Raw genomic sequence first — 230,686 nt, forward strand, 5'->3', positions numbered from 1 at the left:
GTGTCAGGCAACCACAGGAAAAACCTATCCAGTCTATAATCCAGCTACCGGTGAAGTTATTGAACAGATAGCAAGAGGTGGAAAGGAAGAGGGGAATTTAGCAATCGATGCAGCAAAGAATGCTTTGCCTTCATGGTCAAAGAAAACAGCTAAAGAACGCGCTTTTTATCTGAAAACAGTATCGGAAAAGTTAAGGGAGAGAATAGATCATCTCGCAACCATTATTACGACGGAAATGGGTAAACCAATAGCAGAAGCGAAGGGAGAAGTGAACTTAGCTGCTGATTATTTGGAATGGTATGCTGAAGAAGGAAAACGAATCTATGGTGATACAATTCCTTCCAGTTCTGAAACAAAGCGAATCATTGTGCTAAGACAGCCAGTTGGCGTCGTTGCTGCCATTACGCCATGGAATTTTCCAATTGCCATGCTTGCTCGAAAAATAGCGCCGGCTCTTGCTGCTGGATGTACAGTTGTCTTAAAGCCTGCTGAATCTACGCCTTTAACAGCAATTGAGGTAATGAAGATATTTCATGAAGTAGGACTGCCAAAAGGTGTGTTAAATTTAGTCCACGGGGAAGCAGCTCCAATTGGCGAGGCGATGATGGAAAGACAAGAAGTAAGAAAAATAACCTTTACAGGATCCACTAAGGTTGGAAAAGAACTTGCAGCAAAAGCTGCAGCTACCATGAAAAAGATATCAATGGAGTTAGGGGGACATGCTCCCTTTATCATTTTTGAAGATGCCGATTTAGAAAAAGCAGCAGAAGGAGTTATTGCAAGTAAGTTTCGTAATGCTGGCCAGACGTGTATATGCACAAATCGTATTTATGTCCAGAGAACTATTGCAGAGCGTTTCTCCGAAATATTGGTAAAGAAAATGGACAAATTAGTAGTTGGGAATGGTTTACAGCCAGAAGTAACAATTGGACCACTAATTAATGAAGCTGCAGTAGCTAAAACAGAGGACCATATTTCTGATTCTGTTAAAAAAGGCGCAAAAGTAGTATATGGGGGAAAGAAACCTACAGGGGAAGTCTATAAAAAAGGACATTTCTATGAACCGACCATTTTATTACATGCTACCCATGAAATGAAAATCGCAACAGAAGAAACATTCGGACCAGTCGCGCCAATTTTTGAGTTTGATACAGAAGAAGAAGCGTTACATCTTGCCAATGATACGTCTTATGGATTAGCGGCTTATTTTTATACAAAAGATGTATCTCGTGTCTTTAGAATGTCTGAAAAACTAGAATACGGAATAATTGGCATTAATGATCCGGTACCAACAACGGCACAAGCCCCATTTGGAGGAGTAAAGGAATCAGGAGTAGGTCGTGAAGGTGGAAGATATGGTTTAGAGGACTATTTAGAGTATAAATTTCTTTCCTTAGAATTAGAGCTTTGATTTGTTTGATAGGGGGAAAATTCATTATTCAGGCTATGCCAACAAACTAGATGAAACAGCCTTTTTAAAAAAATAGAGTAAGAAATTCTGACAAAAAGGAAGAAAGTTGTACAATGATATGATATTATCCAATAAACAGAATATTCACTATTTTAAGAAGTGGATAGATCACGTTTTGCTTGTATGATGTGAGCATTTGGTCGACAAAGGAATCGCTCATTCATTCTGCTATATCTATTGGGGGTGATAATCATTTTAGTTGATCAACTACCAAGAACACTAGGAGAATTGAAGCAAAGCATCATGAGGGAAAACAATCTTGTGAATCAATTGATTTTCAAAGTTGGTCTTACCGAACAGCAGATTAGTTTAATGGATAATAAAATTATTATTATTGCTAAGCATAAGCGTATTCCTGTACTAGAAATAATAGAAAGTTCAAGTGATAACCTTGCGGAGATCATTGATCGTCTATTAATTGATAAATACAAGGAACTGCTTTTGCGTAATTTAGAAGAAAAACTGCACTTTAATGTGCAGCTAATATTAAAGGACTATGATTCCATGAGAGAAATTAGTGGAACAATTATTTTGTTGGAAAACAAAATTGAATCCTATTTGGCTGGTTAAATGAACTCTATTTAAGAGAGCAGGAAAACCGTCAGAATTAGACTGAGCTATTACGCTCGGTAAATTCTGGCGGTTTTTTTATTTGGAAAAAGCAAGTGTATATATAATGGCAATTCAAAGGAAAGAAGGGAGTTTCACTATGTATAAACTAGAGGTTCGCCAAACGAATAAAATTTTTAAAAAAGAAGGGAAAGAGGTTGTTGCCTTAAAGGATGCCAATTTAAAAATCGAAGAAGGAAAATTTATCAGTTTAATTGGTCCGAGTGGCTGTGGAAAATCGACGTTATTTAATATAATTGCAGGGCTTATTAAGCCAACGACAGGTGAAGTGCTTCTCGATGGCAAGAATATCGTCGGAAAAAATGGAAATGTAGGCTATATGCTTCAAAAAGATTTGCTACTACCTTGGAGAAGTATTTTGCAAAATGTGATATTAGGACTGGAAATCAAGGGAGTTACCAAGAAAGAGGCGATCGAAAGAGCAATGCCCCTTCTGCAAAAATATGGCTTAGGTGGGTTTGAACATCATTATCCAGATGAATTATCTGGCGGCATGAGACAAAGAGCAGCATTATTGCGAACCCTTTTATACGATCAAGATATCATTTTGCTTGACGAACCTTTTGGTGCCTTAGATGCACAGACTCGGTTGCTGATGCAAACATGGCTTCTTAATATTTGGACTGATTTTAAGAAAACGATTCTTTTTGTAACCCATGACATAGATGAAGCGATTTATTTGTCAGATGAGATTTATGTTCTATCTCCGAGACCTGGACGGATTAAGGAAAAGGTAGATGTACATTTATCAAGACCACGAAATGAACAAACGTTATTACAACCAGCATTTATTGATTTAAAACAGCATTTATTTGCTTTATTAAAGCAAGAAGTAGTCTTAGAAAAATAATTTACATAAAGGAGGAGTTAGACATGCGTGACAATCCAGAGCAAATCATATTGCCGCATAAGGTGAAAGTGAAAGAGATAGACTCATCCATTCTTATTGAGGATGAAGAGCTAAAGGAGAGAAGAAGGAAACGGATTACGCTTATTGGGCAGCTTTTAATCGGTATTTTTGGCTTTGTTCTTTGGGAGTTGTTTGCAAAGTGGAAAATCATTGATGCTTATTACTGGAGCAGCCCATCGATCATATGGGAAACAGGCCTTATTGCTTTTACGGAAGGGACTTTATGGAGCGACCTCCTATATACATCAGGAGCAACGATATTAGGGTTTCTATTTGGGACTTTTTTTGGGGCATTACTTGGATTATCCTTCTGGTGGTCCTACTTTTATTCCAGAATAGCGGAGCCTTATTTAATTGCTTTTAACGCCATTCCGAAATTAGCATTGGCTCCGGTATTAGTCATTCTTTTTGGAATTGGTTTTAGTTCAAAGGTTGTTTTGGCATTTATGATGACGGTTATTGTCACAGCCATTGCGGCACATAGTGGAGTGAAGAGTGTTGATTCTGATTTAGAAAAAATGCTTTTTTCTTTAGGAGCCAAAAAACATCATATTTTTGCGAAAGTCGTTATCCCGTCTGCGATGCCATGGATTGTCAGTAGTTTGAAAATTAATATTGCATTAGCGTTAGCAGGTACAATCGTAGGCGAATTTATTAGTTCTAGACAAGGAATTGGTCGAATGATTTTGTATGCGGGACAGATTATGAATATTAATTTAGTTTGGGTAGGGGTTGTTGTTTTATCCATTCTATCTGTACTGATGTATGTTGGCACCGTATGGGTAGAAAAACGTTTATTAAGAGGACGAAGAATAAGAGGGTAACGATTTTAGGATTAATTAAGGATATAAAAAGTATGCATAGAGGGGGAGAAAAGGAAATGAAAAAAAGTATTTTCTTTAAAGCTGGAATTTATTTGTTGCTTCTTTTAATGATTTTAAGTGGATGTTCCTCATCAGAAGGTACAAGTGGAGAAGAAAAGTCTGAAAGTGGAACAAAAAAGCTTGTTATTGCAGAACCAGTTCACTTAATTGGCTATTTACCATTATATGCGGCGATTCGAGAAGGCTTTTTTGAAGAAGAGGGGCTGGAGGTGGAAGTCATTACAGCAACAGGAGGAGCACATGTTACTTCAGTAGTAAGTGGGGATGCGTGGGGAAATATCGGTGGTCCAGAATCAAATCAGATGGCAAACACAGGTAACTCTGACCCGATTGTTTCTGTAGTAAATGTCGTAAACCGAGCGAATGTCTACCTAATGGCGGATACAGAACAAACAATAACAGATACTAGTAAGGAGAGCCTTGCTGAATATTTAAAAGGTAAAACCATTGCGGCTGGGCGATTTGGTGGAAGTCCCAACCTACTAACTCGCTGGTTATTAATGGATGTAGGATTAGATCCTGAAAAAGATGTCAAACTAGAAGAACCAGCAGATGCTAGTGCTGTCGTCTCTTTAGTGGAATCCGGTCAAGCTGACATCGCAAATGGAGCAGAACCACAAATTACAGAAGGAATAAATAAAGATGTCTGGGCCGAACCATTTTACAGCTTTGCAAGTCTTGGAGATTATCCATATTCTGTTCTAAGTGTCAAAAAATCAACTATAGAAGAAGATCCAGAGACGGTAAATAGCTTTGTAAGTGCTGTTATGAAAGGATTAAAGTTGATTGATGAGGATCATGAATTGGCACTGGAGATCTTAAAACAGGAGTTTCCTTCTACTTCAGAAGATAGCTTACAGGCTTCACTTGATCGAGCTTATGCAGATAGCCTTTGGAGTAAAGATGGATTTATAACGGAAGAAGCGCTTGCGAAACCAATGGAAGTTGTAGAAAAAACAGGCGTTTACACAAATGGCTATAGTTACGATGAGTTAATTGACATGCAGTTTGTAGAGGCACTTTCCCAATAAACGAAAATTGCTTAAAAATACGGTAAAAAGAGTAGAAGTGAATTTGACTTGAAAGGATGAAACAGATGAAGTTGGAATGGAATCCACAACATAGTGCTTTACTAATTGTTGATGTTCAGAATGATTATTGTCATAAAGAAGGATGTTTGGCTAAACAGGATTTGGACGTTTCCATGGTCGAAGAAATGATGCCTAATCTAAAAAATATGATTGCAACTATGAAAGAGGAAAATGTTCCTATTATATATATCCAGACGATCCATGAGAATAGTACGGATTCGGAAACGTGGATTAAACGATTAAAAGGAAAGAATCAAACAAACTTATGTAGAAAGGATACGTGGGGAGCGGAGTTTTATCAATTAGAACCAGATAATGATGATGTTATTGTGATAAAACATCGATACAGTGCATTTATTAATACAAGATTGGATTCCGTACTTAGAGCCTTGAAAATCGAGACACTTTTAATGGCAGGGGTTAGTACAAATATTTGTGTGGAATCAACAGCAAGAGATGGCTTCATGCTTGATTATGATGTTATTTTCTTATCTGACTGTACAGCAGCCTTCTCAAGAGAGGCACACAATATGACATTGCAAACCATCAATCAGTTTTTTGGTACAGTTGTTACTAGTAATGAAGTTATCCAATCTATTCATGCTATACCTGTTGGAAGTGAATGAATTCATTCGAGATTTTGATTACTTTAGTAGTAGTAAAATGTATATAGGAGAGAATGATTCTCTCCTAATATACTCACAATTAAAAATATGCAGATGTTCAACACCACAAAGGATGATTCAAATGACTAAAAACAAGATAAGCTATTTGGAGGTAAGGAATGAGCCAAAAGCAGAGGATAAAAAGTATCAATCGATACTTTTGTTGTTATCTGTATGTACAGGCGCTTTTTTATCTCATTTTTCTGCAGGCTTTGTCAATATTGCTTTAACAGATATATCGATTGATTTTTCTGCAAAGCTATCTATCACACAATGGATTGTCAATGGCTATCTTCTATCCATCATGCTATTTTTACCGCTAATGGGTAAATTAGCTGATCAATTTGGAAAAAAACGTATACATAATATGGGCTATCTTATTTTTGCCGTAGGGGCATGTGGTTCTGCATTATCATCAAGTATCCCCATTTTAATTATTGCGAGAGTTATCCAAGGTGGTGGTGCTGCCATGTTACAGGCCGTTAATATGGCAATTGTAACAGATGCCTATCCTGAAAAACATCGGGGAAAGGCACTTGGCATTATTAGTACTTCTGTTGGAATAGGTGCTTTATTAGGTCCTTCCGTTGGTGGGTTCTTTATCGAAGCATTTTCTTGGCATATGTTATTTTGGACCGTTGTGCCAATAAGCATCGGAGCCTATTTTTTGGCACAAAAATTTGTGCCGAGGGATAAGAGCTTTCAGAACTCCAGTTTTGATTATAAGGGGAGCATCTATTTTGGGATAGGGATTGTTTCGTTTGTTTTTGTACTTAACTCAATAGGGGAGGGTGTTTATAAGGTATATTTATTAGGAATAGCATGTGTTAGTGTTGCATGTTTTCTTTTCTTTTTTTTCCATAGCAGGAAGGAAGAGCATCCCTTTATACAGCCCTCCATTTTTTCTTCCCCAATCGTTAAAGCAGGTGGGTTGATTTTAATGGCGAGCTATTGTGCAGCGTTTGCTTCTACTGTCATTATGCCGTTTTATTTACGAGGCGTATTAGGATTCTCAGCAGATCAATCAGGACTTTTATTAATGTGTTATCCATTATTTCTTGCAGTACTCGGTCCAATAAGTGGATCATTATCAGACCGATTTGGCGGGGGAAAGGTAGTAGTAATTGGTTTAGGACTATTATGTATGACCATGCTTGGGCTTAGTTTTTTAACACCAGGAACATCTTTAGCAACATTAATTATTTTGTTTAGTTTATTAGGTTTTTCAATGGGGATTTTAACCTCACCGAATTACAGCATTATGATGCTATATGTTCCCCTGCAATATTTGGGAATGATGAGCAGTACGATTGCTTTGCTTCGTAATATCGGAATGGTTATCGGAACAGCACTTGCGATTACCTTTATGAATACATGGCTAGATGGCACGATAACAGATTGGATGAATGATACAAAGCGCTCAGAATTCGAGGCAGTAATGCTAGGTTTCCATTATTTATTTCTACTTTTGTTTATCCTTTTAGTGTTGATTGGTATTTACTTTCTTTATTCTATTTTGCGAGGTAAAGATGATGAAAGAGGTTTTTCTTAAAAAATTATGTGGATTCTTGTGAATTTTGCTTTAATTTTTAATTATATTAGCCAACCTTATGAATATATCAGTCAAAAGCAAGGGGAAATCAGCCAAAATAAAGTTATATCAGCCAAACCAATTCAATTTAGTTCCCCAAAAAAGGAGTATGGAACAGATTGTCCTATACTCCTTTCACCTCATATTTAGATTTATTCTTTATGATTAAACTGTGATACAATATCCATTAATTCATCGGCCATACTAGATAAAGATTCTGCAGATGCTTTAATTTCTTCCATGGATGCGAGTTGCTCCTCTGTAGAAGCGGCAACCTCTTCTGTACCACTCCCATTTTCTTTAGAAAGAATGGCAATCTCGTTAGCAACCTCCACCACATCTTCAATTTGTGTCGTAATCTTGGCAACTGTTAGGGCAACTTCTTCTATTTCTGGAGCTACTTTTTGCGTATTTGATACAATGATGGAGAAAGATTCAACGGTATTGGTTGATATGCTTACTCCTGTCTTCGCTTTATCCAATGTCTCATTCAACATGGTGACTGCTTCAGATGTATCCTGCTGAATTCCATGTAAGGACTGTGAAATATCTTGTGCAGATGCTTGTGACTGCTCCGCTAATTTACGAACCTCATCAGCAACAACTGCGAATCCTTTCCCATTTTCCCCTGCTCTAGCAGCTTCAATGGCAGCATTTAATGCTAATAGATTTGTTTGGTCAGCAATATTGCTTATTAATTCAATCATTTTTCCAATTTCATTTGATCGATCAGCCAAGGCGGCAATAATCGAATTGGAACGTTGAACAGAGTCATAGATGAACTCCATTTGATTCAAATTATCATGAACTTGTTTCGTTCCTTTTTCTGCATTTGTAAAAGCAGCTTGTGATAGTGCAGATACATGCAAGGAACGTTCCTTAATTGCCTCCACTCCGTCAAGAATCGAATCTAGGGCGAGCTTGTTATCAGAGATTTTAGCAATGGTATGCTCATTGCTCTCAGCAATAGACTGTATAGAGGACGCGACTGTAGCAGATGCATTACTCGATTGTTCTGCACTTGCAGTTAATTGTTCTGCGGATGCTGCCACAAGAGTAGAGCTATCTGTCATATTGGAAATCATGAGCGATAAATTATCTTTCATTTGCTCAAAAGCCTCGTTTAAATAGTAAATTTCATCTTTTGCTTTAATAGAGAATTTATCTGTATGTAAGTTCCCTTTAGCAACTTTCTGCATATTTGTTTTCAAACTTTGAATCGGCTTCGTAATAAGAGAAGCGTGTAGGAAACCAATAGCTAAAGAAATAGCAGTAACGAAAACACTAACTATCATAACAAATAACATTTTTTGTTTAGAGTGTGTTTGAGCACTTTCAATTTCTGGATTCAAGACATCATTTGTCAGCAAAATATTTAAGGTCTCAGCCTGTTGTGATAAGTTATCAGATAGTGTAGTAACCTCATCTAAAGCAGTTTGAGAAGGAGTAATGCTATTCATCAGTGCGTTAGCCTTATGTGTAAGTTCTTTATTTAAAGTCTTTAATTCATTTAATCGTTTTTCTATTTCTGCATTGGTAGAGATTTTAATCCCATTGTCTACAAAAGTATCAATATTACTGCTTGCTCCATTTACTCTGTTTTTGTAATCAGAGGTTCCATAGACAAAATAACCTCTTACGTTTGCAATTTGTCTAGATGCATTTGTGTTGATTTTTTCTGAGATAGAGCGTAATTCTGTAACTGTTTCGATTAAATAATCATATTTTTCTACAGTTTCCTTTGTACTTCTATAAGAATAATAGGACAGAATCATAAATAAAATAGAAACAATCAGAAAACTTGCTAATAATTTCTGCTTAATGGATGTTCTCATGTTATTCTCCTTTCTTTTATAACACGCATAAGATGAAATGGACTTATTAAGCTTTTCAAAAGAATCTAGCAACTTAATGTACATCGCTTTATATCGACGAAAATCCTCTAATTTTTAGTAGAAAAAAAGAAGTCGGAATAAAAAGAAAAGCGGTAATAATTCAATAGAATCATTGGATTTTAGTGTTGCTAACTAAAGGAATGATTTAGGAAAAAGAGGGGTATACAGTAGTATCAATAGATAGAGAGGTGTACATCCAATGGCTAATCCAGATATTACAATGTATTATTTCGAACAAAATAGATATATACCAAATCACCCTTATTTGCCTGCTTTACATTATAAAAGGGCAATGGAGAATAAGGAGGAAAATATAGAAAAAGTTTTTCATTTAAATAATTGGAAAAATAGTTGGACGAATGGAGTTTTTCCATACCATCATTATCATAGCAATGCACATGAAGTACTTGGTATTAAAAAAGGATCTGCTTTATTACAAATAGGTGGGGAAGGTGGATCAAAGCTTATTGTAAAGCATGGAGATATTTTATTGCTTCCAGCTGGAACAGGTCATAAAAAATTATCTGCTTCACCAGACTTTGAAGTGGTTGGGGCATATCCTAATGGAGTAGAGTATAATCTCAAAAAAGACGTGGAGGAGGACTTGGAAGGGGTACAGGAGGAAATCGAAAATGCCGTGTTCCCTGTTGCAGATCCTGTTTATGGGGAAAGTGGTCCTCTTGCAAAAATGTGGAGAAAAAAATAATTTTTTGAAGATAATCTTTATGGAACCCTTATCACTGTAGGTATTAAGGACTACTCAGAGATATTGGTTCCATAAAAGCGCTTTTTAAAAAATCTTTACTTATATACATATTTTAGGTAATGTAAAAGATATATCGTCACATTAATTTAAAAGGTGGGAGAACAGCGACAATGGTTTATAAAGAAATCGTAGAAAAGTGGACAAGTTTTGCAGGATTAGAAGCTAACTTAAAGGCGCAACTAACAGAATTACAAACATCTGATAAGTTGCTGGAGGACAGTTTTTATAAGCATTTGGAATTTGGTACTGGCGGTATGCGTGGAGAATTAGGGCCTGGTATTAACCGAATGAATATTTATACTGTTCGTAAAGCAGCAGAAGGATTAGGGAAATACATAGTAGAACAAGGAGAAGAAGCGATGAAACGCGGAGTAGCTGTGGCGTATGATTCCCGTCATCAATCTCCAGAATTTGCTTTAGAGGTTGCGAAAGTAGTAGGGAAGCTTGGAGTTAAATCCTATGTATTTGAAGAACTTCGTCCAACACCAGCATTATCTTTTGCTGTACGCTATCTAAATACATTTGCTGGAGTAGTGATTACCGCTAGTCACAATCCTCCTGAGTATAATGGATTTAAGGCATACGGAGAAGACGGTGGACAACTTCCTCCTGAGGCTGCAGATATCATTATTAAATATGTAAATGAAGTAGAAGACGAGCTTACAATAGATGTTTTAGAAGAAAAAGAGCTATTAGATAAAGGACTATTGACATATATTGGTGCAGATGTAGATGCTGCCTATGTAGAACAATTAAAGACAATTCAATTAAATCGTTTGCCAGAAGCAAAGGATTTAAAAATAGTTTATACGCCATTACATGGTACAGGAAACAAGCCAGTTCGTGCAGGATTAGAAGCATTCGGATTTGAAAATGTAACGATTGTAAAAGAACAGGAATTACCTGATGCAAACTTCTCAACTGTAAAATCGCCAAATCCAGAAGAGCATGCCGCTTTTGAAATTGCGATTCGTTATGGCAAAGAAATCGATGCGGATATTCTTCTAGCAACAGATCCAGATGCAGACAGATTAGGAGTTGCGGTTAAAGATTTAAGTGGAGAATACACGGTTCTAACAGGAAACCAATTAGGTGCATTAATGCTTGAATATCTACTATCAGAGAAGAAAGCGAAAGGCATTCTTCCTGATAATGGTGTTGTAATCAAAACGATTGTAACATCTGAAATTGGGCGCACTGTTGCCAAAGCTTATGGAATTCCTACAATTGATACATTAACTGGATTTAAATTTATTGGTGAAAAAATTAAGGAATTCGAACAAACACATGAGCATACATTCCTTTTTGGATATGAAGAAAGCTATGGCTATTTAATTGGTGATTTTGTTCGTGATAAGGATGCTGTTCAATCTGCTATTTTTGCTGCAGAAGTTGCTGCATACTATAAAGCAAAAGGCTTAACACTTTACGAAGGTTTACTAGAAATCTTTGAAAAGTACGGCTACTATCAAGAAGGATTAGAGTCCTTAACATTGAAAGGGAAAGATGGAGCAGAACAAATTGCTTATATTATGGACACTTTCCGTAAAGCTCCAATCAAAGAAGTTAATGGCTTAAATGTTGTTGCAGTAGAAGATTATTTAACAAGTCAACGTCAAGAAGGCTTAACAGAAACATTGATTGATTTACCAAAGTCCAATGTAATCAAATATTATCTAGATGACGGTTCATGGTTCTGCTTACGTCCATCAGGAACAGAGCCGAAAGCTAAGTTCTACTTTAGTGTAAATAGTTTTACTTTAGAAGAAAGCACAAGTAAGCTGAGCGCATTGAAGGCAGGCGTTATGGAACAAGTGAACACTGTAATCGCTGGATATAATAAGTAAAACTAATTGAGTATAACTAAAAAGAACTATCAATCTCTTCTTCCGATGCTTTATATGCATCGGAAGAAGAGATTTTTTTAGGTTTTTTAAAAAAATGCAAAAATTAAAGTTTAAAGCTATTTTATGTTTAAAAATGCAAAAATGGCCTAGGCGAAAATTCGATGTTTTATGTCGAAATAGTGACAAAACTTGAAATTTCGACATTTGGCAATCTTCTTCCTTAATAGTATGATTTAACTAATTTATAATAGAGAGGAGGGAAAAGATGATTAATCAGGTTACTTTAGTAGGAAGGCTAACGAAGGATCCAGAGCTAAGAGTTACACAAGAAGGAACGTCTATAGTGAATGTTACTGTCGCAGTAAATAGAAACTATAAAAATCAAGCTGGCGATTACGATGCCGACTTTGTCCTATGTACTTTGTGGAATAAAGTGGCAGAAAATACAGCACAGTATTGTAATAAAGGTTCACTGGTTGGTATTACTGGCAGGATCCATACGAGGAATTACGAAAACCAGGATCGAAAAAAGGTCTATGTGACAGAAGTAATTGCCGAATCTGTTCGTTTCTTGGATCCGAAAAAAGTGGAACATACCATTCCGTAAAGGAGGTAAGGATGGTGAATAATGCACCAGATTTAATGGTTACATTAATTAAAATGCAAGCAAAGACAAATGAAAAATTAGAACAATGTAATAGAAGAATAAAGCAATTAGAACATATTATTCACATGGAAAACATCTCGCGTACTTCCCCAACATCTTAAGACTTTCACCCTATACACTACTCACACCCATTATCTTTCCGTTTCAAAATTCATTTGAAACAATCAATCTTTTAATAGAAAAAATCAATAAACTCCCCCAAGAAATCCTTCTTTTTTGAAAGTGCCTAATGAGGCGCTTTTTTTGTGAATTATTGAACAATATTATTGTATGTAAAGGCGGCATGAAAGGTACATTGGCTTATGCTTTTGCAAAAAAAATAACCTTAAAAATAATTAAGGCTAAAACGTTATCATTATTGAATATTCTGATATTGTGTTCAATTGCTATCTTCTAATATTGTTAATAGGGCACGTACTTCTTCTTGGGTGAAGCCTTGCTTTTTTGCCTCCATTATGAGTGTTATCCATTCACTGTCCAAATTACTTTTCGTCAAAACATCTGTGGGAAACAAATTAATCATGATAATTAACCTCCTTATAGAGAATATAAGGTGACCCAGCCATCATAGTAAAAATCTACCTTAGACCTGAAGCTTTGCGTCCCACCCTTTCAGATGGTTTGCCTTTATCTGATAATTGTACAAGTAAAATTTTATCACTATTGTGCTAATGTTAACAACCTTTTCATATACAATCTTTCGACATATTTCAACATATGCATAGTGAATATTTCTGTTTAATAGAAGGGTTGTTGAGAAAATAGAATGCAAGCCTTTTTTCCTTTAGAAATGTTACGAGTAAACCATCACTAGCCTTAATTGTTTCTAGGAGACAATTTTTATATAATAGAAAGGGGCTTTTTAAAAATTTTCTCATTAGGGGATACAAAATGGATAAGAAATGGCTAGGAAATTTAAAAGTAGATGTTTTAGGCTCAAAAGAAGCTATTACATATATAAAAGAAAAACTGGAGAAAAAAATTGCATCGGATATTTTTTTTCTAAATGACCATGGATATAATATTGCACAAAAGGATTCGGAATATCGCGATATGTTAAATAATGCAGATTTATTGTTAAATGATGGAATCGGTATCGAAATGGGTGCTAAGTTTTTTGGCTTTTCTTTTAAGGAAAATTTAAACGGTACAGATTTTATCCCTGCATTATTTGAATCATTAAATGAAGAGAAGAGTAACCAATATCGAGTGTTTCTTTTAGGCGCTAAGCCTGGCATTGCACAAAAAGCTCAAGAGCGGTTGCAGGAAACCTATAAGAATATTTTATTTGTAGGCAATCAGGATGGATATTTTCCGAAAGAAAATACCGATCGGATCATCCATCAGATTAATGAGAGTAAGGCAGATATTCTTTTAGTAGGTTTTGGGATGCCGCTACAAGAACAGTGGATTAAGGAACATCGATCAAAGCTTGAGAGCACGATTACAATGGCTGTAGGTGCTTTTATCGACTTTTCTTCCGGTGAAGTTACAAGAGCTCCTAAAATTTTTCGCGACCTTCGTCTCGAATGGCTATATCGAATGGGAAAAGAGCCGAGAAGATTATGGAAACGAAATTTCGTGGGGCATTTCGCTTTTTTCTATTCTATTTATAAGCAAAGAAAGACAGAGAAAAATACCTGATAAGGAAAACTCCTTGTCAGGTATTTTTCTCTGTTAATTAGCTGTTCGCTTTTTCCTTTTTTGTACTAGAAATACAATTGCCCCAATTAGCAGGAGACTTAACCCAATTAAAAGAAGGTTATAAGTACCTGTAGCAGTATTAGGAAGTGATTCTCCTTTTCCTTTGTTTGGATTACTTGATGATTCTGTGACTTGCTTTGAATCCTCCGAGCCTGGTGTTTTAACATCGTTACCACCAGAAGCAGGCGGTGGTGTTTCCGAATCTGTTTCTCCAGAAGTAGGTGGTGTTTCTGGTTTAGTAGGCTGAGTTGGCTCTTTTTCATCAGCATCGACTAATAGAATAGTTCCACCGTCTTCTCTAGAAGGAAGGCTTATCGTAATTTTATTTTCACTAATAGGATATGTCTTTCCAGAATATAAATCTACTGCTTCCTTAGCAAATGGAACTTCAAAAGTTACTTCATTTGCTGTTTCTTTCGTATTTAATCCCACAAAAACTTGCTGATTGGAGTATTCACGTTTAAATACAGAATAACCTTCTTCATCACTCCCCGTTACTTGAGCACGAGTTCCTTTTGAAAATACGCTAGAGTATTCTTTTCTAGCATTTAATAGTTTTGTATAGTGTGCTAGGACATCATTGTTTTGTGTTAAATTCCAATCAATACTATAACGGTTATCATAGTAAGGGTAATTATTTGCTCCTGACAGTCCAAGCTCTTCTCCATAGTAAATGACAGGTTGACCTTTGGAAGTAATTTGGAGAGCTGCTGCAAGTTTAAGCTTTCCTATGTCACCATCAACAGATTCTAAAAATCCATCTTCATCATGACTACCTAAAAATTGGCCTAATGTTCCTGTATTTGAAAGCTTATTATTTCTTTCCTCTAATGCAAGTTGGACACGCTCTATATCGCCATTTGCAAAATCACGTGCTAAATATTTGAAATCGAAATCTAATAAGGAATCCATCATGCCACTATTTAAATAGCCTTGATCGTCATTTACCTGTGCTCCCCATGCTTCTCCAATTAATTTAAAGCTTGGCATAATTTTTGATAATTCATTTTTGAAGCTCATCCAGGTTGTATTTTCAACGTGCTTGACTGTATCGACACGGAAGTAATCGATCGTGTTGCCTTTCGCTGTTTTTGATTTTTCAATCCAGCTAGTTTGCCAATCTACAATTTGTTTCCGTACTTCTGGCTTCTCGGTTAAGAAATCAGGTAGTCCAGATAGTTCCCCTTGTACAGTATCTGTGCCACCATCACGGAACATTCCAGCAAAACGATTTCGATCTTCCGATGTAGGGAAGTTGGCGATTTTTCCATCATTTACTGCATCACTTGCTTTTAAACCATAGCCGGCATGGTTTACGACAACATCAACCATAATTTTTATCCCACGATCATGGGCTGCATCAATTAGCTCATGAAAATCTTCCATTGATCCAAAATGAGGATTTAACTTTTCAAAATTACTAGCCCAATATCCATGGTACGCATAATAAGGGGTTTCTGGCTCTTCATTGCGAACATCGTACTGGATATTTTCTACTATAGGATTAATCCATATTGTATTGATTCCAAGGTTTTCGAGGTAATCTAACTTTTTCGTTATGCCCTTAATGTCTCCACCATGATAGGTTCCAGATTTACTCGTATCATAGCCAATACCGTACGGATCATTGTTGGATGTATCTCCATCAAAGAATCGATCGGTAAGCATAAAGTATATTCTTGCCTCATCCCAGTCAAAATCATCTTTTCCTACTGAATGTCTTGCTTTAATGGTGATTTCTGCTTTTTCTGTATGAGTGTTGCCATACTGATCGATAATATATACTGGAATTTCTTTTGGTCCAGTAGTTGTATTTTGGTCAATAGCAATGGTTAGTTCCTTTAATTGTGGATCAATCGCTACTTTTTCTTTTCCACCAATTGTTCGTAAATCAGCATAAACTTCTCTAATAGCTGTATTCTTGTTTGTTTTCCAATCAACCGCTAGTACTGCATTGTCGTTATAAGTAGCTTCTTTTGGATGGATATTTGCAAGTATATTTAAATCTGCTTTTTCATAAGCGAGAAGGGACTTTCCATCGACTGTATTGTAAGGATCAGTAACCTCTGTTTCTATCCCATCAATTGTGACAAAGAATGAATAAGGATGCGTTCCTTCTGGAATATTTTCTATCGTATAGGAAAAACGTTCATTCTTTGTTTCATTCGCCATCTTATAACGTTTTCCATTGTATTGAAGTTCTACTTGCTCGATTTTGTCCATTTCATTTTTAGCAAATAAATCTTTGTCTCTGTAGTAGAATGTGGCATTTCCGTTTTCCAAAACAGGACCAGTAACTTCAGGGACAATATAAAGATCCTCTTGACCACTAGTTACATAAACCTTCGTTATTAAATCTGTTTTATTTAGAGAAATGTAACGGTCTCCATTACCTTCTTTAATAGCAGTATCCCAATTCTCACCCTTTCGTAAAATAAATCCAACGTTTTGCGTTTCTTCACTTACATTAATCGTTGCAGTCGCCATGCCATGGAGATTTTGATCAAAATCGATTTGATCATCTTTTACACCAGTTCCCCAAACCCATATATGCCAATCCTTGTAATCTGAATCAGGTCGATCATACATAAATTGGATATGTCGCCGTTCATAATTGCCTCCCTTTAACTTATCAATGGCTTTAATAGCTTCTTCTTTCGAGTAAAAAACAGTTTCTAATCCTTCAATTACCCATGCTTCAGTATCTTGTTTGCCATCAGCAACAACAATTGTATTTTGCGCATCTTGTGCTTCCCAGTTTCCTTTGCGGGGGATAATGGTTATCTCGTTTTCTGGAAAAGAATAAGTTCCACTTATAAACGTATAATCATTTGTAACATTCTTCGTAAAAGGAAAGCCATTATCAGGTACGCCACTGTTAAAAATCCATAAATCCCATTTCGTATAGTCTTCATCGAAACGGTAATAGTTTATATTGTACGTATACATGCTTCCAACAATCTCGATTTTCTTTTCTGCTTTTTCCCCATCTTTTTCAGCAAGAAGGGTAAAGGATTCATTTGCTTTTGCATTGTCATGCACTTTTAGTAGTCCATCAACAAGCTCGATACCTTCAACTTTGTCTTTCAGTGACCAAGTTAGCTGCGTTTCCTTTTGCACACTGCCATCTTTGTTTACTAGTGTTGCTTCTAATGGATAGGCTTTATTTTTTTCAACTTTTACAGGAATTAAATCAAGATTTAAGCCGGGAACAACGAAGGTACTGTTTCCATTTTCTATCTTTTCATTGGCTGGATCTGTTATCCATTCATTGTCCACGATAAACTTATATTGATAGACACCTGCTGCGAGATTCGGAACGGTAAGCGACCATCGATTATCAGCATCCTGTTCCATTGATAATGCTCCATTTTGCCAATCCGTAAAGCTTCCTGCCACTTTAACTTCCTTTGCAGCTGCATTATCATAGAAAAACTGCACGGACTTATCAGCAGTAAGGATAGGGGAATCTAGTAAACTATCTGCTTGTGCTTTTTTACTTGGAAGATAGCCTCCAAAGCTGCTGAAAATAAGAAGAAAAATTAAACATAGTGCGAGATAAGGATGTTTTTTTGTTTTCAAAAAACATTCTCCTTTCCATTTTTTTATGAGAAACAGAATGACTTCTGTTGCTACCTATGTATTGCTTCCAAGAAAACGATTGCGCTAAGAAAATAAAGGTATTTATCGAGAAAGTGAAGTCATGATGAAAAGGTTTGTGAAAACGTTTGCGCAAAATAGCAAAAAAAGAAGATGGTTGAATTTAATTGTTGAAAACGTTTTCTGCTGATTCTTTTTAAAGATACTATGTTTTTCGGTTTTTGACAATAGTTTTTGTAGTTTTTAATATGAGAAAAAGTGATATAATGACTAGATTATTTTAATTTTTATCTGACAGAGTAAGGTATCAATATAGGTTTTTCTTTTTAAGTTATTATATTTAACTTCTTATAAGAATAATAAATGTAAAAGATGTGATAAAATAGGAAAGAGTTTAAATTGTAATTTAAAGGAGAATTATTCTTATGATTTTAGTAGTAGGTGGAGCTGGCTATATTGGTAGCCATCTAGTCAAAGAATTGGTGGAAAAGGAAGAAGTGGTAGTACTAGATAATCTTGCTACCGGACATGAGGAAGCTGTTGATTCTCGTGCAGTTTTCGTAAAAGGTGATTTAGGAAATGTGGAGGACTTAGAATCCATTTTTTCGAAGTATCCAATTAAAGCAGTCATGCATTTTGCTGCTTTTAGTCTAGTAGGTGAATCTGTTCAAGATCCGTATAAGTATTATGAGAATAATGTTGCTAATACATTAACATTATTAAATGTCATGTTAAAACATAATGTTAAAAACTTTATATTCTCATCTACTGCGGCTACATATGGAATTCCGAAGGAGGAAATAATTGTAGAAAAATCAGAAACTTCCCCTATTAATCCGTATGGAAGATCAAAATTAATGGTAGAACAAATTTTAGCTGATTTTCATGCAGCTTATGGACTTAATTATGTAGTATTACGTTATTTCAATGCCGCAGGTGCTCATGTATCAGGCGAAATCGGCGAAAATCATGATCCGGAAACACATTTAATTCCGATTATCTTACAGCAATTATTGGGAGAAAGAGAGTCTATCTCTGTCTTTGGTACAGATTATCCAACAGAAGATGGGACTTGTATTCGCGATTATATCCATGTAACAGATTTAGCCAATGCTCATATAGCTGCATTAGACGCCCTATTAAATGGAACAAAGAAAGCAGAAACCTATAATCTTGGCAATGGGGTGGGCTATTCTGTAAAACAAGTAATTGAAATGTGTGAAAAGGTTACTGGTGAAAAAGCGAACGTAATTCTTGGTGATAGAAGAGCAGGAGACCCAGCAAGATTAGTTGCTTCTTCAGATAAAATATTCAGCGAACTTGGCTGGAAAGCAGAAAGAGGCTTAGGGACAATTATTGAAAGTGCTTGGAAATGGCATAATAAATAATACTGAAGGCGAAGGAATCAATACAATTTCTTCGCTTTTTTCTAACACTCCGGTCTTATTTTAGGTTGGATAGCTTGTCTCAGCAATCGTATTTAACACAAAGGGAGCTAAAAAATGTTTAATGTAAATCGTATTCATCATATAGCAATTATCTGTAGTAATTACGAAGTTTCTAAACAATTTTATGTTGATCTATTAGGTTTTAAACCACTAAACGAAGTATACAGAGAAGAAAGAGACTCATATAAGCTAGACCTTTTAGTAAATGATATTTATCAAATTGAACTTTTTTCTTTTCCTAATCCAAAGGAAAGACCAAGTTATCCTGAGGCTGCTGGCTTACGTCATATTGCATTTGAAGTGAATAACATAGAAGAAACTGTACAATATTTACAATCGAGCAATATTACAGTTGAAGAAATTCGGATTGATCCAATTACAGCCAAAAAGTTTTCCTTTTTTGCAGATCCTGATGGGTTACCAATTGAACTATATGAGGCTTAATTAGCATGTGCTTTTCCCTTATATTGAGAAAGGGAACAAACAGTTTGTAAAATAAATTGCTTATCTTGAGAACTTAGTAATCTCCAGCTTCCAGCTTTTATTTTCATATTTATCATCCTTTCTACTATTTTTTCTTATAGTATATATATACCGCGTTTAAATTCATTGAAAACACTAAAATTATCAACAAAAGCTGACAAGTATTTCCCGAGAAATGTCGGATGGATAAAAAGTGACCTTTAGCCAAAGTGCTAAAGGTCATTTTTTATTAAATTAACCAGTTATTTATCGTTTCGACAACATTCTTACTAGAGCTGCCAATTGAATACGTATTCCATTCTTGATGAAAATCAGCAATTTTTTCTAATTGAAAAGAAGAATGGTGAATGATTTCAACGATCTCTTCGGTTGAAAAAGCAATGGGACCAGGAACAAGTTCATGATAAGGTACCCAAAAACCTCGAGTCTTTCTGTATTCTTCTAAATCATAAGGATAAAAAATCATTGGCTTTTGCAAAAATGAAAATTCAAAAGGTATAGAGGAGTAGTCCGTTATTAATATGTCGGTAATAAATAATAAATCATTCAAAATAGGGTAATCAGAAAAATTATAAACAAAGCCGTTATAGTCACTAAAATCTATTTGATTATTAATGCTAGGATGAAGACGAACAAGAATGATATACTCTGATGCTAAAGCATTTTTTAAATAGGGAAGGTCTAAATGAATTTGATTAGATAATTCTGCTTCATTTTCTCGAAAAGTTGGAGCATAGAGAATAATTTTCTTATTTTTTAGATTGGTATACTTTTTATAAAAGGAGCTTGTCACTTTCTCTATATGTTCTTTATCAAAAAAAATATCTGTTCTTGGTATTCCCATTTGTAGTATTTGACGGGAGGAAGCAGAGAAGGCTTCACAAAAGATAGCAGACATTTTTTCTGAACCAGACAGAATATAGTCAAACTGTTTATAGACAGCTGCGAATCTCTCTTTCGCTTTACTTGAACGATCTTTGACACTTAAGTCTTTCCAGCCAAAAGTTTTAATTGCGCCATTCGCATGCCAAATCTGTATTTTTTTTACATTTTTCTTGAATGTGATAGAAGATAAGAAACCATAATAATTATCTAATATAATCACTTGAGATGTTGCTAAAAAATATATTCCTTTAAGGAAAGATAAAGGATGTTTTGGAGAGAAGTGCAAAACCGTATCTCTTGTAATCCGTTCTTTAAAAAAAGGATGAGTTTTATCATCTGTTAATAAAATGCATTGGATGTTTGGGTAATCTTTCTTTAATTCCTCATAGAGATGAGTAGTATTTTCAACAAAAGACACACAAAAAACTATTTTCTTCTGTAAAGGAAATAGTTTTGCAATTCCAAATAGAAAAGAAAATAGTTTTAAGTATAAGTAAATGGTTAACTCTCTAACCATTTACTTTAAATAAGTCCTTTTTAATTTTTGTTGTGGAAATCCCAACCGTTCTTGGAAGATAAACCACTTCACAGTAATCCTTTAAGAAGTCAAATTTTCCTTCCCAATCGTCTCCCATAACAAAAATATCAATGTTATGATCTACAACATCTCTTATTTTTTGGTCCCAATCATGCTCAGGAATTACTTCATCAACATAACGAATTGCTTCTAAAATCATTTTTCGATTATCATAAGTATGGTATGCTTGTTTATTTTTAATGGCATTAAATTCATCGCTGGAAAGGGCAACTGTTAAATGATCGCCTAATTCCTTAGCTCTCTTTAAGATATTAATATGGCCCCAGTGTAATAAGTCGAAGGTTCCATAAGTAATTACTTTCTTCATTGTTTGCCTCCTATTTAAATAAATTATTTTAAGTATGAGCCTAAATATTATTTTCTTTTTTATTTTATTAAGATGGAAACTTGGTAAAGATGGTATTAGGATTTATTTCATTCTTATATATTAAAGCACTTCCTTTAAACTGACAAGTAAATACAAATAATTTGTAATTTGGCGGAATAAATATGTAATTTTAGTATTACATAATAAGACTAGTTTATTCTCTATATTATCAATAGTAATAATAAAAAACATAACGTGTAGTATAAATTAGGAGATGTGAAATTTGAAAAAGGAATTACCTCATATAATTTTAAGTAGCTTAAATGTTATGGAAACAGAGATGATAATATCATTTGATATAAAACTCAATTTGCTAGATGGAAATAAACTGTTACTACAACTTAATAAAAGAAATAATCAAGGAAAAAATTAGTGTTTCCTGTAAAAACTAAAAAAATTAAAAATTCCCATGCATTAATGGAAGCAGAAATTGACTTAGAAAAAATAAAATTTTTTTCAGTGAGATAGATGTACTGGATGTATATATAATAATAAATAATGGAAAATCAGAATCAAAATATCGATTAAAAAGCAAGAATGAGCCATTAGAATTTAAGTTATATATATATGAGTCCTTAGGAAAGACTGTTTATCCATATACAACAAATAAATATAATTTATCTTTTAAAACAATACGAAATGGTATAATTGCAAGAGTGAGTGAGGTCCATCTAGATAGAGAAGGTCTATTATCCTTTTGGTTATGTTATTAATACTCAACAAAAAAATGAAATTAACCCTAAAAGATATTTAGTAGTTACAAATCACGATAGTGAATTAATGGAAGAAATGCCTTTGAGAATATTGGATACAAAAGAATTCCAAAAAGACTATTCTCTTTATTATTATAGTGGTGAGATGTTTTTGCCAAAATATATTCAGACAGATGGTTTAGAGTTTTTTAGGTTTTACATAAAAGAAACTTATGAAAAAGATACAAAAATAATTAAAAAATATAGTCCTCGAGTTCAAGTTTCTCCCTTTGAAGATATAAGTCATGAAGCGTTAATCTATATAAAAGGGCTTAAAAGGAAAATTATTGTAAAACAGACAAAGTCAAAAAAGTTTTTATCTACAAAAATTTATGTGTATAATCGAAGAAGAGAATGGAATAGTCAAATTAAAATTAAATTAAAGAAGTGGAAAAATAAAAAAATGTTAAAAAGAATATACAAAGTATTGTTTAAATTAACAAGTATGCTACCAGTAAAAAAAAATACGGTGATTTTTGAGAGTTTTTTAGGAAAACAGTATAGTGACAATCCTCGCGCATTATACGAATATATGAAAGAAAATTATCCTAATTATAAATTATATTGGAGTGTAGACAAAAGATATCTACACAATTTCGAAGGTAAGAATGTAGAGGTTGTTAAGAGATTTTCTATTAAATGGATGTTTGTGATGGCGAGAGCTAACTATTGGGTTAGCAATAGTAGGCTTCCATTATGGATACCTAAACCAAGAAACACTAAGTACATACAAACATGGCATGGAACACCTCTAAAAAAATTAGCAGCTGATATGGATGAGGTACATATGCCAGGAACAGATACAATTAAATATAAGGAGAATTTTCTTAAAGAGTCTTCCAAGTGGGATTATTTAATATCCCCCAATTCGTATTCCTCTGAAATATTCGAGCGAGCGTTCGATTTTAGAAAGAAAATGATTGAATCGGGTTATCCAAGAAATGATGTATTATATAGAGATAATTCGAATGAAAAAATAGAGGAACTTAAGGTTCAATTTAAATTACCATCAGATAAAAAGATTATTCTTTATGCTCCAACATGGAGAGATAATCAATTTTATGGAAGGGGCAAATATAAATTTAATTTAGAATTAGATTTGCCTTTAATGAGAGAGCAATTAGGTGATGAATACATCGTAGTACTTAGAATGCACTATCTTGTAGCGGAAAATTTTGATTTAACACCATATGAGGGGTTTGCATATGATTTTTCAAATTATGAAGATATTAGAGAACTTTATCTGATCTCAGATTTCTTAGTGACAGATTACTCTTCTGTATTTTTTGATTATGCTAACTTAAGAAAACCAATGATCTTTTATGTATATGATATCGAGGAATATCGCGATAAACTCAGAGGGTTCTATTTCGATTTTGAAAAAAAAGCTCCAGGTCCTCTTGTGAAAACAACGAAAGAAGTGATTGGTGCGATAAAGGTTGCTGAATTAGAAGGTTTAAGTGTTGATTTTGAAAACTTCTACAAAAGGTTTTGCTATTTAGAATGTGGAAAATCATCAGAAAGAGTATGGAAAGAAGTATTAAAAGGCGATATCAACTCCTAAAGTTTGATATCGCTCTTTTTTATATTTACTTTATATTTAAATGTTCTTTTAATGTATTCTGGATTTTAGTTTTTTCTGATTCATCTACAATTAGATACCAAACTTTGTTAATTGTTTGCCCGGTACCAGTGATAGTTAATTGTTCGATATTATTGGCAGCACTTTTATAATTAGCTTGGATATCAACCATTTCATCAAAAGTGATGTCTGTCTTTATATTTTTACCCAGTGCCTCAAAGATATTATGAAAATTAGTTAATGAATTTAAACTAGCCCCTTTTTTCACAACAGCTTCAATAATCATTCTTTGTCGAAGTTGTCTGCCGAAGTCACCTCTAGGGTCGTCGTATCTCATTCGTGAGAATTTTAATGCATCTTCTCCGTTTAATGTAAGGGTTCCTTTTTTAAAATGTACTCCTTCATAGGTGAAATCGAGGTCATTATTTACTGTAACTCCACCTACAGCATTAACGATATCTTGAAAACCTTCCATATTAATTTGCATATAGTAATCAATAGGAATGTCAAGGAAATTTTCAACTGTATCCATTGCCATGGCGACACCGCCAAAAGCATATGCATGATTGATTTTATCAGTTGTTCCATGCCCTATGATTTCTGTACGAGTGTCACGAGGAATACTTAATAATTTTGCTGATTTCTTTTCAGGATTAACTGTGACCACAATCATGGTATCAGAACGTCCCTTATCTCCATCACGTTCATCAACACCAAGCATTAATATGGAAAAGGGTTCTTTGTTATTCAAACTTAATGTTTTATCTCGTTTAGAAGTTTCCCGTTCAATTGGTTGCTGCATAGTTTCAACAGCATTATTTAAAGAGTTCCAAACACTATATATATAAATTCCAACACCTATTAATAGTAATAATACTACTATTAGGGTAATTCGTAGCCATTTACGCTTCTTTTTTTTGGGCCTTTTAGTATCCATTCTTCTAAATCCTCCATATCTTGACAAAAATTGATAACTAATATAAGAATACCAGAAAGAATCAATAAAAGGTATAATTAATTTGAATAGTTGCTTAATGCAAAATCTAATCGCTATTCTATTAATATGCATCATAAGAAGTTGAATTTATACAAGCGATAATAAATATTATTGAGAATATAGGGGAAAAATAATATATAGAAGTTATGTTGGACAAAAAGAGGTAAAAATAATAAAATATATTATTATTTTTCTTAAGGAGGCTAATGAATGAGTAGAGTGAAAAAAGCCATAATACCAGCTGCCGGACTTGGAACTAGATTCTTACCAGCAACTAAAGCGATGCCAAAAGAAATGTTGCCTATTGTAGATAAACCAACTATTCAATATATTGTAGAGGAAGCTGTTGCCTCGGGAATTGAGGATATCATTATTGTAACAGGAAAAGGTAAAAGGGCGATAGAAGACCATTTTGATAATTCGTTGGAATTAGAAGAAAATCTAGTTGCAAAGGAAAAGTTCGAGCTACTTGCGAAAGTAAAGGAATCGGCAAATGTAGATATCCATTATATACGACAAAAACAACCCAAAGGTCTAGGACATGCTGTATGGTGTGCTAGAAATTTTATTGGAAATGAACCATTCGCGGTTCTTTTAGGTGATGATATTGTTGATAGTAAAAAGCCATGTTTAGGGCAATTAATCGAACAATACGATGAGACGTTATCTTCGGTAATTGGTGTTCAAAGTGTTCCAGAATCAGAAACTCATCGCTATGGAATTATTGACCCTGCAAGCCAGGTTGGTAGAAGATATCAAGTTAGTAGATTTGTTGAAAAACCTAAGCAAGGTACCTCTCCTTCGAATTTAGCGATTATAGGAAGGTATATTTTCACACCTCAGATATTCCGTTTTCTTGAAACGCAGGAGATAGGAGCAGGTGGAGAGATACAGTTGACGGATGCAATTGAGAAATTAAATCAAATCCAAAGAGTATTTGCTTATCAATTTGAGGGCAATCGCTATGATGTTGGAGAACAATTAGGTTTTATTCAAACTACAATTGAATTTGCGTTAAAGCGTGAAGATCTTAGTGAACCCTTAAAGGATTATTTAATTCAGCTAACGCAAAAACTTGTAGGAGAGCAAAATAATATTTAACTGTTACTTTTAGGGGAAATAGGAGCGTTCCCCTTTTTATTATGGGGAATTAATCTATCTTGCCTAAACGGTAGAATTAAGTATATAAAAACATTATAATAATGGTTGAATATTAAATATGATTTATTCTTAATGAATTATTTTCTATAGAATAAAAAAGAAACGTAAGGTAAAAGTTAAAATTAATATCACCGTATAAGGGGAAATAAACTTGAAGAAAAATATCTTAAAACCACTAAGATTAGCTAGGAAAACAGTGGAAAAAATAACTGGTTATGAAATTAATGTAACAGACCCAAATGGAAGATCTAGAAAAAAGACTAAATTTAATACTTTAATTAAGAAAGAAATGATTGAAAAGAAAGAATTAATTGTTAGAAAGAATAGAGATATTTCAACTAACACTGAGAAAATGTATTTTACAAATAAGAGTTTTAGTCAAGTAGTTGATTATACAAATTATTATGAGATTTTGGAAGTCAGAGATAATACTATTTTTTATGAAAGTTTCCACGGGAAAAATATGACTTGTAATCCTTATGCAATTTTCAAAACACTAATTAAGGATCCGAGGTTCTCTGATTTTCATCATGTTTGGGCACTAAATAACTTAAACGATTGCCCTAAAGAGTATCTCAATTTGCCAAATGTGGAATTTGTTAGAGTAAACTCAGAGGAATATCTCCAATACTTAGCTTCTTGTAAATATTTAATTAATAATACATCTTTTCCTCCTTACTTTATAAAAAAAGAAGGGCAAATTTATGTTAATACATGGCATGGTACGCCATTAAAAACATTAGGTAAAGATATGGAAGGATCATTAGGTCAGCATAAGAATCTCATGAGAAATTTTCTACATACAGATTACTTAGTTTCACCTAATAAATTTACCATCGACAAAATTATTGATTCTCATGATTTAAGGGGAATATATAATGGACAGATAATTGAATCAGGTTACCCACGGATTGACTTGGTGAAAGAAGATAACAATGTACTTGCTAATAAATTAAATATTAAAACAGATAAAAAAGTGATTCTTTATGCCCCAACATGGAGGGGCGAAGTTGGGAATGTTTCTGGTGAAATCAATAAGATAATAAGAGACATGAGAAAGCTTAAGTCAGTACTAGGGAAAGAATATGTCATTTTATTAAAAGTTCATACGTTAATGCAGAAATATATAAAGCAAAACAAATTAGATTTCGATGTAGTTCCGGATAAAATTGATAGTAATGAGTTATTTAGTGATGTAGATATTCTTGTTACGGACTATTCAAGTATTTTCTTTGACTTTTTAGCAACAAAAAAACCGGTTATCTTTTATGCCTATGATCGAGAAGAATACGAACGTGATAGAGGTTTTTATTTAAACTTAGATGATATGCCGGGGGCTATCTGTTCTACCATTGAAAGTGTGATAAAAGAGATTAAAAATGCATCAAATTATCAGGACGTATTTAATGAAAAGTTGGACAAATGTATAAATGAATTTTTATATTTAGAAGACGGTGCTAGCACACAAAGAGTAATTGATACAGTATTTTTCGAGAATAAGCAACATACTTATTCGGTAAAAAATGATAAAAAAACAATTGTTATGTATTGTGGAGGTTTCTTAAATAATGGAGTCACTACTTCTGCTGTCAATCTGATGAATAATATTGATTACGAGAGATACAATGTTATTGTAGCGGACAAATCAGAATTTGATGAAGAAAGTTCAAAAAACTTCATGAAGTTAAATAATCATGTGAAGAAATTATATAGAGTTGGAAGTATGAATGTCTCATTGAATGAGCTAGAAAGTCAAAATCAATTATTTGCTTATGCAGCTGAACAATTTTATAAAAAAGGTCCAATGAATTATCTAGAAGAAGATATTATTACTATGTACAAAAGAGAATTCAAACGCATGTTTGGGACAGTTGATATAGATATAGCAATTGACTTTAGCGGTTATGTTAAATTTTGGAGTATTCTTTTTGCAGCGAATGATATTTCCAAAAAAGCTATTTTCCAACATAATGATATGATGGAGGAATATGATAAAATCGTAGATAATGAATATAAACATAAGGAAAATCTAAGTGTTATTTTTCCGCTTTATAATAAGTATGATCATGTTATTGCGGTATCTAAGCATACAAGAAATAAGAATAAAGCAGGTTTATCTCATCTAGTGGTCAATAGTGATCAAAAAATGGTTTATGTTCATAACTCTATTAATTATCAATATGTCCTTAACGCCATTGCCTCAGTGGAAAAAGTGCAAGTGAATAACAAAGAATATTATATTGAGAAAAATGGGGACATAAATCAAATCCTAGATGGTAATGCAATAAAAGTACCTGATACATCTAAATTTAACTTTGTAACCATGGGGCGCATGTCTCCAGAGAAAGATCAAATTAAATTGATTAAGGCATTCGCAGAATTCCATAAAGAGTATAAGGATACAGAGTTATATATTATTGGTACGGGAGAATTAGAAGAGGAGATAAGATCAACTATTAAGTCTTTTGGGTTAAATGATCAAATTCATCTGGTGGGACAATTAGATAATCCATTCCCCTTAATACAAGATTGCGATTGTTTCGTCTTATCTTCTAACCATGAAGGACAGCCTATGGTACTGTTGGAATGTTTAATCTTAAATAAACCTATTGTTGCAACAGATATACCAGGGAATAGAAGTGTTCTAGAGAATGGCTATGGAGAATTAGTGGAGAATAGTATAGAAGGTTTAGTGCAAGGCTTAAAAAAAATGAGAGAAGTAAAACCAACATTTAAGAAGTTTGACTACGTAGAATATAATAAGTCTGCTATGGAAATGTTTTATAGTTATATTCAGGTTTAATTATTTACAATATAGGGAAGATGTCCTTTATTCAACATCTTCCCAAAATATATATGGTTAGTAAAAGTTATAAAGGGTTAAAAAGGTTAAAATAAGAATAAGGATGAGTTGTTTTATGAAAAATAGTAATCTAACTCCTATAATGGTAATGGGAAATATATTTAAAAAAAATGGAGGAGTAACTAAGGCAATATACCATCGTGTGAACGCGCTTATAAAAGAATATAATGAGGTAATAATTTGTACTTTTAATTATCATCCCAATTTTAACGAACTAGTAGAGTATCATAAGAGTAACGGAAATATAGATCAAAAAGTAAAAATTTTCAACTTGTTTGAATCAACGGATCAATTTATAAATAATCAAACTTATATTAATAACTCAAAAGAAGCAAGATTTTTGGATGAAAACATGAGATATCAGGATAAAAATAACCCTAATGTTTATAGATGTTTTAATAAGTCGTCATTATGTAATGTATGAGTTATACAGAGAGAATAACATTGAATTTGTTGATCATTTTGAGGTGCCGTGGACAAGGGTTAGAAAAGAAATTTTTGATTCTAATGGAAATACTAGAAAAGTAATACATATGGATAAATTAAAAAATAAACCAGCTTTTAATTGTTATTATTCACCTGATGGAACATCAGTGCTATCTACAAAAGTTGATATAAATACAGGAAAAGAAACTAATTTCTTTTATCATATTAATGGTCAAGAATACCAAAATGAATTAGAATTATTAGCAGGTTGGTTACAAGGAATAGTAAATATGTTTAGTAATCCTGTGCTTTTTATAGATAAAAGAGAATTTGTTCTTCCATTTATGAATATAAAGCATGAAAATTTAAAGAAAATTTTTATTTTGCATAACGTGCATCTTAAAACTCCATATGATGATATTACGAAATTGGAACCAACTTGTGAACCGCTATTTCAAAATATTAACAGTATAGATAAATTAGTAGTGCTTACTAATGAACAATATAAAGATATAAGTAAGGTGTTTGGTCATGAAAATAAAATGGTAGTTATACCACATTTTCAAAATAAAGTGGAGATATTTCACACAACGAGGGAAGAGAATTTAGTCATTTCTTTAGCAAGATATCATCGACAAAAAAATTTAAAAGATGCTATACAAGTTATAAAAAAGGTTGCAAAAAAAATTCCTAATGTAAAGTACCACATATACGGATATGGTGCGCTAGAAAAAGAGTTAGAAAATCAAATTAAAGAATTGAATCTAGAAAATAATATCCAGCTCAAGGGTTTTACCGATAATCCAATAGCAGAATTACAGAAAGCTTCTGTTATGTTAATGACCTCTTTATATGAGGGATCTCCACTAGTTATCAACGAAGCTTTAGCTTGTGGAACTCCAATTGTATCTTATAATACAAGGTATGGCCCAAACGAAGTAGTTAGAAATGGAGTAGATGGCATTATAACAGAAAAATATGACATAGATGCTACTGCAAAAGCTGTAATTGAATTATTAAAAAATAAAAAATTGTATCAAAGAATGTCTGAAAATGGTCCAGAAGTTGTCCAAAGATATAATGAAAAAGAAATATCACAAAAATGGATTGACATGTTAGCGAATTTATAATGATAGAAAAAAGAATCTCCTACTAGTGTAAAAGTTGGAGATTCTTTTTTCTGTTTAAAGAATTTCTTTATAAAATTTATCTAATGCTTCTTTATTATAAGACGTATAGTTAAACATATTAAATCTTGGTAGATTATTATTCAAATATTGTTCCATACCTTGAACTAATCCATTTACACTATTTTCAACAATTAATCCATAATCTTCTTGCAAAATACTTCTATTTCCAGGTATATCTGTAGCTATTATAGGCATGCCAATAATAAGATTTTCTAATAGCACCATAGGCTGTCCTTCATGATTAGACGAAAGAATAAAACAATCACATTGGCTAATTAGAGAATACGGATTTGTTAATTGGCCTGTAAAGATTACATTTTTTTGTAATCCTAATTTATAAGTCAATTCTTTTAATTGTGTCTCAAGAACTCCTTCGCCAATAATATATAACATACTATCTTTCTTTTTCGTATAAAATTCTTTAAATGCCCTTAATAATTTTTCATGATCTTTTTCAGGAGAAAGTCTTCCCATAGTAACAAAGTTAATTTTATTCTTAGTTGGTTTTTTTATACCTTTAATTTGCAAATTTCCATCAGAAATGTCCTTGCTAGAGAGTAAAAAGGTAGTCTCCTCCAAAACCATTTCTTCATTTACTTTGATCTGTTGCTTAATTTTTTCTGAATCTATACAGTTATGAACATAAACTGTTTTGGTCTCTTCCATATATTTAGAAAGATTTTTAATATTTTCATCTCTTGTATTTTTGGAAACAGCAATTATTTTGTCGAAATATTTATAGATAGGAAAAATTAGATTCATCTTTTGTTTATGTTTAAATTTATTGTTGATTTTCTTATAGTATTCAGCATGCATATCGTTATGTTGGTATATTGCTTTCTTTTTGAATCCCCCGAAAGCAAATATAAATGACCAAAATGGAACATATCCACTAAAATCTATGGCCACATCATAATCTATATTACCGAAAAGCCTTTGAGCCTCTCTTTTATATAAGTTAAAAGGAAGATATTTTTCTAATCGGTTATTAATTAATCCTTTTTTAGTGATGTAATGATGGATATACCATTCGCTTACAGAAATATTCATAGCGCCAACTCTAATTAACTTTGTTGCGTTATGATTAATTTTTTTGAAGTTCTCAATGGATGCTTTGTCTGTTCTTATATTGTCCACTACAATCACATTAAACCTATCGTAATCAATATTGTTTATAAGGTTAATGGCAGAAGTGGTAATACCGTTATTTAAAAACCTCCACAATAGAAAATTAAATTGGTTTTTTCATTTGCTATACTATAGATTTTCCATGAAGAATTGTTGTTTAAAACGGAATCTATAATTTTTGGTGTTATCTTACTCGTTTCACTTCCATATTTTATGTCAGAAGTTAAGGTATTAGACATGTTTCTCATGGCTTTAGTAACAGCAGTTAAATCTGTACAAATTTTAACTGGAATTTCAAAAGAATCAACTTCTTCGTTAGTAAAAAATATTATTGGACGATTTGTAAAAGCAAAGTCATTTATAATATGCATATTATCTGAAATAAGAAAGTCTGTAATAGATAATATTTCATTTATGTCCATATAGGAAGGAATTATGAGATCCTTTAAATTTTCATTTATAGTAGCAGGAGGAAGTCCCTCAATATTTAGTAAAAGTTGAAATCCTGTAGGAATATTCAGCTTTAGTTGTGCAAGGAAATCTGTTAGTTTTATATCATCATTTTGTTTACTGAAGTACTCATTTTTCCATGTTGTAGAATAAATGATTAATTTCTGATTGCTCTTATAGGTGGTGCAATTTGATAACTGTTTCTTAACCAATTGACTATTTGAATTCAAAACCAAATCAATTCTCGGGTAGCCTTCTGCTAAAATTTTCCCTTTGAATATACCATCTAAATCATATGAACCCATCAAATTTTTTGCGTTTTGCAAACTATCTGTAAGTAGGTAGTCTACTTGTAAGAAATTTCTTTGAGTATTTGCATAAACTCTCCCATAGTTAGAGCTTTCATCATATAAGGAAGGTGTATTATGCCATGTATTCACATAAATTTGCTCTTCTCTTTTTTGAAAGTAGCTTGGAAATGAATGGTTATTAATTAAGTATTTTGCAGAAGCAAGATACATTAAATACTCATCACTATGAAGTTTAACAAATTTAACATTAGACATAGAACTATATTGATTAATCGTGGGATTATTTATATCATTTACGACCCATATATGTTTATAACCCTTGTAGCTTGGATGGGAAATAAGTTCCTTAAAAATAGCTAAAGGACTATCGGACATCCCCATTCCATTATGAGACTGGTATAATATAGTGTTATGTAGTATAGCTTTCTTTTTAAAATAGTCAGTATATGAATTAATCATTTTAAATTCTCTATCTGTTGCTCGTTTAATATAAGGTAATCTAATAAGCTCAATTAATGTAAATATTTTATTGAAAAAATTTTTTATGGCCATTTTTAATATACTCCTCTTTTAACATTGGTCTTTGTATAGTATAGCAATTTATCTTATAAGTATAAAAAGATTTTCTTTTTTTTTATTATAAAAGAATAATCTACTGAAAAAAATTATACTTTATTCTTTTATAATTTCCTGTATAAAGAATTTAATGTTTCGAATTAGCGTAAAAAGTGAATTAAATTTGGGAAGAATATTAGAAGAAAATGAAGATATATGATAAAATATGTAGGCTATTACTTTAAAAGCTAAGGGAGGGAATATACATAAACTGAATCATAAAGAGATGAGATAAAAAGGAAGAATCACTTACTTATAGGATAATAATAACTTTAAATAAAAATAATGATAAAAAAAATAAATACAATTAGGTTTGTTTTAGGAAGGGCATAATAAAAATGAGTTCTATTATCAATGTTATAAAAGAGCAAATAGATAATTTTCATTTAATAAGAAGATTGTCTATGTATGAACTTAAGAGTTCAAATAGGAATAATTATTTGGGGATATTATGGGAGTTTATCAATCCTGGTATTCAAATTGCAATCTATTGGTTTGTTTTTGGATATGTTCAAAAAAGACCAACTGTTGATGGTGCAAATGGACAAGAGATACCTTTTTTTATATGGATGCTAGCTGGGATTGTGCTGTGGTTTTTCATTTATCCAGCTATAACGCAAGGATCTAAATCTATATACACTAGGTTACGAATGGTCTCAAGAATGAATTTTCCGTTAAGTGCCATTCCGTCTTATGTCATGCTGTCCTTATTATATCCGCAGCTCTTATTAATGGTTGCTGTTATTATAATTTTTCAATTTATTGGTTATCCAATATCTATATATTATATTCAGTTACCGTACTTCTTATTTGCAGCCATTATCTTTTTATTTTCATTATCACTTATTACATCGACTATAGCTACTATAGTTCGTGACTTTCAAATGCTGTTACAATCCCTAATGAGAGTTCTGTTGTATGTAACTCCTATATTGTGGCCAGTGCATAATTTAGGTGATACATTTAAATTTATCATGAAATTAAATCCAGTCTATTATTTAATAGAAGGATATCGATATGCCCTATTAGGACAAGGTTGGTTTATTATAGAACATCCAGCTATAACGATATACTTTTGGGCTGTAGTTTTCCTATTATTGACTATAGGATCTTATATGCATGTGCGTTTCAGAAGACACTTTATTGACTTTTTATAATTGGAAGTGGTTAGATGGAAAAATCTGTTGTAGTGAAAAATTTAACAAAAAGATATAAGTTATATAATAATAAATCGGAAAAACTAAAGGATGTATTTTTTCCTAAAGATTATGGAGAACCATTTTATGCTTTAAGAAACGTTAGTTTTGAAGCAGACCATGGCGATGTTATAGGATTTGTTGGAGTAAATGGATCCGGTAAATCTACTTTATCTAATATTATTGCAGGAATTGTTCCGCCTACATCTGGTGAGGTTTTAATTGACGGACAAGCATCTCTTATAGCTGTAGCAGCGGGTGTCAATAATGAATTAACGGGTCGTGAAAATATTGAACTAAAGTGTTTGATGCTTGGCTTTACTAAAGACCAGATAAAAGTGCTTGAACCAAAGATTATTGAGTTCTCCGAATTAGGAAAATTTATTGATCAGCCAGTAAAATCATATTCAAGTGGAATGAAATCAAGACTTGGGTTTGGTATTTCTGTTCATACAGATCCTGATGTTCTTATTATAGATGAGGCATTGTCAGTAGGAGACAAGGCGTTTGCAGATAAATGTTTAGCGAAAATGGAAGAGTTTAAAGAGCGTGGTAAGACGATGTTCTTTGTAAGTCATTCTATTGGACAGATGAAGCAATTTTGTCAAAAAGGAATCTGGATTGAGCATGGACAAGTTAAGATGATTGGAAGTATAAATGAGGTTTTATCCTCTTATGAGGAGTTTTTAAAGACATATAATAAAATGTCCCCTGAGGAAAAGCAAGCTTTTAGAGAAAAAGGGTTTGAAAGTTAAATAATATATTAGCTAGATGTGTAAAGGAAACCTTAACGATTTTTTGGAGACCTCAATCACATCTAGCTTTTTTTGTTATTTTAAATTATATCTACAACTAACTCTAAATTACATAAGTAGTATTGATGATAAAATTTTTAAACATTGTTGTACCCCTTTTTATGGAAAACTAAATTAGGTTTGTACGTTTAACTGGTATCTTTGGATATTATAGATAACCACTATATAAATTCTATAAGGAAGATCATTGTAACCGCTAGAATAAAATAGACAGTTTTCGCTAGAATCCCGTGAACACTTTCGCCAAACATATAGACAATCTAGTAAACTAGAATTATTCGTTTACTGGAGGTTAAAGACTTGGAGGGAAAGTTAGTGTTATATATTGAGATTCATCAACTATTTAAGCGTAAATTAAAGATTGCTCAAATTGCTAAACATTTAAAAATTAATCGGGGGACTGTCTATAAGTATTTAGGAATGTCTTTTGAAGAAGCACAGGAGTATTTAGGAAACCCACTTCAAAAGCCTAAAAAACTAGATCCCTATCGGGATTGGATTGTAGCTTGGTTAGAGGAGTACCCTCATTTAAGTGCTGCACAAATTCAAGATTGGCTATTAGAACGTCATCCCAATTTAGAGATTGGAGAAAGCACGGTACGTTCTTATGTAAAAGAAATTCGCGAAATATATCAGATTGAGAAAAAAGCCATTGTTAGACATTACGAGGCTGTACCTGAACAGCCGATGGCTAAGCAGCTACAAGTGGACTGGGGTGAAACAAAGCAGAAAACGATAAAGAAAAAAGAAGTTAAATTGTATTTCATCGCTTTTGTCTTGGCGCATTCACGTTATAAATATATGGAGTGGCTAGACCGGCCTTTTACAACAAAGGATGCCATTCGCTGTCACGAAAATGCATTTCGCTTTTTTGGTGGTTATACAGAGGAAATTGTTTATGATCAAGACCATTTACTTTCCGTTAGTGAAAATGCAGGAGATTTAATTTTAACGTCAGAATTTCAAGCCTATATAAAAGAACGTAAGTTTCGCGTACACTTATGTCGAAAAGCCGATCCTGAGTCAAAAGGGATGATAGAAAACGTGGTGAAATACATAAAAGGTAATTTCGCAGATAGTCGCGTCTTTAAAGACATTGAGAGTTGGAATGTAAGTGCATTACAATGGTTAGATCGTACAGGTAATAAGAATGTACATAATACAACGAAAAAGAGACCAGTTGAAGTGTTTCTCGTCGAAAAGCAACACTTACAGCCAGTCTCCCCTATACTTTCATTAGAAAGTAACCATACAGTAATTATACCAAGGAACATAAATAAGGACAATACGATTCGCTTCAAGTCAAATCGTTATTCAGTTCCTGTTGGAACTTATGGGTCGCAACCAGACAATCAAGTGTACCTCAAAATAAAACAAGATACGTTGATTATTCTAACTCAGGCAGATGGCGAGATACTAGCTGAACATAAAATTAGTAATGAAAAAGGTAGACTTATTAAGAATAGAAATCATTCACGCGACCGTTCTAAAGGAATTGAGGAGATAAAACAAAGCGTCATTTCTAGTTTTGAAAAGCAGGAAGATGCAAGAGCCTATATAGATGAAATTTGTCAAATCTATACTCGTTATCGACGCGATCAACTAGCTATTCTTTTATCTGTCATAAAAAGCGATCCAGAATGGATTAATCAGGCACTTCAAAAATGTATCTACGAAAAACTTTATAGCGCCAATGATTTCCGCGATGTGGTTAATTATTTAAGTAAGTCAAATACAGAATCTATTTCCGCAATTTATAAGAGTAATATTGTGCCAACTTCTAAAACAAAAATTAAAGTAACAACACGCTCTATAAGTACATATACAAGCATTTTGGAGGGTGTATCCAATGAATAAAACCGTCAAGGAGTTACAAGACTACTTTCGCCAACTAAGATTAGCTGAAACTGCAGAGGAACTTCCTCAACTCCTTCGTGAAGCAGAAAAAGCATCATGGACTTATTTAGAATTCTTAGAAGCAGTTACAACATTCGAACTAAATAAACGTGAGATAAAAAGTATGGAGCGAAGAATGAAATGGGCTCGTTTCCCTTTTGTTAAAACGCTTCATGAATTCAATGTAGAAGAACAAACTGCCATTACAGAACGGCAGTTAACACAACTTCAAGAATTTAGCTGGCTAGAAAAACAGTATAATTTAATTTTATTAGGACCTCCTGGTGTAGGAAAAACGTTTCTAGCCGTAGGGCTAGGAATACAGGCTATCCAAAAAGGATTCCAAGTGTATTTTGTGACAATGGGCGAACTAATCCAGCTACTGAAAACACAAGAATTTGCGCATAAATCACAGGTGCAATTGAAAAGATTACAGGCATCTGATTTAGTAATCATCGATGACTTGATGTATATGGCAATGGATCAACGTGAGGCAAACCTATTCTTTCAACTGGTTAATCACTTGTATGAACGAAGTTCGATTGTTTTAACCTCAAATAAGAGTCCTGACCAATGGAGTGAGCTAATGGGAGATCAAGGTATAACTACAGCAATTTTGGACCGTTTGTTACATCGAGTAGAGGTTATTCGCATGAATGGCGAAAGTTATCGCATGAAAAATAGACAGCATGTATTTCAAGAAAAAATGTAAATGGAAAATAAGCGATAACTACAAAATTCTATTTAAAGGTGGCAAAACTATTTAGAATCAGTTAACTCAGTAAGCCGGAGGTTTTAAAAGATGGTTAAATTATTAAATGAAAATGAAGCTACCCTACTTATTCATTCATATGGGATAAAATGTGATGTGCAGATGGTAAAACAATGGTTAAAAGAAGGAAAACTCAAAGGAGTTGAAAAAGAAGGGAATACTATTATAGAGGAAGGAGCAGTTTATAACTTCTTAGCAGCATATAGATGGGAAGGGACTGCATATGAACAAGGAATAGATGACCAGCTAAAGATTAGTAGATTATTAGAAGAAGTTGAGGATTATAGACAAAGAGTGATCGAATTAGAAAAAGAGAAATCACAACTGAAGGAACAATTACAGAACTTACTAGGAATTATGCCGTTCTAAGTTTAGGAGGTATTTTTCTCCACCCATTTTAAACAGGTTTGGTAGGAGAACATTGAATAAATGGATAATCAAGGATTACGGCTGTCAATTTAGATCGTCAGTTATATGATGTAAAGGTTCTTACATAAATGGCGATCGCAAATAATAGGCAGCTGTATCTTTAGCAAAAGTGTTCATTACAAACGAGCAAAAAATGTTCATTTTTACTTGACGGTTACAATCATGCTTTTGTTTCTTCTAAATGAGTTTTATCAGCTTAATTTAAATTCTTCTATTCTTATGAAATTAACTGTCCCTTTTGACTATTGTTACGATATTCAAGCAGATAGTGTTTCTGAGTAATACCTACATTTTTCTCGTTAGTGAGATAGAATATTATGAAAATTACAAAAAAATGAAGGAGCTACTTGTTACACACCTTTGTTTAAAAAATTTATATCTAGTTGCATACTAAGTCTGAATATCACTGACCAAGTTATTTAATCCATTCTATCTAGAAGACTTGACTAACTTATTAGAACAATAGATTTTCTGTATGTTTATCTACGTATGTTTCAGTCAACAATGAAATAGTAAATATAGCGAAAGAAAGGGAGAAAGTAATGGAAGTAAATTATACTCCAGTATTTATATTTAAATCACTAAATATAGTAAGAGGTGGGCTCACTAAAGCGATTCTTACAAGAGCGAATACATTAATAAAATACTATAATCAAGTTTATATTCTTACTTTAAGCTTCCACAGTTTTGAAGATATTCTACAGGAATTATATAGTACAGGTCGATTAGATAAGCGTGTACAGGTGTTTAATTGTTTCCATGATTTATCAAAAAAGGTAGGCGATAATAAAGTAGATATAAAAGAACCTAAAAACAATATAATCAAAGAAGAGGGCTTATATGAGTTTATTGATAAGGGAAATGAATTGCCTTCTTATCGTTACTATAAAAATGGTGTTTATATAAAATATAAAAGATTCGATAAAGAGGGAAGGTTAGTATTTGTTGATTATATGAGTGAAAGTCGGAATCGAACTCGCAGAGATGAGTATGATAAAAATGGCTATTTGGTGTGCTCACAATTCATGGACCCAATAAATAATAGTCCAAGACTAAAAAGTTATTATGCTAAAAATGGGAAGTGCTATATGACTGTTTGGATAGATGACTATACTAAAAAAGAAGGACGTTCTCTCTTGTATGAACCAACTTGCCACGAATTTAAATCACTATATAAATTATTTACTTTTTGGGTGCAGGAAAAGTTAGAAGATATTGAGAATCCGGTTGCTTTCTCTGATTCACGTTTTTCTGATGGTCTCGTTCTTGATTTAAAGGTAGAGAATATAAAAAGAGTTGCTGTTCTACATAACAATCATTATTCCTGGCCATACAATACTAGAGCGGATACTAAGCAAACATGGAAATCCTTTCTCAATAGAATTCATGAATATGATAAGGTCATTTTTTTAACGAATGATCAAAAGAAAGACATTGGAACATTAGTGGGGAATCTCCCTACATTTGATGTGATTCCCCATGCTGTGCCTGAAATGAAGGTTGCTACAGTGGAGAAATATAATCCAAAATTAGTAGTCTATTTAGCAAGATTTGAATCTCAGAAGAGAATTGATGAAGCAATTAAAGCATTCAAATATGTTGTAAAAAAGATACCAGATGCTCAATTGCATATTTATGGATTTGGTCCCCAAAAAGTAAAGTTAGAAGCGTTAATAGAAGAATTGAATTTAAAGAAAAATATAATGTTACAAGAGTTTACGAATGCAGCATCTGCAGTTTATCAGTCCGCATCCTGTTCTATTTTGACATCTGATTATGAAGGTTTTGGAATGGTTATTACAGAAAGCATGGCGGTAGGAACTCCGGTTGTTTCGTATAATTGTAAATATGGACCAAGTGATATTATTCGAGATGGAATAGATGGGTTTTTAGTACCATGTAGAAATAAAAAGAAGTTAGCTGAAAAAGTAGTAAAGATTTTGTCTGATGACGATACTAGAAATCAATTGTCCAAGAACGCACTAGAAGTAAATGAACGTTTTAATTATCAAAAGTATGAAGAGAGATGGATAAGAGCAATTAATTCATAATAATTAGGATAATATCTGTCTATCTCCTAATCAAAAAAAAGATCTATACGAGGTGAATTTACCACTTTATATAGATCTTTTTGTTAGGAAGTATTTGCTAAATGAGTATGTTTAATCTTGCTCATTTATTGCTATTTTTGAGGGTATATCTAATAATTCTTCGCCTTCTTCATCATCGCTGTAGAATAGTTTGCTATTATAGTGCTGTAAATTTTCAAGGTTTGTTCTGTTGAACGTCCGATTTTCATTTCTATCCCTCATTTTATATTGTTTTTATTTTTAATAGTATGAACTAACTTAGAACGTTTTAAAGCAATAGTTGAAAAAAATATTAAACATTTCAAAACAATAATCTAAAAACTCTTCATTATAAAAAATTTAGAATTGAGTTTAATTTTAGGTAATTAATAAAAAAATTTAAGATGAAACTTTCTAAAATGAAATACGTCATATATAATAATAAGCAGTTATTTAAATTTAGTTTATAAAAAATGTAATATAAATGTAAAATAATGATGAAATTAATATAAACATGCCAGTAGGTATTGTGTTATAATAAACTTCGATTATATGCAAGAATAGATGCCTATGAAGTACGTTAATTAAGGCATTAGGGAGGATTTGCATGATTTATATAATGCTTGTGGTATGTTTCATTGCTTCTATCTTACTTACTCCATTAGTAAAAAAGCTTGCATTTAAAGTTGGAGCAATGGATAAACCAGAACAAAGAAAAGTACATCAAAAAATTATGCCTCGTATGGGCGGTTTAGCTATATACATTAGTTTTGTGATCGGTGCATTAGTAGTTAATCCGGATAAAGCTTACCATTATCCAATATTGATTGGTAGTGTCATTATAGTGTTAACGGGAGTATTGGATGATATTTATAATCTTTCTGCAAAGATTAAGTTTCTTGCTCAAACAATCGCCGCTATAATTGTTGTTGTTTGGGGTGGCGTACAAGTTGAATTTATTAACTTGCCATTCGGAGGACAATTGGAATTTGGATTCTTGGATATACCGATAACCGTTCTTTGGATTGTCGGCATAACGAATGCAATTAATTTAATTGATGGATTAGATGGGCTTGCCTCAGGTGTTTCCTGTATTGCTTTATTTACGATCACTGGTATGGCAATGATTATGGGGAATGGATATGTAATTGCTATATCTTCCATTGTTTTAGCAAGTACACTTGGGTTTTTATTTTTCAATTTTTATCCTGCAAAGATTTTTCTTGGAGATACGGGAGCATTATTTCTTGGCTATATTATTGCGGTAATGTCTCTATTAGGATTTAAAAATGTTACGTTAATCTCTTTTATTATTCCAGTAATTATTCTAGGAGTTCCTATTTCAGATACATTTTTTGCTATTATTCGTCGATTAGTTAATAAGCAGCCATTGATGGCTCCAGATAAGTCGCATTTACATCACTGCTTGTTAAATGTTGGTTTTACACATCGTCAAACGGTTATTATAATTTATGCAATGGCATCTTTTTTTGGACTAGTTGCGGTGATTTTTTCAATGGCAAAAGTATGGGGAGCAATACTCCTAATAGTTACTGTATTATTAGTAATTGAATTAATTGTTGAAAAGATAGGTTTAGTTGGAAAGAACTATAAACCTATTTTAAAATTTATTAATGATATAAGATATTCTACTGATAAAAATCGATAGTAAAAGACCCCCTTCAAGAATGAAGGAGGGTCTTTTGTTTTTTATGTAGTAAATAGAAAGGAAAGAAGTAAGGCTAGATTTGCCTTACTTCTTATTTATTATTTCACATTCTTTACGTATTGTACTGAAACATAGCCAGTAACTTTACCATATTTAATTTTATACCAAGCTCCGCTTTTTTCAAAAATTGTTATTTTCTTGTTATTAGGTATTGAACCGACTTTTTTGGATGACGCATTCGGCTTTTGTCTAATATTTAGATTTGTTGCCTTAACAGTCCCTGTCTTTACTTTATATAACGTAAACTTTTTAGTAGCTGTTTTTTTTAGCTTACTACCATTTACAGATTCAATAGATACAGTATAGCTTCCATCACTTGCATTGCCAACATTCCATGTATAAGAATGAATTCCTGCTTTTATGGACTTATTAGAAGCAAGGGTTTTGACGACTTTGTTTTTACCATTTACGATTTTTACAGTTGTTGTCGAAGCTTGGTTAACATGGAAGCTAACTTTGATTTTATTGCCAGATGTATCATAGCTCGTTTTCATCTCTTTAATGGTGGGAGCAATTGCTTTTTTTAAAGTGAATTTTTGATTAGCCGTTTTTTTCTGCCCACTAGTATTAGTAGAAGTGACTGAAACAGTATAGGTTCCATTATTAACTTTACTAACATCCCAGTTATAAGTTCTCGTACCAGTGGCAATTGATTGATTGTTTGCTAATGTTTTGATGACTTTATTTTTGTTGTCTTTAATTTGCACAGTAGTTTTGGTCGTTTGATTAACATTGAAACTAATTTTCATCTGGTTGTTACTTGCTGTATAGTTTGTCTTTATGTCTTTTATAGTAGGAGCAGTTGGCTTTTGTAAAGTGAATTTTTGAGTAGCTGTCTTTTTCTGTCCACTATTATTAGTTGAAGTTATTGCAACAGTATAGGTTCCATTATTAACTTTGCTAACATCCCAGTTATACGTTCTCGTACCAGCAGCCTTTGATTCATCACTAGCTAGCGTTTTAATTACTTTATTGTTGCTATCTTTCAATTCGACAGTTGTTTTTGCTGTTTGATCAACATGGAAACTAACTTTTACCTGGTTGTTACTTGCGGTATAGCTTGTTTTTATATCTTTAATAGAAGGAGCTACTATTTCTGCTTTTTTTAAAGTGAAATTTTGTTTAGCAGAACTTGATTTGCCAACACTATTAACAGATGTAATTTCTAGAGTATAGTTTCCGTTGTTGACATTTGATACATCCCAATTATACGAAGTTGTTCCAACAGCGATTGATTGATTGCTTGCTAATGTTTTGATAACTTTATTGTTGTTATCTTTTATTATTACAGTTGTTTTTGTTGGTTGGTTTCCTTTAAAGGAAACAACTATTCTGTTTGGATCTGAATCATATTTAGTGCTGATTGAACTAATAGTTGGTGCTTCTACTTTTGATACTTGAACAATGGCACTACTTGAAGTTGTTTGATTATTACTGTTTGTTGCTATAACTTCTGTTGTATAGCTTCCGTTGCTCCAACTTGAAGCATCAGCAGTGTAGGAGTAGCTACCTGCGTTTAAAGATTTGTTATTCAAAAGTGTTGATACGATTTTACCAGTGCTGTCTTTAATTCTTACTATGACAGTTGCTGCTTTATTGATATTGAATGATATTCTCACATTATCATTCGAGTTAACGAACGAAGCTTTTATATCTTTTATAACGGGAGCAGAAATATCAGTCTGTGTATATTCAGTAACTAGTTTAGCTCCAGGATAATAGAATGCTAGAATTTCATTGTATTTTTGTCCTGCCTTAGCACGATTATTTGCACCATATTGGCTCAAGCCAACTCCGTGACCGTACCCTTTTCCAGCAATGCTATGAGCAGTTGAATTAGAGGAGCTTTTTGTAATAAGATAACTTTTTACATTGTCTATTCCTATCATTGCTCTAACTCTTGATGCTGCAACATTCGTTTGTTTTACTTCTTGTAAAATTAGTTTTCCGTCTTTGTCTTTTATATCCTTCACGTAAAACTGAACCGTTATGGAACCTGTAGTTACACGTTTTGTGGAAGAAGGGTTATTAAAAGAAAGAGTTGGAATTGAGACAATCTTGATATCTTTATCTTTATACCCATTATTATTTAACCAAGTTTTAATAAGGGAGATAATTTTACTATCTTTTTCAGACGCATTTTTCCACCATGTATCTGGTTTAACTAAATCTTTGTCTTTCATGTCGATTTGCGTTTTTTGCAAGCTAAAATCCCAATTAAAGCTTGTATCATAAGGATCGAGTTCATTTTTTAGATATCCATATTCGTATCCCCAAACATTCTTAGCAGCCTCCATTACGCCACCATTACTTGCTGAGAATACGGCACTGATTAGTTTTCCATTATATTTTAAGACTTGTCCAGTAGTAGAATCTACAGCTTTATTGGAGTTAGGATGGGAATCAGTTAGTCCGCCATAAACTTGATGGTTTATAGTATCTGTGATTGTCTGACCACCATAATTCCAAGAATAAGTACGTGCTGCAACGGCTTGAGCTTTTAACGCTTCAAGATCCCATAAAGCTGGCATTTCTCGCGGAACAACCCCTTTAAGGTAATCTTCCATACCAACCGTATTAATTGGTCTAATATAGTTTTTGCCACTTATTGTTTCCATAATAAATTCAAAAGATCCTTTATATGAACGATTATTAATCGATAAGGAGCTGTCTGAGTCGGAAGAAGCTAGAGTAAAGGAAGTGGATTGATAAATAGATTTGCTTCCTTGATACAATTTTAGTTGAGATTGCTCTAATTTAAGGATATATTCTGTGTTGCTGTTTAAAGAAACTTTGCCATCAATGGTTTTATAGGTTCCGGATGGTTTAAGAGTAACTTGTGTTTTATTTCCGAGGTAATTCTTAAGTTTTACATGTACTTGTGGTTCGTTAACACTAGCATAGGCATTATGTTCGAAAATTGGCAGTATAGAAATCAGTAAAACAAATGAAAGCAACATGGATAGTAATTTTTTTAACATCTTTTTCTCCTTCATACATTAGTAATAAACTATGAATCTAGTAAAAAAATCTAATACTTTAGACCCCGTTACAATTAATTAGAATTATACCAAATTTTAATGTAGGTGAAAGAAATACTTAAAAATTATGTCTTTTTACCTAAAATAAGGGACTAATATGATTCTATCATAATAGCATGTTGTGTTAGTATGGATAATTATGGTGAATATCTAATAGAGAATATAATAAGTAGAATTAATGGTTAGATAAATAAGTAGGGGGAATTTTAGATAGGAAAAATATAGAACAAAATATAGAATTATTATCTTCTATTAGTTTAGTGACAAATTTCTTAATTTGAAAAGTAGATATTCATTCGGTTAACAATCTTTCTAAATAATATATTGGGAAAGATGAGGGAAGTACATTAGGCTTATCTTCTATTGAATCGAATAAACCAAAAAACATACACCAATGAAAATTGGTGTATGTCAGATATAGTGATTAGTTTAAAGTGGAGGAATCCGTTGTTGAATCTGTTTCTGTTTCAGTAGAGTTTTTAGAGTCTGATAAGAAACTGCTATTTAGACCTAAATGCTGCTGAAGGACAGATTTTGTCTCCGCTAATGCTGTTTCATCTAATTGATAAATATATTTACCATCTACACGGCCATCCGTACCCGCGAGTGTAAGTGTTTCTACTTGTAAACCGTTATCGGCAGTTGCATAAGCAATTAAGGACTGCATATCGCTGAATGATAGGTCTGTTGTCATATTGCTTCCGACCGCTTCCATTACTTTTGAATATTTTGTTATCCCTTCAACAGAGATCGCTTTTTTCATGATTGCTTGCATGATTAACTGTTGTCTTTTTCCACGCTCAATGTCGTTATCAATTTTTCTTGTTCTAGCAAGGGCAAGTGCTTCTTCTCCGTCCAATTCTTGATATCCTTCTTCTAGATGGATAGCTCCTGCTTTATCTTTTGAGTTTTGCTCTGTAAAAGTAACTGGAACATCGACATCAATACCACCTAAAGCATCAACAACATCCATGAAAGCGTCAAAGTTCATTTTTACATAATAGTCAATTGGAATCTCTAGTAAATTTTCTACAGTATCTAAAGTAGATGTAACTCCGCCAAAATAATGTGCATGGGTAATTTTATCTTTATAGCCGCGTTCAGGAATATATACATAAGAATCACGTGGAATGCTTAGTAATTTAACGGACTTTTCTTTCTCATTTAAAGTAGCAACCATTAAGGCATCGGAACGAGAACGTGTTGTTCCAGATTGACTTGATCTCTTTTCGCTGTCGTCTACTCCAATAAATAAAATGGAAACATCGTCGATATCTGGGTCCACTCTAGTTTCCCTTTTTGTATCACGATCAATTGGTTCATATGAATCATCTGCAACTGATTTTGCTTTTGAATAGAGGGTTGCTCCATAACCAATGCCTGCTAAAATAATAACAAGCAGAGGAACGAAAATAAAAAGTTTTACTTTTTTTCGTTTCTTTTTCTTATTATCCTTTATATAAGTTTCTCTTGATTTATTTGCCATAAGTTTCTCCTTTGTAAATAAAAAATACCACCAAAAGCTATATACTATATTACCGATAAATATCGGTTCCGTAAATTAGCACTTTTTGGCTATATTAGGTATTTCTTTGTATGGTGAAAAAAATTAAATAAAAGTTTCTGCATAAATCTTTTCTTTGTCTGTAATAATACCTTGTCCATTCGTTAAGTCTGTTATCCACGCTTTGTAGGTTTCGATTTGATCTGAATCTACAAAGACTTCGATTTCAACATTTTCTAAATAGTGAATGTCTTTGATTTGATAGTTTGAGGACCGTAATTCATTTTCCACTTTACCAAGTAAAGGATACTCGATGGAAACACTGATTATTTGCTTTAATTTTCTTTCGATGATGCCTAGGTTTGTCAAGCCTTCTGAGGTTGTTTTTCCATAAGCGCGAATAAGTCCTCCAGCACCAAGCTTGATCCCACCAAAATACCTTGTTACAACAACGGTAGTATCTTTTAGACCTTTTTTCTTGAGCACCTCAAGAATGGGTACTCCTGCTGTGCCACTTGGTTCCCCGTCATCATTTGCCTTTTGAATTTGGTCATGTTCTCCAATTAAGTAAGCAGAACAATTATGTGTTGCGTCTTTATGTTTTTTCTTTATTTCTCCTATGAAAGCCTGTGCAGCTTCTTCTGTTTCTGTTCGCGCAATATGTGCAATAAACCGCGATTTTTGTATAATTAGCTCGTATTCTCCGTAGCTAGGCACAGTTAGATAGGAAGGAAGCATACTGAAAGCTCCTTTCATTATGTCTTTATAATCATCCGTTGTTTTAAGTGCGATTAATTTTTTCTATCGATAAAGATGTGTGTATCGATTGAGCTTTTCGAAAAAAAAAGGAAAATCGATAATTAGTCTTATTTCATTATAATTCGACAAGGTCTATTCTTCAATTATTGTTCTCTTTGTAATCAAATCTTAATATAGTGATTTAGCAAGCGTGATATAATAAGAAAAACTCCATGCTCGAAAAGACCCGCTACATATGGAATGGGCAATTCTACATGGAGCGGCTTGTGTTCATGTTCTAACCTATATATATTTCTTTTTCTTTGTTTTTCGTTTAGAATAGGATAAAATTATATTAGCGAATTTTTACATATTTTTTGAACAGCAATCTTTGTAATTGTTAGGTCTTAAGACATGGTTTTGAACAGGGGGATATGTGTCTAAATAACGATTTTCATTTATTTTATAATGAATTATACATATTATTAACTTTCAAGCTAAAATAAGAATGGATGTTGGAAGGGTTTTAGCCTTTTTGGAGGAATTATATATGTTAATAAGGAAATTTGACACAAAAACGTTAGATTATATTGTGGAACAAATGATTCAGACTGTTGGTTCCAGCAAGGACGAAATTTTTCGTATCGGAGAACAATGTCGACAAGATTATGAAACCCTTACCGAAGAATTAAAAGAAATGAAAGTACTTGTGTTAGAAACGATAGAAAAAGGAGACGAGCTAGAAATCCAGTCTCGATTTGCTCGTAAGCGCTTGTCAGAAGTAAGTAAGCATTTTAATGAATACTCAGAAGCGGAAGTAAGAGAAGCTTATGAAAGAGCACATACGCTGCAAATGGATTTAAGCATGAATCGGCATCTTGAAAAGCAATATCGTGAGCGCAGAGATGATTTGGAACGCCGATTGTTAGGACTAGATGAAACAATCGAGAGGGCTGAGCATCTGGTTACGCAAATTTCTGTCGTCATGAATTATTTGGTTAGTGATTTGAAACAGGTTGGCGAAGTAATAGAAGACGCCAAGCAAAAGCAGGATTTTGGCCTGAAAATTATCGGTGCCCAGGAAGAAGAGAAAAAGCGACTTTCTCGGGAGATACACGATGGACCAGCTCAAATGATGGCAAATGTTATGATGCGTTCTGATTTAGTGGAAAGAATATATAAAGAGCGTGGTGCAAAAGAGGCGTTTGAAGAAATCAGAAATTTAAAAGTTATGGTTCGAAGCGCGTTATATGAAGTAAGAAGAATTATTTACGATCTTCGCCCGATGGCTTTAGATGATTTGGGCCTCATTCCAACGTTGAAAAAATATCTGAAAACAATAGAAGAGTATCATGAATCGACAAAAATCGAGTTTGCCACAATAGGGAAGGAAGCAAGACTTCCAAGTAAATATGAAGTTGCACTTTTTCGGTTAGTTCAAGAATCCGTACAAAATGCTTTAAAGCACGCAGAAGCATCTAATATTACGGTAAAAGTAGAATTACGAAGAGATCAAATTATCGTCTTAGTTAAGGATAATGGGAAAGGATTCGATAAGAATCAGAAGAAGGAAGAATCCTTTGGCTTAATTGGGATGCGAGAAAGAGTACAACTCCTTGATGGAGAAATAACCATTGATTCCAAACTCGGAGTTGGAACCATTGTTATGATCAACGTTCCTATTAGATGATAAAGAAAAAAAGGGAGGCGGAGCAGTTGACTACAAAGATAGTTATTATTGATGATCACCAATTGTTTAGAGAAGGGGTAAAAAGAATTCTTGACTTCGAATCAAGTTTCGAGGTTGTAGCTGAAGGAGATGATGGCACACAAGCCATTCAGCTAATCGAAGAATACCAACCAGACGTAACCATCATGGATATAAACATGCCTTCTATCAATGGAGTAGAGGCAACAAGACAATTATTAGAGAAATTTCCTGAAACAAAGGTCATTATTTTATCCATACACGATGATGAAAACTACGTAACACATGCCCTAAAAACAGGAGCAAGCGGCTATCTGTTAAAAGAAATGGATGCAGATGCACTAATTGAAGCTGTTAAAGTAGTTGCAGATGGAGGTTCTTATCTTCATCCGAAAGTAACGCATAATTTAGTAAATGAATATCGTCGTTTAGCATTAGAAAATGCTTATTCAGATGAACATCATGTACAAGTAGTAGAAATTAGAAGACCATTACATTTATTAACGAGACGTGAATGCGAAGTTTTACAGCTTCTGGCAGATGGAAAAAGTAACCGAGGAATCGGCGAAGCACTATTTATTAGTGAAAAAACGGTTAAAAACCATGTAAGTAATATTTTGCAAAAAATGAATGTAAATGACCGTACACAAGCAGTGGTTGTTGCGATTAAAAACGGTTGGGTAGAAGTTCGTTAAAAAGAAAGGAGTTACCTGAATCACTAGATGGTTTGAGGAGCTCCTTTTTATTTTTAAAATAAAAGAAGACTTCCTTTTGTTATTCTGAAAATTACTACTTATTTGTTGAAAATCTGTCATAAAATTCTGCGAGTTGTAGGTTTTTTTACCTATATTTTTGTTGTAATTCTTGATAAGATAAGTATAAATTTCTTTAGTGATGGGAGGATTGCAATGATTGGAATAAACAGAATTTCGGATCCAGCCCTATTAAAAGCATATACAGATGCTGTAAAGTTAGAGCTAGCGGAAGAGTTCATCATGATCCTCCTTGCTGAACTAAAAAGAAGGAATCTTTCAGTTCCTCACTCCTCTCCAAAATAAAATCTGTTGCTTTATTTACCCTGCCTTTTAAATTTCCATATTAATTCCTCTTTTTGTGCATTATAATAGAGTTAATAAGTAATGCAAGTAAACTCTTTTTTAGTTAAAATGATAGACAAACGAATAGATAAGGAAGGTAATTAATTGGATGAAAACAGCTATTGTTACAGATAGTACAGCTTATATTCCACAAGAAGTGAGGGAAAAGTATAATATACATATGATTCCGTTGACGGTGATTCTCGGTGCAGAAGTGTATGAGGAAGAAAGAGATTTAACTGCTGCCGAATTTTATGAAGAAATAAAAACGAAGGAGCTGCCAACTACCTCTCAACCACCAATTGGAAAGTTTGTGGAGCTATTTGAAAAGCTAGCTGAAAATTATGATGAGGTAATCAGCATTCACTTATCAAGTGGAATAAGCGGTACTTACCAAGGCGCTATTTCTGCGGGATTCATGGTGGAAGGATTGGAAGTATATGCATTTGATACAGAAGTGAGTTGTATGGTGCAAGGCTTTTATGCAATTGAAGCAGCAAAGTTGGTCCAAGAAGGGAAATCAGCAGCAGAAATAATCCCAATTCTAGATAAATTGAAAGAAACAAGCCATGCTTACTTTATGGTAGATGATCTGTCTAACCTTCAAAGAGGCGGACGCCTATCAAGTGCCCAAGCAATAATAGGAAGCCTCCTTCAAGTTAAACCATTACTTCATTTCAAAGATAAATTAATCGTCCCATTTGAAAAAATCCGCACAAAAAAAAGAGCAATGAAGCGCATTGTAGAGCTTTTGGGAGAAGCCACAAATGGCGACAGCTACTACGCCGTCATTATCCATGCTAATCGGGAAGAAGAGGCAAAAGAATGGAAAGCGGAACTAGAGAAAGAATTCCCAAACATTGAATTCTCATTAAGCTACTTTGGTGCTGTAATTGGAACCCATTTAGGTGAAGGTTCTATGGGTCTTGGGTGGATGAAGAAAAGATAATAGAGTTATGCGTAATCCCGGTTCTTGGTGAGAATCGGGGTTTTTTGTGTTGGTGGATTGATTGGGGTGCGGGTGAGTTGGAGGTAAAGGTGGGGAAGTTGCAAGTAAAAGTGGGGAAGTTGCAAGTAAAAGTGGGGAAGTTGCAAGTAAAGGTGAGAAAGGCGCAAGTAAAGGTGGGGAAGCTGCAAGTAAAGGTGTTAAGCGCAAGTAAAAGTGAGGAAGTCGCAAGTAAAAGTGAGAAAGTCGCAAGTAAAAGTGAAGAAGTTGCAAGTAAAAGTGGGAAGCGCAAGTAAAAGTGAAGAAGCTGCAAGTAAAAGTGGGAAAGTTGCAAGTAAAAATGCGAAAGCTGCAAGTAAAGGTGTTAAGCGCAAGTAAAAGTGAAGAAGTTGCAAGTAAAAGTGGGAAAGTCGCAAGTAAAAGTGAAGAAGTTGCAAGTAAAAGTGAGAAAGTCGCAAGTAAAGGTGGGGAAGTCGCAAGTAAAAGTGGGGAAGTCGCAAGTAAAAGTGGGAAAGTCGCAAGTAAAGGTGTTAAGCGCAAGTAAAAGTGAGAAAGTCGCAAGTAAAAGTGAAGAAGTTGCAAGTAAAAGTGGGGAAGTCGCAAGTAAAGGTGTTAAGCGCAAGTAAAAGTGAGAAAGTCGCAAGTAAAAGTGAAGAAGTTGCAAGTAAAAGTGAAGAAGTTGCAAGTAAAAGTGTAAAAGCTGCAAGTAAAGGTGAAAAAGTTGCAAGTAAAAGTGAGAAAGTCGCAAATAAAGGTGTGAAATTGCAAGTAAAAGTGAAGAAGTTGCAAGTAAAAGTGAGAAAGTCGCAAGTAAAGGTGGGAAGCGTAAGTAAAAGTGAGAATGTTGCAAGTAAAGGTGTGAAAGCCGCAAGTAAAAGTGAAGAAGCCGCAAGTAAGAGATCGAAAGCGAAAACTAAGTCTGCCCCCATCATGCCCGTAAAAAAGCATCAAAATAAATTAACTCTTCAATAGCCCCAACATTTTTCTAAAAATAAGCAGGAATTTTCGCCGAGCTCCAAGAATAATGCAATATAAAATGTAAAGGAAGTGATTAATTGATTGTTAAACCAATTGAATATCCATATCGAGCGCTCCAATTAGAAGCTTTACTCTCTAGGATCAAGGCAAATCATCCTAATATTTCCTTGATTAATCAAGATTATCAATGGAAACTAGCTGGATACAGAGGAGAGAAAGCTGTTGACTTCCCACTTAGTTTTTTACCAGACGAGGAATATTTTATTCTTCATGATTTACGGCTTTGGGATGGAAAGCATTTTTTCCAAATTGATGTATTAGTCCTCCATGCAAAATATGCGTTAATCATCGAGGTAAAAAACATAGTCGGTGAACTATACTTTGATACAGACTTGCATCAAATGATACGAATAAAAGGTGAGGAAAAAGAGGCCTTCCCAGATCCTATTCTTCAAGTGAATCGCCTAACAAGGCAACTCGAGACTTGGCTAGCGGTCCATCATTTCCCCGACATACCGATCTATCCCCTCGTTGTGTTTAGTAATACCAAGTCGATTTTACGCTTAACCCCAACTCAAATTCAAACCTTTAAAAATACTTTAATTCATAAAGAATATTTACCAGAATTAATTCCTAAACTAACTGCTTCTTACCAACCGACCTTCCTTCCATCAAATGAGAGAAAGAAATTGATCAAAGGGTTAAAAAGACAGCATACTCCTTTAGATACTGGGATTTTGCATAAATATCAGGTGGATAAAAAAGATATTATTACTGGTATAAAATGCGAAGGCTGCAATCAATTTTTGATGAAAAAACATATGCAACACTGGTATTGTACTGGGTGCAAGCAGAAGGAACGTCAATTATTGATACCTAATTTAAAAGACTACTACTTTCTTTTCGGGGAACAGATTACCAATTCTCAACTTAGGGAATTTTTACAAATAGAATCTATATACACATCATCAAGAATGCTAGCAAAATTAAACCTGAAAGTAACTGGAACGGGTAAAAAGACTGTCCATCACTTATCCTTAAACCTTTTTAAATCAGAAATAGGAGGAAACTAATGCGGTTTTATATAAAAGACAATCTGCTAATTCCTACTAAAACTAATCCCACACATGCTTACCGAATAGCAGATATTTCAAAAACTCAACTCAACAAACTTCCACAAAAAGAAAATTACCCATTTAACCCATCTCTACAATCCACACTTCAAGGCAAGGCCTTACTACTTGATGAAATTCCTTTTTCCCAAGAAGAAATCCAAGCCCATTATGAAAATGGATATTGTTCTTACTTGAAGGGCATTGATAAAAATGCTCGCAATAAATATATGTGCAAACGATGTGGCAATGAGAATCAGGAGCTGTTTGCCAGTTTTCCATGTGCACGATGTAAAGAGATATGCACATATTGTCGCAATTGCATCATGATGGGAAGAATTAGTGAATGCACACCACTAATTACTTGGTGTGGGCCGCAGTTAAATCAAGATACTTCAGACAATGCTTTACAATGGAGCGGGACACTTTCCCCTGGACAGCAAGAAGCATCAGATAAAATGGTTTCTATTATTGAAAATAAATCTGAGCTTTTAATTTGGGCAGTGTGTGGAGCTGGCAAGACTGAGATACTTTTCAAGGGAATTGAAAAAGCATTGCAAAAAAATCAACGTGTTTGCATTGCTACTCCTCGTACTGATGTTGTCCTCGAATTGGCCCCTCGATTACAGGAAGTTTTCCCAAAGATAAAGGTTTTGCCTGTCTTTGGTGGCAGTGAAGATCGCCATCATTTTAGTCCACTCACAATAAGCACGACCCACCAGCTCTTTCGTTTTCAACAGGCATTTGATCTTGTTATTTTGGACGAGATGGATGCCTTTCCTTACTCTGTAGACAAATCGCTTCAGTATGCTGTGCAAAAAGCGAGAAAAGATTTTTCCACGCTTATTTACTTAACGGCAACCCCTGATAAAAATTGGCAGGAAAAATGCAGGCAAAACAAAATTGATTATGTTACGATTCCGGCGCGCTTCCATCAATTTCCCTTGCCTGTACCAAACTTCCAGTGGTGTGGTAATTGGGAAAAGGGACTGAACAAGGACAAGCTCCCTGCGTCAGTTGTTAACTGGATGCAAGAACGTGTTCTGCTGAATAAGCCAATGCTTTTATTTGTCCCGAAAATTCATTATATGGAAAAAGTAAAAATTCTTTTGCGATCAATAGTTGGCAGTTTAGAAACGGTTCATGCAGAAGACCCAGACAGAAAAGAAAAGGTGCAAAAAATGCGGAAGAAAGAGGTCGATTTGCTCATTACAACAACTATTTTAGAGAGAGGGGTTACTTTTCCAAATGTAGATGTTGCTGTGTTAGGGGCGGAAAATCAAATTTTCACAGAAAGTGCCCTTGTGCAGATTGCTGGGAGAGTTGGGCGGAAAAAAGAATTTCCTGATGGAACGATTACTTTTTTTCACTATGGAAAAACAAATAGCATGGTTTCTGCACGAAAACAAATTATGAAAAGCAATAAGGAAGCAAGGGAAAGGGGGATGCTTCTTCTATGATTTGTGTGATTTGCTTAACGCCTGTTACTCCTGATTTTAACTGGACATATCTTTTATCAAAAGAGCCAGAATGTTATTTATGCATAGGATGTAAGGAAAAGCTTCAAGTAATTATGGGAGAAACATGCCAGATTTGTGGTCGGCCCCTCGACCTGCTTGAAGCTGTTCATGTGGAGGAAGGAGTATGCCATGATTGCTGCAGATGGAATGAATCCACAGAATGGAAAGGAATCTTGGAAGCAAATCAATCGTTATTTTTATATAATGATTTTTTGAAAGAAACAATCGCTCGGTTTAAGTATCGAGGGGATTTTCGAATAGCAGCATCCTTTGTTTCTTTTTTACCGAAGGATTTTGCAAAAAACAAGGTGGTAGTTCCCATTCCATTAAGTGAGGAACGGTTGTACGAGAGAGGATTTAATCAAGTAGAAGCAGTTCTTTTCTATGCTAAAGTCCCTTATTTGAACTGTATGGTCCGGTTACATAGTGAGAAACAATCGAAAAAAACAAGAAAAGAGCGATTGCAAATCGAAAATATTTTTAAACTAGAACAGAAAGAGTCGATTATGGCTCAAGATATTCTCCTCGTTGACGATATATATACTACAGGATCGACGTTACGAAATGCGGCGAAAGTATTAAAGGAAGCGGGAGCAAAGTCCATCACTTCCTTTACGATTGCAAGATGAGGAGGAACCATGGATGGCAGAACTGGGAAATTGTCCACAATGTGGAGATATTTATGTGTTAAATAATATTCGTGATGTGTGTCTAAATTGTTATAAGGAAGAAGAAGCAGATTTCGAAAAGGTCTACCAATTTATTCGAAAAAAACAGAACCGCACAGCGCAAATGGAGGAAGTAGTAGAAGCGACGGGTGTAGAAAAAACGCTGATATATAAATTTATAAAAAAAGGCAGAATTAAGCTTGCTCAATTTCCTAATCTTGGATACCCTTGTGCAAAGTGTGGAACGATTATTCGCGAAGGAAAGCTTTGTCAGCCATGTATGACAGGAATACAGAGTGATTTGAATCAAATGGAACTAGAAGAAGAAAAAAGAAAGATAAACAAAAGAACCACGTATTATACTCGATAGAATAAAAAAGTGCTGATATTATTCGGCGCATACAGCATTGGACGATTACTATAGGAATATATTCACACAAACAAATTGAAAAATAGTCACTTTGGCGTATTTTTATAAAAGTAGAAGGAAATGTTTAAATAAAACGCTAATCATCCGATACTAGTAATAAGAATAAAACTTGTACGGGAAAGAAAGCGAGGAATACACAATGAAAATCAATAATTTTGGGACACAGGGCATTAACCCATATAAAAAAGTAAACAAAGTCGAACAATCCAATAAAGCGGAAGGAACAAAGGGAGCAGATAAAGTAGAAATTTCTGCAGCCGCAAAAGAACTACAGCAAGTTTCCCAAGTTTCTGCAGCCCGCACGGAGAAAATTGACGCACTAAAGAAACAAGTACAAAGTGGTGCATATGAAGTAAATCCACAGGATGTAGCAAAAAGCATCTTGAACTTTTATTCCAAAAACTAATTCATCCATAAAGGCTGTTTTCTAAAAGCTTGTTGCTTTTTCAATAGAGGTATATTCTCAGTAGAAATACTACTAAGTCATAATACACGTAGACTCCCATGGAAAGCGAAGTGTATTCAGGCTACGGGCTATAACAACAAACTTTACTGAAACAACTTTCATATAAAAAGGAGGGCTAACATGTCAGCTACATTATTAATGCAGACGTTAGACAAGCTTGTAAAACTTCATGAAAGTTTACATGAAGTGGCAAAAAAGAAGACGGAAATAATTAAGGTTGGCGATATGGAAGCCCTTCAGCAAATAATGAAGGATGAACAAGCTCATATAATGAGTATCCAAAAGCTAGAAGAAGCAAGAATAGCCATCTCGAAACGAATTGTTGTCAATGTTCCAGATCCTTCTGTGATGGATTGCGTCAAGCATCTTGATTCAGAAGCTGAGGCGAATATAGCTGGAATTGCCAATCAACTAAAAGCAATCATCATGGATTTAAAAGAAACAAATTCATTGAATCAACAGCTTCTTCAGCAATCCATGCAATTTGTCAATATTTCCTTAAATTTATTTAAGCCGACGCAGAAAAGCATGAATTACGGTAAGCCGAGCGGCAATAATATTCGTACAAACACGATTGGAAAACAAGGAAATAGCATTTTAAATATTAAGGCATAATGGGGGAAAGAAAATGGCTTCAACGTTTATGGGAATAGAAACCGCAAGACGTGGACTGACTGCACAACAAAGTGCTTTATATACGACAGGAAATAATATCGCAAATGCAAATACACTTGGCTACACTCGTCAAAGAGTGGACTTGCAGCAATCACAAAGCTTTCCATCTGTAGGGCAAAATGCTCCGATGATACCAGGTCAAATGGGAACAGGAGTGGAAGCTGGCTCCGTTGTACGTGTGAGAGAAACATTTCTTGATACACAGTATCGCTCAGAATCCAGCAAGCTTGGTTACTGGGAAAATCGTGCTGCAGCATTAAGTGATTTGGAAACGATTATGAACGAGCCTTCAGATTCTGGTTTAGCTGCAGCGATGGATTCATTCTGGGAATCTCTACAAGACATGGCCGTTGACCCACAAAATGCAGGCGCTCGTGCTGTTGTTCGTCAGCGCGGTATTGCTGTTGCAGAAACATTTAACTACTTACATCAAACCGTTTCAGCAGAAAAAGCAGATGCAAAAAATGAATTGGGCGTATCAGAAAAAGCAATGAATACCTTGCTTTCACAGCTTGACCAAGTAAATAAGCAGATTGGCAGTGTGGAACCAAATGGCTATTTACCCAATGATTTATATGATAAAAGAGATAGCATCCTCGATGAATTATCCCAATACGCCAACATTAAAGTTAGCTACGAAGCGTCAGTCGGAAATGCTTTAGCTCAAGCAGAAGGTAAAGCAGTAGTAACTTTGGTGGATGATAATGGAAATGCCCTTGGCACCTTAGTGGATAAGGATGGTGTTCATCAAATAAAAGTAAACCATAATGCAGATGATACAGCTGTTGATTCAATTTCTATTGGAGATACAGTAATTGATATTAATAACTTCAATTCTACTGGAAAATTAAAGAGTGTCGTAGAATCCTATGGTTATAAGGATGAAAATGGACAATTAGCAGGAATATATAATGATATGTTAACAGAATTAGATAATCTTGCTTATACGTTTGCGACAGAATTTAATAAGGTGCATGAAGAGGGCTTAAGCCCAAATGAAATAACTGATGGGGACCAGGCGATTTCTTTCTTTGCTGATTCGGAAAGTGGAAGTATCGGAGAGCGAGAAGGTTTTGCAAGTAGAATCACGATTTCACAAGATATTAAGAATAGCTTAGATAACATTGTAAATGCTGATCCATCTAATCCAACGCTTGGTGATGCAACCTATGTAAGCAAATTAGCAGACATCTTCAATAATAATTATGATTATGGGAATAACTCAGAGCAATCTAATTTCCGTAACTATTTTGAAGGGGTTATTGGAAGTATGGCAGTAAGCGCTCAAGAAGCGAATAAAATGACTTCTAACTCTGCTACGCTTCAACAAACAGTTGATAACAGACGAATGAGTGTGAGCTCTGTTTCGTTAGATGAAGAAATGAGCAATATGATCCAATTCCAGCAAGCATATAATGCATCTGCAAGAATGGTTACCGTAATGGATGAAATGCTAGACAAAATTATTAACGGCATGGGTGTCGGTGGAAGATAGGTGAATAAATAATGCGTGTTACACAATCAATGGTGTCAGCAAACTCCCTTCGAAATATTAGCAATAGCTATAATAAATTAGCCGAGCTAAATAATCAGGTTGCAACAGGTAAAAAAATCACAAAGCCATCTGACGATCCAGTAGTTGCGATGAAAGGAATGTACTTCCGTTCCAATTTAAATCAAGTCGAACAGTACAAGCGAAATCTTTCAGAGTTACATTTATGGATGGATAATTCCGAGGCGGGAATTGAACAGGCAACAAGCGGGTTGGATCGCGTACGCGAACTTTTACTGCAAGGAAAAAATGGTACAAATGGTATTGATGAAAGATCTGCAATCGCAAAAGAAATTGCACAGATTAAAGACGATTTAGTAAATGTTGCTAATACACAAGTTAATGGAAAATACATTTTCCATGGTACGGATGTATCCAATCCGTTAGTAACGAGTGGTTCACCTCCTACTGTCGCAGCAAATATCAATGAACCAGCAATTGATAATTATGGGGTTGAAGTTTCTCAAGGAATTACAATGAAGGCAAATGTTAGTCCGGCTAGTACATTTAATCAAGAGATGTTTGATGTATTACAAGGAATTGAAGATAAATTCAATAGTAATGAAACAGAAGGATTAGACGATTTATTAGGTCGGCTTGATAATGTTATTAACTCAATGAACAGTGAAAGAGCAGAGCTTGGTGCAAGGTCTAATCGCTTGGAAATGGTAGAAGCGAGAATTGATGCACAGGAAGTAATGGCAACAAAGGTACTTTCTGATAATGAAGATGTCGATATGGAAAAGGCAATTACTGATTTATCTGTTCAGGAAAGTGTTCATAATGCAGCATTGGCAGTTGGCGCAAGATTGATTCAAACTTCTTTAATTGATTTCTTAACATAAAAATGGAAGGAGGCAAGCCTGACTATTGTTTTGGTCTGATGGTTTGGCTCCTATTTAATTATTTTTAAAGCTTGAAATAAAAAAGCACAAAAGGATGTGAAGAATATGTTTCCGCAAATTAGATTACAATCGACACCTGCACGTTTGGATATGTCTGTAGATAAGGGTTCATTAGAAATTCGACAAAAACAGGCGGAAGTGGAGATAGAACAGCCGAAAGCAGAGTTAACGATTGAAAGTAGACCATCTCAATTGACAATTGATCAAACAAAGGCAAGAGAAGATGTTGGCTATAAAAGTGTGCCCCGGATGATTGAAGATGCTGCAGCAGAGGGAAAGCAGGCGGTGATGGAAGGGATAGCAAGAAGAGGACAAGAGCGCGATGAATTGCTACAAATCCAAAATGGTGGAAACCCTATTGCTGCCCAGGCTAAAAGAAATAGTCAAGGAAGTCCGAAACAATTTGGCATAGGCTGGATTCCTTCTCCAAATAGTGTCCAAATTAATTATGACCCAGGAGAAGTGAATGTTTCGATTGAACCGAAAAAAGCGGTCATTAATACTAAAATAAACAATCCTGAAATTAATTACACGCCTGCTAAAGTTAATATCCAACTAGCACAGTATCCATCTTTAGAGATAGACTTTGAAAATTTAAAGTATATTGGGGTAAACTATGAACAATACATATAAAGGAATGATGTAAGTGAAAATAGCGACGAAATATCATGGTGAAAAAGAAATACAAGAAAAAGAAGTCATTACATTTCCACAAGCAATTCCTGGTTTTCCCGAAGAAAAGGAATTTGTTCTCTTACCCCTTGATGAGGAAGGACAATTTATTGTCTTACAATCTGTGGGAAATCAACAATTAGCTTTTGTACTGTCCAATCCCTTTACCTTTTTTCAGGAGTATGATTTTACTTTAGAGGATTATATTGTTGAGCTATTGGAATTAGAATCAGAAGAAGATATCCTAGTTTTTAGTATATTAACTGTTCATGATCCATTTGAAAAGACAACAGCAAATCTGCAAGCACCTGTTGTCATTAATAGTGAGAAGAATATCGCAAAGCAAGTCATTTTAAATGAACCGAATTATCATACAAAACACCCGTTATTTGAAAAATCAAAACCAATATTGGTGAAGGGGTGATTCAATGTTAGTTCTTACAAGGAAAAAAGGTGAAGTAATAAAAATTGGGGATGATATTGAAATCACTATTGTTGCCTCTAAGGGAGAACAAGTTAAAATTGGTATTTCAGCCCCAAAGAGTGTAGAAATATATCGTAAAGAAGTATATGAAGAAATTATTGCAGAAAATCAACAGGCTTCTGTGGATGTTGCAACAGTTATGAATTTGTTTAAAGGGAAGTATTGAATTAGAATTGTATATTAGAAACGGCGTAGCTGATAGAGGCTATGCTTTTTATTTGTTAAAAACTCTATTAAAATAGCTATCTCTAAAATCTTTTAATAAAAAAATAAAAAATACTATCAAAAAACTATTAAACTTTGAATGGCAAAGACGATATATAAAGTAAGAGGCGGAAGGGCGGCCGACCTTCCTAACTCCAATAAAAATAATCATGTTCACAAGGATGTGAACACCTAAATTCAAGGAGGAAAACAAACAATGAGAATTAATCATAATATTGCTGCATTGAACACTTATCGTCAGTTGAATAGTGCTTCTACAGCACAATCAAAATCAATGGAGAAATTATCTTCAGGTCTTCGTATTAACAATGCAGCAGACGATGCAGCTGGTTTAGCAATTTCTGAAAAAATGCGTGGACAAATTCGTGGATTAGACATGGCTTCAAAAAATGCACAGGACACGACATCTTTGATTCAAACAGCTGAGGGTGCATTAAATGAAACTCATTCTATTCTACAACGTATGCGGGAATTATCAGTACAATCTGCAAACGATACTAACACAGTTGATGATAGAAAAGAAATCCAAAAAGAAATTAATCAGTTAGTTGATGAAATTGATAGAATAGGTAATCAAACGGAATTTAATACTAAGAAATTATTAAATGGTGGGGCTGGTATTCAAGGTAATACTAATAATGCAAATGTTGCAATTGCAGGTGGTACAGACAAGGTTAAAGCTGGTGGTCAACTTGTTTTAACTGGTGTAAAAGCTGCTTCCACTGGCTCTATAGCATTTACTGCTGATGATACAGATTCTACATTCGCTGCTGCAAATGGTACTTTTTCAATTAACGGAGTATCAATATCAATAGCTAGTACAGATACTGCATCACAATTTTTAGAAAAAGTAAATGCAGTTTCCTCATCCACTGGCGTAACAGCGTCAGGAACTTATGGAGGATTAACTTTTACAACTGCAGGAACTGGATCAAATTCAAAAATTGACATCTCTGGTATCAATAATGTTTTGGCAACAGCAGGTGACAATAATGCTATTCAAGCTAATAAAAATGGATTAGGTGCTTCAAATAGTACAGGAACCGAAAGTGTCACAGGATTGGATGCTAGAGCTGTAATAAATGGTGGTACAACAGGCAATGATCCAACTTCAGTAACCGCAAGTGGAAATACTTTAACTTTCCACGGTGGAGATTATGATGGGTTAGAATTAAATATTAATTCTGCGCTTGGAACCGTTGGAACGGCTGTAAATGTTAATATAACTGCAAATAACTCTTTGACTACTCATATTGGATCAAATAATGGTCAGACAATGAGTATCAGCATGAATGATATGCGTGCTGCAGCACTGTTTGTAAACAATTTAGATGTTACTACTCAAGCAGGATCTGAAAGTGCGATTACATCTATTGACAATGCAATCAAGTCTGTTTCAGCAGAAAGAAGTAAATTGGGTGCATACCAAAACCGTTTAGACCACACTATCAACAACTTAAATACATCTTCTGAAAACCTAACTGCTGCGGAATCTCGTATCCGTGACGTAGATTATGCTTTAGCTGCCTAGGCAGTGACAAGTACAGTCGTCCTAGCTGGTAACGGCTAGTGATTATTATCGGGTGAATTGCTGGAAACCCCTTAGAGCTTTTCTTGCCACAACGTAGTTGGAAACGACAGGCGTGAAGGTTTGAAAAAAGAAAAGATTGGGCAATCAGCAGCCAAGCTCCTGTCTCGAAAGAGTGGAGAAGGTTCAACGACTAGGATAGACCATCTAAGGCGCAAGCTATGGTGATGAAATCCATAGGTGAAACAATGTCCATCAGCATTGTGAATCCGAAGTGCCCGACCCCTAACAAATCATGTTGAGGGTGAAGATATAGTCTAGTCATTTATGAAAGTAAATGTTCGCACGATGGCGAAAGAAATGATGAACCAAACAAAGAATTCTATTCTTTCTCAAGCAGCACAAGCAATGTTGGCTCAATCAAATCAAATGCCTCAAGGAGTTTTACAACTCTTGAGATAATTGATGAGAAGGGCGTCTAGCTTGGTAACGGGCTAGAGTATAACTGGGTGAATTGCTGGAAGTTCCTAAAGCTTCATCAACCACAACGTAACTGGAAACAGTCAGCGTGAAGGTGTGAAAATGATGAAGATGAAACAATGGATAATCAGCAGCCAAGCTCCTATGAGGAAACTCTGGAGAAGGTTCAACGACTAGAGAACACGGTCTAAGGCAAAAGCTATGACTATGAATCTCGTAGGGCAGCAAAAGCTGTTCGAAGTGCCCAGCTCCATGAAAAACATGGATGAAGATATAGTCTATTCTGTGACCGAAAGGCATAGCGGCAAAGCAAGCCAACCAACAACCACAAGGAGTTTTACAACTTCTTCGTTAATTTTAGATTATTTGAAAGGGACTCTAGTGCACATACTAGGGTCTCTTTTTCTCTATTTGAAACAATTGATAATTAAAGATATTATGATAATCAAAAACAGGAGGACTTATGAATATTCCAATTGCAAAAATAAATCAATTAACTTATTTAGAGGTCATTGATAAAATTATTGAACTGAATAAACATGCGAGAGATTTTTGGTCAGACGCATTAGGATGGGCACCAATTGAAGCATCAAATTTATTAAGTAAATCAAGATTGGATTGGCAAGTTTCGCTGTCGTATTCAATGAAGAAATGGAATGAATGCTCTTGTCCTGAAGCAGAAAGTGGAGATTTAATACTTGCTTGGGCGAATCTGGGTACTTTAGTAGAAGGAACTATAAAGCTATTTCTTTCTGTATATTCAAATGATTATCTGGATGATTCCACGAATTATAAAGATAGAAAAGGGGATATTTTGCAACCTGACGAAATTTCATTTGATAAACTACGGCAATACTTTAGGAATAAAATTTGGAAGAATAGCGTTTCAGCTTCAGAATTTGATGATTGGGTCTTATTAATGCAACAAAGAAGAAATGCAATACACGCTTTTAAAAGTAGAGAAATAGACACCTTCGATGATTTTAAATCACATACCAAGAAATATCTTGCTTTTTTAATGTATCATCTAGATAGACTACCTTACCGGACGACCAATATGGTCAGATTTATATCTTTAATATACGATGATTTGCTCTGTATATAATAAAAGCTTGAATGCTAAAGTTATAAAAAACAAAATAAGAATATATTATTATCATGTTTAAGTTTATCTAATAGCTCTAATTCCTTTCGGGGAATTAGAGCTATTTCTATTTTTAGAGGAGGAAAAATCATGAATCAATATGAAATGAAATCTATCAAACAATTGGAGCTTTTTGAAAAAGGGGTGAAAATGAAAAATCAATCTGCAAAACGTGTGAACATTGTTAGCCTAAAGCTAGTAAAGGAATCAAGCATGCTTTACAAGAATCGTTGTGTACGAAGCCCAGAGGATGGTTATCAATTGTTGAAGCAGTTCTTAGGGGAAGTGGATAGGGAGTACTTTGTTGTGATTTGTTTGGACACAAAGAATCAGCCAACAGCGATTAACATTTGTCACATTGGAAGCTTAAACGCAAGCATAGTACATCCAAGGGAGTGCTTCAAGCCTGCCATTTTGAGTAATGCTGCATCAATCCTTGTTGGGCACAACCATCCCAGTGGGAAAAGTGCTGAAAGTAGAGAGGACGTGGAGGTTACTAAAAGATTGGTAGAAGCAGGTAAAATCATTGGTATAGACGTTCTTGACCATATCGTGCTAGGCGATGGAGAGTACGTTTCACTAAAAGAAAAAGGTTACATTTGAAAGGGGAAGAAAAGATGATGCACTTAGACTGGTTTGTAGGAACAATGAAAAAGACATTTAACATTGAAGTTAAGAAAGAGGATATAGGCTATGAAGCCCATGATTTCTATCATGAAGAGATAGATGATTTGCTCATTCCTGCTGAACACTTAGTAAAACTACCCAATCCACTGCTCATTGAAACAATTTCGTATATAGATGATAAGGGATACGAGTGGATTGCTGGTTATGTACTTGAAGAGGAAACGAGAATAAAGCTGTACGAAGTATGGATAAAAAATGGTGAGCAAATTGCTTATGAGATGTACATCGAATAAGTTAATTTCAAGTGGGATTCACGACATTTCTTTCTGCAATCTCACGTCAAAACTAAAATGACTTGAATCATGTTTAACAGAAAGGATGAGCGGCAAGGGAATGGAATGATTTGCGTATGAAAAAACTGCCGACATTATTATATAACTGTCATGAGCCGGAAGGATGGCTAGGAAAAATGAATACTAAGAGAACGTAAGGGCTATTGGTGTATGAATGTGTACATCAATAGCCTTTTTTCATTTTGGAGGTGAATCATTCTTGGAAATAGCAGAGTTTGAACAATGGCTCTTTACAGAGGGCAAAGCAGCTAAAACAATCGAGTCCTATGTGAGCGATGTCAAAGGGTTCCAATCATATTTGCGGGATAAGTTGAAGGATGTTCCAGTTCTATCCCGCTTCTCATTTGTGAGGTACAAGGAACGTCTGATGAAGGAGGGCTATGCCATTTCAACCATCAACAAAAAGATTAATAGTCTAAAAGTTTACAACGATTTTCTAAGAACCAAAGGACTTCTAAGTGAATCATTCATTCAGTTGAAGCGGGATAGAATCAAAATCGCCGCTGGAAGTGAGGACAACGTGGATGCTCTTTCGGATGAACAGGTGGAACAATTGCTTTTCTATGTTGAAAATAGAAACAAGGTTAGTACTCGTAACAAGCTGATTGTATATTTGTTGCTTTATACGGGTGTAAGGGTTAGTGAATTAGTTTCAATCAAGATTACAGACATTGACTTTCTGACGAGTCAATTGACGGTGATTGGAAAAGGCGGAAAGAGACGTGAAATCGGGCTTAGACAAGATGTGCTTCAATTAGTAAGGGACTACATGAAGGAAGAGCGTTTTAGGTCTAATTTCAGCCATAGCGAATATCTGTTAGTAAGCCAGAGAGCAGAAAAAATGCATCGTGATGCAGTTAGGGATTGGCTAGCGAAGATTTCAAAAGAGCTAGGGTTCAAGCTACATCCTCATTTGTTTCGTCATACGTTTTGTACAAGGCTGTTGAAAAAAGGTGTAGACCTTACAACGGTTAGTAAAATCGCAGGTCATTCTACTGTGAATATGACAGCAAGGTTCTACATTCAAACAACCAAGCAAGAGAAGATGGATGCGGTCAATCTACTATGAGGGTGGCGGCATCCACTGCACAATGTTGTTCCTAAATGACTTTTGATTGGAGTGAAAACGATGAATACTAAGCAAATCCTAATCATCAAAAAAGTGGTATGTGCAATTTTAGTAATTACATTAGAAGAATTGTCTAAGAAACATAAAAGGTAAATGATTGTGATTTGTTTTCTTATGAATGAACAAGAATCCATTGTAGGTTCTTGTTTTTTTTTGAAGCCCACTGACTTCCCAATGTAGAGTCAGAAGTGAAAGTAGGGAAGCTTTGATGCTACTGACGCTACTCTAGCTAATTAGGGGGTTCATATGATTGGATGGGTATTTTGGTCGTCTCCAAGATGTGTCTAAAATGTGTCAGTCGGGATTAGTTAGTCCCTTAGTCTGTACGTCTGAATGATGAATAGTAAGAATTTTCGAACAGAAAAAGTTTAAAAATCATGATTGGAAAATCAAAAACTTCAAACGTAGAGGCTTGGCGACCGAGTACAAACGTCTAAAGAAAAATTTTTTTGATGTGCTTCAAACCCTTGGTAAATAAGGTTTTTGTCGATTTGTGTTATTTTTTCTGGTGCCTTAGTATGTTCCTTGTAACCAAGACAGACAAAAATAGTTCAAAAAAAATGAAGCCTATTAGGAGGGTCAATAAATGAGTAAACGTCAATCCAAATTAGTTCGTCCTTCAAACAAAAATGTTTTAGATGAGGGTGCAAAAAAGGGAAAAATCCTTTCGGTAGAAGTTAAAGAGTTTGATAGTATCTATCATGGTTCAGGTAAGAGAGATGCCCTAAATATTAAAGTAGAATTTATTACCCAGAATGGTGAATTAGTCCATTTGTACTATGTACCAACCATTACATGGTCACCGAAAGGAAGACTTATGAAATTGCTAGATGACTTAGATGCTGTTCCAGCGGAAGGGGAAGAACTAGATACTAATGGGCTGGTCGGTATGGACGTAACAGCAACGATTGAAAACGTGGAACGTGACAACATTGTTTATAGCAATATTGTAAGAATCCAGAAAAGAACAACTAGCATTCCATCCATGGCATCGAATGAAGAGGATAGTGAAATGATGAATCAACTGTTTGATGTTGATGACATTGTCTTTGAAGACATGTAATACCCTAACGAAGCAACAGTACCGACTATAGTGGCAATGGTTGCTATAGTCCCTACTGACGCTACATGCGACAAAAACAAAAAGGAGACGAACAAAATGACACAGACAGAAGCGGCAGCGACCAAAGAAATGATTATGGAATCTCTTTCTATGTTGAAACGAGATGGGGATGTAATAGAATTACGTATCTTGAAAACAGCAAAAGGTACAGTTAGCGGCTACTTCAACGATTATCAAGAATTGGCGGATGCTGCAGTGGAATACGATGGGAAGATTCCTGCAATCTATTTCACACTCAATCCAGTAAAACCTGACCTACTTTCAAGAGCGGCAAACCGAATTGTTCATCGTGCTAAACATACAACATCTGATGCCGACATTGAATGCAGACGATGGCTTCCAATTGATTTTGACCCAGTTCGACCAGCTGCCATTTCATCAACAGATGAAGAACATCAAGCAGCTCACACAATGGCAAAACAGGTACAAACGTTTTTGAAAGATAGGGGTTGGTGTGAACCAATCTTTGCGGATAGTGGCAATGGTGCACATCTTTTATATCCTATTAACCTACCAAACGATGATGAAAGTACCCAGCTAGTCAAACAAGCATTAGATGCATTGGACTTTCTATTTAGCAACGAATCAGTCAATGTCGATAAGAGTGTATTCAATGCTGCTCGGATTTGGAAGCTTTATGGAACAATGGCTTGCAAAGGTGACCATACAGAAGAACGACCACATCGGCTGTCTCGAATACTAACTTGTCCAGAAGAACTGAAAGAAGTGTCATTGGAACAATTGAAGGCATTAGCAGAATTATGTCCAACGATACAAACCAAGGGGAAATCATCCTCTAAAAAGAGCAACACAGAGGAAGGATTCAATTTGGAAGAATTCATTGAAGAACATGAACTAGATGTAGCCTTTTCCGCTCCATGGCAAAAGGGAGCAACCAAGTATGTGTTGTCTACTTGTCCTTGGAATGAAAGTCATACGAACAAAAGTGCATTTATTATCCAGTTTAAAAATGGGGGGATTGCGGCAGGTTGCCATCATAATAGCTGTTCGGAGGAAAACTGGCAAACGCTACGAAAGAAATTTGAGCCAAATTGGAATCCATCATCTAAGGAAGAATCCAAAAAGGAATCACAGGCAGACATATTGATTCGAGTGGGTGAAGGAGCCGAGTTCTTTCAAAATGATTTGGATGAAGCCTTTGCAGCGGTAATCATCAATGGTCATCAGGAAGTATTAAAGGTGAAAAGCAAGAAGTTCAAAATGTGGCTAACAAAGCAATACTATGACGCTACGAAAAAGGCACCAACAAGTGATGCCATGAATCAAGCCCTTGGTGTCATGGAAATGAAAGCGGCTTTTGAAGGTGAAGAACATCGTTTGCAATTAAGAGTGGCAGAAAAAGATAGTGCTTTTTACTATGACCTAGCAGACGATGATTGGAATGTTGTAAAGGTGGAACCTCAAACTTGCCAAGTATTGAATGAACCGCCAATTCTATTTACCCGCAATAAGAATATAAAAGCACAACCTTTGCCTGATTTTGATGGGGATTTGAAACAACTACTAAGGCATGTACGGATTAAGAACGAAGATGACCAAATTCTTTACCTTACCTATGTTGTCACATGTTTTATTCCGAGTATTCCACATGCTGTACTTGTATTCAGTGGTGAAAAGGGAGCGTCAAAGTCTACCTCCATGCGATTGACTAGACAGGTCATTGACCCAGCCGTACAAGATTTGTTAACGATGCCTAATAGTATGCAAGACTTGGCACTTTCACTAGCAAACAACTACATGCCATCTTTTGATAATCTGGACGGTTTATCAGCTGAAAAAAGCGACCTATTATGTATTGCTTCTACTGGCGGTGGATTTAGTAAGCGAACATTGTTTACAGATGATGATGAAACGCTATTAGACCTTCTCCGTTGTGTAGGATTGACTGGAATCAATGTAGTGGTTACAAGAGCAGATTTGATTGACCGTTCTATCATCATTGAGTTAGACCGTATTCCAGAAGATGAACGGAAAGAAGAACGTGATGTGTGGGAAGCATTTGAAAAAGATAGAGCATCCATAGTAGGCGGAGCTTTACAGGCATTAGCAAACGCAATGGCTATCTATCCAAGCGTGAAATTGAACAAACTTCCACGGATGGCTGATTTTACTCGATGGGGTTATGCGATTGCAGAAGTCTTAGGCTATGGAGGAGAACGCTTTTTACAAGCCTACCGTAAAAATCGTAATCAATCCAATGAAGAAGCTATTTCTTCACATCCAGTAGCCGCTACAGTTGTTGCTCTTATGAAGGAAAATCAATCTTGGTCGGGTTCCGTTGCTAGTTTGCTATGTGAACTAGAACGTGTAGCCGAACAAGAAAAGATTAATACCAAAGTCAAAACATTTCCGAAAGCAGCTCACATTCTAAGCAGAAGGCTAAAGGAAGTGAAGTCCAATTTAGAAGATGTAGGGATTACCTTTGACATTCGCCATGCAGGAGATTCCAAAAAGGTATCCATTCAAAAGTCTGGTAGCAATGTTGTTCCAATTCGTCCGCAACAAGGGGCATTAAAACGGACAGGTACTGATTCAAATGAAGTCAAAGACGATGAACTGTCGGAAGATTATGATGAATTTGCGGGATGGTAATCATCCCTTTTGCACCTACAGTAGTGTCAGTAGCGAAAGAAGAGTTGCTACTGACGCTTTGTGGGGCAAATTTTACCTGAATCAAAACAAGAACCTAAAAATATATTATTACCTTGCAATCATTAGAAGGGAGACATTTATATGTTATTTATGAAATCAGTTGAGCAGTTTGGAAAATACCAAGCAAACATTGAGCGGAGTCCAGTTACGATAAAAGCCTATCATGAAGATTTATCACTTCTAAACCGTTACCTAGAAGAGAAATATAACAGTCCAGTTTATTTGGAGGACATTACACAAGAAGATGTTGAGGAGTATCTTTATTATCTTAAGAATACTAAGGGGTACCAGCCCATTAGCCGAAAACGTGTGCTAGGAAGCATGCGGTCATTCTTTGGCTATGCCTACAAAAGCGAATGGTGTGACAAGAATGTTACCGTAAGACTTGAGCCAATCAAATGTCAGCAAAAAGAGCGGCAGTATCTTTCTGAGGAAGAGGTCAATCAATTTGTGCAAGCCATCCAACATGACCTTGCTCGTTTAGTAGCACAAACTCTTTATTATACTGGCATGCGTATTTCGGAATGCCTAAACCTTCATGTAGAGGATATCGATTTAGAAGACAATCTGATTCACATTAGGCATGGAAAGGGCAACAAAGACCGCTTTGTACCAATCAATTCGAAATTGAAGGAGTTACTAGTGGACTACACGAAGAACTGGAGGGTGAATTCTGACTACTTCTTTGCTACGAGAAACACAGGCACATTTTCAAAAACGAGAGTATCCAAGATTTTTAAAGATACGAATCGGGCATTAGGATGGAAAAAGAATGTGACTGCACACATCCTGCGTCATTCCTTTGCTTCAAAGCTAGTCAAAAACGATGTCCATTTGGTCAAGATTTCAAAACTATTAGGTCACAGTAGCCTGAAAACAACCAGTATTTATGTCCACAGCAATATGGATGATTTGAAAGAAGCCGTTAACACACTGTAAAAGGAGGAGTAAACGATGGTTAAAGCAGAAGCGTTGCAACCAATTTATGATGACAAGGTTAAAGGAATTTTAAAACTGCTAGGCGAAGGATTTACAAGGGAAGAAGTCGCTGAACAGTATCGTTATTCAACTTACCGTTCAATGGATAGCTTTATGAGTCGTAAGAATTTTGTTTGGGACAAGCGAAAAGTGACCTATGTACCAGCGGATGCCATGAAAGCGTCACTAGAAACAATGATGAATTTTCCATCTGACCGAGTTCGAAGAATTGTAATGGAGTTGAACAAGGAAGGAGCCGATTTGAAAGAAGTTGCATTGAAGGTAGGGTTCGAAAGTCATTTTGAAATGGCTCGTTATATGAAATCAAAAGGATTTGAATGGTCACAGGAAGCAGGTAATTATCTCTCAGCTTCCCCGACAATACCAAATGATGAGGAAGGTGTTACTACTGCCGATAATGACGCTTCATTAGAGTGTTCCCTTTCCATCGGGAATGATGGTATCGAACAATTTCTACCTTTACTTGGATGGTTAGCTTCGAACAAAGAGGGCTTGCAAAACCTTTTAGGAGCGTCAGTAGCGTCTGGACAAATTCCCCGCTTTACCTTAGCGGGTACGTTTGTTACAAAATCGGTTCACATGACAAACACATTAGACCTAATGGTGCGAGATTTCAGCAAGGAAAAGAACATTAATCAGCGGGAAATTTTCGAGGTGGCATTGATTGAGTTCTTTCAGAAGTACGGTTATGAGCAAGAAGTCGAGACATTGTTACAGCAAAATGCCTAGCAAATGGGTTTTTAATGGAAGAAACGAAGAACGGTGCTAATGGTTTCATAATGAACTACTGTTTTTCACTCTTCTGTTTTGTATTTAATTTCCAATTCATAAATGTGTAAAGAAGTCTCATATGATTTATTACATGTTTAGATGGCGGTATTTTTGTGAAAAATAGAAATAAAACTCTTTTTAAAAGGAGGAAAATCGTGGATAATTATAGAAATAGTAGTTACAGTAAAGAAAAGAAAAAGGAAAATGGGGTGATACGGTTGATGCCTACAACAATTAAGCAATCAACTGGCAAAGTGGAGACTCTCAGAAAGCCTGATTTTAGTAATAAAAAGAGAAAGAGTGCACGTGAAATTCAAGATGAAATTGGTATTTATGGTGCATTTGGTCGTACACTTGTTGATTTATACAAACAAGGTAGGTAATTGCTAAATGAACTTTATTATTGATGCTGAGCAAATGAATAATGAGAATTTATTTAAAGCATCTGTTTATTTGGATGCTTGTTTTATTTTGGCGTATCTGGATAAAACAGATTCCAGAAAGCTGGATGTAGCAGATGCACTTGATGTTTGGGCAGAAAATGAGGTAAGGCTTGGATACAGTAATCATACCTTTACCGAAGTAACCAATCGCTTGTTTCAAATGTTAGTATTAGGTTCCCTTCAGGTCTATCATGAAAAAAAGCAACTCCTCAACAATACTCGAGATGGTTTTGATAAATTAAGTGATGAAGAAAGAAGAAAATTGATAAATTTAGATTCTGCTAGATACTTATACAGAGTAGCCAAAGATGAAGAAATACTAAGGTTTTACAACAGAGAAGTTAGCGCCAATGTTAGTGAGTTAATTAAACGAGCTAAAGGAGACCAGAACAAGCGTTACTTGCTGGATGTTTATTACCATCTCGCATTGAAAATTTTTAATGAATATATTCGAAAAATGAGAGAAGAACTCGAATTTGAGGTTGAGTTGCTATCTGATGGCTTTGAGGAAAATGAGTTAGCAAAAGTACATATGAGACTAACCCAGTTGGACTCAACAGATTCGATTCATTTAGCTATTGCAAGAATGAATGGATTTGATTATTTAGCCACTTTGGATAGCGATTTTGTGCATGATTATTACTCAAATGTTGATGGATTAGCCATGAAGATTATTAAGGTTGCATAAAATTTTCAACCCAATGCCACTAGCAAATGTATTTCAAATGGAAGAAATGAAGAACAGTTCTAATGATTTCCTAAAGAACAGCTGTTCTTCATTCTTCCATTTTTTTATGATTTCCTAATGTTTTGGAACAAGTTCTTTCCATTATATTTGGTATTCCTAATGATGCAACTTCGCATTTCGCAAATTCCTTGAGTTACATGGTTTTTTTGATAAGGTAGAATTTTGGTTTTCGAGGTTACTGTTCGTCAGTTGAATAGTGCTTCAGGTGCTCAATCAAAATCAATGGAGAAATTATCTTCTGGTCTTCGTATTAACAAAGCTGGAGATGACGCTGCTGGTCTAGCAATCTCCGAAAAAATGCGTGGGCAAATTCGTGGGTTAGATATGGCTGCTAAAAATGCACAAGATGGTGTAAGTATGCTGCAAACTGCTGAAGGAGCTTTAAATGAAACACATTCTATCCTTCAACGTATGCGTGAATTATCAGTACAATCTTCTAATGATACGAATACAGATGCTGACCGTGAGTCAATCAACACTGAAATTAATCAGTTAAAAGAAGAGATTGACCGCATTGGAAATACTACAGAATTTAATACAAAAAAACTTATTGATGGTTCTATTGGTGAGAAGAAGATAGCTGGTACTGATAATGCAGCAGTGGTTAGTGAAGCATTAGGAAAGCAAACTAAAGCAACTACTGGAGCTTTAGCAGTAGCTTTTAATGGAGGAACAGCAAAAATAGCAAACATTGATGCTGATGTAAGTTCTTCTATTAAAGTTGATGGAGCAGATATTAATTTTACAATTAAACAGGCTGACATTCAGGGCGCGACAAATATTGATGACTTTGCTAAGTTATCTCAAGACACTATCAATGCTGCTATTGATAAATACAATTCGGATTTCGGCACTGATGTAGCTCATATTACAGTAGCAAAAGATGCTACTGCACCAACTAAATTAGTATTCACTTCAGGCTCTGAAGGTGGCGATTCTACAATTGATATTACAGCCGATGCTGCAACTGGCAAAAATCAATATTGGGAAATCGCAGGTATAGCACCTGCCACTGGTAGTCCAACTACATCTGTAACTGGTAGTGAAGGTATTTTTGATGCGGCAGGAGCAGCAAAACTTGGTGCGGTTGATGCAGCTGATACTTCAAAAGTGACAATTGATGGGGTTGAATTAGAAGTTACTTGGGCTTCAGTTGGAGGAGCTTCTGCAACAGCAGGAACTACTACATTAGAGTCTTTATCGGATGAATTTGCAAAGGATATTAACGATACAATTGATGATTATAATGCCACTGTACCATCTGACAAACAGATTAAGAACGTAACCGTAGGTGTTAAAGATGGTTCATTTGTTGTAACTAGCGGTTCTGATAAAGCAACAAGTAGTATTAAGTTTGACGATAGTGAAGCAGCTCAATTATTAGGGGTGGCTAAGCAAAATAGTGCAACTCAAGGTGGTGGAGTTGACTTCCAAATCGGAGCTAACCAAACTCAAAAAATGAAAGTTACCATTGAAGATATGCGTACTGATGCTTTAGGAATTAAAGATATCGATTTATCTAATAAAGCAGGTGCAGAAGAAGCAATTACTAAAATTAATGATGCGATTGAAAAAGTATCAACTCAACGTTCTAACCTTGGTGCATTCCAAAACCGTTTAGAACACACAATCAATAACTTAGGTACTTCTTCTGAAAACTTAACAGCTGCTGAGTCTCGTGTACGTGACGTTGACATGGCGAAAGAAATGATGGAACAAACAAAGAATTCTATTCTTTCTCAAGCCGCACAAGCAATGTTGGCTCAATCAAATCAAATGCCACAAGGAGTATTACAACTTCTTCGTTAATTTGATTCGAAGGGCGTCTAGCTTGGTAACGAGCTGGAGTACAACTGGGTGAATTGCTGGAACTTCCTAAAGCTTCATCAACCACAACGTAACTGGAAATGGTCAGCGTGAAGGTGTGAAAATGATGAGGATGACACAATGGATAATCAGCAGCCAAGCTCCTGTGAGGAAACTCTGGAGAAGGTTCAACGACTAGAGAACACGGTCTAAGGTGAATGCTATGACTATGAATCTCGTAGGGCAGCAACAGCTGTTCGAAGTGCCCAGCTCCATGGAAAACATGGATGAAGATATAGTCTATTCTGTAATCGAAAGATACAGTCGCAAAGCAAGCGAACCAACAACCACAAGGAGTTCTACAACTTCTTCGTTAATTTTAAATTATTTAGAAGTGGCTCTAGATTATCTAGAGCCCTTCTTTATTAATTTCTTTCCACTTATAAACAATAGACCAATAGCTTCGATTTAATTTTTCTGCAATTTGATTAATCGTTAATCCCTCTTTCTTAAATTTTATTAAGGTGTCTATTTCTTCATTAGTATACGCTCTATAACGCTCTGAATCAGTAGATATGATTGTATAGGTCGGATATTTAATTTTCCATTCAGTTGTTTCCATTTTGAGCCGGTGATTCCAAGACGTTTTATAAAACATGGAGTGGCAACTTAAGGTTACAGGATTTATAGTTTGTAAAAATTGAAAAGTTTCTCTAACGGAAGTAGTTTTAAGTATATAGCCATTTCCATCTTTTCTTGAACTAAGGTGAAAGGAAAGATGGAATATATTTTTAATAAAGTTTTGTAAGTAGATTAGTTCCTCTTTTTGATAACACTGAAGATATAAATAGATATGTGGTGTCAAATAGATTAATTTCTTTCGGTGGTTAATTCTTGTAGAAATACATAAAGATCCATCATCCATGTATAAAATGGCAAGAAAATAAGGGTTTTGGCATAGCTTCATAATACTTTCAGGGGGCAATGTTTTTATTCCATTAGGTTTATAAAAATTGGGATATAATCTGGTAAACAGTGGAAGCGATTTTGAATGTACAGTATTACTCTTAGGGGTTAAATATAGTAATCCATTAAAAAAAGAGACTTTCCATTTTCGATAATCCTCTTGATCTCTTCCATAATGTTCCCGATAACTATGATTCTTTCGTCTGCTATTCTTATAAATTTTTGTAATTTCACCATCTGCAATAATACTAGCTATTAGGATATTTCTTTGAATTTCTGTGAGTGTATCCAAAGTCTTTCCTCCTTTATAAATGAGAATATACGTTCTGTTTCTATTGTAATGCAAACAGATAATTTATAATAGTAGTTTTCTCCTAAAATCTAATTCTTTCCCCTCACCCCTTAAAAGTTTCTCCAATCTACCGATATAAGATATATAAATTCTAGTTGTAACCACAGGGGGATAATTAAAATGATAGAACGAATTGGTTCCCAGCAAAATCTTTACACATCTAGACAAGCGGAAAATATAAATGGTATAGAGAAAACATTAGATAGTAAAATGGATGCTCCATTGCAGCTTTATGGTCCAAAGCCAAATAAAGAGAAATTAGATGAAGTGATTGAAGGTATTAATGCTTTTATGCAGCCTTCCCATACTTCTTTGAAGTTTGAGCTTCATGAAAAATTAAATGATTATTATGTAACAGTTATTGATGATGATACGAAAGAAGTAGTCCGCGAGATCCCTTCTAAGAAAATGCTTGATATGTATGCAGCAATGAAGGAATTTATGGGCTTAGTGATCGATGAAAAGATTTAAAAGAGGTGAGTTAAAATGGTATTAAGAATTGGTGGATTGGCTAGTGGAATGGATATTGATACCCTTGTTGAACAGTTAATGACAGCAGAAAGGGTACCACTAGATAAGATAAATCAAAAAAAGACATATACGGAATGGCAGCGAGATGACTATCGTGAAATGAATTCTTTGTTGCTAGATTTAGATACTACTATTTTTAATGGAGTTGCAAAGGAAGCAAGTTATATTAAGAAGACAGTGGCTATATCTAATTCGGATGCACTATCTGTAAAAAATGTCAATTCGACGATTGATTTTTCGGGTACAGTAAAAATAGAAGAAATTGCATCTGCTGCATCCATGCATAGTTATACAAAATCTAGGGTTACCGATTCGTCAAAACCCCTTAGTGAATATGGTTTAACAGCAGACCAGACAATAACAATTAGTGCGATTAACCAAGATGGAGTAATGCAAGAAAAGCCTTATGAGCTAACTATTACTAAAGAAGATACATTGGATAGCATCATTTCTAAAATTAATAAAGATTCTGGAGTAACAGCTTTCTATGATACTTTTACGCAAAAGATTTCCTTTACTGCTAAAAATACAGGGAATATTGCTGGTTCAGGAGATATTGATCGTACACCAGAGATTATTCTCACTGATACTGGTGATGGGCAAGTTGGAAATAAGTTCTTTAATAATATTTTAGGGATTAATTCTAATAATGTTCTTGCAGCAGATAAAGATGCAGGAAATGCTGGAACCAACGCTAAAATCGAATACAATGGGCTAGAAATCACTCGTCCATCCAACACCTTTACTATCAACGGAGTAGAATTCACTGCCAAAAAAGTAACAACAGAAGCTGTGACATTCTCTTCAACACCTGATGTCGATGGTATTTTAGACACAATAACCCAATTCGTTAATAAATATAACGAAGCAGTAGAAAAAATCCGTGCCAAAACAACAGAATCAAAGTATCGTGATTATCCTCCTCTAACAGATGCACAGAAGGAAGATATGACAGAGGATGAAATTGAAAAATGGGAAAAACTAGCAAAAAGTGGTACATTGAAAAATGATTCCATATTAACGAATGTTTTATCAAAAATGCGTTCTAATTTTAGCTCACCTGTTAGCGGAACATCTACCTACACACAACTATCGCAAATTGGAATTACCACAACTGCCAATTATTTAGATGGTGGGAAGCTAACGATTGATGAAGATAAACTAAGAGAGGCAATTTCTGCAGATCCAAACGCTGTCTATGAACTTTTTCAAAAGGATGGTGACACAAGTTCGGAACAAGGAATTGCTCGTCGCTTAAGAGATAGCTTAAAAACAGCGATGACGGATATCACAGCAAAAGCAGGGAAGGCTTCTAGTGTAAATAATACCTTTACGCTCGGAAAGGTATTAAATAATTATTCTGACCAAATAACGCGGTTTGAGGATAAATTAGAGATGCTTGAATCTCGCTATTGGGCTCGTTTTACAGCAATGGAAACGGCAATCAACAAGGCAAACAGCCAGTCTACGTATTTAACAAGTATGTTTAGTTCTTAATAAAAAGGAGATTTAAAAAATGGCTATTTCCAATCCATATCAATCCTATCAGCAAAATGCAGTAAATACTGCCTCTGCTGGTGATTTGACATTAATGCTTTATAACGGCTGTCTGAAATTTTTACACTTAGCCAAAAAAGCAATTAATGAGAAAGATATTCCAACACGCAATTTAAATATCCAAAAATCACAAAATATCATTAAAGAATTAATGGTGACATTAAATATGGATATTCCAATTTCACAAAATTTGATGTCCCTGTATGATTATATGAATCGTCAGTTGGTTAAGGCAAATATTGAGAATAATAGGGCGCTTATCGAAGAAGTAGAATCACTAGTGACAGAATTCCGTGATACATGGAAAGAAGCAATTGTTCTTAATCGTCAAAAACAACATGGTCAGGGCGGCCAAGCATAATGGAAGCATTAAAGCGATGCTATGCTATTACGAATGAATTGGTGGAGCTGTTAAAGGGTGAATCGGAAGTAGATACGGAGAAAGTCAATCAGCTTCTCGATCAAAGGCAAGCTTGTCTGACACTTCTTACGTCACCAACGACAGAAACCGAACAGAAAATCGGACAGGCTCTCTTGCAGCAAGATAAAGAATTGGTTGCATTGCTACAAAAAGAAAAGCAATCGATTCAAAAAGAAATAAGAAGCCTAGAATACAAAAAAAAATCCAATCAGAAATATGTTAATCCATATCAAGCCTTGCAAACGGATGGCATGTTTTACGATAAACGAAAATAGTGGGTCAAGGGGCCAGGTTCCTTGTCCCACTTTTTTTCTGTTTAGTTAGAGGATTAGCTTTATTTTTGTTGAAATAAGTAGGCAGAGTTATTTCTCTTCTCTTTTTCTCCTTCTTTTTCCACATGTTAAAACCTTCTATCATCCATTCCAAAAAACGAATAAATCTCTAGGAGTAAATTTAGTTATTGTATGGAGGTGGTGCTTATTGGCAAGAAATCCAAGAAAAAAGAGTGTGAATGGTATTTATCACATTATTATAAGAGGTATTAATAGACAAATTATTTTTGAAGATAACGGTGATAAAACCCAATACTTAAAAACATTAAAAAAATATAAGGGGATTTGTAAGTTTAAGTTATATGGTTATTGTTTAATGGATAATCATATTCATCTTTTGTGTAAAGAAACAGATGAATCGATTTCAGATATAGTGAAGAGAATTAGCTCCAGTTATGTCCATTGGTATAATGCAAAATATGATAGGAGTGGCCATTTGTTTGAGGGGCGGTTTAAAAGTGAGACCGTTGAAGATGTGAGATACTTTTTAACGGTGCTTCGATATATTCATCAAAATCCACTAAAAGCTGGTGTATCAAAGAATGTTTTGAATTGTAAATGGACGAGCATAAGCGAGTATATGGATAAACCTAATTTGGTTGATACAGAACTTGCTCTTCAACTATTTTCGAGTGATGAGAAGAAAGCATTAGAATTATTTAAAGCATATTCTTTTGAACTTAATGAAGAGAACTGTTTAGATTCGAATAACGCTGTTAAAGTTGCTGATGAAGAAGTTTTGAAAATAATGAGGAGTTTAGAAATACCCAATAATGCTACCCTACAGAAACTGAATAAAAAAGAGAGAGATAAATTATTAAAGAAGCTGAAATGCATAGAAGGAGTAACTATTAGACAAATAGCAAGAATTACTGGCATATCCAAAAGCGTTGTTCAGCGTGCAAAGTAAGAAGAAGGAGATGAAAACAGGAGAAAGGGAGCGAATATCCAATTGTGGATACTTGCTCCCTTTTTCCTTTTAAGTTAAGCTGGGACAGAGAACCTGACCCCACTGTCCCACTGAGAACTGGGACAAGGAACCCGACCCCACTGTCCCAGTTATTTAAATCACCCGAGACAACCCAACACGAGTCTGTTTATTCTCCACATTCTCACCAATCAACACAATCTCCGAATCTGCGTCTTCTGGTGCAATAATGCTATGATCCTCCACTTTTACTTTACAAGCAGTGACACTTTTTTCGATGACTACATTTTCACCGATAACGGTTCCAGGAAGGAGTACGGAGTCTTTAACGATTGATCCTTTTCCGATAATGACATCATGGAAGATGACAGAGTTTTCTACTGTTCCATAAATTTCGCAGCCTTCACTAATAATGGAGCGTTTTACGGTAGCGGAAGATTCAATATAGGATGGGGCAAAGCAGTGTTCGTGGGTAAATACGGTCCAGTCTTTGTCATTTAGAAAGATATTGCTTTCTTTTGATAATAAGTCCATATTTGCTTCCCAGAAGCTGTCGATTGTCCCAACGTCTTTCCAGTAGCCTTTAAACGTATAGGCGTGTAATTTGCGGTTATCTGTAAGCATGGCAGGAATAATATCTTTCCCAAAATCCTTTGATGATAATTCATTTTTTTCTTCTTTTTGTAAATAGTTTTTAAGTGTTTTCCATTTAAAGATATAGACACCCATTGAAGCAAGATTTGACTGTGGGTTAGCTGGCTTTTCCTCGAAATCAACGATGCGGTTGCTTTTGCTGTCTGTATTCATGATTCCGAAGCGGCTAGCTTCTTCCCATGGAACTTCTGTCACAGAAATCGTTGCATCTGCGCCTGTTTTTATATGCTGTTGTAACATTAGGTTGTAATCCATTTTATAAATATGGTCGCCAGAAATAACGAGAACATATTCCGGGTTATACTGGTCAATATAGGATATATTTTGATAGATAGCATGTGCTGTACCATCATACCAGCGTTCTTCTGTACCACATTGGTATGGAGGAAGGATGCTTAGTCCGCCATCTCTGCTGTCCAAATCCCAATCTTTTCCGTCTTTAATGTAATTTTGCAGTACATGTGGCTGGTATTGTGTTAGTACACCAACGGTATCTATTCCTGAATTACGGCAATTGCTTAAAGTGAAATCAACTATACGATATTTTCCTCCAAATGGTACTGCTGGTTTCGCTAATTCTTCTGTTAGTTTTTTTAGTCTTGTCCCTCTTCCTCCAGCTAAAAGCATTGCGATACATTTTTTATTCAAAATAGATCCCTCCAGTATGCGTTGTCAAATCTTCCATTGTTAGAATTTCAAGAGAAAGTAAGATGCTCCTTATTTTTCCAGAATTTTTTCAAATTTTAAGAACATCTCTTAAAAAGCAAATGTTCCTCACGTTTCTATCAAGTAAGTAGATCTATTTCGTTATAAACGATCATCTTCCCAAAGTTTATAAAAGTACTCTTCCTCTTCCATTTCTTTTAATTCTGCTTCATGCTGATTTTGTAAAATTTTTTCACTCATTCATTGTACCTCCAAGTTAATTTCTTAATGTGTTCATTGTAGCAAATATAAAACAATGAATTGTAAAAATATTTTGATTAATTTCGATAAATCTCGACACAAACCTAGGTGATGATACTCACAATTACATCTTTTGTTAGGAATATAGGCTTCTCCTCATAGATTATGTCGAAATGTTTTTAAATAGTGCAATTGGTTGTCTAGATATTTAACAACAATAGAATTAACCTTTAATACGAAAAATACTAGTATTGACGGCCTTTACCTATCTAAATTCTTAAAATAACTAATTCTTTTAGCAGGAATAAGTTGCTTTATATTTAAGGAACGTGACGTTTTATTTATGCTGTATATATATCCTGTCCGCCGTTGATTGAAACATTTTCTGACATAAAAATTTGCTGGAATTATTATACTAATAAATTCCCTCATAAAAATGTTCACAAGTTTGTCGAAATTTCATATCGTTTTAGCAGGATTTTAGTAGGGTAGGCTAGAAATATATAGTATAGTCAAAATGATTCCTTCTAGGTATATTTCTATTTACCATTAGGAAAAAATAAGACTCGCACTGGAAACTATAAAGGAGGAGTAACTTATGAATTTCAACATTAGAGGAGAAAACATTGAGGTAACTCCAGCAATTAGAGAATATGTCGAGAAGAAAATATCCAAATTAGAAAGATATTTTTCTGAAACACCAGATGCAAAAGTAAACGTCAACCTTAAAACATATAATGACAAAACGTCTAAGGTCGAGGTTACGATTCCAATGTCCCAGCTGCTGTTGCGTGCAGAAGAAGACCATATGGACATGTATGCAGCAATCGATTTAATCTCAGATAAATTAGAAAGACAAATAAGAAAACATAAAACAAAAGTAAATCGTAAGCATAGAGAAAAAGGCAATTTAAATGAACTATTCGGTTCTTATGAAAGTGTGCCAAGTGGTGAGGATGAAGAACAAGAGCTAGAAATCGTTCGCCAAAAACGCTTCAACCTAAAACCAATGGACAGCGAAGAAGCCATCCTGCAAATGGATTTATTGGGCCATAACTTCTTCGTCTATACAGATGCTGAAACAAATAACACGAATATCGTCTACAAACGAAAAGATGGAAAATACGGATTAATAGAAGCACAATAAAAGACAAACCTGCAGCGAAAAGCTGCAGGTTTTATTCATTATGTAAGACGGTGGAAAAGATATTGTGAAATATAAAATATCAATATAAGCATTAAAAAAATAAGCCTCTCTTTCTGTACATCATATATGTCAATAGACAAACTCTCTAAATTCCTAAAGCTAATTTATATTCTACATCCGAAAGTTTGAAAATTCTTAAAAATACTTTCCTATTTTTAGTGTAAAGGCTATAATGAGACATAAATTTAATATAGAAGATGCGGGATGTTTAAATGAAATTGGATGTAACAGATAAAAAATATTAGAATTATTTACAGCAAATAGCAGGCTGTCCTACATGGGAGTGATTATGGTTACCCACGATTGGGAGTAGTCGCCGAAATCGCTGATCGCGTGCTGGAGAAAAGGTAGAAGAAGGGGATGTGGAGAGCATATTTACAAATCCACATCATCCTTTTACAAGATGTCTTCTCCATTCTTTTCCAGATGTTGATGATCCATCCTTTGAACTGGAAGCAATACCAGGTTCATTGCCTAACTTAAATGAAGAAATAAGTGGATGTCGTTTTCATCTTCGTTGTCCATTTGCAACAAGTTGTAAAGCAGAATCATCGAAGGAATATGAGCTTCATTCCACTCATCGCGTAAAATGATGGTTGAAGGAGGAGGTGGAAATACATGCAGACGATCGTTAAACAACCCCTTCTTACATTAGAAGGGGGCAAAAAGTATTTTCCTATTAAAGGCGGTTTGTTACAAAGAATTCAGGACATGTGAAAGCTGTCGAGAATGTTAGTTTAGAAGTTTTTGAGGGTGAAAGTGTTGGGGGAGTAGGGGAATGGAATATCCACGCTCGGCCGAACCGTTCTTGGTTTAGAGGATATAACCGATGGAAAGGTGTATTTCCAAAGCCAAGATATACAGGCGCTTTCCAGTAAAGAAAAGCGATCAAAAAAATATGTGATTGCAACTGACTTATGCAAACAATCGAAACCTGAGTGGAAAGAAGCAGAGCCTAATCATTTTGTAGCATGTCATTATGTCGGAAAGGAATTGAATTAATATGAAATTAGATTACTTATATAATCCTTATCCATCCCAGCGCAACACGGTTTTTGCCAAGAAAGGAATGGTTGCTACTTCCCAGCCTTTAGCTGCTCAAGCTGGGCTGGAGATTTTGCAGAAGGGGGGAAACGCAATTGATGCGGCGATTGCTACAGCAGCGGCATTAACGGTAGTAGAACCTACTTCTAATGGAATCGGTGGAGATGCGTTTGCACTTGTATGGGTAAAAGACAAACTTCATGGATTAAACGCAAGTGGTCCTGCTCCAAACGATATTTCCATTGATGATTTAAAAGCGAAGGGCTTCGAGAAGATGCCAACCCATGGTGTTATCCCAGTTACTGTACCGGGAGTTCCATCTGCTTGGGCTGCTCTTGCTGAGAAATTTGGAAAGCTGCCTTTAAAAGAAACATTAGCACCTGCTATTCGTCTTGCAGAAGAGGGGTATCCAATTAGTCCAACTTTAGGAAAGTATTGGAACCTAGCCTATAATCGTTTTAAAGAAATTTTTCAAGGAGAAGAGTATAAGCCTTGGTTTGATACATTTGCACCAAACGGAAAAGTACCACAAATTGGTGAAATTTGGTCATCAAAAGGTCATGCAGCTACTTTGCGCTCGATTGCAGAAACGAATGCAGAAAGCTTTTACCGTGGAGAATTAGCAGACAAAATATCGCAATTTATGGAGGAGCATGATGGCTATCTTCGTAAAGAGGATCTAGCTCGCTTTTATCCAGAATGGGTAGACCCGATTTCTGTTTCTTACAAAGGCTATGATGTTTGGGAAATTCCGCCAAATGGCCAAGGTTTAGTGGCATTAATGGCTCTTAATATTGCAAAAGGCTTTGATTTAACCGAGAAGGATTCTGTTGATACATACCATAAACATATCGAAGCAATGAAGCTTGCATTCACAGATGGGAAAGCCTTTATTACAGAAGAAAAAGAGATGCCTCATACGGTGAGTGAGCTATTAAGTGAAGAGTACGCGGCGTTAAGAAGAGAAATAATTGGCGAGCATGCGGTTACTCCTGAGCCTTTATCTCCTCCAAAGGGCGGAACGGTTTATTTAGCAGCAGCAGATGAAGAAGGAAATATGATTTCCTATATCCAAAGTAACTATATGGGCTTTGGTTCGGGGATTGTCATTCCAGAAACAGGAATCGGTCTGCAAAATCGTGGACATGATTTCTCACTAGATCCAACCCATCCCAATGCATTAAAGCCAGGGAAACGAACATATCATACCATTATTCCTGGATTCCTTACTAAAGATAATAAACCAGTTGGTCCTTTCGGGGTTATGGGTGGCTATATGCAGCCACAAGGACATTTCCAAGTAATAACAAATACAATTGACTTCCATTTAAACCCGCAAGCAGCTTTAGATGCACCGAGATGGCAGTGGATGGAAGGCAAGAAAATTTTAGTAGAGCCACACTTTCCCAACTATCTCGCTCAAGCACTGGCAAGACGAGGGCATGAGATTCAAACGGCTACAGACTACGGTCATTTTGGCAGAGGACAAATCATCTGGCGAGATGAAGAAACAGGTGCATTAATTGGAGGAACAGAATCAAGAACAGATGGAGCGATTGCATCCTGGTAAGACTTCAGAAAGGTTGTTGATTTTATGACATATTGGCATCTATTTCTTGCTTTTTTCCGAGTGGGAATATTAGGATATGGCGGCGGTCCATCTTCTATCCCACTTGTGAAAAACGAAGTAGTGGATAAATATAAATGGATGACAGATGATGAGTTTTCCGATGTTTTAGCATTAGGGAATGCATTGCCTGGACCGATTGCAACCAAAATGGCAGGCTATATTGGTTGGCAAGTAAAGGGAGTCTTTGGAATGATAATTGCCATTATCGCATCTGTTGTTCCTACTATTTTATTAATGATTGTTCTTTTAACCTTTTTAAATTCTTTCAAGGATAAGCCTTGGGTATTAGGAATGACAAAGGCAGTAGTTCCAGTAGTTGGCGTGATGCTTGGGGTATTGACAGTGGACTTTTTAAAGAAAGTAAATACTAGCTTTGGCGTGAAGCTAACGATTGGGTTAGTTGTAGCAAGTATCATTCTTTTAGTTCTTCTGAATATCCATCCTGCGATTGTGATTGGCGTCGTCATTGTCATTTCACTTCTAAGTAAGAAGGAGAAGCAGGAAGTGAAAGAGGTGAAGGCTTCGTGATTTATTGGCACATCTTTTGGGCATTTTTTCTGCCTGGAATTCTTGGTTATGGAGGCGGACCTGCTTCGATTCCTTTAGTGGAAAAAGAAGTGGTTGATCGGTATGAATGGGTAACAGAAAATGAATTTAGTGAAATGCTTGCAATGGGAAATGCATTGCCTGGACCAATTGCGACCAAAATGGCAGGCTATATCGGGTTTCAAGAGGGTGGAGTACTTGGCGCAATCATCGGTGTGTTTGCAACAGTCGCCCCATCCTTAATTTTAATGATTGTCCTCTTACGTTTGCTAATGAAATTTAAAGATTCTCCAAAAGTGAATCTACTGACAAACTTAGTTAGACCAGTAATTGCTGTTTTGCTGGCAATGATGACAATCAGTTTTTTCCAAAATTCTTATCATGGAATTGGAATTCTGCAGACTGCATTCATTGGCCTCATTAGCTTCATTTTATTAGAAAAAGTAAAAGTTCATCCTGCTTATGTGATAGCAGGTTCCCTTGTATATGGGGCAATTTTCTTAGCTTAAAAAGGAGGCAAGAACATGACATTTTCTATTGTCGGGTATGATCCACAGGAAAAAGAATGGGGCATTGCTGTCCAATCGAAATTTCTTGGTGTTGGAGCAGTTGTTCCATGGGCAAAGGCAGGAGTGGGAGCAGTTGCTACTCAATCTTATGCAAATACGTCCTTTGGTCCAGAAGGCTTACGTTTAATGGAAGAGGGAAAATCAGCAGAAGAAGCATTGCATGCCTTATTAGACAAGGACCCAGGCAGAGAGCAAAGACAAGTTGGTTTTATTGATGCTAACGGCAATGCAGCAACGTTCACGGGAAAAGAATGCTATAACTGGGCTGGAGGGGTAACAGGGCCTCATTTTGCAGCACAGGGAAATATTCTAGTAGACGAGAATACAGTAAAAGCAATGGCTGACACTTTTCAAAAGGCAGAAGGAAGTCTTGCTGAACGATTACTTGCAGCATTGCAAGCAGGACAAAATGCAGGCGGCGATAGTAGAGGACAGCAATCAGCAGCACTACTTGTTGTAAAGGATAGAGGTGGATATGGAGGCTTTAATGATCGCTATATTGATTTACGTGTAGAAGATCATGTGGAGCCAATCCAAGAACTAACCCGCATCTATCAATTACAGCAACTATATTTTGCTCCCTCAAAGCCAGAGAATATTATTCCAATCGAAGGAAGAACGTTAGAGGAACTAACGACACACCTTCAAAGATTGGGCTATCTAAACGAAACAATCACGGCAATATCTGAAGCACTTACTACCTATATTCATACCGAGAACTTTGAAGAACGAGAACAAAAAGAGGGCTTTATTGATTCAGAAGTGCTCGAGTATATGAAAAAACAAAAATAATCAAACTAGAAACTTCCTATTATATAGGGAGTTTTTTGTTTGATAAAAGAGAAGTTAAGTGTAGCCTCCATCTTGCGAACTAATTGATTTGGCAGAACAAGTTGATCTACAGTAATCATTTCTAATTGGTCTCTTTGAATAGAAGAATGTTTGGAAGGGAGTGTTTCAACTCTAAAAAATTTTCTAGCTGTAATTTAAAAACAGAGCAGTTAAAATTCTAGACTAAATTGATAAAGCCATGTTGATTGGAGCGGAAGGGGTGAGACTCCTATGGGAGATGCGAGAAAGTCCGAGACCCTGCAGGAGCGAAACGACGAAGCGGCTCGGCGCTCGCCCCATGGAAAGCGAACCCCTGTAGCGGAAATCAACATCCCTATTAGAAAGGGCTACAAAAAAGACCATAGGCAAAATCCTCAAACAAAAAGGAGTTTGTCTCCAGTTTGAAACTTCCTATTATATAGGGAGTTTTTTTATCGTGTTGACTTCTGTATATTCTCAAACAGCAATGCTCGGAATAGAATTTTCATATAGGTGAAAGCAAATGGAAAAACGATATTTCCAAACAATTAATATAATAAAAAGGATTGAAATTCCAGATGAGAACTTCTATAATGAAGGTACGAACTACCATACTAGTATCATTAGAATACCAAGAAAAAGGTGAGTATAATAGTTTCAATGAGAAAAAGGCAAAATATTTCCACACGAGATTTTGTTTATGAAACAATAAAAAATAGAATAACAGATTTAGGATTAAAACCAGGGCAAAAGATTTCTGAACAAGAAATCGCAAGTGAGTTAAACGTAAGTCGCACCCCGGTAAGAGAAGCTTTCTTAAAGCTTTCCCAAGAAGATTTGCTTGGAATATATCCGCAAATTGGTACGATTGTTTCCTTGATTGATTTAGATCTTGTGGAAGAAGCAAGGTTTGTTCGAGAAAATATGGAAAAAGCAGTTGTGAGAGAAGCTTGTGAGGTTTTTGACCAAGAGCAGTTATTTAAATTGGAATCCAATATTGCCATGCAGGAATTATGTTTAAAAAATGAATCCCACCAACAATTATTGGAATTAGATGATCAGTTTCATCGGTTTTTATTTGAGGGATGTAATAAACTGAGAACCTGGAAGATGATTAGACAAATGAACAGCCACTTTGATCGTTTGCGTGTTCTCCGATTAGAGTCAAATCTGGAATGGGATATCCTTGTTGCTCAGCATAAAGATATCTTTCAGTTTATCAAGGAAAAGAAAGCAATTGATGCAGAAAAATTAATAGGGATACATTTAAACTTAGTTAACTTTGAGAAAAAGGAATTAAAGAAGACTTATCCTGATTATTTTAGTTAAGATTAGTAGAATTTTATCATAGCTTTTTCACAGAATTTTAATCAAGCTTTATAGGTTAATTATAGGAGGATTAAGCAAATGGAAAAAATGATGGATAAAGAAAATCAACGATTCGTAACCAATAGTTATCACTGTTGGTTGCAGTATCGTAAAATTGAAAACGCTGATAAATATACCAACATAGCTTCTACTATTTCAATTGCTTTACAATCAGTAGTCATTGGTTCTGCTGTAAACGAACTTAAAATTGCTCTTAAGTCTATGCTAGATGTTGTACCAACTATTCAACAATCTGTGGAAGATGGGTCTTCTATTATTTTAGGAACATATGAAAGCGTTAACTTAAATAATTATGGGATTTCACCAAAATTATTTGATGACTTAAATGAGGAAGGCTATTTAGTAAAAACAACCGATGATAATAGACAAGTGCTATTAATTGGAAAAACAGATAAAGGAGCTTTATATGCAGTTTTCCACTTTTTAAGAATTTTACAACAAGAAGAATCCCTTATTGGCTTAGAAATAAGGGAAACACCAAAACATCAGTTAAGAATGATGAATCAATGGGATAATATGAACGGTTCTATTGAACGAGGTTATTCTGGTAACTCCATCTTTTTTAATGATAACGATTTCACGAAGGATTTCGCAAGAATTAAAGATTATGCTCGCCTTCTCTCTTCTGTTGGAATCAATGCCATCTCGATTAATAATGTAAATGTATGGGAGGTGGAGACGAAATTACTTACAAAGGAATTTTTGCCTAAAGTGAAAGAAGTGGCAACTATTCTAAGGTCTTATGGGATTACTACTTATTTAAGTATAAATTATGCTAGTCCTATAGAATTGGGGAATCTTCCAACTGCCGATCCACTGGATAAAGAAGTAGAAAAATGGTGGGCGAGAAAGGCAGAAGAAATTTATAGCCATATCCCTGATTTTGGTGGTTTCGTGGTGAAAGCAGATTCAGAAGGTAGACCTGGACCATTTACATATGGCAGAGGCCATGTTGAGGGAGCTAATGTTTTAGCACGAGCATTACAGCCTTTTAATGGAAAAGTAGTATGGCGTTGCTTTGTTTACAATTGTTTACAGGATTGGCGGGATAGAAAAACAGATCGAGCACGTGCAGCATACGACAATTTTAAGCCCCTTGATGGACAATTTCTTGATAATGTTATTTTGCAAGTTAAAAATGGGCCAGTGGATTTCCAAGTACGTGAACCAATCTCTCCGCTAATAGGCGCTATGAAAGAAACGAACCAGGTAGTGGAATTTCAAATTGCACAAGAATATACGGGTCAACAAAAAGACGTTTGCTATTTAGTTCCACAGTGGAAGGAAATATTAAACTTTGATACATATGCTGATGGAGAAGGATCGACCGTAAAATCAATAGTAGATGGTTCACACTATAACTATAGCCATAGCGGTATTGCTGCTGTATCTAATATAGGCAATGATATAAATTGGACTGGAAATACATTAGCACAGGCCAATCTTTATGGATTTGGCAGATTAACCTGGAATCCTGATTTATCAACAGAAGAAATTACAGATGAATGGATTCAATTAACTTTTGGTCATGATCCGAAAGTGGTAGAAGTATTGGAATTTATTTTGCTCCAATCATGGAGAACCTATGAAAATTATACTGCACCACTTGGCGTCGGCTGGATGGTAAATCCTAATCATCATTATGGTCCAAACGTGGATGGATATGAGTATTCAAAATGGGGTACATACCACTTTGCTGACTGTAAAGGAATTGGTGTAGACCGTACAATGAAAACTGGAACTGGCTATGTGGGACAATACTTTGGACCAAATGCAGAACGATACAATTCATTAGAAGATTGTCCAGATGAGTTGCTTCTATTTTTCCATCATGTACCATACACACATAAACTTCACTCTGGAGAAACCGTCATTCAGCATATTTATAATACACATTTTCAAGGTGTAGAAGAAGTGGAGACGTTTATTAAGAAATGGAATGAATTAGAAGGAAAAGTAGAGAATTGGGTTTTTGAAAATGTGAAAGAACGTTTTCAGCTTCAATTAGAAAATGCTATGGAATGGCGTGATCGCATTAATACGTATTTCTATAGAAAATCAGGAATAGCAGACGAAAAAAATAGAACAATATATTAAAATCAGTACCTCATTTATCCCGCATTATGGCCAGTAAAGTAGCCTTCCCGCTGCAAAAGAAGGACGGAACTGCGCGTATAAGACCAATTGATGCAACGGTCAATTAGTGGGGGTTGAAAAGCCTCCCCTGATTGACGTTGTTTTAGGGAAAAAAGAAATCGTGGGCTAGTGATTTAGCCTGATAAACTTAATCATCAAGAGAACCTATCCTTTTACAATCACTTTTTATTATTATCCACTAAAAAATGAACATAGTATCTTTTATAGATAATCTTTGGAATAAAGCGTATAAGGCGAAATAAAAATTTATTTGAATTTTCTTATCATAAGTGGGGATTTGATAAAAGTTGAAAGCGTTTTATTTTTGCGAAAGTAGTACTTATTTTCCATCCTAAATTCTAAATAAATAAAAAGGAGAGGGTTGTGTGTTAAAAGTAGCTATTATCGGTGCAGGAGCAATTTCATCAGCTCATATGGAAGCGTATTTGCAATTTACAGAGCGCTGTCAGATTGTTGCACTATGTGACATTTATCCGGTGAAGGCAGAAAAGAAGGCGAAAGAATTTAACCTTGATGTAGCCATTTATGATGACCATACAAAAATGCTAGAACGTGAGGACATTGACCTAGTATCCGTTTGTACACCACCTTATACACATTCAGAAATAACCATTAATTTTCTGGATTCTGGTAAGAATGTGTTGGTTGAAAAACCAATGGCATCTTCATTAGAGGAATGTGATGCGATGAATGCAGCTGCGGAAAGAAATCATAAAATGTTGTCTGTCATTTCACAAAACCGTTTTCGTACCCCAATGATGAAGTTAAAAAGGGTGCTAGATACTAAACTTATGGGACCCATTGTCCATACACAGGTTGATTCTTACTGGTGGCGCGGGCACAGCTATTATGATTTATGGTGGCGTGGTACATGGGAAAAAGAAGGTGGCGGTTGTACACTAAATCACGCTGTGCACCATATAGATATTTTCAAATGGATGAATGGGATGCCATCTGAAGTTACTGCCGTCATGAGTAATACTTCTCATGACAATGCAGAAGTAGAGGATATTTCTATCGCTATTTGCCGCTATAATGACGGAAGTCTTGCTCAAATAACGAGCTCTGTCATTCATCATGGGGAGGAACAACAATTAATTTTTCAAGGGAAAAATGCTAGAGTCTCCGTTCCATGGAAAGTGAAGGCATCTAAATCAAAGGGAAATGGATTTCCAGAAGAGGATCCAGAGTTGGAAGAAAAGATTCAGCATTATTATGAGGAATTGGAAGAAGTACAGTATGAGGGACACACAGGTCAAATTGATGATGTGTTAACTGCGTTGGAACATGGGATTCCTGTTTTAATTGATGGAAAACAAGGAAGACAGACACTGGAATTGATTTCTGCTATCTATGAATCTGCAAGCACAGGTAAAACAATTAAACTTCCATTAACGAAGGATAGCCTATTTTACACAATGGAAGGCACACAAAAAAATGCCATCCATTTCTATGAAAAGAAAACAGCGATAGAAAACTTTGAAGACAATGACATTACCGTAGGCGGAAAATACGAGTAAATAAAGGAGGAGAAAGTATTGAATAAAAATGATGGCATGAATTATGCTCCAAAAGGAAAAGTAAGCAAAGTAGTGGAAGAAGGCGAATTCCGATTTGCAGCGATTGGCTTAGATCATGGGCATATTTATGGAATGTGTAATGGTCTGGTAGAAGCAGGAGGAACTTTAGTTGCCGTTTATGACCCAGGTGTGACACGTTTCTAACGGAAAAGGTTAGGCATTAGGGAGTATTTACCACTTTCTAAGAGAACTAATTTCTCGATAGGCGGAATGAGGAGGTAACGCTCTGAAACGCCTACTCTGATACTCCGACATGCTGATTCTAGGGTTAAATAGATTGGTATGAAGCTCGGTGAAGTCGGCAGAGAGATACCGTAAGTTGATAAAGCGGAGTGTTTACTTTTCATAATCAACACGAAAGCTGTCTAGTGGTAGATGGTGTATCCTATATGCCGGGAGTCCATAAAGTGTCTATGGTTAGAATGTGTATATACACTGACGAATCTCTGAATGTACGGTTCTAGACATAAATGCTGTAGAAATGCAGCAGGTGGCAAGTAAGCCACTCGTATGTGTGGGTAAGTAAAAATCTGGCGTTATGAAAACCCATAGCTTGTTACAGGCAAGTTCAAGCATACAGGACCATAGGAGAAACCTAAGGATATATAGAAGGATAGAGAAATTGGAACGTGGAAATCGAAGGATGTGGAGGCATTAACCAGCCGTAGAAACAGTTCAGTATATAAAGGGAATTAACCTATTAAAACTGATTAGCCATTCGAGAGAGTGGAGTCATAGTACCTATGAAACCAAGATAATAATTGGTGGAGGGATAGGCTCTAGTCGGAAATTTCCAAAGCCGATTATTGTAGATGGGGTTAATAATTTTTTTACTGAAAAAATCTTATGCATATACATACATGTTACCCCGTCTAATGATTTGTTTTGGAAAATTCGATAGAACGCCGTGTGAGGTGAAAGTCTCATGCACGGTGTGAAGTGGGGGAAAGGCTAGCGATCCTATCAAAGGCTTACCTATCACTATACCCAAAAAAAGTTCAGAAGTTTTTGGAAACATACCCTAATGTTAGTGCAGCAACATCAGAAGAAGAAATTCTTCATGATTCAACGATTAATCTAGTTGCAAGTGCCAATATCCCAGTGAATCGTGGTCCGTTGGGATTACGTGTCTTAGATGCAGGCAAACACTATTTTGCAGATAAACCTGCTTTTACAACGTTAGAACAAATTGAACAAGCAAAGCAAAAAGTGCAAGAGACCGGTCTTAAATGGGGAATTTATTATAGTGAGCGGTTACATGTAGAAAGTGCCGTTTTTGCAGGTCAGTTAATTGCAGAAGGAGCGATTGGCCGGGTAATATCTGTGATGGGAACAGGACCGCATCGCGCCAATGCCAACAGCAGACCTGACTGGTTCTTTGATCCAGAGCAATATGGCGGGATTCTCACAGATATCGGAAGTCACCAAATTGAGCAATTTTTACATTATGCGAATGCGAAAAGTGCAAAAGTTCTCCATAGCAAGGTTGCCAATTATCATTATAAGCAATACCCAGCATTTCAAGATTATGGCGATGCGACATTGGTTGCAGACAATGGTGCTACGTTCTATTTCCGTGTCGATTGGTTTACACCAGATGGACTTGGGACTTGGGGAGATGGACGTGTTACAATCATTGGAACAGAAGGGTATATTGAAGTCCGTAAATATATTGACATTGCTCGCAGCAACAAGGGCAACCATTTGTATTTAGTGAATGGAGAAGGGGAAAAGCATTTTCAATTATCAGGAAAAGTAGGTTACCCATTTTTCGGAGAATTCATTTTAGACTGCTTAAATGGTACAGAAAATGCCATGACCCAGGAACATGCATTTACTGCTGCTACCATTTGTGTCGAAGCACAGGAAAAAGCGATAAAAATTGAATAATTCGTATCCTAGATTGTGGGTCTATATATAAACAACTATGTAGAAGTCTAATAAAAGATATTTAAGAAAAGTGAGTTAGACAGGAGAAGGATGCAAATAGAAACTTCCTATTAAATATAGGGAGTTTTTTTGCGGAACTTAATAGAATAAAGACTTCTGGCCAGGTATAAGTTGTCACGCTATTGTGGAAATGGTAAGATGTATAGATGATACTAGTTTGAATTTAAGGGAAAATGGGTATTTAGCAATCATTTTTCTTCTATAATATATAGTATATAATTTTAGTTTAAAGATAAACTGGTCATAAAATTGATTTTTATAGATGGAATCCTTAAAAATGTTAACAAAGAAGACAATTATTTTTCATCATTTTTTAATGAAAAAGAGATAGTCTTCCCAATAACTACTGTGATTTCTCATTATAATAGAAAAAGGAGCGTTTTTTAATGCTTGGAATTTTAAATAAAGTATTTGATCAAAACAAACGCGATATTAAGAAATTAACGAAGATTGCCGACAAGGTGGAATTGCTTGCAGATGAAACAGCAGCATTATCGGACGAGCAATTAAAAGGAAAAACGGAAGAATTTAAAGCGCGTTTCCAAAAAGGGGAAACATTAGACGATTTATTGGTAGAAGCTTTTGCCGTAGTTCGTGAAGCTGCAAAACGTGTCCTTGGCCTTTATCCATATCCAGTGCAGTTAATGGGGGGAGCATCCCTGCATGAAGGTAATATTTCTGAAATGAAAACAGGGGAAGGTAAAACGTTAACTGCGACAATGCCTGTGTATTTAAATGCATTATCTGGTAAAGGTGTTCACGTTGTTACAGTCAACGAATATCTAGCTACTCGTGATGCTGCAGAAATGGGACAATTGTACAATTTCCTTGGGCTAACAGTAGGTCTTAACTTAAACGGCATATCTAGAGAAGAAAAGCAAGAAGCCTACCGTGCAGATATAACGTATGGGACAAATAACGAGTTTGGTTTTGACTATTTGCGTGATAACATGGTTCTTTATAATGAGCAAAAGGTACAAAAACCATTATTTTATGCAGTAATCGATGAAGTGGACTCCATTTTAATCGATGAAGCACGTACACCACTTATCATTTCTGGTTCTGCTCAAAAATCAACACAGCTTTATGTTCGTGCCAATATCTTTGTAAGCAGCTTAAAACCAGAAAAAGATTATACGTATGATGAAAAAACAAAAGGTGTTCAATTGACGGAAGAAGGGATGTCAAAAGCAGAGCGTGTTTTCCAAATTGAAAACCTATTTGACGTTTCCAATGTTGCCATTAACCATCATATTACCCAAGCGTTAAAAGCACATGCTAGCATGCATAAAGATATAGATTATGTTGTTCAAGATGGCGAAATTGTTATTGTTGACCAATTTACTGGCCGTCTCATGAAAGGCCGCCGTTATAGCGATGGCTTGCATCAAGCAATTGAAGCAAAGGAAAACTTAGAAATTCAAAATGAAAGCATGACCCTAGCAACCATCACATTCCAAAACTATTTCCGTATGTACGAAAAACTTGCGGGGATGACTGGTACTGCGAAAACGGAAGAAGAAGAATTCCGCAACATCTATAATATGAACGTTGTTGTTATTCCGACAAACCGTGAGATTGTTCGTGATGATCGCCCTGATTTAATTTACGCTTCTATGGACGGGAAATTCCGAGCAGTAGGAGAAGACATTGCAGAGCGCCACAAAAAAGGACAACCAGTACTTGTTGGTACTGTTGCAATTGAAACATCTGAAATCATTTCGAAGTACTTATCGAAAAAAGGAATACCACATAATATCTTGAACGCGAAAAACCATGAAAGAGAAGCAGAAATTATTGCAACTGCCGGAGAAAAAGGCTCTGTTACGATTGCCACAAATATGGCTGGTCGTGGTACAGATATTAAACTTGGCGAAGGGGTAAAAGAACTAGGTGGTTTAGCAGTTATCGGTACAGAACGTCATGAAAGTAGACGTATTGATAATCAGCTCCGCGGACGTTCTGGTCGTCAAGGAGACCCGGGGGTAACACAATTTTACTTATCCATGGAAGATGAATTAATGCGCCGTTTCGGTTCTGATAATATGAAAAATATGATGTCAAGACTAGGAATGGACGACTCCCAGCCTATTCAAAGCAAGATGGTATCTCGTGCTGTAGAATCTGCCCAAAAACGTGTAGAAGGAAATAACTTTGATTCACGTAAACAATTACTACAATATGATGATGTGCTTCGTCAACAACGTGAAATTATCTATTCACAACGTAATGAAGTATTAACTTCTGAAAATCTACGCTCCATTGTGGAAAATATGATTAAATCATCATTAGAGAGAAATGTCCAAGCGCATACTCCTGAAAATGGCGACAGAGAAAGCTGGGATCTTCAAGCAATTGTGGATTATGTGAATGGAAATCTTCTTAATGAAGGCGATGTACAAGTAAGTGATCTTCGTGGAAAAGAAAGCGATGAAATCGTTGAATTCATTTTTGCGAAAGTACTACAAAGCTATGATGAAAAAGAGGAGAAGCTTTCTGCTGAGCAAATGCGCGAATTTGAAAAAGTTATCGTGCTTCGTGCAGTAGATAGCAAGTGGATTGACCATATTGACCAAATGGACCAATTACGTCAAGGTATCCACCTTCGTGCATATGGGCAAATCGATCCTCTTCGTGAATACCAATCAGAAGGATTTGCCATGTTTGAAGCAATGGTTATTGCTATTGAAGAAGACGTCGCAAAATACATTATGAAAGCAGAAATCCGCAATAATCTTGAAAGGGAAGAAGTGGCAAAAGGCCAAGCTGTAAACCCTAAAGAAGAAGGCGGAGAGAAGAAACCAAAGAAAAAGCCAGCAGTAAAACAATTAGACATCGGCCGCAATGCACCATGTTTCTGTGGAAGCGGAAAGAAATATAAAAATTGCCACGGTGCAAATTTGTAATATAGTTTTGTGAGAAGTCTATCTCTTCCTTTTTGGAAGAGATGGGCTTTTTTTATGGCTTGGGGAGGATGGATGGGAGGGGGGGAAGTAGGAGTGGGGGAGTTGCAGGTAAGGTGGGGAGTTGCAAGAAAGGTTGGGAGTTGCAAGTAAGAGTACGAAAGTTGCAAATAAGAGTGGGAGAGTTGCAAGTAAGAGTACGAAATTTGCAAATAAGAGTGGGAGAGTTGCAAGTAAAAGTAGGAAAGTCGCAAGTAAGAGTGCAAGGGTTGCAAGTAAAAGTAAGAAAGTCGCAAGTAAGGTGGGGAGTTGCAAGTAAAAGTAGGAAAGTCGCAAGTAAGAGTGCAAGAGTTGCAAGTAAAAGTAAGAAAGTCGCAAGTAAGGTGGGGAGTTGCAAGTAAAAGTAGGAAAGTCGCAAGTAAGGTGGGGAGTTGCAAGTAAAAGTAGGAAAGTCGCAAGTAAGAGTGCAAGGGTTGCAAATAAAAGTGTCAAAGTCACAAGTAAAAGTACAAAAGTCGCAAGTAAAAGTAAGAAAGTCGCAAGTAAGAGTGCAAGAGTCGCAAGTAAAAGTACGAAAGTTGCAAGTAAGGTGGGAAGTTGCAAGTAAGAGTAAGAAAGTCGCAAGTAAGAGTGCAAGAGTCGCAAGTAAGAGTACGAAAGTCGCAAGTAAGAGTGCAAGAGTTGCAAGTAAGGTGGGAAGTTGCAAGTAAAAGTAAGAAAGTCGCAAGTAAGAGTGCAAGAGTTGCAAATAAAAGTGTCAAAGTCGCAAGTAAAAGTACAAAAGTCGCAAGTAAGGTGGGGAGTTGCAAGTAAAAGTAAGAAAGTCGCAAGTAAGAGTGTAAGGGCCGCAAGTAAGAGTACGAAAGTCGCAAGTAAGAGTGCAAGAGTCGCAAGTAAAAGTACGAAAGTTGCAAGTAAAAGTACAAAAGCCGCAAGTAAAAGCAGGGAAGTCGCAAATAAAAGTACCAAACTCGCAACTAACCCCACATCAAATCCACAATCAAATTCCTTCTTCACTATTAAATTAACCGTATGAGTAAAATGTTTGTGGGTAGAAAATAATTTACCCTCTGGTTTGGTTGGTGGTCGTTAGACCGCCAACCAAACGCAAGCGCGGTAGTATGAGCAAAAATAAAGAAAAAGGGACTTTCTTTTTGTATAGTAGTGTTTGCGGACAAAACATACAAAAGGAGAAAGTCCCTATGAAACAAAATACCATAAAACTACCTACATTAAAAGAAATAGAAAGTGATTTATTTAAAACATTACAGGAAACTTTTTCGGAAGTTCTCGAGGAGCTGTTAACTGGGTATGACAGAGAAATAGCTGAACAACGAGATAAAGGAAGATATCAACTCAAAGATAAGAGAGCGATTCAGATGGACACCTTATTTGGATCTGTTTCAATTAAGCGAAATTACTATTGGGATCGTATCGGCAACAAATATGTCTATTTATTAGATCAATATTTACAGTTTGAGGGCGGTAAAGGATTTAGTCCAGTTGTGGAAGAAATGGCGATGGAATTGGCGGTTACTGGGCCATCATACAGACATGCATCTTCTACGTTAGAAAAATTACTTGGATACTCTGTAGCTAGTCATGAAGCGATTCGTCAACATTTATTACAAACAGAAGTTGTACCGAGCTTGCCAATCGAACCAAAAAGAAAGGTATTATTTATCGAAGTAGATGGCTTATTTATTAAACGGCAAGGTGGTAAGAAGCGCGGACGAGAAGAAAAGATCGCAGCTATCCATGAAGGTTGGTCTATGAATGGAAAGAGAGCCAGTCTTGTGGGAAAACGGCATTTTATTCATAAAGCAGAAGCACCTTTCTGGGAAGAGTTAGAACAATTTTTAATGGATACGTATCATTACGATCCAACTACTCATCTTTTAGCTATCAATGGGGACGGAGCTAGTTGGATAACTGCGTGCAGAGAGTATTTTCAAAAGAAAGCTTTTTTCACGATAGACAGATTCCACGTAGCTCGAGAAATCCAACGTATTTTTAAAGAACATCCTAGATATAAAGCGATACGAAAAAAGCTAGCTAAGTATGATGGAGAGGGATTATTAGTAGAGTTAAATAGTGCAGTGGCGACCCTGGATACAGAGAAAAAAGAAGAACGATTAGAAGCATTAATTAACCAGCTTTCTCCATATCCCGAGGCACTTGGAGACTATAGAATTTGGTTACAGGAACAAGGAATAGATACGAGTGATATGCGTCCGATGGGCAGCGCAGAAGGAACCATGAGTGTGTTTGCCAAGCGTCTGAAAAACGGAAGGGCATGGAGTGAAAAAGGAATAGATGCATTTATTCGATTCATGGTTGGCTTAAAAGATGGATTAGATATTAAAACACTGATCGGAACAATGACGAAACGATTGGAAGAGAAGGAATCAAATCATATAAAACCAAAATACTACCGTGAAAAACTAACCAAAACAGCAGGACAGGCAACAAGACAAAACATTGCCTATTTGAGTCAAACAACAGGAAAGCCACTATATCATGCGTTAAAAGCATTACAAGGATTTTAAAAAGGATTGTCGACGTTTAACTGTAAACTGTATTCTAAAAGGTTATGGATTTTAACAACATAGAAAACGCAGAGTGGATTGGAGCGAAAGGCACTTGACTCCTGCGGGACATAGAGGAAAGGTCGAGACCCCACAGCCGGAACGGCGAGGAGGCTCGACTTCCTCCCCGCGGAAAGCAAGTGCCTGTAGCGGAAAGGAACGGTCTATTGATCCCAAAAAATTTTACGAAAACAGACTGACTATAAATAGAGTAAGTATAGAAAGCGTTAACAATAGAGATAGCAAACACACTGAAAAAGAGAGAAATTCCGACGATAAAAAATTTCTCCCACAAATACTTGACTCAAACAAATTAACCGGAAAGCATGCATTTTTTTTCAAAAAGCCATATAATACATAAAGGAAGTAGAAAACTACTTAGAACTATAATTTATATAAAGGGTGACATTAATTAATGGAATTAGCAGATATTCGTAATGAGTTAGAGAAGATAAATGTAACACTAGAAAACTTTAGGGGGTCTCTTTGACTTAGAAAACAAAGAGGCACGTATTGCTATGTTAGAAGATGATATGCTTCATCCCGATTTCTGGAATGATCAGCAGGCGGCACAAACTGTAATTTCAGAAAGCAATGCATTAAAGGATCAAGTTCATGAGTTCCATAAATTAGTGGAAGCATTTGAAAATCTTGAATTAACATATGAACTAGTCAAAGAAGAAGATGATGCTGAACTTCGTGCGGAATTAGAAGAAGAACTTTCAGAATTAGTTGATCGTTTAAGCCAGTTTGAATTAAATTTATTATTAAGTGGCCCATATGATAAAAACAATGCTATCTTGGAACTTCATCCAGGTGCAGGTGGAACAGAGTCTCAAGACTGGGGAAGTATGCTTTTACGTATGTATACTAGATATGCGGAGAAAAAAGGATTTAAAGTGGAAACCTTGGACTATTTACCAGGAGATGAAGCTGGAATAAAGAGTGTAACGCTAGCGATTAAAGGACATAACGCATACGGATACTTAAAAGCAGAAAAAGGTGTTCATCGTCTCGTACGTATTTCTCCGTTCGATTCTTCAGGTCGTAGACATACAAGTTTTGTTTCTTGTGATGTAATGCCTGAATTTAATGATGAAATTGAAATTGAAGTGCGTACAGAAGACTTGAAAATTGATACGTATCGTGCAAGTGGAGCCGGTGGTCAGCATATTAATACCACTGACTCAGCTGTTCGTATTACACATATCCCAACAGGCGTTGTTGTTTCATGTCAAACAGAACGTTCACAAATTAAAAACAGAGAAACAGCAATGAAGATGTTAAAAGCGAAATTATACCAACGCAAAATTGAAGAACAAGAAGAAAAGCTTGCAGAAATTCGTGGAGAGCAAAAGGAAATTGGCTGGGGAAGCCAAATCCGCTCATACGTTTTCCATCCATATTCCATGGTAAAGGATCATCGTACCAATACAGAGGTAGGAAATACACAATCCGTTATGGATGGTGACCTAGATATCTTTGTTAATGCTTATCTTCGTTCAAAAATTAATAAAGGTTAATAAATAAATGTAGTCATCACTTAGTGGTGGCTATTTTTTTGCAAAAATGTTCGGTCTATATTCTCTATTAAATAATATATTTAAAAAGGACAGGCTAAGGAAAACGAAATGATGATTTACGAGGTAAAACGAAGGATAGGTGTATCAATATTTTTTTCTACCAAGAATCTTACCAAAAGGAGGAATTTCATGGAAATAATCATTGCTATTATATTAGGGATAGTAGAAGGATTAACAGAGTTTGCCCCAGTTTCATCAACAGGACATCTTATATTAGTAGCACATTTGCTGGAATTTACAGGTGAAAAAGCAAAGACATTTGAAATTATTATTCAATTAGGAAGTATTCTTGCAGTCATTTTTGTGTTTTGGAGACGAATTCTAAGCATTATTGGAATCAATAAATGGCAAAAAGAAGAGAAGAATATAGGAACGTTAAGCATTGTCCATATTGCGATTGGAATAATCCCTTTTGGAATAGGTGGCGTTCTATTTTATGATTTCATAAAGGAAGTACTTTTTCGCTCAGGAACGGTTGTCATTACTCTTATCATTGGAGGACTGTTAATGCTTGCAGCAGAGAGATGGAAGCCACAAAAGCCAATAGCAGAAACGCTGGACCAAGTTACATATAAACAAGCTTTTGCAGTAGGAATGTTTCAATGCTTTGCATTAGTTCCGGGATTTTCCCGCTCTGGAGCTACCTTATCTGGGGGCTTGCTTGCTGGGATGAGCCATAAAACAGCATCAGAATTTACATTTATTATGGCCATTCCTATCATGGCAGCGGCAACAGGAAAGGACTTAATGGAAAGCTGGCACTATTTATCTCCTGATGATCTCCCTCTTTTCTTGACTGGCTTTTTCACAGCCTTTATCGTTGCATTAATTGCTATTAAATTTTTCTTGCAGTTGATTAATAAAATTAAACTAGCTCCCTTCGCTTATTATCGTTTCGGACTTGCCATCCTCTTTTGGATTTTTATTTTATAACGTGCAAGACCTCGCCAATTTTTAGCGAGGTCAAAACCTCTTATTTCATCGCTTTACCACGCTAATTTGCCACCATTTACACTTCAAAAATAAGATGATATACTCTCTGCTTGGGAAGAATCAGTTCGTTTTTTATGGAATTATTTATTCATGTCAAAAATGGGAGGGAAAGCTAATCTATCCCTCTATTTCATTTTGGTTTTTTCTATAAAAAATTTGCTGAAACATGAAAATGATGTCATATTTTTGATTACGCTTTTTGCGATTATTGCATAATAAAAAGTGATTGTCGAATAAGAACGCCAAAGGAATGTGACAGAAACTGACAAGAAAACAGGGGTGTAAAGAATGAAGCTGCGCGAATATATATACGTGCTACTAGGGTCGGCAATTGTCGCTTTATCCTTTAATTTGTTTTTACTGCCTAATAATATTGCTTCTGGTGGAGTAAGTGGGATAAGCACCATTACTAAGTCTGTGTTTCAGTGGGAACCTGCTTATGTGCAATGGGCATTTAATATTCCATTATTTATTCTAGGCGTCCTATTATTAGGGAAAAACTTTGGGGCGAAAACGTTGGTAGGGACAGTGTTTTTACCATTTGTTGTTTATCTTTCAAGAGGATTGGATCCATGGACAAATGAACCATTATTAGCGGCTCTCTATGGCGGGATAGGAATTGGTCTTGGAATAGGAATTGTCTTTAGAGGAAAAGCATCCACAGGAGGTACCGATTTAGCCGCACAGATAATAAACAAATACACAGGTATTTCATTAGGAAAATGTGTAGCATTAATTGATGGGGTTATCGTAATAACAGCTTCAATCGTGTTTAGTATAGAACAGGGTTTATATGCATTGATTGCATTGTTTGTAACAAGCAAAACGATTGATCTTGTCCAAGTAGGTTTTGGCAGCTCAAAAATGGCGCTAATTATTACAGATAAGCAAGATGAAGTAAGGGAAGGAATTTTAAATAAAATTGATCGTGGTGTAACTAGACTAACGGCACATGGTGGTTATACAGATTCAGAAAGACCAATTTTAATGTGTGTGGTAGACCAATCGCAATTTATGAAGCTCAAGCAATTAGTGAAATCCATTGACGAAACGGCTTTCGTTGTTGTGACAGACGCTTCAGAGGTATTAGGAAGAGGATTTAAATAAGCTGTTTGTGGTGAGAGAGAATATTTGTTTAGTGTTGATTCATTTATTTTTATAATGAATCAAGACGAAAAACAGATATTCTCTTTTTTATTTGGATGGAAAGAGGAAGACTTTTATAAAATCCTTATTAATGAATTTGTCGAAATTTCTGTTTGAATAACCCTCTAAGTTTTGTGGATATTTTGTGTCTAATCAAAAAAACATTTGAATATGTAAATAATTCCAATATTATTTTCTAATATTAGGTATATAATACTATTTATCATAAAAAACGAAGAAAAAAAGGGGAATTGGGTCGATTTGTAGTACTATAATAATAGAATATGCGGATGTGAAATGAAATCAATAGTACTTTATGTCATTATTGAAAAGAAAATGTAATAATTTTTTACGTTAATTTGACGGATTATGATGATATAATAGCTTAAGTAAGTTAAGGGACAGGCTGTGTAAAATGACAGTTGTCACTTTTAGTCGGTTGAAAGTTGTCGAATTTTGGTTTTTGAATCATATGGAAAATAGAAGGAATAGTTTTAGGGAAAACTAAGCTTATTGCCAGAGGATAAATTCATGAACCAAATCACTTCCAAATACACTTCTGTGATTCGTTTATGTTTTCAAACTGCCTCTTCGCTATTTCCATAATCCATACAAAAAATTACTCAGGTGTGATAATAGATGATAGAAATGAAGAATGTAATGAAGAAGTATGCTAACGGTGTAATAGCCGCTAATGGGATAAATGTTAGGATAAATCAAGGTGAATTTGTCTATGTTGTAGGTCCAAGTGGTGCAGGTAAATCAACCTTTATTAAAATGATGTATCGTGAGGAAAAGCCCACAAAAGGAAGTATTCGAATTAACGGAATCAATTTAGAAAAATTAAGAGACAAAAAGGTTCCATTATTAAGAAGAAACATGGGAGTTGTCTTTCAGGATTTTAAGCTTCTTCCTACACTAACTGTTTTTGAAAATGTTGCCTTTGCATTAGAGGTTATTGAAGAAAACCCTAAATATATAAAGAAAAAAGTCATGGAGACTTTAGAATTAGTCGGACTAAAGCATAAAGCAAAGATGCTTCCAACAGAATTATCTGGTGGAGAGCAACAACGTGTGTCGCTTGCACGTTCCATTGTAAATTCCCCGAAACTAGTGATTGCTGATGAACCAACAGGGAATTTAGATCCTGAGACTTCATGGGAAATTATGAATATTTTTGAAACAATAAATAATAGAGGTACAACAATTGTAATGGCTACACATAATCGTGAAATCGTAAATACGATCAAGCATCGAGTTATTGCTATTGAAGGCGGCAGAATTGTACGTGATGAAACGAGAGGTGAATACGGATATGAAGGCTAGAACAGTAGCTAGACATACAAGAGAAAGTTTCAAAAGCCTTCTTCGTAACGGTTGGATGACATTTGCCTCTGTCAGTGCGGTAACAATCACATTGATTCTTGTTGGTGTATTTTTCATCATTATGATGAATTTAAATCATTTGGCGACTTCCATAGAGGAAAATGTTGAAATTAGGGTTCATATTGATGTAGCAGCAACAGAAGAAGAACGAAATACCTTAGAAGAGGAAATAAAGGCTATACCAGAAGTAGGTAGTGTTACATTTTCTCCTAAAGGGGAAGAATTAGATAATTTAATTAGTAGTCTTGGGGAAGATGGAGATGCATTTAAACTATTCGAACAGGATAACCCATTAAATGATGTCTTTGTTGTCAAGACGAAGGATCCACAAGATACACTAGCTGTAGTAGATAAGATTGAGAAGTTTGAACATGCTGCGAAGGTAAGGTATGGACAAGGAACCGTTGAAAAACTTTTTAGTGCGATTGACATGAGTAGGAATGTAGGAATCGTACTAATTATTGGATTGCTATTTACAGCAATGTTCCTTATCTCCAATACGATTAAAATTACGATTGTAGCAAGAAGAAAAGAAATTGAAATCATGCGTTTAGTAGGTGCAACTAACTGGTTTATCCGTTGGCCATTTTTCCTAGAAGGTATGTGGCTGGGGATAATCGGCGCCATCATTCCGATAGCAGCAGTTAGCGCAATTTATTATTATGCGTATCAGTATTTAGTTGAGAAACTAGCAGGAAGCTATTTGGAAATTTTAGATTTCTCTCCATTTGTATACCAAGTTGGTGGAATACTACTTCTAATGGGAGCAATTATTGGAATTTGGGGTTCTGTAATGAGTATTCGCAAGTTTTTAAAAGTGTAAGTTTGTCGTTGATAATAAAATTAGTCTTATGGTCAATAGCTTGGAGAACGGGAATTAGAGTGCTTCAAGCTATTCTATTTGGAAAAAACAGAGAGAAAGCAACAAATTTACCAAGTTTACATATTGGTATACGGGGAAGGGAGCTTAACTAGATGAAAAAGAAAGTAGCAAAATTAACACTTGTATCTGCATTAAGCATAAGTAGTATTGTCGCATATACTGTCACTACATCACCTGCATATGCTCAAACTTCACTTAATGAGCTGAATGAGGAAAAAAGTAATATTGAGAATAAGCAAAATGACGTAAAATCAAAATTAAATGATTCTAGTAATAAATTAAGTGATATCCATTCAGAACAAGAATCAGTAGAAACAGAGATTCAAAGATTAAATACCTCTATTTCAAGTACACAAGTGAAAATTACCGAGAAAAAGGAACAAATTTCTACTACAAAAGAAGAAGTGGAAAAATTAGAGAAGCAAATTAAAGAAGTGACAGCAAGAATTGAAAAACGAAATGAATTATTGAAGGAACGTGCAAGATCTTATCAGCAAACAGGTGGGATGGTTAATTATCTGGATGTGTTAATGGGGTCACAAAGTTTTAGTGATTTTATTGATAGAGTTGGGGCTGTAGCAACAATTGTAGAAGCCGATCAATCAATAATTAAAGAGCAAGAGGCGGATAAAAAGTTATTGGAACAATCACAAGCAGATCTAAAGTCGAAATTAAATTCCCTTGAAACAATGCTTGATGACCTAGAAACGTTAAATTCTAAGCTGAATTCTGAGAAAAAAGAAAAAGATACATTAATGGCTCAATTGAACGAAGAGGAAAATCATGTTCAGGCAGAAATGCTTTCCTTAGAAGAAGAAGAACAGCTGCTAAAAGATCAAGAAGTAGCAATGGAAAAAGCGATACAATTAGAAAAGGAAAGACAAGCTGAATTAGCAAGAAAAGCAGCAGAAGCCAAGGCTGCTGCTGAAAGAACAGCTGCACAAAAAGCTTCAAGCTCTAAATCATCTAGTTCGAAAACAGCAACTTCAACTAGCTCATCAAGCGGAAATACTTCCCAAAGTGTTTCTAAGCCATCTACTTCTGTATCATCTGGCAATTTCACTCGCCCAGCAGGAGCAGGCTATTTATCTTCAGGTCTTGGACAACGTTGGGGTACTTTCCATGCTGGTGTTGATATAGCGGCTACAGGTACGGTACCTATTTATGCTGCTGCAGATGGTGTTGTCATTAGTTCTTATCCTTCAGATAGTTATGGACAAGTTATTTTTATTAGTCATTACATTGACGGACAGGAATATACAACAGTCTATGCTCATATGAGAAAGGGTAGCCGTCTTGTAAACGCTGGAGATACTGTTTCAAAAGGACAGCGTATCGGTACAATGGGTAATACTGGTGATTCTACTGGTCAGCATTTGCATTTCGAATTGCATAAAGGTCCATGGAATCCAGCAAAATCAAATGCTATTAATCCAATTGGGATTGTTCCATTGTAAAAAATATGGTAGTAATAGTTTATCCGAAATATGGAGAATTAAACATGAAATAAGATATATCATCTTCGAGTGGAAGACTTTCCTATTTCTCCTAAACTCAAGTTTATGATGGCGCTCATTTTAAATGGAGCGCCATTATTTTTTTTTATTCAGAGTGGCGATAAGCGGAAAATCGAGTTGCTACAGAAAGTAATAATTTGTATGCTATAATGGGAGCAAAGTTCTGTAATAATAAAGGGGTAAGAATATAGATGAGCGAATTGAATGATAAAAAGGAATCAATAGATCCAATCGATCAAAATAAGCTAGAGTTGGATGAAGAAACACTGTTTATTGTTTCTCAAACGTTTAAAGCACTTTCTGACCCTACAAGGATAAAAATTCTTCATTTATTATCAAAAAAACAGCATTCCGTAAATGAAATTGCCGAAAGTTTGAATATGCTCCAATCCACTGTTTCCCATCAACTTCGGTTTTTAAAAAATTTACGATTAGTAAAATATAAGCGAGAAGGTACAACAATGATTTATTCTTGTGATGATGAACATGTAATGGGCGTATTAAAACAAATGATTGATCACGCAAGACATCATTAATTTGCATGTAATGTGGTTTAAAGTGATTTTTATGAATTCAATCGATAGTCTTTAAAAGGAATAAGGATAGTTGAATAATAATAAAGCACACTAGAAGAAACGGGTATCATATGATATCTGTTTCTTCTTTTTAACATAAAAATCAGAATATGGATTGACACTTTTATTGCATTATTCATATAATAAGAATATGAGTATATGAATAATTGTTCATATATTGAAGGTGAGTGAATAATCCATTGGTTAATAGATGAATGAAAGGAAAGAAGGGATAAGATGGAGGAAGAGAAGCAGCTACTAAAAAAAGAATTTACATTGGAAGGCTTGGATTGTGCTAATTGTGCGATGAAAATTGAAAATGGAATTGCCTCCATTAATGGAGTGAGTGAATGCAATGTTAATTTTGCAACACAAACATTAATTCTACAGTTAAAGGAAGAAGAACGAGACAGCATTTTAGCAAAAGCACAAAAAACAATTTCAAGACTAGAGCCACATGTAAAGTTGGTGGAGAAAGGTAATAAAATGACAGCTTCCACCTCGCATAATCATGGGAATGGACATCACCATGAAAAGGCTCACGGAACACATAGCCATTCACATGATCATGGAGCGGAAAATACAAAGAGATTAGTTGGTAGATTAATAGCTGGAACAATTGTTGCAGTAGCTGGCTTCTTTTCTCCTTTGACTGGAATAGCAGAGTTTTCCTTTTTCTTTGTGGCATATTTAATTGTCGGAGGAGACATTTTATATCGAGCCATAAAAAATATTTTACGCGGGCAAGTATTTGATGAGCACTTTCTTATGGCGATTGCTACATTGGGAGCATTTGCGATTCAAGAATACCCTGAGGGAGTAGCGGTTATGCTCTTTTATCAAATAGGGGAACTATTTCAAGGGATAGCAGTGAATCGTTCTAGAAAATCCATTACAAGTTTAATGGATATTCGCCCTGACTATGCAAATGTGAAGGTTGGAGACCGATATAAAAAAATAAGTCCTGAGCAAGTGAAAATAGGAGATATTATTTTCGTAAAACCTGGAGAAAAAATCCCTCTTGATGGGCGAGTAATAGAAGGTAGCTCCTCTGTTGATACATCAGCATTAACGGGAGAATCTATTCCTCGTGATATCGAAATTGGCAATGAAGTACTCTCAGGATTCATTAATAATCATGGTGTATTAACAATAGAAGTAACAAAAGATTTTGGAGAATCTACTGTAACGAAAATATTAGAGCTTGTCCAAAATGCCAGCAATAAAAAGGCTCCTACCGAAAATTTTATTACCAAATTTGCAAGATACTATACACCTGTAGTAGTAATAATTGCGGCCTTATTAGCTATCTTGCCACCACTAATAATAAGTGGTGCAACATTCTCCGATTGGCTATATAGAGCCCTTGTATTCCTTGTTATTTCCTGTCCGTGTGCACTTGTTGTTTCCATTCCTTTAGGTTTCTTTGGCGGGATAGGTGCCGCCTCGAAAAAAGGGATATTAGTTAAAGGAAGCAATTATTTAGAAGCTTTAAATGCTGTTAAATATGTTGTTTTTGATAAAACAGGGACTTTGACCAGAGGAGTATTTGAAGTGGATTCCATCCATACTGCTTCTGGATTTTCTGAAGAGGAAGTTCTTGAATATGCTGCATATGCAGAAATGCATTCTAATCATCCTATTGCAGACTCCATCAGAAATGCTTTTCCTGGGAAGATATTAGAAGAACGTATCAGTGAATATCAGGAAATATCTGGGCATGGAATTAGTGTGAAGCTTGACGATAGAGTAGTGTTGGCTGGGAATCAAAAATTGATGGTAAAGGAAAACATAGATTACGTACAAAACAAAGAAATTGGCACAGTCATTTATATAGCGGTGAATCAAGAATTTATCGGTTCTATCGTTATTTCAGATCAAATAAAAGATGATGCCAAGAAAGCGATTCAGCTATTAAAAGAACAAGGTATTAAGAAAACGGTAATGCTAACTGGTGATGCAAAAAAGGTTGGCGATAAGATTGGTGCTCTTCTGCAAATAGATGAAGTACATGCAGAGCTATTACCACAGAATAAAGTAGAGGAAATCGAAAAACTAGATGAACGAAAACAGGTAAAAGAGAAGATTCTATTTGTTGGAGATGGGATTAATGACACGCCTGTTTTAGCAAGAGCCGATGTTGGAATGGCGATGGGTGGATTAGGAGCAGATGCAGCGATTGAAGCAGCTGATATTGTAATTATGACAGATGAGCCTTCAAAAATAGCGACAGCTCTATCTATTGCGAAACGTACAAGACGAATTGTTTGGCAGAATATTATTTTTGCTTTAGGAATAAAAGCAATCTTTTTACTGCTAGGAGCTTTTGGAATTGCGACAATGTGGGAAGCTGTTTTTTCAGATGTAGGTGTTACTGTATTAGCAGTTCTAAATGCAATGCGGGTATTGCGGGTAAAAGGGTTATAGAAGAAAAACGGTGCAAGGGGTCTTTTCCCTTTGCACCGTTTTGTTTAATAAAACTTATTTAACATCTGGGGGGGTATCATGCTCAGCTGGAGGGGCTGGCTTTAATTTTGGAGCAGGACCAAATGGAGGTACATCTCTTACATATTGGAAAGTTCCCATGCCATCCATGCTCGGTCCAGATGCCCATCTACCTTTACTGCTTTCGTCTCCCATTGAATGATTTAGGAATAGATAGGATACTTCTGTTTTTTCTAAATGTCTAGGGAAAGTGCTTGGTACAACTACCCCTTCTTGTTGTTCTAGTTCATAAATAGCAGCAAGCCATTGGTTTTGATGCATCGTATCACGGGCGATTAAAAAGGATAGCATATCTTTAATACCTCTATCGTCCGTTTGTTCAAATAAACGGACTGCTTGAAGGCGACCTTGGGATTCCGCATTTAAATTTGCACGCATATCAGCTAACAAGTTGCCGCTTGCAGCAACATATCCTGCATTCCAAGGAACTCCCACACTATCCTTTGGCATTGCTCCAAGTCCTGAGACAATGGCATGTTGTGGGTTCATTCCGCCAATAATGGCAGCCATTGCAGGGTTACTTGCTGCCGCTGTTTCTAGTTCCGTTACTGGAGCATCATCTAGTAATCTTGCAACCATTGTTGCCAATAATTCAATATGGCCAATTTCCTCTGTTCCTGTATCTAATAATAAGTCACGATACTTATCATGTTTTCTTGTACCCCAAGCCTGGAATAAGTATTGATTCATTACCGACATTTCCCCGAATTGTCCACCGATTAGTTCTTGCAATTTTTTAGCAAACACAGGATCTGGCTTTTCGGGTTTTGCTTGGTAAGCTAGTTCTTTAATATGATAAAACATTCTTTCCCCTCCTCATAAAATACTTTATATACTATGCCTATGCCTGTATTAGGTTCGTGTCCAATGGATAAAAGGTAGATTTATTCATAAGTTGTCCCAGCTCATCATATACATGGAAACAGGATAAAACACATCGTGTGCGAAAGAAGGGACGGTTAGAATGAAACAAAAATGGCTGGCTGTTTACATGGCAGGATCCTTATTAGCGGGGTCAGGAATGACATATATGGGAATAACCATTTTCGAAAAAAAACAGGAGAAGCATGCAACTGATCATACAATGGAGTCGAACTCTCTATATAAATTAGATAAAGCCTATCAGCTAATCCTTCAAAACTATGTGGAAAATGTAGACAAGCAGAAATTGGAAGACGGAGCAATTAGAGGGATGCTAGCTACATTAGAGGATCCATATTCTGTTTATATGGATCAAGAGGCTGCCAAACAATTTGAACAGGCGCTAGATTCTTCATTTGAAGGAATTGGTGCAGAAATTAGTATAGAAGATGATAAAATGATCATTGTTTCGCCAATTAAAGGTTCACCAGCAGAGAAGGCGGGTATCAAACCACAGGATCAAATTATTTCTGTGGATGGAGAAACCGTTGAGGGGAAGGATTTAAATGATGTCATTGGCAAGATTAAAGGAGAAAAAGGGACAAAGGTAGAACTAGAGATTAAACGAACAACAGTAGATAAGCCGTTAAAGGTAAAGATTGTACGGGATGAAGTTCCTCAAATTACTGTTTATTCGGATATCAAAAAAGATGGAGGAGAAAAGATAGGCTATATTGAAATTACCTCTTTCTCTAAAGATACTGCAATTGAGTTTGAAAAGGCGCTGAGTAGTTTAGAGAAAAAAGGAATAGCTGGTCTTATCTTGGATGTCCGCGGTAATCCAGGTGGTTTACTTACTAGTGTGAATGCAATAGTGGAGCAATTTTTAACAGACAGTAAACCATATGTACAAATAGAGAATCGAAATGGCGACCGTGAACAGTTTTATTCCGATTTATCAAAGGAAAAAGAATATCCAGTTGTCGTGTTGATTGATAATGGAAGCGCCTCTGCATCAGAAATTTTAGCTGCTGCATTGAAAGAGGGAGCAGATTATCCCCTAATTGGCGAAAATTCTTTTGGAAAAGGAACGGTCCAACAGCCAATCTTGATGGATGATGGTAGTGAAATCAAATTAACTGTCTCTAAATGGCTCACTCCTGATGGGAATTGGATTCATAAACAAGGAATAAAGCCTACTATTGAAGTAAAGCAAACTGATTTGTATCATACCCATCCTCTTCAGATTGTAGACAATTTAAAGATGGAAGATAATGATGAACAAGTAAAATATGCACAAGAAATATTAACAAGCTTGGGATTTACAACAGATAGGCAGGATGGCTATTATAGTCCTCAAACAAAAGTAGCTGTCCGTGCATTTCAAGAAAAAAATGCGTTAGAGGTAACAGGGATTATCGATCAAAAAACGGCAGCCAAGATGGAGGAATCAGTAAGGAAAGAAAAACTGAAAGATGAAAACGATATCCAGCTACAAACAGCGATAAGATATATCGTGCATTAAATAATTATTTAAATAAACTATTTTTCATATAGTTTATTGCTAAGATCAACAGCCTGAATAGACTCGCTTTCTATGGGAGAGCAAAGTCTCCTTTCATTAATCTTATTGAAAAAACAACAATGTCATAGAAACAGCCGCATAAATAATCTCCTGCATAATTATTTGCAGGAGATTATTTATGCGGCTATTGATTTAACACACTATCTTCTAACACTAAACTTTTATCCCCGTAAATTTTGGTAATATGTGTATCTCCCCAAGCGCAAAGGGCATTTAAAATGGGCTCAAGACTTCTTCCATAATCACTTAATTCATATTCTACTTTTGGCGGGATTTGTTGATAGATGATTCGGTTGATTACTCCATCTTCTTCTAATTCTCTTAATTGTTGTGTTAGCATTTTTTGTGTAATATTTGGCATTAATCGTTTTAACTCGCTCGTTCTTTTTTTACCATGTGTAAGATGACATAAAATTACACACTTCCATTTACCGCCGATTACTTCTAAAGTTGCTTCTACTGATATATTGTATTTTTTATTATCCATCCTAATACTCCTTCTTTTACAGGTACTTTTTTGTTCCTATCATACTTATTGGTTCCTATATTACAAAAAGGTGCGTACTTTTCTATTTGTCTTATATGATTCATAATAACACTTGCCGGTTAAAATGCAAGACTACTAAAAAGCTAACCACTAGTGGATAACGATATATTTATTAGGAGGAAATAGAATTGAAGCAAAGAAATAATACGCTTGCCTTAGTTGCATTGGCTATTAGTGCCTTTGCAATTGGGACAACTGAGTTTATAAGTGTCGGTTTACTCCCATTAATCGCGGAAGATTTTCACGTAGGCATTACGACAGCGGGATTAACGGTTTCCATATATGCCTTAGGTGTCACAATAGGTGCACCAGTTTTAACAGCTATTACATCTAATATTTCACGAAAATCACTTTTATTGTGGATTATGATTGTATTTATTATTGGAAATAGTTTGGCTGCTATTGCACCAAATATTACGATTTTACTTATTGCCCGCATCATATCGGCTTTTGCCCACGGAATTTTTATGTCCATCGGGTCAACAATAGCAGCAGATTTAGTTGCAAAAGAAAAAAGAGCTAGTGCTATCTCTATTATGTTTTCCGGATTAACCGTTGCAACAGTAACCGGGGTTCCATTTGGAACGTTCATTGGACAACATTTTGGATGGAGATTGGCATTTATTACAATTGTTATTATTGGTATTATCGCCTTTATCGGAAACAGTGTTCTCGTTCCAGGTAATTTATCAAAAGGAGGACGGGCGACACTAAAGGATCAATTGCGTTTAGTCACAAATGGGCGTCTCTTAATGCTATTTTTCATTACAGCTTTAGGTTATGGGGGAACTTTCGTAGTTTTCACTTATCTTTCGCCATTATTACATGAAGTAACTGGTTTTAAACAAAATACAGTGGCAGGCATTTTGCTATTATATGGTGTTGCCATTGCAATAGGCAATATGATCGGTGGTAAACTATCTAATAAAAATCCGCTTCAAGCTTTATTTTATATGTTTATCATTCAAGCAATTGTTCTATTTATTCTTTCCTTTACACTTCCATTTAAGGTCATTGGCTTAATAAGTATTCTATTTATGGGATTATTGGCATTTATGAATGTACCAGGATTACAGGTTTATGTTGTTATATTAGCAGAACGATATGTGCCAAGTGCAGTAGATGTTGCTTCTGCTGTCAATATTGCTGCCTTCAATGCAGGAATAGCAATTGGCTCTTATTTAGGAGGAATAGTAACGAATTCGCTCGGATTAATTCATACTTCTTGGGTTGGGGGAATAATGGTTGTAGCGGCAATCTTTCTGACGGGCTTTAGTTTAGTTTTAGAAAAAAATTCATTAGATAAAGGAGTTTTACCACGATGAAAAACTTACAAGATACTGTTAACTTATTAAACGGAGTAAAGATGCCTTGGTTAGGGTTAGGTGTATTCAAGGTGGAAGAAGGTCAAGAGCTGGTAGATGCTGTAAGCTCTGCTATTAGAAATGGTTATCGTAGCATTGATACAGCAGCTATTTATGAGAATGAAGCAGGTGTTGGTGAAGGGATTAAAAAAGGAATGCAAGAAACAGGAATTACAAGAGAAGATTTGTTTATTACTTCAAAAGTATGGACAGAAGATTTAGGATATGAAGAAACAATAAAAGCGTATGAAACAAGTCTAAATAAATTAGGACTGGAGTATTTAGATTTATATCTTATTCATTGGCCAAAAGAAGGAAAGTATAAAGCAGCATGGAGAGCTTTAGAAACATTATATAAAGAAGGAAAAGTAAGAACAATTGGTGTAAGTAATTTTCAAATCCATCATTTGGAAGAGTTAATGAAAGATGCAGAGATACAACCAATGATTAATCAGATAGAATTGCATCCAAGACTAACACAAAAAGAACTAATAGCATATTGTCAGGAGAAAAGCATTCAAGTGGAAGCATGGTCTCCATTGATGCAAGGACAACTATTAGATCAACCTGAATTAGTGGAAATAGCATCAAAATATCAAAAATCAGTTGCTCAAATTATCATTCGATGGGATCTGCAAAATGGAATTGTCACTATTCCAAAATCTGTGAAAGAACATCGTATTATCGAAAATGGAAATGTTTTTGATTTTATATTAACAAAAGAAGAAATGGCTAAAATCGATGCATTAAACTTGGATCAACGTGTTGGTCCAGATCCTGATAATTTTGATTTTTAATCAAGGCTTTTATCTTATTGCAAAAGAAAGGGAATGGAGAAAGGACTTCATTCCTTTTTCCTTTTTTAACAATTAAGGAAGGTAATAAGTAATTCGAAATATAAAAAAATTATAAATTTCACGTGAAACCGAATACAAATCCTTGCTTTTATGTTAGAATACATCTGAAAAAGAAGCATCTTAACTAGGAAGGATGAGCTTATGAAAATAGCAATAGCTAGTGATCATGGCGGATATCAGCTAAAGGAAGCAATAAAAGCACATCTACTTAAATCTAATGAAGAAGTAATAGACTTTGGTTGTCATAGTAGGGAAAGTGTTGATTTTCCAGATTACGCAAAGCTTGTTGGGGAATCCATTATAAATGGAGATAATCAATTAGGCATTTTGTGTTGCGGAACAGGAATTGGCATGAGTATAGCTGCCAATAAAATCACTGGAATACGGGCAGCGGTAGTTGGTGACGTGTTCTCTGCTAAAGCCACAAGAGAACATAATGATAGTAATATCCTTTGTTTGGGTGAAAGAGTTACAGGTGAAGGATTGGCATGCTTAATTGTTGATACATGGTTAAATGCAGAATTTCTAGGTGGCAGACATGCTAATAGAATCAATGGAATCAAAGAAATAGAATCATATTATTGTTAATAGTAGGACTAATTAACATCAAAAATCTTAAATGAAACATATTATAACTTGTACGTACCATTAATGGGTTATACTAAATATGTATGGTTTATTCTTGGGAAGTTGTATGGTATAATGGGTTTGGAAAAATATATCATAAAGAAGATAAGGTAAAAAAATACTTTTTCTTCCAATAGCATGTGCACTTTTCTGTATATTTTTTATTATGACCATTTTTAGTTACAGCTCGATAATAGTTAGGGGGTAAGGTGTTGAAGGTTGGAGTGATTGTCTTAGGTTGTTTGCCTTCGGGGGTAAAACAAATTCTACATCGTTTATATGAAAATTTATCTCCTGCGCATCAACTTTTTGGACTTGAAATAGACAGAGAGTCCGGTGAAATCACTTATACAGAAGTAAAAGAAATTAGTGATGCACCATATTTAAGCCATTCTATCTTAAAGGTAAGCGCTACACCGTCAGAGTATCAGTGGGAAGAGGCATTTGCTCCGATGGATATGACAGTTGTAATGGGGGATGCAGTTGCAAAAGAATTATGGCAAGCTTCTATTGCAAAGAAAGAAACGATTCGGACATTATTTGTGCCAGTTTCCATTTACAATAATATTCGAGGAAATGATTGGACTTTAGGGTATGATACTGCGCTTAATAGTATTACTCAAAATGTGTTAAAGGTTCAGGATACCATTCAATCTCTAAAATATGACAAACCAAGATTATTTGGTTTTTCAATAGAGGGAAATCCTTCGACTAACATGCTGCAGGATATTTCTCTTGCTGTAGATGGAAACTATTTAGCAGTTGATTATGAGAAAGAGGAAATTGCCGCTTTATGTGAAACCATAACAAAGAGCTATACATATACAAAAACGTCAAGTGTCTTAATATATAGCGAGTCTTTGCAAGCAGTTGTCCAAGATTCTGTAATTAGCAAGCTTGATGTAGATTGGAAATATACAGAAATTAATGAAGCACTTTGTATGGGAACAAATCCGACAGCTATTGATCGAATCCTTGCAAACGAATTAGCGGATGAAGTATTGCGATGGACAAATAATAATTGTTTGACAGGTGAGCTTGTCGTTCATAAAGATGGAATTCAATTTAAATAAAGGCTAAGCTAAATAAAGCTATGACTTCATAAGAAAATTAGCACATCATTATGTTTGTGTTTAGCATTAAATAAAAATCAAAAAAGGATGAGGAAAATGAGTAATCAAGTAAAAACAAACATTGAGCAATTAGCAGTAAATACGATTCGTACTTTATCAATTGATGCAATTGAAAAATCAAATTCAGGTCACCCAGGAATGCCAATGGGTGCAGCACCTATGGCATATACACTATGGGCAAAGGAAATGAATCATAATCCAGCTAATCCTAACTGGTTCAACCGTGATCGTTTTGTTTTATCAGCAGGACATGGTTCTATGCTTCTTTATAGCTTGTTACATTTATTTAATTATGGAGTAACAGTTGATGACTTAAAGAACTTCCGTCAATGGGGAAGCAAAACTCCAGGGCATCCAGAATTTGGACATACACCAGGTGTGGAAGCTACTACTGGTCCACTAGGACAAGGTATCGCAATGGCAGTTGGGATGGCAATGGCAGAGAGACATTTAGCAGAAACATATAACAAAGATAATTATCCAGTTGTTGACCATTATACGTATAGCATTTGTGGTGATGGTGATTTAATGGAAGGTGTATCTGCAGAAGCAGCATCTCTTGCAGGGCACTTAAAACTAGGAAGATTAGTAGTATTATATGATTCAAATGATATTTCTTTAGATGGTGATTTACATCTTTCATTCTCAGAAAGTGTTCAAAAACGTTTTGAAGCATATGGATGGGAAGTAATTCGTGTAGAAGATGGCAATGACTTAACAGAAATACAAGCAGCTATTGCACAAGCGAAAAAATCAGATGTACCAACATTAATCGAAGTAAAAACAGTAATTGGTTATGGTTCCCCAAATAAAGGTGGAAAATCTGCGTCACATGGTGCACCACTAGGAGCATCTGAAACACAATTAGCTAAACAAACATATGGTTGGTCTTACGAAGAAGCATTCCATGTTCCAGCAGAAGTTTCTGAGCATTATGCATCATTAGCGCAAGAGGGAGCAGAAAAAGAAAAAGCTTGGAATGAATTATATGAAGGCTATAAAGCAGCATATCCAGAGTTAGCAACACAACTAGATACAGCAATTAAAGGTGAGCTGCCTGCTGATTTACAAGAGAGATTACCTGAATTTAATGCAGGCGATTCTATGGCAACAAGAGATTCTTCTGGCAAAACAATTCAAGCAATCGCAAGTGCTGTACCTTCTTTCTTTGGTGGATCTGCAGACCTTGCTGGTTCAAACAAAACATTAATGACTGCTGAGAAAAACTTTGCAATCGACGGTTATGCTGGCAGAAATATTTGGTTTGGTGTACGTGAATTCGCAATGGGTGCAGCATTAAACGGTTTAGCGCTACATGGTGGAGTAAAAGTATTCGGAGCAACATTCTTCGTATTCTCTGATTATTTACGTCCAGCAATCCGCTTAGCTGCATTAATGAAATTGCCTGTTACTTATGTATTCACACATGACAGTATCGCAGTTGGAGAAGACGGTCCAACACATGAGCCAGTGGAACAACTTGCATCATTACGTGCAATGCCAGGACTTTCTATTATTCGTCCAGCAGATGCAAAAGAAACAGCTGCTGCATGGCAACTTGCTGTAGAAAGCACAGATACACCAACAGCGCTAGTATTAACACGTCAAAACTTGCCAACATTAGATTTAACAAAGGCTGAAGCATACGAAGGCGTGAAAAAAGGTGCTTATACTGTTTCAACTGGTAAAGAAGCAGCACAAGCTTTAATCTTAGCATCTGGCTCAGAAGTTTCCCTTGCAATGAAAGCACAAGCAGCATTAGCAGAAGAAGGAATTTCTGTAAATGTGGTAAGTATGCCAAGCTGGGATCGTTTTGAACAACAATCAGCTGAGTATAAAGAGAGCGTATTACCAGAAAGTGTTCAAGCCCGCGTTGGTATTGAAGCTGGTGCATCTCTAGGATGGAGAGAATACATTGGAGCTAAAGGTGAGCATATCACAATCGATCATTTCGGAGCATCAGCACCAGCGGATAAACTATTCCAAGAGTATGGATTTACAGTAGAAAATGTAGTAGCAAAAGTAAAATCTTCTATTGCTAAAACAAAATAAAGTTAAAATAAGCCAATGACCTTTATATATAGGTTGTTGGCTTTATTTATAGAACATGAAATATAAAGCGCAAATATCTTCAATAGTAGCAAAAAGAGATAATATTTCTTCCACATAGTCTTTCTATTACCATATTAGTAGAATATAATAGATTTATATAATAAAAGATTAAATTCCTTAAAATAAAGGAATGAATAGATGGAAAGCTTATTGTAAGGATGGGGGAAGTTTTATGTGGCAAGATTGGTTGCTCGAGCTTTTAAAAGGATTTGGTAAACTATTTTTGAATCCTGTTTTCTATTTATCGTTTTTATTTGCTGCTTATTTAGGGGTTGCTAGAGTAAAAAAAGAAAGAAGACATTTCACAGTAAGAGCACAGAACGCTTATTTTGAACTGAAACAATTACTGCCAATGGGGATTATCATTGGACTTTGTATATCAGTTTTTTCCATCGGACTTGTCTTAGTAGTTCCAATGGAATTTGTTGTTTTTACAGGGATTATTACAATCGTTTTAGCGTTAATTGGAAAAACGAGAATGTTATCTCCTGTCTACACAGCTGGATTAGGAATAATTGTTAGCAGTGTTTCGCTTTTCCTTGGATGGGATTATTTCTTGTTTTCGAAAAATAATCTGAGTTCATCTGAATATATTTTTCCAACTGCTGTAATTTTATTAGGATTATTGATTATTTCCGAGGGAATATTTGTTCGTAATAATGGAGTGAAAGCAACTTCGCCACGGCTGAAGAAAAGTAGACGAGGGCAAGCAATAGGTGTCCATCTATTAGAGAGGGCTTGGATTTTGCCAGTATTTTTATTTATTCCTTCAGGATTGCTGACGATTCCGTTTGAATGGTGGCCAATGTTTACTGTAGGCAATCAAACATATTCCCTACTCTTGGTTCCATTTTTGATTGGATCAAAAATGGAAGTTCAAGGAGAACATCCGATTATTGCCATAAGAAATGTAGGAAGAAACATTATTATTCTTGGTTCTATTATGGTAGTAGGCGGAGCTGCAGCTTATTTGTATCCACTAGCTTCCATTGCTTTAGTATTAGTAGCAATTATTGGTCGCGAATGGATTACGAGGAAGCAGAAAAGCAAAGAAAAGAATAAATCCTTCTACTTTTCTAGAAAAAATAATGGTGTTGTAATATTAGGAATTGTCCCAGATTCTCCAGCGGATAAAATGGGTCTGAAAATTGGCGAAATGATTTCGAAGGTTAATAGTATTCCTGTTCAAGATAAAAACCAGTTATATAAAGCATTACAAAAAAACTCAGCCCATTGTAAATTAGAAGTGTTCGATGCAAATGGTGAAATTCGTTTTGTGCAAAGGGCCTTATATGAAGGGGATCATCATCAATTAGGACTGCTATTAATTCCTGACGAGAAAGTACATGGAAATGAAGCGGTCTAAAGAATAAACACATAACCAATAAAAAAATCGAGTAATCTATTTCATGATTACTCGATTTTTTATAAAGAATAGAATGATAGTTTACAGTGTACATATGTCAACTACGAGCGATATTTAATCTGTGATGCTATAATCCGTTTATAGATAAGTAAAAGAAAAGAGGGCTAGAATGAAATTAGATGAATTTAAAATAGGACAAAGCTTTAGAACAAAATCCTTTAAAGTTACAAAAGAAGAGTTAATAAAGTTTGCAGGAGAATTTGATCCCCAATATATGCATGTAAATGAAGAGAAAGCAAAGGAAGGGAGATTTAAAGGAATAATTGCTTCTGGTATCCATACTTTAGCTATTTCATTCAAACTATGGGTAGAAGAGGAGAAATATGGGGAGGATGTTATAGCTGGAACAGAAATGAATCATATTAAATTTTTGAAAGCCGTTTTTCCAGGAGATGAACTTTATACGATTGTAAAAGTTCTCGAAAAAAAGCAAAATAGGAGTGCTACTGGAATTCTTACAGTTTTGCTTAGCACGTATAATGATAAAGAGGAAGAAGTGTTTGAAGGGGAATTATCTGTACTCATCAAACAATGAATAAACAGGATTAGTAATTGATTAATGTAGTCTTGCTGTCATTAAGCTGTCTTAAGGAGCTTAATGGCAGTTTCTTTGGTTGAAAGCGCTAACTATAAAAATAAAAGAATTTTTAACAATTTGTGAACTTTTACACAATCTATAAAGTTAATGTTATACTTTGGTAGATAAACGCATCAACGCAATTATCAGATTATGAAATCATTTGGAGGATAAATGATGAAAAAGAAATTTATTGCAACCTTTATTTTTGCTTTTTCTTTCGTACTTATTATTGCAGGCTGTGGGAATGAAAAAACAAATAGCACACAAAAACAAGAAAATGAAGAAAAGGAAGCTGAGGCAGTATCGGGAGCTTCTCAAACAAGCTATACACCGTATGAAGAGCTTAAAGACAGCTATGATATTATCATTGTTGGAGCTGGCGGCGCTGGGATGACTGCTGCATTAGAAGCAAAGGCCAAAGGATTAAATCCCGTTATTTTAGAAAAAATGCCTGTTGCAGGTGGAAATACAACAAAAGCTTCTTCTGGAATGAATGCTTCTGAAACTAAGTTTCAAAAAGAGCAAGGAATTGAAGATAGTAATGATCTTTTTTATGAAGAAACATTAAAGGGTGGACATGAAACAAATGATAAGGAAATGCTACGTTTCTTTGTTGATAACTCAGCTAGTGCGATTGAATGGCTAGATACGATTGGTATTCGTTTGAATAATTTAACGATTACTGGTGGGATGAATGAAAAACGTACCCACCGACCTGAAGATGGATCAGCGGTAGGGCAATATATTGTAGATGGTTTATTGAAAAACGTTCAAGAAAATGGGATACCTCTTTTTGTCAACGCAGATGTGAAGGAAATAACTGAAAAAGATGGAATTGTAAATGGTGTAGACGTACTTTTCAATCAAACAGAGGAAAAAACAATTACAGCAAAAGCGGTGGTTGTCACTACAGGTGGTTTTGGCGCTAATATGGAAATGATAAAAGAAGTAAGAAGTGATCTAGGAGATTATGTAACTACAAACCAAGCTGGTAGCACTGGTGATGGTATTAAAATGATAGAAAAATTAGGAGGAGCGACGGTTGATTTAGAGCAAATTCAAGTCCATCCAACAGTACAACAAGAGGAGTCTTACTTAATTGGTGAAGCAGTTCGTGGTGAAGGAGCTATCTTGGTATCTGTAGAAGGAAAAAGATTCACAAATGAACTTGATACTCGTGATAAAGTAACAGCAGCAATTAATGAACTACCAGAAAAATCAGCATACTTAGTGTTTGATTCTGGCGTAAAATCACGTGCAAAAGCAATTGAACAATATGAGGAAATGGGCTTTGTGCTAGAAGGAGAAACAATAGAAGCGCTTGCTGAGAAAATGAATGTTTCTTCAGATGAACTGCAAGTAACATTAGATACTTGGAATAAAGCTGTTACAAATAAAGAGGATCAAGCTTTTGGAAGAACAACAGGAATTGAAAATGATTTGTCAAAGGCACCTTACTATGCTATTAAAATTGCTCCTGGTATTCATTATACAATGGGTGGAGTAAAAATAAATACAAATACAGAGGTACTTAATGAAGAGGGTCAGACTATTCCAGGATTATTTGCTGCAGGAGAAGTAACCGGTGCTCTACATGGTGAGAATAGAATTGGAGGAAATTCTGTTGCAGAGATTATCATCTTTGGTCGTCAAGCAGGTGTAAAGTCTGCAGATTATGTAAAAGCTCAATAGATTATTTTGAAAAACAATAGAAGTTAAAAAAATTACATTGGTAAGATAAAAGATTCAAATCGTGTATGATTTGAATCTTTTATTTTGGAAAAATCCATTGTTGAAGAATGGAGGACATCGGACAAACGTTTTCCATCATACTTTAATTGCAAAGGGGAGTTGGGGAAAATGAATAAAGAGGATCAGAAACAAATAATTATTGTCGTAATGGACATATCGAAAATGAAGCGATTTGTTATGATGGATATGGGAATAGGCACATTATCTTATTACTTAATTAAAATGATAAATGGAAATATTGTTATCGATCTAATTGGAAGCACGATTATTACAGAGGGTGTAAAGAGAATATATAAAGAGATGAATAGTAGAAGAAAAATAGACTAATACATAGAATTCCATTAACTTGCCTTAAGAAATTTGTAAAAGGGAGGAAAGAAATTATCCCTTTTACGTATAATTAAAAAAGTGCTCTTCATTATTCAGCAAAGATTGAATTTGTATAGAGCTAGATGACTATAGATATAATCTATCCATAAATAAATTGACGAATATTTCGAAATTGGTTAAAATCTTTCCTAAGAGAAACATTTTTAAACGAAGGTATAATTTTTATATATACGAAAAAGTTAAAAATAATACAGAGGAATAAGGGGGATTTAAATGCCCGAAAATTTATTGGTTGCATTTGGTTTGACATTATTAGCGGGGCTGGCTACTGGGATAGGAAGTATGCTTGCATTTTTTACATCGACCACCAATACTAAATTTCTCTCTTGGATGCTAGGTTTCTCTGCCGGTGTGATGATTTATGTATCGATGATTGAAATCTTTGTGAAAGCAAAAGATGCATTAGTTGGATCATTAGGACAGCAAACGGGGAATTGGCTTACTGTAGCAGGGTTCTTTGGTGGAATATTGTTAATTGCTTTAATAGATAAATTTGTTCCTGAACAAGGAAACCCACATGAGTTAAAGAAAGTGGAAGATATTAATAAATCTAATGTAAGGCAGACAGATCACTCTCTTTTGAAAATGGGAAGTTTTACTGCACTGGCAATTGCTATTCACAATTTTCCAGAAGGGATTGCAACCTTTACTGCAGCTCTTCAGGATCCGGGACTTGGTGTAGCAATTACCGTTGCGATAGCGATACATAATATTCCAGAGGGAATCGCAGTTGCAGTCCCTGTTTATTTTGCGACAGGTGATCGAAGAAAAGCATTTAAACTTTCCTTTTTGTCAGGATTAGCAGAACCAGTCGGCGCGATTGTTGCCTTTCTTATTTTAATGCCATTTCTAAATGATGTTATGTTTGGACTAATTTTTGCAGCAGTAGCAGGCATTATGGTTTTTATTTCACTAGATGAATTATTGCCAGCAGCAAAAAAATATGACGAAGGTCACCTATCGATATACGGCTTAATAGCAGGAATGGCTGTGATGGCAGTAAGTCTGTTATTGTTTATTTAAAGCTTGGTTGAATAATATTAAATGAATTACGCTATTCAGTTTTTTAAAAATTATTTCCTTTTTGAAGCAAAAAAACTTTTAACAACGAAGTGGGGGACAGTCCACTCCTACGGGGAATAAAGCAAGCTTTAGCCAAGGAGCTAAGGTTGTCCCCCCACTTTTTCAAGAAATGCCTAGTTCTAAATCACTTCTTCTCCAATAAATTATTTTCCTTCTCCATTTTCTCCACTTCTAATTTCATTTTATTTGTTTCTAATAAAAAATTTTCATGCTTTAATCTTTCAAGCTCCAATTGATCTTTTAGCATAGCATGATTTAATTTTGTCTGCTTCTCTAAATGGGTAGTTATAATACCAGCTAGGGGAATAGAAAATACAGTTAAAACGATAATGACAGTAATCATTTTTTAACTCCTTCTGTTTTTACTAAATAATACGGCTGTATAAAGCAAAAGTTTCAATTATTTAAAGGCCAAAGAGGGCTTCTCTCTATAGATTTGGATTTTTTTTACTGCATAACAATAGACGTTAATGAAATGATATAAAGGTAGTAAAAAAATTTAAGGACGGTGGCTGCTCTATGACGGTAATTTCAGACGTTAAACAAACAATTGCTGGTTTAAAAAGTGCACAAGCAAGTTTAGAAACCTTTGCTTTAGCTACAGATAACCAATCGGCAAAGCAAATATATCAAACTGCTGCACAACAAACACAACAAATAGTTGATTCCTTAAATCCAAGGCTACAAGAGATTCAGAAAGAAGAACCACAATATGCACAACAATAATACATGCTAAAAATATCGAGAAGCCGTTTCTAGGAGAAAATTGACTTCCCTTCTATATACGGCTTCTCTTCTATTGGAGGAAAAGATGACAGTTGCATCTAATGTGAAGCAGACTTTAGCGAGTTTAAAAGGTATTGAATCCCAGCTATCTGCCTTTGCTCTTCATTCCATGGAAGAAGAGGCCCAAAAGGCTTTTCACGAAGCAATGGTATTAGTTGGAGAGATTAAAAATGATATTCAGCTAAGGGTATATCAATTAGAGCGAGAAGAAAAGGAATATAGCTCTTCTTAATGGGATGGTGAAAACATGTTTATCGTAGTTTTGCGTTCTTTGCTTTTTGTCATTGTATTATTTATTACCACAAAACTATTAGGAAAAAAGCATATTTCTCAGTTATCCCTTTTTGAATACATAGCAGGTATTACACTGGGAGATATCGCAGGAGAGGTTATCCTAAACTCCAGTCTTAGTGTTATGCATGGGATACTCGGGATATTCGTCTTTGCAATCATCTCCTATTTAGCAGATGTGATTTCCTTAAAAAGTAAAACATTGCGCAATGTAATAGAAGGCACTGGCACGGTATTGGTGGAAGATGGAAAACTCCTGGAAGGGAATTTGAAGAAAGAGCATTATACGATTGATGATTTTTCTACGCTTTTGCGGCAAAAAGATGTTTTTAGCTTGGCAGAAATTGAATATGCTGTACTTGAGCCAAAGGGAATGCTCAGTGTTTTATTGAAAAAGGAAAATAGACCCATCACTCCCAAAGATCTTAACATGAAAGTGCCAAGTGAAAAGGCGCCTCAAACGATCATAATGGATGGGAATATCGTTTATGATTCTTTAACAAAAGCGGGAAAAACCCCATCTTGGTTGCGTATGGAATTAGAGAAATTAGGTGTAACACAAGATAATGTATTCCTAGGGCAAGTTGATTCTTATGGGGAACTTACCATTGACATTTTTGACGATAAAATCAAGCTGGCAGAAGCACAAGAAAGACCACTATTGCTTGCGACGATAAAAAAAGTACAAGCAGACTTGGAAATGTATTCGCTACAAACAGACAATAAAGAGGCGAAATTAATGTATAGAAAAAATGCGAATAAAATGGAGCAAGTAAAAAATAAAGTGAAAATGTATTTAGGAGATAATATCTAATGAAAAATAGATGAAAGAGAAGGATATATCATCTATTATAGAAGGGAGGATAACGATGACAAAATAATTGTAGGTGAACAGGATGGATAGACAGGCTGAAAAAGCATTAGTAGGAGAAACAGCAGCAATTCAATATGTAAAAGATGGAATGACAGTTGGACTAGGAACAGGATCTACAGCATTTTATGTGATTAAAACGATGGGCGAAATGATTAAGGCAGGGATGAATTTAAAAGGGGTTGCCACGTCAAAAGCTACGGAAAAATTAGCAAGTGAATATGGAATTCAATTAGTTGATATCAATGAAGTGGAAGAATTAGATATTGCCATTGATGGTGCAGATGAAATTGATGCCAATTTCTTTGCTATAAAAGGAGGAGGCGGAGCATTATTACGAGAAAAAATAATTGCGAGTGCTGCCAAAACCTTTATTGTTGTAGCTGATGGGAGCAAGAAAGTCCAAACCTTAGGCCATTTTCCTTTGCCTGTAGAGGTAGTTCCATTTGGGTATAAACAAACAGAGAAAGCTATTCAGAAATTAGGGTGCAAAACAGAGTTGCGGATGAAAGACGAAGAGATTTATCTTACGGATAATGGAAACTATATTATCGATTGTTCTTTTTCTAGTATCCAAAACCCCAAGCAATTACATCAAACACTGAATAATATAGTAGGAGTAGTAGAAAATGGTCTCTTTATTCATATGGTTGATGTATTAATCTCTGTAAATAAGCAGGACGAAATAATTGTTGATATAGCTAAAAATGAATAATGGTGAATATTGAATAATCATATATTAAAGATGAAAATGTATTAAACATTAACTTGCAGTTAGCCCTCGTCTAATAAATGGTTAGGTGGGGGTAACTGCGTGATATCTCGTTGGATTTAACCATGCAGAAAAAATGTCTAATAAAGCTTAGTTTATGAAAGCGTTTCCTTTTTGGCTTTTCAATATACCATGAAAAATACCTCAATGAGAAAGAAGCATTATGTTAGAGAAAATGGCAATCAATAAGGGAGAGATAAAATGTCTTTAAGAGAAGAAGCTTTACATATGCATCAGGTTAAACAAGGGAAATTAGGGATTTATGCAAAGATAGATGTGAAAAATGCCCATGATTTAAGTCTAGCTTATTCTCCAGGAGTTGCCGAACCGTGTAAAGAAATCTTCGAAAATCCTGAATCTGTATATGATTTTACGATGAAAGGGAATATGGTGGGCCTCTTGACAAACGGTAGCTCTGTACTTGGTTTGGGGAATATTGGGGCAGCGGCCTCTCTTCCGGTTATGGAGGGAAAAGCAATTTTATTAAAAAGCTTTGCTGGGGTAGATGCCTTTCCGATTGCTTTAAATACAATAGATAAAGATAAGATAGTGGAAACTGTGAAATTAATGGCTCCTACTTTTGGTGCAATCCACCTAGAAGACATTGCTGCACCTGATTGTTTTCAAATAGAAGAACGATTAAAGCAAGAATTAGATATTCCTGTATTTCATGATGATCAGCATGGAACGGCGATTGTAGCATTAGCTGGTCTTATTAATGCACTGAAGCTTGTAAATAAAGAAATGAAGGATTTAAAAATTGTTATAAATGGGGCTGGTGCTTCGGGGATAGCCATTGCGAAACTTCTCTTTTCTTCTGGTGTAACCAATATGATTTTATGTGACACAAAAGGGACGATTTATGCAGGAAGATCTGTTGGAATGAACCAAGCAAAAGAATCTGTGGCAACCTTTACAAATGGAGAAAATGAAAAAGGGTCTTTGCGTGATGCTATTAAAGGAGCGGACGTATTTATTGGAGTTTCTGTCGCAGGTACCTTAACAAAAGAGATGGTACGAACGATGAATCAGGACGCAATTATTTTTGCGCTGGCAAATCCAGTGCCAGAAATAAGTCCTGCTGAAGCGAAAGAAGCAGGTGCTAGGATAATCGGAACAGGAAGATCTGATTTTCCGAACCAAGTAAATAATGTATTGGCATTCCCAGGTGTTTTTCGTGGTGCTTTAGATGTCCGAGCAACGGCTATTAATGAAGCGATGAAAAAAGCTGCTGCTGAAGCAATTGCAGAATTAATTGCGGAATCAGAGTTGGATGAAGAGTATGTTATTCCAAGTCCTTTTGATGCAAGAGTAGCTCCCGCTGTTGCGGCGGCTGTTGCGAGAACAGCAATGGAAACAAATGTAGCGAGAATTCAGGTCAATCCAGAACAAGTGAGAATGAAAACGATGAATCTGACAAAGCTAAGAGATGAATAAAGGAAATGAGAAAAGCGGCCGTTTGTCAAAATAAGACTGGCTGCTTTTCTCATTAAAGTGTATGTGTTTCGGTTACTTCTTCTGTAGGGAGAATGGAAGCACTCGTGCTTTGTTTATTTGTTTTTACCCTAAAAAGAAGATTTAACAGGATAGCAGCTATACTTCCAGTAATAATTCCATCACTGACAATGATACGTAGTCCAGAAGGAAGTTGATCAAATAAAGTAGGAACAGCAGTTGCTCCTAAGCCGATGGAAATAGAGCATGCTATAATCAATAAGTTAGCTTGATTTGTAAAATCTACTTTACTAAGCATTCTGATTCCAGAAGCTACAACCATCCCAAACATAACAACCGTTGCTCCGCCTAATATAGGTGTTGGGATTATGGTAGCGAATGCTGCAACTTTCGGAATGAGTCCTAGGAAGACTAAAATTCCTCCGGCAGCGACAACAACATTGACGGTTTTCACTTTAGAAAGCTGTACAAGACCAACGTTTTGTGCGAAGGTGTTATACGGAAATGCATTGAATAATCCACCTAAAGTAATGGCCACTCCTTCTGCTCGATATCCTCTTGTCAAATCTTTTTCACTTAAAGGAGTTTCCGTAATCTTGCTTAGTGCAAAGAAAACGCCAGTTGATTCAATGACGATAACCAAACCAACAATTAACATTGTAAGGATCGGACCTATCTCAAAGCTAGGAGTTCCGAAATAAAATAGTTCAGGGAAATGGAACCAACTCGCCTCTTTTACTGGGGAAAGATTCACTTTTCCAAGAAAAGCAGCAACAACAGTACCGACGATAATTCCCATTAGAACAGACAATGATTGCATAAATCCTTTTGTGAAACGATTTAACAAGAGAATAAATAATAATACCCCGAATGAAAGAATCAGATTTTCAATGGAACCAAAATCTTCACTAGTTGCTCCTCCGCCCATATTTTTAATGCCTGATGGAATGAGTGATAAACCGATTATTGTGACCACTGTTCCTATCACGACAGGAGGGAAAAGTTTCGTTATTTTACTGAAAAAAGGAGCGCAAATAATCATGAAAAGTCCTGTTATGATGATAGCTCCATAAATAGCAGTCACTCCGTAATTTGTTCCTATGGAAATCATCGGCGTTACAGCAACAAAGGAGCTACCGAGAACAACGGGTAATCCAATTCCTAAATATTTATTTTTCCAAGCTTGAAGCAAGGTGGCAATTCCGCATGTTAATAAATCAATTGCAACAAGATAAGCGAGTTGTTCGGTTGTTAAATTTAATGCTCTTCCAACTAATAACGGTACGAGGATAGCACCTGCATACATGGCAAGCACATGCTGAAGTCCTAAAGAAAAAATTTTTAAACCCTTTTCTTTGTTTTGAGCCATTCATTACACTCCTTTTTCTTATAATGTTAATAAAGTTAACACTTGTTGTTATGCTAATTAACATCATAATGAGCAAGAAGAAAGAAGTCATTGGTTATATTGTACAAAATATTTAGAAAATATAGATTATATATCTAAGTAGACTCCACTATATTTGAATTTGCTTTTTTCCTTCATTCGTTTTTAATATCGACTTTATCCGGAATGCAAATCGAAGATGAAAGGTTGTTTCTGGATCTTTCAGACTTTTTCCTAAGAGTTCTTCACATTTCTCTAAACGATAGATTACAGTGTTACGATGAACATAAAGGCGTTTTGCCGTTTCAGAAATTTGGCAATGCGTTTCTAAGTATACCGATAAAGTATTTAGTAATATCTGTTCCTCTTCCTGCTGCTGATTGGTTGTAAATGATTGAAAGATATATTCGTAAAATTCCTGAAGATCCTTCGTTGGAATAATTCGTAATATCTCAAAGACATCCTTTGGCCGGTGAATCTGGATAAAGGGGATATTGCCAGATAGCTGTCCAATATGTAAGGCACTAAGTGCTTCTTTATAGGCATTAGGTAAATTTAATAGACGCTGAAAAACATTGCTAATACCAAATGAGATAGACCGTTTAAAGGTATTTCCAATATACTCTTGAATATTTTGCAAATAAGGAAGAATCGAATGGTCTAAATCATAAGATGAATGGGCGACTTCCATAATAATAATACAGTGATCATCTTTAATAAAAAGCTGGGAGTTAAATGGTGCTTTTTTTATTTCCGTTTCCAAATATTCATATATATAATCCACCTCAACTGAATGCTGTGTAAAGGAGATATATTGATCACTGTTATCCATTTTGCCAATAATTGCAATCGAAGCATGTTCACTTTTTAAAGAAAATTCTTTTGCCCGACTTTCAATTTCCTCCGCAAAGGTAAATTTGCCTTCCACAAACTGAGCAAAGAAATCATTTCGTGCCCTTCGTGAATATTGCTTTACTGTATTTTCTCTCATTAGCTCAAAAGATAAAACGTTGGTAGCTTGTTCAATGGTAAGCAGTAAACTCTTGTCTTCAATCGATATTTCTCCAAGCACAACTAAAAATGCTGGCTTCCTCATATGAGTATAAATTGGAAAAATAGTAAAAACTTCTTCTGTATTTCTGCTCGAAAAACAAGAATAGGGCGAGCTTGCTAATAAAAATTCATATCCTTTTGCATGAAGGGAGCTGAAGTAGTTTTCAATCGAATTTCTAGTATGAGAAGAGGTATGCATTTGAAAATGTGCATCAAGTAAAACAATTCGCTTGTTAATCATTTGCGATAGGTCGTCTACAAGCCTTTTTATCCCTTTTCCTTTCAAAATATGCTGTGTGAATTTTCGATGGGTTTCAAAGGCATTGGTTAGCTCTGCTGTTCTCTGACTCAGCATATAATTTAAAGAGCCATTAACAATTTCACCAAGTGATGTTTCTAATGGAATTTCTAAAAGTGGAAAGCCTTTTTCATTTGCAAATTGAATTGCTTCTTGTGGAATCTGTCCTAAAAATCTTTTTGCTTTAATTCCTAGTGCAGTACAATCTTTTTCCTGCATACTTTTTATTAAGGAAAGCAAAACATCAGGCTTATCTTTAAGATGGTAGGCTGTTGTAACTAATAAATCGTTAGGATATAAATATTCAACAATATCTGGCGCATCCATCATCGTAATATTCTTAATTTCTTTATTTAAACCAGTATGACCTGCAATAACTTCCACAGCATTGAAAACAGGTTTTTGTAGTATTTCTGCTAGTTTCATTTTATCTCCTCCTAAAAGAACGCTATATTACAAGTCTTCTCCGCATTTCGGATTTAGTTATTTTATACAAAGTATTTAGATAATTCTAACACTTTATCTAATGTATTGCCAGCGAGTGCTTATTAAAATAATGGTTACATAAATAATAGTGCGTAGTTTTAATGGGCATTTTATGCTAGAAAAAGTTATGGGGAAATAACAAAATGAAGAGCCTTGTTCCTTCATTTTAGGTTGAATTAATTGGAGATCTCCCCTGAATAGGAGCGATTGAAATGAAGACATCTAATGAAATAGATACAAAAGAAGTAGGCAAGTGGATGGAATGGCTGGCTACATTCGGGGCTAACGAAAATGGCGGGGTTACACGACTTCTTTATGATGAAAATTGGCGGTTAGCTCAGCATGCTCTTTTACAAAAAATGAATGAGATTGGTTTAAAAACCTATTTTGATGGAGTAGGCAATCTGTTTGGCAGGCTAGAAGGGTCCCTTGAAAGCGAGAAAACAATTTTGACAGGTTCCCATATTGATACAGTAATAGATGGAGGAAAATATGATGGTGCGTATGGAATCATAGCAAGTCTGCTTGCTTTGGACTATTTAAAGAGACATTATGGAATCCCCAAAAAAACAATAGAAGTTGTATCATTATGCGAGGAAGAAGGGAGTCGATTTCCTTTAGCTTTCTGGGGTTCAGGATCCATAACAGGAAAATATACGAAGGAGGATTGCATAGGTTTATACGATGCGAATAATATGTCCTTTTCGCATGCGATGTCATCCATGGGCTTGCAACCAGATAGAGAAGAAGTAAAAAGAGCAGATATTGATTGTTTCATAGAAATACATATCGAACAAGGTGCAGTATTGGAGAAAGAGCAAGAGTCCATTGGCGTCGTTTCTCATATTGTTGGGCAAAGACGATTTACGGTTAAGGTAACAGGAGAGAGCAACCATGCAGGTACGACTCCCATGTATTATCGAAAGGATAGTATGCATTTGGCTGCTGAATTAATTACTTATGCTATAAACCAAGCTAAGGAAATTGATTCACAGTTAGTAGCAACGGTCGGGAAAATAGTAGCCGCGCCTAATGTTCCGAATGTAATTGCAAAAGAAGTTACGTTTTCGTTAGATGTCAGGCATCATCAAGAAGAAGTACTAGATTATTTTTGCAAGAAAATTTTTGCTTATTTTAAGCAGAAAAGTATAGAGGCGAGCATGAATGTTGAATGGGAACAATGGATGAACGTTAAGGCTGTTGCGATGGATGCAGAATTAACAGAGCTAGCTCATACCATTGTACAAGAAATGAATATTCCAAACCGAAAAATGATCAGTGGGGCAGGGCATGATGCGCAAGTATTTGGAACATACTGTCCGTCTGCTTTACTATTTGTGCCAAGTGTTTCTGGCGTCAGCCATTCTCCCAAAGAACACACGAATCTAGAAGATTTAAAAAGAGGGATTAGTGTTCTCATCCAATTATTGCACCGTTTAGCTTATTAAGGAATGTACATATTTTTATAGAAAGAAAAGAATTATGCGTTGTAGTAAAGAAAATAGATAAAAGGAAAGGACGTATCCAATGACTTTTTCAGAATTAAACACACCTATAAGAACAATTATGACACCAGGTCCAGTTGAAGTGGATCCACGCGTGTTAAGAGCACTAAGCACTCCTATTTTAGGTCAATTTGATCCTGCGTTTACGTCCATCATGAATGACGTAATGGCAATGATCCAACAAGTTTTCCAAACAAAAAATAAGTGGGCATATCCGATAGATGGAACCTCGAGATCTGGACTTGAAGCTGTCTTGGCCAGTATTATCGAGCCGGGAGATAAAGTACTAATACCGATTTACGGAAGATTTGGCCATTTGTTAACAGAAATTGCTGAAAGATATGGGGCAGATATTCATTTACTTCAATGTGAATGGGGCGAAGTTTTTGACCCGGAAGATATCATTGCAGAAATGAAACGAGTGAATCCAAAAATGGTGGCACTTGTTCATGGTGAAACATCAACTGGGTGTATGCAGTCATTAGAAGAGATTGGTAAAGCATGCCGTGAACAAGATATCCTATTTATCGTCGACGCTGTGGCAACGATTGGCGGTGTAAATGTGCAAACAGATAATTGGCATATAGATGCAGTGATTGGTGGGAATCAAAAATGTTTATCGGTGCCATCAGGAAATGCTCCTATTACATATAATGATCGAGTGGAAAAAGTATTGATTGCGCGGAAAAAGGTAGAAAGAGGGATAGCGACAGACAGTGAGTTAGCAGAGAAAAAAGCCCATGCTCCGATCCGCTCCAATTATTTAGACTTAGCACAATTACAGGATTATTGGAGTCCAAGAAGATTAAATCATCATACAGAAGCAACTTCTATGTTATACGCATTACATGAGGGATTAAGAATTGTTTTAGAGGAAGGACTGGAAAATAGATTCGCCAGACATCAATACCATGAACAAGCATTAATGGAAGGAATTAAAGGAATGGAGCTAGAGCTATTTAGTGATAGCAAGTGTAAACTACCAACTGTTACTTGCATTAAAGTGCCAGAAGGAATTGATGCAGAGTCGGTCCGAAGCATGATGCTTCAACAATTTGGTGTAGAAATTGCAAGCTCTTTTGGTCCTTTGTATGGGAAAATATGGAGAATAGGTACGATGGGCTATAGTTGCCGAAAAGAAAATGTCCTATTCGTACTTGCCAGCCTAGAAGCCTGCTTGATTAGACATGGAGTAAAACTTCCTGCTGGTCAAGCACTTCAAACGACATTGGATTTTTATTCAAGGGGGTAGGATAGTAAGTAACAGAGAAACGTTCTCTGAGCCCAAAAGCAAGAGAAAGAGCAAGAAAAGGTAACAGAGGAGCATTCTCTGAGCCTGAAAGCAAGAGAAAGAGCAGGAAAAGGTAACAGAGAAACGTTCTCTGAGCCCGAAAGCAAGAGAAAGAGCAAGAAAAGGTAACAGAGGAGCGTTCTCTGAGCCCAAAAGCAAGAGAAAGAGCAGGAAAAGGTAACAGAGGAGCGTTCTCTAAGCCCAAAAGTAAGAGAAAGAGCAAGAAAAGGTAACAGAGGAGCGTTCTCTAAGCCCAAAAGCAAGAGAAAGAGCAGGAAAAGGTAACAGAGGAGCGTTCTCTAAGCCCAAAAGTAAGAGAAAGAGCAAGAAAAGGTAACAGAGGAGCGTTCTCTGAGCCCGAAAGCAAGAGAAAGAGCAGGAAAAGGTAACAGAGGAGCGTTCTCTGAGCCCAAAAGCAAGAGAAAGAGCAGGAAAAGGTAACAGAGGAGCGTTCTCTGAGCCCAAAAGTAAGAGAAAGAGCAAGAAAAGGTAACAGAGGAGCGTTCTCTGAGCCCAAAAGTAAGAGAAAGAGCAGGAAAAGGTAACAGAGAAACGTTCTCTGAGCCCAAAAGCAAGAGAAAGAGCAAGAAAAGGTAACAGAGAAACGTTCTCTGAGCCCAAAAGCAAGAGAAAGAGCAAGAAAAGGTAACAGAGGAGCGTTCTCTGAGCCCAAAAGCAAGAGAAAGAGCAAGAAAAGGTAACAGAGGAGCGTTCTCTAAGCCCGAAAGCAAGAGAAAGAGCAAGAAAAGGTAACAGAAAACTAGCCTTCAGCACTCACCTCCCTTACAAAATGCAAGAAAAAGGAACAAACTATAATCTATCTATTAGAAAAAGAATAAAAAAATCCATATTGACAATAATGAATCTATCCGATATGATTTTTCACAAAGAAATGAATAAAGAAACTATAAAAAGGAATAGTATACAGCCATGTCTATTAGAAGAGAGGGTCTAATTGCTGAAAGGACCTATAGGCTACCTGTGGAACCTGCCTTTTTCGTTCTGTATCGAATAGACATTGTTTAGAAAGATTCAGCGGTTCAATACCGTTACCATGGATGAGTGTAAAGCTTTGCTTTGAATTAGGGTGGTACCGCCATTATTATGGTCCCTAATGAGAGGCAAAGCTTTTTTAATGGTCTTTTTCAAAAAGATGGACCTTTAAAAGTAAAAGTTATAGAGAAATAATATCGATAAAAAACAATAAAATAGGAGGCTTCTAAAATGGCAAAGGATTTTGTAAAAAGCATTACTAGTATGGAAGAAGATTTTGCTCAATGGTATACAGATGTTGTCACAAAAGCAGAACTAATCGATTATTCAAGTGTAAGAGGGTCTATGATTATTCGCCCATATGGAACAGCAATATGGGAAAATATTAAAGAGGCATTAGACAAACGCATTAAAGAAACAGGACATGAAAATGTTTATATGCCACTCTTTATACCAGAAAGTCTATTGCAAAAGGAAAAGGATCATATCGAGGGATTTGCTCCAGAAGTAGCATGGGTGACCCATGGAGGAGAGGAAGAATTAGCAGAAAGACTTTGTGTGCGTCCAACCTCTGAAGTTCTTTTTGCAGAGCATTATAAAAATATTATCCATTCCTACCGCGATCTTCCAAAGCTATATAATCAGTGGGCAAATGTAGTACGTTGGGAAAAGACCACTCGCCCATTTTTGCGTACATTAGAATTTTTATGGCAAGAAGGGCATACATGCCATGAAACAGAAGAAGATGCAGATAGAGAAACTACTCAAATGCTTGAAGTTTATGCGGAAGTTTGTGAGAAATACTTAGCGCTACCTGTTATTAAAGGGAGAAAAACAGAAAAAGAAAAGTTTGCTGGTGCTAAGTATACGTATACGATTGAAAGTTTGATGCATGATGGAAAAGCATTGCAATCAGGAACGTCTCATAATCTTGGTGATGGCTTTGCAAAATCATTTGGAATTCAGTTCTCTGATAGGGACGGAAATCTCCAGCATGTTCACCAAACATCATGGGGCTTTACTACTCGAATTATTGGTGCCATGATTATGGTTCATGGGGATGACCGTGGCTTAGTAGTGCCGCCAATGATTGCGCCAACTCAAGTAATGATCGTACCAATTGCCCAGCATAAAGAAGGGGTTTTGGATTTTGCCTATGATTTGCAAAAGAAATTAAACCGTTCCATTCGAGTGGGCATTGATGGAAGTGATAAAAAGCCAGGCTGGAAATTTAATGAGTATGAAATGAAGGGGATTCCTTTGCGTCTAGAAGTAGGACCAAAGGATATAGAAAAAAATCAAGTTGTGCTCGTTCGCAGAGATACTGGAGAAAAGCAATTTGTATCAATGGATGGACTAGAAGATACAATTGCCCAATTGTTAAAGGATATCCAAGATAATTTACTACAGAAAGCTATCAATCATAGAGAAGAAAATACTCATATTGCTTTAAGCTTCGATGAATTTAAACAATGGATATCAAAAGAAAAGCCAGGATTCATCAAAGCAATGTGGTGTGAAGATCAAGCATGTGAAGATAAAATCAAGGAAGAAACAAGTGCAACTTCTAGATGCATGCCTTTTGAACAGGAGGCAATTGCAGATACTTGTGTATGCTGTGGCAAGAAAGCAAGTAAATTAGTATATTGGGCTAAGGCGTATTAAAACTTTAGCTGTATTATCTAGCTGAAATAAACGAAGGAATAAAAATGGTGGTGACCTCCGAAATGTTTTTACTCTAATTTTTGGAGGGCGGTACCAATATTCCTTCGTTTTTATTTGTCTTCGTCTGGCTCAATATGCACATGTACCTCGAGTGCATGAAACTCATCAATTAAAGCATTCTCAACAGCGGAAGAAATATCATGGGCATGAGTAACATCTAACTGCTGGTTAACTGTAATGACAACATCAACAACTGGACTGTTTCCATAGTTTCTTGCTTTTATCTCTTTTACAGCTTTTACACCTTCTGTACGCAAAATAGTTTTTTTGTATTGATCAATTAATAAAACATCAAATCCATCTGTTAAATAGTGAGTTGTTTCTCGGAAGATACCCCAGGCTGTTTTACAAATTAATAGCCCAACAATACAGGCAGCAAGGGGATCTAAAAAGGTTAATTTTAGTTGAGCGCCAAAAATCCCAACTGCTGTCCCAATGCTAACCATTGAGTCGGAGAAGTTATCCTTTGCAGCCGCTTTAACTGCTTGGCTATTAATTTTATTACCTAAACGTAAATTAATGCGATAAACACCAAACATTACAGCACCACAAGCGATGGCCGTATATGCCGCTACTAAATCAGGTGCTTGCCTTGTCTGGCTAAAGAAGGAAGAAACGGCTTGGAATAATACTTGCAATCCGACACTCATCATAATAAAGGAAGCAATTAAAGAAGCAACAGTTTCTGCTTTCCAATGACCGTATGGATGATCTTTATCCGCTGGTTTTTGCGAAAGACGCAACCCGATTAGTACAGCAACAGATGCAATAATATCTGTGAAATTATTCCAACCATCAGCTTTTAGGGCTTGGGAACCTGTGCTATTTCCAATAAATAATTTAACAGAAGCTAGTACAATATATGTAAAAATGCTCAATATCGCAGCACGTTCTCCAAGCTTTAAGTCTGCATATTTTTTGTCCATTACAAATGCCCCCTTAACTAACCCACTTATCATATCAATTCCTTATAGGGTGGGTCTAGAGCAACGTTTTTATACATATCAACAAAAGTGTTAGAGAGATAAAATAGTTAGCTAGAGGAAAACTTCATCCATTTAATATTACTTAGCATGTGGAAAAAAATCTCACTGACTTTAATAAACTAGAAGAGATAAAAAATCTCCAAGACTTATCTTAAGACAAACCTTGGAGGCGTATAATCACTTATTCGTTTCCTTTTACATATACTTTCTTGCTTGGCCAAAAGACTGTATTTCCTAATAGAGAAGTAATTGCAGGAACTAAAAAAGGTCTCACGATAAAGGTGTCTAGTACAACCCCAATAGCGGTTATCGTTCCAAAATGGACAAGCACTTCCATAGGTAAAGTAGTCAACACCATAAAGGTAGCTGCTAAAATGACTCCTGCAGAAGTAATAACCCCACCTGATTCTGCAACTCCCTCTTTTATTGCTAGTAGGAGAGGCATTTTTTTTCGTTTTTTCCAAATGCTTGATATCATGAAAATATTGTAGTCTTCTCCTAAAGCAACGATAATGACAAAGGAGTACAAGGGGATTAAGCCTTGAATTGCTTCTACTCCAAATCCATAATGAAGAATGACCCACCCTAAGCCTAGGGCACCAAAGTAAGAAAGTAGTACAGAAGCTATTAAATAGAATGTTGCTATAATGGATCTAAGATAAACAAGTAACAAGATAGCAATCATGATTAAGATAATTGGAATAATTAATTTTACATCTTGATTTGTCAATTCTCTTGTATCATATTGTTCCGCAGTTACTCCTGCAATCCATATCTTCTCATTCGGTTCCTTTATGCCATTTTCAGCAAGCTTCTCTTCTAATGTATCACGAATAATAGGGAGTTCATCCATCGCTTGATTTGAATAAGGATTTGTTTCTAATTCAATCGAGTATTTTACTAAATTAGGTTTGTTTATACCCGATTCTCCCTCCGAAACCGTTGCAATGAAAGCTAATTTTTTTAATTCTTCTTCTATATTTAATGTTGCTCCTGATGTATCAATAATGACAGATACTGGAGCGAGTTCGCCTGCATTAAAATGTTCTTCGATTAATGTATACCCTTCTTTTGAGGGCATGTCATCTGGAAATGAAGACAATAAATCATAGGTATATACTGTTTTAAGGGATAATGCAGCAAAAATACCCAGAAATAATGTCGTTAGAATGGACACTTTCCATGGATGCTGTGTTACTACATTTCCGATTGTTTTACCCAGTGTATTTCTTTTTATATCCGCCTTTTTTATACTACCATTTATAATTTGTTCTTCTAGTTTCGGAACAAATGGATAAAAAGATAATCTACCAATAATAGCTAGAATGGATGGGACAAGACTAAGACTGGCTATCATCATAATAAATATAGCTAAGCTAAACGGGATTGCAAATCGTTGCACGGCACCATATTGGGCAAATAATAGGACAAGAAGAGAAAATACTACTGTTAATCCACTCATTGCCACAGCACCACCAGATCGATGCAATGCTCTTTGCATCGCCATTTCTTTAATCGATTCTTTGGTTAAATACGTTCGATACCTACTAATAATAAATAAACAATAATCTGTACCTGCTCCAAATAGTAATACAGTCATAATAGCAATACTTTGTGAATCGAATTCAATCCACTCATGTTCACCCATGAAACCAAGCAAAGGACTGATAACTCCATAAGCAATACCTACTCCAATTAAAGGAATTAACGCTAAAATAGGAGAACGATAAATGACAAGTAAACAGATTAGCACGATAATAACTGTTCCAATGAGTAACGATAAATCCCCTTGGCTAAATAGCTCTGTTGCATCTATGGAGATACCAACTGGGCCAGTAGTCCTTGCATGTAATATCGTTTCATCCTTTAGTGCAGTGTTAAACGGATTTTTTTCAAATATCCTATTTGCAACAGTTTCTAGCTTTTGAATACTAGTTTTTAATTCACTAGTAGCTATATTATTTGAAAATAAAATAGGGAGAACTAGAGTTGTTCCATCTTCAGAAATTTGTTGTTTGACTCCCTCAATAGGTAGTTGATGATAAGGAATAATTGCTTCTTGATGAGCAAGTGGCGTATTTGTTAATTGGTTCGTAAGTTCTTGTATTTGTTCAACATCCTTATCTGTTAAGCCAGTTGAGCGAAACCATGTGATTAACGCAGGAGTTCCTTGGTCATTAGAAAATTCCTCCTTCATTTTTTCTTCTGCCTGTTGGGATAAAGCATTAGTTGGAACATTGCTAGCTAAGTCGTTTTTTTGTGAATTGGCTTGAGGGAAAAGTAGACTTAATATCCCAACAAGGAGAATCCAAGCAAATAATATTATCCATTTTCCTTTTTTACTAGTGACAGCGGTAAAATAGCGATGAATATACTCTTTCATTTTGTTCACTCCTTAAAATACACATGACTTATCACTTGATAAGTTATGTGTAAAAAAACTTATCGAGTGATAAGGAGAGTATATATTTATTTTTGTAAGAAAGGAAGTGTTTTTTGAAAAATCATTACTTATCTACTATTCCAAATAAAAATAAATGAACGACTAATTTTGCTTTACGCCGGATTTCCTTTGTTTGTTCTGCATTAGAAAGTTTTTTCATATGAGAAGGATGCATGGCGGTTTGAATATATTGTAGAAACGTGAAGGCTATTTCTTCGCTATTACTTTCCATTTTTTGAAAAGAAATATTATTCTCTTTTTCGGCCATATCAAACACATGTTTAATCGGTTTGAAAAATCCCTCTTGCCAGCGAATTCTTAGTTGGGTTTGTATATCAATTGGCATCTCATGTTGTAAGTCATGGAACATTTGCATGAGATCCTCTTGATAATGTTCTAAAAAATAAAGAGCAATATGGTAAAGACATTCTTGAAGGGTCTGATATTCTTTCGTAATTTTTAATAAAGCATTTTCAGTCTGTTGAATAGACGTAATAATTACTTCTTTATAAATATCTTGTTTATTCTTAAAGTGATGGTATAAGGCTGGCTGTGTAATTCCACAACGCTCTGCAATCATCCTTGTGCTGACCTTACGAAATCCCAATTCCATAAACAACTGATAGGAGACACGGATTATAAATTGATAGGTATCATGATCCGTGTTAGTTCTTTCCGATTTTCCGTCCATATTGTAAACCCTTTCATTGTTTATTTTATCACATTTTATATTATAGGTAAAACAAGGATTTATTTCAAATTTGTATAAAATGTGAACAACATTGTGAAAAACTGAACAAATTTTAATGAATAGGCTTGAAGGTTTCGGCAAGTCGTTATATGATAAGCATGTAAAGAGAAACAACAAGAAATTACGAAAAGATGCAACAAGATTGTAGGAAGTTAGTAGGCAAAATAAACTACTATATTAGTAGTTTTTCTTTAAAGAATAGTTTGTGAAAAATTTCACAAATCAACTACTTTATAAAGTGGTTTTTTCTTTAAAGTTACTTGTGAATTGTTTCACATTATTATTCTCTATATTGGAGGGATCTAGTGATGTCAGTTGTTGAAAAAGAAGTAAAAGTGCAAAATGAGCAAGTTGATGTGCAAACCGTTATTAATGAGATGGCAGCAAAAGGGAAAAAGGCACTAGAAGAATTTATGTCTTTAGATCAAGAACAAGTAGATACGATTGTAAAGGCTATGGCTCTTGCTGGTCTAGATAAACATATGTATTTGGCTAAGCTAGCAGTTGAAGAAACTGGTAGAGGCATTTATGAAGATAAAATTACAAAAAATATATTCTCTACTGAATATATCTACCATAATATTAAGTATGATCGTACAGTTGGGGTAATAAGTGAAGACCAACAAACGGGAATTGTTGAAATTGCCGATCCAGTAGGTGTAGTAGCAGGGGTAACACCTGTTACGAACCCAACATCTACAACAATGTTTAAAGCTATTATTGCGATAAAAACACGTAATCCAATTATATTTGCTTTCCATCCATCTGCACAGAAATGTAGTAGTGAAGCAGCTAGAATCCTAAGAGATGCAGCAGTTAAAGCAGGTGCACCGGAAAACTGTATTCAATGGGTAGAAAAACCTTCCGTTGAAACAACTAAAGCGTTAATGAATCATAATGATATTGCATTAATTCTTGCAACTGGTGGACCAGGAATGGTTAAATCTGCATATAGTTGTGGAAAACCTGCACTTGGTGTTGGCGCTGGTAACGTACCTTGTTATATCGAAAAAACAGCGAAAGTTAAAAGAGCAGTGAACGATCTGATTCTTTCAAAAACATTTGATAATGGAATGATTTGTGCATCTGAACAAGCAGTAATCATTGACAAAGAAATCTACGATGAAGTAAAGAATCTATTGATTCGAAATAGCTGCTACTTCTTAAATAAAGAAGAGTTGGCAAAAGTAGAAAAACTAGTAATTAATGAAAACACATGTGCTGTAAATCCAGATATAGTTGGTAAATCTGCTCATTATATCGCTGGATTAGCAGGAGTAAAAGTACCAGAAGATACAAAAATTCTTCTTGCTGAATTAGAAGGTGTAGGACCTGATTATCCTCTATCTAGAGAAAAATTGAGCCCTGTGCTTGCATGCTATAAAGTGGAATCAACAGAAGATGGAATTAAACGTGCAGAAGAAATGTTAGAGTTTGGCGGATTAGGACATTCAGCAGTCATTCACTCTGAAGATCCGAAAGTAATAGAAAGATTTGCCCTAAGAATGAAAGCATGCCGTATTATCAACAATGCCCCATCTTCTCAAGGTGCAATCGGTGACATTTATAATGCATTCATGCCTTCTTTAACACTTGGCTGTGGATCTTATGGTAAAAACTCTGTATCTACTAACGTAACAGACATTCATTTATTAAATGTTAAAAAATTGGCAAAAAGGAATGTAAATATGCAATGGTTTAAAGTACCTTCAAAAATTTATTTTGAGAAAAATTCTGTACAGTATTTACAAAAAATGCAGGATATCTCTAGAGTATTTATCGTAACAGATCCATACATGGTTAAATTTGGATATGTGGATAAATTACTTTATAACTTAAGAAAACGTTCAAATCTAGTGCAAGTAGAAGTGTTCTCTGATGTTGAGCCAGATCCATCTATTGAAACAGTTGTTAGAGGAACAGAGATGATGGCTAAATTCCAACCAGACTGCATTATCGCACTTGGTGGTGGATCTCCAATGGATGCAGCAAAAGGTATGTGGTTATTCTATGAGCATCCAGATGAAGAGTTCTTCGGATTAAAGCAAAAATTCTTAGATATCCGTAAAAGGGTTTATAAATATCCATCATTAGGTGGTAAAGCTAAATTTGTTGCTATTCCAACTACTTCTGGTACAGGATCCGAAGTAACATCTTTTGCGGTAATTACAGATAAAGAACAAAACATTAAATATCCTTTAGCTGATTATGAATTAACACCAGATGTAGCTATCATCGATCCTCAATTTGTTATGACAGTACCGCCTGCTGTAACGGCAGATACAGGAATGGACGTATTAACACATGCTGTGGAAGCATATGTATCTAATATGGCAAATGACTATACAGATGCATTAGCGGTGAAAGCAGTTCAATTAATCTTTGAATATTTACCAAGAGCATATAGAAATGGAAATGACGAAGAGGCACGCGAAAAAGTGCATAATGCATCTACAATAGCTGGTATGGCATTCGCAAATGCATTCTTAGGAATTAATCATAGCTTGGCACATAAATTAGGTGCCGAATTCCATATCGCACATGGTCGTTCAAATGCCATCTTATTGCCACATGTTATTCGCTATAATGCAGAGAAACCGAAAAAATTCATGGCATTCCCTAAATACGAATACTTTAAAGCAGATGAGCGCTATGCAGAGCTTGCAAGAATTCTAGGATTGCCAGCTAATACTGTGGAACAAGGAGTAGACAGCTTTGTCAAAGCAGTAATCAGACTTGGAAAAGAATTAAATATCCCAATGAGTATTGCAGCACAAGGTGTAGATCCAAAAGAATTCGAAGCAAAAGTAGATTATTTAGCAGATCGTGCTTTTGAAGATCAATGTACAACAGCTAACCCTAAATTACCATTAGTAACGGAATTAGCAGACATTTACAGAAAAGCTTTTAAAGGGGTTTAAAATCAAGTCAAAGAGCAAACAATTTGAGGCTGGGACATAAGTATTCCAGCTTAAAATAAACCTGAATGATTATACGAAGGTGCCAATGAAAGGTTCGTATAATCATTTGGGCTTTTTTATTCGTTTTAAAAAGGATGTTCCATGAAGTTTGTTGCTATTATCCGCAGCCTGAATACACTTCGCTTTCCGTGGGGCTCGCGCTGAGACGCGGTCTGCTTCCGCCTGCAGGGTCTCAGACTGTCTTGCTAATCCCCGTGGCGTCTACGTGTATTCAGGCTGCTCCGTTCTTCCAACTAATTTATTTTTTCTTTGGAAAACAATATTTTTTAGGAAATAGCCTTTAAAAACGAAGTGGAATGGAGCGGAGGACGGTCAACTCCTGCGGGAAGTAGAGGAAAGGCTGAGACCCCGCAGCGTAGCGAGGAGGGCACTGAAAAACCGATGATTTTTAAATCCTAAAAATCATCGGTAAATCTGTTTTCTAGTTTTTTATGTCTTATTTCCACATATCTCCATATATGAAAGGTGAATTTCCTAAATCCTTCAATTCCTCCCCTTATTTTTCGTTCATTAACTTTAGAATTCTTTTTAAATTCACCGCAAATATGGTGGTGGCCCCTTGAATCTGCATACCAAATAAACCCGAGGAAGTTGCTTTTTTCAACCCGTGTCTGTTCTTTAATTCATTATTTTTCGCTTCTATTTTATATCGTTCTTTTGCCATTTTTTTGAATTCTTCTGTCTTTTGGAATGCCTCTTGTTCCAAATGAGTATTGGATTTAATCGTAACGGAAAACGACTTTGTTTTCGCTCCTTCTTTATAACACCCATTTTTAAATGGACAAACTTTACACTTCTCAACATCAAAAAAATATTTTAGTTGCGGATTTCTGTTTTCATCTTTTTCTCGTTTCTTTTTTCCTTTTTTAATGGCTAAGTGACCAGCGGGACAGGCATACATATCGGCATCTTTGTTAAATTCAAATCCCGTCTTACGATGAGGTTGTCCATTGGTTATTACTGGGTGTAATTTTGAAACAAGCTGCATGTTATTTTCCTTGGTATATTCTAAATTTTCTTTTGCAGAATATGCTGTATCTCCTAAGATAGTTTCTACCTTCATTCCTGCTTCATTTGTCTTTTCCACTAGCTCTTTTAAATACTTTCCATCTCCTTGTTCTCCAGAGGTAATAACAGCGGCAGTCACAATACGTTCATCAGACATGGCAATATGCGTTTTATAGCCGTGAAAGGCATGGTCAGCGGATTTATAACCTGTTCTCGCATCTTCATCACTGGAATAAGACGACTGTTCCTGGAAATCTTCTATTATTTCCTTTAATCCATTTACTTTTTCACGTACAGCTGGAATGTGTACGACCTTTGCCTCCTGTTCTATTACTTCTACTAATGCGGAACAATAGGCAAGCTCCTTTTCTACTTCATTCGAAGTAGGTTTGGCCGGAAATTTTTCCTTTATCGATTCATCGAACGAATAAATTAACTTTCGTACTTTTTTGGCTTTCTCTTGTAAATATTCTTTCGGTGATTTATTTCGATAACGGGAAAGGGTATGGGTGGCGTCTACGATAATCGTTTTACTCGTGATTATCTTCTTTTCCACTGCGATTTCTACTGTTTTCCCAATTAATAAGTCTAATAAAGCAATATCTTGAAGCCGCATTCTCCGAAATTTCGTTAGGGAGCTTGGATTGATCACTGGATCTTCTGGAGCCATATCTAAAAAATATTTAAAGGACATATCATACTTAGAACGTTCCACCACATCGATATCGGATAAATCAAAGATTACCTTTAAGAGTAGGTATTTAAACATACGGATTGGTGGGATAGCGTTTCTTCCATTATCCAAACAATACTTGGATGTTAGTTCCTCCAGGATAAAGGAAAAGTCAACCAAATCATTTATTTGGCGAAGCATGTTATCTTTCGGAACAACTAAATCGTAGATAAACATATATGGACTTAAGTTTAATGTCTCTTGTTTTTCAAGCATAAAATACTCCCCACCAACGTTTTTTTCCATTATATAAGAAAAAGGGGGAATATGGGGAGAAATTCCGCATATTCCCCCTTTTTTTGGGAGTTTTTCCAAATTAAATAAGAATTTAATTATTTGAAAGCGAATATTAAGTTGGTTTGGAGAGGTGACCGCTTGACTCCTATGGGAGCAGCGAGAAAGTCCGAGACCCTGCAGGAGCGTAGCGACGAAGCGGCTCGGCGCTCGCCCCAATGAGTCATGTGGTCACCTCGGAAAACAATTTACACATCTAAGTTTAAAAGGCGGTTACGACCAATCATCAATAGCTATCAGTTTTTCAGTGGTCTCGCAGCGAGGAGGCTCAGCTTCCTCCCCGCGGAAAGGGAGTGTCCGTAGCGCAATGGAACGAATTGGTTTTTACACTTGAATATATTTAAAACCATAAATAACTAATATGAAAAAGTAGCTTTATTTAAGAGCTAAATTAGAGATTGTTCGTCTTTAAAGATTAGTTATATAGATTTGTCCCAGCCTCTTATATTCAATTGGCTAAGCCTGTAATTTTCAAAGATGTCTTACGTAAATCAATATAGGAGTCCTCTTGACGAACAAGCGGGAGATGTGGTTCATTTTGATGGATAAAGATAATTTCTGCTGTTTCGTTATTGGATAAAGTAACCTTTTTAAAGAGTTGCTTTCTCATAATAAAATTTGTAAATGGAATGACAATGGCAGGATTTAATGCATTTCCATATGATTCATTCACTAATTCATTGATCGCTTCAAAGTAGGTTTTCTTTTCTTTATGGGTGTGTGAGGAACACATGCTATTAAACATGTCTGCAACCGAAACAATTTGAACTAAGAATGGAATATCCTTTTCTGTTCGATGAGATGGATAGCCTTTTCCATTTATTTTTTCATGATGCAATAGAGCAGTTCTCGATATTAATATATCTAATTGAGAAATCTGAAATAAAATACTTTTTCCATAGATTGTATGTTTTTGAATTTCCTTATATTCTTTTTGCGTTAAGCGATCTTGCGCTTGTAAAATGGATGGATCAACTTTTAGCATGCCGATATCATGGAATAGTCCCATTTGGCTTAGGAGGTAACATTCCTTCCTAGCTAATCCTAAAACCTTGCCTATGATTGCTGAAATAATTCCAACATTAATACTATGCTGATAAATATAATTCTCAGGTTCTACTTCCTTATGGATAATATCTAAAATTGCTAATTCTTGAAGGGAAAAATCAATTGCTTTTTCATAGGTATGAAGAAGTCTATCCACATTATCATTTTGCTGTTCGATAATGGAATGGAAGGTTTCTTTCACTTCATCTATTAAAGTAGAAAATTCTTTATTTTCGGAGGAAAGAGAGGCTTCTTCAGTCGGATTAATCACATCAAATGGATTTACCTGATGTTTTGTGAGTAATTCAACATGTTTTTTCGTAAGAGTGGAGCCTTTTTTGAGTAGAAATAAACCTTCAATGGAGTTAGAATAAACATCTTCTTTTATTCGATATCCGGTAATATCAGCAGTTACTTTTTCCATGTCTTTTGTCTCCTTTAATTCATGCTATTTTGCTACGTCACATCCCCTTATTAGTAAATATTACCTTACCTCCAGCAAGGATAAAACAGACTTTATGACCAGTTGGAATAATCCTAAATACCTATTTTAGTAGAAATTACTAGGGACTAAGGTCTTTAGCAATGTTTTCCTATTATAATTACTATATATTTAACCGAAAAGAATAGAAGAAATTGGGCATTTTTAGTAGATTCAAAGAGAGGGGAATACACAAATGGATAGAAATCAGCTGAAAGAAAGCAATACATATTATGTACATAATAAAAAAGAATATCAAAAACATTTAGATTTTATCCATAATGAATTGATAAAGTTTCCTACCATAAATATACCTAATCAACATAAAGTAATTAAAAATCAGGATTTGGAAGATTGGATAGTAGAAAAACTAAGTCCAAAAGACATTGCAGAAATTATCTTTTTATTAGAAAACGCCAAAAAAAGAGCATCCTCTCTGGAATCAATTTTTCAAGTAATTGCAACAAGTTTATTACAAAATTCATAAAGAAATTATCTATTCTCGTCTTACTATCACAAGGCTTCTCACTTGTTTCACTATGGTGACAACTATATAATAATAGATATTTATTTTAAATGCCTTTAATTGATTCCAAAAACAAGTAGGGAATTGACTAAAAAAGTTGTGGATACTTCCATTACTCTAAATGGGAAAACGATTGTATAGATGAGTGAGGAAGGTTTGTTTCTTGTATTAGGAGGAGAAAATAGTTGGAACAATGTATGAAAAGCCTATATACCTATTTATATGATCATCTTGTAGACATGCGTGAGGAATGGCTGAGCACAATAGAGAATAGTACATCTAATTATTATTCAATCAATAAATCCTCAGACAGTATGGAAGAACTAGTTACAGCACACCAAATACTCTTAGAAAATGTAATTAAGGTATTTATTGAGGAAGAGGAAGTATATTCAGCCAATATTTCTAAATGGGCTGTTAAAGTTGCGGAAAAGCGGGCAAAAGATTTGGTTCCTATTCTGGAATCGATTGAACAGCTTAACACAGTTAAAGAAATTCTTTTATCATATGTTGAAAAATTTTCTGCAGAAACTACTGATCAATTAACGATAACGACACTGTTTGAATGGATACGATTAGTACAATATGCATTTGATCTATTTGTAAATATCTTTATTGGCTCTTATGATGAATACAAATTTCAGCAATTGACAGCACAGCAAGAAACCATTTATGAATTAAGCAGTCCAGTGATTCCCATAACAAAGGGGATTGGGGTGCTTCCATTAATTGGAGATATTGATACAAAGAGGGCACAATTAATCATGGAAAATACTTTGAAGGAATGCAATGAAAAACGCTTTAATCATTTATTCATTGATTTATCAGGAGTACCTCTTATTGATACAATGGTTGCACATCAAATTTTTCATGTTATACATGCACTGCGTTTAATTGGTGTAAAAGGGTATCTTTCTGGATTAAGGCCAGAGGTGGCGCAAACAGCCATACAATTAGGTGTAGACTTTAGCCAAATTCCGATATTTAATAATTTAGCAAGTGCTCTTGAAAGATTTGGGTTAATGGTTAATGAAACGAAATTTGTTTAAATAGAGGTGTATGTAGATGGGGAAATATCTAGCTGCACTATTTTTTCCATGCTTATTAGTAATACTTTTTTCAAAAGCTACCTATTATCCAATTATTGGATTAATATTAACTGTCGCCTTAATTGCTGCTTCTGTGTATAAAGGATATACTGATACATTTCTATTAATTGTTGTGGATGCATTTTCTATGACGATTGGATATATGATTAGCAGAAGATGGAAAGAGAAAGTAGCGAATAAATAATGTTTAGGCTACATTTCAAAAAGTATTAAAAAAGAATAGAAAAGAAGAATGACTAAACGATTTTACGTCGATAAAGATGATAGGTATTTTCGTATAGTCATTTTTTTTTTTTGAAATTTAGTATCCATAGAAAAATTGCTGATGAAATAAATAGAATGTTTGTTCTCTTTTTTGTGGTTTGAAATAGGTGGTTTGTGGTAGAATGGTGATATGTTGATTACATAAGTAGGAAATTATAAAAAAAAGACTTTAATACGAACGTCGAATTTTGAAATTTTGTTTATTTTAAAAGCCTCCTGGTACCCGCATAAATCCTATAACGGTGAGACCCCGCATTCCCTTACTTTCCTCTGGGAGAATGTAAGTATATGGAGTGAAATGGAATGAACAAGTTTTTTGTGTTTAACTCTATAAAACAACAAAGGTTATGAAAATAGCTTGTAATAGATATGCCTAAACATAAAGGACCAACGGACGTATGAATAAAAAGAAGTGCATATAGATCGGAGGATGGTTTAGTGAATCATGATTTTGAATTAGTTTCAAAGTATACGCCTCAAGGAGATCAGCCGGGAGCAATAAAAAAACTAGTATCAGGAATTAAAGAAGGCGAAAAAATTCAGACATTGCTAGGGGCGACTGGGACTGGTAAAACCTTTACAATTAGCAATGTTATTAAAGAAGTAAAGAAGCCAACGTTAATCATTGCTCACAATAAAACACTAGCTGGCCAATTATATAGTGAATTTAAAGAGTTTTTCCCAAATAATGCAGTAGAGTATTTTGTCAGCTATTATGATTACTATCAACCAGAAGCATATGTCCCGCAAACGGATACGTTTATCGAAAAGGATGCCAGCATCAATGATGAAATTGATAAGCTTCGCCATTCTGCAACATCTTCCTTGTTTGAAAGAGATGACGTTATTATAATTGCCAGTGTTTCTTGTATTTACGGTTTAGGTTCTCCAGAGGAATATCGAGAAATGGTTGTTTCCTTAAGGACTGGTATGGAATTAGAAAGAAATCAACTGCTTCGTAAACTAGTTGATATCCAATATGATCGAAATGATATCGATTTTAAACGGGGGACTTTCCGTGTTCGTGGAGATGTTGTTGAAATTTTCCCCGCTTCTCGTGATGAACATTGTATTAGAGTAGAATTTTTTGGAGATGAAATTGATCGGATTCGTGAAGTAGATGCATTAACTGGCGAAATATTAGGAGAACGGAATCATATTGCCATCTTTCCTGCTTCTCACTTCGTAACAAGAGAAGAGAAAATGAAAGTGGCGATTGAGAACATTGAAAAGGAATTAGAAGAACAATTAGAAAAACTAAGGGAAAATAATAAATTATTAGAGGCACAACGTTTGGAACAGCGCTCTCGCTATGATCTTGAGATGATGAGAGAGATGGGGTTCTGTTCGGGAATAGAAAACTATTCAAGACATTTAACATTAAGACCTCCTGGCTCAACACCTTACACTTTATTGGATTATTTTCCAAAAGATTTTCTTCTTGTCATTGACGAATCACATGTTACACTTCCGCAAATTAGAGGAATGTATAATGGGGACCAGGCAAGGAAAAGTGTGCTAGTAGAGCATGGCTTTCGCTTGCCATCTGCACTTGATAATCGCCCGTTAACCTTTGGAGAATTTGAACAGCATATAAATCAAATGATCTGTGTTTCTGCAACGCCTGGTCCGTATGAAATGGAGCATACGCCGGTAATGATCGAACAAATCATTCGGCCAACTGGATTACTTGATCCAACTATTGACGTTCGTCCAATTGAAGGACAGATTGATGATCTAATTGCTGAGATTCATGAAAGAATTAAACGGAATGAGCGGGTGCTGGTAACGACGCTTACGAAAAAAATGTCAGAGGATTTAACGGATTATCTGAAAGAAATCGGCATTAAAGTACAATATTTACATTCTGAGGTGAAAACGTTAGAACGGATTGAAATCATTCGAGAATTACGTCTCGGCAAATATGATGTTCTCGTAGGGATTAACTTATTACGGGAAGGATTGGATATTCCAGAAGTATCATTAGTCACTATTTTAGATGCTGATAAGGAAGGGTTCCTTCGTTCGGAACGATCTTTAATTCAAACAATCGGACGTGCAGCAAGAAATTCGAATGGGCATGTTATTATGTATGCAGATAAGATGACGCATTCAATGGAAGTAGCAATAAGTGAAACGAAAAGACGGAGAGAAATCCAAGAGAAATATAATGAAGAACATGGTATTACTCCGCAAACGATTCAAAAAGGTATTCGAGATTCCATTCGTGCTACGCAAGCAGCAGAAGAACCAGAAGAATATGCAACTTCTGTTAAACTTGATAAATTGACGAAAAAGGAAAAAGAGGCAATGATTGCCCAAATGGAGAACGAAATGAAGGAAGCAGCAAAAGCTCTGAATTTCGAAAGAGCTGCAGAGCTTCGCGATTTATTGCTTGAATTAAAGGCGGAGGGGTGAGCAAAAAATGGCAATGGATAAACTTATTGTAAAAGGTGCAAGAGCAAATAATTTAAAAAATATTGATATAACTATTCCAAGAGATCAATTAGTAGTCATAACTGGTTTATCTGGTTCCGGGAAATCTTCTCTCGCTTTTGATACCATTTATGCAGAAGGACAAAGAAGATATGTTGAATCTTTATCCGCATACGCGCGACAGTTTTTAGGGCAAATGGATAAGCCAGATGTAGATTCGATTGAAGGACTGTCCCCTGCTATTTCCATCGACCAGAAAACAACTAGCCGAAATCCACGCTCTACAGTTGGAACAGTAACTGAAATCTATGATTACTTAAGACTATTATTTGCAAGAGTAGGAAGACCAACTTGCCCAGAGCATGGAATTGAAATATCTTCCCAGACAATTGAACAGATGGTTGATCGCATTCTAGAATATACTGAAAGAACTAGACTTCAAGTGCTCGCTCCGGTTGTATCAGGGAGGAAGGGATCCCATGTAAAAGTGCTGGAAGATGTGAAAAAGCAGGGATATGTTCGATTACGAATCGATGGAGAAATGTTTGAAATTGGTGATGATATTTCCTTAGATAAAAATAAGAAACATAATATAGAAGTAGTAATTGATCGCCTTGTAGTGAAAGAAGGGATTGCTGCAAGACTGGCAGATTCCCTTGAATCCGCATTACAATTTGGGAATGGAAAAGTGATTATCGATGTAATTGGGGAGGAAGAATTGCTTTTTAGCGAGCATCATGCTTGTCCGATTTGCGGATTCTCTATTGGGGAATTAGAGCCAAGACTGTTTTCCTTCAATAGTCCATTTGGAGCTTGTCCTGATTGTGATGGTCTCGGAAATAAACTAGTAGTAGATGTTGATTTAGTCATTCCTAATTGGGATTTGACTCTAAAAGATAATGCGATTGCTCCATGGGAATCTATTAGTTCTCAATACTATCCTCAGCTCCTTGAAAGTGTATGCAACCATTATGGCATTGATATGAACATACCCGTAAAGGATATTCCTAAAAATCTAATAGATAAGATTCTTTATGGATCAGGCAAAGAATATATTCACTTTCGATATGAAAATGACTTTGGCCAAGTTAGAGAAAATGATATTCAGTTTGAAGGTGTTATAAGAAATATCGAAAGAAGATTTAAGGAAACAAGCTCTGATTATATTCGAGAGCAAATGCAAAAATACATGGCTGAACAGCCTTGTCGTACATGTAAAGGCTATCGGTTAAAGAAAGAAGCATTAGCAGTATTAATTAATGGCCAGCATATAGGAAAAATCACGGAAAAATCAGTTGTTGAGTGCTATCAATTTATGGAGCAGGTTGATTTAACTGAAAAGGAAAAACAAATTGCGAACTTGATTCTTAGGGAAATAAAAGAGAGAGTCGGATTTTTAATAAATGTTGGTTTAGATTATCTGACTTTAAGTAGAGCAGCGGGAACTCTATCTGGAGGCGAAGCGCAAAGAATTCGTTTGGCAACACAAATTGGATCAAGACTTACAGGCGTACTTTACATCTTAGATGAACCTTCTATCGGTCTTCATCAAAGAGACAATGATAAATTAATTGATACATTAAGACAAATGAGAGACATCGGAAATACATTGATTGTTGTAGAGCATGATGAAGATACAATGATGGCAGCAGATTATTTAATCGATGTTGGTCCTGGTGCGGGCGTACATGGAGGAGAAATTATTTCTGTCGGAACACCAGATGAAGTAATGAAGGATCCTCAATCAATAACAGGTCAATATTTATCTGGAAAAAAATTCATTCCACTTCCATTAGAGAGAAAACAAAGTGATGGTAGATTTATTGAAATAACTGGGGCGAAAGAAAATAATTTAAAAAATGTAAATGTAAAAATCCCCCTTGGAATGTTTATCGCCGTCACTGGTGTTTCAGGGTCTGGAAAAAGTACGTTAATTAACGAGATTCTTCATAAAGGCTTAGCACAAAAGCTGAATCGCGCAAAAGCAAAGCCAGGCCAGCATAAAGAAATTAAAGGAATCGACCAGTTAGAAAAAGTTATTGATATTGATCAGTCTCCAATTGGACGAACTCCAAGATCAAATCCTGCGACTTACACTGGAGTGTTTGATGATATTCGGGATGTTTTTGCGACGACTAATGAAGCTAAAGTACGTGGATATAAAAAAGGACGCTTTAGTTTTAATGTAAAGGGCGGAAGATGTGAGGCTTGTCGTGGAGATGGAATCATAAAAATTGAAATGCATTTCCTTCCAGATGTGTATGTTCCATGTGAAGTATGCCATGGAAAACGATACAATAGAGAAACATTGGAAGTAAAATATAAAGGGAAAAACATTTCAGATGTCTTGGAAATGACAGTAGAAGATGGAGTAGCTTTCTTTGAAAATATCCCTAAGATTCATCGCAAGCTTCAAACAATTGTTGATGTTGGCTTAGGTTATATTAAACTCGGACAGCCAGCAACTACTTTATCAGGTGGGGAAGCGCAAAGGGTCAAATTAGCATCTGAATTACACCGCCGTTCTACTGGCAAGTCCTTTTATATTTTAGATGAGCCGACGACAGGCTTACATGTTGATGATATTTCAAGATTATTGATCGTGCTTCAAAGATTAGTCGAAAATGGCGATACAGTACTCGTTATTGAACATAATCTGGATGTAATAAAGACTGCAGATTATATTATCGACTTAGGTCCAGAAGGCGGAGATAAAGGTGGTACTATTTTAGGAACAGGTACGCCAGAAGACATTGCAGACCTTAAAGGATCCTATACGGGGAAATATTTAAGGCCAATCTTGGAGAGAGATCGACTAAGAATGAAGAATCATATAGAAGAAGCAGAAAAGATTGCTACAACTTAATATAGGATAAAGGGATGGGGACAGTAGAAGAGTCGATTAGTTTATAGCAAAGCAGACTTCCTATAAAATGGCCCTGTCCCTTTTTTATTTCTTCCACAGAATTCTTCTGAAATGAAAAATAATGACATAAAATAAAAAAGATTATTAGCTTTAAGTAAATAGATAAATAAAAGGATTGAAACTTTTCGGAGGGATAATTCGTATTAGAATGAAGAGATGATAATTTTGAATGCTAATGGTTGATATCCAGAATTAATTAGAGTAGACATCAACGGACTCTATTGCAAAAAAATGAAATTATTATGCAAACAGCATTTTTATCACAATTTTAATTGTAATTTCCATCATTAATCTTAAATAATATCTTAAAAATACAGCCAATCATTTCATAATTCACAGAGTATCATTAAAAACCGTTTTGTAGTTTATGGCTAAGCATTAGCAAATTATTTTTAAATGTTGAAAACAGAATAAAACAGTTTAGTTAATTTTGAGGAGGATTTTAAGTGGCTGACGAGAGAAAACGAATTTTAGAGTTAGTTGAAAGTGGAAAATTGACAGTGGATGAAGCATTAAAGCTAATGGAAAAGGTTGATGAAGTAAGTGAGAAGAAATCCTTAAATGAAGAAGAAAAGAAGATATTAGAAGATTTTCATGAAGAAGCAAAGTTCCATGAAAAAAAGAAAGAAACAAATTCAAATTATGGATTTAACTTTCAAGCAGCAAAAGATAAACTTTTTGATTTTGTTGATACAACGATAAAGAAGGTAAAAGAAGTAGACCTTGATTTGAACTTTGGTCATTTTGAAGAAGTTTCTCACATATTTCAGTACAATAATATTTCACCAAAGAAACTGGATATTGATATTCCTAATGGAGAAGTTGAGCTCATTCCATGGGATCAAGAAGAAGTTAGTATTGAGTGTAAAGCAAAGGTATATAGAGTTAATTCTTTGGAAGAAGCAAAAAAGGTGTTTTTAAAGGAAATACAAGTGATTGTAGATGATGAACAATTAGTAGTCAAAACAAATCATAAATGGATGAAGGTAAAAACTCAAGTTTATGTTCCTAAAAAGTCCTATGAATCAACCATCATTCGCTTATTTAATGGACCGATTACAACATTTGATATAAAGGCGGAAAAATTGTATGCTAAAACGGCTAATGGTAAAATAACGCTAAATGCAGGTGAAAATACAAAAGTAGAAGCAGATGCAGCGAATGGCAGTATAAAAGTTGATAAAGGAAACATCCAGAAACTTGATGCAGAAACGATTAATGGTTCGATTGCAGTGGATGGGTACTTTAATAAAGTGGATTTACAATCCTTTAATGGAAGTATTTCATGTACAAATCATGCCGAAAATTGTGAAGTTTTAGAGTTCCAAGGGACTACAGGGAGTATTGAGGTAAGCTTGCCAGAAGCATTAGCCGTTAGTGGTGTATTAAAAACGAATTTTGGCGGCTTTAATGTAGAGTTAGAGGGTATTCAAATAATTGAAGAGAAAAGTGAAGTACTTCAAAAAACGTTACAATTTAAATCAATACAATCAAGTGATCATCATACAAAAATGGAAGCAAACACAAAAACTGGATCGATAAAGGTTAAAAAAATTGAAAAAGCAGGCAATTAATTTTATAGGAAAAACCGATAATTAATTAATCGATAGTTGATATAGAGAATAAAAGAATGTGCGAATGCTAATTATATCACTTATCGTATTTTTACCACTCTTAACGGTCAGTACCATTACCTCCTATCGACTGAGAAGAATTCATGGGAGAAAGGCGGGAAATCAACTGTCCGTAAAGGTCCGATTGGTTCAACTAACCATCAGTGGGGAAGTTTCTTTATCGGTTTTTACTATGCAGAATGAGGAGCAATAAGAATGAGATGGATAATAGGGATATTAATTAATGCTATCTTCTTTGTGGCATTAGCCGGTTTATTTCAGGATTACTTTTATTTATCAGGAATCGGTGCTGCAATTGGTGCTAGTGCCGTTTTATCTCTGCTAAATATTATTGTAAAACCAGTTTTAATATTATTGACATTACCTGTGACAATATTATCGCTAGGACTATTTTTATTTGTCATTAATGCGATCACACTGTCATTAACAGACAGATTGATGGGGAGCAGTTTTGAAATATCAAGTTTTAGTATGTGCTTACTTTTTAGCATTTTCCTATCGATTTGTAATATAATTGTTCAAAATACTGTCCTTCGTGGAGAAAAAAGGTAAACGCTGCTAAGTAAAGGGGGAAAACTATTTTCCTGCTTTATTGGCAGTTTTTTTATGTTCCAAATTAATGAATGGGAAGTAGATTTAATCTGCAGATATTAGCACATTCATTATGAAAACAGCCATAATAATGGACATTATTGGCTTCATAATAGCATAACTGCTACCCATTTCCACTAACAGTATGTAAACGAGGACCTATAAGTAGTCTTGTTTTCCTAATATTTTGATTGAATTCTGGCATATATTTATCTTTTAATGCTAAAATAAAGTGAATATGGAATTCTAAATAATGACTAAAATTAAACAGTTTTGTTCTGTTTATAAAACGAACAGCAAAGACCTTTAAAGGAGGAGCTTCATGGCGGCAAAAGTATTAATAAAAGATGTTATTGAAGAGTTTGATTTAGAAATTGTAAGTGGAGAAGAAGGAATTAATCGACCGATTACGGTTAGTGATATATCAAGACCTGGTTTAGAAATGGCAGGTTACTTTAACTACTATCCAGCTGAGCGTGTTCAGTTGCTAGGAAAGACAGAGCTTACATTTGCTCAACGTTTAAGTGATGAAGATCGAGCAAATCGATTAACAAAATTATGTAGTGATACAACTCCAGGTATTATCATCACTCGTAATATGGAAGTGCCACCACAGTTAATAGAGGCATCTGAAGAGCTGGCTGTACCAGTATTGCGGTCCAAGCATAAAACATCACTTTTTTCTAGTAGACTTACAAATTTCCTGGAAAGAAAACTTGCACCTACTACAGCGGTTCATGGTGTCCTCGTTGACATCTATGGCGTAGGGGTTTTAATTACGGGGAAAAGTGGTGTTGGTAAAAGTGAAACAGCACTTGAGCTTGTTAAGCGTGGTCATCGATTAGTTGCTGATGATTGTGTGGAGATTAGGCAAGAAGATGAGAATTTAATTGTTGGAAGTTCACCAGAGCTAATTGAGCATCTATTGGAAATTCGCGGATTAGGAATTATAAATGTCATGACTTTATTTGGAGCTGGTGCTGTACGCACACATAAGAAAATCTCCTTGGTTATGTCATTGGAATTATGGGAGCAGAACAAGCAATATGACCGTTTAGGGCTAGACGAAGAGAAAATGAAAATAATTGATACGGAAGTAACAAAGCTTACGATTCCAGTCCGTCCAGGTCGAAACTTAGCTGTCATTATTGAAGTAGCAGCAATGAATTTCCGATTAAAACGAATGGGTGTAAATGCAGCAGAACAGTTTACCAATAAATTGAATAATGTTATTTCTGACGAAAAAAATTAAAGAAATGTAACTAAAGGAATGAATGGTAAAGTGAAAATACACTTTTTTCTCAAGCCTTTAAAAGAAACACATGGGAAATAGGAGGAAATCTGATGGAAGATATACAACCAATCGATCCAATTGCTTTTTCATTAGGACCAATTGATGTCAGATGGTATGGACTTATTATCGGTTCTGGATTAATTCTTGCTCTTATTATTGCAATGAGAGAAGGAAATAGAAGAGGACTAGGAAAGGATGACTTTCCAGATTTAATGTTATGGGCTATTCCAATCTCTATTATATGTGCGAGAATTTATTATGTCATCTTTGAATGGAGCTATTATAAAGATCACCTTGGTGATATTCCAAAAATTTGGAATGGAGGTATCGCTATTCATGGTGCCTTAATTGGAGCTGTTGTCACTACCTATATTTTTACAAAGAAAAAGGGAATTCCTTTCTGGAAAATAATTGATATAGCAGCGCCAAGTCTTATCCTTGGACAAGCAATTGGCCGCTGGGGCAACTTTATGAATCAAGAAGCACATGGTGGGGAAGTAACACGTTCCTTCTTAGAAGGACTTCGTTTGCCGACCTTTATTATTGATCAGATGTATATTAACGGAACTTACTACCATCCTACTTTTTTATATGAATCATTATGGAATATAATTGGATTCGTGATTTTACTAGCTTTACGTAAAGTTAATTTACGAAGAGGAGAAATATTCTTATCCTATGTCATTTGGTATTCGATTGGAAGATTCTTTATAGAAGGCATGAGAACAGATAGCCTAATGATTGGCGATTTACGAATGGCTCAATTAATTTCTTTAGCTTTAATTGTATTATCAGTTGTCACCATTATTTATAGAAGAAAAGCTGGATTTGCAAGTGAGCGTTATTTAGATACAAATGGTTAATGATAGAAAGGGATGTTCAGGTTGACTGGAAAAATTAATACTGCATTATTTGATTTAGATGGAACACTTATTAATACAAATGAATTAATAATTTCCTCTTATTTACATACATTAAATCATTATTACCCAGGAAAATATGGCAGAGAAGATGTAATTCCATTTATGGGTCCACCGTTATTAGAAACATTTGAATCCATTGATAAATTACGTGCACAGGAAATGATGACAATGTATCGTGCCTATAATATCGAGAATCATGATAATATTGTTACGATATTTGATGGTGTATATGATGCAATCAAGGAACTGAAGGAAAGAGGCTTTAAACTTGCGATTGTATCAACAAAGCTTTCTGATGTGGTAGAAATGGGCTTGAAATTAACAAAATTAGATGCGTTTTTTGACGTAGTAGTTGCATTGGACCATGTAAAAAAGGCAAAGCCAGATCCGGAGCCAGTTCTTCTTGCTCTCGAGAAATTGAAGGCATCACCAGCTGAAGCAATAATGGTTGGAGATAATAAACATGATATATTGTCAGGAAAAAATGCAGGTACCTTAACTGCTGGGGTTGCTTGGACATTAAAAGGAAAGGCATTCTTGCAGGAATATCATCCTGACTATATTTTTGATAATATGAAGGATATCCTTTCTATTCCAGAAGTTCAAACATCATGAGAAAGACAACAAGATATCCAGTTAGCGGACCGAATTCTTTATGGCATGTATATAAGACTGTGCCTTTTTTAAAGGTAATTAAGAATTTTATGGTTATCCAAACAGCAAGATATATGCCTTTTTTGAAAGTAAAGAACTGGATGTACCGCAAGCTTTTAAAAATGAAGGTAGGAGAACATACTTCCTTTGCTTTAATGGTAATGCTTGATATTATGTTTCCTGAAAAAATCAAAGTCGGAAAGAATAGTGTGATAGGGTACAATACAACGATTCTCGCCCATGAATATTTAATTGACGAATACAGACTGGGGGAGATTGAAATAGGCGATGAAGTAATGATTGGTGCCAATTCAACGATTCTTCCTGGCGTGAAAATTGGAGATCATGCAATTGTTTCAGCAGGTACACTTGTCCATAAGGATGTTCCTGCAGGAAGCTTTGTTGGTGGAAATCCAATGCAAGTTATTTATACAGCAGAACAAATGGAAGAGCGCAGAAAAAACGAACCTTCTTATGTATTAGATGAATAAATAGAAGATAGCCTATCTGTCCGTTATTCCAAGATTGATAATCTTTGGAGTAACGAATAGATAGGTTTTTTTAAAAATGTCAGAATTAATAAAAAATAGAAAGATTAAGCGAATTTTCTTTTAAATGCAACTTTTCCCTTGACCTAAGATACGACGAAGAGTACACTAAAAACAACTCTTTAATTTGGTAGTATATTAGCGAACTAAAGCATTTGGAATTTTAAAACATGAGGTGTAGTGATGAGTAGCTTATTTATGTTTGAAAAGCCATTAGGCATGAGAGATACATTACCAGCCATATATGAAAGAAAATATAAAGTAAAACAATCGATGGACACAGAGATTAAGAAATGGGGATACCAATTTATTGAAACCCCAACATTGGAATATTATGAAACAGTCGGAACGGCGTCTGCTATTTTAGATCAGCAACTTTTTAAATTATTAGATCAGCAAGGACATACACTAGTCCTTCGTCCAGATATGACAGCCCCAATAGCGAGGGTAGCAGCTTCTAAACTTCTAACAGAAGACTTGCCATTGCGACTTGCCTATAATGCCTCTGTTTTTCGAGCACAGCAGCGAGAGGGTGGAAGGCCAGCTGAATTTGAGCAAATCGGGGTTGAATATATCGGTGATAAAACAATTAGTGCCGATGGGGAAGGGATTTCTTTACTCGTTTCTACTCTTCAACAAGCAGGCGTGAAGGAGTATCAAGTTTCAGTAGGACATATTGGCTTTGTGCAGTCCTTCTTTCAACAAATCCTGGGAACGAAAGAAAGAGCAGAGAGTCTAACGAAATATTTGTATGAAAAAAATTATGTGGGGTATCGCCAGCATGTGGAAAAGCTTTCTTTATCGAGCATTGATAAGCAGCGATTAAATGATTTCTTGCAGCTTAGAGGCGGAGAAGAAGTGATTGAACTTGCTTATCAATTGATTGAAGGCGGTCAAGGGGCGAAAGCAATTGACGACTTAAAGCAGCTTTGGGAAATCCTTGTTGATTATGAAGTGGCAGATAGAGTGACATTTGATTTATCCCTTGTTAGTCATATGAGCTACTATACTGGGATTGTGTATGAAGTATATGCTGAGGGTGTAGGTTTTCATATCGGCAGTGGTGGCCGCTATGATTTATTATTAGAGAAATTCGGAAAAAGAACGGGAGCAACTGGTTTTGCTATTCGAGTTGACCGATTATTAGAAGCACTTGGGAAAGTGGAAAAAACAGCAACAATAGAGTGTATTTTATTTAGTAATGAGCGCAGAAAAGAAGCTTTCCAATTGGCTCAGGAGAAGAGGAAAGCAGGAATCCATGTCATTACGCAAGATATTAATGGGGTAAAAGATGTAGATGCTTGTACGAAGCAATACAGTGAAATTACGCTATTAGTTGGGAAAAAAGGAATGGAGGTTGTCAAATGAACGATATGCTAACTATCGCCATGCCAAAGGGAAGGATATTCGAAGAGGCGGCTGACTTATTAAGAGATGCAGGCTTTCGTTTACCTGCTGAATTTGATGACTCCCGGAAATTAATCATTGATGTAGAAGAAGAAAACTTCCGCTTTATCTTGGCAAAACCAATGGATGTACCAACTTATGTGGAGCATGGCGTAGCCGATTTAGGGATTGCTGGGAAAGATGTCATGCTGGAAGAAGAAAGAGATGTATATGAACTGCTAGACCTACATATTAGTGCCTGCTATTTGGCAGTGGCGGGTCTTCCAAATACAGAGCTTAATGAAATCGCGCCAAGGATTGCGACAAAGTATCCGAATGTAGCAGCTGCTTATTTTCGGGAGCAAGGGTCTCAAGTAGAAATCATTAAGCTGAATGGTTCGATTGAGCTTGCGCCTATTATTGGGTTGACGGACCGAATTGTTGATATTGTTTCAACAGGAAAAACATTGGTAGAAAATGGACTAGTAGAATACGAAAGAATAGTAGATATTACTTCAAGATTAATTGTAAATCCTGCAAGCTATCGATTGAAGGATTTACGAATTGGTGAATTAGTTGCAAGGCTTCAACAAGTCGTAAATACGAAGCTATTATCGAAATAAAGGGAAAGGGGATTTCGAGATGAGGATTGTGAAAGATATAGAGAATATTAGCTTAAAACGTTCTGTTGATGCTGGAACAGTAGAGCAGAGAAAAGCCGTTATCGACATAATGGAAAACGTAAAAAGAAATGGTGATCAAGCATTAATCGAATATACAAAAAAATGGGATGGAGCAAATCTATCAAGTCTTCTTGTAAGGGAAGAAGAGATTGCGGTTGCCTACGATAATGTTGAAAAGGATATGATTTCTATTATCAAGGAGGCAGCTGCAAACATTAAAGATTACCATCAAAAGCAGCTAAAAACTTCATGGAGTTTCACACAAGAAAATGGATCAATCCTTGGTCAAAGAATTCTGCCTTTAGATTCAGTTGGTGTATATGTGCCAGGCGGAACGGCAGCCTATCCTTCATCTGTATTAATGAATGTAATTCCAGCAATTGTTGCAGGAGTGAATCGGATTGTAATGGTATCTCCACCAAGTGAAAACGGAACACTTCCTCCTGCAGTACTAGTAGCAGCAGATATTGCAGGAGTTAAGGAAATTTATAAAGTGGGAGGAGCACAGGGGATTGCTGCTTTAGCCTATGGAACAGAATCGATTGAAAAGGTCGATAAAATTGTTGGTCCTGGGAATATCTTTGTAGCCCTTGCAAAACGAGAAGTTTTTGGAGATGTTGCCATTGATATGATTGCTGGTCCAAGTGAAATTGCGATAATAGCAGATGAAACGGCCAGAGCAAAAGAAATAGCAGCAGATTTATTATCACAGGCAGAGCATGATGAAAGAGCTTCATCTGTTCTTGTGACTACTTCTCCAAAATTAGCAGAAGAGGTTTCGAAAGAAGTAGAAATACAGTTAAGTGATTTGCCGCGAAAAGAAATAGCGAAAAAATCAATAGATCAATATGGATTTATTGTCGTTGTAAACACACTGGAAGAAGCTGTGACAATCATTAATACAATTGCCCCAGAACATTTAGAAATAATCACAGAAAATCCGTCTGATATTCTGGAAAAGATTCGCCATGCAGGTTCCATCTTTCTTGGAAGATATAGTTCAGAACCAGTCGGCGATTACTTTGCAGGAACGAACCATGTATTGCCGACAAATGGTACAGCAAGATTCTCTAATCCATTAAATGTAGATGATTTTCAAAAAAAATCTAGTGTTATCCAATACAGTGAAGCAGCATTTCGCGAAAATGCCCCAAAAATAGCTAAATTTGCACGATTAGAAGGGTTAGAAGCCCATGCAAGAGCAATAGAAGCCCGCGATAAGTAAATAATTAGTATCGATAGTTTTGACAAAGAATGACGATAGTGACCTTAGCAGCAAAGATAAAGTGGAGGTACGGTCATTCGGCTATGGGATTAGCGATAATGGGAAGACTCTAAGGGGCAAGCGAACTGCCGCCAAATAGAAAGATATCTTTCAAGGTTACTATACAAAAAGGAGGAAGGAATATGGGAAGAACCGCTGCAATCAATAGAAAAACAGGAGAAACAAACATTCAGTTATCTTTAAATATAGACGGAGAAGGAGTTTCTGAAATCGATACAGGCGTACCATTTATGAATCACATGCTAGATTTATTTACAAAACACGGTCAATTTAATTTGACGGTACAAGCAAATGGCGATATTGAAGTAGATGATCACCATACTACAGAAGATATTGGAATATGTCTTGGAATGGCGCTGAAGGATGCTCTTGGTGATAAAAAGGGCATAAAACGATATGGAAATAGCTTTGTACCAATGGATGATACGTTAGCGCAAGTAGTAATAGATTTAAGTAATAGACCGCATCTAGAATTTCGTGCTGAATTTCCAAGTGATAAAGTTGGGACGTTTGATACCGAACTTGTCCATGAATTTCTATGGAAATTTGCATTAGAAGCTAGAATGAATCTTCATGTTATTTTACATTACGGACACAATACTCATCATATGATTGAAGCGATTTTTAAAGCGATGGCTCGTGCACTAGATGAAGCTACGACAATTGACCCTAGAATCAAGGGGATTCCTTCGACGAAAGGGATGCTGTAAATGATCGGGATTATTGATTATGGAATGGGAAATTTGTTCAGTGTGAGTAAAGCACTGGAACGATTAAATGCTCCTTATTTTATTTCAGAGGACAAAGAAGCTTTGTTAAACGCAGATGCATTAATTCTTCCTGGCGTGGGTGCATTTAAAGATGCGATGGCAAAGCTAAAGGAGACTGGCTTAGCGGAGATGATTGACACATTTGTTGACAGTGGCAAGCCTTTTTTAGGAATATGTCTTGGAATGCAGCTATTGTTTGAGTCGAGTGAGGAGCATGGCTACAGTGAAGGCTTGAAATTATTGCCTGGAAAAGTAGTTCGTTTTCCTGGAATAGCAGAAGATGGTTCAGCATATAAGGTACCTCATATGGGCTGGAACAAGCTTCATTTTAAGAAAGAGTCATCAATAGCACCAAATAGGGACGATGATTTTGTTTATTTTGTGCACTCCTATTATGCAGATACAAAAGACGAAGTAATCATCGCGAGCTGTTCCTATGATAAAGAGGTACCAGCAGTAGTGGGAAGAAACAATGTATATGGCATGCAGTTTCATCCAGAGAAAAGTAGTAAATTGGGTATGCATTTATTAAGCAATTTTGCTAGTTTAATACAGGAAGGATGAACTTACATGACCTTTACCTTATATCCTGCTATTGATATGCGGGGCGGAAAATGTGTCCGTTTGCTACAAGGGGACTATGATAAAGAAACAATCTATGGTGATTCACCGTTTGATATGGCCAAGAGCTTTGTTGAGCAGGGTGCTAAATGGATACATATGGTTGATTTAGATGGTGCAAAAGATGGCAAAAGAGTAAACGACCAATTTGTTATTGATGCAGCAAAAAAATTAGGTGTGAAAGTGCAAATTGGAGGAGGCATTAGACAAGAGGAAGATATTGTTCACTATTTAGAAAATGGGGTAACGAGAGTAATACTCGGCAGTGTTGCTGTTTCCAATCCAGAATTTGCGATGGAGATGATTCGGAAATATGGAAAGGGAATTGCCATTGGAATCGATGCGAAAAATGGACTTGTAGCGACACATGGATGGCTGTCGACCTCTGAGGTGAAAGCTGTAGAGTTGGGGAAACGATTTGCAGAAGCAGGAGCCGAGACCTTTATTTTTACGGATATTGCAACAGATGGCATGTTGAGTGGCCCAAATATAGAGGCAATTGAAGAAATGGCTTTGGCAACAAAAAAAGAAGTGATTGCATCAGGTGGAGTAAGTAGTATAGAAGATCTTAAGCGGCTGAAAGAGATACACTCTAAGGGTGTTGGCGGTGCGATTATAGGCAAGGCGTTATATGAAGGAAGGTTCACACTAGAAGAAGCTTTGGGGAAAATGTACTAGCGGAAGAAACATTTCGACAAGCTCATTGTGAGAGGGGTTTTAAAATGTTAACAAAGCGAATTATTCCATGTTTGGATGTTAAAGATGGACGGGTTGTAAAAGGAATCCAATTTGTTCAATTAAGAGATGCAGGAGATCCAGTTGAATTAGCGCGCTTTTATGATGAACAAGGAGCAGATGAATTGGTATTTCTCGATATATCTGCTTCCCATGAAGGTAGAAAGACAATGGTAGAAGTAGTAATGGAAGTGGCATCCCAGCTTGCTATTCCTTTTACTGTTGGAGGAGGCATTCATTCATTAGAGGATATGAAAAAAATTCTTCGTGCGGGTGCGGATAAGGTATCATTAAATACAGCTGCAGTGCTAAATCCATCTTTGATTGAAGAAGGGGCTAATTTTTTTGGTTCTCAATGTATTGTAGTTGCGATTGATGCAAAATATGATGCAGCACTTGAATCATGGCGGGTATATACACATGGTGGTAGAAATCCAGTTGATAAAGATGTTATTACGTGGGCAAAAGAAGTGGTAGAACTTGGAGCAGGTGAAATCCTATTAACAAGCATGGATTCGGATGGAGAGAAAAATGGCTTTAATCTAGCATTAACAAAAGCAGTGAGTGAGGCTGTTTCTGTTCCTGTTATTGCTTCAGGAGGAGCTGGAAATGCTGCCCATTTTGAAGAAGCGTTTAAAGAGGGAAAAGCTGATGCTGCGCTGGCTGCTTCTATTTTTCACTATAAAGAAACATCTGTTCATGAAGTAAAGGAATATTTGAAGGAAAAGGGAGTGCTTGTCAGATGAATGTAGAGGAATTGAAATTTGATGAAAAAGGATTAATTCCTGCTATTGTACAGGATGCTACTACGAAAGAAGTGTTAACACTTGCTTATATGAATAAAGAATCCTTAGAAAAATCCTTACAAACAGGGGAGACTTGGTTTTATAGCCGTTCTAGACAAGAACTTTGGCATAAAGGGGCAACAAGTGGCAATACACAGCAAATTGTAGAGATTAAATATGATTGCGATCAAGATGCATTAGTAGTATTCACCAATCCAGCTGGTCCTGCTTGCCATAATGGAACAACAAGCTGTTTTATAGAGAGCATTTATCAAAATAAAGAAGCAGTTAAAAAAGTATCTGCAGATTATCAGATTCTGGCTAACTTAGAGAAAGTTATTGAAGAAAGAGATAGAAATCGTCCTGAAGGTACATATACAACGTATTTATTTGAAAAAGGGGTAGATAAGATTCTGAAGAAAGTCGGAGAAGAAGCAGCAGAAGTTATTATTGCTGCGAAAAATCGCGATTCAGAGGAATTGAAATGGGAAGCATCCGATCTTCTTTATCATTTATTCGTCCTATTAAGAGAGCAAAAACTTCCATTTTCTGAAATTTTAAATGTATTGGAAGCACGTCATGAAGAGAAGCAAGGTAAGTAAAGAGATAGAAAAAGAGGCCCATTCGATTAAGAAGAATGAGCCTTTTTACTTTTTGCTTGTACGTGAATGGCTTCATCGAAAAGTTATTCCGACCCCTTTTTCCTACCAACAAATTTCTGCTTTAAATTCATACACTTTTTTTCCAAAATAGGATTGACTCTTCTCCGAAATGAACTTAATATGGTATAATTGTTTAGTTAACAATAACCATTTATTTTAGCATGCTATTTATCTCTTGCTTTATAAGGGAACATATATATATTGGAGGATTTATGAATAAAAACTCAAGTAGAGTACAACCAGTGGGTAAACTTATTACATTTAATCCTACAGGCGAATTTTATTTTAACAAAGGAATTAAAGCATACCATCAAAGAGATTATTATAAATCCCTTAAATATTTGCAAAGAGCACTGGCGTTGGAGCCAGGAGAACCAATGATTGCGTGTCAGCTTGCAGTCGTTTATGCAGATGTTGGAGAATATCAAAAATCAAATGAACTTCTCCATGATATTATTGAAGAATTAGATGAGGGTATGGTTGAGTGTTATTATTTCCTAGCGAATAATTATGCCCATTTAGGATTTTTTAAAGATGCATATTATCATGCAAAACTCTATTTAAGTCTGGATAAAGATGGGGAGTTTGTAGAGGATACGGAAGACCTAATGGAGGTTCTTTCTTTGGAATCCGATGAGCTTGAGGAAGAAGAAGCCTACGAGGAAGAAGATCTTATTACAAGACAGGAGCAGGCAAGAGCATTGCTTGAGTCTGGTAACTTTGCAAAGGCTGTAGAAGTGCTGACGAAAGTGATTCAAGATTATCCAGAGTATTGGTCGGCCTATAATAATTTAGCTTTAGCTCATTTTTATCTTGGTCAATCGGAAAAGGCTAGCGAAATTTTAGAGCATGTATTGACTCAGAATATAGGAAACTTACATGCTTTATGTAATAAGCTAGTATTTGCCTATTATCAAAATAACGATGCTCATGTTGCGGAAATGGCAGCTATTTTAAGAAAAATCAACCCTATTTCTATTGATCATCAATTCAAACTAGGCACTACTTTCGCACTTATTGGCGAGTATGACACGGCGTATTTTTGGTTGAAGAAGATTTATAAACAAGGATTCCAAGGAGACAGTTCTTTTTACTATTGGTTATCGTATTCCGCGTATAACACAGGAAATAAGCAAACGGCAAAAAAAGCATGGAAAAAAGTATTGGAGCAGCAGCCAGAAAAAGAAGGACAAGAACCATGGAATAATTTGGATTATAAGGTTAGTGGATTTGAGGAGCATCTTAGCTCTATTCTGAAAAGATTTGACAGCAATCATGTAGAGGAACGATTGTTTGCGACATTCTTAACTTCTGTATCTAGTCAAAAGGAAAAAATTCTTTCTTCATCTGCTATGCAGTTAAAGAATTGTTCAACGAAATTAGAACAAGATTATTTAGCCTTTGTGAAGACTGGTACTGAAATAGAGGATCCGTTCCTATATGTTGCACATCATACAGCAGAGCAAATTTATACGAACTATCATCCAATTGGAACAGAAGAAACTAGCTTATATCTACTATGGTTTTCAGCAATCATGGAAATGCAAACAGCCGGTACTTTATATAAAAATTGCATTGCCAGTGCAGCAGCTATCGATTATTTATGGAATCAAACTCGTGAGACAAAAAAGACCCAGCAAGAAATTGCCGATCAGTATGGACTCTCTACTTCAACATTACAGAAATATATAAAGTCACTGAAGGATTATATGCAACCTATCTATAGTTAATATCTATCATTTAGGATGTTTTATGCGTTTAATGAAAAATAATTCCTTATAGAAGCAGTTTAATTCGGATAGAATTTAGCTGCTTCTTTTTTTAGGTTGCTTTAGGGATGTATTTTAATAGCAGTTGAAATGAATTAAATGATTAAATAGATGATAAAAAGAGTTATAATTAATCTAATAATAGGGTGAATGATATTTATTTTTCTATAAAGGTAAAAGCCATTTGCGATGGCAAGAATGCTAATGAAGACGATCATGTTTACCAAGTTTTAACTAATCAATTAGACGAACTTTTGAAGGAAGAAGAAGAATTACGGGAGCGGAGACTAATTTTAGAAAATGAGGTCAAGAAACTAAAGGATTTGATATAAATCTTTTAGAAATTACATAATAAAGAGTGGGAAAAATAGGGGGACTACATAAATTCCAATAAATTCTATCCTAGATTGCTATCCGTAAATGAATATACAGCTATTTTTGAAAATTTTTCGAGTTTGAGCAGATTTTTGGACGGATAGGGGATTGGTTTTATAGGATAGTAATAGATAATCATACTTATAATAAGAAATAGAAATTAATTTAAAGATTGATTCTTTTATCTAAGCGTTTATTTAGTATAATAAATGCGTTAGTTAATGGGAAAAGGAGTTTTTGAAAATGACAGAAGAAAAAATTTATGATGTTGTTATTATTGGGGCAGGACCAGCTGGAATGACAGCTGCTGTTTATACTTCTCGTGCCAATCTTTCTACATTAATGATAGAAAGAGGAATACCTGGTGGACAGATGGCGAATACAGAAGAAGTGGAAAACTTTCCTGGATTTGAAAGTATCTTAGGCCCAGACCTATCCAATAAAATGTTTAATCATGCAAAGAAATTCGGTGCTGAATATGCTTATGGTGATATTAAAGAAATAGTGGATGGAAAAGAATACAAAACAGTGAAAGCTGGTTCAAAAGAATTTAAAGCAAGATCTATTATTATTTCTACAGGTGCAGAATATAAAAAGGTTGGCGTACCAGGTGAAAAAGAATTAGGAGGTCGCGGTGTCTCTTACTGTGCTGTATGTGATGGTGCGTTCTTTAAGAATAAGCGTCTATTTGTTATCGGCGGAGGAGATTCAGCAGTTGAAGAAGGTGTATACTTGACTCGTTTTGCATCACAGGTGACGATTGTACACAGACGCGATGAATTAAGAGCACAGAAAATTCTTCAAAAAAGAGCGTTTGATAATGAAAAGGTTGACTTTATTTGGAATCATACGATTAAAGCAATTAATGAAAAGGATGGGAAAGTGGGCAGTGTGACACTTGTTTCCACTTTAGATCAAACAGAGCAAGAGCTAGAGGCTGACGGCGTGTTTATTTACATTGGCATGGTTCCATTATCTAAACCATTTGAAAGCTTAGGAATTACCAATGAAAATGGTTATATTGAAACAGACGATCAAATGGAAACGAAAGTACCAGGTATATTTGCGGCTGGTGACATTCGTGAAAAGACACTTCGCCAAATTGTTACTGCAACTGGTGACGGAAGTATCGCTGCCCAAAGCGCTCAGCATTATGTGGAAGAGTTAGCAGAATCATTAAAACAACAAGCATAACCACTTCTTAAAAGTGTCATTCCGTTTTAATTGGAATGTAACAGTAGTGAAACATATTTGGGGTATCATATAAGTAGAAATTGACCCCCTTTTAAGATATATTTTTTAGCATAGGCTTATACAGCCTATGCCTTTTTTTGCTTGGGCAGATTTTTGGTTTGGCTGATAAATGGTAACTTTCGCGAATAACTTCGAGGTTTTCGCGAATACTTCACTTTTTTTCACGAATAACTCAATAATTTTAGTGCATATCACGTTAAATGATACAAATACTTCTTTTCATTCAAAAAAATCTTTCGAAGGGTAATAAATTCTCCCTCGATTTTCACCTGTATAAGGTAATTTCATTGAAACAAGAAGCCGATTAGCGGTATCTTTGGATGTAATATGGACAAATTCAAGAAATTCCTTACTGGTAATAGAAGGTTTGATTAAGAGGAAATAATCCTCTACTGCTTTTATATGAGCCAGTTTATCAAATGTGGAACATGATGGACAAAACCAGTTACGCATTTTTCTTATCATCGCAAATGCTTTACAGTGAGGGCATTGAACACCTGTTATAATGTCTTTTTTGTTTATTCGGTATTTTTCCAATATATTAGTGTTTTCCGAGGTATGATGCTTGCGAAGAAATTTGGAGATTTTGAGTAGGCTTTTTTCATCTATAACATTTACTTTATATTTTCTTTGTAACTAATCCCATTTATCAAGAAAACTATGGCTGTGAAGAACATGATTTTTTATGGAGGGATTTCCTTTTATGATTGTAGAGGGTTTAGAAATAATAACGAGGGGTTCAATGGGGGGAATGGTAAAGTGGTGTTTTTGTAAGAAATGCTCTAATTGTCGCTTTAATCTATTTACTTGGGAGATAGGATCTAAGTATCCCCCTTCTTGATTATTTCTAATTCGAGTAAACTGGTTTAAGGTTGTATCAAAAATTAATGTGCCTAAGTAGTTTTTACAGTCAATAATGACAAAAAAGAAACGAGTCAGCAGGAGATAGTCTATTTGAAAATAAGATTTACCATTATATAAACGAAGATTATGAATAATAAAGCATTCTTTATCTGGTATAAAATCAAGGTAGTAGGTTAGTTCCTTTTCACCTTTATAGCCTCGTAAATGAATATAGACATCTTTTTTGATGGTCCAATCTTTACCTCCGCGTTGTAAGAGAGCTTCCATTTTTCTTAATTTCAAACTCTTTTTTATAAAATTAATATACAAGAACAATACACATCCTTTTCAAAAGATTATATCATTCATTCTCCGTAATGAATGAAGAATCCTTCCTAATTGGAAAAGGCAATTTATTGTGAGGGCATGACAATAATAGTATAATAAAAGGAATGGATAAAAGAAGTGCCTACATACAGAGAAAATCGGGGTGAATAATTTGCAACGTGTGACGAATTGTTTGTTACTTAAAGATAATAAAGTATTGTTATTACAGAAGCCAAGACGTGGTTGGTGGGTAGCGCCAGGTGGCAAAATGGAGCCAGGAGAATCTGTACGAGATTCCTGTATTCGTGAGTATAGAGAAGAAACAGGTATTTATTTAAGAAATCCGAACATAAAAGGGATTTTTACCTTTATTATTAAGGATGGAGATAAGATTGTGTCGGAGTGGATGATGTTCACCTTTTTCTCTACGAACGCTGATGGTGTCAATGTAGATGAATCAGCTGAAGGGAAAATCGTCTGGCATGATTTAGATAATGTGAAAAACTTGCCAATGGCTGAAGGCGATTATCATATATTAGACTACATGATCCATGGGAATGGAATTATCTATGGGACATTTACTTATACACCTGATTTTGAATTAATTAGTTACCGATTAGATCCAAGCTAAAGATTTATAGGGGGAATAAAAATGAGTGCAAGTGAGCCACAAATCGTAATCATCACAGGAATGTCAGGAGCAGGAAAGACAGTTGTTATCCAAAGCTTTGAGGATTTAGGATTTTTTTGTGTAGATAACCTACCTCCAACTCTTTTGCCAAAGTTTCTTGAACTTATGAAAGAGTCTGAGAATAAGATGAATAAGGTTGCTCTTGGGATGGATTTAAGAGGCAGAGAATTTTTTGATGATTTATTCACTGCCCTAGACGATTTAGCAAATTCCTGGGTTGTACCTAAGATCCTTTTTCTAGATGCTGATGACAGCGCGCTAGTTAGAAGGTATAAGGAGACAAGAAGAGTTCATCCCCTTGCACCGTCTGGACTTCCTTTAGAAGGAATTAAAATGGAAAGAGAAATGTTAGAAGAGTTAAAAGGAAGAGCTCAAATTATTTATAATACATCACAAAGCTCTCCCAGAGAACTACGTGAAAAGATTTTAAAAGAGTTCTCTGTTAATAAACAATCCATCTTTACTGTAAATGTGATGAGTTTTGGATTTAAGCATGGACTTCCTATTGATGCAGATTTAGTATTTGATGTGCGTTTTTTACCAAACCCTCATTACGTGGAGCATATGAGACCGAAAACTGGTTTAGATGTAGAAGTATCTAGTTATGTGTTGAAATGGACAGAGACAGGTCAGTTTCTAGAAAAAGTAATTGATTTGTTAACGTTCATGCTGCCCCAATATAAGAGAGAAGGAAAGTCGCAGCTAGTTATTGCGATTGGCTGCACTGGGGGTCAGCACCGCTCTGTTGCGTTAGCAGAATATATTGGACATCATTTTGAAAAAGAATATAATATTGCTATTGCTCACCGTGATATGGAGAGGAGAAAGGACCAGCAGGCATGAGTGAAAAGGAACAGCCAAGAATAGTAATCATCGGGGGAGGAACAGGCCTTTCTGTACTTTTACGAGGATTGAAAAAATATCCAGTGGATATAACAGCAATCGTAACGGTAGCTGATGACGGAGGAAGCTCTGGAAGATTAAGAGAGGATCTTGATATCCCTGCTCCAGGAGATATTCGCAATGTATTAGCAGCACTATCAGATGTGGAGCCATTAGTGGAGGAAATGTTTCAGCATCGATTCACTAATAGTAAAGATTTAGATGGGCATTCATTAGGTAATTTAATTTTAGCTGCAATGACTTCCATTACTGGTAATTTTACCTATGCGATTCAAGAAATGAGCAAAGTACTTAATGTTCGTGGTAAAGTATTACCTGCAACAAGTCATAGTGTTATCTTAAATGCATTAATGGAAGATGGGACGGTTGTTGTTGGAGAATCGAGTATTCCGGAAGCTGGGAAAAAAATAAAGAGAGTATTTCTAACTCCAGAGGATTCTGCTCCGCTTCCTGAAACCATTCATGCTATCCAGCAAGCAGATCTAATTGTAATTGGCCCTGGAAGCTTATATACGAGTATCTTGCCGAATTTGGTTGTCAAAGAAATTAAGGAAGCCGTTCTAGAAGCGAAAGCGAAAAGAGTATATATATGCAATATAATGACACAAGCTGGAGAAACGTTAGATTATACGGCAAGTGATCATGTGAAGGCATTATATGAACATGTTGAACAACCATTTATCGACACGATTATCGTGAACAAAACGAATATCCCAGCAAGTGTACAACAAAGATATGATGAAGAAAAAGCAAAGCCTGTGGTTTTTGATATAAAACGGCTAGAACGGATGGAGCTAGATGTGATAGCTGGCGATATCATCAAGCTTGATCAAGGTGTTATTCGCCATAATACTGTTGAAATGGCGAAAATTCTTTATTCGATAATTGAATAATGGATTAAATTGCATCTGCTTTTTTCTAAAAAGGGGGGAAGGACATGTCTTTTGCGTCAGAAACAAAAAAAGAATTGACAACAATTGAAGCCAAAAATTGCTGTGGAAAAGCAGAATTATCAGCACTGATACAAATGAACGGGACTCTTTCCTTTTCCAACCAGAGGCTAGTTGTAAATATACAAACAGAGAATGCGGCTATAGCTAGAAGAATCTATACCTTGATAAAACGGTATTTCGATATACCAGTTGAATTACTAGTTCGTAAAAAAATGCGCTTAAAAAAGAACAATGTATATATTGTGCGGATTTCTAATCATGGGAAGGAAGTGCTGGAGGAATTAAGTATTCTGAAAGAAGGCTTTGTGTTTACGCATGAAATCTCCCCAGAGCTAATTAAGAAGAAATGCTGTAAACGGTCTTATTTAAGAGGGGCCTTTTTAGCAGGCGGCTCTGTAAATAACCCAGAAACATCTTCCTATCATCTTGAAATAGCATCCTTATATAAAGAGCATATCATTGCCCTTAGTGATTTAATGAATACTTTTGGGTTAAAAAGTAAGACTCTAGAAAGAAAAAAAGGGTTTATTGCTTATTTAAAAGAAGCGGAAAAAATTACGGAGTTCCTTAATATTATTGGTGCACATGGAGCACTTCTTCGCTTTGAAGACATACGAATTGTTAGAGACATGCGAAATTCTGTTAATCGATTGGTCAATTGTGAAACAGCCAATTTAAATAAAACAATTGGGGCTGCATTAAGACAAGTTGAGAATATCCGTTTTATCGATAAAACGGTTGGTTTGCAAATTCTTCCAGATAAGCTAAGAGAAATTGCAGAGTTGCGAGTTGCGTATCAAGATGTAACCCTAAAAGAATTAGGGGAAATGGTATCTTCTGGAAATATAAGTAAATCTGGAATCAATCATCGTTTAAGAAAAATTGATGAAATTGCAGATGCACTACGTCGTGGAGAAGCAGTTAAATAAAAGAAATGGATAATATATAAAGACAGGGATATATATTATCCATTTTTTTGTGTGTGAAAATATTATCAGAAAAGTTTCTTTAAACTGAATTTTATTCCCCTTGGATAGAGCAAAAAACTTATTTTCCTTGTATAATAGATATATTACTACTTTGTTAAAGGGGAGGAAGTTCGATGGTGGAACAAGAAATAACAGTTGGCCTAAAAGCGGGACTTCAAGCGAGACCTGCTGCTTTATTTGTACAGGAGGCAAGTAATTATTTATCAGAAGTATTTATTGAAAAGGATGGAAGAAAGGTAAATGCAAAAAGCATTATGGGGATAATGGGCCTAGCGATAAATTCTGGAGCGACAATTAAACTTATTGTTGATGGTAGCGACGAGGTGGAAGCGCTTCAGAAATTAAAAGATTTGCTTAAGTGATTATTTGATAAATAAAAACTCTCCTTATATATAAAAAGGCTGTTCCCTACCTAGGAACAGCCTTTTTATTAAGTTTATTTGGTTAGTGTGTGAATTAGTTATTTTTTTTGTCTTCTAGAGAATTACGGCTGATAACATGGTCAACTAAACCATATTCTTTTGCTCTATCAGCAGTCATAAAGTTGTCGCGTTCTGTATCTCTTGCGATAATATCAATAGGTTGACCAGTACGCTCAGATAAAATACCGTTTAATTTATCGCGTAAGAATAAAATACGTTTAGCAGCAATTTCAATTTCCGTTGCTTGACCTTGAGCTCCACCAAGTGGTTGGTGAATCATTACTTCACTGTTTGGAAGAGCATAACGCTTCCCTTTTGCACCAGCAGCAAGTAAGAAGGCACCCATAGATGCAGCCATACCAATACAGATTGTTTGAACATCTGGCTTAATATATTGCATTGTGTCATAAATGGCCATCCCAGCAGTGATGCTTCCGCCTGGGCTATTAATATAGATCGATACATCTTTTTCAGGATTTTCTGTTTCTAAGAATAAAAGCTGTGATACGATAGAGTTAGCTACATTATCATCAATAGCACTACCAAGCATAATAATACGGTCTTTTAATAAACGGGAGTAAATATCGTAAGCGCGTTCTCCTCTGTTTGTTTGCTCAATAACTGTAGGAATTAAATTCATTTAAAATCCTCCTTTATAATGTCTGTTCAAAAACGATAAGTATTTGTTTCTTCAGTAAGATGAAAAACATCTAAACTGTATGTAATCCTAATGATACACGGATGGTCAATTAAGGTCAAACGTAAAAGCCTAAATACCTAAAAATATCATTCGACATCTTTTTTTATAGCAGTTTTTCTAAAGTTGTTGCTACGTATATTTTTAAATTTTAAGTTCTATTATAACAGAATGTTAACGATACTATGATTGGCAAATTAACAGTATAATTCCGAATAAGCGGGGAATCACGTAATAACAGAGCCTAATTTTAAAAGTACAATAGCGTTTCATTGGGAAGTCGATACTTGAAGGTATAAGGAGATCCATCCTTTTATTTCCTCTACAATCCTTTCTACATGATACCCATTGCTCCTATTTTTAAACATCATCTATTGCATAAAATAGTAACTTCGCTTATAATATGAAGGCGTTACTTCAATGGGGCGCAAGTTATACACGATGCCCTTGTGGTGCAACGGATAGCACGTAAGATTCCGGTTCTTAAAATGGGGGTTCGATTCCCTCCGAGGGCGCTAATAAAATAATAAAAAGGTTTTTCTGAAGTTTCTAACAATCGTCGATTCTTTAGAAAAACCTTTTTATTTTGCTTCTATTTTTAGTACCTAAAAATAAATCAGATTGCTGATTCAGCTTTTAGGCTGTTTTTCCTTTGTGAGAAGCTTTGTGTTTATATTACTACCTTATTATATTTCTATAAAGACTACTGTTTAAAGAAAGGTTTTCATGTAAAGTATTCAAATATCAAAATTCCTCTTTTTAGTTATTAATACTTGCTTAATATTTTCATTCAAACACCATTTTCCTTTTTCAAAAAAACAATTAAAAATTAAGGGAATAATTATTCATTTTTTCCAAATAGTAAGAAAAGAAAGAACGACACTTTTTCGTCAAATTTTACAAAAAATAGACACATATCAGTTGAATTCATACTATACTGGTGTTAGAATTGTTCTTGTAGCAGGGAAGTTATTTTTTTTGTAGTACCCGGGACGAAAAATGTCTATGTGGGACTTCTTGCGACCACTGTAAGTGAAGGAGCGCATCAAGCATGGTTTCATTTATTGAGATTCAAAAAAGATTATTACCTGATTTACTTACAGTTATGCAAAAAAGGTACTATATTCTGCAATACATTAAGAATATGCAGCCTGTCGGAAGAAGAAGTCTGGCAGTGAGCCTAGGACTGACCGAAAGAGTCTTGAGAAGTGAAGTCGAGTTTTTAAAAGATCAGCAGCTTATACATATTTCAAACATCGGCATGACAGTCACTTTAAAAGGGGAAGAAGTATTGGAAAGTCTTTCTAGTGTAATGAGAGAAGTAACGGGTATTAACGAAATGGAGCAGCTACTGCAACGAAAACTTGGCATCAGTAAGGTAATTATCGTTGCGGGAGACAGTGATCATTCTCCATGGGTAAAAAAAGAATTAGGACTTGCGACAGCAAATTGTATGAAATCTCTCCTAAAGGGAAATAATATCATCGCAGTTACTGGTGGGACTACTATGTCTTCTGTTGCTGATGCGCTAACACCAAGTGTTGCAGATGGCGAATTATTATTTGTTCCTGCTCGTGGTGGAATAGGAGAAGATGTCAAAAATCAGGCAAATACAATTTGTTCCATGATGGCAGACCATACTGCTTCAAAACATCGAGTTTTATACGCTCCAGATGAGGTCAGTGAAGAGATGTACAAAAGCATTTCTAACGACCCTCGTATAAGTGAAGTATTAAAACTTATACGTTCAGCAAACCTTTTAGTTCATGGTATAGGCGAGGCGCTTACGATGGCGAATCGTAGAAATACAACTAAAAGCGATCTAGAAAAGATTAAGAATGCGGAAGCCGTTGGTGAGGCATTTGGGTATTACTTCAATGAAGAGGGAGAGGTTGTCCATAAGGTCCAAACAATTGGCCTTAGACTAGAAGATTTATCTTCCGTACCTAATATTATCGCTGTAGCTGGTGGAGCATCTAAATCAAAGGCTATACGTGCTTATTTAAAAGAAGCACCAACTTCAACTATTTTAATAACAGATGAAGGAGCCGCAAAAAAATTGATATAATGGGAAATCCCTTTATATATTTAATACTCTTAAAATTAGAGGAGGAAATTTATAATGACAGTAAAAGTAGGTATTAACGGTTTTGGACGTATCGGACGTTTAGCATTCAGAAAAATCATGGAAAACCCAGAATTAGAAGTGGTTGCAATCAATGATTTAACTGACACTAAAATGCTAGCACATCTTTTAAAATATGATTCATCTCAAGGAACTTTCCAAGGTGAAATCGAAGTACATGAAGGATACTTCTTAGTAAACGGTCAAAAAGTTGTTACAACTGCTGAAAGAAATCCAGCTGACCTTAAATGGGGAGAACTTGGTGTAGATACAGTTATCGAATCTACTGGTTTCTTCACAACTAAAGAAAAAGCAGAAGCTCACATTCAAGCAGGTGCTAAAAATGTAGTTATTTCTGCTCCAGCAACTGGCGAAATGAAAACAGTTGTTTACAATGTAAACCATGACGTTCTTGATGGAACTGAAACAGTTATCTCTGGTGCTTCTTGTACTACTAACTGTCTTGCTCCTATGGCACAAGTTCTTCAAAATAAATATGGTATCGTATCTGGTTTAATGACTACAATTCACGCTTACACTGGCGACCAAAACACTTTAGATGCTCCACATCCAAAAGGTGACTTCCGTCGTGCGCGTGCAGCTGCTGAAAACATTATTCCTAACTCAACTGGTGCTGCTAAAGCAATCGGTTTAGTATTACCTGAACTTCAAGGTAAATTAGACGGTGCTGCTCAACGTGTTCCAGTTAAAACTGGTTCATTAACAGAGCTTGTAACTGTTCTTGACCAAAAAGTTACTGTTGAAGAAATCAACGCTGCAATGAAAGAAGCTGCTAACGAATCATTCGGTTACACAGAAGAAGAGCTTGTATCTTCTGACATTATCGGAATTAGCTATGGTTCATTATTCGATGCAACTCAAACAAAAGTAATCACTGTTGGTGATCAACAACTTGTTAAAACTGTTGCTTGGTATGATAACGAAATGTCTTACACTAACCAATTAGTAAGAACTGTTAAGCACTTTGCACAACTTGCAACAAAATAATTTCCCTTTTCAATGGAAATATGTGCGAGTTAATAAGCACCCCCTTTAATCAAACAGCGGAAACAACTTTTGTTTCCGCTATTTTAAAAATATGCAGTGGAGGGTACCTATAATGAATAAGAAAACAATTCGTGATATCGATTTAAAAGGGAAAAAAGCTTTTGTTCGCGTTGACTTTAACGTACCAATGAAAGATCAACAAATCACTGATGAAACAAGAATTCAAGCTGCACTTCCAACTATTAACGCTTTAGTAGAAAGTGGAGCAATTGTTATTCTTGCAAGCCACTTAGGACGTCCAAAAGGTGAAGTTGTAGAAGAGTTACGTTTAACTCCTGTTGCAAAACGTCTTTCTGAAATACTAGGTAAAGAAGTTGTAAAAGCTGATGAATCATACGGTGAAGCTGTTAAAGCACAAATCAGCAAGCTTTCAGAAGGAGATGTAATCCTTCTTGAAAACGTACGTTTCAATGCTGGAGAAGAAAAAAATGATGCAGAGTTAGCAAAACAATATGCAGAGCTTGCAGATGTATTTGTAAATGATGCATTTGGTGCTGCACACCGTGCCCATGCTTCAACAGAAGGAATTGCTCATCATATTCCAGCTGTATCTGGATTATTAATGCAAAAAGAACTAGATGTTCTTGGTAAAGCTTTATCCAATCCTGATCGCCCATTCACTGCTATTATTGGTGGAGCAAAAGTTAAGGATAAAATTGGAGTAATTGAAAACCTTCTAGAAAAAGTTGATAACTTAATCATAGGCGGAGGCTTAGCTTATACTTTCGTTAAAGCACTTGGTCATGAAGTTGGTCAATCATTATTAGAAGAAGACAAAATCGATCTTGCTAAATCATATATGGAAAAAGCAAAAGAAAAGGGCGTTAAGTTTTATATGCCTGTTGATGTTACAGTTGCAGATGATTTCTCTAACGATGCTAACATCAAAACAGTTTCTATTGAAGAAATTCCATCTGATTGGGAAGCATTAGATATCGGACCTAAAACACGTGAAATCTATGCAGATGTTATTAAAAGTTCTAAATTAGTAATTTGGAACGGGCCGATGGGTGTTTTCGAATTAGATGCATTCGCTACAGGTACAAAAGCAGTAGCTGAAGCACTTGCTGAATCTCAAGATACATATTCCGTAATCGGTGGTGGAGATTCTGCAGCAGCAGTTGAAAAATTTGATTTAGCGGATAAAATGAGTCACATTTCTACTGGTGGCGGTGCTTCATTAGAATTCATGGAAGGTAAAGAACTTCCAGGTGTAGTGGCATTAAACGACAAATAATATCTTTATAGATATGCATGAAAGGATGTAAACAATGCGCAAGCCAATTATTGCAGGTAACTGGAAAATGAACAAAACGCTTCCTGAAGCGGTTGAGTTTGTTCAAGAAGTAAAAGCTTCTGTTCCATCAAGTGAAAAAGTGGATACAGTTGTTTGTGCTCCTGCGTTATTTTTAGGACAATTAGTAGAATTAACAGATGGCACAGATGTAAAAATCGGTGCACAAAATATGCATTTCGAAAAAAATGGTGCATTTACTGGTGAAATCAGCCCAGTAGCATTAGAAAATATCGGTGCAAAATATGTAGTACTTGGTCATTCGGAGCGTCGTGAGTTCTTTAACGAAACAGATGAGTCTGTTAACAAGAAGACAATCGCTGCATTTGAAAATGGTTTAACTCCAATTGTTTGTTGTGGTGAAACACTAGAACAAAGAGAGAACGGCGAAACAAATGACTTTGTTGCAACTCAAGTAACAAAAGCGCTTAACGGCTTAACTCCAGATCAAGCGAAAGCAACAGTTGTTGCATATGAGCCAATCTGGGCAATTGGAACAGGTAAATCTTCTACTTCTGCAGATGCAAACGAAGTATGTGCACATATCCGTAAAGTAGTAAGTGAACAATTTTCTTCAGAGGTTGCTGAACACATCCGTATTCAATACGGCGGTAGTGTAAAGCCTGAGAACATTAAAGAATATATGGCACAGCCAGATATTGATGGAGCATTAGTAGGTGGAGCTAGCCTAGAAGCTCAAAGCTTTTTAGCTTTATTGGAGGCAGGTAAGAATGAGTAAATCTCCAGTAGCTTTAATCATTTTAGATGGTTTTGCTTTAAGAAGCGAACGCATGGGTAATGCTGTAGCACAAGCAAATAAGCCTAATTTCGATAAATATTGGAACTCTTACCCTCATTCTACTTTAGTAGCTAGTGGGGAAGCTGTTGGTCTTCCAGAAGGACAAATGGGTAACTCAGAAGTTGGACATTTGAATATCGGTGCCGGCCGGATCGTATATCAAAGTTTAACAAGAGTTAACCTGTCTATTAGAGAAGGCGAGTTTTACAAAAACGAAACTTTCGTTAATGCAATTAAGCATGTAAAAGAAAAAGGCAAAAATCTTCATTTATTCGGATTATTATCCGATGGTGGAGTTCATAGCCATATTGAGCATATGTTTGCACTTCTTCGTTTAGCAAAAGAAGAAGGCGTAGAAAATGTATATATTCACGGTATTCTAGATGGTCGAGACGTCGGTCAAAAGACTGCTGAGAAATACATTAAAGCTACACAAGAAAAAATGGCTGAATACGGTGTAGGTGAATTTGCTACCATTTCTGGGCGCTACTATTCCATGGATAGAGATAAGCGTTGGGATCGTGTAGAAAAATCATACCGTGCTATGGTATATGGCGATGGACCAGCATACTCTGATCCATTACAAGTAGTAGAGGATAATTACAATAACGGAATCTTTGATGAGTTCGTACTTCCATCTGTAATCACAAAAGAGAACGGTGAGCCAGTTGCGACAATTAAAGATGAAGATGCTGTTATTTTCTATAACTTCCGTCCTGACCGTGCAATTCAAATTTCTAATACGTTCACAAATGAGGACTTCCGTTCATTTGATCGTGGGGAAAAACATCCAAAAGATCTTTACTTTGTATGTTTAACTCATTTTAGTGAAACAGTAAATGGGTATGTTGCATTCAAGCCAACAAACTTGGATAACACTTTAGGTGAAGTACTTTCACAAAACGGATTAACACAGCTTCGTATCGCTGAAACAGAAAAGTATCCACATGTTACTTTCTTTATGAGTGGTGGACGTGAAGCTGAGTTCCCTGGTGAAAAACGTATCTTAATCAATTCACCAAAAGTGGCAACCTATGATTTAAAACCTGAAATGAGTGCATATGAAGTAACAGATGCACTATTGAAGGAAATTGAAGCAGATAATTTTGATGCTATTATTCTAAACTTCGCTAACCCTGATATGGTTGGGCACTCCGGAATGCTTGAACCAACAATCAAAGCGATTGAAACAGTGGACGAATGTTTAGGCAAAATTATCACTTTAATAGAACAAAAAGGTGGTAAAGCAATTATCACAGCTGATCATGGTAACTCTGATGAAGTGGTAACACTTGAAGGAACACCAATGACAGCACATACAACAAATCCAGTTCCTGTTATCGTAACAGATAAGAATGCTGAGTTGCGTACAGATGGGATTTTAGGAGATCTTGCTCCTACTATGTTAGATTTATTAGGAATTGATAAACCAGCAGAAATGACTGGAACATCTATTATTAAAAAATAAGATTTAAGATTTTTATATTTAAAGGAGAGAATAAATATGCCTTATATTCAACAAGTTTATGCTCGTGAAGTATTAGATTCACGTGGTAACCCAACAGTAGAAGTAGAAGTATTAACTGAATCAGGATTCTTTGGTCGCGCACTAGTTCCATCTGGTGCTTCAACTGGTGAATACGAAGCAGTTGAATTACGTGATGGTGACAAATCTCGTTACCTTGGTAAAGGTGTTCTTAAAGCAGTAGAAAACGTAAACGAAGTAATCGCTGAAGCAATTATCGGTATGGACGTTACTGACCAAGTTGGAATCGATAGAGCAATGATCGAACTTGACGGTACAGAAAACAAAGGTAAATTAGGTGCTAACGCAATCCTTGGTGTATCTATGGCTGCTGCACATGCTGCTGCTGAAGTAGTAGGATTACCTTTATACCGTTACCTTGGTGGATTCAATGCAAAACAATTACCAACTCCAATGATGAACATCATCAACGGTGGTTCACATGCTGATAACAACGTTGATTTCCAAGAATTCATGATCTTGCCAGTAGGAGCTCCAACTTTCAAAGAAGCTCTACGTATGGGTGCTGAAGTATTCCATGCATTAAAAGCTGTTTTACATGCAAAAGGTTTAAACACTGCTGTAGGTGATGAAGGTGGATTCGCTCCAAACCTTGGTTCTAACCGTGAAGCATTAGAAGTAATCATCGAAGCAATCAAAAAAGCTGGTTATGAGCCAGGCAAAGATGTATTCTTAGGAATGGACGTTGCTTCTTCTGAATTCTTTAACAAAGAAACTGGAAAATATGATCTTGCTGGAGAAGGCCGTAATGGTTTAACTTCTGAAGAATTAGTATCTTTCTACGAAGAGTTAGTTAACGAATTCCCAATCCTATCTATTGAAGATGGATTAGATGAAAACGACTGGGAAGGTCATAAATTATTAACAGACCGTATCGGTTCTAAAGTACAATTAGTTGGTGATGATTTATTCGTTACAAACACTAAAAAATTAGCTGAAGGTATCGAAAAAGGTATTGCTAACTCAATCCTTATCAAAGTTAACCAAATTGGTACTTTAACTGAAACATTCGAAGCTATCGAAATGGCTAAACGTGCTGGTTACACAGCTGTTGTTTCTCACCGTTCTGGTGAAACAGAAGATGCTACAATCGCTGACATCGCTGTTGCTACAAACGCTGGTCAAATCAAAACTGGTTCTATGTCTCGTACAGATCGTATCGCTAAATACAACCAACTTCTTCGCATCGAAGACGAGCTTGGCGAGTTAGCAGTATACGATGGTCTTAAATCTTTCTATAACCTTAAGAAATAATAGAAGTTAAGCTTTCCTTAACTTGATAAGCACCCTAGCTTTAGGAGATTTCCTATAAGCTAGGGTGCTTTTTAATAATTGTGAAAGAATAGGGAGAAGAGGAGCCGCATCATTTCTCAGTGCCCGAAAACAAGAGATCCAGCAGGAAAAGGGAACAGAGGAGCGTTCTCTGAGCCCGAAAACAAGAGATCCAGCAGGAAAAGGTAACAGAGGAGCGTTCTCTGAGCCCGAAAACAAGAGATTCAGCAAGAAAAGGTAACAGAGGAACGTTCTCTGAGCCCGAAAACAAGAGATTCAGCAAGAAAAGGTAACAGAGGAGCGTTCTCTGAGCCCGAAAACAAGAGATCCAACAAGAAAAGGGAACAGAGGAACGTTCTCAGTGCCCGAATACAAAAAATCCAGCAGGAAAAGGTAACAGAGGAGCGTTCTCTGAGCCCGAAAACAAGAGATTCAGCAAGAAAAGGTAACAGAGGAGCGTTCTCTGAGCCCGAAAACAAGAGATCCAGCAGGAAAAGGTAACAGAGGAGCGTTCTCTGAGCCCGAAAACAAGAGATCCAGCAGGAAAAGGTAACAGAGGAGCGTTCTCTGAGCCCGAGAGCAAGAGATCCAGCAGGAAAAGGGAACAGATGCTTCTTATTCAAAGGTTATCGCGTAATTAAGAGAACTCTTCCATACATTCATGCTGGATAAATATATTCTACTAATTATTATGACAAAGAAAGCGACATACTATTGTGGCAAAACATAAAATATGATACATTTAAACTAATGTAGGTTGGGTTTAATGGAGGTGTTTGATATGATACACACAGTTTTGATTACTTTATTGATTATCGTTGCGATTGCATTAATCGTAGTAGTACTTCTTCAAAATGGTAAGAGTGCTGGACTATCTGGAGCAATTTCTGGTGGTGCAGAGCAGTTATTTGGTAAACAAAAAGCACGTGGTTTAGAATTAATCCTTCACAATGCAACAATCGTTTTAGCAATTCTATTTTTTGTATTAACGATTGCAGTTAGTTATTTTGATCTATAATAACGAAATTCGGTATAGATAAAAAACCTGGCCATGAAAGGTCAGGTTTTTTTTCGGAATACAATCATACATAAGTGTTGATTTAAAGAAGGAACGACCTTACTAAAGAAAAATCATATTACTGGATTCTTCCATTTCTTTTTTACTACAATAAAAGATAGTTCTTTTTCTAATTAACATAGTAATTTTAATTATAGATAAGGATGAAGGAGAAAATAATAAGATAAAGGAGCGCTATCTAATGAAAATAGTAGAACAGAAGCCATTAACATTTAAAGGAGATAATAAACGTGCTGTGCTGTTATTGCATGGATTTACAGGTAATACATCTGATGTGCGTTTGCTAGGTAGATATTTAAATACAAAGGGGTATACATGCTATGTTCCTTTATATAAAGGTCATGGTGTTCCGCCAGAAGAATTAGTCGAATCTGGACCGAAAGATTGGTGGAAAGATGTTACGGAAGCATACCAGCATTTAAAGGATATGGGATATGAAGAAATTGCCGTTGGCGGACTATCCTTAGGAGGGGTATTTTCCCTTAAATTAGGTTACACTGTACCTGTAAAGGGTATCGTAACAATGTGTGCTCCGATGTACATCAAGAGTGAAGAAGTAATGTATGAAGGAGTACTTGAATACGCTCGCAATTATAAGCAACGCGAGAAAAAATCAGAAGAAATCATCGAACAGGAAATGGATCAATTTAAACCGATGAATACACTGAAGGAATTACAAAATCTTATAAAAGAAGTAAGAGACTCTATTGACCTTATCTATTCACCCGTATTTGTTATACAGGCAAGACATGATCAAATGATTGATACAAATAGTGCTAATATTATTTATGAAGAAGTGGAATCGATTTACAAAGACATAAAATGGTATGAAAACTCAAGTCATGTTATTACACATGATAAAGAGAAAGAACAGGTATTTGAAGATTTCTATCAGTTTTTAGAAAAACTAGATTGGAAAGAATGAGAAGCAAAGGAGGTTTTTTGTTTGGAAGATATAATTAAGGAAAATGTCGAGAAGTTATTAACCTATATGAAAGATGAAGCCTACAAACCATTAACGGTGCAAGAATTAGAAGAGGCTTTTGGAATAGAGGATTCTTCTCACTTCAAAGATTTTGTAAAGGCACTTGTACAGATGGAGGAAAAGGGGCTAGTCGTTCGTACAAGAAGCAATCGTTACGGTTTACCGGAAAAAATGAACCTTATTCGTGGGAAACTAGCAGGACATGCAAAAGGGTTTGCATTTGTTATTCCAGAAGAACAAGGGATGGATGATATCTTTATCCCTCCAAATGAAGTAAAAACAGCGTTAAACGGAGATATTGTGTTAGCTCGTGTCACTTCTGAGAGTTCTGGTCAAAGAAGAGAAGGTACAATCGTCCGAATAATAGAAAGAGGCGTACAGCAAATTGTTGGTACATATTCGGAAAGCAAGCATTTTGGCTTTGTAATACCTGATGATAAAAAAATCGCAACGGATATTTTTATCCCTAAAGGCAGTACAAAAGGAGCTATCGAAGGGCATAAGGTAGTTGTTAAACTAACTTCCTATCCAGAAGGCAGAAAGAATGCAGAAGGAGAAGTTATCAAAATACTAGGGCATAAGAATGACCCAGGTGTGGATATTTTATCGGTAATACATAAGCATGGATTACCACTAGCTTTCCCGGAAAATGTACTAGATCAAGCGAATAATGCTCCAGATACGATAGATGAAAAGGAAATTGCCAATAGACGAGATTTGCGTAATGAAACAATTGTCACCATTGATGGAGCAGACGCAAAAGATTTGGATGATGCGGTTACTGTCACTATTTTAGAAAATGGTCATTATAAATTAGGGGTTCATATTGCGGATGTTTCTTACTATGTAATAGAAAATTCTCCTATTGATGTAGAAGCAGAGGAAAGAGGAACGAGTGTTTACTTAGTAGATCGAGTCATTCCAATGATTCCACATCGTTTATCTAATGGAATATGTTCCTTAAATCCTAAAGTAGATCGCTTGACTCTTTCTTGTGAAATGGAAATTACGTCAGATGGTGAAGTAGTTTCACATGAAATTTTTCAAAGTGTCATTAAAACAACGGAACGCATGACATATGCGGATGTGAACTCGATTTTACATGACAAAGATGAAGAATTAAGAGACAAGTATGAAGGGCTTGTACCGATGTTTGAACGAATGGAAGAGCTAGCTGCAATCCTTCGTAAAAAACGGATGACACGCGGTGCAATTGACTTTGATTTTAAAGAATCAAAGGTACTTGTAGATGAGGATGGAAAGCCACAGGATGTTATTTTAAGAGAACGATCTGTTGCAGAAAAATTAATTGAAGAATTTATGCTTGTTGCCAATGAAACAGTTGCGGAACATTTTCATTGGATGCAGGTTCCGTTTATTTATCGTATTCACGAAGATCCAAAAGAAGAAAAGCTAAGAAGATTCTTCGAGTTTATTACAAACTTTGGCTATATTGTGAAGGGAACAGCAAATTCTGTCCATCCTAGAGCATTACAGGAAATTATCGAAGCAGTTCAAGGAACGCCGGAAGAAATGGTTATTTCAACGGTCATGCTGCGATCGATGCAACAAGCGAAATACTACCCTGAAAGTTTAGGACATTTTGGTTTATCAACTGAATTCTATACGCATTTTACTTCACCTATTAGACGATATCCAGATTTAATCGTCCATCGATTGATTCGGACGTATTTAATTGAAGGGGATATCAGTTCAGCGACACAAGAAAAATGGAATAGCCGCTTAACAGAAATAGCAGAGCACTCTTCTAGTATGGAAAGAAGATCAGTAGAAGCTGAGCGTGAAACAGATGAGTTGAAGAAATCAGAGTACATGCTTGATAAAATCGGCGAAGAATATGATGGTATTATTAGCTCCGTTACGAATTTTGGAATGTTTGTAGAGCTTACAAATACAATCGAAGGACTTGTCCATGTCAGTTATATGACAGATGACTACTATCGTTATGATGAACGTCATTTTGCCATGATTGGCGAAAGAACAGGAAAGGTCTTCCGTATTGGAGACGAAATTACGGTTCGTGTTGTAAATGTAAATAAAGATGAACGCGCAATAGACTTTGAAATTGTCGGCATGAAGGGAACACGCCGCAGAGATCCAAAGAAAGATGGCAAAGTATTCTCTACTGGTAGTGTTTCTCGTGCACCGCGTAAAGGTAAATCAGATAGAGATACGGATCGAAAAGGAAAACCTGGAGAATCTCGCCGTAAAGGAAAGAATGATCGAAAACATTTCGAAAATGCACCAAAAGCAAAGCGAAAGAAAAAGAGACGGTAACTAAAAATTTGCTAAGCATTAAATTGCATGTGGTTTCTATCTGAAAAAGGAAACCACGTGCAGGGGATGTTTGTATAATAGACATTCTTTTGATAAAATTATTGGCAGAGTAGGGGGAAGAGGCATGCCAAAAGGTGAAGGGAAATTAGTTGCACAGAATAAAAAAGCAAATCATGATTACTTTATTGAGGAGACTTACGAGGCAGGGATTGTTCTTCAAGGAACAGAAATCAAAGCAATTCGTGCTGGAAGAGTAAACTTAAAGGAATCATATGCACGCATTATTAATGGAGAAGTATTCCTGCTCGGAATGCATATTAGTCCCTATGAGCAAGGAAACCGATACAATCATGACCCTTTAAGAACAAGAAAACTTTTATTACATCGAAAACAAATCAATAAATTAATTGGGGAGACAAAAGAAGTAGGTTATGCTTTAGTCCCACTAAAGATTTATTTTAAAAATGGATATGCAAAGGTTTTGATTGGTCTAGGTAAGGGTAAAAAGAACTATGATAAGCGTGAAACCTTAAAACGTAAAGAGGCAAATCGTAGCATCGAACGTGCTTTACGTGAAAGGCAAAAAATGTAATCCAAAACTTTACAATTGAAATACGCTTCAGTTATGTTATAATAACTTATGTCGATATGACAACATAACTTTAAGCTCCTATTTCAGAGCTTCCGAAACGTTACGCTTTTCTATTAAAGCGGGAATCATGTAATGTAACAATTGCTTGATTTTATCCTAATAATGGGGACGCTACGGATTCGACAGGGATAGTTCGAGCTTAGGTTGCGAGTCGAGGGGATCGGCCTCGTTAAAACGTCAAAGCCTATAACTGGCAAACAACAAAACAACTTCGCTTTAGCTGCTTAATAGCGCTTAGCGGTTCCTCCCTCCATCGCCCATGTGGTAGGGTCAGGGACTCAATTTAAGTGGGCTACGCCGGATTCCACCGTCTGAGGAAGAAGGAAGAGAACAACCAGACTAGCTTATCGGACGCCTGTCAACAGGCAGAAGAATAAGCGAAATGCGAATATGTTGACTACACTCGTAGAAGCTTAAGTGCCGATGTTTCTGGACGTGGGTTCGATTAATTTTAGTCGCCTTGTATGGTAACATATAAGTGAAAATCTGGCTTTATCGGTGAAACCTAAGTCACATTATCTGTGATAAGGCAATGCCGAGCGGTATGTGAAGTAATTCAACAGCCGTGTATCGACTTATAGGTTGCCAAGAATTTGGTAGCACTAGGATACGGAATGCTACTTTAAAGTAAATTTATATTTCGTATAAGACGCCAGAGGACCTAACTAAATATTACAGGTTCAAGATATAGTCAGTGCCATGACGAAAGCATGGAATTGCACGTCCCACCGTCTCCACCAAATACATATTTGGTGGTTTTTATTTTGTCTAAAAACAATCAGAGATTAAAGAATTAAGATTCAAAAGAATGTTTCTCTTTAAGCATTATTTTATTATATTCTCCATTTCTAGGTGTAACTTTATTGTAGTTATTTAAAATCCATTGGGCTCAATTTCTTTTTTTATGGATTCGTAAAAAGGGAGAGATTCTCTCCAAAATAAAAAATACATCATTTTTCTTTTTTATTACTAACGTATAAGAGTTTTAATGAGTATCAGGTTTGTAGTTCTTTTTCCGTATTAATACACCATCTATCAATTGATGAAGGTAATCTAGTTACTCTTTATCTGTGGAGGGGATAGTAATACATGGTCTTCTGTATTCCCACTTATGCCTTTTGTTAAAGTAATACTACCCTCTCAAATCAATATTCCTGCGTGATATGCAACCTCCCATTGTTCCTATTTATTACCTCCTGAATGATATTTATGTATTAGAATATTTTAGAAAAAATAGTATGTCAACAAAAAAATTTCTATTTTTGGGGATTTGTAAATAAATAATAGACAAACAATAATACTGTTTAATTGAATTAAATAAGAGTATAACCAACCTAAAATCATACATTAGGTTGGTTCTTATTGATGGTTTCGAAAACCCCTGGCTATGCCGGGGGTTCCGGAGAGCTTATAGCGAGGTAACAAAAAAACCTCCTTTCATGGTAGGATAAAGTTGGTTTCCCGACCACTTTATCTCACGCAAGAAGGAGGTATGCCCTTATGAAGGACATGAACAGTTTAGCACATACAACATGGAATTGTAAGTATCACATAGTCTTTGCCCCAAAATACAGAAGGCAAATTATTTATGGCAAATACAAAAAGAGTATAGGACAAATCATAAGAGAGCTATGTGAAAGAAAAGGTGTCATTATACATGAAGCAAATGCCTGTCCGGATCATATCCATATGTTGGTTAGTATTCCACCAAAATTAAGTGTATCGCAGTTCATGGGTTACCTAAAAGGAAAAAGTAGCCTGATGATATTTGATCGACATGCGAATTTGAAATATCGCTATGGGAATCGGAAATTTTGGTGTCGTGGTTTCTACGTTGATACCGTGGGGAGAAATAAGAAACAAATACAAGAATATATAAGAAATCAGCTGAAAGAAGATTATATGGCTGATCAGCTAACGTTGTTCGAAGAATTCGATCCGTTCACGGGTGAGAAAAATCGGAAGTAAATAAAGAAATTCTTTAGAATTGGTGAGTGAATGTGGTGCAGAAGGGAAACCTTTTCAGTGGGCCTTTAAGGCCGAGGCCGGTAAGAGAGGCTTTTAGCCGCAGAGCAAACCACCAGTTCACACTGGTGGTTTTGATTGACAATAAATAGTACTGCTGATTGATCTATTAAAGAAAATTGGAATTGGGGCAGAGGTTTTGGGGAAATAAAGAAAGAATCTAGATAATGGATAAAAGCAATATTAAACGAATTTGTCTTAATATTTAAAGCAATAATTTACATTATATTTTATATTTAAGTGTAATTACGAATAGCCGATGCTACCTAAAAGTAGTAGTTGCTATTCGTTGTTTTATTTTATTAGTATGGATAATTTTTTAAGAAGCCCTATCAAGTGGGAAAAATTACAAAGCAAATTGTGTTTTCCTACTATATCAAAGAGGAATAATAATAAAGATATTAGTGAAGTAATTTGTAAATGCGTTTCTCTATTCTAAATGGATTAGGAAGAGTCGTCTAATTTCAACATACTCACCGTATATACTATTACAACCTAATTCATACTAATTATGTTAATGAAGAATTGAAAAGGAGGCATCATAATATGCCAAATGAACCAATAACCATACATGCTATTATCAATGGAGAGAAAGTACCAACGGAAAAACAGGCTCCTCGTGAAAATCCTACTCATCCTGATGAGATTGTAGGATATGCTCCACTGAATACGAAAGAGGAAACGGTACAAGCGATAGATGCAGCATATGATGCTTTAAAAAGTTGGGCATGGACGAAAGTGGAGGATCGAATAGAAAGAATGGAGCGGGCTATCCAAAAAATAAAGGACGCAACTCCTGAAATAGCTACTTTATTATCAAGAGAACATGGGAAGGCATTATATGATTCTAAAGGAGAGATCGCAATCTCTCTGATGTGGATGGAATTTGCATGCAAGAATGTGAAGAAAGTCGTTAGTCCACAGGAAAAAGAACATGAAAATGGAAGAACCATTATTACATTTGATCCAGTTGGAGTTGTTTCTGCCATCTCCCCATGGAATTATCCTATTTCTTTATCCACCATAAAAATTGCCCCAGCCTTATTGACTGGAAATACAATGGTTGTTAAGCCTAGCCCATTTGCTCCTTTAGCTGTTAGCAAAGTGGTTGAAATCATTGCAAATGAATTTCCCCCTGGTGTTCTCAATCTTGTACATGGGGATGCAGAAGTGGGAGTAGAACTAACCTCTAATCCTAAAGTTGCGAAAATTGCCTTTACTGGTGGAACAAAAACTGCCAAAAGTATTATGAAAGCTGCATCAGAAACAATTAAAAAGATGACCTTGGAGCTAGGCGGAAATGATGCTGCAATTGTCTTAGAGGATTTTGATGTTAACGACGAAAAAGCGATGAGAAGAATGGTCATTTCAAACTTTTTAACAGCAGGACAAATTTGTATGATTGCTAAACGGATATATGTCCATCGTTCCATCTATGATGCCTTTGTAGAAAAATATATCGAAGCAGCAAATAAATGGATAAGGTTAGGTGATCCTTTTCATCCAGATGTGACAGTAGGGCCTGTAAATAATAAAAACCAGGTGAAATATGTACGTAGCCTTGTAGAGGATGCTAAAAGTAAAGGTGCAAAAGTGATTCCATTAGGGAAAATAATAAATCCAGAGCTAATGGACAACGGTTATTTTCTTCAGCCAACTGTAGTACTAGGAGCAGATTATCATGATCCGATTGTAGTAGAAGAACAATTTGGACCAACTGTACCAATCTTGCCATTTGATGATGAAGAACAAGTAATTGAATTACACAATGAAAGTATTTACGGTTTAACAAGCTCTGTTTGGGGGGAGGAAGAGCATGCCGTGAAAGTAGCACGCAGAATTGAAGCTGGTACAACGATGATTAATACAGCGGCTGTTCAAGGTTTGGACGTTCAGTTCCCATTTGGTGGGGTGAAACAGTCTGGTGTTGGAAGAGAGTACGGGGAGGAAGGATTAAAATCTTATGTAGAGACACATGTCATCAATCTTCCAAAAACCCTTGAGTTACCCTATATTCCTGAGTAAAAGTGGAAAATTTAGTTTTGTTTTTCCTAATTGATTAACAAAAAATAGAATAAAACGAAATAAAATAGGGACTACTTCCTTTACTTGGAAAATTGTCCCTATTTTAGTATCTTAAAAACTACTTTATATTTATCAAGTTCTAGCTAGTCCCGTTACTTCTTTGCTTTTTTACCAATTTGAATATCTTCCCCATCGACATCATCAATGACTGCACCAATTTCCCCTTCTGTATATGTATCTGTAGCTTGTTCATGAGTTGTAGCCAAGCCAGATGAAAGTTCATCCTTTTTTTCATAATCACTTGGATCAAAAACACGTCCGGCAAGTTCTGTATTTTGATTTGCATTCTTCTTTTTCAATATGAACACTCCTTTTTGTAATAACTTCTACAGATGTATTTTCTTCTAAATATGAAAAATTACTCATGTAATGTTGAATTTGTGAAAAAGTGACACCAAGTAGTTTATACAGCAGCACCTTTTTTCCATAAAAAAACAAAAGATGTGTGGTCAAATTTTCCATAGACATGATGAATAAAACAATTAATCTTGCCTACATAAATGGATTGTATTGCCAAGATATTTTAGAACACACATATTTTATTTCTGATAGTAGAAAAAGTAAGAAAGGAATGGAGAAATATTCAATTAACGAAAATGTTTATTATATATACGTACATTTTTTTGAAAAAAATAAAAAAGTGCGTATATGAAATTGCACATAAAAATTAGTCAATGGTAATATACCTAATGATGAAAGCGTTTTAATTACAGGGGGTGAGCATGTTAATCCATATAAAGTACTTGTAAATACTTGAATTTCTAGAAATACAAAAATCGAATGGGGGCAAAATTTATGAGGTTACCCAAAAATGTATTTTCCTATTTTGTTATTCTTTTGATGGCAGTTTTAGTTGTTGGATGTTCGAATTCCTCTAGTGGAAATGGAGAAAACACAGAAGAGGTAGAGTCTGAGGTCACTACAGTAGGTCCAGAAGATGGTGCGAAAATGGACATGTGGCTGTTTGTTGATTTACATCAAAAGTTTTATAGTGAAATGTTGAATAAATGGAATGAAGCGAATCCAGATAAGCAAATTCAAATTAAGTTTACCGTATATCCGTATGCAGATATGCATACAAAGCTAACTTTAGCAGTTCAATCAGGGGAAGGAATTCCTGATTTAGCAGATGTGGAAATTGGCCAATTTCCTAACTATTTAGACGGAGAAGTACCGTGGTTGGCATTAAATAGTTATGTAGAGCCATATAAAGCAGATTTAGTAACATCCCGATTAGATGCTTATGAAAAAAATGGTAACTATTATGGGGTACCAACACATGTTGGGGCTACAGTGATGTATTATAATACGGAAATATTAGAAAAATATGGTATTGATTATACCCAAATTAAAACATGGGATGACTTTACAGCAGCGGGTGAAAAATTAAAAGAGGCTTCAAACGGAGAAGTTTATATGACCTCTGTTGATACTGGTGGTGCTGACTGGCTAACATTAGCTATGTCTGAACATGGAGAATCTTGGGTAGAAGACCCTGAAAATGCAAATGTGAAATTAGATTCTTTAAGTAATATGCTAACAATGCAACAAGGGTGGTTGGAAAGTGGTATTGCAGAAGTTACTCCAGGAGGACAAATTGATACAGAGCAAGGTTATGCTACTGTTGCAAAAGGAGAAGTAGCTGCTTTCCCTAAAGCTATTTGGTATATGTCTCGATTTACAGACTATATGCCAGAGATGTCTGGTAAATTTGCTATTGCGCCAGCTCCTGTGTTTGAAGAAGGACAAAAACGTTCGAATGGTGCAGGCGGTACAGGAACAGTAGTATATAAAGACTCTGAAAATGCAGAGCTAGCAGCTGAATTTATGACTTGGGCAAAACTGACGGAAGAAGGCGGGGAACAAATTTGGAATATCCTTGGTTTTGATCCAGTAAATACGAAGGTGTGGACAAATAAAGAAATTACCCATAATCAAGAGAACGAATATGTGAAATATTTTGTTAATAATCCATTTGATACATTATTAGAAATTCAGGATGAAGTAAATTTAATTAAAACAGTGCCAATTACTACTACTATCAATGAAGCGTTTAATTTAACTACTTTAAATGAAGTTCTAGAGAACGGTGCGGATGTAAAGCAAGCTCTTGAAGATGCGCAGGCAGAGATAGATTTTGAACAAGAATAAGTTTAGTCTTTAAGATTGCCTCATAAAGGCAATCTTAAAGACTTTGATAGAAAAGGAGAGGAACGAATTGAAGAAGATCCAAGCTTTTTTATTCTCTCAGAAAATTGCTCCTTATGTGTTTATTTTACCGTTTATTGTTAGCTTGTCATTCTTCTGGATATATCCAATGTATTCGACCATAAATATGAGTTTTCATAATATTGGAAACGGATACAGTGAATATATTGGTCTTGCGAATTATGAAAAACTGTTAGGTGATAAGGTATTTCATATTGCTGTTAGAAATAGTGTCATCTACACGATATTTACGTTAATTATATTAATTCCTATTCCAATGCTCTGTGCATTTTTATTAAATTCGAAAAGTATTGTTGGTAAACGAATCTATAAATCGATTATTTATTTGCCGGCATTGGTTTCCGTAGTAGTTGCAGGTATTTTATTTCGATATATGTTTAGTGAAATGGATTCTGGTCTGATGAATCAAATCCTTAATTTTTTCGGCCTTGAGTCAAAGCAGTGGCTGAAAAATTGGGGAACAGGAATGTTTGCATTACTTTTATTAGCTACATGGAGATGGACTGGAGTAAACACTTTGTATTTTGAGGCTGGCTTAAGCTCTATTGATGAAGTGCTTTATGAATCGGCTAAAGTTGATGGTGCTAGTGCATGGCAAAGATTTTGGCATATTACTTTGCCCTTACTTAAACCAACAAGAATCTATGTTACAACCATCAGTATATATGCAGGATTAGCAATGTTTCTTGAAAGCTTTATGATATATGGAAGCAATAATTCTCCCAAAAATATTGGTTTAACCATTGTTGGTTATTTGTATAGAAGAGGAATTGAAAAGAATGATTTAGGATATGCCTCTGCTGTTGGCTTAGTATTATTGATTGTTGCTTTATCCATTAGCATGGTCTACTTGCTTTCAAGCGGCATGTTTAAAAAGGAGGATAAATAGGATGAGCAAGAATAAGACTAATCCAAATAATAATTCTTTATCAAACTCCTCATTAGATATAACAAAAGGAAATAAGGGTGGTAAAAATCCTTTAGTGAAAACTTTTATTAATGGCTTTTTTATCATTTTGTGTGCTAGTGTGGCTGTCCCATTTATCTCAGGATTATTTGCATCTTTTCGTCCAGGTCAAATGTTAATAAGAAACGGCTTAAATCTAAACTTAGATTTTGAAAATTGGTCATTAGTCAATTATAGCTATCTTTTTGATGGAAGTACTGGCTACCTAGATTGGTATAAGAATAGTTTGATTATTACCATTGTTTCCGTGATTTTGACGTTAATTATCTGTTATTTTGTTGCCTATGGTTTTGCTATGTACCATTTTAAGTTTAAAAACTTATTGTTTTTCTTAGTTATTGCGACAATGATGGTTCCGTTTGAAATATTAATGTTGCCATTATATAAGCAAATGATTAGTTTTGGATTAATAGATACCTATGCGGGGGTTATCCTTCCAGGTTTAGTACATGCATCTACCATTTTTTTCTTTAGGCAGTATCTTTCAGGCATACCAAAGGAATTGTTGGATGCAGGAAGAATTGATGGCAGTAGTGAGTATGGAATTTGCGTGAGAATTGTTATGCCCATTTCTAAACCTGCATTCTCCGCTATGGCTATTCTAAGTTCAATGGGGGCATGGAATAGTATGCTGTGGCCATTGATAGTTTTACGGTCAGCAGAAAAATTCACATTACCTATCGGATTAAATACGTTATTAACTCCTTATGGAAATAATTATGATGTCCTTGTGGCTGGATCTATCTTCTCCATTCTCCCTTTATTTATTCTGTACTTGATATTTAATAAGTACTTTGTAGAAGGTATGACTGCAGGCGCGGTAAAAGGATAACGGCACTGAAATAGTTGAAGTTGATGATAGGGAGGTCGGGAAACGATGAAAATAAGATATGATTCTCCTTTTTGGGAGCGGATGGGGAAACTCTATTACCTTATTGTTTTAAATTTCTTGTGGATATTGTTTAGTCTACCATTAATTACACTTGGTCCATCTACTGTTGCGCTCCATCGTTGTATGTTTTCTCTAATTAATGGGAAAGAAATGAATGTTTTCACTGAATTTTACCAATCATTCAAGACGGATTTTGTAAGAAATATGATGGCTGGTCTTATCGTTGTCGGTTTTGGCATGTTGTTGCTATCTTCTCGTAATTTTTACTTTGAAATTGCAGCAAATAACTCACTGACCATTTACTATTTTTATATCTTTCTAGTTTTTCTTTTTGCTTTGTTTTTCGTTACTGTCTTTCCAGTTTTAGGGTCATTTGATGGGACAGTTTTAGAGCTATTACGAACCTCACTATTTTTATCGCTTAAAAATTTACCAATGAGCATCTTGATGGTAGTAATCGACTATTTGATCATTTACTTCTGTCAAATGTTGATTCCATTAGCTCTAATCGGAGTCGCGCTTATAACTTTCATAAACAGCCGCATTTATCTTAAAAGAGTCGCTAATAGTTTGGTAATTGAATAAGGGGTTTTTTGATTATCTAAATAGTATTTTTTCTAAAAAAAATCAATTACGCAAATCAAAATCCATTGGAAAAGGAATGAGAGAAATATGACTGAAAATATCAAAACTGCAAAAATGGTAATCGATAAATCTTTTAAAATATCGGAAATAGATTCCCGTATTTATGGTTCATTTATAGAGCATTTAGGGCGTGCTGTATATGGAGGTATTTATGATCCAGGTCATCCATCAGCGGATAGTAATGGATTTAGACAAGATGTGATTGAGTTAGTAAGGCAACTACAAGTTCCGATCGTTCGTTATCCTGGAGGAAATATGGTATCTGCTTATAATTGGGAAGATGGAGTAGGACCAAAGGAGAAACGTCCAAAGAAATTGGAACTAGCATGGAATTCCATCGAAACAAATGAAGTAGGTACGAATGAATTTTTTGAATGGGCAAACCAAGTGAATTCCGAAGTAATGATGGCTGTAAACCTTGGAACACGTGGAATTGATGCAGCCCGTAACCTTTTAGAATATTGCAATCTCCCAGGAGGTACCTATTGGAGTGATTTAAGAAAACACCATGGCTATGAAGACCCGCATAATATTAAAGTTTGGTGCCTAGGTAATGAAATGGATGGGCCATGGCAAATTGGACATAAAACAGCTTATGAATATGGAAGACTAGCTGCAGAAACAGCAAAGGCAATGAAAATTGTGGATCCAAGAATCGAGCTCGTCAGTTGCGGAAGCTCTAATACAGCGATGCCAACATTTCCTGAGTGGGAGGCAACTTCATTGGATCAGACATATGATTACGTTGATTATGTATCACTTCATACCTATTATGGTAACCGAGATAATGATACAGCCAATTTCCTCGCAAAATCATTAGATATGGATGATTTTATAAAAACGGTTATCGCAACCTGTGATTATATTAAGGCAAAGAAGAGAAGCAAGAAAAAACTTCATTTAAGCTTTGATGAATGGAATGTATGGTTCCACTCTAATGATCAAGATAAACAAATAGAACCTTGGAGTGTTGCACCGCCACTTTTAGAGGATGTTTATAATTTTGAAGATGCATTGCTTGTTGGTAGTTTGCTAAATTCTTTAATAAATCACTCAGATAGAGTTAAAATAGCTTGTCTTGCCCAATTAGTAAATGTCATTGCACCAATAATGACAGAAACAGGTGGGGGCTCTTGGAAACAGACCATTTTCTATCCATACTATTATACATCTGTATATGGTCGTGGGACTGCAATCCAAGCTATAGTAGATTCACCAAAATATGATTCAAAGGATTTTACAGATGTACCATATTTAGATCAATCTATTGTCTTTAATGAGGAGAAAGAGGAACTTGTTATTTTTGCTGTTAATAGAAGCTTAGACAATCAATTAAATGTCGATGTGGATATTCGGTCATTTGAGGGATATTCCATTGAGGAGCATATTGTCCTTGCAAACGATGACCCAAAGGCGATTAACACCCTTCAACATGAGGCAGTAAAACCTATTGCCTCTAAGAAATCTTATATGGAAAATGGCAAATTAGTAATTGTACTGCCAAAAATGTCTTGGAATGTCATTCGTTTGAGAAGAAAGTAGTCCTTCATTCTTATTTAAGAGGCTGGGACATAAGTATTTCAAACAACAACAAACACGAACTAAAATGTAATTAAATTACTTAAAAGTTCGTGTTTGTTATTTTAGAAAAGGTTTAAAAAACGAAGTGTAATGGAGCGGAGGACGCTCGACTCCTGCGGGAAATAGAGACGCTTTAGACCCCGCAGCGCAGCGAGGAGACTTAGGCTTCCTCCCCGACGCATCGAGCGTCTGTAGCGCAATGAAACGACTTAGTTTTTACACTTAACTATATTTAGAAACATAGATAAAGTAGCTTTATTTAAGAGCTAAATTAAAGATTGTTCGTCTTTAAAGATTAGTTATTTAGTTTTGTCCCAACCTCCTACTTTACACTTACTTCAAATTCCGACTCAAAAAAGCCTGTGTACGCACGGATTGGGGGTTTGTAAAAATCTTATTTGGTGGTCCTGACTCTTCGATTACTCCATTGTCCATAAAGATAACGTTGTTGGCTACTTCCTTGGCGAAGCCCATTTCATGGGTAACGACTATCATTGTCATTTTTTCTTCTGCTAAGTCTTTCATTACTTCTAAAACTTCACCAGTCAGTTCGGGGTCTAAAGCAGATGTTGGTTCATCAAACAACAATATTTCTGGTTCCATCATTAAAGCACGGGCGATGGCAACACGCTGCTTTTGGCCGCCAGATAGTTTGGCTGGGTATGTATTGGAAAAACTGGTAAGGCCGATTTTCTCCAGTATTTTCATGCTTCTTTCATGAATGACAGCGGCAGTTTCTTTCTTAACTAATTTCGGTGCAAGTTCAATATTTTCTTTTACTGTAAGGTGGGGAAATAGATTGAAATGCTGAAAAACCATTCCCATCTTTGATGTAATCTGTTTAATTTTTTGGGGTGGGGAATAGAGTCCGTCTTTAACTAAATCTTCCCCACAAACACGAATATTTCCTCCATCTATTTTTTCTAAATCGACAAGACAACGGAGCATCGTACTTTTTCCAGAACCAGATGGACCAATAACAGCAACGACATCATTGTTATTGACATCAAAGGTAATCTGCTTTAATACATCGACCTTGTCGTATGATTTTTTGATATTCTCTATTTCGATGATTGCCATAAAATCCGTCCTTCTTATTCAAATTTAAATCTACGCTCCAGCCATTTAAATAGTGCTGTTAATAAGAGTGTCATGATTAAATAAATTATTCCCGCGATGAAAAATGGTACAATCGTAAAATCACGGTTTACAGCCGTTTGTGCAAAGTGCAGTAATTCTGGGACAGCAACAGCATAGAGTAGTGCTGTATCCTTCACTAATGTAACCGATTCGTTCGCAACAGCAGGAAGAGCTATGCGAAACATTTGTGGTAACACAACACGTGTTGTTGTTTGCCATTTGTTTAAGCCAAGAACTTGAGAGGCTTCATATTGGCCTTTATCGATAGCAAGTAGACCTCCACGGAATATTTCGGCAAAATAAGCGGCATAATTCAAAATAAAACCTAGAGCGGCAGCGACAAAACGATCTAACACCAAATATTCTCCGATTCCTGGAATCATCGGCAAACCAAAACAGATAAACAATAATTGGAGCAATAGTGGAGTACCACGCATAATATAAACATAACAACTTGCCAGCCAAGCAATTGGTTTGATACTAGACCTTATAGCAAGAGTTAAAAGAAAACCTAGTGGAATGGATACCACAATAGCAATAATAAATAAAAGAACGGTTGCTTGTGCTCCTTCTAACATTGGTTTTAGTATCGACATAATATAATCAAACGACATTTCTATTCCTCCAACAAAACAAAACAGGGTTTCGTAAAGAAATCCTGTTTTGTTTACGATTCATTTGCGAGTTTACTTCAATACTTTATTTTCTCCAAACCATTTTTCCGAAACTTTAGCGGCTGTTCCATCTTCATTCATCTCATCAAGTGCTTTTTGAAGTTTTTCTAATAAAGCTTCATTGCCTTTTTTCACACCAATTCCATATTCTTCTGGAGCAAGGGACTCATCAAGCACTTTAAAGGTATCTTGCTCTTTTGTCATATAATAATCAATAACAATTTCGTCAATAACGACTGCATCCAAACGACCAGATTTTAAATCACTTAATGCTAATACGTTATCGGAAAACTCGGTAACTTCTTTAATTTTTGATTTAATCGGATTACTATTTAATGCATCAGATGCAGAAGAAAGAGATTGTAGCCCAACAACTTTTCCTTCTAAATCATCTAATTTTGTTATGTTTGAATCAGTTAATGTTACGACTACTTGTGCATTTTTTAAATAAGGCTTTGTGAAAAGTACTTTTTCTTTCCGTTCATCCGTTATAGTATATCCATTCCAAATTAGGTCAATTCGACCGCTACTTAATTCGGATTCTTTTGTTTTCCAATCAATTGGTTGGAATTCTACTGACATATCCATTTTTTCAGCAGCTGCTTTCGCATAATCTATATCGAAACCAACGATTTCATTATCTTCATCTCTAAATCCCATTGGAGCAAATTTATCATCAATTCCAATTACTAAAGTATCTTCCTTTTTATCAGAGGAATTATTTGAACAAGCTGTAAAAATGAAGAATACAGACGCTAAAATAAGTAAATTAATTGCTAAACGTTTCATGTTGTATAAAGCCACCTTTATGAATTAAAGTTTGTATATTTTAAGATAAATCTATTAAAAATCAGACTATCACCAAAAGTCCTTTAGTTCGATAATATATTAGAGTGATAAACCGATGAATAAAATTTACCATATTAAAAAAGTAATTGTCAATAAATATTTTAGTATATTAGTAGAGTAAAGGATTTATGGGTGAATAATCCAAAGAAAGTCCCTTTCATGTTAGTGAATGATGCATGAATTAATGGGATGGAAGTACGAAACTTGAGTTGATTGGTGCGGCAGATAGTTGACTTCTGATGAAGAGTGGGGAGCGGGAGATTACATAGACGAAAAGTTTAGAAGGAAAAAAACTAACCAGAGATCCCTTATTCTCTAGTTAGTTGGTGATATGATTATAAGGGGAATGTTGAGAAAAGGGTCCGACAAAGGGCTAGCGAATATTTTTCCACTTTAGAGAACCGGATCCATTATGAGGGTGGGTATAAGGGAAGTCTTTATTAAGTTTCTCATTTAACTCTGCTATGGATAAATGCTCCAACATTTCAGATGATAAGCCGCTATTACAAACAATCTTTTGAATGAGAATATTTTTAATGGATTTTGTTTTATCGTAATAAACCATTGTACTACCCCCTAATTTAATCAACTTTATTTCTTCGAAGATATCAAATAAGTAGTGATAATTTCATTATAACTTAATAATTTTACTATTCCAAGTGGTTTAGGGGGAATTACTTCGTGGTTAATAATTATTTTTTGATTTGTTCCATAAATGTTTGTTGTGGCAAAATGGGCAATTCGTTATAATAGGCAAAAGGTTATATAACTGAAGATTAAGAATTATTTGTTAAAAAAGGGGCGGGGACATGAGTAAGTATAAAATAATATTATTTGATCTAGATGGAACAATTTCAGATCCTAAAGAAGGAATCACGAAATCTGTTCAATATGCATTGCAAAAGCTTGGGAAAGAAGAACCTGATTTAGATAAATTAGAAAAGTTTATTGGTCCACCACTACTAGAATCTTTTCCAAAATACTATGGTTACAACGATGAAATAACGAATCAGGCCATAGCACTATATAGAAAGCGATTTACGCAAAGCGGAATGTTTGAAAATCAATTATATCCAAGTATATCGATGTTACTCGACTTATTACAAAAAGAGGACAGGATTTTAATTGTTGCCACCTCCAAACCAACAATTTTTGCGGAGACGATTTTGAAATATTTTCAAATCGAGCAATATTTTACGCAAATCATTGGCAGTAATCTCGATGGGACTAGAACTTCAAAAACAGAAATTATTCAATATATAGTAGATTTATTTCCGTCTTATCAGCTGAATGATTTTGTGATGATAGGGGATCGGGAGCATGATATCATTGGAGCAAATAATGTAGCTATTGATTCGATAGGAGTTACATATGGCTATGGCTCATATGAAGAGCTACACAAGGCAAATGCAACCTTTATTGTGGAGAGTATCGATCAATTAACTGATATTTTAATAGGGAGAAAGAATGAGAGAAAACAGCAAATTAATCTTGTGACAGAGGATGAGGCTCCTCTTGTCCATAGGCTAATGCTAGAGGCGTTTGATGATTATCGATATATGGAGGTGCCCTCAAGTGCACTGAATGAACCAATAGACAAATTAATAGATGCACTGAAAAGTGGAACAGAGCAAGCAATTCTTTATCGATTAAATGATATTCCCCTTGGTTCCTCTCGTTTACAGCTAAAAAGGGATTCTCTTTATTTTTCGAGACTTTCTGTTACTCCATCAGCAAGAGGGAAAGGAATTGCGCAAGCGATGATAACATGGATGGAAGAATATGCATTATTAAACGGAAAACAGAAAATGGAGTGTAAAGTTAGAGCAAATGTACCAAAGAATATACGTTTATACGAAAAATTGGGATTTGTCATAACAAAAGAAGAAGAGGCAAACAATCCTAATGGAAAATTAGTGAAAACAGTTAATATGGAAAAGCTGATAAAAAGGAAAATTCCATCTACCATTTAAATCGGTTGAATAGAAAAGGCATCTCTAGGGTGAAAGAAATTGTTTTCTATTATGTACTGAATCGCCCAATATCAGTTGCCTCCGTAACTTGGTATGAACCAAACGAATATCCATCTCAAATTAATAAGTACTTTATATCCAAGTGCTATATGATAATCTATAATGAATATACTGAAAATTTCGTACCTAATTGGTAGAAGGACATAAGGAGGAAAAAGCGTAATGAATTACAAATTTGCGAATCGAATAGAACGAGTAAAACCATCAGCTATTAGAGAACTACTAAAATTGGGGGCGGATCCTTCTATTATTTCATTTGGAGGTGGATATCCAGATCCAGAGATTTTTCCAATTGAAAAATTAAGAAAAGTATACGATCAGGTACTACTAGAAGAGGGAAAAATGGCGCTGCAATATACAGGAACAGAAGGATTAATGGCATTAAGGGAAAAGCTTGTGAATCGAGTGAAGAAAATTGGCATAAGCTGTGATGTTGATAATCTTTTTATTATTCATGGCGGACAGCAAGGATTAGATCTTGCAGCCAAAGCTTTTATTGATTATGGAGATATTATTATAACGGAGAATCCAACTTTTTTAGGTGCGCTTGCTGCATTTAATCCATATGAACCAGAATACATAGGTGTATCAATGGATGAAAATGGTATGCGAATGGACGAACTTGAGGCTGTATTACAAAAGCATCCTAATGTGAAGCTTATCTATACGGTTCCTGAATTTCAAAATCCGACAGGAGTGACGATGAGCTTAGAGAGAAGAAAGGCTTTAGTAGACTTAGCAAATAAATATAATGTCGTCATTATTGAGGATAGTCCATATCGTGAAATACGATACGAAGGAGAAGATTTGCCATCTATTAAAAGTTTTGACACAGAGGGAAGAGTTATTCATATAGGAAGCTTTTCGAAAATTCTTAGTCCAGGATTACGCCTTGGCTGGTTAATTGCAGATCGTGTATTAGCTGAGAAACTAAGCTTGTTAAAAATGGCTTCCGATACGCAAAATTCTACTTTAAATATGTATGCAGTGAATCGATTTATGGATATGTATGATTTGGATGAGCATATCGTACATATCAGAGAAACGTATAAACATAAGAAAGAACTGATGTTTCAAACGCTACAGGAAGCTTTTCCGAAAAGTGTTACCTATACATATCCGCAAGGCGGTTTGTTTACATGGCTCACTTTTCCACAACATATTGATACAAAAATTCTTATGCAGGAACGTAGTTTGCCAATCGCAAAAGTAGCTTACGTTCCAGGTGAAAGCTTTTTCCCTAACATGCAAGAGAAAAACCATTGCCGAATTAATTATTCGTATATGTCAGAAGAGAATATCATTAAAGGCATTACAAGTTTAGGGGAAATAGTGAAGGAAATGTGTTAGGAAGCTTCTTTTAAATTACGAAAAACGTAAGTTGGTTACTTTTAATAACTTTTTAATGATAAGTAAGTTTTATTATTTGCAATTAAATAATCTCAGTATTAGGATAAAAAAGTAATACAAATTTTTAAAAAATACGGAGGTTAAAAGGATGAAAATTGGAATTATCTTAGGGAGTACACGTCAAGGAAGAGTGAGTCCACAAGTTGGAGCATGGGTAAAAGAAATTGCTGACAAGCGTGGAGATGCTGAATACGAAATCGTTGATATTGCAGATTTTAATTTACCATTTTTAGGTGCAGCAGAAGGTCAAGAAAATGTTGCAGCTTGGAATGAAAAGCTAGCTAGTCTTGATGGCTTCGTATTTGTTGCAGCAGAATATAATCACAGTATAACTGGTGCTTTAAAAAATGCTTTAGATTCTGCAAGAGAAGCTTGGAACAATAAAGCAGCTGGAATTGTAAGCTATGGTTCAACAGGTGGAGCTCGTGCAGCAGAGCATTTACGAGGAATTTTAGGCGAATTGCAAATTGCTGACGTTCGAGTTCATCCAACGCTTTCTTTATTTACTGATTTTGAGAACTTCACAACATTTAAACCATCTTCTCTTCATTTAGAGAACATGAATGCAATGCTTGATCAAGTAGTAGCTTGGAGCACAGCATTAAAAACAATTCGTGAATAATTTGTATACATAGAGTAGGGCTTTTGAAGCCTTACTCTTTATTTCTTATAAGGGAAATCAGGTCGAAGAATTTTAGAAAAAATATTTTAATAAGAAGACAAATGGGTAATATAAATAAGAAAAAATTTTCGACTGGAGGAGAAAAATGACTGCATTTTTAGAAGCAATTAAAAACCGTCGTTCTTATTATGGCATTAGTAAAGAACAAGTAGCATCTGATGAAAAAATCCAAGAAATTGTGAATGAAGCTGTGTTGCATACACCCTCTTCTTTCAATTCCCAAAGTACAAGAGTAGTGGTTTTATTAAACGAACAACATGATAAACTTTGGGATTTCACTGCAAGGGAGTTACAAAAGATTGTTCCAGCGGAGAATTTTTCTTCCACGAAAGAAAAATTAACTTCCTTTAAAGCAGGATATGGAACGATTTTATTTTTTGAAGATCAAGAAGTAGTAGAAGGATTACAAAAGCAGTTTGCGTTATATGCAGAGAATTTTCCAGTTTGGGCAAATCAAACGAACGCCATGCATCAATTGGTCATTTGGACTGCTTTGGAAGAAGTAGGATATGGAGCTTCTTTGCAGCATTATAATCCCCTTATTGATGAGGCGGTACAAGGAGAATGGAAAATTCCTTCTACATGGAAGCTTGTTGCACAAATGCCATTTGGTAAACCAACAGCAGAACCAGGAGAAAAAGAATTTAAGCCTCTAGAGGATCGCGTAAAGCTTTTTAAATAAGGCTGTTTTTAAGAGAAGCTCCTATAATAGGAGTTTTTCTATTTGCCTTAATTGGACGCTGCCTTAAGCAAAATCGAAGTAAAATCCGTGCTATTGTGTTAGGATGATAGCATCATTATAAAGAAGGTGGAAAAATGAAAATTGAAGTATGGTCAGACTTTGTTTGCCCTTTTTGCTATATTGGCAAACGTCGTTTAGAGATTGCGTTAGAGCAATTTCCTTTCAAAGACCAAGTTGAGGTTGAATTTAAGAGCTTTGAACTAGATCCGAATGCAGAAGTTTATTCTGGGAAAAGTATCCATGAGGCACTTGCTGGTAAATATAGAATGAGTATCGAGGAAGCAAAGAATGCGAATGAAAATGTTGGCAATCAAGCTGAAAGCACAGGTTTAAGCTATGATTTTGATAACATGAAACCAACGAACACATTTGACGCCCATCGTTTAACAAAATATGCGAAAACGGTTGGAAAAGAAAAAGAGTTAACAGAGAAATTATTGCATGCTTACTTTACAGAAGGAAAACTAATAAGTGATCATCAGATATTAGTGGAAATCGGTAAATCAGTCGGCCTAGAAGAAGCAGAGCAACAAAAAGTATTAGCAGATGCCACTAGCTTTGCAAATGATGTCAGAATTGATGAAGCACTAGCTGGACAAATTGGTGTGACAGGTGTTCCATTCTTTGTCATCAATCAAAAATATTCAGTTTCTGGAGCCCAACCAACTGAAACTTTTAAGCGTGTCCTAGAACAAGTATGGCAGGAAGACCATCCAGCCCCTAAATTTCAAGACATTACCGGAGCAGGTGCTGTTTGTACAGACGAAGGATGCGAAGTTCCTAAGAAATAATGGATAGAGTATTTAAGTGAATAAGGAAAAGAGATAGTCAAAACAATGGCTATCTCTTTTTCTTTTCAATCATTCGGAATGAATTTAATTGAAAGCGTTTTTAAAAAAGTATGCGCTTTATAAAAAAATGTACTATACTATAAATAGATATACCAAGCGTAAGTTTTTAAAGTATAGACTTTTAAGATCAAATGCTTATAATTAAAATATCATTATCTATTCGTTATAAGATTAAAAGATATTGCAAATAAAATGTATAGAATTATTTTTTCTAATTAAGGTGGCTCGTTTATGAATAAGTATGAAGCGATAGCAATTGAAGTTAAACGTCGAATTAAAGAAAACTTTTATCCATTGGATCATCCTATACCTGATGAGATTACATTATCTAAAGAGTTTTCCTGCAGCAGAATGACAATGAAAAGGGCATTGGATAAACTTGTGATGGAAGGACTTCTTTATCGTAAAAGAGGACATGGTACCTTTATCGTTCAATCTGCTCTACATGCCAGTAGAGTAAATGTTTTGTCAAATGAAATCACTGGATTATCCAAGCTATTAGATGGAGAGAAAATAGCGAGTAAAATCATTACATTTGAAGTTCATTTTCCCTCAGAAGAAGTTGCGGCACATTTGGCAATTGATATAAAAACACCAGTGTATCATATCATTAGATTGAGATCAGTGAAAGACGAACCATATGTCTTAGAAATTACTTATATGCCAACAACCATTATATCAGGTTTAAATGACGAGGTTTTATATGGATCCATTTATGAGCATATTACGAAAACATTAGGACTAACGATTGCTGGATCGCATCGGAAAATTAGAGCATGTAAATCCACAGAGCTAGATCATGAACATCTTGCATGTGAATTAGATGACCCTATCCTTGAAGTAGAACATGTTGGCTATTTAAATAATGGCATTCCATTTGAATATTCATTTTCCCGTCACCGCTATGATAAATTTGAGGTAACAACCGTAAATTTAAAACGTTAGGTGAAAGGATTTCTATTCAAAGAAATGAAAAATAGAGCAGCTATCAGGAAGGTGAAGTTCTTTCGATAGCTGCTTTTTTCTTAGTGTAGATTATTGAAAATTAAAAAATATAAAGAAAAACTATTTACATTTACGTTGCGTCAACGTTTACGATGAAAGAGTCAGGAGGGGAACAGATGGAATACACCGTACATGCATTAGGTAAGTTAGCAGGAGTAAGTACAAGAACATTGCGATATTATGATGAAATAGGCATTCTCAAGCCGGCGAGAATCAATTCATCAGGATATCGTATCTATGGACAAAATGAGGTAGATAAATTACAGCAAATTCTGTTTTACCGTGAGCTAGATGTTCCATTAGAGACTATAAAGAATATGATGGCTTCTCCTACTTTTGATGTCAAACAAGCATTAAAGGAACATCACGAAAAACTCCTGGCTAAAAAAGAACAGCTACATCTGTTAATTGCAAATGTAGAAAAAACGATGGAAACAATAGAAGGGAGTAGGACGATGTCTAATCAAGAAAAATTTGTGGGCTTTAAAAAGAAAATGATAGAAGATAACGAGGCGAAGTATGGCAAAGAAATAAGAGAAAAGTATGGGGAAGAGATGATAGACCAATCTAATGCTAAATTAATGAATATGTCAGAAAATGATTATCGAAGCATGGTTGAAGTGGAGAAGACATTATTTTCTACCTTACAAGAAGCCTTAAAAGAAGGCAATCCTGCTGGAGAGGCTGGGCAAAAAACAGCAGGGTTGCACAAGCAATGGCTTTCCTTCACATGGCCAGAATACACGAAGGAGGCACATGCGGGACTTGCAGAAATGTATGTTGCTGATGAAAGATTTACCTCCTATTATGACAAAGTGCAAGTAGGAGCTACAGCTTTTTTGCGGGATGCTATTTTGATTTATACCGGGATGGCTTCTAAAAGTTAACTAAAGAAAAAACTCCTTGATTGTCTTCCATCAAGGAGTTTTTATAAGTAATCACTAAATCAAGAAGCATTTCTAACTTTTTTTGCCACTACTTTACGAGAAGTCATATATCTCCATCCTGTAAGAAGCAAACCAACAAAACAAAGACTGCTTGAAACAAGAAATACGACATGCATCCCACTAAGAAAAATATCAGGTCTCCCAGGGATAAGGGCAGTTACGCGGTAGCCTGCTTTCATGCTCATAACAGAGAATAATATGCTTGTTGCAACAGAAATTCCGACGACCATTCCTAAATTACGAACAAGTGAATTAATGCTACCTGCGATTCCTAGCTGTTTCCGCTCTACTGTCGACATAATTAGTGAATTATTAGGAGACTGGAAAAGACCAGTGCTGGCGCCAAGCATAATAATCCATAGTGCAAGACTTGTGAGCGTACTTCCTTCATGAAGGAAAGTTAAACCGATTTGGGCAACAATCATTACTAAAAGTCCTGCAAAGGTAATAGCCTGACCACTTATTCTATCGGATAATGCACCACTTAAAGGCGCGACAATTGCCATGGTAATTGGAAAGAGCATAAGGATATAACCTGAATGCAATGCTGACATTCCAAGAATATCCTGTGTGTAAAAAGGAGACAGGATATTAAAACAAAAATTTGCGATAAATACAATAAATGCACAAAAGATGCTGATAGAAAAAAGTGGATTCTTAAAGATAGAAAGCTCTAGCATTGGGCTTTCTTTTCGATATTCAACGATGATAAAACTGATAAATGTAAAGATTCCTATAATAATGGAAGTAATGATATACCAGTTTGAATAGCCATATTGTTGCCCAAGTAATAAGCCACCGATAGAAAGAATAATGGCAAAGCTAAATAATAAGCTTCCTGCTACATCTATCTTTGTCTTTGTTATGGTGACATCCTTAGGCAATATCTTCCACGCTAAAGCAATGGCAATAAAACCAATTGGGATGTTTATCCAAAAGATATATTCCCAGCCTAAGCTTGAAATAATAATCCCACCTAAGCTTGGTCCTGTAATACTTCCTAAAGAGACAAACGTTCCAATTAAACCTAATGCTTTTCCTCTCTCTTTTACAGGAAAAATTTCCGTTACAATACCTTGGCTATTTGCCATTGTCATTGCTGCGCCAAATGCTTGGATAATCCGTGAAATGACTAATAAGGATAGAGAAGTACTTAATCCACAAAGGAATGAACCAATGATAAATAGTATCGAGCCCCACTTAAAGACGTTAATTTTTCCAAACATATCCCCTAATTTTCCAAAGAAAAGGATAACGGTACAGATTGTGAGTAAATAACTAATAACAATCCATTGAGAACTGGCGAATGCTAGACCTAGCTGTTTAGAAATTGTCGGCAGTGCAATATTAACAATACTCGCATCAAGGGTTGCCATAAATGTGAATATATTTAAAACAGTAAAAATGAGCCAGCGACGTTGATGAACTTCTTGGTTAACTTCTTTTACGGAAGGTTGCAAATAATCACCTCGTTTATTTAGTTGCATATGTAACTATTATTGCTTCATTTTAAAATAATTTAGTTGCGCACGCAACTAAAATTTTGTATGCTACAATCAGTAAAATTAGTCTTCACTTTCTTATATGAAACTATCCGAGGGGGATAAAATATGAATGAAATGCCAATAGGAAGGATTGTTTCGATGATCCATAGGCAGAATCAGAAATTTCTTTCGAGGGAATTGAAGCCATTTGAGTTAGGAAATGGTGGGCAACACGCCTTTTTAAAAATGATTATTGCCAAGCCGGGGATTAACCAAGATGAACTTTCCTCTCAGTTAAAGTTTGATAAAGCAACAACCGCTAGAGCAATCAAGCATCTTGAAAACGTCGGGTATGTTGATAGACAAACAGATAACAAAGATCGGCGTTCAAATAATTTATATCCAACAACTAAAGCACGAAATATTTTTCCACAGATACAAGAAGTGTTAGAACGGCTAAATGAAGAAATTACTAGCAATTTGACTGCTGAAGAAGAACGTCAATTGCTTCAATTATTGAAAAAGATTTATCCCACTCTTAAACTTCAGTAAGAATCAACTTTAGGTTTGGGAGAATGGAAAGAAGATAGACGTCCGTGAAGGTTCGATTGGTTCAACTAACCATCAGTGAAGGATAAAGGAAAACCCCACTAATGGTTAGTTCATTTTATTCTGCATTATGAGCGGTGGAATATCCAATATCCCCACCAATTATGAAAAAAAATGAAAGATAAATAGCAACTATTTTTCAGTTAAATATTCAGCCAGGCTTAGCCAATTATTTTCAATCAATGCTGGGAGCTGCTCCTTGCTATCATTTGATATACAGGAAATAATTTCTTGATGCTGTTTAATTGATTTTTTCCCATCGAAAGTATTGAACTTTTGTAATTCAAGTCGACGAATTTTTGGAAGAAGGCGATCTAAAGCTAGCATTATTTCGGGATTATGTGATGCCTCAATAATTACTGCATGGAATTGATCATCCATTTGGATTGCTCTATACTTATCCTCCACTTTTAAAGCTTCAGCAAATTCATTATTTATTGCTGTCATTTGGTCGGCATGTGTAAGAGTTAAAGTGGTGAGAGCTAATCTAGCAGCCAATCCATGGAGCGAGGCTACAACGGTAAAGGCGTGCATCGCTTGTTCTACTTCAACTAGGCTTACAACTGTTTCGGAACCTGGAGAAGTTACAATTAATCCTTCATCCTCCAATTTTTTGAGAGCTTCTCGTACTGGGGTTCTGCTAACACCAAATTGTTCAGCCAATGCTTTATCGTTAATTCTCTCACCAGGCTTTAGTTCAAGATGGATAATTGCTGATCTTAATCGGTCGTATACTTGTGCTCTTAATGATTGACGTGGAATTTGCGTAATGTTTTTCATAGCAATAATATATCATATTTCGGTTATATTAGTGGAAAAGAGTAGGTTCATAAAATCATTCACAAAATCGTCAAATCTATTTAGTTTACTTTTATACCATACAGGGGTATAATATAAATATGCGATATATCGTTAAGGGGGATTTTTATTGGACAATAATGAGCATGAATTAGAAAGTTGCCATCTTACGAGTGACAGAAGAAGTCATCATTCAGATAAAGTAAAACAGAATTTAGTGACCAGATTAAATCGTATTGAAGGTCAAATTAGAGGGATAAAAGGTCTAATAGAAAAAGATACGTATTGTGACGATGTTATTACGCAAATTTCTGCAACACAATCTGCTTTAAATAGTGTTGCAAAGATTTTATTAGAAGGCCACTTGAAAAACTGTGTCGTAGAGCGTATTCAAGAAGGAGACATGGAAGTAGTTGACGAGGTTTTAACAACCATTCAAAAATTAATGAAAAAATAAGGAGTGTTTTCAGATGGAAAATGTAACGTTAAAAGTGGAAGGAATGTCTTGTAATCATTGTGTAAAAGCGGTAGAAGGAAGTGTAGGAGAGCTTGCAGGCGTTTCAGCTGTTAAAGTTAATCTTAAAGAAGGATTAGTTGATGTAGCATTTAATGCTAATGAAGTTGCTCTTGAAAAAATTAAAGAAGCAATTGACGAGCAAGGCTATGATGTAAAGTAATTCAATTTAAAAAATGTGCGATCGTCTGCACATTTTTATTTTCAATCAAATATACCCTATATAGGTATAAGGAGTTTTTGCGATATGGCTGAACAAAGTGTAGTGAAAAGTAAAGGTAAAATAAATGAACAGACATTTGAGATTACGGGAATGACCTGTGCAGCTTGTGCAAATCGTATTGAAAAAGGTCTTAACAAAATGCAAGGTGTTGAACAAGCTACAGTCAATTTGGCGCTTGAAAAGGCAACGGTTACGTATAGAGAAGAGGAACTATCAACAAATGAAATTAAAGAAAAAGTAGAAGGATTGGGCTATGGAATAATAACTGAAAAACTGGAACTAGATATTTCAGGAATGACTTGTGCTGCCTGTGCAACAAGAATTGAAAAAGGCTTAAATAAGATGGCTGGTGTTAACACTTCAACCGTGAATCTGGCATTGGAGAATGCAACAATTGAGTACAATCCGGCAAGTATTGCAGCAGATGAGATAATTGGAAAAATTAATAAGCTTGGCTATGGAGCAACAAAAAAGGAATCAAAGCAAGCGACCATAAATAAAAAGGAAGCAGAATACCAAAGACAAAAACGGAAATTTCTTTTTTCGATCGTTTTATCACTTCCTTTATTATGGACAATGGTTGGTCACTTTACCTTTACTTCCTTTCTCTACGTACCAGATATATTAATGAATCCTTGGGTACAAATGGCGCTGGCAACTCCCATTCAATTTTTTGTAGGAAAACAGTTTTATATAGGAGCATATAAAGCATTAAAAAATAAGAGCGCTAATATGGATGTCCTTGTTGCATTAGGAACCTCAGCTGCTTATTTTTATAGTGTCTATCTATCTTTTGAGACATTAGGGCATTTCGGTCATCCTGTTGGATTATATTTCGAAACAAGTGCCATTCTAATTACTTTAATTATTCTGGGCAAATTATTTGAAACGAAGGCAAAGGGAAGATCTTCCGAAGCGATAAAAAAACTGATGGGGCTTCAGGCAAAGACTGCTGTCGTCATTCGAGATGGGGAGCAAACGGAAATTCCTCTTGAGGAAGTTTTAGCAGAAGATATACTTCTTGTAAAACCGGGAGAAAAAATTCCCGTTGATGGCGAAATTATTGAAGGACAGTCAGCAATTGATGAATCTATGCTTACAGGTGAAAGTATTCCAGTTGATAAACAAGGGGGAGACACCGTAATTGGTGCTACCATTAATAAAAATGGATTCTTAAAAATGAAAGCGACAAAGGTTGGGAAAGAGACAGCCCTTGCGCAAATTATTAAAGTAGTGGAAGAAGCCCAAGGATCAAAGGCACCAATTCAACGATTAGCAGATTATATTTCAGGCATTTTTGTTCCTATTGTAGTGACGCTTGCAATTGTAACATTCCTTTTCTGGTATTTCATTATTACACCTGGAGATTTTGCAGAAAGTCTAGAGAAGTTAATCGCCGTACTGGTTATCGCATGTCCATGTGCACTTGGGCTAGCTACTCCGACTTCTATTATGGCCGGATCAGGTAGAGCAGCCGAATATGGGATATTATTTAAAGGTGGAGAACATCTTGAAATGACGCATAAAATTGACACCATTTTATTAGACAAAACGGGAACAGTCACAAATGGAAAACCTGTATTAACGGATGTCATAACAGATTGGGAGGAAGAAACGTTACTTTCCCTAGTTGGAGCAGCAGAAAGCAAATCAGAGCATCCGCTTGCTGAGGCGATTGTCAAAGGCATAACAGATAGGGGGATTGTCCTTCAGGATACAGCCCAATTTGAAGCAGTTCCAGGCTATGGAATTCGTGCACATGTTGATGGAAATGAAATATTAGTCGGAACACGGCGTTTAATGGATCGATATCGCATCAATGTCGGGAAAATTCTACCTAAAATGAAGGAGCTCGAATCCCAAGGGAAAACAGCAATGCTTATAAGCATTAATGGTAAATATGCAGGGCTTCTTGCAGTCGCAGATACGATTAAAGACACGTCAAAGGCGGCAATTAAGCGATTGAAACAGATGAACTTGGATGTCGTTATGATCACTGGGGACAATCAGCAAACAGCAGAAGCGATAGGGAGACAAGCAGGCATTGACCATATCATTGCAGAGGTATTACCAGATGGAAAGGCTGACGCTGTTAAAAAGCTGCAGCAGAAAGGGAAAAAAGTGGCCATGGTGGGGGATGGCATAAATGATGCTCCAGCCTTAGCCTTAGCAGATATAGGCATGGCTATTGGAACAGGAACAGATATTGCAATGGAGGCAGCCGATATTACGCTTATTCGTGGGGATCTACAAGCAATTGCCGACAGTATTTTAATAAGCAGAAAGACGATTGCCAACATTAAGCAAAATTTATTCTGGGCATTCGGTTATAATACACTTGGTATACCGATTGCAGCAATTGGTTTACTAGCACCTTGGCTAGCTGGTGCAGCGATGGCATTTAGCTCTGTATCTGTCGTATTAAATGCGCTTCGTTTACAGCGATTGAAGCTTTAAATGCTGGTTAGTTAGACTCACATCTCCCGTAAATGAGGAATCGAGGGACATAGCTCGGAAATCATTGTTTTGTAGATGTGCGAATACATCATTTGAAGGATAAAGCTTTGCCTTTTTAAAGGTTCACTTTATGAAAAGATTTTCGGTTGGGTTCATAATCTTTGCAACTTTATCTCATACTAGAATTGTACGTCGATAACTACTAGCAGGAGGTAACGAATAATGGCGAAACAGAAAAAATCAGAAGTAAATAACCAATGGGCAACGGCAAATACAGAAGTTACAAGCAAAAAACAGAATAAGACAGCTACAGATAATCAATGGGCTTCTACTAATAAGAAGCAGTAAATTTTAGAATAAAAAGGCATACCAATATAGATGAATTGGTATGCCTTTTTGAGTTGATTATTAAATTATTTTGCAGCTTCCTGCATTGCTTTAAAACGTTCGATATCATCAGGATTTCCGAAGCTTCGTTGGTTTGTATCTAAGGAAGCAATTGTTTTTATATCGTCTGCATCAAGTGTAAAGTCGAATAAATCAGCGTTTTCCATAATACGATGCTCATGTACGGATTTAGGAATAATAATGGTATCTCGTTCTAAATGCCAGCGTAAAATAATTTGTGCAACTGTTTTATTATGCTTTTTGGCAATGGCCACTAAAGCTGGCAAATCGAATAATCCATTTTTTCCTTGACCGAGGGGAGCCCATGCTTCATGTGCGATATTATGCTGTGCCATATAATTTCGTAATTCAACCTGTTGGAAAAGGGGATGTGTTTCTACTTGGTTTAACATTGGCGTTATTCTTGCTGTTTCGGCTAATTTCTCAAAATGATGAATTTGGAAATTACACACGCCGATAGCACGGACTAATCCTTCTTCATAAAGATCCTCTAATGCTCTCCATGTTTCTTCAAAGCCAGGCGCTGCCCAATGAATAAGATAAAGATCTAAATAATCAAGCTGTAATTTTTTTAAGGATTCGTGAAAAGCTTTTTTTGTTTCTTCATAACCGAAGTCGGTTACCCAAACCTTTGTTGTAATAAATAATTCCTCACGAGGCACACCAGCGAATTTAATAGCATTGCCTACAAATTCTTCATTTTCATACCTTGTAGCTGTATCAATGGACTGATATCCATTTTTTATTGCAGAAAGGACACTTTGCTCACATTCTGTTGGATCGTTGACTAAAAAAACACCAAAGCCCAAATAAGGTATTTCTACTCCATTACTTAGTTTTTTTGTCGAATTAATTGTTAACTCCATTATTTCACCCCGTTAGAATAGATTTTTTCTATCCTAAGCGTATCGGTTTCTGGTTGATTTTTCAAATAATTGAGATGGGTTGGGGGAGTGAGGTTTAGAATAGGAGAGTTGCAAGTAAGAGGATGGAAGTTGCAAGAAAGAGGATGGGTATTGCAAGTAAGAGGGTGGAAGTTGCAAGTAAAAGTGCCAAAGTCGCAAGTAAGAGAGAGAAAGTCGCAAGTAAGAGTGTGAAAGTCGCAAGTAAGAGTGTGAAAGTCGCAAGTAAGAGTATGAAAGTTGCAAGTAAAAGTCGAAGTCGCAAGTAAAAGAGCCAAAGTCGCAAGTAAGAGAGAGAAAGTCGCAAGTAAGAGGGTGAAAGTCGCAAGTAAGAGTATGAAAGTTGCAAGTAAAAGTCGAAGTCGCAAGTAAAAGAGCCAAAGTCGCAAGTAAGAGAGAGAAAGTCGCAAGAAGGAGTGTGGAAGTCGCAAGTAAGAGTATGAAAGTTGCAAGTAAAAGTGTGGAAGTCGCAAGTAAAAGGGTGGAAGTTGCAAGAAAGAGTATGAAAGTTGCAAGTAAAAGTCGAAGTCGCAAGTAAAAGAGCCAAAGTTGCAAGTAAAAGGGTGGAAGTCGCAAGAAAGAGTGTGGAAGTCGCAAGTAAGAGGGTGAAAGTTGCAAATAAAAGTCGAAGTCGCAAGTAAAAGAGCCAAAGTCGCAAGTAAGAGAGCCAAAATCGCAAATAAGAACACCAAAGTCGCAAAAATCCCCCCTCTAAATATAGCAACCATCCGCCCAAAATCGCCAAAACTAGTTTAAAGCCTATCAAAAAGGGGAATCAACTAATTAAACAAGGTATTGGTACTTAAGTGATTAAACCATTCAATTAAATAAAGAAAAACCCTCTATGATAGAGGGCCAGGCTGTCGAGAAAGTCCCGACAGCCTTTCATTTTTTATATTTACTTCATCTATTCACCGCGGTAATTTGATATAATATAATTATCAAATATAGGTTGGTGATTTCGATGTTACATACCCGTTCTCATACTCAAAACGAAGTAGAATTTGTTCTTTTAGATGAGCTTGTTCCAGCTAATCATCTCTTACGAAAAATTGATAAACACATTGATTTTTCTTTTATCCTCGATAAAGTCCGTCCTTATTACTCCGAAGACAATGGTCGTCCATCTTTAGATCCCTTGATTTTATTTAAAATGATGTTTATCGGTTATTTATATGGCATCCGTTCCGAAAGACAATTAGAGCGGGAAATTCAAGTGAATCTTGCTTATCGTTGGTTCCTTGGTTTAAAAATTACAGATCCTGTTCCTCATCATTCTACGATTAGTTGGAATCGGTGTAATCGATTTAAAGATACCACTGTCTTTCAGGACATTTTCGATGAAATTGTTCTTTTAGCGATGAATCATAAAATGGTTGGAGGGAGAGTTTTATTTACTGATTCTACTCATTTGAAAGCGAATGCCAATAAACATAAATTCACCAGAGAAACGGTGAAAGTGGAAACACGCGAATACGTGGAAGAGTTAGATAAAGCGATTGAGGAGGATCGGACTGCCCACGGAAAAAAGCCTCTAAAGAAAAAGGAGGCAGTGGAGGAAACAAAGGAAATTCGGGTTAGTACAACGGATCCTGATTGTGGCTTTATGTCCCGAGATAATAAGCAGGAGATGTTCTGTTATTTAGATCACCGTACGACGGATATGAAGTTTAACATCATTACCGATGCCTTTGTTACCCCAGGTAATGTCCATGATTCTGTTCCTTATTTAGACCGACTTGATCGTCAAATCGATCGTTTCCAATTTCAAGTGGAAGCTGTTGCTTTAGATTCTGGTTATTTAACAAACCCTATTTGTAAAGGGATAGAAGAACGAAATATTTTTGGAGTAATCGCACATAGAAGATATAGTCCAGTAAAAGGACTCTTTCCCAAATGGAAATTCACTTACGATAAAGAAGCCGATTGTTACACTTGTCCAAACGGAGAAATACTGCCTTATCGTACAACAACTCGCGAAGGATATCGAGAATATAAATCAAATCCCAAACGATGTAAAGATTGCCCATTGCTTTCCCAATGTACTCGTTCTAAAAATCATACAAAAGTAGTCACTCGTCATGTTTGGGAAGAAAACAAGGAAAAAATTCGGTTAAATCGTCTTTCTAAATCAGGGAAGGCCCTTTATAAATTTAGAAAAGAAAAAGTAGAGCGAAGCTTCGCAGATTCAAAAGAACTGCATGGGCTTCGCTACTGCCGGTTACGTGGAAAACAAAAGGCAGCCGAACAAGTATTAATGACAGCTGCCTGTCAAAATATAAAGAAGATTGCCATGCATCTATCCAAGATTGGATAGATGCATGAGAGTCTTTTTTCAATGAAATGGAAAAATAAAAGATGTGATTATGTCTACTTAAATAAAAAAATTGTAGAGAAAATTATACTTTCTCTACAATCTGACCCTCTATGATAGAGGGCTTTTCAACAAAACGTTATTATTTTACTGTCTCTGGTACACTCAAGCCTAATCCTTCAGCAACTTTTGTGCCGTATTCAGGATCTGCTTTGTAGAAGTGACCAATTTGACGAAGTTTGATTTCTTCTAATTCTACAGGTTTCATTGCGCCAACAATGTTTGCAACTAATCTTTCGCGTTCTTCTGTAGACATTAAGCGGTATAGGTCTCCAGCTTGTGTGTAATGATCGTTATGGTCATATGCAACACTTTCTGCTACTCCAGATACTGCGAATGGAGTTGTTTTGTTTTCAGGAGTTTCTTTTGGACCGCTAAAGCTATTTGGTTCGTAATAAACTGAACCCCCACCATTGCCATCAAAGCGCATTTGACCATCGCGTTGATAGTTATTTACTTCATTGCGAGGGCGGTTAATTGGTAGTGCATTATGGTTTGCGCCAACACGGTAACGATGTGCATCACTATAAGCAAATAAACGACCTTGTAGCATTTTGTCTGGTGAAACTTCTACACCAGGTACTAATGTTCCAGGAGAGAAAGTAGCTTGCTCTACTTCCGCAAAGTAGTTCTCTGGATTACGATTAAGCACCATATGTCCAACCTCGATTAAAGGATAATCTTTTTGTGACCATACTTTTGTTACATCGAATGGATCAAAACGATACGTATCTGCATCTTCTAATGGCATGATTTGAACATAAAGTGTCCAAGCAGGAAAGTCTCCTTTTTCAATCGCATTAAATAAATCCTCTGTATGATAATCAGGATTTTCCCCAGCAAGTTTAGCTGCTAAATTCACATCAAGGTTTTTAACCCCTTGTTCTGTTTTGAAATGATATTTTACCCACACGCCTTCTCCTTCTTCGTTCACCCATTTAAAGGTATGGCTCCCGAAACCATGCATATGACGAAGGGTTGCAGGAATACCGCGATCTGACATAAGAATGGATACTTGGTGTAAAGATTCAGGTGAATGCGACCAGAAATCCCATACAGCTGTTGGATTTTTTAAGTGTGTTTTTGGATCTCTTTTTTGTGTGTGAATGAAATCAGGGAATTTAATTGCATCGCGAATAAAGAATACAGGCGTATTGTTACCAACGATGTCGTAATTTCCGTCTTCTGTATAAAATTTCACTGCAAATCCACGTGGATCACGAACAGTATCAGCAGAACCTAATTCCCCAGCAACTGTTGAAAAACGAATGAACATTGGTGTTCTTTTACCTACTTCAGATAGGAAGTTAGCTTTTGTGTATTTTGTTAAGTCATTTGTCACTTCGAAATATCCATGAGCTCCAGCCCCTTTAGCATGAACCACACGCTCAGGCACACGTTCTCTATTAAAATGAGCTAATTTTTCAAGTAAATGGACATCTTGTATTAAAGTCGGTCCACGATGTCCAGCAGTTATGGAATTTTGGTTGTCCCCAACTGGTGCTCCCCAGCTAGTAGTTAATCGATTATTTGACATATAAAAATCACCTCATAATTTAGTTCTTTAGCATATGTATATTATAATATCATCTATAAATAAAAAATCAATATAATTTTATAATTATTATAAATAAGTTTTCGGAGGGAATAATATGATAGGGTTTTATATGCTAAGAAACAAGTAATACTTGACAATGAATAGATTTTATAGAAAAGGCTAATAGAGAAAAGAAATACATGAATGAGAATTAGGAAATATGCAAGAAGCTTATATATATGAATAGAAAATAGTTATATCCATAAATTTTATGAATGGTGTATCCGATTTATTCCTTATAATCTGCTAGGATAAAGACGGTATTTCCCTTATAATGAAAGAAAGATTTTCGTCGGAATAGATTATAGGGGGCTTTACTTCATGTTGCAAAAGGAATCAGGAAAACAGAAAAGTATTATACTAATTGGGTTTATGGGTGTAGGAAAAACAACGATTGGAAAGGCTTTAGCAAATAAACTCAAACGAGACTTTATAGATGTTGATCATCAATTAGAAAGAGAATATAACATGACAGTTACCGAAATTTTTCAATATCATGGAGAGGCGTTCTTCCGAAAAAAGGAGAAGGAGATGATTATTGCTTTATCCAAACAGACACAAAAAGTTATATCCCTTGGGGGAGGAGCTTTTTTACAAGAAGACATTCGGAAAAGCTGTCTTGAAAATGGTATCGTGTTATATTTAGACATGTCCTTTAAAGCGTGGAAGCAAAGAATTCCATTTATTATCGATAGCAGGCCAGTATTACAAGGGAAATCAGAGGAAGAGATAAAGAATTTATTTAATGAGAGAAAGGCAATCTATGTAAACCATCATTTGAAGGTGAAAATGGATGGGAAAGAGCTAGAGGAAATAGTAGAATCCGTAATTGATTCCTTGGATCTTGCTTAAATAATAATAGAGAAATTGGTTATTGGAGGGAAAAAGGTGAGTAAAAGCGTTAAAGTAAGAGATGTTTTCATTGGTGAGGGATTACCGAAAATATGTGTTTCCCTGATTGGTAGAACAGTCCAAGAGCTAAGGGAAGAGGCCGCCTTACTTAAGGAGCTTCCAATCGATATAATAGAATGGCGAAGTGATTATTTTTCAGAAGTAGATGAGATAGGCAGTGTGACAGAGGCTCTGCATCTAATAAGAAATACGATAGGAAATATTCCTTTACTATTTACTTTTCGCACAGCTAAAGAGGGTGGAGAAAGGTCGATAGAGAAGGAAGCATATTTTCATTTAAATAAAAATATGGTAGAAACAGGGCTGATTGATTTACTAGATATCGAATTATTTACGGAAGAAGATGCAATGAAGGAAGTTATCAAGCTGGCGCATTCCCATCAAATCGCTGTTATACTATCTAACCATGATTTTGAAAAAACACCATTGAAAGAGGAAATTATTTCTCGATTACAGAAAGCACAACAATTGGGTGCTGATATTCCAAAAATTGCAGTCATGCCTCAAACTGTTAAAGATGTTTTAACATTATTAGATGCAACGGCAACGATGAAGGAAATTGCTGCAGACCTACCAATTGTAACAATGTCAATGGGAGGAAAAGGGGCTGTAAGTAGAATGGCAGGAGAAATATTTGGTTCAGCTATTACGTTTGCATCAGCAAAAAAAGCATCAGCACCAGGGCAAATTCCAATTGAAGAATTAAGAAATATCTTAACTACTTTACATAAAAGTTTATCGTACTCTTAATGGACAGTAGGGTTCAACTACAAGCATAGGAGCATTCGAAAACGATAGGTTCCATTATCCATCAGTGGGGAGGAATTCCTTGTTGGAACTTTCCCTTTATGAAAAAGGATTTCGTTTCTAGGCGAAATTCTTTTTTTATAGATTAAATGGAATAGCAAGTTAAAGATTGTCCCAAATGAAAGAGAATCGTCTATAAAACTTGCTTAAAGAAAGAAAAAGTTGGTACACTCAACCTTAAAAGATAAACATTAACGGAGCTGTTGAAATTGAATGTAGACGAAAGATTAGCACAAACAAAAACATTTTTTGCAACCCAAAAAACATTGTCTTATACATTCCGGCTGCAGCAGCTGGACAAATTGAGAAATGCTATTTTAGAAAATGAACAAAGATTAATAGAAGCTCTTCAGAAAGATTTAGGAAAGCACCCTTTTGAGTCCTATACTTCGGAAATAGGTTTTGTGCTTAATAGCATACGTCACACAATGAAATGTCTTAAAAGATGGATGAAGCCTAAAAAAGTAAAGAGTACATGGAGTCTATTTCCTTCTAAAGGACAGATACTTTTTGAGCCATATGGGACGGTTCTTATTATTGGTCCCTTTAATTATCCCTTTCAATTATTGATTGAACCATTAATTGGAGCAATTGCTGCAGGGAATTGCGCGATATTAAAGCCTTCCGAGCTTGTACCAACAGTTTCAGCTGTAGTAACAGATATAATTAATACTGTTTTTGAACCTTCCTATATTTGTTCTGTGGAAGGTGGAGTGGAGACAAATCAAGCGCTACTACATGCTAACTTTGATTATATTTTCTTTACCGGTAGCACAAAGGTTGGAAAAATTGTAATGGAAGCAGCAGCCAAGCAATTAACGCCTGTTACACTAGAGCTAGGAGGAAAAAGTCCCGTTATTATTGATGAAACAGCTAATTTGAAGATTGCGGCCAAGCGCATAATATGGGGAAAGACATTAAATGCTGGTCAAACTTGTGTGGCACCAGATTATATTATGGTACATGAATCGGTCAAAGATCCATTAATCGCTGAGTTGAAAAATACATTATTGAATTATTTCGGAGAAAGGATTGAAGAGAAGGAAGATTTCGGCAGAATTGTGAGCGAGCGGCATTTTCTTCGCTTACGAGAAATGCTAGAAGCGGACCGGGAAGGGATTTTATTTGGAGGAAATAGTAATATCGAAACAAGCTTTATTGAACCAACTATTCTGGATGCTACATGGGCATCCGCTTCTATGCAAGAAGAAATCTTCGGTCCAATTTTACCTATATTATCCTATTCAAAATTAGACAAAGCAGTGGAAGCGATAAAAAAGCTAGATAAACCGCTGGCCCTTTATCTTTTTACAAATAGCAAAGATACAGAAGAAAAGGTAATCCATGCCATATCATCTGGCGGAGTTTCGATAAATGATGTACTGACACATATTGTTCCTCCTAACTTGCCTTTCGGAGGAGTTGGGGCATCAGGAATGGGAGCTTATCATGGCGAATATAGCTTTACTACTTTTTCGCATCAAAGAAGTGTGCTTAGAAAAAGTGTTAGAGTAGATATCCCGATTCTTTTCCCTCCGTATACCGAAAAAAAGAATAAATTGATTCGTAAAGTGCTCAAATAATAAGCGTTAGGAGGCTGATTTATTGATTCATACACTACTAGCAGAAGCAAAAATGTTTATTGAGACGGCATATAACGAACTGAATAAGTCTGGAGAAGAGATAGAAGAAAGACTTATACAAGTGGAACAAGCCATCAATGAAAAGGGATATTATGAGCATACAGAGGAAGAACTAATATATGGAGCTAAAATGGCTTGGCGAAACAGTAATCGCTGTATCGGTCGATTATTTTGGGAAAATCTACATGTGCTAGACAAACGACATCTTAACACGGAAGAAGCAATAAAAGAGGCATTGTTCCATCATATTGCCTATGCAACAAATGGAGGGAAAATAAAGCCAACGATTACTATTTTTCAGCAAGAGACAAGAAATTCCTCTATCCGAATATGGAATCATCAGCTTATACGTTATGCTGGTTATGAAACAGAGCATGGAGTTATTGGAGATTCGGACTCTATAGCTTTTACAAAAGAGTGTATAAAGCTAGGCTGGACGGGAGAGCAAACAAATTATGATATCCTTCCACTTGTCATTCAAGTAAATGAGCAAAAGCCGAAACTATATGAAATCCCAAACGACATTGTTTTAGAAGTCCCGATTCAACATCCTGATTATCGATGGTTTGAAGAATTAGGCTTACAGTGGTATGCTGTTCCAATTATTTCTAGTATGCGCCTTGAAATTGGTGGTATTTCTTATACAGCAGCACCATTTAACGGCTGGTACTTGGGTACAGAGATTGGTGCAAGAAACTTAGCGGATGAGAATCGCTATAATATGCTACCAACGATTGGGGAATGGCTTGGTCTAAACCTGAAAAGGAACGCTACTCTGTGGAAAGATAAGGCTTTAGTGGAATTAAATATTGCTGTATTGGACTCTTTTCAAAAAGCAGGTGTAACAATTGTTGATCACCATACAGCAGCACAGCAATTTAAGATATTTGAAAATAAAGAGGCAGAAAAAGGGAGAGATATTACAGGCAATTGGGCATGGCTAATTCCACCGCTATCTCCTGCAACTACCCATATTTTTCATAAACGCTACAATAATGAAGGCAAAAAACCAAATTATTTTAATCAGAAATATCCTTTTAACGAAAAAAAATAGAGTGGAACGAAGATGTGGCTTAGTTCCCTCTAAATTCAGTAATACCAAATGTTTGATCATAGTTATAGCCATTAAAATAAATATCTAAGTCATGAAAATATCGATGCAGATTTCGCATAGCACTACGATCATCTTTTTCTGCTACAATCTGAGCATTTGCAGCGATATCTTTCATGTCTAGTTCTATTTCTTCATCGGAGACTTTAATGTCCTTTATCTCATCAAGAATGGAAAGTGCTGCTTCTTTCTGTTCTTCATAGCTTGTCGTTTCCAATCTTCCCCAACCTAATGTTTCATTATAAAAATCATGCCAAATAGAAATAAACGTGTGTCCGCTCGTTCCATCTGCTAAAGTGACAACTTCCTCATTGACAGGAGTATTAACTTTTTCCGTATCAAAAGATTCTTCTACTTCGGTAGATGCTCCCTTCACGACGGACCGCTCATTATTTGTTTGTAAGGGCGAATCACTGTCAAATAGTGTTTGTATGACAAAAAAGGAAGAAACGCCAATAGCAGTAACTGTTAGTAGGATAGCAATAGTCCAAGTCCAAAATTTCATCTGTAAAATATTCCCTCCTTTTGAAATACTCAACTATTAGTCTATCATTTGTAAAATATGAATTCAATGTTTCGAAATAAGTTACCGTATATAACGAATTTCTCTTTCAGCATGCATAAATTAACAGAGCTTGGATAAGGTAAAAAAAAGGGGTGTTCGTATGGAAGGAGAAAGAGATTTACCTATAGAGTTTAGTAATCATATGCACCATGCGTTGAACCAATTACAAGATAGAATTGGCGAACTCCAGCGTACGATGGATGAAAAAAATTGCTGCATCTTGAATGACTTTGAAGAAGTAAATAAACAATTTAAAAGTATTCATCATAGTGCTGCTACCTTCTATTTACAATTATATTTAGAGCCATATACAGAGGATTTAGAAATTCTTACAGCAAGTGCCCAAGTTTTATCAGAGAAACGTCATGGTGCACTAATTGCCATTAAACGTAATGATGAATTAGAAACACGTGTTCATTCAGGAATTCCTTTGCATGCAAAATTATCTCCGTCTCTATTAGAAGCAATATTCTATCCGGGTAATCCTTTGCACGATGGTGGGGTACTAATTGAGGAGAACGCAATTGTTTCAGCCGGAAATATTTTCCCTTCTTCTCTTCATTACAATGGGAAGGAAAAATTGGGGACAAGACACCGAGCAGCCATTGGTTTAAGTGAGATAACTGATGCATTAGTTATGGTCGTTTCCGAGGAAACAGGCAGAATATCGTTCGCCTTGGGGGGCGTTTTATATCCTATACAGCCTGGCGGAATAACAGGCTAGGATAGTGCTATCTTAAACTAGAGGAATAAAAAAATTGCCAAAAAAGGGACTTAAATGTATCCCCTTTTGGCTATGAACTAATACTTGTCTTTTTTCCTTTAAGCTATAGGATATTCTTCAAAGTTTCTTGCAGTGTCCCTCTTGTTTCTGCATTTTGTTCGAAATGAATGCCAGCATGCACCATTTTTTTCACTAATTCTGGCCTTAATCCAGTCAGAATTGCTTTGCAACCCATCATTGAAATTCCTGCTAATATTTTTTCGAAGTAATCTATTACATCCATTTCCATTATGGCAATACCAGAAAGGTCTATAACTAATATTTGGATTTTGGATTCTCCTATATCATTTAGAACCTTTTCCTCAATTATTTTAATTCTGTATGAATCAATAAAACCGATTAACGGTAAAACAGAAATAGATTGTTTAATTGGAATAATTGGGACAGATAAATGTTCCACTACTTCTCTTTGTTTATGTAGCATTTCATCCTTGTAATGAGAATAGCTAAGAAAAAAGGTATTTAAAAATTGATCTATTTTTTCATTAAATAATTTTTCCATCCCGTAATAATCATCACGATTTTTCAATATATCTTTTTCCTCATCTATTATCCTTATAAAGTGCCATAACGTTCTTCTTATGGCTTGCACCCATTCAAGCTTTAATTCAAGTGTTAAAGAGTGTTTTGCCCATGCAATTCCTTCAACTTTCGCAAAAGAGATTAAGTCTGCTTCTTGCTGATCTACTGTATAAAAAATTAATTTTTTGGCATTTTTTAATAAATCAATGTTTCCTTTTTTTAATATTTCTGTAATCTTTGTTGATACATTTATTGCTTCTGTAAGAAGTTTTTGATTGAATGTAATTTCATTTTCATTAATGAAAGTTTTTAATTCTTCCTTTATGTAAGCTATTGTATTCATACAACTACTCCCCTGGATTAATTTAAGGTAGTAAAGCACTAATTTACACTAAAAATAATAACAAGAAGTGTATACCCTATTGTTAAGGTGATTAAACATATATTTTATTTTAAAAGTATTCGGAGAATATCGATAAAATTTCTTGCTGAAATGATAAAGGACATTACTAGAATCAAATGATAATAGATGGTAGTTTGTATCAAGTAACATATTACTCATCAATGAAAAAAATAAAGTATTTAAAGATGGTGCCTTAGGAACATTATTCAGACATAATTGATTTTTCTTATTATTTTCTCTTGTGTGTGATTTCCATTAAAGATATAATAAAACTAACTTATAAAAGAAAAGAGGTGGGAAGGATGTTAAGTTCAACTGTTTTAGTGCAAGGTTATATGATGGAAAGTCTATATATTAACCGTGCAAAATTTGCGATGGTAGTTGTTAACGGGATAAGTATGCCCTTTTTTAAACAACTAAATAGCAAACTAAAACAGTGAAAACATCTCTTACCCACATCTCTATTTGGACGGTTAAAGGAGTGCATTTTCATGCACTCCTTTATTAAATGGCTTTACCAAAGCAGAATGGAATGTCATTTATTAATAGAAAGGAGCCAGTATGCAACTATATATGGCTCTTTCTAAAAGTATATTTAGAGGTATTTATATTTAAGGAAAAAGTGTACCTATCTTTTTCCTTAAATAAAGCCATGGAGACCTTTGTTTTCCATGGCTTTTTTGCGTTGCTAAAAGTGGACTAAACCGTCCATGAAAGAGTCAGGGAAAAGAGATAATCATAAAAAAAGGAGCGAGCAGAATTATGATTATTTGCAGTGTCAATCATATAGCGAAGATGTACGGAGGAAATACATTATTTGAAGACATATCATTAGAGTTAAAGGAAAAAGAAAGAGTTGGTCTAGTTGGTAGAAATGGGAGTGGGAAGACCACTTTATTTCGACTACTTGCAGGGCAGGAAACACCTGATGCTGGACAAATCCATTGGAAAAAAGGATTAAAGATTGGATATTTAGAACAAATTCCGGAATATGAACAATCTATGAAGGTGAAGGAAGTATTAAAAAAGGCATTTTCTGACCTTGAAACAATAGAAGGGAAGATAAAACAGATGGAACAGGAAATGGCGCAGGATATCAATCCAGAGCAGCTATTGCTATTAATGGAGGAGTATGGGAAATTGCAGGAGTATTTTACGAATGCTGGTGGATATGAAATGGAAGCAAAAATAGAGAAAATGGTTAATGGGCTAAAAATCGAGCAGTTGGTCATGAAAGAATATGGAGCTTTAAGTGGAGGTGAAAAAACAAAGGTTGGTTTAGCGATGCTACTCCTCCAAGAACCTGATTTTCTTTTATTGGATGAACCGACGAACCATTTGGATTTAATGGCAGTCGAGTGGCTTGGGAAATTTCTTCAGGATTATAATGGTACTATTTTAGTGGTTTCCCATGATCGCTACTTTTTAGATGAAGTGATTCAAAAGGTGGTAGATTTAGAAGATGGGGAAGTAACAACCTACTATACTAATTTTACAAATTTTACAAAGGAAAAAGAAGAAAGGCTTTTAAGAGAGTTTCAGTCATATGAGGAACAGCAAAAGAAAATCAAGAAAATGAGAGAAGCAATCAAACGACTTCGTGAATGGGCGAATCGGGCGAATCCGCCTAATGAAGGATTGCATAAGCGAGCGA

Annotated in this window: 208 protein-coding genes, 1 tRNA gene, 1 other RNA gene, 3 pseudogenes, 1 riboswitch and 1 other annotated feature (2 of these 215 cut by a window edge); of the genes and pseudogenes, 177 read left to right on the top strand and 36 right to left on the bottom strand. The window is 35.6% G+C overall.

What is annotated here, in order from left to right:
- The 7 genes from ACWNMZ_RS07830 to ACWNMZ_RS07860 all read left to right on the top strand — a co-directional run.
- Window positions 1-1,411, top strand: the 3' portion of a protein-coding gene (locus ACWNMZ_RS07830; protein WP_235250484.1) for an NAD-dependent succinate-semialdehyde dehydrogenase. 23 nt of this gene lie to the left of the window's left edge; 1,411 of the gene's 1,434 nt are visible here — the last part of the coding sequence; its start codon lies beyond the left edge, outside the window; it ends in the stop codon at window positions 1,409-1,411.
- A gap of 243 nt (window positions 1,412-1,654) precedes the next feature.
- Window positions 1,655-2,041 carry a Na-translocating system protein MpsC family protein gene (locus tag ACWNMZ_RS07835; RefSeq protein WP_152910832.1) on the top strand — a complete coding sequence of 129 codons (387 nt, stop codon included), beginning with the start codon at window positions 1,655-1,657 and terminating at the stop codon, window positions 2,039-2,041.
- A gap of 139 nt (window positions 2,042-2,180) precedes the next feature.
- The gene (locus ACWNMZ_RS07840; RefSeq protein ID WP_109767437.1) at window positions 2,181-2,951 is read left to right on the top strand and encodes an ABC transporter ATP-binding protein; all 771 of its coding nucleotides are present in this window, start codon (window positions 2,181-2,183) and stop codon (window positions 2,949-2,951) included.
- 23 nt (window positions 2,952-2,974) lie between these two features.
- Window positions 2,975-3,835 carry an ABC transporter permease gene (locus ACWNMZ_RS07845; protein ID WP_081836744.1) on the top strand — a complete coding sequence of 287 codons (861 nt, stop codon included), beginning with the start codon at window positions 2,975-2,977 and terminating at the stop codon, window positions 3,833-3,835.
- A 56-nt stretch (window positions 3,836-3,891) separates the two neighbouring features.
- Entirely contained in the window at window positions 3,892-4,926 is a 1,035-nt protein-coding gene (locus tag ACWNMZ_RS07850) for an ABC transporter substrate-binding protein (protein WP_031540400.1), read from the top strand.
- A gap of 65 nt (window positions 4,927-4,991) precedes the next feature.
- Window positions 4,992-5,612: a cysteine hydrolase family protein gene (locus ACWNMZ_RS07855; protein ID WP_035416839.1), complete on the top strand. Its 621-nt coding sequence runs from the start codon at window positions 4,992-4,994 to the stop codon at window positions 5,610-5,612.
- Window positions 5,613-5,733: 121 nt separating this feature from the next.
- Complete coding sequence (locus tag ACWNMZ_RS07860) at window positions 5,734-7,203, top strand: MFS transporter (protein WP_031540398.1); 1,470 nt, start codon at window positions 5,734-5,736, stop codon at window positions 7,201-7,203.
- A gap of 191 nt (window positions 7,204-7,394) precedes the next feature.
- Here the strand turns inward: ACWNMZ_RS07860 and ACWNMZ_RS07865 are convergent, their stop codons facing one another.
- Complete coding sequence (locus tag ACWNMZ_RS07865; RefSeq protein ID WP_235250492.1) at window positions 7,395-9,077, bottom strand: methyl-accepting chemotaxis protein; 1,683 nt, start codon at window positions 9,075-9,077, stop codon at window positions 7,395-7,397.
- Between the two features lie 259 nt (window positions 9,078-9,336).
- Here ACWNMZ_RS07865 and ACWNMZ_RS07870 point away from each other — a divergent pair, with 259 nt between their 5' ends.
- From ACWNMZ_RS07870 to ACWNMZ_RS07885, 4 genes are all read left to right on the top strand, one after another.
- Window positions 9,337-9,843 (top strand): cupin domain-containing protein, encoded by a 507-nt coding sequence (locus ACWNMZ_RS07870; RefSeq protein WP_031540395.1) that lies wholly within the window; start codon window positions 9,337-9,339, stop codon window positions 9,841-9,843.
- Between the two features lie 170 nt (window positions 9,844-10,013).
- Window positions 10,014-11,750, top strand: coding sequence for a phospho-sugar mutase (locus tag ACWNMZ_RS07875; protein ID WP_235250508.1), 1,737 nt, complete (start codon window positions 10,014-10,016; stop codon window positions 11,748-11,750).
- 265 nt (window positions 11,751-12,015) lie between these two features.
- Window positions 12,016-12,357: a single-stranded DNA-binding protein gene (locus ACWNMZ_RS07880; protein ID WP_031540392.1), complete on the top strand. Its 342-nt coding sequence runs from the start codon at window positions 12,016-12,018 to the stop codon at window positions 12,355-12,357.
- A 14-nt stretch (window positions 12,358-12,371) separates the two neighbouring features.
- Window positions 12,372-12,518 (top strand): hypothetical protein, encoded by a 147-nt coding sequence (locus tag ACWNMZ_RS07885; RefSeq protein ID WP_155986808.1) that lies wholly within the window; start codon window positions 12,372-12,374, stop codon window positions 12,516-12,518.
- Between the two features lie 278 nt (window positions 12,519-12,796).
- Here the strand turns inward: ACWNMZ_RS07885 and ACWNMZ_RS07890 are convergent, their stop codons facing one another.
- A complete protein-coding gene (locus ACWNMZ_RS07890; protein WP_109767414.1) occupies window positions 12,797-12,940 on the bottom strand; it encodes an anti-repressor SinI family protein in 144 nt (47 codons plus the stop codon).
- A gap of 26 nt (window positions 12,941-12,966) precedes the next feature.
- Window positions 12,967-13,053: riboswitch (cyclic di-GMP riboswitch) on the bottom strand.
- Window positions 13,054-13,308: 255 nt separating this feature from the next.
- Here ACWNMZ_RS07890 and ACWNMZ_RS07895 point away from each other — a divergent pair.
- Window positions 13,309-14,061: a WecB/TagA/CpsF family glycosyltransferase gene (locus ACWNMZ_RS07895; protein ID WP_251627633.1), complete on the top strand. Its 753-nt coding sequence runs from the start codon at window positions 13,309-13,311 to the stop codon at window positions 14,059-14,061.
- Between the two features lie 33 nt (window positions 14,062-14,094).
- Here ACWNMZ_RS07895 and ACWNMZ_RS07900 read toward each other — a convergent pair whose 3' ends face one another.
- A complete protein-coding gene (locus ACWNMZ_RS07900) occupies window positions 14,095-17,703 on the bottom strand; it encodes an alpha-amylase family glycosyl hydrolase (RefSeq protein WP_251627631.1) in 3,609 nt (1,202 codons plus the stop codon).
- A 443-nt stretch (window positions 17,704-18,146) separates the two neighbouring features.
- Between ACWNMZ_RS07900 and galE the strand changes: the two genes are divergently transcribed.
- Together galE and gloA2 are read left to right on the top strand one after the other, a co-directional pair.
- Entirely contained in the window at window positions 18,147-19,109 is a 963-nt protein-coding gene (gene galE / locus ACWNMZ_RS07905) for a UDP-glucose 4-epimerase GalE (RefSeq protein WP_251627629.1), read from the top strand.
- A gap of 114 nt (window positions 19,110-19,223) precedes the next feature.
- A complete protein-coding gene (gene gloA2, locus ACWNMZ_RS07910) occupies window positions 19,224-19,613 on the top strand; it encodes an SMU1112c/YaeR family gloxylase I-like metalloprotein (RefSeq protein ID WP_169189145.1) in 390 nt (129 codons plus the stop codon).
- Between the two features lie 268 nt (window positions 19,614-19,881).
- On the opposite strand, the gene ACWNMZ_RS07915 is transcribed toward gloA2, so the two are convergent.
- Together ACWNMZ_RS07915 and tagD are read right to left on the bottom strand one after the other, a co-directional pair.
- Entirely contained in the window at window positions 19,882-21,054 is a 1,173-nt protein-coding gene (locus tag ACWNMZ_RS07915) for a CDP-glycerol glycerophosphotransferase family protein (protein ID WP_285846402.1), read from the bottom strand.
- On the bottom strand, window positions 21,047-21,442 hold the full coding sequence (gene tagD / locus ACWNMZ_RS07920) for a glycerol-3-phosphate cytidylyltransferase (protein ID WP_016202177.1): 396 nt from the start codon (window positions 21,440-21,442) through the stop codon (window positions 21,047-21,049). The genes ACWNMZ_RS07915 and tagD overlap by 8 nt, the downstream gene beginning before the upstream one ends.
- Window positions 21,443-21,725: 283 nt before the next feature.
- Between tagD and ACWNMZ_RS07925 the strand changes: the two genes are divergently transcribed.
- Complete coding sequence (locus ACWNMZ_RS07925) at window positions 21,726-21,875, top strand: hypothetical protein (RefSeq protein ID WP_449598564.1); 150 nt, start codon at window positions 21,726-21,728, stop codon at window positions 21,873-21,875.
- Window positions 21,876-22,510: 635 nt separating this feature from the next.
- A pseudogene (locus tag ACWNMZ_RS07930) lies at window positions 22,511-23,818 on the top strand (CDP-glycerol glycerophosphotransferase family protein); the annotation flags it as partial.
- 25 nt (window positions 23,819-23,843) lie between these two features.
- Here ACWNMZ_RS07930 and tagU read toward each other — a convergent pair.
- Window positions 23,844-24,773: a polyisoprenyl-teichoic acid--peptidoglycan teichoic acid transferase TagU gene (gene tagU / locus ACWNMZ_RS07935; protein WP_016202179.1), complete on the bottom strand. Its 930-nt coding sequence runs from the start codon at window positions 24,771-24,773 to the stop codon at window positions 23,844-23,846.
- Between the two features lie 270 nt (window positions 24,774-25,043).
- Between tagU and galU the strand changes: the two genes are divergently transcribed.
- The 4 genes from galU to ACWNMZ_RS07955 all read left to right on the top strand — a co-directional run bounded on the left by galU (window position 25,044) and on the right by ACWNMZ_RS07955 (window position 30,413).
- Complete coding sequence (galU, locus tag ACWNMZ_RS07940; RefSeq protein ID WP_016202180.1) at window positions 25,044-25,934, top strand: UTP--glucose-1-phosphate uridylyltransferase GalU; 891 nt, start codon at window positions 25,044-25,046, stop codon at window positions 25,932-25,934.
- Window positions 25,935-26,145: 211 nt separating this feature from the next.
- On the top strand, window positions 26,146-28,797 hold the full coding sequence (locus tag ACWNMZ_RS07945; RefSeq protein ID WP_016202181.1) for a glycosyltransferase: 2,652 nt from the start codon (window positions 26,146-26,148) through the stop codon (window positions 28,795-28,797).
- 115 nt (window positions 28,798-28,912) lie between these two features.
- Complete coding sequence (locus ACWNMZ_RS07950; RefSeq protein WP_449598565.1) at window positions 28,913-29,281, top strand: hypothetical protein; 369 nt, start codon at window positions 28,913-28,915, stop codon at window positions 29,279-29,281.
- Window positions 29,274-30,413, top strand: coding sequence for a glycosyltransferase (locus ACWNMZ_RS07955; protein ID WP_449598566.1), 1,140 nt, complete (start codon window positions 29,274-29,276; stop codon window positions 30,411-30,413). The genes ACWNMZ_RS07950 and ACWNMZ_RS07955 overlap by 8 nt, the downstream gene beginning before the upstream one ends.
- 54 nt (window positions 30,414-30,467) lie before the next feature.
- On the opposite strand, the gene ACWNMZ_RS07960 is transcribed toward ACWNMZ_RS07955, so the two are convergent.
- Together ACWNMZ_RS07960 and ACWNMZ_RS07965 are read right to left on the bottom strand one after the other, a co-directional pair.
- Window positions 30,468-31,697, bottom strand: a complete 1,230-nt coding sequence (locus ACWNMZ_RS07960) for a glycosyltransferase (protein WP_449598567.1) — start codon at window positions 31,695-31,697, stop codon at window positions 30,468-30,470.
- A complete protein-coding gene (locus ACWNMZ_RS07965) occupies window positions 31,682-32,914 on the bottom strand; it encodes a CDP-glycerol glycerophosphotransferase family protein (protein ID WP_449598568.1) in 1,233 nt (410 codons plus the stop codon). The genes ACWNMZ_RS07960 and ACWNMZ_RS07965 overlap by 16 nt, the downstream gene beginning before the upstream one ends.
- 401 nt (window positions 32,915-33,315) lie before the next feature.
- Between ACWNMZ_RS07965 and ACWNMZ_RS07970 the strand changes: the two genes are divergently transcribed.
- From ACWNMZ_RS07970 to ACWNMZ_RS08000, 7 genes are all read left to right on the top strand, one after another.
- The gene (locus tag ACWNMZ_RS07970) at window positions 33,316-34,134 is read left to right on the top strand and encodes an ABC transporter permease (RefSeq protein WP_016205206.1); all 819 of its coding nucleotides are present in this window, start codon (window positions 33,316-33,318) and stop codon (window positions 34,132-34,134) included.
- A 14-nt stretch (window positions 34,135-34,148) separates the two neighbouring features.
- Window positions 34,149-34,928 (top strand): teichoic acids export ABC transporter ATP-binding subunit TagH, encoded by a 780-nt coding sequence (gene tagH / locus ACWNMZ_RS07975; protein ID WP_016205205.1) that lies wholly within the window; start codon window positions 34,149-34,151, stop codon window positions 34,926-34,928.
- 375 nt (window positions 34,929-35,303) lie between these two features.
- A complete protein-coding gene (istA, locus tag ACWNMZ_RS07980) occupies window positions 35,304-36,845 on the top strand; it encodes an IS21 family transposase (protein WP_251627623.1) in 1,542 nt (513 codons plus the stop codon).
- Window positions 36,838-37,596, top strand: a complete 759-nt coding sequence (istB, locus tag ACWNMZ_RS07985) for an IS21-like element helper ATPase IstB (RefSeq protein WP_251627622.1) — start codon at window positions 36,838-36,840, stop codon at window positions 37,594-37,596. Before istA ends, istB begins: the two co-directional genes overlap by 8 nt.
- Before the next feature lie 90 nt (window positions 37,597-37,686).
- Window positions 37,687-38,025 carry a hypothetical protein gene (locus ACWNMZ_RS07990; protein ID WP_251627621.1) on the top strand — a complete coding sequence of 113 codons (339 nt, stop codon included), beginning with the start codon at window positions 37,687-37,689 and terminating at the stop codon, window positions 38,023-38,025.
- A gap of 602 nt (window positions 38,026-38,627) precedes the next feature.
- Window positions 38,628-40,136 (top strand): glycosyltransferase, encoded by a 1,509-nt coding sequence (locus ACWNMZ_RS07995; protein WP_449598569.1) that lies wholly within the window; start codon window positions 38,628-38,630, stop codon window positions 40,134-40,136.
- Between the two features lie 625 nt (window positions 40,137-40,761).
- Window positions 40,762-41,823 (top strand): glycosyltransferase family 4 protein, encoded by a 1,062-nt coding sequence (locus ACWNMZ_RS08000; RefSeq protein WP_169189141.1) that lies wholly within the window; start codon window positions 40,762-40,764, stop codon window positions 41,821-41,823.
- Window positions 41,824-41,921: 98 nt separating this feature from the next.
- Here ACWNMZ_RS08000 and ACWNMZ_RS08005 read toward each other — a convergent pair whose 3' ends face one another.
- From ACWNMZ_RS08005 to ACWNMZ_RS08015, 3 genes are all read right to left on the bottom strand, one after another.
- Window positions 41,922-44,864: a SpoIID/LytB domain-containing protein gene (locus ACWNMZ_RS08005; protein WP_016205201.1), complete on the bottom strand. Its 2,943-nt coding sequence runs from the start codon at window positions 44,862-44,864 to the stop codon at window positions 41,922-41,924.
- Window positions 44,865-45,348: 484 nt separating this feature from the next.
- Window positions 45,349-46,410, bottom strand: coding sequence for an LCP family protein (locus ACWNMZ_RS08010; RefSeq protein WP_251627619.1), 1,062 nt, complete (start codon window positions 46,408-46,410; stop codon window positions 45,349-45,351).
- A gap of 123 nt (window positions 46,411-46,533) precedes the next feature.
- Window positions 46,534-47,166 (bottom strand): YigZ family protein, encoded by a 633-nt coding sequence (locus ACWNMZ_RS08015; protein ID WP_449598570.1) that lies wholly within the window; start codon window positions 47,164-47,166, stop codon window positions 46,534-46,536.
- 550 nt (window positions 47,167-47,716) lie between these two features.
- Between ACWNMZ_RS08015 and ACWNMZ_RS08020 the strand changes: the two genes are divergently transcribed.
- The 31 genes from ACWNMZ_RS08020 (at window position 47,717) to ACWNMZ_RS08170 (ending at window position 74,431) form a co-directional block, all read left to right on the top strand.
- Window positions 47,717-48,856, top strand: coding sequence for a sensor histidine kinase (locus tag ACWNMZ_RS08020; protein WP_031540587.1), 1,140 nt, complete (start codon window positions 47,717-47,719; stop codon window positions 48,854-48,856).
- Window positions 48,853-49,569: a response regulator gene (locus ACWNMZ_RS08025; RefSeq protein WP_109767419.1), complete on the top strand. Its 717-nt coding sequence runs from the start codon at window positions 48,853-48,855 to the stop codon at window positions 49,567-49,569. Before ACWNMZ_RS08020 ends, ACWNMZ_RS08025 begins: the two co-directional genes overlap by 4 nt.
- Before the next feature lie 213 nt (window positions 49,570-49,782).
- The gene (sda, locus tag ACWNMZ_RS08030; RefSeq protein ID WP_349204477.1) at window positions 49,783-49,932 is read left to right on the top strand and encodes a sporulation histidine kinase inhibitor Sda; all 150 of its coding nucleotides are present in this window, start codon (window positions 49,783-49,785) and stop codon (window positions 49,930-49,932) included.
- A gap of 148 nt (window positions 49,933-50,080) precedes the next feature.
- The gene (locus ACWNMZ_RS08035; RefSeq protein WP_349204476.1) at window positions 50,081-50,920 is read left to right on the top strand and encodes a DegV family protein; all 840 of its coding nucleotides are present in this window, start codon (window positions 50,081-50,083) and stop codon (window positions 50,918-50,920) included.
- Window positions 50,921-51,009: 89 nt separating this feature from the next.
- Window positions 51,010-51,213, top strand: a complete 204-nt coding sequence (locus tag ACWNMZ_RS08040) for a hypothetical protein (RefSeq protein ID WP_449598571.1) — start codon at window positions 51,010-51,012, stop codon at window positions 51,211-51,213.
- A 2-nt stretch (window positions 51,214-51,215) separates the two neighbouring features.
- Window positions 51,216-51,461 carry a hypothetical protein gene (locus ACWNMZ_RS08045; RefSeq protein ID WP_449598572.1) on the top strand — a complete coding sequence of 82 codons (246 nt, stop codon included), beginning with the start codon at window positions 51,216-51,218 and terminating at the stop codon, window positions 51,459-51,461.
- A 23-nt stretch (window positions 51,462-51,484) separates the two neighbouring features.
- Complete coding sequence (locus ACWNMZ_RS08050; protein ID WP_449598573.1) at window positions 51,485-51,889, top strand: hypothetical protein; 405 nt, start codon at window positions 51,485-51,487, stop codon at window positions 51,887-51,889.
- 83 nt (window positions 51,890-51,972) lie between these two features.
- Entirely contained in the window at window positions 51,973-52,968 is a 996-nt protein-coding gene (locus ACWNMZ_RS08055; RefSeq protein ID WP_251627606.1) for a nuclease-related domain-containing protein, read from the top strand.
- On the top strand, window positions 52,968-54,467 hold the full coding sequence (locus tag ACWNMZ_RS08060; protein ID WP_251627603.1) for a DEAD/DEAH box helicase: 1,500 nt from the start codon (window positions 52,968-52,970) through the stop codon (window positions 54,465-54,467). Before ACWNMZ_RS08055 ends, ACWNMZ_RS08060 begins: the two co-directional genes overlap by 1 nt.
- A complete protein-coding gene (locus tag ACWNMZ_RS08065; protein ID WP_031540579.1) occupies window positions 54,464-55,156 on the top strand; it encodes a ComF family protein in 693 nt (230 codons plus the stop codon). Before ACWNMZ_RS08060 ends, ACWNMZ_RS08065 begins: the two co-directional genes overlap by 4 nt.
- A 13-nt stretch (window positions 55,157-55,169) precedes the next feature.
- Window positions 55,170-55,565, top strand: coding sequence for a TIGR03826 family flagellar region protein (locus ACWNMZ_RS08070; protein WP_251627600.1), 396 nt, complete (start codon window positions 55,170-55,172; stop codon window positions 55,563-55,565).
- A 199-nt stretch (window positions 55,566-55,764) separates the two neighbouring features.
- The gene (flgM, locus tag ACWNMZ_RS08075) at window positions 55,765-56,031 is read left to right on the top strand and encodes a flagellar biosynthesis anti-sigma factor FlgM (RefSeq protein ID WP_235252097.1); all 267 of its coding nucleotides are present in this window, start codon (window positions 55,765-55,767) and stop codon (window positions 56,029-56,031) included.
- Window positions 56,032-56,211: 180 nt separating this feature from the next.
- Entirely contained in the window at window positions 56,212-56,706 is a 495-nt protein-coding gene (locus tag ACWNMZ_RS08080; RefSeq protein ID WP_251627598.1) for a flagellar protein FlgN, read from the top strand.
- A 13-nt stretch (window positions 56,707-56,719) separates the two neighbouring features.
- Complete coding sequence (gene flgK, locus ACWNMZ_RS08085; protein WP_251627595.1) at window positions 56,720-58,261, top strand: flagellar hook-associated protein FlgK; 1,542 nt, start codon at window positions 56,720-56,722, stop codon at window positions 58,259-58,261.
- 11 nt (window positions 58,262-58,272) lie between these two features.
- Window positions 58,273-59,163: a flagellar hook-associated protein FlgL gene (gene flgL, locus ACWNMZ_RS08090; protein WP_154708630.1), complete on the top strand. Its 891-nt coding sequence runs from the start codon at window positions 58,273-58,275 to the stop codon at window positions 59,161-59,163.
- 105 nt (window positions 59,164-59,268) lie between these two features.
- On the top strand, window positions 59,269-59,856 hold the full coding sequence (locus ACWNMZ_RS08095; RefSeq protein ID WP_251627688.1) for a DUF6470 family protein: 588 nt from the start codon (window positions 59,269-59,271) through the stop codon (window positions 59,854-59,856).
- 13 nt (window positions 59,857-59,869) lie between these two features.
- The gene (fliW, locus tag ACWNMZ_RS08100; RefSeq protein ID WP_251627593.1) at window positions 59,870-60,319 is read left to right on the top strand and encodes a flagellar assembly protein FliW; all 450 of its coding nucleotides are present in this window, start codon (window positions 59,870-59,872) and stop codon (window positions 60,317-60,319) included.
- A gap of 4 nt (window positions 60,320-60,323) precedes the next feature.
- Window positions 60,324-60,545, top strand: a complete 222-nt coding sequence (csrA, locus tag ACWNMZ_RS08105) for a carbon storage regulator CsrA (protein ID WP_251627591.1) — start codon at window positions 60,324-60,326, stop codon at window positions 60,543-60,545.
- Between the two features lie 255 nt (window positions 60,546-60,800).
- Window positions 60,801-62,135, top strand: coding sequence for a flagellin N-terminal helical domain-containing protein (locus tag ACWNMZ_RS08110; RefSeq protein WP_251627589.1), 1,335 nt, complete (start codon window positions 60,801-60,803; stop codon window positions 62,133-62,135).
- A 345-nt stretch (window positions 62,136-62,480) separates the two neighbouring features.
- Window positions 62,481-62,594: a flagellin gene (locus ACWNMZ_RS08115; protein WP_076512307.1), complete on the top strand. Its 114-nt coding sequence runs from the start codon at window positions 62,481-62,483 to the stop codon at window positions 62,592-62,594.
- A 481-nt stretch (window positions 62,595-63,075) separates the two neighbouring features.
- Entirely contained in the window at window positions 63,076-63,717 is a 642-nt protein-coding gene (locus ACWNMZ_RS08120; RefSeq protein ID WP_449598574.1) for a hypothetical protein, read from the top strand.
- A 129-nt stretch (window positions 63,718-63,846) separates the two neighbouring features.
- Window positions 63,847-64,359 (top strand): JAB domain-containing protein, encoded by a 513-nt coding sequence (locus ACWNMZ_RS08125; protein WP_165797738.1) that lies wholly within the window; start codon window positions 63,847-63,849, stop codon window positions 64,357-64,359.
- A gap of 14 nt (window positions 64,360-64,373) precedes the next feature.
- Window positions 64,374-64,676 carry a hypothetical protein gene (locus tag ACWNMZ_RS08130; RefSeq protein WP_107921059.1) on the top strand — a complete coding sequence of 101 codons (303 nt, stop codon included), beginning with the start codon at window positions 64,374-64,376 and terminating at the stop codon, window positions 64,674-64,676.
- 214 nt (window positions 64,677-64,890) lie between these two features.
- On the top strand, window positions 64,891-65,805 hold the full coding sequence (locus ACWNMZ_RS08135) for a tyrosine-type recombinase/integrase (protein ID WP_251627585.1): 915 nt from the start codon (window positions 64,891-64,893) through the stop codon (window positions 65,803-65,805).
- Between the two features lie 646 nt (window positions 65,806-66,451).
- Entirely contained in the window at window positions 66,452-66,928 is a 477-nt protein-coding gene (locus tag ACWNMZ_RS08140; protein ID WP_251627583.1) for a hypothetical protein, read from the top strand.
- A gap of 96 nt (window positions 66,929-67,024) precedes the next feature.
- A complete protein-coding gene (locus ACWNMZ_RS08145) occupies window positions 67,025-69,601 on the top strand; it encodes a hypothetical protein (protein ID WP_251627581.1) in 2,577 nt (858 codons plus the stop codon).
- 141 nt (window positions 69,602-69,742) lie between these two features.
- A complete protein-coding gene (locus ACWNMZ_RS08150; RefSeq protein ID WP_251627579.1) occupies window positions 69,743-70,600 on the top strand; it encodes a tyrosine-type recombinase/integrase in 858 nt (285 codons plus the stop codon).
- Window positions 70,601-70,615: 15 nt separating this feature from the next.
- The gene (locus ACWNMZ_RS08155; protein ID WP_449598575.1) at window positions 70,616-71,389 is read left to right on the top strand and encodes a hypothetical protein; all 774 of its coding nucleotides are present in this window, start codon (window positions 70,616-70,618) and stop codon (window positions 71,387-71,389) included.
- Between the two features lie 197 nt (window positions 71,390-71,586).
- The gene (locus ACWNMZ_RS08160; RefSeq protein WP_016203474.1) at window positions 71,587-71,814 is read left to right on the top strand and encodes a hypothetical protein; all 228 of its coding nucleotides are present in this window, start codon (window positions 71,587-71,589) and stop codon (window positions 71,812-71,814) included.
- Window positions 71,815-71,821: 7 nt separating this feature from the next.
- The gene (locus ACWNMZ_RS08165; RefSeq protein WP_016203473.1) at window positions 71,822-72,562 is read left to right on the top strand and encodes a hypothetical protein; all 741 of its coding nucleotides are present in this window, start codon (window positions 71,822-71,824) and stop codon (window positions 72,560-72,562) included.
- 282 nt (window positions 72,563-72,844) lie between these two features.
- Entirely contained in the window at window positions 72,845-74,431 is a 1,587-nt protein-coding gene (locus ACWNMZ_RS08170) for a flagellin N-terminal helical domain-containing protein (RefSeq protein ID WP_396953865.1), read from the top strand.
- Window positions 74,432-74,837: 406 nt separating this feature from the next.
- Here ACWNMZ_RS08170 and ACWNMZ_RS08175 read toward each other — a convergent pair whose 3' ends face one another.
- Window positions 74,838-75,686: a DNA endonuclease gene (locus ACWNMZ_RS08175; protein WP_154708618.1), complete on the bottom strand. Its 849-nt coding sequence runs from the start codon at window positions 75,684-75,686 to the stop codon at window positions 74,838-74,840.
- A gap of 180 nt (window positions 75,687-75,866) precedes the next feature.
- Between ACWNMZ_RS08175 and flaG the strand changes: the two genes are divergently transcribed.
- The 5 genes from flaG to ACWNMZ_RS08200 all read left to right on the top strand — a co-directional run bounded on the left by flaG (window position 75,867) and on the right by ACWNMZ_RS08200 (window position 79,497).
- The gene (gene flaG / locus ACWNMZ_RS08180; RefSeq protein WP_251627575.1) at window positions 75,867-76,217 is read left to right on the top strand and encodes a flagellar protein FlaG; all 351 of its coding nucleotides are present in this window, start codon (window positions 75,867-75,869) and stop codon (window positions 76,215-76,217) included.
- Between the two features lie 15 nt (window positions 76,218-76,232).
- On the top strand, window positions 76,233-77,774 hold the full coding sequence (locus ACWNMZ_RS08185) for a flagellar hook-associated protein 2 (protein ID WP_251627573.1): 1,542 nt from the start codon (window positions 76,233-76,235) through the stop codon (window positions 77,772-77,774).
- A gap of 19 nt (window positions 77,775-77,793) precedes the next feature.
- A complete protein-coding gene (gene fliS, locus ACWNMZ_RS08190) occupies window positions 77,794-78,195 on the top strand; it encodes a flagellar export chaperone FliS (protein WP_251627571.1) in 402 nt (133 codons plus the stop codon).
- Window positions 78,195-78,530, top strand: a complete 336-nt coding sequence (locus ACWNMZ_RS08195) for a flagellar protein FliT (RefSeq protein WP_154708614.1) — start codon at window positions 78,195-78,197, stop codon at window positions 78,528-78,530. The genes fliS and ACWNMZ_RS08195 overlap by 1 nt, the downstream gene beginning before the upstream one ends.
- Before the next feature lie 205 nt (window positions 78,531-78,735).
- On the top strand, window positions 78,736-79,497 hold the full coding sequence (locus ACWNMZ_RS08200; RefSeq protein WP_154708613.1) for a transposase: 762 nt from the start codon (window positions 78,736-78,738) through the stop codon (window positions 79,495-79,497).
- Window positions 79,498-79,650: 153 nt separating this feature from the next.
- Here ACWNMZ_RS08200 and ACWNMZ_RS08205 read toward each other — a convergent pair whose 3' ends face one another.
- Window positions 79,651-80,820, bottom strand: a complete 1,170-nt coding sequence (locus ACWNMZ_RS08205) for a glucose-1-phosphate adenylyltransferase (RefSeq protein WP_311296729.1) — start codon at window positions 80,818-80,820, stop codon at window positions 79,651-79,653.
- Window positions 80,821-81,673: 853 nt separating this feature from the next.
- On the opposite strand from ACWNMZ_RS08205, the gene hpf reads away from it, so the two are divergent.
- From hpf to ACWNMZ_RS08330, 25 genes and pseudogenes are all read left to right on the top strand, one after another.
- On the top strand, window positions 81,674-82,222 hold the full coding sequence (gene hpf / locus ACWNMZ_RS08210) for a ribosome hibernation-promoting factor, HPF/YfiA family (protein ID WP_031540560.1): 549 nt from the start codon (window positions 81,674-81,676) through the stop codon (window positions 82,220-82,222).
- Window positions 82,223-82,644: 422 nt separating this feature from the next.
- Window positions 82,645-82,875: an oligopeptide/dipeptide ABC transporter ATP-binding protein gene (locus tag ACWNMZ_RS08215; protein ID WP_396953862.1), complete on the top strand. Its 231-nt coding sequence runs from the start codon at window positions 82,645-82,647 to the stop codon at window positions 82,873-82,875.
- A 25-nt stretch (window positions 82,876-82,900) separates the two neighbouring features.
- Window positions 82,901-83,179: pseudogene (locus ACWNMZ_RS08220) on the top strand (peptide ABC transporter substrate-binding protein); the annotation flags it as partial.
- A gap of 106 nt (window positions 83,180-83,285) precedes the next feature.
- A complete protein-coding gene (locus ACWNMZ_RS08225; protein WP_251627570.1) occupies window positions 83,286-84,896 on the top strand; it encodes a gamma-glutamyltransferase family protein in 1,611 nt (536 codons plus the stop codon).
- A 24-nt stretch (window positions 84,897-84,920) separates the two neighbouring features.
- On the top strand, window positions 84,921-85,484 hold the full coding sequence (locus ACWNMZ_RS08230) for a chromate transporter (protein ID WP_031540552.1): 564 nt from the start codon (window positions 84,921-84,923) through the stop codon (window positions 85,482-85,484).
- Window positions 85,481-86,011: a chromate transporter gene (locus tag ACWNMZ_RS08235; protein WP_031540551.1), complete on the top strand. Its 531-nt coding sequence runs from the start codon at window positions 85,481-85,483 to the stop codon at window positions 86,009-86,011. Before ACWNMZ_RS08230 ends, ACWNMZ_RS08235 begins: the two co-directional genes overlap by 4 nt.
- A gap of 15 nt (window positions 86,012-86,026) precedes the next feature.
- Window positions 86,027-86,863: a DUF1028 domain-containing protein gene (locus ACWNMZ_RS08240; protein WP_031540550.1), complete on the top strand. Its 837-nt coding sequence runs from the start codon at window positions 86,027-86,029 to the stop codon at window positions 86,861-86,863.
- A 678-nt stretch (window positions 86,864-87,541) separates the two neighbouring features.
- Window positions 87,542-88,210 carry a GntR family transcriptional regulator gene (locus ACWNMZ_RS08245; RefSeq protein WP_251627569.1) on the top strand — a complete coding sequence of 223 codons (669 nt, stop codon included), beginning with the start codon at window positions 87,542-87,544 and terminating at the stop codon, window positions 88,208-88,210.
- An 87-nt stretch (window positions 88,211-88,297) separates the two neighbouring features.
- Entirely contained in the window at window positions 88,298-90,367 is a 2,070-nt protein-coding gene (locus tag ACWNMZ_RS08250) for an alpha-glucuronidase family glycosyl hydrolase (RefSeq protein WP_449598611.1), read from the top strand.
- 425 nt (window positions 90,368-90,792) lie between these two features.
- Window positions 90,793-91,947 (top strand): Gfo/Idh/MocA family protein, encoded by a 1,155-nt coding sequence (locus ACWNMZ_RS08255; RefSeq protein WP_031540547.1) that lies wholly within the window; start codon window positions 90,793-90,795, stop codon window positions 91,945-91,947.
- An 18-nt stretch (window positions 91,948-91,965) separates the two neighbouring features.
- Window positions 91,966-92,133: pseudogene (locus tag ACWNMZ_RS08260) on the top strand (Gfo/Idh/MocA family protein); the annotation flags it as partial.
- A gap of 813 nt (window positions 92,134-92,946) precedes the next feature.
- A complete protein-coding gene (locus ACWNMZ_RS08265; RefSeq protein WP_081836751.1) occupies window positions 92,947-93,897 on the top strand; it encodes a Gfo/Idh/MocA family protein in 951 nt (316 codons plus the stop codon).
- Window positions 93,898-94,343: 446 nt separating this feature from the next.
- Complete coding sequence (gene secA, locus ACWNMZ_RS08270) at window positions 94,344-96,863, top strand: preprotein translocase subunit SecA (protein WP_031540544.1); 2,520 nt, start codon at window positions 94,344-94,346, stop codon at window positions 96,861-96,863.
- A 113-nt stretch (window positions 96,864-96,976) separates the two neighbouring features.
- Window positions 96,977-97,261: a hypothetical protein gene (locus ACWNMZ_RS08275; RefSeq protein ID WP_152910839.1), complete on the top strand. Its 285-nt coding sequence runs from the start codon at window positions 96,977-96,979 to the stop codon at window positions 97,259-97,261.
- Window positions 97,262-97,291: 30 nt separating this feature from the next.
- Window positions 97,292-97,570 (top strand): hypothetical protein, encoded by a 279-nt coding sequence (locus tag ACWNMZ_RS08280; protein WP_109767427.1) that lies wholly within the window; start codon window positions 97,292-97,294, stop codon window positions 97,568-97,570.
- Complete coding sequence (locus ACWNMZ_RS08285) at window positions 97,561-97,896, top strand: hypothetical protein (protein WP_109767429.1); 336 nt, start codon at window positions 97,561-97,563, stop codon at window positions 97,894-97,896. The genes ACWNMZ_RS08280 and ACWNMZ_RS08285 overlap by 10 nt, the downstream gene beginning before the upstream one ends.
- A gap of 166 nt (window positions 97,897-98,062) precedes the next feature.
- Complete coding sequence (locus ACWNMZ_RS08290) at window positions 98,063-99,409, top strand: ISLre2 family transposase (protein ID WP_048717475.1); 1,347 nt, start codon at window positions 98,063-98,065, stop codon at window positions 99,407-99,409.
- Between the two features lie 454 nt (window positions 99,410-99,863).
- Window positions 99,864-100,971 (top strand): peptide chain release factor 2 gene (prfB, locus tag ACWNMZ_RS08295; protein ID WP_109769268.1). Its coding sequence is split into 2 segments (ribosomal slippage): window positions 99,864-99,935 and window positions 99,937-100,971, totalling 1,107 coding nucleotides; the frame shifts between segments, so codons are not numbered across the junction.
- A gap of 189 nt (window positions 100,972-101,160) precedes the next feature.
- Window positions 101,161-101,964 (top strand): undecaprenyl-diphosphate phosphatase, encoded by an 804-nt coding sequence (bacA, locus tag ACWNMZ_RS08300; RefSeq protein WP_109769269.1) that lies wholly within the window; start codon window positions 101,161-101,163, stop codon window positions 101,962-101,964.
- A 348-nt stretch (window positions 101,965-102,312) separates the two neighbouring features.
- Window positions 102,313-103,131 (top strand): YitT family protein, encoded by an 819-nt coding sequence (locus tag ACWNMZ_RS08305; protein WP_284560960.1) that lies wholly within the window; start codon window positions 102,313-102,315, stop codon window positions 103,129-103,131.
- 678 nt (window positions 103,132-103,809) lie between these two features.
- Entirely contained in the window at window positions 103,810-104,496 is a 687-nt protein-coding gene (gene ftsE, locus ACWNMZ_RS08310; RefSeq protein ID WP_031538572.1) for a cell division ATP-binding protein FtsE, read from the top strand.
- Window positions 104,486-105,379, top strand: a complete 894-nt coding sequence (ftsX, locus tag ACWNMZ_RS08315) for a permease-like cell division protein FtsX (RefSeq protein WP_031538570.1) — start codon at window positions 104,486-104,488, stop codon at window positions 105,377-105,379. The genes ftsE and ftsX overlap by 11 nt, the downstream gene beginning before the upstream one ends.
- A 152-nt stretch (window positions 105,380-105,531) precedes the next feature.
- Window positions 105,532-106,896, top strand: a complete 1,365-nt coding sequence (locus ACWNMZ_RS08320; protein WP_449598576.1) for a murein hydrolase activator EnvC family protein — start codon at window positions 105,532-105,534, stop codon at window positions 106,894-106,896.
- Window positions 106,897-107,147: 251 nt separating this feature from the next.
- Window positions 107,148-107,492: an ArsR/SmtB family transcription factor gene (locus ACWNMZ_RS08325; RefSeq protein ID WP_031538566.1), complete on the top strand. Its 345-nt coding sequence runs from the start codon at window positions 107,148-107,150 to the stop codon at window positions 107,490-107,492.
- Between the two features lie 276 nt (window positions 107,493-107,768).
- Entirely contained in the window at window positions 107,769-109,958 is a 2,190-nt protein-coding gene (locus ACWNMZ_RS08330; protein WP_031538564.1) for a heavy metal translocating P-type ATPase, read from the top strand.
- Between the two features lie 54 nt (window positions 109,959-110,012).
- Here the strand turns inward: ACWNMZ_RS08330 and ACWNMZ_RS08335 are convergent, their stop codons facing one another.
- Entirely contained in the window at window positions 110,013-110,840 is an 828-nt protein-coding gene (locus tag ACWNMZ_RS08335; RefSeq protein ID WP_031538562.1) for a manganese catalase family protein, read from the bottom strand.
- Between the two features lie 160 nt (window positions 110,841-111,000).
- Between ACWNMZ_RS08335 and ACWNMZ_RS08340 the strand changes: the two genes are divergently transcribed.
- Window positions 111,001-112,422 (top strand): S41 family peptidase, encoded by a 1,422-nt coding sequence (locus ACWNMZ_RS08340; RefSeq protein WP_031538560.1) that lies wholly within the window; start codon window positions 111,001-111,003, stop codon window positions 112,420-112,422.
- Between the two features lie 184 nt (window positions 112,423-112,606).
- Here the strand turns inward: ACWNMZ_RS08340 and ACWNMZ_RS08345 are convergent, their stop codons facing one another.
- A complete protein-coding gene (locus ACWNMZ_RS08345; protein WP_031538558.1) occupies window positions 112,607-112,969 on the bottom strand; it encodes a winged helix-turn-helix transcriptional regulator in 363 nt (120 codons plus the stop codon).
- Between the two features lie 182 nt (window positions 112,970-113,151).
- Here ACWNMZ_RS08345 and ACWNMZ_RS08350 point away from each other — a divergent pair, with 182 nt between their 5' ends.
- From ACWNMZ_RS08350 to zupT, 10 genes are all read left to right on the top strand, one after another.
- A complete protein-coding gene (locus tag ACWNMZ_RS08350) occupies window positions 113,152-114,354 on the top strand; it encodes an MFS transporter (protein ID WP_031538556.1) in 1,203 nt (400 codons plus the stop codon).
- Window positions 114,351-115,190: an aldo/keto reductase gene (locus tag ACWNMZ_RS08355; protein WP_031538555.1), complete on the top strand. Its 840-nt coding sequence runs from the start codon at window positions 114,351-114,353 to the stop codon at window positions 115,188-115,190. Before ACWNMZ_RS08350 ends, ACWNMZ_RS08355 begins: the two co-directional genes overlap by 4 nt.
- A 201-nt stretch (window positions 115,191-115,391) precedes the next feature.
- Window positions 115,392-115,838 carry a ribose 5-phosphate isomerase B gene (gene rpiB / locus ACWNMZ_RS08360; protein WP_031538553.1) on the top strand — a complete coding sequence of 149 codons (447 nt, stop codon included), beginning with the start codon at window positions 115,392-115,394 and terminating at the stop codon, window positions 115,836-115,838.
- A 248-nt stretch (window positions 115,839-116,086) separates the two neighbouring features.
- Window positions 116,087-116,950 (top strand): 6-phosphofructokinase, encoded by an 864-nt coding sequence (locus ACWNMZ_RS08365; protein WP_251629652.1) that lies wholly within the window; start codon window positions 116,087-116,089, stop codon window positions 116,948-116,950.
- Window positions 116,951-117,046: 96 nt separating this feature from the next.
- Window positions 117,047-119,062 carry a transketolase gene (gene tkt / locus ACWNMZ_RS08370; protein WP_109769264.1) on the top strand — a complete coding sequence of 672 codons (2,016 nt, stop codon included), beginning with the start codon at window positions 117,047-117,049 and terminating at the stop codon, window positions 119,060-119,062.
- 232 nt (window positions 119,063-119,294) lie between these two features.
- Complete coding sequence (locus tag ACWNMZ_RS08375; protein WP_441993249.1) at window positions 119,295-120,488, top strand: PDZ domain-containing protein; 1,194 nt, start codon at window positions 119,295-119,297, stop codon at window positions 120,486-120,488.
- A gap of 169 nt (window positions 120,489-120,657) precedes the next feature.
- The gene (locus ACWNMZ_RS08380) at window positions 120,658-121,083 is read left to right on the top strand and encodes a MaoC family dehydratase (RefSeq protein ID WP_449598577.1); all 426 of its coding nucleotides are present in this window, start codon (window positions 120,658-120,660) and stop codon (window positions 121,081-121,083) included.
- Between the two features lie 219 nt (window positions 121,084-121,302).
- Window positions 121,303-122,820, top strand: coding sequence for a flavocytochrome c (locus ACWNMZ_RS08385; RefSeq protein ID WP_031538545.1), 1,518 nt, complete (start codon window positions 121,303-121,305; stop codon window positions 122,818-122,820).
- 168 nt (window positions 122,821-122,988) lie between these two features.
- The gene (locus ACWNMZ_RS08390; RefSeq protein WP_031538544.1) at window positions 122,989-123,207 is read left to right on the top strand and encodes a hypothetical protein; all 219 of its coding nucleotides are present in this window, start codon (window positions 122,989-122,991) and stop codon (window positions 123,205-123,207) included.
- Between the two features lie 276 nt (window positions 123,208-123,483).
- Window positions 123,484-124,293, top strand: coding sequence for a zinc transporter ZupT (zupT, locus tag ACWNMZ_RS08395; protein WP_031538542.1), 810 nt, complete (start codon window positions 123,484-123,486; stop codon window positions 124,291-124,293).
- A gap of 184 nt (window positions 124,294-124,477) precedes the next feature.
- On the opposite strand, the gene ACWNMZ_RS08400 is transcribed toward zupT, so the two are convergent.
- Window positions 124,478-124,696 carry a hypothetical protein gene (locus ACWNMZ_RS08400; protein WP_031538540.1) on the bottom strand — a complete coding sequence of 73 codons (219 nt, stop codon included), beginning with the start codon at window positions 124,694-124,696 and terminating at the stop codon, window positions 124,478-124,480.
- Window positions 124,697-124,872: 176 nt separating this feature from the next.
- Between ACWNMZ_RS08400 and ACWNMZ_RS08405 the strand changes: the two genes are divergently transcribed.
- The 5 genes from ACWNMZ_RS08405 (at window position 124,873) to ACWNMZ_RS08425 (ending at window position 128,510) form a co-directional block, all read left to right on the top strand.
- Window positions 124,873-125,079 carry a DUF1657 domain-containing protein gene (locus tag ACWNMZ_RS08405; RefSeq protein ID WP_031538538.1) on the top strand — a complete coding sequence of 69 codons (207 nt, stop codon included), beginning with the start codon at window positions 124,873-124,875 and terminating at the stop codon, window positions 125,077-125,079.
- 85 nt (window positions 125,080-125,164) lie between these two features.
- Window positions 125,165-125,371: a DUF1657 domain-containing protein gene (locus tag ACWNMZ_RS08410; RefSeq protein WP_031538536.1), complete on the top strand. Its 207-nt coding sequence runs from the start codon at window positions 125,165-125,167 to the stop codon at window positions 125,369-125,371.
- A gap of 15 nt (window positions 125,372-125,386) precedes the next feature.
- Window positions 125,387-126,244, top strand: coding sequence for a DUF421 domain-containing protein (locus tag ACWNMZ_RS08415; protein WP_031538534.1), 858 nt, complete (start codon window positions 125,387-125,389; stop codon window positions 126,242-126,244).
- Window positions 126,245-126,326: 82 nt separating this feature from the next.
- Window positions 126,327-127,016, top strand: coding sequence for a ribose-5-phosphate isomerase RpiA (gene rpiA, locus ACWNMZ_RS08420; protein WP_031538533.1), 690 nt, complete (start codon window positions 126,327-126,329; stop codon window positions 127,014-127,016).
- A gap of 258 nt (window positions 127,017-127,274) precedes the next feature.
- Entirely contained in the window at window positions 127,275-128,510 is a 1,236-nt protein-coding gene (locus tag ACWNMZ_RS08425; protein WP_031538531.1) for an NAD(P)-dependent malic enzyme, read from the top strand.
- Window positions 128,511-128,562: 52 nt separating this feature from the next.
- Here ACWNMZ_RS08425 and ACWNMZ_RS08430 read toward each other — a convergent pair whose 3' ends face one another.
- On the bottom strand, window positions 128,563-129,897 hold the full coding sequence (locus ACWNMZ_RS08430; protein ID WP_031538529.1) for a nucleobase:cation symporter-2 family protein: 1,335 nt from the start codon (window positions 129,895-129,897) through the stop codon (window positions 128,563-128,565).
- Between the two features lie 148 nt (window positions 129,898-130,045).
- Window positions 130,046-131,692: a PucR family transcriptional regulator gene (locus tag ACWNMZ_RS08435; protein ID WP_235251803.1), complete on the bottom strand. Its 1,647-nt coding sequence runs from the start codon at window positions 131,690-131,692 to the stop codon at window positions 130,046-130,048.
- A gap of 272 nt (window positions 131,693-131,964) precedes the next feature.
- Between ACWNMZ_RS08435 and ACWNMZ_RS08440 the strand changes: the two genes are divergently transcribed.
- The 3 genes from ACWNMZ_RS08440 (at window position 131,965) to proS (ending at window position 137,206) form a co-directional block, all read left to right on the top strand.
- A complete protein-coding gene (locus ACWNMZ_RS08440; protein WP_031538526.1) occupies window positions 131,965-133,200 on the top strand; it encodes a Zn-dependent hydrolase in 1,236 nt (411 codons plus the stop codon).
- Window positions 133,201-133,279: 79 nt separating this feature from the next.
- Window positions 133,280-134,509, top strand: a complete 1,230-nt coding sequence (locus ACWNMZ_RS08445) for a pyridoxal-phosphate-dependent aminotransferase family protein (RefSeq protein ID WP_449598578.1) — start codon at window positions 133,280-133,282, stop codon at window positions 134,507-134,509.
- Window positions 134,510-135,446: 937 nt separating this feature from the next.
- Window positions 135,447-135,664: a binding site (T-box leader), on the top strand.
- A 108-nt stretch (window positions 135,665-135,772) separates the two neighbouring features.
- Window positions 135,773-137,206 (top strand): proline--tRNA ligase, encoded by a 1,434-nt coding sequence (proS, locus tag ACWNMZ_RS08450; RefSeq protein ID WP_031540642.1) that lies wholly within the window; start codon window positions 135,773-135,775, stop codon window positions 137,204-137,206.
- Between the two features lie 110 nt (window positions 137,207-137,316).
- Here the strand turns inward: proS and ACWNMZ_RS08455 are convergent, their stop codons facing one another.
- From ACWNMZ_RS08455 to ACWNMZ_RS08465, 3 genes are all read right to left on the bottom strand, one after another.
- On the bottom strand, window positions 137,317-138,192 hold the full coding sequence (locus ACWNMZ_RS08455) for a cation diffusion facilitator family transporter (protein ID WP_031540643.1): 876 nt from the start codon (window positions 138,190-138,192) through the stop codon (window positions 137,317-137,319).
- A gap of 241 nt (window positions 138,193-138,433) precedes the next feature.
- Window positions 138,434-140,635 carry an MMPL family transporter gene (locus ACWNMZ_RS08460; RefSeq protein ID WP_449598579.1) on the bottom strand — a complete coding sequence of 734 codons (2,202 nt, stop codon included), beginning with the start codon at window positions 140,633-140,635 and terminating at the stop codon, window positions 138,434-138,436.
- 124 nt (window positions 140,636-140,759) lie between these two features.
- The gene (locus ACWNMZ_RS08465; RefSeq protein ID WP_449598580.1) at window positions 140,760-141,386 is read right to left on the bottom strand and encodes a TetR/AcrR family transcriptional regulator; all 627 of its coding nucleotides are present in this window, start codon (window positions 141,384-141,386) and stop codon (window positions 140,760-140,762) included.
- Window positions 141,387-141,754: 368 nt separating this feature from the next.
- Between ACWNMZ_RS08465 and adhE the strand changes: the two genes are divergently transcribed.
- Entirely contained in the window at window positions 141,755-144,367 is a 2,613-nt protein-coding gene (gene adhE / locus ACWNMZ_RS08470) for a bifunctional acetaldehyde-CoA/alcohol dehydrogenase (protein ID WP_449598581.1), read from the top strand.
- A gap of 556 nt (window positions 144,368-144,923) precedes the next feature.
- On the opposite strand, the gene ACWNMZ_RS08475 is transcribed toward adhE, so the two are convergent.
- Complete coding sequence (locus ACWNMZ_RS08475; RefSeq protein ID WP_449598492.1) at window positions 144,924-146,384, bottom strand: IS1182 family transposase; 1,461 nt, start codon at window positions 146,382-146,384, stop codon at window positions 144,924-144,926.
- A 526-nt stretch (window positions 146,385-146,910) separates the two neighbouring features.
- Window positions 146,911-147,933, bottom strand: coding sequence for an HD-GYP domain-containing protein (locus ACWNMZ_RS08480; protein WP_251629497.1), 1,023 nt, complete (start codon window positions 147,931-147,933; stop codon window positions 146,911-146,913).
- A gap of 253 nt (window positions 147,934-148,186) precedes the next feature.
- Here ACWNMZ_RS08480 and ACWNMZ_RS08485 point away from each other — a divergent pair, with 253 nt between their 5' ends.
- From ACWNMZ_RS08485 to trxB, 22 genes are all read left to right on the top strand, one after another.
- Window positions 148,187-148,477, top strand: coding sequence for a hypothetical protein (locus ACWNMZ_RS08485; protein WP_251629499.1), 291 nt, complete (start codon window positions 148,187-148,189; stop codon window positions 148,475-148,477).
- A gap of 224 nt (window positions 148,478-148,701) precedes the next feature.
- On the top strand, window positions 148,702-149,565 hold the full coding sequence (locus ACWNMZ_RS08490; protein WP_235251798.1) for an STAS domain-containing protein: 864 nt from the start codon (window positions 148,702-148,704) through the stop codon (window positions 149,563-149,565).
- Between the two features lie 16 nt (window positions 149,566-149,581).
- Window positions 149,582-149,809, top strand: coding sequence for a CsbA family protein (locus ACWNMZ_RS08495; protein WP_031540650.1), 228 nt, complete (start codon window positions 149,582-149,584; stop codon window positions 149,807-149,809).
- Between the two features lie 518 nt (window positions 149,810-150,327).
- On the top strand, window positions 150,328-152,307 hold the full coding sequence (gene uvrB / locus ACWNMZ_RS08500; protein WP_031540651.1) for an excinuclease ABC subunit UvrB: 1,980 nt from the start codon (window positions 150,328-150,330) through the stop codon (window positions 152,305-152,307).
- A 7-nt stretch (window positions 152,308-152,314) separates the two neighbouring features.
- On the top strand, window positions 152,315-155,191 hold the full coding sequence (uvrA, locus tag ACWNMZ_RS08505; RefSeq protein ID WP_251629501.1) for an excinuclease ABC subunit UvrA: 2,877 nt from the start codon (window positions 152,315-152,317) through the stop codon (window positions 155,189-155,191).
- Window positions 155,192-155,697: 506 nt separating this feature from the next.
- The gene (locus ACWNMZ_RS08510; RefSeq protein ID WP_251629503.1) at window positions 155,698-156,825 is read left to right on the top strand and encodes a DUF4097 family beta strand repeat-containing protein; all 1,128 of its coding nucleotides are present in this window, start codon (window positions 155,698-155,700) and stop codon (window positions 156,823-156,825) included.
- 64 nt (window positions 156,826-156,889) lie between these two features.
- Window positions 156,890-157,078 carry a hypothetical protein gene (locus ACWNMZ_RS08515; protein WP_251629505.1) on the top strand — a complete coding sequence of 63 codons (189 nt, stop codon included), beginning with the start codon at window positions 156,890-156,892 and terminating at the stop codon, window positions 157,076-157,078.
- 2 nt (window positions 157,079-157,080) lie between these two features.
- Window positions 157,081-157,437, top strand: coding sequence for a phage holin family protein (locus ACWNMZ_RS08520; RefSeq protein ID WP_251629507.1), 357 nt, complete (start codon window positions 157,081-157,083; stop codon window positions 157,435-157,437).
- Window positions 157,438-157,798: 361 nt separating this feature from the next.
- The gene (gene hprK / locus ACWNMZ_RS08525; protein WP_031540655.1) at window positions 157,799-158,728 is read left to right on the top strand and encodes an HPr(Ser) kinase/phosphatase; all 930 of its coding nucleotides are present in this window, start codon (window positions 157,799-157,801) and stop codon (window positions 158,726-158,728) included.
- A 92-nt stretch (window positions 158,729-158,820) separates the two neighbouring features.
- Window positions 158,821-159,633, top strand: coding sequence for a prolipoprotein diacylglyceryl transferase (lgt, locus tag ACWNMZ_RS08530; protein WP_251629509.1), 813 nt, complete (start codon window positions 158,821-158,823; stop codon window positions 159,631-159,633).
- 12 nt (window positions 159,634-159,645) lie between these two features.
- On the top strand, window positions 159,646-160,308 hold the full coding sequence (gene ppaX, locus ACWNMZ_RS08535) for a pyrophosphatase PpaX (protein ID WP_396953894.1): 663 nt from the start codon (window positions 159,646-159,648) through the stop codon (window positions 160,306-160,308).
- Window positions 160,305-160,838: an acyltransferase gene (locus tag ACWNMZ_RS08540; protein WP_235252205.1), complete on the top strand. Its 534-nt coding sequence runs from the start codon at window positions 160,305-160,307 to the stop codon at window positions 160,836-160,838. Before ppaX ends, ACWNMZ_RS08540 begins: the two co-directional genes overlap by 4 nt.
- Before the next feature lie 240 nt (window positions 160,839-161,078).
- A complete protein-coding gene (locus tag ACWNMZ_RS08545) occupies window positions 161,079-162,263 on the top strand; it encodes an ATP phosphoribosyltransferase regulatory subunit (protein ID WP_235252204.1) in 1,185 nt (394 codons plus the stop codon).
- Window positions 162,260-162,904, top strand: a complete 645-nt coding sequence (hisG, locus tag ACWNMZ_RS08550; protein WP_031540660.1) for an ATP phosphoribosyltransferase — start codon at window positions 162,260-162,262, stop codon at window positions 162,902-162,904. The genes ACWNMZ_RS08545 and hisG overlap by 4 nt, the downstream gene beginning before the upstream one ends.
- Window positions 162,905-162,923: 19 nt before the next feature.
- The gene (gene hisD / locus ACWNMZ_RS08555) at window positions 162,924-164,189 is read left to right on the top strand and encodes a histidinol dehydrogenase (RefSeq protein ID WP_031540661.1); all 1,266 of its coding nucleotides are present in this window, start codon (window positions 162,924-162,926) and stop codon (window positions 164,187-164,189) included.
- Window positions 164,190-164,371: 182 nt separating this feature from the next.
- A complete protein-coding gene (hisB, locus tag ACWNMZ_RS08560; RefSeq protein ID WP_031540662.1) occupies window positions 164,372-164,959 on the top strand; it encodes an imidazoleglycerol-phosphate dehydratase HisB in 588 nt (195 codons plus the stop codon).
- A complete protein-coding gene (gene hisH, locus ACWNMZ_RS08565) occupies window positions 164,960-165,583 on the top strand; it encodes an imidazole glycerol phosphate synthase subunit HisH (RefSeq protein WP_031540663.1) in 624 nt (207 codons plus the stop codon). It abuts the gene before it with no gap.
- A 6-nt stretch (window positions 165,584-165,589) separates the two neighbouring features.
- On the top strand, window positions 165,590-166,318 hold the full coding sequence (hisA, locus tag ACWNMZ_RS08570) for a 1-(5-phosphoribosyl)-5-[(5-phosphoribosylamino)methylideneamino]imidazole-4-carboxamide isomerase (RefSeq protein WP_109769007.1): 729 nt from the start codon (window positions 165,590-165,592) through the stop codon (window positions 166,316-166,318).
- 44 nt (window positions 166,319-166,362) lie between these two features.
- Window positions 166,363-167,121, top strand: coding sequence for an imidazole glycerol phosphate synthase subunit HisF (gene hisF, locus ACWNMZ_RS08575; RefSeq protein WP_031540665.1), 759 nt, complete (start codon window positions 166,363-166,365; stop codon window positions 167,119-167,121).
- Entirely contained in the window at window positions 167,118-167,762 is a 645-nt protein-coding gene (gene hisIE, locus ACWNMZ_RS08580) for a bifunctional phosphoribosyl-AMP cyclohydrolase/phosphoribosyl-ATP diphosphatase HisIE (RefSeq protein ID WP_031540666.1), read from the top strand. The genes hisF and hisIE overlap by 4 nt, the downstream gene beginning before the upstream one ends.
- A 272-nt stretch (window positions 167,763-168,034) precedes the next feature.
- Window positions 168,035-169,552: a tetratricopeptide repeat protein gene (locus tag ACWNMZ_RS08585; protein WP_251629514.1), complete on the top strand. Its 1,518-nt coding sequence runs from the start codon at window positions 168,035-168,037 to the stop codon at window positions 169,550-169,552.
- 657 nt (window positions 169,553-170,209) lie between these two features.
- Window positions 170,210-171,160 carry a thioredoxin-disulfide reductase gene (gene trxB / locus ACWNMZ_RS08590; protein ID WP_031540669.1) on the top strand — a complete coding sequence of 317 codons (951 nt, stop codon included), beginning with the start codon at window positions 170,210-170,212 and terminating at the stop codon, window positions 171,158-171,160.
- A 696-nt stretch (window positions 171,161-171,856) separates the two neighbouring features.
- On the opposite strand, the gene ACWNMZ_RS08595 is transcribed toward trxB, so the two are convergent.
- Window positions 171,857-172,366: a nuclease-related domain-containing protein gene (locus tag ACWNMZ_RS08595; protein WP_152910850.1), complete on the bottom strand. Its 510-nt coding sequence runs from the start codon at window positions 172,364-172,366 to the stop codon at window positions 171,857-171,859.
- Window positions 172,367-172,562: 196 nt separating this feature from the next.
- On the opposite strand from ACWNMZ_RS08595, the gene ACWNMZ_RS08600 reads away from it, so the two are divergent.
- The 5 genes from ACWNMZ_RS08600 (at window position 172,563) to ACWNMZ_RS08620 (ending at window position 176,288) form a co-directional block, all read left to right on the top strand.
- Window positions 172,563-173,021: an NUDIX hydrolase gene (locus ACWNMZ_RS08600; RefSeq protein WP_031540670.1), complete on the top strand. Its 459-nt coding sequence runs from the start codon at window positions 172,563-172,565 to the stop codon at window positions 173,019-173,021.
- Window positions 173,022-173,042: 21 nt separating this feature from the next.
- Complete coding sequence (gene rapZ, locus ACWNMZ_RS08605; RefSeq protein WP_031540671.1) at window positions 173,043-173,924, top strand: RNase adapter RapZ; 882 nt, start codon at window positions 173,043-173,045, stop codon at window positions 173,922-173,924.
- Entirely contained in the window at window positions 173,921-174,877 is a 957-nt protein-coding gene (locus tag ACWNMZ_RS08610) for a gluconeogenesis factor YvcK family protein (protein WP_031540672.1), read from the top strand. Before rapZ ends, ACWNMZ_RS08610 begins: the two co-directional genes overlap by 4 nt.
- A 44-nt stretch (window positions 174,878-174,921) precedes the next feature.
- Window positions 174,922-175,866, top strand: coding sequence for a DNA-binding protein WhiA (gene whiA / locus ACWNMZ_RS08615; RefSeq protein ID WP_031540673.1), 945 nt, complete (start codon window positions 174,922-174,924; stop codon window positions 175,864-175,866).
- Between the two features lie 173 nt (window positions 175,867-176,039).
- A complete protein-coding gene (locus ACWNMZ_RS08620; RefSeq protein ID WP_031540674.1) occupies window positions 176,040-176,288 on the top strand; it encodes an HPr family phosphocarrier protein in 249 nt (82 codons plus the stop codon).
- Window positions 176,289-176,382: 94 nt separating this feature from the next.
- Here the strand turns inward: ACWNMZ_RS08620 and clpP are convergent, their stop codons facing one another.
- Window positions 176,383-176,988, bottom strand: a complete 606-nt coding sequence (gene clpP / locus ACWNMZ_RS08625) for an ATP-dependent Clp endopeptidase proteolytic subunit ClpP (RefSeq protein WP_031540675.1) — start codon at window positions 176,986-176,988, stop codon at window positions 176,383-176,385.
- Window positions 176,989-177,488: 500 nt separating this feature from the next.
- On the opposite strand from clpP, the gene ACWNMZ_RS08630 reads away from it, so the two are divergent.
- The 14 genes from ACWNMZ_RS08630 to ACWNMZ_RS08695 all read left to right on the top strand — a co-directional run bounded on the left by ACWNMZ_RS08630 (window position 177,489) and on the right by ACWNMZ_RS08695 (window position 194,212).
- A tRNA-Arg gene (locus ACWNMZ_RS08630) sits at window positions 177,489-177,560 on the top strand.
- 536 nt (window positions 177,561-178,096) lie between these two features.
- The gene (locus ACWNMZ_RS08635) at window positions 178,097-179,113 is read left to right on the top strand and encodes a sugar-binding transcriptional regulator (protein WP_031540676.1); all 1,017 of its coding nucleotides are present in this window, start codon (window positions 178,097-178,099) and stop codon (window positions 179,111-179,113) included.
- 54 nt (window positions 179,114-179,167) lie between these two features.
- Complete coding sequence (gene gap / locus ACWNMZ_RS08640) at window positions 179,168-180,178, top strand: type I glyceraldehyde-3-phosphate dehydrogenase (RefSeq protein ID WP_031540677.1); 1,011 nt, start codon at window positions 179,168-179,170, stop codon at window positions 180,176-180,178.
- 112 nt (window positions 180,179-180,290) lie between these two features.
- Window positions 180,291-181,475 (top strand): phosphoglycerate kinase, encoded by a 1,185-nt coding sequence (locus tag ACWNMZ_RS08645; RefSeq protein WP_031540678.1) that lies wholly within the window; start codon window positions 180,291-180,293, stop codon window positions 181,473-181,475.
- A gap of 34 nt (window positions 181,476-181,509) precedes the next feature.
- Window positions 181,510-182,271 (top strand): triose-phosphate isomerase, encoded by a 762-nt coding sequence (gene tpiA, locus ACWNMZ_RS08650; protein ID WP_031540679.1) that lies wholly within the window; start codon window positions 181,510-181,512, stop codon window positions 182,269-182,271.
- On the top strand, window positions 182,264-183,799 hold the full coding sequence (gpmI, locus tag ACWNMZ_RS08655; RefSeq protein WP_031540680.1) for a 2,3-bisphosphoglycerate-independent phosphoglycerate mutase: 1,536 nt from the start codon (window positions 182,264-182,266) through the stop codon (window positions 183,797-183,799). The genes tpiA and gpmI overlap by 8 nt, the downstream gene beginning before the upstream one ends.
- 36 nt (window positions 183,800-183,835) lie before the next feature.
- On the top strand, window positions 183,836-185,131 hold the full coding sequence (eno, locus tag ACWNMZ_RS08660; RefSeq protein ID WP_031540681.1) for a phosphopyruvate hydratase: 1,296 nt from the start codon (window positions 183,836-183,838) through the stop codon (window positions 185,129-185,131).
- A gap of 802 nt (window positions 185,132-185,933) precedes the next feature.
- Window positions 185,934-186,167, top strand: a complete 234-nt coding sequence (gene secG / locus ACWNMZ_RS08665) for a preprotein translocase subunit SecG (protein ID WP_031540682.1) — start codon at window positions 185,934-185,936, stop codon at window positions 186,165-186,167.
- A gap of 241 nt (window positions 186,168-186,408) precedes the next feature.
- Window positions 186,409-187,152: an alpha/beta hydrolase gene (locus ACWNMZ_RS08670; RefSeq protein ID WP_449598582.1), complete on the top strand. Its 744-nt coding sequence runs from the start codon at window positions 186,409-186,411 to the stop codon at window positions 187,150-187,152.
- Between the two features lie 66 nt (window positions 187,153-187,218).
- Complete coding sequence (rnr, locus tag ACWNMZ_RS08675; protein ID WP_449598612.1) at window positions 187,219-189,510, top strand: ribonuclease R; 2,292 nt, start codon at window positions 187,219-187,221, stop codon at window positions 189,508-189,510.
- 124 nt (window positions 189,511-189,634) lie between these two features.
- Window positions 189,635-190,102 (top strand): SsrA-binding protein SmpB, encoded by a 468-nt coding sequence (gene smpB, locus ACWNMZ_RS08680; RefSeq protein WP_031539863.1) that lies wholly within the window; start codon window positions 189,635-189,637, stop codon window positions 190,100-190,102.
- Between the two features lie 172 nt (window positions 190,103-190,274).
- Window positions 190,275-190,610, top strand: a transfer-messenger RNA (tmRNA) gene (gene ssrA / locus ACWNMZ_RS08685).
- A 1,052-nt stretch (window positions 190,611-191,662) separates the two neighbouring features.
- Window positions 191,663-192,130 (top strand): IS200/IS605 family transposase, encoded by a 468-nt coding sequence (gene tnpA, locus ACWNMZ_RS08690; RefSeq protein WP_100525941.1) that lies wholly within the window; start codon window positions 191,663-191,665, stop codon window positions 192,128-192,130.
- 603 nt (window positions 192,131-192,733) lie between these two features.
- Window positions 192,734-194,212, top strand: coding sequence for an aldehyde dehydrogenase family protein (locus ACWNMZ_RS08695; protein WP_449598583.1), 1,479 nt, complete (start codon window positions 192,734-192,736; stop codon window positions 194,210-194,212).
- A gap of 152 nt (window positions 194,213-194,364) precedes the next feature.
- Here the strand turns inward: ACWNMZ_RS08695 and ACWNMZ_RS08700 are convergent, their stop codons facing one another.
- Window positions 194,365-194,571, bottom strand: a complete 207-nt coding sequence (locus ACWNMZ_RS08700; RefSeq protein ID WP_449598584.1) for a YozQ family protein — start codon at window positions 194,569-194,571, stop codon at window positions 194,365-194,367.
- Between the two features lie 496 nt (window positions 194,572-195,067).
- Here ACWNMZ_RS08700 and ACWNMZ_RS08705 point away from each other — a divergent pair, with 496 nt between their 5' ends.
- The 5 genes from ACWNMZ_RS08705 (at window position 195,068) to arfA (ending at window position 200,547) form a co-directional block, all read left to right on the top strand.
- Window positions 195,068-196,423, top strand: a complete 1,356-nt coding sequence (locus ACWNMZ_RS08705) for an ABC transporter substrate-binding protein (RefSeq protein ID WP_449598585.1) — start codon at window positions 195,068-195,070, stop codon at window positions 196,421-196,423.
- Between the two features lie 67 nt (window positions 196,424-196,490).
- The gene (locus ACWNMZ_RS08710) at window positions 196,491-197,390 is read left to right on the top strand and encodes a carbohydrate ABC transporter permease (protein WP_449598586.1); all 900 of its coding nucleotides are present in this window, start codon (window positions 196,491-196,493) and stop codon (window positions 197,388-197,390) included.
- Window position 197,391: 1 nt separating this feature from the next.
- Entirely contained in the window at window positions 197,392-198,300 is a 909-nt protein-coding gene (locus ACWNMZ_RS08715) for a carbohydrate ABC transporter permease (RefSeq protein WP_449598587.1), read from the top strand.
- Window positions 198,301-198,345: 45 nt separating this feature from the next.
- On the top strand, window positions 198,346-198,945 hold the full coding sequence (locus tag ACWNMZ_RS08720) for a YesL family protein (RefSeq protein WP_449598588.1): 600 nt from the start codon (window positions 198,346-198,348) through the stop codon (window positions 198,943-198,945).
- Window positions 198,946-199,032: 87 nt separating this feature from the next.
- On the top strand, window positions 199,033-200,547 hold the full coding sequence (gene arfA, locus ACWNMZ_RS08725) for an arabinosylfuranosidase ArfA (RefSeq protein ID WP_449598589.1): 1,515 nt from the start codon (window positions 199,033-199,035) through the stop codon (window positions 200,545-200,547).
- Window positions 200,548-200,919: 372 nt separating this feature from the next.
- Here the strand turns inward: arfA and ACWNMZ_RS08730 are convergent, their stop codons facing one another.
- From ACWNMZ_RS08730 to ACWNMZ_RS08745, 4 genes are all read right to left on the bottom strand, one after another.
- Window positions 200,920-201,666, bottom strand: coding sequence for an amino acid ABC transporter ATP-binding protein (locus ACWNMZ_RS08730; protein ID WP_449598590.1), 747 nt, complete (start codon window positions 201,664-201,666; stop codon window positions 200,920-200,922).
- A 14-nt stretch (window positions 201,667-201,680) separates the two neighbouring features.
- A complete protein-coding gene (locus ACWNMZ_RS08735; RefSeq protein WP_449598591.1) occupies window positions 201,681-202,340 on the bottom strand; it encodes an amino acid ABC transporter permease in 660 nt (219 codons plus the stop codon).
- 72 nt (window positions 202,341-202,412) lie between these two features.
- Window positions 202,413-203,189 (bottom strand): amino acid ABC transporter substrate-binding protein, encoded by a 777-nt coding sequence (locus tag ACWNMZ_RS08740; RefSeq protein ID WP_449598592.1) that lies wholly within the window; start codon window positions 203,187-203,189, stop codon window positions 202,413-202,415.
- Between the two features lie 433 nt (window positions 203,190-203,622).
- A complete protein-coding gene (locus ACWNMZ_RS08745; protein ID WP_031538935.1) occupies window positions 203,623-203,814 on the bottom strand; it encodes a hypothetical protein in 192 nt (63 codons plus the stop codon).
- 244 nt (window positions 203,815-204,058) lie between these two features.
- On the opposite strand from ACWNMZ_RS08745, the gene ACWNMZ_RS08750 reads away from it, so the two are divergent.
- The 7 genes from ACWNMZ_RS08750 to ACWNMZ_RS08780 all read left to right on the top strand — a co-directional run bounded on the left by ACWNMZ_RS08750 (window position 204,059) and on the right by ACWNMZ_RS08780 (window position 210,859).
- Window positions 204,059-205,222: a GNAT family N-acetyltransferase gene (locus tag ACWNMZ_RS08750; protein WP_449598593.1), complete on the top strand. Its 1,164-nt coding sequence runs from the start codon at window positions 204,059-204,061 to the stop codon at window positions 205,220-205,222.
- Between the two features lie 222 nt (window positions 205,223-205,444).
- Window positions 205,445-206,632, top strand: a complete 1,188-nt coding sequence (locus tag ACWNMZ_RS08755) for an aminotransferase-like domain-containing protein (RefSeq protein WP_449598594.1) — start codon at window positions 205,445-205,447, stop codon at window positions 206,630-206,632.
- Window positions 206,633-206,780: 148 nt separating this feature from the next.
- Window positions 206,781-207,314, top strand: coding sequence for an NADPH-dependent FMN reductase (locus tag ACWNMZ_RS08760; protein ID WP_449598595.1), 534 nt, complete (start codon window positions 206,781-206,783; stop codon window positions 207,312-207,314).
- Between the two features lie 145 nt (window positions 207,315-207,459).
- Complete coding sequence (locus tag ACWNMZ_RS08765; RefSeq protein ID WP_449598596.1) at window positions 207,460-208,056, top strand: nitroreductase family protein; 597 nt, start codon at window positions 207,460-207,462, stop codon at window positions 208,054-208,056.
- A gap of 134 nt (window positions 208,057-208,190) precedes the next feature.
- Window positions 208,191-208,907, top strand: a complete 717-nt coding sequence (locus ACWNMZ_RS08770; RefSeq protein WP_031538930.1) for a DsbA family oxidoreductase — start codon at window positions 208,191-208,193, stop codon at window positions 208,905-208,907.
- 291 nt (window positions 208,908-209,198) lie between these two features.
- Entirely contained in the window at window positions 209,199-209,912 is a 714-nt protein-coding gene (locus ACWNMZ_RS08775; RefSeq protein ID WP_031538929.1) for a GntR family transcriptional regulator, read from the top strand.
- A gap of 176 nt (window positions 209,913-210,088) precedes the next feature.
- The gene (locus ACWNMZ_RS08780; protein WP_235248340.1) at window positions 210,089-210,859 is read left to right on the top strand and encodes a MerR family transcriptional regulator; all 771 of its coding nucleotides are present in this window, start codon (window positions 210,089-210,091) and stop codon (window positions 210,857-210,859) included.
- A gap of 59 nt (window positions 210,860-210,918) precedes the next feature.
- On the opposite strand, the gene ACWNMZ_RS08785 is transcribed toward ACWNMZ_RS08780, so the two are convergent.
- Window positions 210,919-212,406, bottom strand: a complete 1,488-nt coding sequence (locus tag ACWNMZ_RS08785; protein WP_419181458.1) for an MFS transporter — start codon at window positions 212,404-212,406, stop codon at window positions 210,919-210,921.
- Between the two features lie 123 nt (window positions 212,407-212,529).
- Between ACWNMZ_RS08785 and ACWNMZ_RS08790 the strand changes: the two genes are divergently transcribed.
- Window positions 212,530-212,955 (top strand): MarR family winged helix-turn-helix transcriptional regulator, encoded by a 426-nt coding sequence (locus ACWNMZ_RS08790; RefSeq protein ID WP_235248332.1) that lies wholly within the window; start codon window positions 212,530-212,532, stop codon window positions 212,953-212,955.
- Between the two features lie 189 nt (window positions 212,956-213,144).
- Here ACWNMZ_RS08790 and ACWNMZ_RS08795 read toward each other — a convergent pair whose 3' ends face one another.
- Window positions 213,145-213,792 carry a GntR family transcriptional regulator gene (locus ACWNMZ_RS08795; RefSeq protein ID WP_031538924.1) on the bottom strand — a complete coding sequence of 216 codons (648 nt, stop codon included), beginning with the start codon at window positions 213,790-213,792 and terminating at the stop codon, window positions 213,145-213,147.
- Window positions 213,793-213,940: 148 nt separating this feature from the next.
- On the opposite strand from ACWNMZ_RS08795, the gene ACWNMZ_RS08800 reads away from it, so the two are divergent.
- The 4 genes from ACWNMZ_RS08800 to ACWNMZ_RS08815 all read left to right on the top strand — a co-directional run bounded on the left by ACWNMZ_RS08800 (window position 213,941) and on the right by ACWNMZ_RS08815 (window position 217,352).
- Window positions 213,941-214,267, top strand: a complete 327-nt coding sequence (locus tag ACWNMZ_RS08800) for a metal-sensitive transcriptional regulator (RefSeq protein WP_031538923.1) — start codon at window positions 213,941-213,943, stop codon at window positions 214,265-214,267.
- A 13-nt stretch (window positions 214,268-214,280) separates the two neighbouring features.
- The gene (gene copZ / locus ACWNMZ_RS08805; RefSeq protein WP_235248330.1) at window positions 214,281-214,487 is read left to right on the top strand and encodes a copper chaperone CopZ; all 207 of its coding nucleotides are present in this window, start codon (window positions 214,281-214,283) and stop codon (window positions 214,485-214,487) included.
- 84 nt (window positions 214,488-214,571) lie between these two features.
- On the top strand, window positions 214,572-217,004 hold the full coding sequence (locus ACWNMZ_RS08810) for a heavy metal translocating P-type ATPase (protein WP_235248321.1): 2,433 nt from the start codon (window positions 214,572-214,574) through the stop codon (window positions 217,002-217,004).
- 222 nt (window positions 217,005-217,226) lie between these two features.
- Entirely contained in the window at window positions 217,227-217,352 is a 126-nt protein-coding gene (locus ACWNMZ_RS08815; protein ID WP_268817797.1) for a hypothetical protein, read from the top strand.
- Between the two features lie 65 nt (window positions 217,353-217,417).
- Here ACWNMZ_RS08815 and ACWNMZ_RS08820 read toward each other — a convergent pair whose 3' ends face one another.
- The gene (locus ACWNMZ_RS08820; RefSeq protein ID WP_031538920.1) at window positions 217,418-218,278 is read right to left on the bottom strand and encodes an aldo/keto reductase; all 861 of its coding nucleotides are present in this window, start codon (window positions 218,276-218,278) and stop codon (window positions 217,418-217,420) included.
- A 122-nt stretch (window positions 218,279-218,400) separates the two neighbouring features.
- Between ACWNMZ_RS08820 and ACWNMZ_RS08825 the strand changes: the two genes are divergently transcribed.
- From ACWNMZ_RS08825 to ACWNMZ_RS08840, 4 genes are all read left to right on the top strand, one after another.
- Window positions 218,401-218,583, top strand: coding sequence for a hypothetical protein (locus ACWNMZ_RS08825; protein ID WP_284561426.1), 183 nt, complete (start codon window positions 218,401-218,403; stop codon window positions 218,581-218,583).
- Window positions 218,584-218,657: 74 nt separating this feature from the next.
- Entirely contained in the window at window positions 218,658-218,852 is a 195-nt protein-coding gene (locus ACWNMZ_RS08830) for a hypothetical protein (RefSeq protein WP_251629482.1), read from the top strand.
- A gap of 74 nt (window positions 218,853-218,926) precedes the next feature.
- A complete protein-coding gene (locus tag ACWNMZ_RS08835; protein WP_251629480.1) occupies window positions 218,927-219,070 on the top strand; it encodes a hypothetical protein in 144 nt (47 codons plus the stop codon).
- Between the two features lie 208 nt (window positions 219,071-219,278).
- Window positions 219,279-220,631 carry an IS1182 family transposase gene (locus ACWNMZ_RS08840; protein WP_284561423.1) on the top strand — a complete coding sequence of 451 codons (1,353 nt, stop codon included), beginning with the start codon at window positions 219,279-219,281 and terminating at the stop codon, window positions 220,629-220,631.
- 139 nt (window positions 220,632-220,770) lie between these two features.
- Here the strand turns inward: ACWNMZ_RS08840 and katA are convergent, their stop codons facing one another.
- Complete coding sequence (katA, locus tag ACWNMZ_RS08845; protein WP_235248313.1) at window positions 220,771-222,225, bottom strand: catalase KatA; 1,455 nt, start codon at window positions 222,223-222,225, stop codon at window positions 220,771-220,773.
- A gap of 381 nt (window positions 222,226-222,606) precedes the next feature.
- Here katA and ACWNMZ_RS08850 point away from each other — a divergent pair, with 381 nt between their 5' ends.
- From ACWNMZ_RS08850 to ACWNMZ_RS08865, 4 genes are all read left to right on the top strand, one after another.
- Entirely contained in the window at window positions 222,607-223,137 is a 531-nt protein-coding gene (locus tag ACWNMZ_RS08850) for a shikimate kinase (RefSeq protein ID WP_031538917.1), read from the top strand.
- A gap of 36 nt (window positions 223,138-223,173) precedes the next feature.
- On the top strand, window positions 223,174-223,947 hold the full coding sequence (gene aroD, locus ACWNMZ_RS08855) for a type I 3-dehydroquinate dehydratase (RefSeq protein WP_235248311.1): 774 nt from the start codon (window positions 223,174-223,176) through the stop codon (window positions 223,945-223,947).
- Window positions 223,948-224,213: 266 nt separating this feature from the next.
- The gene (locus ACWNMZ_RS08860) at window positions 224,214-225,587 is read left to right on the top strand and encodes an aldehyde dehydrogenase (protein ID WP_235248310.1); all 1,374 of its coding nucleotides are present in this window, start codon (window positions 224,214-224,216) and stop codon (window positions 225,585-225,587) included.
- Window positions 225,588-225,612: 25 nt separating this feature from the next.
- Window positions 225,613-226,701 (top strand): nitric oxide synthase oxygenase, encoded by a 1,089-nt coding sequence (locus ACWNMZ_RS08865; protein ID WP_419181459.1) that lies wholly within the window; start codon window positions 225,613-225,615, stop codon window positions 226,699-226,701.
- Between the two features lie 19 nt (window positions 226,702-226,720).
- Here ACWNMZ_RS08865 and ACWNMZ_RS08870 read toward each other — a convergent pair whose 3' ends face one another.
- Window positions 226,721-227,263, bottom strand: a complete 543-nt coding sequence (locus ACWNMZ_RS08870; RefSeq protein WP_048718533.1) for a hypothetical protein — start codon at window positions 227,261-227,263, stop codon at window positions 226,721-226,723.
- Window positions 227,264-227,423: 160 nt separating this feature from the next.
- Between ACWNMZ_RS08870 and cdaS the strand changes: the two genes are divergently transcribed.
- On the top strand, window positions 227,424-228,047 hold the full coding sequence (gene cdaS, locus ACWNMZ_RS08875; RefSeq protein WP_235248302.1) for a sporulation-specific diadenylate cyclase CdaS: 624 nt from the start codon (window positions 227,424-227,426) through the stop codon (window positions 228,045-228,047).
- 103 nt (window positions 228,048-228,150) lie between these two features.
- Here the strand turns inward: cdaS and ACWNMZ_RS08880 are convergent, their stop codons facing one another.
- On the bottom strand, window positions 228,151-228,972 hold the full coding sequence (locus ACWNMZ_RS08880) for an STAS domain-containing protein (RefSeq protein ID WP_235248300.1): 822 nt from the start codon (window positions 228,970-228,972) through the stop codon (window positions 228,151-228,153).
- A gap of 362 nt (window positions 228,973-229,334) precedes the next feature.
- On the opposite strand from ACWNMZ_RS08880, the gene ACWNMZ_RS08885 reads away from it, so the two are divergent.
- Window positions 229,335-229,472 (top strand): RAxF-45 family protein, encoded by a 138-nt coding sequence (locus tag ACWNMZ_RS08885; RefSeq protein WP_192840959.1) that lies wholly within the window; start codon window positions 229,335-229,337, stop codon window positions 229,470-229,472.
- A 322-nt stretch (window positions 229,473-229,794) separates the two neighbouring features.
- Window positions 229,795-230,686, top strand: the 5' end (the start) of a protein-coding gene (gene abc-f, locus ACWNMZ_RS08890; protein WP_235248291.1) for a ribosomal protection-like ABC-F family protein. The gene runs 998 nt beyond the window's last position; 892 of the gene's 1,890 nt are visible here — the first part of the coding sequence; the start codon lies at window positions 229,795-229,797; the stop codon falls past the right edge of the window.

The sequence above is a fragment of the Niallia sp. Marseille-Q9988 genome, from assembly GCF_976954375.1.

Bases quoted from the DNA above. Each gene is read 5' to 3' on its own strand.
- ACWNMZ_RS07840 (WP_109767437.1), top strand. From the start codon at position 2,181: ATGTATAAACTAGAGGTTCGCCAAACGAATAAAATTTTTAAAAAAGAA.
- ACWNMZ_RS07845 (WP_081836744.1), top strand. From the start codon at position 2,975: ATGCGTGACAATCCAGAGCAAATCATATTGCCGCATAAGGTGAAAGTG.
- ACWNMZ_RS07850 (WP_031540400.1), top strand. From the start codon at position 3,892: ATGAAAAAAAGTATTTTCTTTAAAGCTGGAATTTATTTGTTGCTTCTT.
- ACWNMZ_RS07855 (WP_035416839.1), top strand. From the start codon at position 4,992: ATGAAGTTGGAATGGAATCCACAACATAGTGCTTTACTAATTGTTGAT.
- ACWNMZ_RS07860 (WP_031540398.1), top strand. From the start codon at position 5,734: ATGACTAAAAACAAGATAAGCTATTTGGAGGTAAGGAATGAGCCAAAA.
- ACWNMZ_RS07865 (WP_235250492.1), bottom strand. From the start codon at position 9,077: ATGAGAACATCCATTAAGCAGAAATTATTAGCAAGTTTTCTGATTGTT.
- ACWNMZ_RS07870 (WP_031540395.1), top strand. From the start codon at position 9,337: ATGGCTAATCCAGATATTACAATGTATTATTTCGAACAAAATAGATAT.
- ACWNMZ_RS07875 (WP_235250508.1), top strand. From the start codon at position 10,014: ATGGTTTATAAAGAAATCGTAGAAAAGTGGACAAGTTTTGCAGGATTA.
- ACWNMZ_RS07880 (WP_031540392.1), top strand. From the start codon at position 12,016: ATGATTAATCAGGTTACTTTAGTAGGAAGGCTAACGAAGGATCCAGAG.
- ACWNMZ_RS07890 (WP_109767414.1), bottom strand. From the start codon at position 12,940: ATGATTAATTTGTTTCCCACAGATGTTTTGACGAAAAGTAATTTGGAC.
- ACWNMZ_RS07895 (WP_251627633.1), top strand. From the start codon at position 13,309: ATGGATAAGAAATGGCTAGGAAATTTAAAAGTAGATGTTTTAGGCTCA.
- galE (WP_251627629.1), top strand. From the start codon at position 18,147: ATGATTTTAGTAGTAGGTGGAGCTGGCTATATTGGTAGCCATCTAGTC.
- gloA2 (WP_169189145.1), top strand. From the start codon at position 19,224: ATGTTTAATGTAAATCGTATTCATCATATAGCAATTATCTGTAGTAAT.
- ACWNMZ_RS07915 (WP_285846402.1), bottom strand. From the start codon at position 21,054: ATGGTTAGAGAGTTAACCATTTACTTATACTTAAAACTATTTTCTTTT.
- tagD (WP_016202177.1), bottom strand. From the start codon at position 21,442: ATGAAGAAAGTAATTACTTATGGAACCTTCGACTTATTACACTGGGGC.
- tagU (WP_016202179.1), bottom strand. From the start codon at position 24,773: ATGGATACTAAAAGGCCCAAAAAAAAGAAGCGTAAATGGCTACGAATT.
- galU (WP_016202180.1), top strand. From the start codon at position 25,044: ATGAGTAGAGTGAAAAAAGCCATAATACCAGCTGCCGGACTTGGAACT.
- ACWNMZ_RS07950 (WP_449598565.1), top strand. From the start codon at position 28,913: ATGAAAAATAGTAATCTAACTCCTATAATGGTAATGGGAAATATATTT.
- ACWNMZ_RS07955 (WP_449598566.1), top strand. From the start codon at position 29,274: ATGTATGAGTTATACAGAGAGAATAACATTGAATTTGTTGATCATTTT.
- ACWNMZ_RS07965 (WP_449598568.1), bottom strand. From the start codon at position 32,914: ATGGCCATAAAAAATTTTTTCAATAAAATATTTACATTAATTGAGCTT.
- ACWNMZ_RS07970 (WP_016205206.1), top strand. From the start codon at position 33,316: ATGAGTTCTATTATCAATGTTATAAAAGAGCAAATAGATAATTTTCAT.
- tagH (WP_016205205.1), top strand. From the start codon at position 34,149: ATGGAAAAATCTGTTGTAGTGAAAAATTTAACAAAAAGATATAAGTTA.
- istB (WP_251627622.1), top strand. From the start codon at position 36,838: ATGAATAAAACCGTCAAGGAGTTACAAGACTACTTTCGCCAACTAAGA.
- ACWNMZ_RS07990 (WP_251627621.1), top strand. From the start codon at position 37,687: ATGGTTAAATTATTAAATGAAAATGAAGCTACCCTACTTATTCATTCA.
- ACWNMZ_RS07995 (WP_449598569.1), top strand. From the start codon at position 38,628: ATGGAAGTAAATTATACTCCAGTATTTATATTTAAATCACTAAATATA.
- ACWNMZ_RS08000 (WP_169189141.1), top strand. From the start codon at position 40,762: ATGATTTATATAATGCTTGTGGTATGTTTCATTGCTTCTATCTTACTT.
- ACWNMZ_RS08005 (WP_016205201.1), bottom strand. From the start codon at position 44,864: ATGTTAAAAAAATTACTATCCATGTTGCTTTCATTTGTTTTACTGATT.
- ACWNMZ_RS08010 (WP_251627619.1), bottom strand. From the start codon at position 46,410: ATGGCAAATAAATCAAGAGAAACTTATATAAAGGATAATAAGAAAAAG.
- ACWNMZ_RS08015 (WP_449598570.1), bottom strand. From the start codon at position 47,166: ATGCTTCCTTCCTATCTAACTGTGCCTAGCTACGGAGAATACGAGCTA.
- ACWNMZ_RS08020 (WP_031540587.1), top strand. From the start codon at position 47,717: ATGTTAATAAGGAAATTTGACACAAAAACGTTAGATTATATTGTGGAA.
- ACWNMZ_RS08025 (WP_109767419.1), top strand. From the start codon at position 48,853: ATGATAAAGAAAAAAAGGGAGGCGGAGCAGTTGACTACAAAGATAGTT.
- sda (WP_349204477.1), top strand. From the start codon at position 49,783: ATGATTGGAATAAACAGAATTTCGGATCCAGCCCTATTAAAAGCATAT.
- ACWNMZ_RS08035 (WP_349204476.1), top strand. From the start codon at position 50,081: ATGAAAACAGCTATTGTTACAGATAGTACAGCTTATATTCCACAAGAA.
- ACWNMZ_RS08060 (WP_251627603.1), top strand. From the start codon at position 52,968: ATGCGGTTTTATATAAAAGACAATCTGCTAATTCCTACTAAAACTAAT.
- ACWNMZ_RS08065 (WP_031540579.1), top strand. From the start codon at position 54,464: ATGATTTGTGTGATTTGCTTAACGCCTGTTACTCCTGATTTTAACTGG.
- ACWNMZ_RS08070 (WP_251627600.1), top strand. From the start codon at position 55,170: ATGGCAGAACTGGGAAATTGTCCACAATGTGGAGATATTTATGTGTTA.
- flgM (WP_235252097.1), top strand. From the start codon at position 55,765: ATGAAAATCAATAATTTTGGGACACAGGGCATTAACCCATATAAAAAA.
- ACWNMZ_RS08080 (WP_251627598.1), top strand. From the start codon at position 56,212: ATGTCAGCTACATTATTAATGCAGACGTTAGACAAGCTTGTAAAACTT.
- flgK (WP_251627595.1), top strand. From the start codon at position 56,720: ATGGCTTCAACGTTTATGGGAATAGAAACCGCAAGACGTGGACTGACT.
- flgL (WP_154708630.1), top strand. From the start codon at position 58,273: ATGCGTGTTACACAATCAATGGTGTCAGCAAACTCCCTTCGAAATATT.
- ACWNMZ_RS08095 (WP_251627688.1), top strand. From the start codon at position 59,269: ATGTTTCCGCAAATTAGATTACAATCGACACCTGCACGTTTGGATATG.
- csrA (WP_251627591.1), top strand. From the start codon at position 60,324: ATGTTAGTTCTTACAAGGAAAAAAGGTGAAGTAATAAAAATTGGGGAT.
- ACWNMZ_RS08110 (WP_251627589.1), top strand. From the start codon at position 60,801: ATGAGAATTAATCATAATATTGCTGCATTGAACACTTATCGTCAGTTG.
- ACWNMZ_RS08115 (WP_076512307.1), top strand. From the start codon at position 62,481: ATGGCGAAAGAAATGATGAACCAAACAAAGAATTCTATTCTTTCTCAA.
- ACWNMZ_RS08120 (WP_449598574.1), top strand. From the start codon at position 63,076: ATGAATATTCCAATTGCAAAAATAAATCAATTAACTTATTTAGAGGTC.
- ACWNMZ_RS08125 (WP_165797738.1), top strand. From the start codon at position 63,847: ATGAATCAATATGAAATGAAATCTATCAAACAATTGGAGCTTTTTGAA.
- ACWNMZ_RS08130 (WP_107921059.1), top strand. From the start codon at position 64,374: ATGATGCACTTAGACTGGTTTGTAGGAACAATGAAAAAGACATTTAAC.
- ACWNMZ_RS08135 (WP_251627585.1), top strand. From the start codon at position 64,891: ATGTGTACATCAATAGCCTTTTTTCATTTTGGAGGTGAATCATTCTTG.
- ACWNMZ_RS08140 (WP_251627583.1), top strand. From the start codon at position 66,452: ATGAGTAAACGTCAATCCAAATTAGTTCGTCCTTCAAACAAAAATGTT.
- ACWNMZ_RS08145 (WP_251627581.1), top strand. From the start codon at position 67,025: ATGACACAGACAGAAGCGGCAGCGACCAAAGAAATGATTATGGAATCT.
- ACWNMZ_RS08150 (WP_251627579.1), top strand. From the start codon at position 69,743: ATGTTATTTATGAAATCAGTTGAGCAGTTTGGAAAATACCAAGCAAAC.
- ACWNMZ_RS08155 (WP_449598575.1), top strand. From the start codon at position 70,616: ATGGTTAAAGCAGAAGCGTTGCAACCAATTTATGATGACAAGGTTAAA.
- ACWNMZ_RS08165 (WP_016203473.1), top strand. From the start codon at position 71,822: ATGAACTTTATTATTGATGCTGAGCAAATGAATAATGAGAATTTATTT.
- ACWNMZ_RS08170 (WP_396953865.1), top strand. From the start codon at position 72,845: ATGGAGAAATTATCTTCTGGTCTTCGTATTAACAAAGCTGGAGATGAC.
- flaG (WP_251627575.1), top strand. From the start codon at position 75,867: ATGATAGAACGAATTGGTTCCCAGCAAAATCTTTACACATCTAGACAA.
- ACWNMZ_RS08185 (WP_251627573.1), top strand. From the start codon at position 76,233: ATGGTATTAAGAATTGGTGGATTGGCTAGTGGAATGGATATTGATACC.
- fliS (WP_251627571.1), top strand. From the start codon at position 77,794: ATGGCTATTTCCAATCCATATCAATCCTATCAGCAAAATGCAGTAAAT.
- ACWNMZ_RS08195 (WP_154708614.1), top strand. From the start codon at position 78,195: ATGGAAGCATTAAAGCGATGCTATGCTATTACGAATGAATTGGTGGAG.
- hpf (WP_031540560.1), top strand. From the start codon at position 81,674: ATGAATTTCAACATTAGAGGAGAAAACATTGAGGTAACTCCAGCAATT.
- ACWNMZ_RS08225 (WP_251627570.1), top strand. From the start codon at position 83,286: ATGAAATTAGATTACTTATATAATCCTTATCCATCCCAGCGCAACACG.
- ACWNMZ_RS08230 (WP_031540552.1), top strand. From the start codon at position 84,921: ATGACATATTGGCATCTATTTCTTGCTTTTTTCCGAGTGGGAATATTA.
- ACWNMZ_RS08240 (WP_031540550.1), top strand. From the start codon at position 86,027: ATGACATTTTCTATTGTCGGGTATGATCCACAGGAAAAAGAATGGGGC.
- ACWNMZ_RS08245 (WP_251627569.1), top strand. From the start codon at position 87,542: ATGAGAAAAAGGCAAAATATTTCCACACGAGATTTTGTTTATGAAACA.
- ACWNMZ_RS08250 (WP_449598611.1), top strand. From the start codon at position 88,298: ATGATGGATAAAGAAAATCAACGATTCGTAACCAATAGTTATCACTGT.
- secA (WP_031540544.1), top strand. From the start codon at position 94,344: ATGCTTGGAATTTTAAATAAAGTATTTGATCAAAACAAACGCGATATT.
- ACWNMZ_RS08290 (WP_048717475.1), top strand. From the start codon at position 98,063: ATGAAACAAAATACCATAAAACTACCTACATTAAAAGAAATAGAAAGT.
- bacA (WP_109769269.1), top strand. From the start codon at position 101,161: ATGGAAATAATCATTGCTATTATATTAGGGATAGTAGAAGGATTAACA.
- ACWNMZ_RS08305 (WP_284560960.1), top strand. From the start codon at position 102,313: ATGAAGCTGCGCGAATATATATACGTGCTACTAGGGTCGGCAATTGTC.
- ftsE (WP_031538572.1), top strand. From the start codon at position 103,810: ATGATAGAAATGAAGAATGTAATGAAGAAGTATGCTAACGGTGTAATA.
- ftsX (WP_031538570.1), top strand. From the start codon at position 104,486: ATGAAGGCTAGAACAGTAGCTAGACATACAAGAGAAAGTTTCAAAAGC.
- ACWNMZ_RS08320 (WP_449598576.1), top strand. From the start codon at position 105,532: ATGAAAAAGAAAGTAGCAAAATTAACACTTGTATCTGCATTAAGCATA.
- ACWNMZ_RS08325 (WP_031538566.1), top strand. From the start codon at position 107,148: ATGAGCGAATTGAATGATAAAAAGGAATCAATAGATCCAATCGATCAA.
- ACWNMZ_RS08330 (WP_031538564.1), top strand. From the start codon at position 107,769: ATGGAGGAAGAGAAGCAGCTACTAAAAAAAGAATTTACATTGGAAGGC.
- ACWNMZ_RS08335 (WP_031538562.1), bottom strand. From the start codon at position 110,840: ATGTTTTATCATATTAAAGAACTAGCTTACCAAGCAAAACCCGAAAAG.
- ACWNMZ_RS08340 (WP_031538560.1), top strand. From the start codon at position 111,001: ATGAAACAAAAATGGCTGGCTGTTTACATGGCAGGATCCTTATTAGCG.
- ACWNMZ_RS08345 (WP_031538558.1), bottom strand. From the start codon at position 112,969: ATGGATAATAAAAAATACAATATATCAGTAGAAGCAACTTTAGAAGTA.
- ACWNMZ_RS08355 (WP_031538555.1), top strand. From the start codon at position 114,351: ATGAAAAACTTACAAGATACTGTTAACTTATTAAACGGAGTAAAGATG.
- rpiB (WP_031538553.1), top strand. From the start codon at position 115,392: ATGAAAATAGCAATAGCTAGTGATCATGGCGGATATCAGCTAAAGGAA.
- tkt (WP_109769264.1), top strand. From the start codon at position 117,047: ATGAGTAATCAAGTAAAAACAAACATTGAGCAATTAGCAGTAAATACG.
- ACWNMZ_RS08375 (WP_441993249.1), top strand. From the start codon at position 119,295: ATGTGGCAAGATTGGTTGCTCGAGCTTTTAAAAGGATTTGGTAAACTA.
- ACWNMZ_RS08380 (WP_449598577.1), top strand. From the start codon at position 120,658: ATGAAATTAGATGAATTTAAAATAGGACAAAGCTTTAGAACAAAATCC.
- ACWNMZ_RS08385 (WP_031538545.1), top strand. From the start codon at position 121,303: ATGAAAAAGAAATTTATTGCAACCTTTATTTTTGCTTTTTCTTTCGTA.
- ACWNMZ_RS08390 (WP_031538544.1), top strand. From the start codon at position 122,989: ATGAATAAAGAGGATCAGAAACAAATAATTATTGTCGTAATGGACATA.
- zupT (WP_031538542.1), top strand. From the start codon at position 123,484: ATGCCCGAAAATTTATTGGTTGCATTTGGTTTGACATTATTAGCGGGG.
- ACWNMZ_RS08400 (WP_031538540.1), bottom strand. From the start codon at position 124,696: ATGATTACTGTCATTATCGTTTTAACTGTATTTTCTATTCCCCTAGCT.
- ACWNMZ_RS08405 (WP_031538538.1), top strand. From the start codon at position 124,873: ATGACGGTAATTTCAGACGTTAAACAAACAATTGCTGGTTTAAAAAGT.
- ACWNMZ_RS08410 (WP_031538536.1), top strand. From the start codon at position 125,165: ATGACAGTTGCATCTAATGTGAAGCAGACTTTAGCGAGTTTAAAAGGT.
- ACWNMZ_RS08415 (WP_031538534.1), top strand. From the start codon at position 125,387: ATGTTTATCGTAGTTTTGCGTTCTTTGCTTTTTGTCATTGTATTATTT.
- rpiA (WP_031538533.1), top strand. From the start codon at position 126,327: ATGGATAGACAGGCTGAAAAAGCATTAGTAGGAGAAACAGCAGCAATT.
- ACWNMZ_RS08425 (WP_031538531.1), top strand. From the start codon at position 127,275: ATGTCTTTAAGAGAAGAAGCTTTACATATGCATCAGGTTAAACAAGGG.
- ACWNMZ_RS08430 (WP_031538529.1), bottom strand. From the start codon at position 129,897: ATGGCTCAAAACAAAGAAAAGGGTTTAAAAATTTTTTCTTTAGGACTT.
- ACWNMZ_RS08435 (WP_235251803.1), bottom strand. From the start codon at position 131,692: ATGAAACTAGCAGAAATACTACAAAAACCTGTTTTCAATGCTGTGGAA.
- ACWNMZ_RS08440 (WP_031538526.1), top strand. From the start codon at position 131,965: ATGAAGACATCTAATGAAATAGATACAAAAGAAGTAGGCAAGTGGATG.
- ACWNMZ_RS08445 (WP_449598578.1), top strand. From the start codon at position 133,280: ATGACTTTTTCAGAATTAAACACACCTATAAGAACAATTATGACACCA.
- proS (WP_031540642.1), top strand. From the start codon at position 135,773: ATGGCAAAGGATTTTGTAAAAAGCATTACTAGTATGGAAGAAGATTTT.
- ACWNMZ_RS08455 (WP_031540643.1), bottom strand. From the start codon at position 138,192: ATGGACAAAAAATATGCAGACTTAAAGCTTGGAGAACGTGCTGCGATA.
- ACWNMZ_RS08460 (WP_449598579.1), bottom strand. From the start codon at position 140,635: ATGAAAGAGTATATTCATCGCTATTTTACCGCTGTCACTAGTAAAAAA.
- ACWNMZ_RS08465 (WP_449598580.1), bottom strand. From the start codon at position 141,386: ATGGACGGAAAATCGGAAAGAACTAACACGGATCATGATACCTATCAA.
- adhE (WP_449598581.1), top strand. From the start codon at position 141,755: ATGTCAGTTGTTGAAAAAGAAGTAAAAGTGCAAAATGAGCAAGTTGAT.
- ACWNMZ_RS08475 (WP_449598492.1), bottom strand. From the start codon at position 146,384: ATGCTTGAAAAACAAGAGACATTAAACTTAAGTCCATATATGTTTATC.
- ACWNMZ_RS08480 (WP_251629497.1), bottom strand. From the start codon at position 147,933: ATGGAAAAAGTAACTGCTGATATTACCGGATATCGAATAAAAGAAGAT.
- ACWNMZ_RS08485 (WP_251629499.1), top strand. From the start codon at position 148,187: ATGGATAGAAATCAGCTGAAAGAAAGCAATACATATTATGTACATAAT.
- ACWNMZ_RS08495 (WP_031540650.1), top strand. From the start codon at position 149,582: ATGGGGAAATATCTAGCTGCACTATTTTTTCCATGCTTATTAGTAATA.
- uvrA (WP_251629501.1), top strand. From the start codon at position 152,315: ATGGCAATGGATAAACTTATTGTAAAAGGTGCAAGAGCAAATAATTTA.
- ACWNMZ_RS08515 (WP_251629505.1), top strand. From the start codon at position 156,890: ATGCTAATTATATCACTTATCGTATTTTTACCACTCTTAACGGTCAGT.
- ACWNMZ_RS08520 (WP_251629507.1), top strand. From the start codon at position 157,081: ATGAGATGGATAATAGGGATATTAATTAATGCTATCTTCTTTGTGGCA.
- hprK (WP_031540655.1), top strand. From the start codon at position 157,799: ATGGCGGCAAAAGTATTAATAAAAGATGTTATTGAAGAGTTTGATTTA.
- lgt (WP_251629509.1), top strand. From the start codon at position 158,821: ATGGAAGATATACAACCAATCGATCCAATTGCTTTTTCATTAGGACCA.
- ppaX (WP_396953894.1), top strand. From the start codon at position 159,646: ATGTTCAGGTTGACTGGAAAAATTAATACTGCATTATTTGATTTAGAT.
- ACWNMZ_RS08540 (WP_235252205.1), top strand. From the start codon at position 160,305: ATGAGAAAGACAACAAGATATCCAGTTAGCGGACCGAATTCTTTATGG.
- ACWNMZ_RS08545 (WP_235252204.1), top strand. From the start codon at position 161,079: ATGAGTAGCTTATTTATGTTTGAAAAGCCATTAGGCATGAGAGATACA.
- hisG (WP_031540660.1), top strand. From the start codon at position 162,260: ATGAACGATATGCTAACTATCGCCATGCCAAAGGGAAGGATATTCGAA.
- hisD (WP_031540661.1), top strand. From the start codon at position 162,924: ATGAGGATTGTGAAAGATATAGAGAATATTAGCTTAAAACGTTCTGTT.
- hisB (WP_031540662.1), top strand. From the start codon at position 164,372: ATGGGAAGAACCGCTGCAATCAATAGAAAAACAGGAGAAACAAACATT.
- hisH (WP_031540663.1), top strand. From the start codon at position 164,960: ATGATCGGGATTATTGATTATGGAATGGGAAATTTGTTCAGTGTGAGT.
- hisA (WP_109769007.1), top strand. From the start codon at position 165,590: ATGACCTTTACCTTATATCCTGCTATTGATATGCGGGGCGGAAAATGT.
- hisF (WP_031540665.1), top strand. From the start codon at position 166,363: ATGTTAACAAAGCGAATTATTCCATGTTTGGATGTTAAAGATGGACGG.
- hisIE (WP_031540666.1), top strand. From the start codon at position 167,118: ATGAATGTAGAGGAATTGAAATTTGATGAAAAAGGATTAATTCCTGCT.
- ACWNMZ_RS08585 (WP_251629514.1), top strand. From the start codon at position 168,035: ATGAATAAAAACTCAAGTAGAGTACAACCAGTGGGTAAACTTATTACA.
- trxB (WP_031540669.1), top strand. From the start codon at position 170,210: ATGACAGAAGAAAAAATTTATGATGTTGTTATTATTGGGGCAGGACCA.
- rapZ (WP_031540671.1), top strand. From the start codon at position 173,043: ATGAGTGCAAGTGAGCCACAAATCGTAATCATCACAGGAATGTCAGGA.
- ACWNMZ_RS08610 (WP_031540672.1), top strand. From the start codon at position 173,921: ATGAGTGAAAAGGAACAGCCAAGAATAGTAATCATCGGGGGAGGAACA.
- whiA (WP_031540673.1), top strand. From the start codon at position 174,922: ATGTCTTTTGCGTCAGAAACAAAAAAAGAATTGACAACAATTGAAGCC.
- ACWNMZ_RS08620 (WP_031540674.1), top strand. From the start codon at position 176,040: ATGGTGGAACAAGAAATAACAGTTGGCCTAAAAGCGGGACTTCAAGCG.
- clpP (WP_031540675.1), bottom strand. From the start codon at position 176,988: ATGAATTTAATTCCTACAGTTATTGAGCAAACAAACAGAGGAGAACGC.
- ACWNMZ_RS08635 (WP_031540676.1), top strand. From the start codon at position 178,097: ATGGTTTCATTTATTGAGATTCAAAAAAGATTATTACCTGATTTACTT.
- gap (WP_031540677.1), top strand. From the start codon at position 179,168: ATGACAGTAAAAGTAGGTATTAACGGTTTTGGACGTATCGGACGTTTA.
- ACWNMZ_RS08645 (WP_031540678.1), top strand. From the start codon at position 180,291: ATGAATAAGAAAACAATTCGTGATATCGATTTAAAAGGGAAAAAAGCT.
- tpiA (WP_031540679.1), top strand. From the start codon at position 181,510: ATGCGCAAGCCAATTATTGCAGGTAACTGGAAAATGAACAAAACGCTT.
- gpmI (WP_031540680.1), top strand. From the start codon at position 182,264: ATGAGTAAATCTCCAGTAGCTTTAATCATTTTAGATGGTTTTGCTTTA.
- eno (WP_031540681.1), top strand. From the start codon at position 183,836: ATGCCTTATATTCAACAAGTTTATGCTCGTGAAGTATTAGATTCACGT.
- ACWNMZ_RS08670 (WP_449598582.1), top strand. From the start codon at position 186,409: ATGAAAATAGTAGAACAGAAGCCATTAACATTTAAAGGAGATAATAAA.
- rnr (WP_449598612.1), top strand. From the start codon at position 187,219: ATGAAAGATGAAGCCTACAAACCATTAACGGTGCAAGAATTAGAAGAG.
- smpB (WP_031539863.1), top strand. From the start codon at position 189,635: ATGCCAAAAGGTGAAGGGAAATTAGTTGCACAGAATAAAAAAGCAAAT.
- tnpA (WP_100525941.1), top strand. From the start codon at position 191,663: ATGAAGGACATGAACAGTTTAGCACATACAACATGGAATTGTAAGTAT.
- ACWNMZ_RS08695 (WP_449598583.1), top strand. From the start codon at position 192,734: ATGCCAAATGAACCAATAACCATACATGCTATTATCAATGGAGAGAAA.
- ACWNMZ_RS08705 (WP_449598585.1), top strand. From the start codon at position 195,068: ATGAGGTTACCCAAAAATGTATTTTCCTATTTTGTTATTCTTTTGATG.
- ACWNMZ_RS08715 (WP_449598587.1), top strand. From the start codon at position 197,392: ATGAGCAAGAATAAGACTAATCCAAATAATAATTCTTTATCAAACTCC.
- ACWNMZ_RS08720 (WP_449598588.1), top strand. From the start codon at position 198,346: ATGAAAATAAGATATGATTCTCCTTTTTGGGAGCGGATGGGGAAACTC.
- arfA (WP_449598589.1), top strand. From the start codon at position 199,033: ATGACTGAAAATATCAAAACTGCAAAAATGGTAATCGATAAATCTTTT.
- ACWNMZ_RS08730 (WP_449598590.1), bottom strand. From the start codon at position 201,666: ATGGCAATCATCGAAATAGAGAATATCAAAAAATCATACGACAAGGTC.
- ACWNMZ_RS08735 (WP_449598591.1), bottom strand. From the start codon at position 202,340: ATGTCGTTTGATTATATTATGTCGATACTAAAACCAATGTTAGAAGGA.
- ACWNMZ_RS08740 (WP_449598592.1), bottom strand. From the start codon at position 203,189: ATGAAACGTTTAGCAATTAATTTACTTATTTTAGCGTCTGTATTCTTC.
- ACWNMZ_RS08745 (WP_031538935.1), bottom strand. From the start codon at position 203,814: ATGGTTTATTACGATAAAACAAAATCCATTAAAAATATTCTCATTCAA.
- ACWNMZ_RS08750 (WP_449598593.1), top strand. From the start codon at position 204,059: ATGAGTAAGTATAAAATAATATTATTTGATCTAGATGGAACAATTTCA.
- ACWNMZ_RS08755 (WP_449598594.1), top strand. From the start codon at position 205,445: ATGAATTACAAATTTGCGAATCGAATAGAACGAGTAAAACCATCAGCT.
- ACWNMZ_RS08760 (WP_449598595.1), top strand. From the start codon at position 206,781: ATGAAAATTGGAATTATCTTAGGGAGTACACGTCAAGGAAGAGTGAGT.
- ACWNMZ_RS08765 (WP_449598596.1), top strand. From the start codon at position 207,460: ATGACTGCATTTTTAGAAGCAATTAAAAACCGTCGTTCTTATTATGGC.
- ACWNMZ_RS08770 (WP_031538930.1), top strand. From the start codon at position 208,191: ATGAAAATTGAAGTATGGTCAGACTTTGTTTGCCCTTTTTGCTATATT.
- ACWNMZ_RS08775 (WP_031538929.1), top strand. From the start codon at position 209,199: ATGAATAAGTATGAAGCGATAGCAATTGAAGTTAAACGTCGAATTAAA.
- ACWNMZ_RS08780 (WP_235248340.1), top strand. From the start codon at position 210,089: ATGGAATACACCGTACATGCATTAGGTAAGTTAGCAGGAGTAAGTACA.
- ACWNMZ_RS08785 (WP_419181458.1), bottom strand. From the start codon at position 212,406: ATGCAACTAAATAAACGAGGTGATTATTTGCAACCTTCCGTAAAAGAA.
- ACWNMZ_RS08790 (WP_235248332.1), top strand. From the start codon at position 212,530: ATGAATGAAATGCCAATAGGAAGGATTGTTTCGATGATCCATAGGCAG.
- ACWNMZ_RS08795 (WP_031538924.1), bottom strand. From the start codon at position 213,792: ATGAAAAACATTACGCAAATTCCACGTCAATCATTAAGAGCACAAGTA.
- copZ (WP_235248330.1), top strand. From the start codon at position 214,281: ATGGAAAATGTAACGTTAAAAGTGGAAGGAATGTCTTGTAATCATTGT.
- ACWNMZ_RS08810 (WP_235248321.1), top strand. From the start codon at position 214,572: ATGGCTGAACAAAGTGTAGTGAAAAGTAAAGGTAAAATAAATGAACAG.
- ACWNMZ_RS08815 (WP_268817797.1), top strand. From the start codon at position 217,227: ATGGCGAAACAGAAAAAATCAGAAGTAAATAACCAATGGGCAACGGCA.
- ACWNMZ_RS08820 (WP_031538920.1), bottom strand. From the start codon at position 218,278: ATGGAGTTAACAATTAATTCGACAAAAAAACTAAGTAATGGAGTAGAA.
- ACWNMZ_RS08825 (WP_284561426.1), top strand. From the start codon at position 218,401: ATGGAAGTTGCAAGAAAGAGGATGGGTATTGCAAGTAAGAGGGTGGAA.
- ACWNMZ_RS08840 (WP_284561423.1), top strand. From the start codon at position 219,279: ATGTTACATACCCGTTCTCATACTCAAAACGAAGTAGAATTTGTTCTT.
- katA (WP_235248313.1), bottom strand. From the start codon at position 222,225: ATGTCAAATAATCGATTAACTACTAGCTGGGGAGCACCAGTTGGGGAC.
- ACWNMZ_RS08850 (WP_031538917.1), top strand. From the start codon at position 222,607: ATGTTGCAAAAGGAATCAGGAAAACAGAAAAGTATTATACTAATTGGG.
- ACWNMZ_RS08870 (WP_048718533.1), bottom strand. From the start codon at position 227,263: ATGAAATTTTGGACTTGGACTATTGCTATCCTACTAACAGTTACTGCT.
- cdaS (WP_235248302.1), top strand. From the start codon at position 227,424: ATGGAAGGAGAAAGAGATTTACCTATAGAGTTTAGTAATCATATGCAC.
- ACWNMZ_RS08880 (WP_235248300.1), bottom strand. From the start codon at position 228,972: ATGAATACAATAGCTTACATAAAGGAAGAATTAAAAACTTTCATTAAT.
- ACWNMZ_RS08885 (WP_192840959.1), top strand. From the start codon at position 229,335: ATGTTAAGTTCAACTGTTTTAGTGCAAGGTTATATGATGGAAAGTCTA.